Raw genomic sequence first — 230,686 nt, forward strand, 5'->3', positions numbered from 1 at the left:
CAATGCCGGCGAGATTCAACCGCGAATGCAGCCGTATGCCTGCGATTACATGGCGAGAATAACGTGTTGCTTATTACCGACTATGAAGGGATGTCACTATGGCGGCAGGGCGAGGTTATCGATGGCAATATTGTATTTTCCGCACATGGCTGGAGCGATTTCTGCCCGCTAAGAGAGGCTGCTCTGTGCCTGCTACCCTGAACCGGCAACGCGGTTTTAGCCTGCCAGAAGTGATGCTGGCAATGGTACTTATGGTCATGATTGTGACCGCATTGTCGGGGTATCAAAGGGTATTAATGAACAGTTTCCTCATCAGAAGTCAGTACCAGCAGCTGTGGCGTCATGCGTGGATGCAAACCCAAATGACGGCATTTCCGTCGCCGTTAAACTGGCAGGTAAACCGAATGCAGACAACGCGGGCGGGATGTGTCAGCATCAACGTCAAACTTTCTTCACCCTTGGGCAGGCAAGGTCAAATGACGCGTCTGCACTGCCCAAACAGTCAGTAGTCAGGAGCCGCTATGTTAAGGGTCTACCACTCCAATCGTCTGGATGTGCTGGAAGCGTTAATGGAATATATCGTTGAGCGCGACCGGCTCATCGATCCCTTTGAACCTGAAATGATCCTGGTTCAAAGTACCGGCATGGCGCAATGGCTACAAATGACTCTGGCACAGAAGTTCGGCATTGCCGCCAATATTGACTTCCCGCTACCTGCGAGTTTTATCTGGGATATGTTTGTGCGGGTACTGCCGGATATCCCAAAAGAAAGTGCGTTCAGCAAGCAGAGTATGAGCTGGAAGCTGATGACGCTGCTGCCGCAGTTGTTGGATGACGAGGCGTTCACGTTGCTGCGCCAGTATCTGACAGACGATACCGACAAGCGTAAGCTGTTTCAGCTCTCCTCACGTGCCGCTGACCTGTTTGACCAGTACTTAGTCTACCGCCCTGACTGGTTGACGCAGTGGGAGTCGGGGAAACAGGTTGAAGGATTGGGGGAGTCTCAGGCCTGGCAGGCACCATTGTGGAAAGCGTTGGTGGAATACACCGCAGAGCTGGGGCAAGAGCGCTGGCACCGCGCCAATTTATATCAGCGATTTATTCAGACCCTGGAAAATGCCTCAAGCTGTCCGCAGGGGCTGCCCGCTCGCGTCTTTATTTGCGGCATTTCCGCACTGCCGCCCGTGTATCTTCAGGCCCTGCAGGCGCTGGGGAAGCATATTGAAATTCATCTGCTGTTTACTAATCCATGTCGTTACTACTGGGGTGATATTAAAGACCCCGCGTATCTGGCAAAGCTGCTGGCACGTCAGCGTCGGCATAGCTTTGAAGAACGTCATCTGCCGCTGTTTCGTGATAGCCAGAATGCTGAAGAGTTGTTTAACAGCGACGGCGAACAGGATGTCAGTAACCCGCTTCTGGCCTCGTGGGGCAAACTGGGGCGGGACTATATTTACCTGCTTTCCGAACTGGAAAACAGCCAGGAGCTGGATGCGTTTGTGGATATCACGCCTGACAATCTTTTGCATAACATTCAGTCGGATATCCTTGAACTGGAAAGCCGGGCCGTGGCGGGCGTTAATCTGGAGGAGTATTCGCGCAGCGATAATAAGCGCTTACTTGAGCCGAATGACACCAGCGTAACGTTTCATGTTTGCCACAGCCCACAGCGCGAGGTGGAAATTCTTCATGACCGCCTGCTGGCGATGCTGGCGGCGGACCCAACGCTGACGCCGCGCGATATCATCGTCATGGTGGCGGATATTGACAGCTACAGCCCCTTTATTCAGGCTGTTTTTGGCAGCGCGCCGGCCGATCGCTATTTACCGTATGCCATTTCTGACCGTCGTGCGCGCCAGTCCCATCCGGTTTTACAGGCGTTTATTAGCCTGCTGTCGCTGCCGGACAGCCGCTTTGTCTCCGAGGATGTGCTGGCGTTACTCGATGTTCCCGTGCTGGCGGCGCGCTTCAACATCAACGAAGAAGGGCTGCGCTATCTCCGCTTATGGGTGAATGAGTCAGGCATTCGCTGGGGCATTGACGATGACAACGTGCGCGAACTGGAACTGCCGCCGACAGGCCAACACACCTGGCAATTTGGTTTGACGCGAATGCTGTTGGGCTATGCGATGGAAAGTGCGCAGGGGGAGTGGCAATCCGTACTGCCGTATGATGAGTCCAGCGGTTTGATCGCCGAACTGGTGGGGCATCTGGCTTCGCTGTTGATGAAACTGAATCTCTGGCGTCGGGGTCTGGCGCAGGAACGTCCGCTGGAAGAGTGGTTACCTGTTTGCAACGACATGCTTAATGATTTCTTCCTGCCGGATGTGGATACCGAAGCGGCAATGACGCTGATTAAAGATCAGTGGCAGGCCATTATCGCTGAAGGTCTGGGGGCTAAATACGGCGAGGCCGTGCCGCTTTCGCTGTTACGCGATGAGCTGGCACAACGGCTCGATCAGGAACGCATTAGCCAGCGTTTCCTCGCAGGTCCGGTCAATATCTGTACCCTGATGCCGATGCGATCGATTCCTTTCAAGGTAGTGTGTCTGCTGGGCATGAACGACGGCGTTTATCCGCGCCAGCTTGCGCCTCTGGGTTTTGATCTGATGAGCCAAAAGCCGATGCGTGGTGACCGAAGCCGCCGCGATGATGACCGCTATCTGTTTCTGGAAGCCCTGATTTCGGCGCAGCAAACGCTCTACATCAGCTACATAGGTCGTTCAATCCAGGACAACAGCGAACGCTTTCCGTCGGTGCTGGTACAAGAGTTGCTGGACTACATTGGGCAAAGCCACTATTTGCCGGGTGATGAAGCGCTCACCTGTGATGAAAGCGAGGCCCGGGTAAAAGCGCACATAACCCGTTTGCATACCCGCATGCCTTTTGACGCACAAAACTATCTGCCGGGAGAGCAGCAAAGTTATGCCCGGGAGTGGCTGCCCGCGGCGAGCCTGACAGGCAAAGCACACACTGATTTTGTGCAACCACTGCCATATGTCATGCCTGAAATCCTGACACTAGAGACGCTGCAGAGATTTTGGGCACACCCGGTGCGGGCTTTTTTCCAGATGCGGCTACAGGTGAACTTCCGCTCTGAAGAGAGTGATATACCGGAGACGGAACCCTTTATCCTTGAAGGATTAACCCGCTATCAGCTTAATCAGCAGCTGCTTAACACGCTGGTTGAAGAGCATGATGCGGAGCGTTTGTTCCGTCACTTCCGTGCGGCAGGCTCGCTGCCTTACGGGGCATTTGGCGAAATCCTGTGGGATGCCCAGCGCCAGGAAATGCAGTCGCTGGCCGAGCGTATTATCGCTTGTCGCCAGCCGGGTCAGAGTATGGAGATCGATCTCAACTGCAACGGCGTGCAAATCACCGGGTGGCTACCGCAGGTTCAGCAGGATGGTTTGTTGCGCTGGCGCCCATCTTTGTTAAGCGTTTCTCAGGGCGTGCAACTTTGGCTGGAACATCTTGTCTATTGTGCCAGTGGTGGAACGGGTGAGAGCCGGCTGTTCCTGCGTAAAGATGCAGAGTGGCGTTTTCCTCCACTGGATGCCGAGCAGGCAATGCGCTACCTGGCGCAGCTTGTTGACGGGTATCGCGAGGGCATGTCATCGCCGTTGCTGGTGCTACCGGAAAGCGGTGGGGCATGGATAAAAACCTGTTATGACGCCGCAAATGATGCCATGTTAGAGGACGACGACACGCGGCAAAAAGCGCGTAGTAAGTTTTTGCAGGCCTATGAAGGCAACATGATGGTACGCGGTGAGGGTGACGATATCTGGTATCAACGCCTGTGGCGTCAGCTGGAGCCGGATACGCTAGAGGCCATTGTGGCGCAGTCTCAGCGCTTTTTGTTACCGTTATTTCGCTTTAATCAGTCATGATGATTGTATAAAAATTGCGCAATTTGATGGCTTCCTCTATGATGCGCTTTCTGTCACGGACTGATTCTTACACATAAGATGCTGACTCGTTCAGCACAAAGTCTTGCCCTGTTCAGACCCCGCCTTTCTGCGTGGTTTGCTGTGAACAGGTGAATACGTTAATGATGAGGTTTGTGAATGCCCCGCAGCACCTGGTTTTGCGCAATACTGTTGTTCGTCGCCTTTTGGGCGCCCGTAAGTCAGGCAGATACCGGTTGGCAGCCCTTAGCTGAAACCATCCGTAAAAGCGATAAAGATACCCGCCAGTATCAGGCCGTGCGCCTGGACAACGGCATGGTCGTGTTGCTGGTATCCGATCCCCAGGCCGTGAAATCCCTTTCCGCACTGGTGGTGCCCGTTGGGTCTCTGGAAGATCCCGACGATCATCAGGGGCTGGCGCATTACCTCGAACACATGTGCCTGATGGGCTCGAAAAAATACCCGCAGCCGGATAGCTTAGCGGAATTCCTTAAAATGCACGGCGGCAGCCACAATGCCAGCACGGCGCCTTATCGCACGGCTTTCTATCTTGAAGTTGAAAACGACGCGCTGCTCGGGGCGGTGGATCGTCTGGCGGATGCCATTGCCGAACCGTTGCTGGATAAAAAATATGCCGATCGCGAGCGTAATGCCGTTAACTCTGAGCTGACGCTGGCGCGTACCCGTGACGGTATGCGTATGGCGCAGGTGAGTGCCGAGACCATCAACCCGGCGCACCCGGGCTCGCGCTTCTCCGGCGGTAACTTGCAAACGCTGAGCGACAAGCCGGGTAATCCGGTGCTGCAGGCTTTACAGACGTTTCATGAAAAGTACTACTCGGCAAACGTGATGAAGGCGGTAATTTACAGCAATAAACCGCTGCCAGAACTGGCGCGGATAGCCGCTGATACCTTCGGACGGGTGCCGAACAATAATATCGAAAAGCCGGAAATCACCGTCCCGGTAGTTACCGACGCGCAAAAGGGCATCATAATCCACTATGTCCCGGCGATGCCGCGTAAAGTGCTGCGCATTGAGTTTCGTATTGATAACAATAGCGCACAGTTTCGCAGTAAAACCGATGAGCTGGTGACGTACCTGATTGGCAACCGCAGCCCTGGTACCTTGTCTGACTGGCTGCAAAAGCAGGGATTAGTGGAAGGCATCCGTGCGGACTCTGACCCGGTGGTCAACGGTAACAGCGGTGTATTAGCCATTTCCGCGACCTTAACCGACAAAGGCCTGGCGAATCGCGATGAAGTGGTCGCGGCCATCTTTAGCTATCTTAACCTGTTACGCGATAAAGGCGTCGATAAACGTTATTTCGACGAACTGGCGCACGTGCTGGATCTCGACTTCCGCTATCCGTCCATCACCCGTGATATGGACTATGTGGAATGGCTGGCAGATACCATGATCCGCGTTCCGGTAGAACATACGCTGGATGCGGTAAATATTGCCGACCAGTACGATGCGAAAGCCGTGCAGCAGCGTCTGGCGATGATGACGCCGCAGAACGCGCGTATTTGGTACATCAGCCCGAAAGAGCCGCACAACAAAACCGCATACTTTGTTGATGCGCCTTATCAGGTCGATAAAATAAGCGATAAAACCTTCGCTGACTGGCAGCAAAAAGCGCAGGGCATTGCGCTGTCTTTGCCGGAGTTAAACCCCTATATTCCTGACGATTTCACGCTGATTAAAGCGGATAAAAAATATGCGCGTCCGGATCTGATTGTCGATGAGCCGGATTTACGCGTGGTCTATGCGCCGAGCCAGTATTTTGCCACTGAGCCGAAGGCCGACGTCAGCGTGATCCTGCGTAACCCGAAGGCGATGGACAGTGCCAAAAACCAGGTGTTATTCGCGCTTAACGATTACCTGGCAGGCATTGCGCTTGACCAGTTGAGTAATCAGGCTGCGGTGGGCGGTATTGGCTTCTCGACCAACGCCAACAACGGTTTGATGCTCAACGCTAACGGTTATACGCAACGTTTACCGCAGCTTTTTCAGGCGCTGCTGAGCGGTTATTTCAGCTATACCTCTACGGAGGAACAACTGGAACAGGCGAAATCCTGGTACGCGCAGATGATGGACTCTGCGGAAAAAGGCAAGGCCTACGACCAGGCGATTATGCCGGTACAGATGCTTTCTCAGGTGCCGTACTTCTCGCGTGATGAGCGCCGTAAGCTGCTGCCTTCTATTACCTTAAATGAGGTGATGACCTACCGCGACACGTTAAAAGCCGGGGCGCGACCAGAATTCCTCGTGATTGGTAATATGAGCGAGGCGCAGGCGAAAACCATGGCGCGGGACATCCAGAAACAGCTGGGTGCTAACGGCTCGGAGTGGTGTCGTAACAAAGATGTGGTGGTGGACAAAAAGCAGTCCGTTATCTTTGAAAAAGCGGGCAGCAGTACAGACTCCGCGCTGGCGGCGGTATTTGTCCCCACCGGCTACGATGAATACACCAGCTCTGCCTACAGCGCCATGTTAGGACAGATTGTGCAGCCGTGGTTCTACAATCAGCTGCGTACCGAAGAGCAGTTGGGATATGCCGTATTTGCCTTCCCGATGAGCGTAGGCCGTCAGTGGGGGATGGGCTTCCTGCTGCAAAGCAGTGACAAGCAGCCGTCTTATCTGTGGGACCGCTACAAAGCATTTTTCCCCACGGCGGAAGCGAAGCTGCGGGCGATGAAAGCCGATGAGTTCGCGCAAATTCAGCAGGCTATCATTGCGCAAATGCTGCAGGCGCCGCAAACGTTAGGGGCAGAAGCTTCGCAGTTAAGCAAAGATTTCGATCGGGGTAATATGCGCTTCGATTCACGTGATAAAATCGTGGCTCAGATTAAACTGCTGACGCCGCAAAAGCTTGCCGATTTCTTCCATCAGGCGGTGGTTGAGCCGCAAGGCATGGCGATACTGTCACAGGTTTCCGGCAGTCAGAACGGGAAAGCAGACTATGTGCACCCGGAAGGCTGGAAAGTGTGGCAGACCGTCAGCGCGTTGCAGCAAACCTTACCCCTGATGAGTGAAAAGAATGAATGATGCCGCTGAGTCCCTTGATCCTCTCCGCTTGCCCCTGACGGGCGAGCGTCTGATTGAAGCCTCCGCAGGCACCGGTAAAACCTTTACCATCGCCGCCCTGTATTTACGTTTACTGCTTGGACTGGGCGGCTCTGCCGCCTTTCCCCGTCCGCTGACCGTCGAAGAGCTATTAGTGGTCACCTTTACGGAGGCGGCCACTGAAGAACTGCGTGGACGTATTCGTAGCAACATCCATGAACTGCGCATTGCTTGCCTGCGTGAAACCACCGAAAACCCGCTGTACGCCCGTCTGTTAGATGAAATTGCCGATAAAAAGCAGGCCGCGCAGTGGCTGCTGCTGGCTGAACGACAGATGGATGAAGCGGCGGTGTTTACCATCCACGGTTTTTGTCAGCGCATGCTCAGTCTCAATGCCTTTGAGTCCGGCATGTTGTTTGAACAACAGCTGATTGAAGATGAATCACTGCTGCGTTATCAGGCCTGCGCGGACTTTTGGCGTCGGCATTGCTACCCGCTGTCTCGCGACATTGCGCAGGTGGTTTTTGAAACGTGGAAAGGGCCGCAGGCGCTGTTGAGGGATATCGATCGCTACTTGCAAGGGGAAGCGCCGGTCATTAAAGCACCGCCGTCAGCAGATGAAACGCTGGCATCCCGACACGAAAAAATCCTCGCACGCATCAACCAAATCAAGCAGCAATGGTGCGATTCGGTTGATGAGCTGGACGGATTGCTGGAAGCCTCGGGGATCGACAGACGTAAATTTAACCGGGGTAATCAGGGCAAGTGGATTGAGAAGATAAGCGCCTGGGCGCAGGAAGAAACGCAAAGTTATCAGTTGCCGGATGCCCTGGAAAAATTCTCCCAGCGTTTTCTGGAAGAACGTACCAAAGCGGGCGGCATCACGCCACAGCATCCGCTCTTTGTTGCCATTGATGAACTGCTCGCTGAGCCGCTGACCATTCGCGATTTGGTGATCACACGGGCACTGGCGGAGATCCGCGAAACGGTGGCTGCAGAAAAACGCCGACGCGGTGAGCTGGGTTTTGACGATATGCTCAGTCGTCTCGATGCGGCGCTGCGCAGTGAAAGCGGCGACGCACTGGCGACAGCCATCCGTAGCCGTTTTCCGGTGGCAATGATTGATGAATTCCAGGACACCGATCCGCAGCAATATCGCATTTTCCGCCGTATCTGGCAGCATCAGCCGGATACGGCCCTGCTGCTGATTGGCGACCCGAAACAGGCGATTTACGCGTTTCGCGGCGCGGATATTTTTACCTATATGAAGGCGCGCAGCGAAGTGAGCGCGCACTACACGCTCGACACCAACTGGCGCTCGGCGCCTGGCATGGTTAATGGTGTGAATACGCTGTTTAGCCAGATGACCGATGCCTTTATGTTCCGCGAAATCCCCTTTAGTCCGGTGAAATCCGCCGAAAAAAATCAGTCGTTGCGGTTTGTCCTGAACGGTGAAACACAGCCAGCGATCAACATGTGGTTGATGGACGGGGAAAGTTGCGGTGTCGGTGACTATCAGAATTACATGGCCCGGGTTTGTGCGACGCAAATTCGTGACTGGCTGAAAGCCGGACACGCGGGCAAGGCGCTTCTGACGAGCGCTAAAACATCACGACCGGTACGCGCGTCGGATATCAGCGTGCTGGTGCGCAGTCGCCAGGAGGCGGCGCTCATCCGCGATGCGCTGACGCAACTGGCGATCCCGTCGGTCTATCTTTCCAACCGTGATAGCGTCTTTGAAACCCTCGAAGCGCAGGAACTGCTGTGGGTACTGCAGGCGGTGATGACGCCGGAGCGTGAAAATACGCTGCGTAGCGCACTGGCAACGTCGATGATGGGGCTGAATGCGCAGGATATCGAAACGCTCAATAATGATGAGCATGCCTGGGATGCGGTAGTCGAGGAGTTTGACGGCTACCGTCAGCTCTGGCACAAGCGCGGCGTGATGCCGATGCTTCGCGCGCTGATGTCGGCGCGTCAGATTGCGGAAAACCTGCTAGCAACGGCGGGAGGCGAGCGTCGCCTGACTGATATTTTACACATCAGCGAGCTGCTACAGGAAGCCGGTTCGCAGTTGGAAAGCGAGCATGCGCTGGTGCGCTGGTTATCCCAGCATATTCTTGAGCCGGACAGCAATGCATCCAGCCAGCAGCTCAGGCTGGAAAGCGATAAGCACCTGGTCAAAATCGTCACTATTCACAAATCGAAAGGGCTGGAATACCCGCTGGTCTGGCTGCCTTTCATCACTCATTTTCGCGTGCAGGATCAGGCGTTCTATCACGATCGCCGTTCGTTTGAAGCGGTGCTGGATCTCAGCCAGGCTGATGAGAGCATCGAGCTGGCTGAGGTTGAACGTCTGGCGGAAGACCTGCGTCTGCTCTACGTCGCGCTGACCCGTTCGGTATGGCACTGCAGCCTTGGCGTTGCGCCGTTGGTACGCCGCCGGGGAGATAAAAAAGGTGACACCGATGTGCATCAAAGCGCGCTGGGCCGTCTGTTGCAAAAAGGCGAGCCGATGGACGCTGCCGGACTGCGCGCCGCCATTGATGCGCTTTGTAGTGACGATATTGCCTGTCGGGTCCCTGATGAACCGGACACCGAACGCTGGCTTTCTGCTGAAGAAAGCCGCGAGCCGTTGAGCGCGCGGACGCTGCCGCGCCTGCCAGGCGATAACTGGCGCGTTACCAGTTATTCCGGCCTGCAACAGCGCGGGCACGGTATCGCGCAGGATCTGATCCCCCGGCTGGACGTTGATGCGGCGGGCGTCGGTGAAGCGATTGTGGAATCCGGACTCACGCCGCACCAGTTCCCGCGTGGGGCGTCACCGGGCACATTTTTGCATAGCCTGTTTGAAGCGCTTGATTTTACCCAGCCGGTGGACCCGCTTTGGGTGCAGGAACAACTCGCGCTTGGCGGGTATGATGCACATTGGGCGCCGGTTCTGACCCCGTGGCTGGAGGCCATTTTGCATGCGCCGCTCAACGAAACTGGCGTGAGCCTGAGCGCACTTTCAGCGCATGAAAAACAGGTGGAGATGGAGTTTTATCTGCCGATTTCGCAGCCGCTGATTGCCAGCCAACTGGATGCGTTGATCCGCCAGTATGACCCGCTCTCGGCGGGCTGTCCTCCGCTGGACTTTATGCAGGTACGCGGCATGCTGAAAGGGTTTATCGACCTGGTGTTCCGTCATCAGGGGCGTTATTACCTGCTCGACTACAAGTCTAACTGGCTGGGTGAAGACAGTACGGCGTACACCCAGCAGGCGATGGTCGCTGCTATGCAGGCACATCGCTATGATCTGCAATATCAGCTTTATACCCTGGCACTGCACCGCTATTTACGTCATCGCATTGCAGACTACGACTATGAACGTCATTTTGGCGGTGTCATCTACCTCTTCCTGCGCGGCGTTGACAGCGAACAACCGCAGCAGGGGATTTACGCGACCCGACCTGACGCAGAATTGGTTGCCTTGATGGACGAGATGTTTGCCGGTGCGACACTGGAGGAGACGTTATGACAATCCAAACGCGATTACTGGAGGCGGTAGAGCAAAAGCAGCTCCGGGCGCTGGATGCCCAGTTTGCGCTGGCGGTTGCCGGTAACGATAACCCTGCGGTCACGCTGGCAGCGGCGCTACTCAGTCGTGAAGCGGGTGAGGGACACGTCTGTTTACCGCTTTCCCGTTTATCCTTAAGCGAAGACGCCCATCCTCTGCTGAGCGCCTGGCTTAGCGAAGCGGGTGAGCCAGCAGACTGGACTGAATGCCTGCTGGCCTCCGTGGCGGTGAGTCGTGGCGAGCGTCCTACTCCGCTGGTGCTGTACGGCGATCGCCTGTACCTGAACCGGATGTGGAATAACGAACGTACGGTCGCCCGTTTTTTCAGTGAAGTTAACCAGGCCATCGACGTCGATGAGTTGCGGCTGGCCCAGACGCTGGAGACGCTTTTTCCGCGAACAGAAGAGGGCGTTAACTGGCAAAAAGTGGCGGCGGCCGTGGCGCTGACTCGCCGTATATCGGTGATCTCCGGCGGACCGGGCACCGGTAAAACCACCACGGTTGCGAGGCTGCTGGCGGCATTGATTCAGATGACCGACGGCGAGCGCTGTCGTATTCGCCTGGCGGCACCGACGGGAAAAGCGGCGGCGCGTCTGACCGCATCGCTGGGCGCGGCACTGCGTGAGCTGCCGCTGACCGATGAGCAAAAGAAACGCATTCCGGATGATGCCAGTACGTTGCATCGGCTGTTGGGCGCACAGCCCGGCAGCCAGCGCCTGCGCCATCATGCGGGCAACCCCCTGCATCTTGATGTGCTGGTGGTGGATGAAGCCTCGATGATTGATTTGCCCATGATGTCACGCCTGATTGATGCGCTACCGCCGCACGGGCGGGTGATTTTTCTTGGCGATCGCGACCAGCTGGCGTCCGTTGAGGCGGGCGCGGTGCTGGGGGATATCTGTGCCTTTGTGAATGCCGGGTTTACCCCCGAACGCGCAAAACAGCTGAGTCGGCTGACCGGCAGCACCATTCCGGCGGGCGTGGGCACCCAGGCCGCCTCTTTGCGGGACAGCCTCTGTCTGCTGCAAAAAAGCTACCGTTTCGGCAGTGATTCCGGTATCGGCCAGCTGGCGTCGGCGATTAATCGCGGTGATAAAGCCGCGCTGAAAACGGTATTCCAGCAGGGATTTAGCGATATTGAAAAACGTACCCTGCGCAGCGGGGAAGACTATGTCGCTATGCTTGAAGAGGCGTTAGCCGGATATGGCCGCTACCTGACGTTGTTGCGCGAAGGCGCAGAGCCGGGGGCTGTCATTCAGGCATTTAATGAATATCAGCTGCTGTGCGCCCTGCGAGAAGGGCCATTCGGCGTAAGCGGACTGAATGAACGCCTTGAACAGGTGATGGTACAAAAACGTAAAATCCAGCGTTCCGCGCATACCCGCTGGTACGAGGGGCGACCGGTAATGATTGCGCGTAATGACAGTTCGCTGGGGCTGTTTAACGGAGATATCGGTATTGCGCTCGATCGTGGGCAGGGGCTGCGGGTATGGTTCGCTTTGCCGGATGGGTCCATCAAGTCGGTGCAGCCCAGCCGTTTGCCGGAACATGAAACCACCTGGGCGATGACGGTGCACAAATCGCAAGGGTCTGAATTTGATCATGCGGCGTTGATTTTGCCCAGCCAGCACTCACCCGTTGTCACCCGCGAACTGGTATATACCGCCATTACCCGCGCGCGCCGCCGCCTGTCGTTGTACGCCGATGAGCGGATATTAACTGCGGCTGTTGCTATTCGCACGGAACGTCGCAGCGGGCTGTCTGCGCTGTTTAATGACGGCATTACAGAGTAGGTTTTGTTGGCCGGATAAGGCATTTATGCCACATCCGGCAACGACCTCTATCCCAAATCTGCCATCAGCACTTTTGACCGCCGCTGATAGTTGTACATCTCTTTCTTACTTTCCGGTAGCAGGTCGATATCCACCGGGGTAAAGCCGCGCTCCTGAAACCAGTGAATGCTGCGCGTGGTCAACACGAACAGCTTGCTGAGCCCCATTTGCCGGGCTTGCACGGCGATCCGCTCCAGCAAAACCTCGCCACGCGATGAACTACGATAGTCCGGATGCACCGCTACGCAGGCCATTTCGCCAATTCGTTCTTCCGGGAAAGGGTACAGCGCAGCACAGGCGATGGTCAGGTTATCGCGCTGAATAATGGTGAACTTGTCGATCTCCATTTCCAGTTGTTCGCGCGAGCGGCGAACCAGAATACCTTGCTGCTCCAGCGGGCGGATCAGCTCCAGGATCCCGCCGATATCATTGATGGTTGCGCGACGGATCTGCTCGGCACTCTCCATCACGATTTGCGTCCCAATCCCGTCACGTGAGAACAGTTCTTGCAACAGCGTGCCGTCTTCCTGATAGCTAATCAGGTGGCAGCGGCGTACCCCGCTACGACAGGCTTTGACCGCACCCCGCAGGAAGCGCACGGTACCGGAGCTGTAGTCACCGATCGCTTCCTGGGCTTCAACGCGCGCCTGGGCCTCGTTGGGGAACAGTTCGGACACAATATCGCCATCATCGTTAATGACCCCTTGCGAGGAGCAAAAGCCGATCATCTTTTCTGCCTTCAGTTTGATGGCTAACTGAGTGGCGACCTCTTCAGACGTCAAGTTAAAGCTCTCGCCGGTCACGGAAACGGCGACAGGTCCCATCAGAACAATGGCGCCGCTGTCCAGTTGGCGGTGAATCGCCTCTTCATCAATACGACGAATGCGCCCGCTGTGGCAGTAATCGACGCCGTCATCCACGCCCAACGGCTGGGAGATAATAAAATTCCCGCTGACCACGTTGATGTGCGCACCCTGCAAGGGCGTATTGTTCAGGCTCATCGACAGGCGTGCAGTAATATCAAGCTGGAGCAGACCAGCTGCCTGTTTGACCAGCTCCAGCGTTTTGGCGTCGGTCACGCGCGTATTCTTGTGATACACCGGCTCATGATGATGCGCAGCAAGATTGGCATCAATCTGTGGCCGTGCGCCATACACCACAACCAGGCGAATGCCGAGGCTATGAAGGAGTCCAATATCATTGACGATACTGGAAAAATTTTCATGCTCGATGGCTTCGCCGCCCAGCATAATGACAAACGTTTTTCCCCGATGGGTATTGATATAGGGAACAGAATGGCGGAATCCCTGTACCAGCTCGGTTCTACGCTCCTTCACCACGGCACACCTCTATTGCATGATTATTCGTAATTTGTGTATTTTTATTCTGTTTTCGCGTTGTGCGCAAGCGTAATTTTTATTCCTGCTAAAGATTTTTCCCAGTAATGCCGTGAATATAAAAAGAATGTTTACCCTTTTGTAGATGACAGATTATGCGTCATTCGTTAAAGTTTCCGGTCAATTCGGACGTTTTACGTATTACCTCTACTAAAGATTTCTTTTGCTCGGGAGAAGCATGTCGGGATCCAATTCAGCAATCAGTCGCCGCCGTTTACTGAAAGGTGCGGGTGCTATGTGGCTTTTGAGCGTCAGTCAGGTCGGTTTGGCTGCCGTGAGTCAGGTCGTTGCGGTGCGCGTATGGCCAGCGTCCAGCTATACCCGCGTCACGGTAGAATCCAATCGTCTGCTGAAATACAAACAGTTTGCCCTGAGTAATCCTGAGCGTGTGGTGGTAGATATTGAAGGCGTCAATTTGAACTCGGTGCTTAAGGGTATTGGGACGCAGATCCGCCCGGACGATCCGTACATCAAGTCGGCAAGAGTCGGGCAGTTTGACCCGCAGACCGTGCGTATGGTGTTTGAGCTGAAGCAAAATGTGAAGCCACAGCTTTTTGCGCTGGCACCGGTAGCGGGCTTTAAAGAACGACTGGTGATGGATCTCTATCCGGCCAATGCCCAGGATGTACAGGATCCTCTGCTGGCGTTGCTTGAAGATTACAACAAGGGCGATCTGGATAAGCAGGTGCCGCCTGCGCAAAGTGGTCCACAGCCGGGTAAAGCGGGGCGCGATCGTCCGATTGTCATTATGCTCGATCCCGGTCACGGCGGAGAAGACTCCGGTGCCGTGGGGAAATACAAGACGCGCGAAAAAGACGTGGTGCTACAAATTGCCCGCCGTCTGCGCGCGCTGATCGAGAAAGAAGGCAACATGAAGGTCTTTATGACGCGAAATGAAGATATCTTCATTCCGCTGAAGGTGCGCGTGGCTAAAGCTCAGAAACAGCGTGCCGATCTGTTTGTCTCTATTCACGCCGATGCGTTTACCAGCCGACAGCCCAGCGGTTCGTCGGTGTTCGCACTCTCCACCAAAGGCGCGACCAGTACGGCCGCAAAATTTTTGGCGCAAACCCAGAACGCCTCGGATCTTATTGGTGGCGTCAGCAAGAGTGGTGACCGCTACGTCGACCACACTATGTTTGATATGGTGCAGTCACTGACTATCGCCGACAGCCTGAAGTTTGGTAAAGCGGTACTGAATAAACTCGGTAAGGTGAATAATCTGCATAAGAACCAGGTTGAACAGGCCGGGTTTGCGGTACTGAAGGCCCCTGATATTCCGTCTATCCTCGTGGAAACGGCATTTATCAGTAACGTTGAAGAAGAGCGTAAGCTCAAAACAGCGACATTCCAGCAGGAAGTGGCGGAGTCGATTCTGGCAGGGATCAAAGCGTATTTTGCCGATGGGGCGACGCTGGCAAGAAGGGGATAACAAAAAAGCGCTGAAAAGCGCTTTTTTTACGGGCCGTAGAAACAAAAAAACACCCGTCAGGGTGCTTAATGTATTGGTTGCGGGGGCCGGATTTGAACCGACGACCTTCGGGTTATGAGCCCGACGAGCTACCAGGCTGCTCCACCCCGCGTCACCGTACTGCTTTCTATTTTATCAAATTTGATTGGTTGCGGGGGCCGGATTTGAACCGACGACCTTCGGGTTATGAGCCCGACGAGCTACCAGGCTGCTCCACCCCGCGTCCGTCTTTTTGCTTTGTATTTGTGATTCGAACTACTTCGCAAAAATCTTACATCAAATTTTAATTGGTTGCGGGGGCCAGATTTGAACTGACGACCTTCGGGTTATGAGCCCGACGAGCTACCAGGCTGCTCCACCCCGCGTCCGTGGATGCGCACTATACTCTGCTAACGATTTCATGCAACCTTTTTTTACGTGGATCACTGTTTTAGGATGAAAATGAACAAAAACAACGCATTTCGGTCTATTTTTTGTTCAAAATTTGCCTTGAGGTATGTATTCGCATTTCATTAGGTTCAGGGGTTTGTTATCTTCATCTCGCATTCAGGCAACTTAAGACGAGAACAATGAAAGGACGTTGGGCAAAATATCTTCTGGCGGGGGCGGTAGTCGTGATGCTCGCCGCGTGTTCCTCTAAACCCACCGATCGTGGGCAGCAGTATAAAGACGGGAAATTGACCCAGCCTTTCTCACTGGTGAATCAGCCCGATGCGGTTGGCGCACCGATCAATGCCGGTGATTTTGCCGAGCAGGTAAATCAGATCCGCAGTTCCTCACCGCGTTTATATGGCAATCAGAGCAACGTCTACAACGCTATCCAGGAATGGTTACGCGCGGGCGGTGATACGCGCAGTATGCGCCAGTTTGGTATTGATGCCTGGCAAATGGAAGGGGCGGATAACTATGGTAACGTCCAGTTCACCGGCTACTACACGCCGGTCATCCAGGCGCGCCATACGCGTCAGGGGGAATTTCAGTACCCTATCTACCGCATGCCGCCAAAACGCGGACGCTTACCAACGCGTGCTGAAATCTACGCCGGGGCGCTGAGTGACAACTATATTCTGGCCTACAGCAACTCCCTGATGGATAACTTCATTATGGATGTGCAGGGCAGCGGCTATATCGACTTTGGCGATGGCAGCCCGCTTAACTTCTTTAGCTATGCCGGGAAAAACGGTCATGCCTACCGCAGTATTGGTAAAGTACTGATCGACCGTGGCGAAGTGAAGAAAGAAGATATGTCGATGCAGGCGATCCGCCACTGGGGCGAAACACACAGCGAAGCCGAAGTACGTGAGCTGCTGGAGCAAAACCCGTCGTTCGTCTTCTTTAAACCACAATCTTATGCTCCGGTTAAAGGTGCCAGCGCAGTGCCGCTGATTGGCCGCGCATCGGTTGCTTCCGATCGCAGCATTATTCCAGCCGGTACGACGTTACTGGCAGAAGTCCCGCTGCTGGATAATAACGGCAAATTTACCGGTCAGTATGAACTGCGCTTGATGGTGGCACTGGATGTCGGTGGCGCTATCAAAGGCCAGCACTTTGATATCTACCAGGGTATCGGTGCCGATGCCGGACATCGCGCAGGTTGGTATAATCACTATGGTCGCGTCTGGGTGCTGAAGTCATCCGGCAGCGCGGGTAACGTATTTAGCGGCTAGTTGCCTGGCGGCTAGCCTTATCAGGCCTACAAATTAGCGCGTAGGCCGGATAAGCGAAGCGCCATCCGGCTATGAAACGACACTCAGGGCGGCATTGTCCGCTCTTTTTGTTTTCTATATCTGAGGTTCTATGTCAGTGGTAATAAGCGACGCCTGGCGTCAGCGTTTTGGTGGCACCGCGCGTCTGTATGGTGAAAATGCCCTGCAATTGTTTGCCGGGGCGCATGTTTGCGTGGTCGGGATTGGTGGCGTGGGCTCGTGGGCGGCGGAAGCACTGGCGCGTACTGGTATTGGCTCGATTACGCTCATCGATATGGATGATGTGTGCGTCACCAATACTAACCGTCAGATCCATGCCCTGCGAGATACCGTCGGGCAGGCGAAAGCCGAGGTGATGGCCGAGCGGATACGCCAGATTAACCCAGAGTGTCGGGTTAATGTTGTTGACGATTTTGTCACTCCAGATAATGTTGCTGAGTATATGAACGCGGGCTTTTCGTATGTCATTGACGCTATCGACAGCGTGCGCCCGAAAGCGGCGCTGATTGCTTACTGTCGACGCAATAAAATTCCGCTGGTCACCACCGGTGGCGCGGGGGGGCAGATCGACCCCACGCAGATTCAGGTCGTTGATCTGGCAAAAACCATTCAGGATCCGCTGGCGGCGAAGTTACGTGAGCGGCTAAAAAGCGATTTTGGCGTGGTGAAGAACAGTAAAGGCAAGCTGGGTGTGGACTGCGTGTTCTCGACCGAAGCGCTGGTGTACCCGCAGGCTGACGGCTCCGTGTGTGCTATGAAGGCGACGGCGGAAGGGCCGAAACGTATGGATTGTGCATCTGGATTTGGCGCGGCCACCATGGTGACCGCAACCTTTGGCTTTGTTGCCGTGTCTCACGCACTGAAGAAGATGATGGCGAAAGCCGCGCGTCAACCCTGATTGTGTCGGATGGCGCTACGCTTATCCGACCTACGGTTTGTGTGGCGTTGTCGGCCGGATAAGACGCATCAGCGTTGCCATCCGGCATCCTGAACTGCCCCAATGAGCGCATTCAACCCCTGGCTGCGCGAGGCGCTAAGCTGTGCGCGTAAACCCAATTCATCAAAGAACGCCATTGGCGAATGCGTCTGTAACTCGGCGGCGGTTTTGCCCTCGACGGCGGTGAGTAAAACCGCCAGCAGACCGCGCACGATACGTCCTTCGCTGTCGCCAAAAAAATGCAGGGTGCCATTATCCTGCAGGGTATAGCCCAGCCAGACGCGGTTTTCGCATCCGGCAATTTCTTTGGCCTGTGCCTTCAGCGCATCCGGCAGAGCCGGAAGCTGCTTACCGAGCAGGATCAACTGACGGTATTTATCTTCCCATTGGTTGAGTGGGAGAAAGGTATTGCGTAATGTCTCTTCGGTTACGGTTGTGCCAAACGGGTGTCCGGCGAGCAGAGGAGTTGTCATTAATCCACCAATATTTCCAGCGCGCGGTCAACGGCTGTGACCAACGCATCCACATCACTTTGGCTATTATAAGGTGCAAATGAGGCGCGCAGGGTGCCTGAAACGCCAAGTTCTGCTAACAGCGGCTGTGCGCAGTGCTGTCCTGCACGCAACGCAATGCCATATTCGGCCAGCAGCGTGACCATATCGCTGTGGTGCACCCCGGCGAAGTCAAAGGCTAACAAGCTGGAATCCTGACAGCGGAAGGAGCGGAATCCAGGCCGTTTTGCCAACGCATCTTCCGCCAGCGTCGCCAGGCCACGGCTCCAGCTCTCGGCCTGAACAATGTCGATATCCGCCAGCCATTCCAGCGCCGCGCTCAGGCCGATGACTCCGGCAACGTTAGGCGTACCCGCTTCCAGCTTCCACGGTGCTGCCTGAGTGGTGAACCCCTCAAAGCTGACCTCGCTAATCATCTTGCCACCGCCGAGCCAGGGTGACATGGCGTCCAGTAGCTCAGGCTTACCGTACAGTGCGCCAATGCCGGTTGGGCCGTACAGCTTGTGGCCCGAGAAGGCATAGAAATCAATATCTAACTGCTGAACGTCGGCGGGAAAATGCACCACACCCTGGGCGCCGTCTACCATCACCACCATTCCTGCCGCGTGGGCAAGTGTAATCGCGCGCGCTAAATCCGGGCAGCCGCCGGTGACGTTAGACATCTGTCCCAGCGCCAGTATGCGACTGCGCGGGGTGATGAGCTCGGGCAAACGCTCAACGTCAGGAAGTAACTGCGCGTTGAGCGGCAGTCTGACGACCCTGGCCCCGGTTTGCTGGGCGACCATCAGCCAGGGGACGAGGTTGGCGTGATGTTCTGCCACGCTAACGATGATCTCATCACCCGGCTGCAAGCGTGGGCGCGCGTAGCTTTGCGCCACCATGTTGATGGCCTCTGTCGTGCCGCGGGTCCAGACGATGGTTTTGTCATCCGGCGCGTTGATCAGTCGGGCGACTTTTTCCCGTGCTGCCTCATAGCGAGCAGTCAGGCGCTGGGCTTCGGCAAACTGGCTGCGATGGACGTTCCCGGCGCTCAGGCTATAAAACTGATGCGTAGCTTCAATAACCGTCTGCGGCTTGAGCGCCGTGGCGGCACTGTCGAGATAGACGCCAGCATCATTGAGTGCGGGAAACTGTGCGCGAAACTGCGCGGGGTTAAAAGCGTTCATGGGATTCCTCAGTTCAATACCCCGATCGTGGCGCAAAAAGGGCGCTGGCACAAGGGTAACCCTAAGCATCGGAATCCTCTGGATATCCTGGTGAAATCAGACCAGTGTCTTATGCTAGATAATGTTGGGCGAATATTTTTGCCTGTTATGAAATTCGTTTTATCTAGCATAAATCGCTTTAAGGAGAAGAATATGAAAAAGACTGCCGCCATTATCTCTGCCTGTATGCTGACTTTTGCCCTGAGCGCCTGTTCTGGTTCGAACTATGTTATGCACACCAACGATGGTCGGACAATCGTGTCTGATGGTAAGCCAAAGACCGATGATGAAACGGGAATGATTTCGTACAAGGACGCTAACGGCAACAAACAGCAGATTAACCGTACTGACGTGAAAGAGATGGTAGAACTGGAGAACTAGCCGCTCGGCCATCGATAAAACGCAGACAAAAAAAAGCACCGCAAATTGGCGGTGCTACATTAATCACTATGGACAGACAGGGTAAATGTACAGGAAGTGAAAAAGGGTAGCTTTGCTACCATGGTCTGAATCGCAGACCAATTGCAAACACAACAACACAACATCACAACCGTAAGCCAAAAGCCCACCAGAACACGCATTCCGATAAAACTTTTCGTTCCGGCTTCAGGAAGTGCCGCCACTATAGGGATTTGCTGGTAGAACCTCAACGGACAATTTATAATGGCTCAGATTAAAAAAACTAATAGGTTACAGCCTGTTAGATAACTGTTAAATTCATTTAACATCAAAGCCTAAAAGTCATGTCAAAACGATTACCACCCTTAAATGCGTTACGTGTTTTTGATGCCGCGGCGCGTCATTTGAGCTTTACTCGCGCAGCAGAAGAGCTTTTTGTGACGCAGGCCGCAGTAAGTCACCAAATCAAGTCACTCGAGGATTTCCTAGGGCTGAAGCTGTTCCGTCGACGCAATCGATCTCTTCTGTTGACGGAAGAAGGCCAAAGCTACTTTCTCGACATCAAAGAGATTTTTTCGCAATTAACCGATGCGACGCGTAAACTTCAGGCACGCAGTGCAAAAGGTGCGCTTACCGTCAGTTTATTGCCCAGTTTTGCCATTCAATGGCTGGTGCCCAGACTCTCTAGCTTTAACTCAGCTTATCCGGGAATCGACGTCAGGATCCAGGCGGTTGACCGTCAGGAAGATAAACTGGCTGACGATGTTGACGTGGCGATTTTTTATGGTCGCGGCAACTGGCCTGGCCTGCGCGTAGAAAAATTGTACGCAGAATATCTGTTGCCGGTCTGCTCTCCTTTATTGCTCACTGGCGATAAACCGCTGAAGACGCCAGAGGATCTGGCAAAGCACACGTTATTGCATGATGCTTCTCGCCGCGACTGGCAGGCCTATACGCGCCAGCTTGGGTTGAATCATATTAACGTTCAGCAGGGACCTATCTTCAGCCATAGCGCCATGGTGCTACAGGCTGCCATCCATGGACAAGGTGTTGCGCTGGCCAATAACGTGATGTCGCAATCAGAAATTGAAGCGGGCCGTCTGGTTTGCCCGTTTAATGATGTGTTGGTCAGCAAAAACGCGTTTTATCTGGTTTGTCATGACAGTCAGGCAGAACTGGGTAAAATAGCCGCCTTCCGTCAGTGGATTCTGGCGAAAGCGGCCACTGAACAAGAAAAATTCCGCTTTCGTTACGAACAATAATTTACGTAGGGTATTAACATGACCAGCCGTTTTATGCTGATTTTTGCCGCCATAAGTGGCTTTATCTTTGTTGCTCTGGGCGCGTTTGGGGCTCACGTGCTAAGCAAAACGCTTGGCGTTGTTGAAATGGGTTGGATCCAGACCGGTCTTGAGTATCAGGCGTTTCATACGCTGGCTATTTTTGGTCTGGCCGTCGCTATGCAGCGACGTATCAGCATTTGGTTTTACTGGAGTAGCGTGTTCATGGCATTAGGCACCGTGCTGTTTAGCGGTAGCCTGTATTGCCTCGCGCTCTCTCATTTACGCCTGTGGGCGTTTGTTACCCCGGTCGGTGGTTTCAGCTTCCTGGTAGGTTGGGCGCTGATGTTAGTGGGTGCTATTCGATTGAAACGTAAGGGCGTTAGCCATGAATAAGGTTGTATTGTTGTGTCGCCCAGGTTTTGAGAAAGAGTGCGCCGCAGAAATTACGGATAAAGCAACACGCCGGGAAGTGTTCGGCTTTGCCCGCGTGAAAGACAATGCGGGGTACGTGACTTTTGAGTGCTATCAGCAGGGGGATGCAGAAAAGCTCGTAAAAGAGTTGCCGTTTAGCTCGCTGATTTTTGCTCGCCAGATGTTTGTTGTCGGCGAGTTGCTGCAATATTTACCGCCGGAAGACCGCATTACGCCGATTGTTGGCATGTTGCAGGGCGTGGTGGAGAAGGGCGGCGATCTGCGTGTCGAAGTGGCCGACACTAACGAAAGCAAAGAACTGGTGAAGTTTTGCCGTAAATTTACCGTACCGCTACGTGCGGCGCTGCGCGAAGCGGGCGTGCTGGCAAAGTATGAGACACCAAAGCGCCCGGTTGTACACGTGTTCTTTATTGCGCCGGGCTGTTGTTACACCGGTTATTCCTGGCCTGACAACAACTCGCCGTTTTACATGGGGATCCCACGTCTGAAGTTCCCGGCCGATGCGCCGAGTCGCTCAACGCTGAAGCTGGAAGAAGCGCTGCATGTCTTTATTCCGGCCGATGAGTGGGATGAGCGTCTGGCAAACGGCATGTATGCGGTGGATTTAGGCGCATGTCCTGGCGGCTGGACCTATCAGCTGGTCAAACGCAACATGTGGGTTTACTCCGTGGACAATGGTCCGATGGCGCAAAGCCTGATGGATACCGGACAGGTTACCTGGCTGCGTGAAGACGGATTTAAGTACCGTCCGAATCGTAGCAACATTTCGTGGATGGTTTGCGATATGGTGGAAAAACCGGCGAAAGTTGCCGCGCTGATGGCGCAGTGGCTAGTCAATGGCTGGTGTCGTGAGACGATTTTCAATCTCAAACTGCCGATGAAAAAACGCTACGAAGAAGTGTCGCAAAACCTGGCGTATATTCAGGAGCAGTTGGATGAACACAACATCAATGCACAAATTCAGGCGCGTCAGCTGTACCATGACCGCGAGGAAGTGACCGTGCACGTGCGCCGTCTGTGGGCGGCCGTTGGTGGTCGTCGCGACGAGCGATAAGACGCCCGGGCCGGATGACGCATACGTTTATCCGGCCTGGATTACCGCACCGTCTGTCTGCTGTTCACCCGAAATAATATGCGTGACCTCCTCCAGATGCCCGATCCGGGCCTCGCCAGAACGATCTAACTTACTTTTATCGAAAAGCAGCAATGACTGTGATGCACGCTTGAGCAGAATAGATTTGAACTCCGCGTTGCGGCTGTTGGAATCCCAAAGCGTGCCGCTGCTATCGATCCCGGAACAGGAAAAAATAAACAGGTCGATGTCGAGGGATTTCAACTGAGAAATGAGCGACGGATTCACGTAGCAACCGTCCTTACGCTCCAGCCTACCGCCTGAGCAGATGAGCTGAATATGTTTACGTTTGGCCAGTTCCTGGCAAATGGGCTGACTGTTGGTAAATACCTGGATGTTGATATCCGGCAACTGTCGGGCCAGATACCAGCAGGTCGAGCTGGCGTCCAGGGCTATCACCATGCCTTCTTCTATCCATGTCAGCGCTTCCCGTGCGGCATCGGCTTTATGCGTATGATGGCTGTTACGTCGAATGTGAAACGGGTCGCCGCTGTTTTGATTTTCCCGCTGAATGATCCTGGCGCATCCGTGGCTGCGCAGGATTTTGCCCTGGGTTTGTAGTTCGCTGAGATCGCGGCGGATAGTCTCTTTACTGACGTTCAGCTGCAAAGCCAAAACTTCAGTGGTCAGGTTTTGATGGTGAATGAGCAAGTCTACTATCGCCTGCTGGCGCGCCGCTTTCATGGTCCGATCCTCATCGTTGGATGAATGCCCGCCTCTGACGGGCACTCCGATCAGAGATTACGGTGTTACGCCTTTTTTCAAAAGAATATTTCCGTACTTTGCCCGCTCGCCGGTGATAACGACAGCAAACGCGTTTTGCGCCCGCTCGTAGAATGCATAGCGATCAATGCGCGTGATACCCGGACCGCCCGCTGGCAAGGAGAGCGCATCGCGATACCGTGCTTCGACACTTGGGTCGAGTGAATCCCCTTCAACGGGCGCCATCATCACCAGCGGCGGAGCGTAACTGTCCAGTTCAAACAACGGAATAATCGCCTGTAGCAGGGCGTCGACCTGCAGGCCGTCGGCGCGGATCACCTGTGGCCCCATGCTGTGCGCGGGAAAATGAGCATCGGAAAAGATAATTTCATCGCCGTGACCCATTTCAGCCAACACTTTCAGCAGGTCGGGGGAAATTAAAGGGGAAATCGTTTTTAGCATGTCACTCGACTCCTGTGAGTTCGGGTTCAGTTTGCGGATAGAAATAACGGTACTGGTAATGCACCTGGGCGCGAGCCTGCTCCGGTGAGGTAAATTCCCCAATGCCTGACCAGGCAAACATCGCCGCCCCGGCGACGGTGGTTTCGGCGTCATCCAGCACTTTGATCGGGATACCCAGAACGTTGGCTTTAATCTGATTCCACAGCGCGTTACGACTTCCCCCACCAACCAGCAGCAGCTCTGTCGCCTGGAAGTGACCGATGGTCTCCAGTGTCTGTAGATTTTGCTGCAGCCGGTGGGTGAGTCCCTCCAGTGCCGCACGGTATAAATGTCCCCGCGTGCTGTTGAGCGTGACGCCCTGCCAACCCGCGTTCGCGCCGGTGAGCAGATCGCACTGCATTTTTACCCCATCAGCCCCAGCCGGAATGGCGTTGGCTTCATCGATAAGCGTTTGCCACGGCGTATCGGCAGTCCACAGCAGCTTGCGTACCCATTCGAGAACGCCGGAAGCCAACCATTGCATACCGGGATTGTACAGCCCAGCGTGGCTGTCCAGTTCGCAGGTGGAGCCGGAATACTGGCTCAGCAGTGGGGTATTCACCTGCGCGCTGCGCACCATCAAAATTTCCCATGTGCCGGAGGAGAGCACCGGTTCGTCCGGCTGTGCGCCCGCGCCAAAGAGAGCGAACTGTGTATCATGCCCGGCGGAAATGACCGGAATGCCCGTCGGTAGCCCGAGCAATGTTGCCGTGGTGCTTTGCAACGTCCCAATATGCTCGCCTGCTTCAACTAGGCGGGGAAACAGTCGGCGTGGAATGCCGGCTGCCTGCAAAATGTCGGGGCTGAACTCTCGCTGATGGATATCCAGCAGCTGGCTGGTGCCTGCCATGGTGATATCCGTCGTGAATTCACCGGTTAAGCGATGGTTAAGAAGCGAGGAGATAAATAGCCAGGCGTGCGCCCGTTCCAGTAATTGCGGGTGGTTTTCTTTGAGCCACACCAGTTTATACAGGGTGTTAAAGCTGAAGGCGCCGACGCCGGAGATGTCCTGCAACTGCTGTGGTGTCATCAGGCGGCTGATATTGGCCATCACGGCAGCGGTGCGTGGGCATTTCCAGCTGATTACCGGATAAAGCAGTTCGCCATTTTCATCAACCAGCGCGCCGTCTACGCCAAACGTGGTGACGGTAATCCCGCGGATTTGGCGGGTAGACAGTTCAGATGACAGGCGGTGGCAGCAGTCGGCAAAGCGTTGCAGAATGGCATCCAGGGACCACTGATGCCAGGTGCTGTTTTCTGAGGCGATATCACTGGCGTTCGGTGTGGAGGCGCGGGCAACGATTTTTCCCTGACGGTCAACGGCAATGGCCCGCACGTTGGTTGCGCCACAGTCGAGGACCAGTATAACGTCTTGTTTCATAGCCACTCCAAATGTTGCCGGATGACGCTGCGCTTATCCGGCCTACAAATTTTACAGTTGTAGGCCCGGTAAGCTTGCGCCACCGGGCAGAGTCGCATTAACGTTTATACAGCGGGCCATAGTTCTGGCAGGCGCGATAATCCTGGCCTTCACTGTCCATACCGTGTGCAGCCCAGGCTGAAGGGCGATAGATTTTCTCTTCTTCCACGTTGTGCATACACACTGGAATACGCAGCATGGCGGCAAGGGTAATAAAGTCTGCACCAACGTGACCAATAGTCAGCACACCGTGGTTCGCACCCCAGTTCGCCATCACCGAGTAAACGTCGCTGAATGGACCTTTACCGGTTAAGCGCGGAGCAAACCAGGTCGTTGGCCAGGTGGAGTTGGTGCGGGCATCGAGCTGGTCATGCATGTCTTTCGGTAATTCCACGCTCCAGCCTTCGGCTATCTGCAGCACCGGTCCCAGACCTTTGATGATATTGATACGGGTCATGGTGAACGGCACACCGCCTTCAGTCAGGAAGCGAGAGGAGTAGCCGCCGCCGCGGAAGTATTCATGAATAGCCGGGCACCATTCGGTTGCCGCCAGGCAATCATCCACCTCTTGCTGGGAGATTTCCCAGTGCGGTTTCATGGTCGGTTTGCCATCGCTGTCACGCTGTTTGCAGGAGCCGTCCAACGCCGCAGATCCGGAGTTGATCAGGTGGATAATACCGTGCTCAGCAAGGCCAGTCAGCGGCTGGCCGGTGACGCGTTGCACGGCTTCCGGTGACCAGTAGGTGCGTACATCGGCAAAGACTTGCGCGGTACCGGTAAGCTGGCGGCCAAACAGCATTGCTACACCGTTCAGACTGTCGTTTTCGGTGGCAACCACATACGGTTCGCGTACGCCGTTCCAGTCAAATGAGCTGTTCAGCAGGGCTTCGGCGGTGTCGCCGTTCGGGTATTGATCGGTCCAGTGACGCTGACCCTGGAAGCCCGCGGCAATGGCGTTGAAGCCCAGCGACTCTTCGACCAGGCCTTTTTCAGCCAGTATCTTGTTACCTTGCATCATGTCACGGATGCACATTGCCATCAGCAGACTTTCTTTCAGGACCGCGCGGCTTTGCTCTTCGTTGCGTTTGTACTGTTGGGCATTCTGATCTTCGCCATAGCGGAAGTTTTTGTCCGCCCACGCCAGCGCAATCTCCAGCTCGGTTTCGTCATAGATTTTTTGGTCAATACGACGACGCAGCTCGGTCATATCTACCGGCTGAACCTTCATGCCCAGCCAGGATTCAAAGAAGTTATGATCGACAATGGATCCTGCGATCCCCATTGAAACGCCGCCCACGGACAGATAGCTTTTGCCTTTCATACTGGCAACGGCCAGGCCTGCACGACTAAAGCGCAGCAGTTTTTCTTCAACATCGGCGGGGATGGTGGTGTCACCCGCATCCTGCACGTCATGACCGTAAATCGAGAAAGCAGGCAGACCTTTTTGGTTATGCGCTGCCAGCGCTGCAGCCAGATAAACAGCGCCAGGACGTTCCGTGCCGTTGAAGCCCCAGATGGCTTTTGGACGCATTGGGTCCATGTCGATGGTTTCGCTGCCGTAGCACCAGCATGGTGTCACGGTGATCGTCACGCCGACATTTTGGCTACTGAATTTTTCTTCGCAGGCGGCGGATTCAGCCATCCCGGCAATGCAGGTGTCTGCAATCACGCACTCAATCTGCGCGCCGCAGGCGTGACGAAGTTTCTCGGTGATAAGCGCGGCAGTGGCTTTCGCCATATTCATGGTCTGTTCTTCGAGCGACTCACGTACACCCATACGACGCCCATCAATCACCGGACGAATACCGATTTTCGGTAAACTCATTTTTTTCATTCGAGGTTCCTCATCTCACTTTATGCCGTGCTGCAAAAGCGGATGGAGGACACCACTGTCGCAGTTGGCTGAATTTTTCATTTTTGCTAACTCGAGTTAGCTTAGGTATCAGCGAGTTTTTTACACAACTTTTTTGTTGTGGAACTGTGAGAGGCCTCACGAGAAGTGGTTAAAATTCGATCTGCGTCAAATAAATTAATGTGCGGATTTTAGTTAATCTTGTTTTTAATTAATGATATACGAGAAAATTCCTGTCCAGTGTCACAGTTTTAAACCAAATGATTTGGTTATTTTTTGCAGCTAAAATAGCTTTAAAAGGCAATCGCTAACTCGAGTTAGCAATAATCAAAAAACGTATCTACGCTTTTAAGAAGTATTCGCATTAACGGTGACGATGGCTCCATGGCAACGCTGTTTTCGCCTGATTTACCGACTGTAGTTTCTGTATATTGAGGAAAGCAGCAATGTCCGAAACATTTTTACAGATGAGTCATATTACGAAACGTTTTCCCGGCGTATTAGCGTTGAGTAATGTGGATTTTGCGTTACGCAAAGGGGAAGTTCATGCGCTGCTTGGCGAAAATGGCGCGGGGAAATCCACCTTGATGAAAATTTTATCCGGCGTTTATCAACCGGATGAAGGTAATATTATTTTTGAAGATCAAGCTGTTTCATTCGCGAATCCGTTAAGTGCACAAAAAGCCGGGATCACGATTATTCACCAGGAATTTAATTTATTCCCAGAGTTAACGGTTGAAGACAATATCTTTATTGGCAGGGAATTTTGCAAAAATAACCGCTGGCGTCTTGACGAGAAACAACAGCGCCAGGCAGCTATCGATATTTTGCAAAAATTGAACCTGAATATTGCGCCAGATACGCTGGTTGCCGATCTTACCGTCGCTCAACAACAAATGGTTGAGATTGCCAAAGCTATATCGGTGAATGCCAAAATTCTGATTATGGATGAACCGACGGCGGCGCTGACGGAAACGGAGATCGACAGTTTATTTCAGGTTACCCGTTTGCTGAAAGAGCAGGGTACCGGCATTGTCTATATCTCGCACCGTCTGGAAGAGCTGGCGTTAATTGCCGACCGCGCGACCGTGATGCGAGACGGTCAGTTTATTGCCACCGTCGATTATGATGCTGTAAAAATCAGCGACTTAATTGCCATGATGGTTGGGCGTGACCTCGGGAATATCTATCCGCGTCGTGAACCCTTGTCTCAGCACAAACCGGTGCTGGAAGTGAGCGGCCTGACGCGCAAAGGGGTACTGAACAACATCGATTTTACCCTGCATCAGGGGGAGATTTTAGGTTTTGCCGGTCTGATGGGCGCAGGGCGTACCGAACTGGCGCGTGCCATTTTCGGTGCAGATCCCATCGATAGCGGTACCATTACGCTAAACGGTAAGGTCACCGTGGTTAAAGATATCCCTGACGCAATCAAACAGGGGATCAGCTATTTAACAGAGGATAGAAAAAAAGAAGGACTGGCATTAGGGCTGTCGGTTGAGCGCAATATTATGCTGGGGAATTACCCGGAGTATTCCGATCGCTACGGCAATGTTGATAGCAAGCGCTGTCAGCAAACCAGCCAGGAGCAGGTGAAAGCCCTGCGAATTAAAACGCCACACCTTGAGCAGGCCGCATTAAATTTAAGTGGTGGTAATCAGCAGAAAATCATTATTGCCAGATGGGTGTGTAAAGACACCGATATTCTCATCTTTGATGAGCCTACGCGTGGCATTGACGTGGGGGCCAAACTTGAAATTTATGAATTGATGAATCGACTGGTGGCAAAAGGGAAATCAATCATCATGATTTCTTCTGAATTACCGGAAGTGCTGGGTATGTGCGATCGCATTTTAGTGATGCGTAGTGGTCGTATTACCGGTGAGTTAGCTTCTGATGACGCCACACAAGAAAAAATCATGCAATACGCGACGTTAGAGGATTAATTTATGACTATCTCTGTAACCTCTTCAGACAGCAATAATAAAAAAATTAAAATTAACAAAGAACTTTTAATGCGCCTCGCGCCGCTTTTCAGTTTGATTATTCTGGTGATATTTTTCAGTTTTGGATCGCCATTTTTCTTTAATACTGAAAATATTATGACCATTGCTCTGCAAACCTCGGTCATTGGCATCATGGCGATTGGCGTTACCTTCGTCATTATCACCTCCGGGATCGACCTTTCTCTCGGTTCCGTGGTGGCGTTTTCAGGCGTTGCGGTCGGTATCTGCGCCACGCTGGGTTTGCCTCTGCCGATTTGCATCCTGGCAGGCGTGTTAGCCGGTGGGCTGTGCGGTTATATCAACGGGCTGTTGGTCACCAAAATGACCATCCCGCCCTTTATTGCCACGCTGGGCCTGATGATGTCCGTCAGGGGCATCAACATGGTGATGACCGACGGCCGCGCGATTTACTTTGCTGATTACCCAGGCTTCAAAATGCTGGCACAGGGCCGCCTGTTCGACGTGCTGCCTTATCCGGTCTTTTACCTGGTGGTGGTGGCGCTGATCGCTGCGTACATCCTGAAGAAAACGGTGATTGGTCGCTATGTTTATGCCGTGGGCAGCAATGAAGTTGCAGCACACCTGTCCGGAATTAAAGTCCAGCGCGTCAAAATCTTCGTCTACGCCTTCTGCGGTCTGCTGACCGGGATTGCCGGGGTCATTCTTGCTTCGCGTCTGAACTCAGGTCAGCCAACGGTTGGTGTGGGTTATGAGCTGGAAGCGATTGCCGCGGTGGTGATTGGTGGTACGAGCCTGATGGGCGGGATTGGCACCATCGGCGGCACGATTATCGGCGCATTCATTATGAGCGTGTTGAAAAATGGCCTCAACCTGATGGGCGTCTCCCAGTTCTGGCAGATGGTGGCAATGGGTGTGGTGGTTATCGCGGCGGTTTATCTCGACACATTACGCAAAAAAATTCGTTGATTTACGCTCCCGGAAGTTGCGGGGCATCATAACCCTGACGTTTAGGGTGACTCACTCAGAACGGAGTACAACAATGAAAACCAGGCATTTTGTCTATGCGTTATCCCTGCTGGCCTGCATGACTTCCAGCGCGTTGGCTAAAGATATGAACCTCCCTGTGGTCAGTAAAGGTTTTCAGCATGAATTCTGGCAAACCGTAAAAATGGGGACCGAAGCGGCAGCGAAAGAGTTGGGTGATAAAACCAGCTATGTAGGGCCGGCGGATGAAACACAAATTGCTGAGCAGATTCAGTTGGTTGAAAACGCAATGGCGCAAAAGCCTAACGGACTGCTGCTGGCGGCGTTAGATGCCAATGCCCTCGCACCGCTGGTGGAAACGGCCAATTCACGGGGGATTAAGGTTGTGACCTTTGACTCTGGCGTGAATTCTGACATTCCGGTCAGCTTTGTGGCAACCAATAACCGTAAAGCCGGCGCAGAAGCCGCCGATGCGCTCGCCGCTGAAGTGGGCAGCAAAGGGAAGGTCGGTATTATTGCGCACGTGGCCGGTACCTCTTCTGCAATCGAGCGTTCGGAAGGGTTTATTGCCCGCATGAAGGAAAAATATCCGGATATCAAGGTACTGCCTGTTCAGTACAGCGATGGGGATCCGCAAAAAGCGATGGATAAAACTATCGATATGATTCAGGCCAACCCGGATATTGCCGGGATCTATGGCACTAACGAAGGTTCAACGCTGGGTGTAGCGAACGCCATTGATAGTCAAAACCTGAAGGGCAAAGTGAAGGTGATTGGCTTTGACAGCACCGAAGCGATTATTGCCTTCCTGAAATCCGGCGTTATCCAGGGCTTTGTGGTGCAGGATGCTTACCAGATTGGCTATCAGGGGATCAAAACGCTGAATGCCGCCGTGTCGGGTCAGGCTGTTCCAAAAGAGATTGATATCCCGGTTAAATTCGTGAATGCGAAGAACATTGATACACCGGAAATCGACAAATTATTACATCCATTCGGTAAAAAATAAGACCGTTGGGGCGACACGTTCGCCCCATTTTTAGCCAGTGTCAGGGAGTTACTATGAGCAGTGGATATTTCCTCGGGGTGGATGTCGGTTCCGCCAGCGTCAGGGCCGGTGTCTTTGATGCCAATGGTACGCGACTGGCCTTTGCGACATTACCTATCTCGCAGTTTCGACCCGGTCCGCAGCGGGTAGAACAATCATCCGCTGAAATCTGGCAGCAGGTGTGTCATGCGGTGAAAGATGCGGTGTCGTCAGCGGGGGTTCCCGTCGAGGAAATTCGTTCACTGGGATTCGATGCCACCTGCTCTCTGGTTGCTCTCGATGAACAAGGACAAGGGTTGGCGGTTTCACCCGGTGAATCGCCTGACCATAACATCATCATGTGGATGGATCATCGCGCGGCAGACGAGACCAAACGCATTAACGCCACGCAGGATCCCGCCCTGCGCTATGTTGGCGGCGAAGTCAGCGTCGAAATGGAATTGCCTAAAGTGCTGTGGCTGAAGAATCATTTTCCTGCGACGTGGGAGCGCGCGCATCGATTCTACGATCTGGCGGACTTCCTGGTCTGGAAAGCGACCGACAGCGATGTAGCGGGTCTGTGCTCCCTGACCTGTAAATGGAACTATCTGGCGCACGAACAACGTTTTAGTCATTCGTTGCTCGATGCCGTTGAATTAACAGATTTACTCAGCAAAATCCCGTCGCGTATTTTACCGCCGGGGGCCGCCGTTGGTACGCTCAGCCCTGAAGCGGCGCAGGCGTTGGGACTGACCACGCATGTTGTGGTTGCCAGCGGGATGATTGATGCGCATGCAGGCGGTGTAGCGCTGGCCGGTGCTCAGCCTGTGGGAACGCTGGCGTTGATCAGCGGCACGTCAAACTGCCATATGCTGTGCAGCGAAGAGGAAATTCATACACCGGGCGTATGGGGACCATACTGGTCCGCGATGCTACCCGGCTACTGGCTGACCGAAGGCGGGCAAAGTGCCGCCGGGGCGTTAGTCGACTGGACGCTTCAGGAGTCAGGTGCCAGTGCGGACCTGTATCGTAAGGCCGAAGCGCGGGGTTGCCATCCGATAGTATTGGTCAATGAATGGGTGGCTGCACTGGAGGAAAATGAAGCGGAACCAGGGCGCAACTTACATGTGTTGGCCGATCATCATGGCAACCGCTCACCGCGTGCGCGACCAGATGCTCGTGGCAGCGTATGTGGCTTGACCCTTGAACGTGGCGAGCGGCAGGTTGCTCGCTTGTATCTGGCAACATTACAGGCGATTGCCTGCGGTACGCGGCACATTATGGAAGTGATGCGCGAAAATGGACACACTATTTCACGACTGACGCTGTGCGGAGGAGCAACGCACAATCCGCTGTGGCTACGTGAGTATGCGGATGCGACCGGATGCGATATCCATTTGATGCAGGAAGAAGATGCGGTGACGCTGGGTGCGGCGATTACCGGTGCGGTTGCCAGTGGGGCGTGGGCAAATTTCCCGGCGGCTTGTCAGGCGATGGTGACGCCCGGTGAGGTTATCAAGACAAACCCTAAGCGTCAGGACTTTTATGCCCGCAAATATCAGGTGCATCTGACTATGTGGGGGCAGCAGCAGGTGCTTAACCAACTGATGCTGTAAGACAAATGTTTAAAATACTTTTATGATTGTGAATTGACGTTTTGGATGTGAACTGGGGCATATAATGGCTAAAACAGTAGAACAGATAGCCAGCGATCTGAATTTATCGGTGACAACCGTGCGACTGGTGTTGAATGGGAAAGCTGAGCAATATCGTATCAGCGTTAAAACCCAAACGCGCATTAATGAATATGTTGAGCGTTATGGTTATGTCATCAACCATTCAGCGCGCAGCCTTAAACTGAATAAAACGGATACGCTGGGGCTGATTGTGCCCAATATTTCCAACGTCTTTTTTGCTACGCTCGCTGAAAAACTTGAGCAACGCTGTCGTCGTTCTGGATATCAGTTAACGATTAGCTGTACTTATGATGATGTTGATTACGAGAATAAATTAACCAAAGCGTTAATTGCACGTAATGTTGACGGACTTTTTATTGTCCCGTCAACGCTCGAAAACCAGCAGCATCATTTACGCCAGGTTAGAAAACCGATGGTGTTACTTGACCGTGATTTTAAGTACACCGATAACGCGCTGGTAGAAAGTCATAATAGTTTAGGTGGCGAAAAGCTGACGCAAAGTTTGTTCGATGCGGGAAAATCTCCAATCTGGTTTTTGGTGGGCGATACCGGGCTGCCCAGTATTGGCGACCGTTTGCAGGGGTATCTTAACGCATTGAGTAACAATGGTATTTCCCATCATGATTGGGTGCGTGAAGGTCCGGATAACACGCCAGATGGTGGCTACCGGTTAATGGAAAAACTGATCGCTGAGCAGGGATGTCCTCAGGCATTTATCGCCTCGTCATTACCTGTGCTGGAAGGCGCCATCGTCGCTATTCGCAATCGTTTTGGCGTTATTCCACCTGATATTAATATCGGCACATTCGATGAACATCCGATGCTGGGATTCCTCGCCAATAATGTCTGGTCAATGCAGCAGGATGAAAACGTCTGGGCGGAAAAAGCCTTCGACATGATGATGAGTGCGATTGAAGACCAGCCGATTAAAGAAACGGTAAAAGTACCGATGAAGCTCATTAAGCGTGTAAGACAAAAATAATACTTTTTTAATAATAAATCAGCTAACTGAACCTGAATAAAAATTCAGTGGCTGCTCATATCTGAAACCTGACCCGTCTTACTCTGCGGCTGTATTTTTCGCAATCAAGACGAGGGGAAACTGTACCCGGAGAATTATGATGGAAAGAATGCGTTTGTCGCGAGAAATCATTGAAACCTGCCTTGAAATGACCAGCCTGGGGCTGAATCAGGGAACGGCGGGTAATGTGAGTGCACGTTATGAAAATGGAATGCTGATCACGCCCAGCGGAATTCCTTACGAAAGACTCACGGAAAATATGATCGTGTATGTAGACAACGACGGTAATTATGATAAAGGACAATTACCGTCCAGTGAATGGCGTTTTCACCTTGCTGCCTATCAGACGCGGCCAGAGGCTAATGCGGTTGTCCATAATCATGCGATCCATTGCACCGCGGTATCGATTCTCAACCGTCCTATCCCGGCTATCCATTACATGATTGCTGCTGCCGGTGGAAATTCCATTCCGTGTGCGCCGTATGCGACGTTTGGTACACGTGAACTGTCAGAGCACGTGATCGTGGCGCTGAAAGACCGCAAAGCAACGCTGTTGCAGCATCATGGGCTGATTGCCTGCGAGGCGAACCTGGAAAAAGCACTGTGGCTGGCGCATGAAGTGGAAGTTCTGGCCCGCCTTTATCTGAGCACATTAGCGATCGTCGATCCTGTTCCGGTGCTGGATGATGAAGAGATTGCCATCGTGCTGGAGAAATTCAAATCCTACGGATTACGAATTGAAGAGTAATTTCGCAAAGCGAAAAGGAGAAATACGATGGCGAACAGAATGATTCTGAATGAAACGGCATGGTTTGGCCGGGGAGCTGTTGGGGCGTTAACCGATGAAGTTATTCGTCGGGGGTATCGTAAGGCGCTGATTGTGACCGATGCCAACCTGGTACAGTGCGGTGTGGTCGAGAAGGTGACATCGCGGATGGATGCGGCGGGGCTGGCGTGGGAGATTTACTCCGGCGTTATCCCCAATCCCACCATTGCAGTGGTACAGGAAGGGCTGGGTGTCTTTGAGCAAAGTGGCGCAGACTATCTGATTGCCATTGGCGGTGGCTCCCCGCAGGATACCTGTAAAGCGATTGGTATTATCTACAATAACCCTGAGTTTGCCGATGTGCGCAGCCTTGAAGGCTTATCGCCCACGCGTAAGCCAAGCGTACCGGTGATGGCTATCCCGACGACGGCAGGGACGGCGGCAGAAGTGACCATTAACTACGTGATCACCGATGAGGAAAACCGGCGCAAGTTTGTCTGCGTCGATCCGCATGATATTCCGCAGGTGGCATTTATCGATGCCGATATGATGGACGGTATGCCCGCGGCGTTAAAGGCGGCTACCGGCGTTGATGCGCTGACCCATGCCATTGAAGGTTACATCACCCGTGCGGCCTGGGCGTTGACGGATGCGCTGCACATCAAAGCCATTGAGATCATTGCCGGGGCGCTGCGTGGATCCGTTGCCGGTGACAGCAAGGCCGGTGAAGCCATGGCGCTGGGCCAGTATGTTGCTGGAATGGGCTTTTCCAACGTTGGCCTGGGGCTGGTTCATGGTATGGCACACCCGCTGGGTGCGTTTTATAACACGCCGCACGGCGTCGCCAACGCCATTCTGCTCCCGCATGTGATGCAGTACAACGCCGACTATAGCGGGGACAAATTCCGCGATATCGCCCGGGCAATGGGCGTGAAGGTGGAAGCATTGACGTTGGACGAGGCGCGTAAAGCCGCCGTGGATGCGGTGTTTGAGCTTAACCGTGATGTGGGCATTCCGCTGCACTTACGTGATGTTGGCGTGCGTAAAGAGGATATCCCGGCGCTGGCGCAGGCAGCATTCGATGACGTATGCACCGGTGGTAATCCGCGTGAAGCGAGCCTCGGCGATATCGTTGAGCTGTACCACACCGCCTGGTAATTGTGCTGGATGACGGTGTGAACGCCTTATCTGGCCTACAGGATTGCACGAAATGTAGGCCGGATAAGCGCAGCGCCATCCGGCAACAAAACTACCGCGCCAGACGTAACTGCTGTAGGTTCCCGTCGATATGTAAGTCCGTTTGCAACCGGGCAATATCGCGGCATAGAAATGCCATTTCTTTGTGCGCCTCGAGCTTCTTGCGCCACTTTTCCGGCACGTCATCAAGCCGGGCGTAAATCCCTTCCAGATGCTGAAACTGCACGAGCAGTTGGGTCGCACTTTTTGGGCCAATACCGGCGACACCAGGTACTTTTGAACTGCTTATTCCTGCTAGCCCCCAGTAATCCGGCAGTTGCTGAGGCTGTACGCCAAACTCTTTTTCGATGAACGGCGCATCCAGCCAGCGCTTCTGGAAATAGTCGCGAATACGCAGGGCAGGAGAGAGCAACTGGCAGTAACCTTTGTCGGTTGAGACGATGGTGGCCTGATGCCCGGCCTGGGTGACTTTCACCGCCAGCGTTGCGGCTAGATCGTCGGCCTCATTACCGCTGGAAACCCAGCAGCAGACGCCGCGCTGTTCAAAGGCCGCGCGTAAGGCGGGCATTTCTTGATGGAGTTCGTCGGGCATCGGTGGGCGACCAGCTTTGTAGTCGGGCAGCCGTTGGTGACGCCAGCCGCTGTTACGCGCTTCGTCATCAAACACCGCCACGGCGTGCGTAGGCTGGCTGTGCACGAGCAATAAATCGAGCGCGTGCTGGCAGGTCTCCACGCAGGGCGATCCCTGAACAGCGTGAATACGGCGGATGAGGTTCAGTGCATCGACAATGAGCAGATGGACGGCCACGGTGTTCTCCCTTACGAATCAGCCTGTAGGGTAACATTCACGGCGAGTGGAGGCGAAGATCTGAAACAACATTTTGCCGGATGGCGGCTGACGCCTTATCCGGCCTACAAATGACTACGGCACTGTAGGCCGGATAAGCTTGCGCCATCCGGCAATGGGTTGGGACTTAATCGCAGGTGACAACTTTCATCGCCAGGCCGCCACGAGAGGTTTCGCGGTACTTGGCATTCATGTCTTTACCGGTCTCGTACATGGTCTCGATCACTTTATCGAGGCACACGCGCGGCTCGCTGGTACGGCGCAGCGCCATACGTGCGGCGTTAACCGCTTTGACTGAGGCAATAGCGTTACGCTCGATACATGGGACCTGAACCTGGCCCGCAACCGGATCGCATGTCAGCCCCAGGTTGTGTTCCATACCGATTTCTGCCGCGATGCACACCTGCGTAGGGCTACCGCCCAGCAGTTCCGCCAGACCCGCTGCCGCCATTGAGCAGGCCACACCAACTTCACCCTGGCAACCCACTTCGGCACCCGAGATAGAGGCGTTCATCTTGTACAGGGAACCAATCGCACTCGCGACCAGCATGTAGCGTGCCAGCGAGTTAGCGTTCACTTCGCGGATAAACTTGTCGTAGTAAGCCAGTACCGCAGGAACGATCCCACACGCACCGTTGGTCGGGGCGGTAACCACACGTCCACCGGCCGCATTCTCTTCGTTCACCGCCAGCGCGAACATGTTAATCCAGTCCACGACCGCCATTGGGTCGGTGGTGGTTTTGTCACTGCTGACCAGCATGCGACGCAGCGCTGCGGCACGACGTGGCACGCGCAGTTTACCCGGCAAGACGCCTTCGGTGGTGATACCGCGTTCAATCCCGCTACGCATCACTTCCCAGACGTTAGCAAAGTGCTGTTCCAGCTCTTCTTTGCTGTGCAGGGCCAGTTCGTTTTGCATCATCAGACCAGAAAGCGACAGGCCGGTTTCCTGGCAATGTCGTTGCAGATCGGCGGCGGATTTGTACGGATAGGGCACGTTTACCGGCGAGCTGTTCGGCAGGCCGAAATGTTCTTCATCAACGATGAAACCACCGCCAATGGAATAGTAAGTCTGGCTGTAGAGGACTTTTTCGCCGTCCAGGGCGGTAATGCGCATGCCGTTTTCGTGCAGGGACAGATTGTCCGCATGGAAATTCATGCACTTATCGACCGGGAACTCCACTTCATGCTGACCGTCTGCCAGCAGCAAACGTCCGTGAGTATTCACATCCTGGATAAAGGACGGAATGGCATCGATGTCTACGGTGTCAGGCAGATTACCCGCCAGGCCCATAATAATCGCGATGTCAGTGTGATGGCCTTTCCCCGTCAGAGACAGAGAGCCGTAAACATCAACCACGACGCGGGTTACGTCAGTGAGTATTCCGCGAGCAATCAGGTCATCCGTGAATTGTTTGCCTGCTTTCATTGGACCCACAGTGTGTGAGCTGGAAGGGCCAATGCCGATTTTGAAGATATCGAATACGCTAATCATGAGGCGTCCATTGTATAACGAGATGCGCCGCCCGTAGGCGGCGCAGGGGATTAACTAAACAGCGAGTAGAAAATAGCGGAGATGGCAATCAGACCCATAATCACAACGAAGACGTTGCTGATATGGCCGCTGTACTTACGCATGGCCGGGACTTTCTGAATCGCATACATCGGCATCAGGAACAGAATCATCGCGATGATTGGGCCACCCAGGGTTTCAATCATACCGAGGATGCTCGGGTTCAGCGTTGCCACGATCCAGGTGGTAACCAGCATGAACAGTGCAGTGAGTTTGTTCAGCTTGTTGACTTCGATGGATTTGCCTTTACCACGCAGGTGCTTAATCACCATACCGTTGAAGCCTTCACGTGCGCCCAGGTAGTGGCCGAGGAAGGATTTGGTGATAGCGATCATCGCGATAATCGGTGCCATCCAGGCAATGATCGGTGCGTTAAAGTGGTTCGCCAGGTAAGACAGGATGGAGATGTTCTGCTCTTTTGCCGCAGCCAGATCCGCCGGGGTCAGGCTAAACACGCAGCTGAAGACGAAGAACATAACGGTCAGCACCATCATGATGTGAGCAAATGCCAGAATCTTGGAGCATTTCTTCTCTGCTTCATCACCGTACTCTTCACGCTTCGCAACGGCGAAGGAGGAGATGATCGGTGAGTGGTTGAAGGAGAATACCATTACCGGAATTGCCAGCCACAGGGTCAACAACAGGCCATTGCCAGTGGTTGCTGCGGAGTCAAAGGACAGGGTTTCCAGAACCGCACCGCTCCACTGAGGGATCAGGTACAGCGCCAGCAGCATCAGCGCTGCAACGAACGGGAATACCAGGATGCTCATCGCCTTCACGATCATCTGCTCACCGAAGCGCACGATGGTCATCATACCGATAATCAGGATCAGCGACAGGATGGCACGCGGCGGAGGCGTAATTGCCAACTGGTGGGTCAGGAAGCTCTCGACGGTATTGGTAATCGCTACGCTGTAAACCAACAGAATTGGGTAGATAGCGAAGAAATAGAGCAGCGTAATCAGTTTACCTGCGCCAACACCAAAGTGTTCTTCTACCACTTCGGTGATGTCTTCACCCGGATTTTTACCGGATAACACGAAACGGGTCAGACCACGGTGTGCAAAGTAGGTCATTGGGAAGGCAAGAATAGCCATGATGATCAGCGGGATCAGACCGCCAACACCGGCGTTAATTGGCAGGAACAAGACACCCGCGCCAATTGCCGTACCGTAAAGGCCCAGCATCCACATGGTGTCAGTCTTGCGCCATGCGCTGCGGGTCTGGCCCGTAACGATAGTGCTGGTTTGCGTGTTTTCCATCTATTTCTCCTGGAGGAAGCTTAAAAAGTCAGGTTTGGGTTCAATCCACTGAAAAAAGACCCGACTGTAAAACGAATTCCGATTAGCGATTTTTTATATAATTTTTCGCCGTAATAATTTTCGGGCGGAAAGATACATTTAAGTTATGAATGTATCAGTGATCGGGATCCCAAATGCAATAATCCACTTTTTATGTGGATAAATTTGGACCATTAATCTATTAAAAAATAACCAAAGCGGATTTACGGGCGCGAAGGCTAGCATTAACGACATATGACGTGAAAGAGAACGCGAGAAGATACGAGTGTTGCGCTGTAAAAACTGTCATTTTCAGTGGATTCTTGCAACTAATGATAATTTATGACGATAAGGCACGGTCGAATTTGAAAGGTAAACGTTTGCGTATTGAGGGTTTTCTGACGAAACATTATTGATGTTTATGTTAGGAGTTGAGCTATGTGACTGGTATCACTAAAAAAGCCGGCTGGCTGCGAGGCCAAAACCGGCTTGGATATGGACAAATCTGTCATCGTGGTAGCCGCAGCTACCGGGCGTTAAACATCAGGCGCAGATTTCGTAGCAAGGAATGTAGGCCGAACCCGGCAACTTCATGCGGTGCTGTGCGACAAAGCCCTGCAGCAGGTCATCCATACGGCGCATCATCTCTCGGTCACCGTGGATCTTGTACGGTCCAAACTCTTCAATAGCGTGAATACCGACTTCCTTGACGTTACCCGCGACGATGCCGGAGAACGCGCGACGCAGGTCTGCAGCCAGTACTTCAACTGGTTGATCGGGGTACAGCTTCAGGTTCGCCATATTTTCATGGGACGGTTCAAATGGCATCTGCAAATCAGGTGAAATGCGAATCGACCAGTTAAAGCTGTAGGCATCACCGGTGTCGCGGCGATTCTCTTTCACCAGCGGCATCGCTTTTTTCATCAGGCGAGCGACTTCTGAAGCATCGTCAATGATAATGCGGTAGTGGCGACGTGCGTCTTCACCCAGCGTGTGTACGATAAATTCATCCAGCACGCGGAAGTAGTCCGCACTCTCTTTTGGCCCCGTCAAGATCAGTGGCAGAACCTGATCTTTGTTCGCCGGGTTCATCAATATACCTAACAGGTACAGCAGCTCTTCCGCCGTTCCTACGCCGCCAGGGAAAATGATAATGCCGTGGGCAATACGGACAAATGCTTCCAGACGTTTTTCAATGTCCGGCATGATGATCAGTTCGTTGACCAGCGGGTTAGGCGGTTCGGCGGCAATGATTGACGGTTCAGTCATGCCGATAAAACGGCTGTCTTTGTAACGCTGCTGGGCGTGGCCCACCGCCGCGCCTTTCATGGGGGCTTCCATCGCACCAGGACCGCAGCCGGTACAGATGTTCAGCTCACGCAGGCCCAACTGGGTACCGACGCGACGAGCATACAGGTACTCATTTTCGTTGATGGAGTGACCGCCCCAGCAGACGACCATGTTCGGTGCTTCATCGACGTGCAGTGCCCGGGCGTTACGCAAGATGGAGAAGACGAGGTTGGTAATGTGAACCGAGCTTTCGAGATCCAGACGTTGAAAACGACCAGCGTTATGGATCTGGCCGTTAACGAAAAGAATGTCGCGCAGGACGGCAAACAGGTTGGCCTGCAGCGCACGAATAATGCGTCCATCAACAAACGCGTCTTCAGGCGGGTTAATCAGTTCCAGCTTAACGCCACGTTCACGGCGCAGCACGTTAATGTCGAAACTTTCAAAACGAGACAGCAGCTCTTTGCTGTTGTCGGTCAAACTGCCGGAGTTCAGGACGGCAAGCGAACAGTTACGAAACAGTTGATACAGGTCGCTGCTGGCCGTGCGTTTAAGCATATCGACTTCCAGCTGCGACAACATGTCCATTGAGCCAAGCGGGCTAATATGTGTAATCAAGTAAACTCCTTATGGGACGCAACACGTCATTCCCTGTTGATTACAATAGCTCTGGCTTATGACCTTTCACAACCTTGCGCGCGGAATCCGGCACGCAAAATTGAGAAATAAAGTTACTGACGCACTAGTCTGCCAATAGCAGGGACAAAATCGGTGTTGGTTCGCCATGGATTAATGTCCAGACCGCCGCGTCGCGTGTAGCGGGCGTAGACGCTCAGCTTTTCCGGCTGGCAGAAGCGCAGAAGGTCATTGAAAATGCGCTCCACGCACTGTTCATGGAATTCATTATGATGGCGGAAGGACACCAGATAACGCAGCAGCTGCTCCCTGTCGATTTTTCGTCCACGATACTGAATTTGTATAGAACCCCAGTCGGGCTGGTGGGTGATCAAACAGTTAGATTTCAGCAGATGGCTGACTAGCGTTTCTTCCACTGCTTTCTCGCCGCTTGTGGCGTTCTCCAGATAATCTGTGGTGAACTGGTAGTTATCGATGACAATATCCTGGTCATCGATGCAGGTGCCATTGAAATGAGCAATCGGCTGCCCTTCCAGCTCGTCGATGCGGTACAGCGCCACATGAACATCGCCTTCGGCGCAGGCGCGCAAATCGTGTTCCAGCGTTTGGCGAACGGCATCCCATGAATCAAAGCGGGTCTGGTTAAAACTGTTCAGATACAGCTTAAAGCTTTTTGATTCAATCAGATTCACGCTGGTGTAGTCTAATTCGACATGCCCGACGGCAACCTGCGGTAAACCATTGGCATTTAGCCATGACAGTTCATACAGCGTCCAGATATCGGCGCCATGAAAAGGAAGATTATCGGCCTTTAAATCCAGCGGGTCGCGGTTCAGGCTACGCGGAACGCCCTGCAACAAACTGGCATCGTAATTGTCCCGGTAATCTGTTGATTTACCGAGGGTCAGGCCGTCAAGCGCCTGATGGTTTTCATAAGAAGACATGTTTCACCGTCATAAACCAGATACACTATGCGTCAAGTGTATCCTGGCTTTTGTGAAGAGAGAAATCAGTGGACGAATTGACTGCGCAGGCGTTAACGGCCTTTACGACACGGTATTGCGATGCATGGCATGAGAAAAATAACAGCTGGCCTCTCAGCGAAGAATTATATGGCGTACCTTCCCCATGCATTATTTCCACGACCAGCGATGCCGTGTACTGGCAACCTCAGCCGTTTGTGGGCGAAACGAATGTAAACGCGGTTGAACGCGCCTTTGATATTGTGGTACAACCCGCCGTTCACGCTTTTTATACCACCCAATTTGCCGGGGACATGCACGCGCAGTTTGCCGATGAAAAGCTCACGCTGCTGCAAACCTGGAGCGAAGATGACTTCAGGCGCGTTCAGGAAAACCTGATTGGCCATTTGGTCACGCAAAAGCGGCTCAAGCTCTCGCCGACGCTGTTTATTGCGACACAGGAAAATGAACTGGATGTCATTTCGGTGTGTAACCTGTCCGGGGAAGTGTGCAAAGAAACGCTGGGGACTCGTAAACGTACGGTGCTGGCGGCCTCTCTTGCGGATTTCCTGACTCAACTTAAGCCAGTTCTGTAATCCATTTTGCCCGCATGCGTGTGAGAGATCTCTTACAAACCCTGTAGGAGATCGCCAGGTAATAAGTGAAAGCTTAATGCAGGGCCTTCATAGTAAATGTATGTAATTCAGTTAGTTGATGTTTTATTCTCTGCTTTCATATGAAAAAAACCTTAAAGGAATGTCTGTAAGTATCTTGTAAGACAAAGCGAAACAGGCGATTCTATCTACGTCGACAAGGAGTCGCACAACGAAGTGAACATCAGGATGATGACACTTCTGCAGGACACACCTGGATGGTGTTACAAGGATAGGCTTCAGGACGAAGTAAAGAGGAAAACGCTGGATGCGTTAAGGGACACCTCCAGGAAGGAGAATGAGAGCCGGGCAGGATGGTCGGCGGGTCAGGATGGCCATGGACACTTCAGGATGAAGTTTTCACATCGGGGTGATGTGAGCAGGATGCAAACGTTCAGGATGAACAGGTCGTAAGACCACAGGAAAAGTTGTCATGGATGAGCAGGGAGCACTAAAAGTAGCTGGAATGCTGCGAAACGAACCGGGAGCACTGTTTTTACAGTGCTCCCTTTTTTTATTTCCTGCCCACAAATGCTATTCTTCGCGCCAGATTTTTCATCAATGAGGTTAATTTCATGACGACTCATGACCGTGTGCGCCAGCAACTCCACGCGCTTGAAGCGCTGTTGCGTGAGCATAATCACTGGCGAATGGATGAGCCTGAGGCGCATCTTTTTACCAGCACGCAGCCTTTTTGTATGGATACCATGGAGCCGGTTGAATGGCTGCAATGGGTATTGATTCCCCGCATGCATGCTCTGCTTGATAACGCGCAGCCGCTTCCAGAGGCGTTTGCCATCGCACCGTATTACGAAATGGCGCTGACCGCCGACCATCCACAGCGTGAAGTGCTTCTCGTTGCATTACAGGAGCTGGATGCACTGTTTACCAGCGATAAATCCTGATGCTTGAGATCCTCTATCAGGACGAATGGCTGGTTGCCGTTAACAAACCTTCTGGCTGGCTGGTTCACCGCAGCTGGCTCGACCGCGATGAGAAAGTGGTGGTGATGCAAACGGTGCGTGACCAGATTGGTCAGCATGTTTTTACCGTGCATCGCCTCGACCGACCGACATCCGGCGTGCTGCTGATGGGATTGTCCAGCGAAGCCGGGCGTTTGCTATCGCAGCAGTTTGAACAGCATCAAATTCAAAAGCGTTATCATGCGATTGTGCGTGGCTGGTTAATGGATGACGCGGTGCTGGATTACCCGCTGGTGGAAGAGTTGGATAAAATTGCCGACAAATTTTCCCGTGAAGATAAAGATCCGCAACCGGCGGTCACCCACTATCGCGGACTGGCAACGGTAGAAATGCCGGTGGCCACCGGGCGTTATCCAACGACTCGCTACGGACTGGTAGAGCTTGAGCCTAAAACCGGTCGTAAACACCAGCTCCGGCGGCATCTGTCCCATTTACGCCATCCTATTATTGGCGACAGTAAGCACGGTGATTTGCGGCAAAACCGCAGTGCGGCGGAGCATTTCGGTTGCCAGCGCTTAATGTTGCATGCCAGCCAGCTTACGCTTACCCATCCGTTCACTGGCGAGCCGTTGGTGATTCGCGCGGGTCTGGATGACGTCTGGATGCAGGCGCTATCGCAGTTTGGCTGGCGTGGACTTCTCCCTGAGAATGAAAGGGTTGAGTTCAGCGAGCGGTCAGGTCAGGATGAGCAAATAGATTCTTAAGTCCCTGGAGAAAAAGGTTATGGCGGAAATTGGTATTTTTGTCGGCACGATGTACGGAAACTCGCTGTTGGTAGCCGAAGAGGCTGAAGCTATCCTTACCGGACAGGGCCATAAGGCTACGGTGTTTGAAGATCCAGAGCTGGCTGACTGGCAGGCGTATCAAGACAAATACGTCCTGGTGGTGACCTCAACGACCGGGCAGGGCGATCTTCCGGACAGCATTGTGCCACTGTTTCAGGGGATCAAAGATAATCTTGGTTTTCAGCCAAATCTGCATTATGGCGTGATCGCACTCGGCGACAGCAGCTACGTTAACTTCTGCAACGGCGGAAAACAGTTCGACGCGTTGTTGCAGGAACAAAGCGCGCAGCGCGTGGGTGAGATGTTGTTGATTGATGCCAGCGAGCACCCTGAGCCGGAAAGTGAATCCAATCCCTGGGTAGAACATTGGGGAACTCTCCTGTCTTGAGGCTTCCCCTCCCCCCTACCGGGAGGGTGTCCTGCTTGTGCCAGCAAGCAAAAAGAACGACCTGGCCATATCCTAATAAAACTGAATCGTGTTAGCTTCGGGCAAATGCCTGTAAAAACCTTCATTTGAAAGTGGTTTTACAGGCGTTTTCATAGGAGCAAGCGACCCGTTTCACACTCCTTTCTTTTCCGTCCTGATATTTCCTTATTCAACCCTCTGGTTTTCATTTCCGTGAAGTCGCTTCCAGTCACCAGGGCTTTTGCCACAAACAGGCTTGGTGTGTGGACGAAATACTGTGTTGTTGCACGGTGAGTGTTTCCTGCCTGCTTTTTATACTCCTCATGCCAGTTATAAGAAAATGCAGCATGCAAGGCGAACAACCTCCAAAAAAGCTGCCTATACACCAAACGTTACCTCTGACCCCTACCGGTTTTGCAATTCAGAGTGAGCGAATAAAAACGCGAAAATTCAGGAGTGCAACAATGAGTTCATTAAGTCAGGCGGCGAGCGGCGCGGAAAAGCGCACTAATGCTCGCTACTGGATAGTGGTGATGCTGTTTATCGTCACATCCTTCAACTATGGCGACCGCGCCACCTTATCCATTGCCGGTTCGGAGATGGCCAAAGATATTGGCCTCGATGCTGTCGGTATGGGTTACGTTTTCTCTGCATTCTCATGGGCCTATGTTATCGGCCAGATCCCCGGCGGCTGGTTGCTCGACCGCTTTGGTTCTAAACGTGTCTACTTCTGGTCCATCTTTATTTGGTCCCTGTTTACCCTGCTGCAAGGCTTCGTCGATATCTTCAGCGGCTTTGGCATTATCATCGCGCTGTTTACGTTGCGATTCCTTGTCGGTTTAGCCGAAGCGCCTTCCTTCCCCGGCAATAGTCGCATTGTGGCGGCGTGGTTCCCGGCGCAGGAGAGGGGCACGGCGGTGTCGATTTTTAACTCCGCACAGTACTTTGCCACCGTTATCTTCGCGCCGATCATGGGTTGGCTGACTCACGAAGTGGGCTGGTCGCACGTGTTCTTCTTTATGGGCGGCCTCGGGATCGTTATCAGCTTCGTCTGGCTGAAAGTAATTCACGAACCTAACCAGCACCCGGGCGTGAACCAAAAAGAGCTGGATTACATCGCCGCTGGTGGCGCGCTGATCAACATGGATCAGGCGGCAGCGAAAACGAAAGTCCCGTTCAGCGTGAAGTGGGGACAAATTAAGCAGTTGATTGGTTCTCGCATGATGGTGGGGATCTACATCGGCCAGTATTGCATTAACGCGCTGACCTACTTCTTTATCACCTGGTTTCCAGTTTACCTGGTGCAGGCGCGCGGCATGTCGATTCTGAAGGCCGGTTTTGTGGCGTCGGTTCCGGCTATCTGCGGCTTTGTGGGCGGCGTGCTCGGCGGGATTATTTCCGACTGGCTGATGCGTCGTACCGGATCGCTGAATATTGCGCGTAAAACGCCGATCGTGATGGGTATGCTGTTGTCGATGGTGATGGTGTTCTGTAACTACGTCGACGTTGAATGGATGATTATTGGCTTTATGGCGCTGGCCTTCTTCGGGAAAGGCATCGGTGCGCTCGGCTGGGCAGTGATGGCAGATACTGCGCCGAAAGAGATCAGCGGCCTGAGCGGCGGTCTGTTCAACATGTTCGGCAATATTTCCGGTATCGTCACGCCGATTGCGATTGGCTACATCGTGGGCACCACCGGTTCGTTTAACGGTGCGTTGATTTACGTTGGGGTGCATGCGCTGATTGCGGTGCTGAGCTATCTGGTGCTGGTGGGCGATATTAAGCGTATCGAACTGAAACCTGTGGCAGGGCAATGACGATGACAACACAATCGAGTCCCGTTATCACCGACATGAAGGTTATTCCGGTAGCCGGTCATGACAGCATGCTGCTCAACATCGGCGGTGCGCATAACGCGTATTTTACCCGCAATATCGTGGTACTGACCGACAACGCCGGGAATACCGGCGTCGGTGAAGCGCCGGGCGGTGAAGTGATTTATCAGACGCTCCTTGACGCCATCCCGATGGTATTAGGCCAGGAAGTCGCCCGTCTGAACAAAGTGGTGCAGCAGGTGCATAAAGGCAACCAGGCCGCTGACTTTGACACCTTCGGTAAAGGCGCCTGGACCTTTGAGCTGCGGGTTAATGCGGTAGCTGCGCTGGAAGCAGCGCTGCTCGACCTGCTGGGCAAAGCGCTCAACGTGCCGGTCTGTGAACTGTTAGGGCCGGGCAAGCAGCGCGATGCGGTAACCGTGCTGGGCTATCTGTTCTACGTAGGCGATCGCACGAAGACAGATTTGCCGTATCTGGAGACGACGCTGGGCAACCATGACTGGTATCACCTGCGTCATCAGCAAGCGATGAACAGCGAGGCGGTTGTGCGCCTGGCGGAGGCCTCTCAGGACCGCTACGGTTTTAAAGATTTCAAACTCAAGGGCGGCGTGCTACCCGGTGAGCAGGAAATTGAGACCGCCCGTGCGCTGAAAAAACGTTTCCCGGATGCACGTATTACGGTCGACCCTAACGGCGCCTGGCTGCTGGATGAAGCTATCTCATTGTGCAAGGGGCTGAACGATGTGCTGACCTACGCTGAAGATCCGTGCGGTGCCGAACAAGGGTTCTCGGGTCGCGAAGTGATGGCAGAATTCCGCCGCGCGACTGGTCTACCTGTAGCGACCAACATGATCGCCACTAACTGGCGCGAAATGGGCCACGCGGTGATGCTGAACTCCGTCGATATTCCGCTGGCCGATCCGCACTTCTGGACGCTTTCTGGTGCGGTGCGCGTGGCACAGTTGTGCGATGACTGGGGGCTGACCTGGGGCTGTCACTCGAACAACCACTTCGATATTTCGCTGGCGATGTTTACCCACGTGGGCGCTGCTGCGCCCGGCAAGCCGACGGCGATTGATACCCACTGGATCTGGCAGGAGGGCGATTGCCGCCTGACCAAAAATCCGCTGGAGATTAAGCACGGAAAAATTGCGGTTCCGGACGCCCCAGGGCTGGGCGTGGAGCTGGACTGGGAACAGGTTAACAAGGCCCATGAAGCCTACAAGAGACTGCCCGGCGGCGCGCGTAATGATGCGGGTCCGATGCAGTACCTGATCCCTGGATGGACCTTCGACCGTAAACGCCCCGTTTTCGGCCGCCACTAGATTTTGAATAAGGACTTTATTATGAGCACACAATTTACGACCCCCGTTGTTACCGCCATGCAGGTGATCCCGGTTGCGGGCCACGACAGTATGCTGATGAACCTGAGCGGCGCACATGCCCCGTTCTTCACACGTAATATTGTGATTATCAAAGATAACTCTGGTCATACTGGTGTCGGCGAAATCCCTGGCGGCGAGAAAATCCGCCAGACCCTGGAAGATGCGATTCCGCTGGTAGTGGGTAAAACGCTCGGCGAATATAAAAACGTGCTGAACGCGGTACGTAACCAGTTTGCCGATCGCGATGCCGGCGGGCGCGGTTTGCAGACCTTCGATCTGCGTACCACTATTCATGTGGTTACCGGTATTGAAGCGGCAATGCTTGATCTGCTGGGCCAGCATCTGGGCGTCAACGTCGCGTCTCTGCTGGGTGATGGACAGCAACGTAGCGAAGTCGAAATGCTCGGCTATTTGTTCTTCGTCGGCAACCGTAAAGCGACGCCGCTGCCGTATCAGAGCCAGCCAGATGAAAAATGTGACTGGTATCGCCTGCGTCATGAAGAAGCAATGACCCCGGATGCGGTGGTGCGTCTTGCGGAGGCAGCGTATGAGAAATATGGTTTCAACGACTTTAAACTGAAAGGCGGCGTGCTGGCAGGGGAAGAAGAGGCGGAATCGATTGTGGCGCTGGCGAAACGCTTCCCACAGGCACGAGTGACGCTGGATCCTAACGGTGCGTGGTCGCTCAATGAAGCCATTAGCATCGGTAAATATCTGAAAGGCTCTCTGGCCTATGCAGAAGATCCGTGCGGTGCCGAACAGGGCTTCTCCGGGCGTGAAGTGATGGCGGAATTCCGTCGCGCGACCGGGCTGCCGACGGCCACCAACATGATTGCTACTGACTGGCGTCAGATGGGACATACGCTGTCGCTGCAATCCGTTGATATCCCGCTGGCGGACCCGCATTTCTGGACCATGCAGGGTTCGGTGCGTGTGGCGCAGATGTGCCATGAGTTCGGTCTGACCTGGGGCTCACACTCCAACAACCACTTTGATATCTCGCTGGCGATGTTCACTCATGTGGCGGCAGCGGCACCGGGCAAGGTCACCGCCATCGATACCCACTGGATCTGGCAGGAAGGCAATCAGCGCCTGACCAAGGAGCCGTTTGAAATCAAAGGCGGCATGGTACAGGTTCCGGCAAAACCGGGTCTGGGTGTAGAGATCGATATGGATCAGGTAATGAAAGCCCACGAACTGTATCAGCAACACGGCTTGGGTGCGCGTGATGATGCCATGGGAATGCAATACCTGATCCCGAACTGGACGTTTGATAACAAGCGCCCGTGCATGGTTCGCTAAGCGTTATGCCGGTTCTGACAGGAACCGGCACTTCTTCAGGTGTATGATTAACAGAATCAACATGCATAAGGACGGCTTATGAAAATAGTCATTGCTCCGGACTCTTACAAAGAGAGTCTGAGTGCGCTTGAGGTAGCAACTGCGATTGAGCAGGGTTTTCGTGAGATCTGGCCTGATGCGGATTACGTCAAGATCCCGGTTGCCGATGGCGGCGAGGGAACAGTTGAAGCGATGGTTGCCGCAACCGCAGGACGCCTTGTTCATGTTGATGTTACAGGCCCTCTGGGGAGCAGTGTTCAGGCATTTTATGGTTTATCGGGAGATGCGCGCTCGGCATTTATTGAGATGGCTGCAGCCAGCGGGCTGGCGCTGGTACCCGTGGGTTCACGTGACCCGCTAAAAACCACCTCCAGGGGAACCGGAGAGCTGATACGTCACGCGCTGGACGCGGGCGTGGAGCATATCGTCATTGGCATTGGTGGTAGCGCAACCAACGATGGCGGCGCGGGGATGGTGCAGGCGCTAGGTGCAAGATTACTGGATGCGCAGGATAACGATATTGCCCATGGTGGTGCGGGACTGGAAGCGCTTGCCAGGATTGATATCTCGCAGTTAGATGCGCGCCTTGCCGCGTGTCGAATCGAAGTAGCCTGCGACGTGACGAACCGGCTTACCGGTAAAGAGGGCGCGTCGGCGGTATTCGGCCCGCAAAAAGGGGCCACGCCAGAAGTGGTTGCCCGTTTGGATCGAGCGTTAACCCATTATGCTCAGCTGATCTCCCGCGATCTGGACGTTAACGTTCTGGAACTGGCTGGCGGCGGTGCCGCCGGGGGCATGGGCGCGGCACTGTATGCATTTTGCGGCGCACAGTTGCGTAGCGGTATTGAGATCGTGACCGATGCGTTGCATCTTGATGCCTGGGTCGCAGATGCCGATTTAGTGGTGACCGGTGAAGGGCGTATCGACAGCCAGACCATACATGGCAAAGTCCCCGTTGGTGTAGCGAACGTTGCGAAGCGTTATAACAAACCGGTTATCGGTATTGCCGGCAGCCTGACCCCGGATGTGGGCATTGTGCATGACCATGGTATTGATGCTGTTTTTAGCGTGATTTATACCATCTGTACGCTGGAAGATGCGCTGAAGAATGCGAAAGAAAATGTCCGCATGACGGCTCGCAACGTGGCTGCAACCCTCAATGCAGGGCTGCAGTTACGCTGAGTTGTAGGCCGGATGAGGCGTTTACGCCGCATCCGGCGAACATCACCCCAATATCCGTTTCGCTTCGCGTGCCACGTTGTCCATCTCATCAAGCAGCTCTAAAAACTCAGGCTCTAGATCTTCTTCCTGGGTTCCACTGCGCAGTTGTTGTTCGATGAGCTGGCACAGGTTCTTCATGCGTGGAACGCCGCTGTAGCCGCAGCTGCCGTGCAGTTTGTGGATCAAATCGACCAGCCCTTCCGGGTTTTCACCGACCAGCTGTTCCTCGATTTTATTACGCACCTCCGGCAGAAAATCGATCAGCATTTGCAGCATATCGCGCGCCAGATTATTTTTTCCGGCGGCTTGCCGCAACGCCAACTGCCAGTCGAGCGTCGTGTTCGGGTTGACCACCGGCTCAAGAGGCTCTGTGGCAATAGCCCGGATGGCTGTACCAGTACCAGGTTTGTAGCGCAGCAGCAGATTGTGCAGCTTCTCTTCTTCAATCGGTTTTGCCAGATAGTCAGTCATCCCGGCGCTGAGGAGTTTCTCTTTTTGCCCGGCCATGGCGTGCGCGGTAACCGCAATCACCGGCGTCTGCTGTTGATGAGGGAGTTGATGGATTAGTTCACAGGCGCGAATACCGTCCATATCCGGCATCTGAATATCCATCAAAATCAGATCAAACTGCATCTGTTTGGCGCGATCCACCGCCTGATGCCCGCTGTCGCAAAGTTCGACGTGGCGTACCTTATCCTCCAGTAATGCGCCGATCAGTTTGAGATTCGCCGGGTTGTCATCTACCGCCATGACGGTCATCGCAATTTTGCTCTCGTCGACCAGCAACGGCTCGTTGCTTTGGTTCCGATGACAATACTCCGTCAGGGCAGGCAGCAGGCGGGTTGACGTGAGCGGTTTTAACAGACACGCCGCAGCGCCACCTTGTTTTAATTTCTCAGCGTTAATCTGCGCATGGCAAGGCAGCGCCAGTAACAAGAAGTCGGTCATTGCCCGGGCGCTTGCCAGCCGTTCATGTTGCATGGTGAGCGGTTCGCGCAGCGTCACCGGTACGCCAAGCAGCAGAATATCGTAGTGTTCTGCCGGCAACGCGGAGAATGACGGGCTATAAATCACCTCCAGCGGCGTTTCGCTCAGGATATCCAGCGTACATTGTGCCGCATTGGCGTTGGGTTCTACGTAGGCTAGTCGTTTCCCGGCCAGACAGCGGGTAGGTGAGCGTTCACTGAGTACGTTAGGATTGAGGTCAAGGCTGATGTGGAACCAGAAGGTTGATCCACGATTGGGCTGACTGTGGAAGGAGATATCCCCGCCCATTTCGTTGACCAGTTTTTGCGTAATCACCAGGCCCAGCCCGGTGCCGCCGTGGCGTCGCGAAATACTGGCATCCGCCTGGCGGAAGGCCTGGAACAGGCGCGACTGATCGCGTTCCGGAATGCCGATACCGGTATCGCGGATTTGCACTTCAATCTGCACTTTGGTGTTACTGAGGGCGCGTTTCTCCACCAGAATATCGATATTGCCGCTCTCGGTAAATTTGATGGCATTGCCGACCAGATTGGTGATGACCTGCTGCAAACGCAGTGGATCGCCAATCACATTGTCTGGCACGTCGTTCTTAATATTGAGCGTTAGCTCCAGCCCTTTATCATGGGAGGAGTGCGCCAACAGCGTCACCACATCGTCCAGCGTGCTGCGTAGTGGGAACGGGATACTTTCCAGAATCAACTTGCCTGCTTCCAGTTTGGAGAAGTCGAGCACGTCGTTGATGATGGCCAGCAAATTGTTGGCGGAGCGTTCAATGGTATTCAGGTGATCGCGCTGGGTGGTGTTCAACTCGGTTTTTAGCGTCAGGCGGGTAAAGCCAATCACGCCATTGAGCGGCGTACGCAGCTCATGCGACATGTTTGCCAGAAACTCGGATTTGATACGCGCCGCTTCCTGGGCGCGTTTCTTCGCCAGATCCAGCTCAACGTTCTGGATCTCCATCTGCTCCAGCGTTTCGCGTAGGTCAGACGTGGCCTGATCGATATTGTGCTGCATCTCTTCATGGTAGGCCGCCAGCGACATCGCCATCGAGTTGATGCCGTTTTTCAGCATATCCAACTCGCCCAGCATGAAGCCTTCTACTCGACTGTCGAGCTGCCCTCGTCGTATTCGGTCAACGGTATTCACCATGTTGCGGATAGGGCCGGTCACGTCGCGCATCAGACGCCAGCCAAAAATTAACGCAATACCGATGCAAAACAGCATCATCACGGTTGAAATAAAGATTTCTTTGTACTGCTGTAGCCGCACCGATTTAAGATCTAACTCAAGCGCCACGTACCCCAGCATATTTTTTGTGTTTTTCGCGTCGCTGACCGCAGACTCATCCGGAGAATAACTTTCCGATATAATTGGGGTGCGCAGGATCATAATATCCCCCTGGCGGATGACGCTCAGTTTTCGGGGAAACGGCGCACCGGCAGGCAGCTGCATTTCTGATGGATCGAGATGGAAATTTGACGTGACGAACAGCCGATTATTTTCATCATAGACCGAAATCGCCCGCACAATTTCGGAATGGCGACGGTGCAGCACGCTAATAAGCTGGCCGATAGACTCCCGATTTTGTAGGTTCATGCCATATTCGCTGGAGACTGCGAGTGGCTCAATGATGCTGGCACCAGCATCTTCCAGTTGACGCTGCAAGTCGTTATAGCGATGCACAACAAAAAAGATACTGAGCAGCAAACCTATCAGGACGGTCGGTGCCAGGATCAGAATCATCATGCGAGCGCGCAGGCTGTAGTTGGTCATGGAGTTCCGTTATGGGACAATTAGGGTCACACTGTTAAATAGAGAAAACTCTCGTCGATGGCGCAATTCTACTCTGCAAAACGACGCGTGACGACGCGTCAGATCATAACCGTTACCGTCAATGACCTCGATCCTTTTGGTCAGGGCGTCGCTCGCCATAACGGGAAGACCCTGTTTATACCGGAATTACTGCCCCAGGAAAGCGCTGAGGTGGCAATCACCGAAGATAAAAAACAGTTCGCCCGCGCGCAAGTCAAACGTCGTTTAAATGACAGCCCAGACCGTGAAGTGCCACGTTGCCCACACTTTGGCGTATGTGGTGGCTGCCAGCAGCAGCATGCCAGCATTTCTTTACAGCAACGTAGCAAAAGCGCGGCGCTGTCACGCTTAATGAAATGTGAAGTGTCAGAGGTTATTGCCGACACGCCATGGGGCTATCGCCGTCGTGCGCGTTTAAGCCTGAACTATCGGGCGAAAGAAAAGCAGTTGCAGATGGGGTTTCGTAAATCTGGCTCCAGTGACATTATCGACGTGAAGCAGTGCCCCGTTTTGGTGCCCCAACTTGAGGCGCTGCTGCCCGATATCAGGGCATGCCTGGAAAGTCTGCAAGGGTTACGCCATCTTGGCCATGTTGAATTAGTGCAGGCTGGCAACGGCACGGTGATGATTTTGCGCCATACGTCGCCGCTAATTACTGCTGATAAAGAAAAACTGGAATGCTTTTCGCATTCTCAGGGACTGTCTTTGTTTCTGGCCCCGCAAAGCGAGATACTGGAACGCGTTTCAGGAGAATCACCCTGGTATGACTCAAATGGGCTACGTTTAACCTTCAGCCCGCGCGATTTTATCCAGGTGAATGCTGGGGTAAATCAACAGATGGTTGCCCGAGCGCTGGAATGGCTGGATGTACAACCTGAAGATCGGGTGCTCGATCTGTTTTGCGGCATGGGTAACTTCACGCTGCCGCTAGCAACCCGTGCGGCAAGCGTGGTGGGCGTTGAAGGCGTGCCTGCGCTGGTGGATAAAGCCCGCGAGAACGCCCTGAATAACGGATTACACAATGTGACATTCTTTCATGAGAATCTTGAGGAGGATGTCACCCGGCAGCCGTGGGCAAAGAACGGATTTGACAAAGTTTTACTCGATCCCGCGCGTGCAGGTGCTGCAGGCGTGATGCAACATATTATAAAATTAAAACCGGGTCGCGTTGTTTATGTATCCTGTAATCCTGCTACGCTGGCTCGTGACAGCGAAGCGTTACTCAACGCGGGATACGCCATTCAGCGACTGGCGATGCTCGATATGTTCCCGCACACCGGACACCTGGAGTCAATGGTCCTGTTTGAGCATAGGTAATGAATCTTATACCCACTGGATTTCGGCGCGCTGTAGCCTGAAACCCAATGGGTACGGCTTGTCGACTTCGACAGGCCAGGCCCCTTAAGGAGAGGACGATGGTTGCGGTAAGAAGTGCACATATTAATAAAGCTGGTGAGTTTGATCCCAAAAAATGGATCGCCAGTCTGGGGATCACCAGCCAGCAGTCGTGTGAACGCTTAGCCGAAACCTGGGCGTATTGCCTGCAGCAGACACAGGGGCATCCGGATGCGGAGTTGCTGTTGTGGCGCGGCGTGGAGATGGTAGAAATTCTCTCTATGCTGAGTATGGATATGGACACGCTGCGGGCCGCTATGCTTTTCCCTCTGGCGGATGCCAACGTGGTCAGCGAAGACATCCTGAGCGAGAACGCGGGGAAGTCAATCGTCAATCTTATCCATGGCGTGCGTGATATGGCGGCGATACGTCAGCTGAAAGCCACGCATACCGATTCGGTCTCTTCCGAACAGGTTGATAACGTCCGTCGCATGCTGCTGGCCATGGTCGACGACTTCCGCTGTGTGGTCATTAAATTGGCGGAGCGTATCGCGCACCTGCGCGAAGTCAAGGACGCACCAGAAGACGAACGTGTACTGGCGGCAAAAGAGTGCACCAATATCTATGCGCCGCTGGCCAATCGATTAGGTATCGGGCAGTTAAAATGGGAGCTGGAAGATTACTGCTTCCGCTACCTGCATCCGGACGAATACAAGCGAATCGCCAAGCTGTTGCACGAACGCCGTATCGACAGAGAACACTACATTGATGAGTTCGTCGGTCACCTGCGTTCAGAGATGAAAATAGAAGGCGTGAAGGCCGAGGTGTACGGTCGTCCGAAACACATCTACAGCATCTGGCGCAAAATGCAGAAAAAGCAGCTGGCTTTTGATGAGCTGTTCGATGTGCGCGCCGTGCGCATCGTCGCCGAGCGGTTACAGGATTGCTATGCCGCACTGGGGATAGTACATACTCACTATCGGCATCTGCCGGACGAGTTCGATGATTACGTCGCGAATCCCAAACCCAACGGTTATCAATCAATCCATACGGTTGTGTTGGGGCCGGGTGGTAAAACCATCGAAATCCAGATCCGCACTAAACAGATGCACGAGGATGCCGAACTGGGTGTCGCGGCGCACTGGAAGTACAAAGAAGGTACCGCTTCAGGTGCAGCGCGTTCGGGTCATGAAGACCGAATTGCTTGGCTGCGTAAGCTGATCGCCTGGCAGGAAGAGATGGCTGACTCCGGTGAGATGCTCGATGAAGTCCGTAGCCAGGTCTTTGATGACAGAGTTTACGTCTTTACGCCAAAAGGCGATGTGGTGGACTTACCGGCGGGCTCGACGCCGCTTGATTTTGCTTACCATATCCATAGTGATGTCGGTCATCGCTGTATTGGTGCCAAAATTGGTGGGCGCATTGTGCCGTTTACCTACCAGTTGCAGATGGGCGATCAAATTGAAATCATCACCCAGAAGCAGCCAAACCCAAGTCGCGACTGGCTGAACCCTAACCTCGGGTACGTGACCACCAGCCGTGGGCGCTCCAAGATCCATGCCTGGTTCCGCAAGCAGGATCGCGACAAGAATATCCTCGCGGGCAGACAAATCCTTGATGATGAACTGGCGCACTTAGGCATTAGTCTGAAAGAAGCCGAAAAGCATCTGCTGCCGCGCTACAACTTTAACGAGCTGGAAGAGCTGCTGGCGGCGATTGGCGGTGGGGATATCCGTCTTAACCAGATGGTGAACTTCCTGCAATCGCAGTTTAACAAGCCGAGCGCCGCCGAGCAGGATGCCGCCGCGCTGAAGCAGTTGCAGCAGAAAACGCATGCGCCACAAAACCGCCGTAAAGATGATGGTCGCGTGGTGGTTGAAGGGGTAGGTAACCTGATGCACCACATCGCACGCTGCTGCCAGCCGATTCCTGGCGATGAGATTGTGGGGTTCATCACCCAGGGGCGCGGTATATCTGTGCACCGGGCGGATTGCGAACAGTTGGTAGAACTGCGTTCTCATGCGCCGGAGCGTATCGTCGATGCGGTTTGGGGCGAAAGCTACTCGGCGGGGTATTCGCTGGTGGTCCGCGTCCAGGCGAACGATCGTAGCGGTTTATTGCGCGATATCACCACCATCCTCGCCAATGAGAAGGTGAACGTGCTGGGGGTTGCCAGTCGTAGCGATACCAAACAGCAGCTTGCCACCATCGACATGACCATCGAAATCTATAACCTGCAGGTGCTCGGGCGCGTACTTGGCAAGCTCAATCAGGTGCCGGATGTGATCGACGCACGTCGTCTGCACGGTAATTAATCATTTGTAGGCCGGATAAGGCGTGCCGCCATCCGGCAATATCACCATGCCCGATGGCGCTTTGCTTATCGGGCCTACGTTTTCAGGATCTTGTAATGAATCAAATCGACCGACTGCTCGGTATTATGCAGCGCCTGCGCGACCCGGAAAACGGCTGTCCGTGGGATAAAGAGCAGACTTTCGCCACCATCGCCCCCTATACCCTCGAAGAAACCTATGAAGTGCTCGATGCCATTGCGCGTGAAGACTTCGACGATCTGCGCGGAGAGTTGGGGGATTTACTGTTCCAGGTGGTGTTTTACGCGCAGATGGCACAGGAAGAAGGGCGCTTTAATTTTGATGATATTTGTGCGGCCATCAGCGATAAACTTGAACGCCGTCATCCGCATGTTTTTGCCGATGTTTCCGCCAGCAACAGCACTGAGGTGTTAACCCGTTGGGAGCAAATTAAAAGCGAAGAACGTGCGCAGAAAGCCCAACATTCCGCATTGGACGATATTCCCCGTAGTTTACCGGCGCTGATGCGCGCTCAAAAAATCCAGAAACGCTGCTCAAATGTTGGTTTTGACTGGAAGACGTTAGGACCGGTGGTCGACAAGGTTTATGAAGAGATCGACGAAGTCATGTTCGAAGCGAAGCAGGCCGTCGTCGACCAGGCTAAACTGGAGGAGGAAATGGGCGACCTGCTGTTTGCCACGGTCAATATGGCCCGCCATTTAGGCACAAAAGCCGAGACCGCATTACAGAAAGCGAACGAAAAATTTGAGCGACGTTTTCGTGAAGTTGAACGGATTGTTGCTGAACGCGGTCTGGAAATGACTGGTGTTGATCTGGAAACTATGGAAGAAGTCTGGCAACAGGTAAAACGCCAGGAAATTGATCTCTAAGGGGTTTCGTCGGTCAAGGGCGATTTGTGTGATTTTTTAAATAACAAGCGATTGATTTACGTCAAAAACATTTACCCCAAAGGGGCTATTTTCTCACTCCCGATGTTAATGTGAGCCTGGTGAAGAGGAGGAATAATGAAAGTTTGTGGCGCTCGCCATGTTCGGGTATACTACTTTCCCGTCTTGGTAATTCCATCGTTTCACCCTAACTTCTCAGGTCCAGCATGACAACGAACTATATTTTTGTGACCGGCGGGGTCGTATCCTCTCTGGGAAAAGGCATTGCCGCAGCCTCCCTGGCAGCCATTCTTGAAGCCCGTGGCCTCAATGTAACCATGATGAAACTGGATCCGTACATCAACGTCGATCCAGGTACTATGAGCCCAATCCAACACGGGGAAGTGTTCGTTACCGAAGACGGCGCTGAAACCGATCTGGACCTGGGTCACTACGAGCGTTTCATCCGCACCAAAATGAGCCGCCGCAACAACTTCACCACCGGTCGTATTTACTCTGACGTTCTGCGTAAAGAACGTCGTGGCGACTATCTGGGCGCAACCGTTCAGGTTATCCCGCACATCACGAATGCAATCAAAGAACGCGTTCTGGAAGGCGGTGAAGGTCATGATGTTGTTCTGGTCGAAATCGGCGGAACCGTTGGGGATATCGAATCTCTGCCGTTCCTGGAAGCGATTCGCCAGATGGCCGTGGAAATTGGCCGCGAACATACGCTGTTTATGCATCTGACGCTGGTTCCCTACATGGCGGCGGCAGGTGAAGTCAAAACTAAACCGACTCAGCACTCTGTAAAAGAGCTGCTTTCTATCGGTATTCAGCCTGATATTCTGATTTGCCGCTCCGATCGTGCTGTTCCGGCTAATGAACGTGCAAAAATTGCATTGTTCTGTAACGTCCCGGAAAAAGCGGTGATTTCTCTGAAAGATGTCGATTCTATCTATAAAATTCCAGGCTTGTTGAAATCTCAGGGGCTGGACGATTATATTTGTAAACGATTCAGCTTGAACTGTCCGGAAGCAAATCTGTCAGAATGGGAACAGGTTATCTACGAAGAAGCCAATCCGGCAGGCGAAGTGACTATCGGTATGGTCGGCAAGTACATTGAGCTGCCGGATGCCTATAAGTCAGTTATCGAAGCGCTGAAGCACGGTGGTCTGAAGAATCGTGTCACCGTCAACATCAAGCTGATCGATTCGCAGGATGTTGAAACGCGCGGTGTTGAGATCCTGAAAGGTCTCGACGCTATCCTGATCCCTGGCGGCTTCGGCTACCGTGGTGTTGAAGGTAAAATCGCGACGGCACGCTTTGCGCGTGAGAACAATATTCCTTATCTGGGCATTTGCCTGGGTATGCAGGTAGCGTTGATTGAGTTTGCTCGTAACGTCGTGGGTATGGACAACGCCAACTCCACGGAATTTGTGCCAGACTGTAAGTACCCGGTGGTGGCCCTGATTACCGAATGGCGTGATGAAGACGGCAACGTCGAAGTCCGTACCGAGAAGAGCGATCTGGGCGGCACGATGCGCCTTGGTGCGCAGCAGTGTCAGCTGGACGACGAGAGTCTGGTGCGTAAGCTGTACGGCACGCCGACAATTGTTGAACGCCATCGCCACCGCTACGAAGTCAACAATATGCTGTTGAAACAAATTGAAGCTGCGGGTCTGCGTGTTGCAGGCCGCTCCGGTGATGATCAGTTGGTCGAGATCATTGAGGTACCGAATCATCCGTGGTTCGTGGCCTGTCAGTTCCACCCGGAATTTACTTCCACGCCACGTGATGGGCACCCGCTGTTTGCCGGCTTTGTGAAAGCCGCCAGTGAACATCAGAAGCGTCAGGCGAAGTAAGAAGTAAAAAGTTAGAACGGCAATGCACCCATCCGGGTGCATTGTTTGTCTGGAGTTTTAGTTTAACTTGTACTGAGGAAAACCTAATGTCCAAAATCGTTAAAATCATCGGTCGTGAAATCATCGACTCCCGTGGTAACCCGACTGTTGAAGCCGAAGTACACCTGGAAGGTGGTTTCGTTGGTATGGCAGCAGCGCCGTCAGGTGCTTCTACTGGTTCCCGCGAAGCACTGGAACTGCGCGATGGCGACAAATCCCGTTTCATGGGTAAAGGCGTACTGAAAGCGGTTGGCGCGGTAAACGGCCCAATTGCTCAGGCTCTGCTGGGTAAAGATGCTAAAGATCAGGCTGGCATCGACAAGATCATGATCGATCTGGACGGTACTGAAAACAAATCCAACTTCGGTGCAAACGCCATTCTGGCTGTGTCCCTGGCGAACGCTAAAGCAGCAGCTGCTGCTAAAGGCCTGCCGCTGTACGCACACATCGCAGAACTGAACGGTACTCCGGGCAAATTCTCTATGCCGGTTCCGATGATGAACATCATCAACGGTGGTGAGCACGCTGACAACAACGTCGACATCCAGGAATTTATGATTCAGCCGGTTGGCGCTAAATCCCTGAAAGAAGCCGTACGTATGGGTTCTGAAGTGTTCCACAACCTGGCTAAAGTTCTGAAAGCCAAAGGCATGAACACTGCAGTTGGTGACGAAGGTGGCTACGCGCCGAACCTGGGTTCCAACGCAGAAGCTCTGGCTGTTATTGCTGAAGCGGTTAAAGCAGCAGGCTACGAGCTGGGCAAAGACATCACTCTGGCGATGGACTGTGCAGCATCTGAATTCTACAAAGACGGTAAATACGTTCTGGCTGGCGAAGGCAACAAAGCATTCACCTCCGAAGAATTCACTCACTTCCTGGAAGAACTGACCAAACAGTACCCGATCGTGTCCATCGAAGATGGTCTGGACGAGTCTGACTGGGACGGTTTCGCATACCAGACTAAAGTACTGGGCGACAAAATCCAGCTGGTTGGTGACGATCTGTTCGTAACCAACACCAAGATCCTGAAAGAAGGCATCGACAAAGGCATCGTTAACTCCATCCTGATCAAATTCAACCAGATCGGTTCTCTGACCGAAACTCTGGCTGCGATCAAAATGGCGAAAGACGCTGGCTACACGGCTGTCATCTCTCACCGTTCTGGCGAAACTGAAGACGCAACCATCGCTGACCTGGCTGTTGGTACCGCTGCAGGCCAGATCAAAACCGGTTCTATGAGCCGTTCTGACCGCGTTGCTAAGTACAACCAGCTGATTCGTATCGAAGAAGCGCTGGGTGAACAAGCGCCGTACAACGGTCGTAAAGAGATCAAAGGTCAGGCGTAATCCTGTTCTTTAGCTCTTAACGTAAAAACCCGCTTCGGCGGGTTTTTTTATGTCTTTAAAGTAGCAGCGGCAGCGTCGCACTGGCGGTTTGCTGACTCACATCGCTGTACTTTTCATCCAGCGCGATAAGCGATGTGGTGAGCAATTCAACTAATAACATTACGCCCACTTTGGCATTGAGCGCCCCAGCGCTCAGCGGTCCTTCGGGTTTGGCTGCAACCAGTTGGATATCACTCAGTGAAGCCAGCGGACTGCGCGGCGTGTTGCTCAGCGCCAGTACGGGGACGCCATGCTTACGCGCAAGTTTAACGACATGAAGCAGATCGCGAGTGGAGCCTGAACTGGAAATTGCCACCACCAGCGAGTCTTTGGAAAGCGTAGTGGCATTCATGGCGGCACGATGCATGTCGCTGAACAGTTGTGCGGGCTTGCCCAGACGCAACAGTTTGTAATGCAGATATTCCCCCAGAATCGCACTGGCCGCCACGCCATAAATCTGTACCGACTGGGCCTGGTGCAGCGCGAGGGCGGCGGCTTCGAGTAATGTCCTGTCGAGTAATTTTGCGGTGTCCTGCAAGGCCTGTACGGATTCATTGACCACATTGTCAATCTCATCGCCGCCGTGTTCGATCGGCTGTCCGTGCTGGAGATCAAGCGCCAGCGCCATCTTAAATTCGTTATAGCCCTTACATCCTAGCGTGCGGCACAGACGCGTGACGCTGGCCTCGCTGGTGTCGCTTTCGCGCGCCAGTTCGGTAATCGTTAGATAGACAACTTTTGCCGGATCGCTCAGCACAAACTCACCCAGCTTCTGCTGTGTACGGCTGTATCCGTCTACGCCCTGGCGCAGTCTCAGCAGCAGGTTTTCATTTTCAGGCATGCAAAATCCTTAATACGTTTCTCTGGCGATAGTGTGGCGGAAAGCGGGGGAGAGATGCCAGTCATTTCAAAAAAGTATGATCGACTTCCAGAATTTTGATGATAATTTTCATTTATAAAATTATTTATGGTAAAAATTTTCATCAATTGTCAGGGGAATGAAAAAATGATGAATATGTTTAGCGGCGCGTCGTCAGGGGCGTGGTTTGAAAAGGCACAGCGGTTTGGCAAATCGTTTATGCTGCCAATTGCGATATTACCTGCTGCGGGGCTGTTACTGGGTATTGGTGGTGCATTATCAAACCCCAACACGTTGACGGCTTACCCGTTTTTAGATGTTGACTGGTTGCAGGCTATCTTCACTATCATGACCAGCGCGGGATCCATTGTGTTCGCCAACTTGTCGGTGCTTTTTGCGGTTGGTGTAGCAGTGGGCCTGGCGAAGACGGATAAAGGCACTGCGGGGCTTGCCGCGCTGCTGGCGTTTCTGGTGATGAATGCCACTATCAACGCTTTGCTGATCCTGAACGGGACGCTGGCGCATGAGAACCCAGGTGCTGTTGGTCAGGGAATGACGCTGGGTATCCAGACGCTGGAAACGGGTGTGTTTGGTGGTGTGGTGATAGGCCTTGTTACCTGCGCGCTGCACAGTCGCTTTAATAAAGTCTCGCTACCGCAGTTTCTGGGTTTCTTTAGCGGCTCGCGCTTTGTTCCGATCATTAGCTCGCTTGCGGCGATTGCAGTCGGTGCCGCAATGATGGTGGTCTGGCCCCATTTCCAGAAACTCATATTTGGACTGGGTGGCCTTGTTGATGCAACGGGTTATCTGGGAACGCTGTTGTACGGTTTTATCCTGCGTATGCTTGGTCCACTGGGTCTGCATCATATCTTTTATCTGCCATTCTGGACGACGGCACTCGGTGGCAGTGAAATCGTTAACGGCCAATTAGTGGAAGGCACACAACGTATTTTCTTCGCTCAGCTTGCCGATCCGAACACTCAGCAGTTCTATGTGGGTACATCGCGCTTTATGTCCGGGCGCTTCATTACCATGATGTTCGGTCTGCTTGGGGCATGTCTGGCGATGTACCACACGGCGAAGTCAGAGAACAAAAAAGTTGTCGCGGGTCTGCTGCTGTCTGCTGCGCTGACTTCCTTCCTGACCGGAATCACTGAGCCTATTGAGTTCTCCTTCTTGTTCGTGGCACCCGTGTTATATGTCATTCACGCCTTCTTCGATGGCCTGGCATTTATGATTGCCCATATTTTACATATCACCATCGGGCAAACCTTCTCGGGAGGACTGATCGATTTCATCCTCTTTGGCGTATTGCAGGGCGAAGCGAAAACCAACTGGATGTACGTGCCTATGGTGGGCGTGCCGTGGTTCTTCCTGTACTACTTCACCTTCCGCTATTTGATCAACCGCTTTGGCTGGATGACGCCGGGTCGTGAGAACGCAACGTTAGTAGAAAATGCGTTGCCTCAAAGCGAACGTGCCGCAGCAGTGGTTGCCGGACTGGGGGGCAAAGAGAATCTGGAAGAGGTGGATTGTTGCGCCACGCGACTACGCGTGACGGTGAAAGATGGCAGCAAGGTTGATGAAGCCGCACTGAAAGCAACCGGGGCGCGTGGCGTGATTATTCGTGGCAATGGTGTTCAGGTGATTTATGGCCCGCACGTCACCATTATCAAAAATGAAGTTGAAGAGATTTTATCGTAATGAAAACTGTACTGGATACGCTGAAAGGTAAGTTAATTGTCTCCTGTCAGGCGCTGGAAAATGAGCCTCTGCACAGCCCGTTTATCATGTCACGGATGGCATTGGCGGCAGCACAGGGAGGGGCTGTCGGTATCCGTGCGAACAGCGTCGTGGACATTCGCGCCATTAAAGAAAGCGTCGCACTGCCGATCATTGGGATCATCAAACGTGATTATCCGGGTAGCGACGTGTTTATCACCGCCACTATGAAGGAAGTGGATGAGTTGATGACCGTTGAGCCGGAAATTATTGCCCTTGATGCGACTGCGCGCCCACGTCCCGGTGGGCAAACGCTGGACGCGTTGGTTATGCAGATTCGCGCACGCTACCCGTCAGTGCTGTTGATGGCGGACATCGCCAGCGTAGACGAAGCCGTCACCGCAGAACGACTGGGTTTTGACTGCGTGGGTACGACGCTTTATGGCTACACGGCAGAGACGCGTGGGCATGTGCTCGCGGATAACGACTGTGGTTTTTTACGTGAGGTACTGGCTGCAGTCAGCCTGCCGGTAGTGGCAGAGGGGAATGTCGACACCCCTGAACGGGCCGCACACTGTCTGGCATTAGGCGCGCACACCGTAGTGGTTGGGGGGGCGATCACCCGTCCGCAACAAATAACGGCACGCTTTGTCACGGCGATCGCCTCGTAAAGCAACGATCGGGCATGATACTTTGGCGGGGATCTGCGATAATTATCGTTTATCCCCACATTGAGAAGACTATGCAGTACCCGATTAATGAGATGTTCCAGACCCTGCAAGGTGAGGGTTATTTTACCGGCGTCCCCGCCATTTTTATTCGTTTACAGGGATGCCCGGTTGGCTGTGCCTGGTGCGATACCAAACACACCTGGGATAAGCTTGAGGATCGGGAAGTCTCGCTTTACAGCATCCTGGCCAAGACTAAAGAGAGCGATAAATGGGGCGCGGCGAGCAGCGAAGATCTGCTGGCTGTGATTCAGCGTCAGGGCTATACCGCCCGCCATGTGGTGATCACCGGTGGTGAACCCTGCATTCACGACCTGATGCCGCTGACCGACTTGCTGGAAAAGAATGGCTTTAGCTGCCAGATTGAAACCAGCGGCACGCATGAAGTCCGCTGTACGCCGAACACTTGGGTGACTGTCTCTCCCAAGGTGAATATGCGCGGCGGCTATGACGTGTTATCTCAGGCGCTGGAACGCGCCAATGAAATCAAGCACCCGGTGGGGCGTGTTCGCGACATTGAAGCACTGGATGAACTGCTGGCGACGTTGACCGATGATAAGCCGCGCATCATTGCTTTACAGCCGATCAGTCAGAAGGATGATGCCACGCGCCTGTGTATTGATACCTGCATTGCGCGTAACTGGCGTCTGTCGATGCAAACGCATAAATACCTGAATATTGCCTGATAAATTTTGCCGGGTGCGCTTCGCTTGCCCGGCCTACGCTTGTAGATACGTGTAGGCCGTATAAGACGCTCCGCCATCCGGCAATGACTCTGAATCACTCGCCGCGATAGACGCAGCCCGCTGTGCAGGTCTCTTTTACCATCACCGCGCTCAGCAGCGGAACCAGCGGTTTCATCTCATCCCAGATCCACTTCGCCAGTACTTCACTGGTCGGATTCTCAAGACCCGGAATATCATTCAAATAGTAGTGATCAAGGCGATTGTACGTCGGCTTAAATGCCGCTTTTAACTCGGAAAAGTCCATAATCCAACCGGTATGGGGATCGACTTCACCCGTAATTTCAAGACGCACCATAAATGAGTGACCATGCAGACGGCCACATTTGTGCCCTTCTGGTACGTGCGGCAGGTGGTGAGCGGCTTCGAAGGTGAAATCTTTAAACAGGGTGGTGGACATTATCTACTCTCAAGAATGCAAAAAACCGCCGTAGGGTACCTTATAATACGAATTTTATCATTAGTTAAACGGGCGCTGAGTATCCTGACAGTGCATTCACGCAATCAATATCAAATAACTATCTATATATCATATGGTTATTAAATCTGTTTTGCCGTTAATAACTATAGCTAAAACAGGTTAGTCCATTTGGTTATTTGTTATTTCTATCCCTTCTTTAATTGTTACTATTCTCGCCGTTAACCTTATCTTCAGTTTGGGTTTTATTGCTTAAATCCGCTTTGCTTACTGGAACATGACAACGCATGACGACACAGGCCCCACTTTCCGCTTTGCTTCCGCTAAACCCGGAACAGCTGGCACGCCTTCAGGCGGCCACGACCGATCTCTCGCCCGCGCAGCTTGCGTGGGTTTCTGGCTATTTCTGGGGCGTGCTGAATCAGCAGCCGGGCGCTAATGCGGTTATTCCTGCACCTGCTGCCGAAATGCCGGGGATCACACTCATCTCCGCCTCGCAGACCGGTAATGCGCGCCGCGTGGCGGAAGCCCTGCGTGACGATCTTATTGCCGCGAAGCTCAATGTCACCCTGATCAATGCCGGCGACTATAAATTTAAAAATATTGCCAACGAGAAATTGCTGGTCGTGGTGGCCTCGACGCAGGGAGAGGGTGAGCCGGCGGAAGAAGCGGTGGCGTTGCATAAATTCCTGTTCTCTAAAAAAGCGCCGAAACTTGAAAATACCGCCTTCGCCGTGTTTGGCCTTGGCGATACCTCTTATGAGTTTTTCTGCCAGTCTGGCAAAAACTTCGACAGCAAACTGGCGGAGCTTGGCGGTGAACGCTTGCTGGATCGTGTAGATGCAGATGTTGAATATCAACCGGCAGCTGCGCAGTGGCGCGCCCGTCTGGTTGATGTGTTGAAGGCACGAGCGCCTGCTGTACCTTCTGTACAGACCGCTGCGAGCGGTGCGATTAACGAGGTGCATACCAGTCCGTACACTAAAGAAGCGCCGCTTAGCGCGTCGCTTTCCGTGAATCAGAAAATCACCGGTCGTGACTCCGAAAAAGACGTGCGTCATATCGAAATCGATCTGGGCGATTCCGGCCTGCGCTATCAGCCCGGCGACGCGCTCGGCGTGTGGTATCAAAACGATCCGGCGCTGGTCAAAGAGATTGTTGAACTGCTGTGGCTGAAAGGCGACGAGCCGGTCACGGTTGATGGCAAATTGCTACCGCTTACCGACGCGCTGCAGTGGCACTTCGAACTGACGGTTAACACAGCCAATATTGTAGAAAATTACGCCACCTTAACGCGCAGTGAAACGTTGCTGCCGCTGGTGGGCGATAAAGCGCAGTTGCAACACTATGCCGCCACCACGCCTATCGTCGACATGCTGCGCTTTTCTCCGGCGCAGCTGGACGCGGAAGCGTTAATCGGTCTGCTGCGTCCGTTGACCCCGCGCCTGTACTCAATAGCCTCCTCACAGGCGGAAGTCGAAAGCGAAGTACACGTGACCGTCGGTGCCGTGCGGTTTGACGTCGAAGGCCGTGCCCGTGCCGGCGGAGCCTCGAGCTTCCTCGCCGACCGCGTTGGCGAAGAAGGTGAAGTACGTGTGTTCATTGAACATAACGACAACTTCCGTCTGCCAGCCAATCCTGAAACACCGGTCATTATGATTGGGCCGGGGACGGGAATTGCACCGTTCCGCGCCTTTATGCAGCAGCGTGCTGCCGATGAAGCGACGGGTAAAAACTGGCTGTTCTTTGGCAATCCGCACTTTACCGAAGATTTTCTCTACCAGGTGGAGTGGCAGCGCTACGTCAAAGAGGGCGTACTTACCCGGATCGATCTCGCCTGGTCACGCGACCAAAAAGAAAAAGTCTACGTACAAGATAAACTGCGCCAACAAGGTGCGGAACTGTGGCGCTGGATTAATGACGGGGCGCACATTTATGTCTGCGGCGACGCCAATCGCATGGCGAAAGACGTTGAGCAGGCTTTGCTGGAAGTGATTGCCGAATTCGGTGCGATGGATACCGAAGCGGCGGATGAATTTTTAAGTGAGCTGCGCGTTGAGCGCCGTTATCAGCGAGATGTCTACTAATGAGTGAAAAACATCCAGGGCCACTGGTGGTCGAAGGTAAGCTGTCCGACGCTGAACGTATGAAGCTGGAAAGCAACTATCTGCGCGGCACCATTGCGGAAGATTTAAATGACGGCCTCACCGGCGGTTTTAAAGGTGATAACTTTCTGCTGATCCGTTTTCACGGTATGTACCAGCAGGATGACCGCGATATTCGCGCCGAGCGCGCCGAGCAGAAGCTGGAGCCGCGTCATGCGATGCTGCTGCGCTGCCGTCTGCCGGGCGGGGTCATCACCACTAAACAATGGCAGGCGATCGATAAGTTTGCTTATGACAACACGATTTACGGCAGCATCCGTCTGACCAACCGTCAGACCTTTCAGTTTCACGGCATTCTGAAGAAGAACGTCAAGCCGGTGCATCAGATGCTCAACTCGGTCGGACTGGACGCGCTGGCGACCGCCAACGACATGAACCGTAACGTGTTGTGTACCTCCAACCCGTACGAGTCCGAGTTACACGCGGAAGCCTACGAGTGGGCGAAGAAAATCTCTGAACACCTGTTGCCGCGCACCCGGGCGTATGCAGAGATTTGGCTGGATCAGAAAAAAGTCGCCACCACCGATGAAGAGCCGATCCTCGGTCAAACTTATCTGCCGCGTAAGTTCAAAACGACGGTGGTTATTCCGCCGCAGAACGATATCGATCTGCATGCCAACGACATGAACTTCGTCGCGGTAGCAGAAAATGGCAAACTGGTGGGGTTCAACCTGCTGGTTGGCGGTGGGCTGTCTATTGAGCACGGTAACAAGAAAACCTACGCGCGTACCGCCAGTGAATTTGGCTATTTGCCGCTGGAGCACACGCTGGCCATTGCGGAAGCAGTGGTGACCACCCAGCGCGACTGGGGTAATCGTACCGACCGTAAAAACGCCAAAACCAAATACACGCTGGAGCGCGTCGGCGTTGAGACCTTTAAGGCAGAAGTGGAACGCCGGGCGGGCATCAAATTTGAATCGATTCGCCCGTATGAGTTTACCGGTCGCGGCGATCGTATCGGCTGGGTAAAGGGCATCGACAAAAAATGGCACCTGACGCTGTTTATTGAGAATGGCCGTATTCTGGATTATCCGGGACGTCCGCTGAAAACCGGGTTGCTGGAGATAGCAAAGATCCACAAAGGCGAGTTCCGTATTACCGCCAACCAGAACCTGATCATTGCCGGTGTGCCGGAAAGTGAAAAGGCGAAGATCGAGAAGATTGCGCAGCAGAGCGGCTTAATGAATGCCGTGACTCCGCAGCGTGAAAACTCGATGGCCTGCGTCTCGTTCCCGACCTGTCCGCTGGCGATGGCGGAAGCAGAGCGCTTCCTGCCGACGTTTATCGACAGCATTGACGCCCTGATGGCGAAATATGCGTTGAGCGACGAGAACATTGTGCTGCGCGTGACGGGCTGCCCGAACGGTTGTGGTCGTGCCATGCTGGCAGAAGTCGGCCTGGTCGGGAAAGCGCCGGGACGTTACAACCTGCACCTGGGTGGTAACCGTATCGGGACGCGTATTCCACGGATGTTCAAAGAGAACATCACCGAGACAGAAATTCTGGCCTTGCTGGATGAACTGATTGGGCGCTGGGCAAAAGAGCGTGAAGTGGGTGAAGGCTTCGGCGATTTTACGGTGCGTGCGGGCATTATTCGCCCGGTGCTCGATCCCGCCCGGGATTTCTGGGAATAACCTGAATTGCCGGATGGCGGCATAAATGCCTTATCCGGCCTACCGACTGCGTAGGCCGGATAAGCGCAGCACCATCAGGCATAGGATGAGGTAATCATGTCCGTACTCGATCTACACGCATTAAACGACCTACCAAAAGTTGAGCGCGTCATGGCGCTGGCGGAAACCAACAGCCAGCTGGAAAAACTGAGCGCGCAGGATCGTGTGGCGTGGGCGCTGGAGAATCTGCCTGGCGACTACGTGCTCTCTTCAAGCTTTGGTATTCAGGCGGCGGTTAGCCTGCACCTGGTGAATCAGATTCGCCCGGATATCCCGGTGATCCTTACCGATACCGGCTATTTGTTCCCGGAAACCTACCAGTTTATTGACGAGTTAACGGACACGCTCAAACTTAATCTGCAGGTTTACCGGGCAAAAGAGAGTGCCGCCTGGCAGGAAGCGCGCTATGGCAAACTGTGGGAACAGGGCGTTGAAGGCATTGAGAAATACAATGACATCAACAAAGTCGAGCCGATGAACCGGGCGCTGCAAGAACTCAATGCGCAAACCTGGTTTGCCGGCCTGCGTCGTGAGCAATCCGGCAGTCGTGCCCATTTGCCGGTACTGGCTATCCAGCGTGGCGTGTTCAAACTGCTGCCGATCATCGACTGGGACAACCGCACGGTATACCAGTACCTGCAACAACACGGGCTGAAGTATCATCCGCTGTGGGAGCAAGGCTATCTGTCGGTAGGCGATACCCACACCACCCGTAAATGGGAACCGGGCATGGCGGAAGAAGAGACGCGCTTCTTCGGACTGAAGCGGGAGTGCGGATTGCACGAAGGGTAATCGGTAACAGGCCCGGTAAGCATCTGCATGCTACCGGGCAGGATACGGGTGAATTAGCCCGCCTTTGCCAGCTCTTTGACCAGTGGCAGCATAATGCGTACAACGTCGCGACTGCGGTGCTCAATACGGCCGGGTAACGCTTTATCAATATGCTGCTGGTTATCAAGTCGAACGTCGTGCCAGCTGTTGCCTGCAGGGAATGAGGCGGTTTTGGCTCGCTGCTGATAGCCGTCTTTGTTACCCAGATTCCAGTTGGTGGCTTCGACGGAGAGCACGGCAATCCCCGCTTTGTCGAACACCTCCGCATCGTTACAACATCCAGTGCCTTTCGGGTAGTTCTTGTTCAGACCGGGATTAGTGCTGGCGGAGATACCGCGACTGCGTGCAATAGCCAGCGCCCGGTCGCGCGTGAGCTTACGAACCGCTTCAGGTGTTTTTTGCCCGCTGTTGAAATAGAGCTTATCGCCGACGATCAGGTTATCGAGATTAATCACCAGCAGCGTATTTTTCTTCTCGGCGGCGCTCATGCGTTTGAGTACGTTCTCTGCGCCGAGCTTGCCTTCTTCTTCTCCGCTGGTGGCGATAAAGCGGATGCCGTACTCGGTCGGGACATTCTTGAGTTTTTCTGCCAGTTCCAGCATCACGCCGAGACCCGCCGCGTTATCGTCAATCCCTTGCAGCGTTAATCCACCGAGATTGGCATCGGAGTCGGCATCGCTTTGCGGCGCGTAGGTATCAAGGTGCGCCATAATAATAATCTGCTGCGGTGCCTTACCTTCATGTGCTGCAATTACCGTGCTACCCGTTACGTTATGCCAGTTTTTATGGTTATTTTTGGCGGTATACACATAGCGGCTATTAAACGTCCGAATATCACTGCTGTATCCCATCTGCTGAAACTGCTGACGTAAATAATCGGCAGACAACATTTCTGCAGGCGAGCCCGTCACGCGGCCAGGAAAAAACGTTGCAATATGGCGGGCCTGGAAGTTGGCGATATCTCCGGGCTTCGAAGAGGTTGCCTGTGCGGGAAGGATAAAGCACACGCCGAGCGCCAGGGCAGCAGGAAAGTGGCGCAATGCGGAAAACATAGTGAGTCCTTAAATACCAAGCATAAATTTTTACCCGCTAGTATGAAACCGTGATCGGGGTAAAACAATTTCATTTGCTCCTAAATGCCCGAAATCCGGCGGCTTAAGCACTTTTTGATATTTGCTTTTCCAGATCGTTATTCCTTTGAGGAACTACTCATTCCAATTCGTAATTTCATTCGTTCTCTTGCCCTCCCTATAGTCGAGTTATCTGAGCATCGTTAGAACAATAACGGCATTACATAGGAACGGTTATGGATCAAAAACGACTTACCCACCTGCGGCAACTGGAAGCGGAAAGCATCCATATTATTCGTGAGGTGGCCGCCGAGTTTTCTAATCCGGTGATGATGTATTCCATCGGCAAAGACTCCAGCGTAATGCTGCATCTGGCGCGCAAAGCGTTTTATCCCGGCACGCTGCCGTTCCCGTTGCTACATGTGGACACCGGCTGGAAATTCAGCGAGATGTATGAATTCCGTGACCGTACAGCCAAGGCCTACGGCTGTGAGTTGTTGGTGCATAAAAACCCGGAAGGGGTGGCGATGGGGATTAACCCGTTTGTCCACGGCAGCGCCAAGCATACCGACATCATGAAAACCGAAGGGCTGAAGCAGGCGCTGAACAAATACGGCTTTGACGCCGCGTTCGGTGGTGCCCGCCGCGATGAAGAGAAATCGCGTGCCAAAGAGCGAATTTATTCCTTCCGCGATCGTTTTCATCGCTGGGACCCGAAAAACCAGCGTCCGGAACTGTGGCACAACTACAACGGGCAGATTAACAAAGGCGAAAGCATTCGCGTGTTCCCGCTTTCGAACTGGACTGAACAGGATATCTGGCAGTACATCTGGTTGGAAAATATCGACATTGTACCGCTGTACCTGGCCGCGGAGCGCCCGGTGCTGGAACGTGATGGCATGCTGATGATGATCGATGACGACAGGATCGATCTGCAACCCGGTGAGGTTATCAAAAAACGCATGGTGCGTTTCCGCACGCTTGGCTGCTGGCCGCTTACCGGCGCCGTGGAGTCAAACGCGCAGACGCTGCCGGAAATTATCGAAGAAATGCTGGTCTCAACCACCAGTGAACGTCAGGGCCGCGTGATTGACCGCGACCAGGCGGGCTCCATGGAGCTGAAGAAACGTCAGGGGTATTTCTAAGGAGCCGCCATGAACACGACACTTGCACAACAAATTGCTAATGAAGGCGGCGTTGAAGCCTGGATGGTTGCCCAGCAACACAAAAGCCTGCTGCGCTTTTTAACCTGCGGCAGCGTGGATGACGGGAAAAGCACGCTGATTGGCCGCCTGCTGCACGACACGCGCCAGATTTACGAAGATCAGCTCTCAACGCTGCATAACGACAGCAAACGTCATGGTACCCAGGGTGAGAAACTGGATCTGGCGCTGCTGGTTGACGGGTTACAGGCCGAGCGTGAGCAGGGGATCACCATCGACGTGGCCTACCGCTATTTCTCCACGGAGAAACGCAAATTTATTATTGCCGATACGCCAGGGCATGAGCAGTACACCCGGAACATGGCCACCGGTGCGTCCACATGCGATCTGGCGATCCTGCTGATTGATGCACGTAAAGGTGTGCTGGACCAGACTCGCCGCCACAGTTTTATCTCCACGCTGTTGGGGATCAAACATCTGGTGGTGGCGATCAATAAAATGGATCTGGTGAGCTTCAGCGAAGAAACATTTACCCGCATTCGCGAAGATTATCTGACCTTTGCCGAACAGTTGCCGGGCAATCTGGATATTCGCTTTGTGCCGCTTTCTGCGCTGGAAGGCGACAACGTGGCCTCCCAGAGTAAAAACATGCCATGGTATAGCGGCCCGACGCTGCTGGAGGTACTGGAAACGGTAGAGATCCAGCGGGCTGTTGATGCCCAACCGATGCGCTTCCCGGTACAGTATGTGAATCGCCCGAACCTGGATTTTCGTGGTTATGCCGGAACTCTTGCCTCCGGTCGCGTAACGGTAGGCCAGCGAATCAAAGTGCTGCCGTCTGGCGTTGAATCAAGCGTCGCGCGGATCGTCACCTTTGACGGCGACCTCCAGGAAGCGCATGCGGGCGAAGCGATTACTCTGGTACTGAAAGATGAAATCGACATCAGCCGTGGCGACCTGTTGCTGGATGCTCGCGAAGTGTTGCCTGCGGTACAGCATGCTGCCGTTGACGTGGTATGGATGGCGGAACAACCGCTGTCGGAAGGTCAGAGCTATGACATCAAAGTCGCGGGCAAAAAGACGCGTGCCCGCGTAGATAACGTGCAGTATCAGGTTGATATCAATAACCTGACTCAGCGTGAGGTCGACGCGTTGCCGCTGAATGGTATTGGCCTGGTTAATTTGACGTTTGATGAACCGCTGGTACTGGATACCTATCAGCATAACCCAGTGACGGGCGGCCTGATTATTATTGACCGCCTGACCAACGTCACCGTGGGGGCGGGCCTGATCCGCGAACCCATCGAGCAGCAACAGGCCACGACATCCCCGTTCAGCGCGTTTGAACTGGAACTGAATGCACTGGTGCGTCGTCACTTCCCGCACTGGAATGCCCGCGATTTGCTGGGAGGAAAGTAATGGCGCAGCATGACGAAAACGTCGTCTGGCATGCCCATCCCGTTACGCCGCAACAGCGAGAGCAACGCCACGGTCACCGTGGTGTTGTGCTGTGGTTTACCGGGCTCTCCGGCTCGGGTAAATCGACGGTGGCAGGGGCGCTGGAAGAAGCACTATACAATCTGGGCGTCAGTACCTATCTGCTGGATGGCGACAACGTGCGCCATGGCCTGTGCAGCGATCTGGGTTTTAGCGACGCCGATCGCAAAGAGAATATCCGGCGGGTGGGGGAAGTCGCTAGCCTGATGGTGGATGCCGGGCTGGTGGTGCTGACGGCATTTATCTCCCCGCATCGCGCTGAGCGGCAAATGGTCCGCGAGCGCGTCGGCGAGGGGCGTTTTATCGAGGTGTTTGTCGATACGCCGCTGGCGACATGCGAAGCCCGCGATCCGAAAGGGCTGTATAAAAAAGCGCGAGCGGGTGAACTGCGCAATTTCACCGGAATTGACGCGGTGTACGAAGCGCCTGAATCGCCAGAGATTCACCTTGATGGTGAACAATTGGTAACAAATTTGGTTCCTCAATTATTAGACCTGCTGAGGCAGCAAGATATTATCAGATCCTGAGACATCCCCGAGCTTATCGGCTCGGTCAGTCAAGGTCACAGGATTAGCTATGCGTAACAGCCATAACATTACTATTGCAGAGTCAGACACCTTCAATGCCGACGACGAAACCATCTGGTCACTACCGGGGGCCGTGGTCGGTTTTGTGGCGTGGTTGCTGGCGCTGGGCATTCCATGTCTTATGTATGGCCCTAACACGCTGTTTTTCTTCCTCTATACCTGGCCGTTTTTCCTTGCATTGCTGCCTGTCGCGATTGTGGCGGGAATCGCCCTGCACTCGTTATTGAAGGGACGACTGTTCCTGAGCATGACGTGTACCCTGCTGACGGTGGGGCTGATGTTCGGGGCATTGTTTATGTGGCTGCTGGGCTAGGCTATCTCCCTTCTCTTTATATGGCTACTGAGGCTGAAACGCGGACTGGTCATAATTCAAACCGTAACCAACAATGAGATTATGTTCTCCTTACACGGGGTATACGTAACAACGAGCAAATGTGGTACATTTGCCCGCGTTGTCGCGGTATTCCCGCCTGTAGACGGAGAGTCGTCTGCGGATGTTTTGGGATGATGATGCCGTTTTTCAGGGGGCAGGATGGGTAAACTAACGCTGCTGTTGCTGGCTTTATTGGTCTGGCTTCAGTATTCGCTGTGGTTCGGTAAGAACGGCATACATGACTATAGCCGCGTCAACGATGATGTGGCTGCGCAGCAAGCGACAAATGCGAAACTTAAAGCGCGTAACGATCAGCTGTTTGCCGAAATTGACGATCTCAATGGCGGTCAGGAAGCGATTGAAGAGCGTGCGCGCAACGAACTCAGCATGACCAAGCCGGGCGAAACCTTTTACCGTCTGGTGCCTGACGCGTCTAAACGCGCTCAGACTGCAGGGCAAAACAATCGATAAACCAGCCAAGGATTTAACATGGCAGCCACTTTATTGGACGTTTGCGCCGTGGTACCGGCTGCCGGATTTGGCCGCCGAATGCAATCGGAGTGTCCTAAGCAGTATCTCTCCATCGGCAATAAAACCATTCTTGAACACTCGGTTGCTGCGCTACTGGCGCATCCCCGGGTGACGCATGTCGTCATTGCTATCAGCCCTGGCGACAGCCGCTTTGCAGAACTTCCTCTGGCAGCGCACCCGCAAATCACCGTGGTGGATGGCGGGAATGAGCGCGCCGATTCAGTGCTGGCCGGTTTGCAGGCCACCGGAAATGCCCGTTGGGTGCTGGTGCATGATGCAGCCAGACCGTGCCTGCATCAGGACGATTTATCTCGTTTACTGGCGATAAGCGAAACCAATCGTACAGGTGGGATCCTTGCCGCACCGGTGCGCGATACCATGAAACGCGCGGAACCGGGCAAAACTGACATTGCCCATACGGTCGAACGCACTGACTTATGGCACGCGTTGACGCCGCAGTTTTTCCCCCGCGAGTTATTACACCACTGCCTGGCCCGAGCACTCAACGAAGGCGCGACCATTACTGATGAGGCCTCGGCGCTGGAATATTGCGGCTTTCATCCACAGCTTGTCGAAGGACGCGCTGATAATATTAAAGTTACTCGTCCGGAAGATCTGGCGCTTGCGGAATTTTATCTGACCCGAAGAATCTAGACACAAAATCATTCAAGCTGCATCGAGGCGGCTACTGAGTGAATCCCCAGGAGCTTACATAAGTAAGTGACTGGGGTGAACAAAGGCAGCCAACAAAGAGGCCGCTTGAAGGATGATGTGTATATCAGGAGAATGCATAATGCGAATTGGACACGGTTTTGATGTACACGCCTTTGGCGGCGTAGGCCCAATTATCATTGGTGGCGTGCGCATCCCGTACGAAAAGGGGCTGCTGGCGCATTCTGATGGCGACGTCGCGTTACATGCGCTGACTGATGCGCTACTGGGCGCGGCAGCGCTGGGCGATATCGGTAAACTGTTCCCGGACACCGATCCGGCCTTTAAAGGGGCAGATAGCCGCGAATTATTACGTGAAGCCTGGCGTCGTATTCAGGCCAAAGGCTACACGCTCGGCAATGTGGATGTGACCATTATTGCGCAGGCACCGAAGATGCTGCCGCACATTCCACAAATGCGCGTGTTTATTGCCGAAGATCTTGGCTGTCATATGGATGATGTTAACGTGAAAGCGACCACCACGGAGAAACTCGGTTTTACCGGGCGTGGGGAAGGGATTGCCTGTGAAGCGGTGGCGTTACTCATAAAGGCTACAAAATGACAGAGTTTGAAAATCTGACGTATCTCCACGGTAAACCGCAGGGCCGTGGCGTATTGAAGGCGAATCCAGAAGACTTTGTGGTGGTCGAAGATTTAGGCTTTGAACCGGACGGAGAAGGCGAACACGTTCTGGTACGCATCCTGAAGAACGGCTGTAACACTCGTTTTGTCGCCGATGCACTGGCAAAGTTTTTGAAAATTCATGCCCGTGAAGTCAGCTTCGCCGGGCAGAAAGATAAGCATGCGGTCACTGAGCAGTGGCTGTGCGCGCGCGTGCCGGGCAATGTCATGCCTGATTTAAGCAAATTTGAGCTTGAAGGCTGTAAAGTGCTGGAGTACGCCCGTCACAAGCGTAAGCTGCGTTTAGGTGCCTTGAAAGGTAACGGCTTTACGGTGGTGCTGCGTGAAGTCAGCGATCGCGCTGACGTTGAAGCACGTTTGCAGGCTATTCTCGAGCGCGGCGTACCGAACTATTTTGGTGCCCAACGTTTTGGCATCGCCGGCAGTAACCTGCAAGGGGCGCTGCGCTGGGCGCAAAGCGATGCACCGGTGCGCGATCGCAATAAACGCAGTTTTTGGTTGTCGGCAGCCCGTAGCGCGTTGTTTAATCAAATAGTCAATGAACGATTGAAAAAAACAGACTTTAATCAAGTTGTTGACGGCGATGCGCTACAATTGTCTGGACGCGGAAGTTGGTTTGTTGCCACTCCTGAAGAACAGGCTGAATTACAGCGTCGCGTTAATGAAAGAGAATTAATGATTACAGCTGCATTACCCGGCTGCGGTGAGTGGGGAACTCAGCGCGATGCGCTGGCGTTTGAACAGGCCGCCATTGCCGATGAAAGCGTGCTGCAGTCTTTATTATTGCGTGAGAAAGTCGACGCATCGCGTCGCGCTATGCTGCTGTACCCACAACAATTAAGCTGGAACTGGTGGGATGACGTAACCGTTGAGTTACGCTTCTGGCTACCGGCAGGTAGCTTTGCCACCAGTGTAGTAAGGGAACTTATTAACACAACGGGTGATTATGCGTATATTGCTGAGTAACGATGATGGGGTCCACGCGCCCGGTATACAAACGCTGGCGAAAGCGCTGCGTGAGTTTGCTGACGTACAGGTAGTTGCCCCGGATCGTAACCGCAGTGGCGCGTCTAACTCGCTGACGCTGGAATCTTCGCTTCGCACCTTCACCTTTGAAAACGGTGATATCGCCGTGCAAATGGGCACGCCTACCGACTGCGTCTATCTGGGCGTAAACGCATTAATGCGTCCGCGCCCGGACATCGTAGTTTCCGGGATTAACGCCGGTCCTAATCTGGGTGACGATGTTATCTATTCTGGAACCGTTGCGGCAGCGATGGAAGGCCGGCACCTGGGCTTTCCCGCGCTGGCGGTCTCACTGGATGGTCATAAACACTACGATACCGCAGCCGCGATTACCTGCCGCATTTTACGTGCGCTGAGCCGCGAACCGCTGCGTACCGGGCGTATTCTGAATATCAACGTCCCGGACTTGCCGCTGGATCAGATTAAAGGTATTCGCGTTACCCGCTGCGGCAGTCGCCATCCGGCGGATCAGGTTATTCCACAGCAGGACCCGCGCGGTAACACGTTGTACTGGATTGGGCCGCCGGGCGAAAAATGCGATGCCGGGCCGGATACGGACTTTGCTGCCGTCGATGAAGGCTATGTTTCTGTCACGCCGCTGCATGTTGATTTAACCGCATACGGCGCGCATCAGGTTGTTTCTGATTGGTTAGACAGCGTGGGAGTCGACACGCAATGGTAAGCAGACGCGTACACACTCTTCTTGAACAATTACGTGCGCAGGGCATCAGAGATGAGCTTGTCCTTGATGCGCTCGCCGCCGTGCCGCGTGAAAAATTCATTGATGAGGCGTTTGAACATAAGGCCTGGGAAAACATCGCCCTGCCCATTGGTCAGGGGCAGACGATTTCGCAGCCTTATATGGTCGCACGTATGACCGAGTTGCTTGAGCTGACGCCACAATCGCGGGTGCTGGAAATCGGCACCGGTTCCGGTTACCAGACAGCGATTCTGGCGCATCTGGTGCAGCATGTGTGTTCTGTCGAGCGCATTAAAGGTTTGCAGTGGCAGGCGCGTCGTCGCCTGAAGCAGCTTGATTTACATAATGTTTCGACCCGTCATGGTGATGGATGGCAAGGCTGGCAGGCACGAGCGCCGTTTGACGCCATCATTGTGACAGCAGCACCGCCGGAAATCCCTACCGCGTTAATGACGCAGTTGGATGAAGGCGGCATTCTCGTCTTACCCGTGGGCGACGAGCACCAGTATTTGAAACGGGTGCGTCGTCGGGGAGGCGAATTTATTATCGATACCGTGGAGGCTGTACGCTTCGTACCCTTAGTTAAAGGGGAGTTAGCGTAGATATAGGTTCTGAATACCTGGAGTTTTCCTGGATATTCTGGAATTAGTAAGCGTATCGTGGTCACGTTTTCCAGTGTCCAGCCCGATGCCTTGCACGGTGATTACGTCACTGGTTGTTAACCAAATTTTCCTGGGGGATAAATGAGCGCGGGAAGCCACAAATTTACCGTTCGCCGCATGGCGGCATTGTCACTGGTTTCGTTATGGCTGGCAGGCTGTTCTAACACCTCGAATCCGCCTGCGCCGGTCAACTCTGTTGATGGCGGTGCGCCAACGAACACCAATTCTGGCATGCTAATCACGCCTCCACCTAAAATGGGCACGACGGCGACTGCACAGCAAACGCCGCAGATCCAACCGGTGCAGCGTCCAACCACGCAGTCAACACAAATTCAGCCCGTTGCTGAACAGCCAGTGCAGACGGAAAACGGACGCATTGTGTACAACCGTAAGTATGGGAACATTCCGAAAGGGAGCTATACCGGCGGCAGCACCTATACAGTTAAGAAAGGTGACACACTTTTCTATATTGCCTGGATAACCGGGAACGATTTCCGTGACCTCGCACAACGCAATAACGTTCCGGCCCCGTATGGCCTGAATGTGGGACAAACTCTGCAAGTGGGCAACGCATCGGGTGCGCCGATTACCGGCGGCAATGCCATCACCCAGGCGGATGCAGCACAGCAAGGAGTTGTGACCAACCCTGCACAAAATTCCACCGTCGCTGTTGCTTCGAAACCAACAATTACGTATTCTGAGGATTCAGGTGAACAAAGTGCTAACAAAATGTTGCCGAACAACAAGCCTGCTGGGACAGTTGTCACAGCGCCAGTAACGGCACCAGCAGTTAGCGCAACCGAATCGACTGCAAGCTCAACGTCTACCAGTGCGCCAATCTCCACCTGGCGTTGGCCGACTGACGGTAAAGTGATTGAAAACTTTGCGGCTACCGAAGGTGGCAATAAAGGGATCGACATTGCAGGCAGTAAGGGACAGGCTATTGTCGCGACCGCAGATGGACGCGTCGTATATGCCGGTAACGCACTGCGCGGTTACGGTAATCTTATTATCATCAAACACAACGATGATTACCTGAGTGCCTACGCCCATAACGATACAATGCTGGTTCGGGAGCAACAAGAAATCAAGGCGGGGCAGAAAATAGCTACCATGGGTAGCACCGGAACCAGCTCTACACGCTTGCATTTTGAAATTCGTTACAAGGGGAAATCCGTAAACCCGCTGCGCTATTTACCGCAGCGATAATTCGGCGGAACCAGGCTTTCACTTGCTTGTTCCGTTTAGGGATCACGGGTAGGAGCCACCTTTATGAGTCAGAATACGCTGAAAGTTCATGATTTAAATGAAGACGCGGAATTTGATGAGAACGGAGTAGAGGCTTTTGATGAAAAAGCCTTGAGTGAAGAGGAACCCAGTGATAACGACTTGGCTGAAGAGGAGCTGTTATCGCAAGGGGCCACACAGCGTGTGTTGGACGCGACTCAGCTTTACCTTGGTGAGATTGGTTATTCGCCACTGTTAACAGCCGAAGAAGAAGTGTATTTCGCGCGTCGCGCATTGCGTGGAGATGTAGCCTCTCGCCGTCGCATGATTGAAAGTAACCTGCGTCTGGTGGTTAAAATTGCCCGTCGTTATGGCAATCGTGGTCTGGCATTGCTGGATCTGATTGAAGAGGGCAATCTGGGGCTTATCCGTGCCGTCGAGAAGTTTGACCCGGAGCGCGGGTTCCGCTTCTCAACATACGCAACCTGGTGGATCCGCCAGACGATCGAACGGGCGATTATGAACCAAACCCGTACGATCCGACTGCCGATCCATATAGTAAAAGAGCTGAACGTCTATCTGCGTACCGCGCGTGAGTTGTCGCATAAACTGGACCACGAACCGAGCGCAGAAGAGATTGCTGAACAACTGGATAAACCGGTTGATGACGTCAGCCGTATGCTCCGACTCAACGAGCGCATTACCTCGGTAGACACCCCGCTGGGTGGCGATTCCGAAAAAGCGTTGCTGGATATTCTGGCCGACGAAAAGGAAAACGGTCCGGAAGACACCACGCAAGACGATGATATGAAACAGAGCATCGTCAAATGGCTGTTCGAACTGAACGCCAAACAGCGTGAAGTGCTGGCACGTCGTTTCGGTCTGCTAGGGTATGAAGCTGCGACACTGGAAGATGTGGGCCGTGAAATTGGTCTCACTCGTGAACGTGTTCGTCAGATTCAGGTTGAAGGTCTGCGTCGTCTGCGTGAAATCCTGCAGACACAGGGACTGAATATCGAAGCGCTGTTCCGCGAGTAAGCACAGTTCTATCAAGAAAGGCCAGTCTCAGTGAGGCTGGCCTTTTTCTTGGTTTATTGCCATCCGGCAGAATTACCCCATCATCTTGCGTACCAGTTGCGTGAACTGTTCACGCTCTTCCTCGCTCAACCTGCCCAGAAACTCATCATCAACGCTATCGCCCAGCGGCGCTGCGCTTGCCAGTAGTGCCTCACCTTGCTCAGTCAAATAGACAAACCGACGACGCTTATCCGCCGGGAAGTGTTCACGCCTGACCAGCTCACGCTTTTCCATACGGCTCAGCAGCTCGGCAAGCGTGGCCTTGGTGCAGACCGCGGCTTCGGTGAGAGCAACCTGTTCAATGCCGGGATGCTCGGCAATAGCGCGCATCACTGCGTACTGCGGCTTGGTGAGCTCCGGTAATTCGTGTTGCCAGCGTGACGTATGCTGCTGAAAAAGCTGACGTAACAGGTGAAAGGCTTTATTTCGTAACGGCATAGGGACTCCGGGATCGCGGTCGGCTTCTATCATAGCGGGTAATGCGCCATTTTTTAACGATCGTTTCTTTAGCTATCTGTGCGAGTCACCCTTGCCTGAAATGTATCGAGAGCGTATTTTAGCTAAAATGTTCGTACACGAACAAATATTGAGGGGCTGAATGAGACTGATCGTAGGGATGACCGGTGCAACGGGAGCACCGCTTGGTGTGTCGCTGCTACAGGCGCTGCGGGAAATGCCGGAGGTGGAAACACATCTGGTGCTGTCGAAGTGGGCGAAAACCACGATTGAACTGGAAACGCCTTATAGCGTCCGCGAGGTGTCTGCGCTGGCGGATTATTGCCACAACCCGGCGGACCAGGCGGCGACGATCTCTTCCGGCTCATTTCACACCAACGGCATGATTATTATCCCCTGCAGCATGAAAACGCTGGCCGGAATTCGCGCAGGCTATGCCGAAGGGCTGGTGGGCCGTGCTGCCGACGTGGTGCTGAAGGAAGGTCGCAAACTGGTGCTGGTGCCGCGTGAAATGCCGCTGAGTACCCTCCATCTGGAGAATATGCTCGCACTTTCCCGCATGGGCGTCGCGATGGTGCCGCCGATGCCCGCGTTTTATAACCATCCCCAAACGATCGACGACATCACGCAGCACATTGTGGCGCGCGTCCTCGATCAGTTTGGTCTGGAACATCCGAACGCCCGTCGCTGGCAGGGTTTACGACCGGCGCAGAATTTTTCACAGGAGAATGAATAATGGCATTTGATGATTTGCGCGGTTTCTTGCAGGCGCTGGACGACCAGGGGCAATTGCTGAAAATCAGCGAAGAGGTGAACGCTGAGCCGGATCTGGCCGCGGCCGCTAATGCGACCGGGCGTATCGGCGACGGCGCACCGGCGCTGTGGTTTGACAATATTCGTGGCTTTACCGACGCCCGTGTGGCGATGAACACCATCGGCTCATGGCAAAACCATGCCATTTCGATGGGGCTGCCGATCAATACGCCGGTCAGAAAACAGATTGATGAGTTTATCCGACGCTGGGATAAATTTCCGATTGCCCCGGAGCGCCGTGCGAACCCGGCATGGGCTGAGAATACTGTCGACGGCGAAGACATTAATCTGTTCGACATTCTGCCGTTGTTTCGTTTGAACGACGGCGACGGGGGCTTCTATCTCGACAAAGCCTGCGTGGTGTCGCGCGATCCGCTGGATCCGGATAACTTCGGCAAGCAAAACGTCGGCATCTACCGCATGGAAGTGAAGGGCAAACGTAAGCTTGGCCTACAGCCGGTTCCGATGCATGACATCGCGCTGCATCTGCATAAAGCCGAAGAACGCGGTGAAGATCTGCCGATTGCCATCACCCTGGGTAATGATCCGATCATTACCCTAATGGGCGCTACGCCGCTGAAGTACGATCAGTCTGAATATGAGATGGCGGGTGCGCTGCGTGAAAGCCCATACCCGATCGCCACCGCGCCGCTCACCGGTTTTGACGTGCCGTGGGGTTCTGAGGTGATCCTCGAAGGTGTTATCGAAAGCCGCAAACGTGAAATCGAAGGCCCGTTTGGTGAGTTTACCGGTCACTATTCCGGGGGGCGCAATATGACGGTGGTGCGTATTGATAAAGTCTCTTATCGCACCAAACCGATTTTTGAATCGCTGTATTTGGGTATGCCGTGGACCGAAATCGACTACCTGATGGGGCCTGCGACCTGTGTGCCGTTGTATCAGCAACTGAAAGCGGAATTCCCGGAGGTACAGGCGGTGAATGCCATGTACACCCACGGTCTGCTGGCGATTATCTCGACTAAAAAACGCTATGGCGGCTTTGCCCGGGCGGTCGGCCTGCGGGCGATGACCACCCCGCACGGTCTGGGCTACGTGAAGATGGTGATTATGGTGGATGAGGACGTTGACCCGTTCAACCTGCCGCAGGTGATGTGGGCGCTGTCGTCGAAGGTCAACCCGGCAGGCGATCTGGTGCAGTTACCGAACATGTCGGTGCTGGAGTTGGATCCGGGTTCCAGCCCGGCAGGGATTACCGATAAGCTGATCATTGATGCCACTACCCCGGTTGCACCGGATAACCGTGGTCACTACAGCCAACCGGTATGCGATTTACCGGAAACCAAAGCCTGGGCTGAAAAGCTGACCGCCATGCTGGCCAACCGTAAATAAGGAGTAGCAGATGATTTGTCCACGTTGTGCTGATGAACATATTGAAGTGATGGCAACCTCGCCGGTGAAAGGCGTCTGGACGGTATACCAGTGCCAGCACTGCCTTTACACCTGGCGTGATACCGAGCCGCTACGCCGTACCAGTCGCGAACATTACCCGCAGGCGTTTCGCATGACGCAAAAAGATATCGATGACGCGCCAATGGTGCCGAGCATCCCGCCGCTGCTGGCGGAAGGTAAGCGCTAATCAAAATCCCGGGCGTGGCTTTGCCATGCCCGGCTTGCATATAGCGGTATTTTGTAGGCCCGATGAGCGCAGCGACATCGGGCACAACGAGTGTTACACCAGGCTTTTCAACCGATAAATCCATTCCAGCGCCTGACGCGGCGTCAGGGAATCCGGGTCGAGATTTTCCAGCGCTTCTACAGCGGGAGACGTTTCTTCCGGTACTGAAAGTAGCGACATTTGCGTCCCGTCTACCTGGGTTGCGGCGGCATTTGGCGTAATGCTTTCCAGTTCGCGCAGTTTTTGCCGCGCACGTTTGATGACGTCTTTCGGCACACCGGCCAGCGCAGCGACGGCCAGACCATAGCTTTTGCTTGCCGCACCATCCTGCACACTATGCATAAAGGCAATCGTATCGCCGTGCTCTAATGCGTCCAAATGCACATTGGCAACGCCTTCCATCTTCTCTGCTAACTGAGTCAGTTCAAAGTAGTGGGTTGCGAACAGCGTCAATGCCTTGATTTTATTGGCAAGATTTTCTGCGCACGCCCATGCCAGCGACAGACCGTCATAGGTGGAGGTGCCGCGCCCAATCTCATCCATCAACACCAGGCTGTTCTCGGTGGCGTTATGCAAAATATTGGCGGTTTCGGTCATCTCAACCATAAAGGTCGAACGACCGGACGCCAGGTCATCCGCTGCGCCCACGCGGGTAAAGATGCGATCGATCGGACCTATCTCAACCTTTTGCGCCGGAACATAGCTGCCGATGTAGGCCAGCAGGGCGATCAGTGCGGTCTGGCGCATATAGGTACTTTTACCGCCCATATTCGGCCCGGTGATGATCAACATCCGGCGCTGAGGTGAAAGATTCAGCGGGTTGGCAATAAACGGTTCGGTCAGCACCTGTTCAACCACCGGATGACGGCCTTCGGTAATACGAATGCCGGGTTTGTCGGTGAAGGTCGGGCAGGTGTAATTCAGGGTATAAGCCCGTTCTGCCAGATTGACCAGCACGTCGAGCTCGGCCAGCGCACTGGCGCTCTGCTGTAAATCCGCCAGGTGTGGTAACAGCATGTCGAAGAGTTCGTCGTACAGCTGTTTTTCCAGCGCCAACGCTTTACCCTTCGAGGTCAGGACTTTGTCTTCGTACTCTTTGAGTTCAGGAATGATGTAGCGTTCGGCATTTTTTAGCGTCTGGCGGCGCACGTAGTTAATGGGCGCCAGATGGCTTTGACCGCGGCTGATCTGAATGTAGTAACCGTGTACACCGTTAAATCCAACCTTAAGCGTGTCCAGCCCGGTGCGTTCACGCTCGCGGATCTCCAGTCGGTCAAGATAGTCGGTCGCGCCATCGGCCAGCGCCCGCCACTCGTCCAGTTCATCGTTATAGCCTGGCGCAATGACGCCACCGTCGCGTACCAGTACCGGCGGGGCTTCAACGACGGCGCGTTCCAGCAGTTCACGCAGTTCGCTGAACTCGCCCATTTTCTCGCGCAGCATCTGTACCGGCGCGCTGTCGACACCTTCCAGCTGTGCATGCAGTTCAGGTAATTGCTGAAAGGCGTGGCGCATACGGGCCAGATCGCGTGGACGCGCGGTACGCAGTGCCAGGCGAGCCAGAATACGCTCCAGATCGCCGACCTGACGCAGAACCGGCTGTAATTCGCTGGTGACATCCTGCAGGGCGCCGATCGTCTGCTGACGTTCGGTGAGGATTTTGGTGTCGCGAACCGGCATATGCAGCCAGCGCTTAAGCATACGGCTGCCCATCGGGGTGACGGTGCAGTCGAGCACCGAGGCCAGCGTATTTTCGATACCGCCGGCCAGATTCTGGGTAATCTCCAGATTCCGGCGTGTGGCGGCATCCATAATGATGCTGTCCTGCTGGCGCTCCATGGTGATGGAACGAATATGCGGCAGCGAGGTGCGCTGGGTATCTTTCGCATATTGCAGCAGACAGCCTGCGGCACATAATCCGCGCGGTGCGTTTTCGACACCAAAGCCAATCAGGTCCCGCGTGCCAAACTGTAAGTTAAGCTGCTGGCGGGCGGTATCAATTTCAAATTCCCACAGCGGACGGCGACGCAGTCCGCGACGGCCTTCGATCAGCGAGGTCTCGGCGAAATCTTCGGCATACAGCAGTTCTGCCGGGTTAGTGCGCTGTAATTCTGCCGCCATGGTCTCACGGTCGGCGGGTTCACTGACGCGAAAGCGCCCGGAACTGATGTCTAGCGTGGCATAGCCGTAGCCTTTGCTGTCCTGCCAGATGGCGGCCAGCAGGTTGTCCTGACGCTCCTGCAACAACGCTTCATCGCTGATGGTACCGGGCGTGACGATGCGGACAACTTTGCGCTCAACCGGACCTTTGCTGGTGGCAGGGTCGCCAATTTGTTCGCAAATGGCAACCGACTCCCCCTGATTCACCAGTTTTGCGAGGTAGTTTTCTACCGCGTGGTGGGGAATGCCCGCCATCGGGATCGGTTCGCCCGCGGATGCGCCGCGCTTGGTCAGCGAGATATCCAACAGCTGCGACGCACGTTTGGCATCGTCATAAAACAGTTCGTAAAAGTCGCCCATGCGGTAAAACAGCAGGATCTCCGGGTGCTGAGCCTTCAGCTTAAGATACTGCTGCATCATGGGGGTGTGGTTGGTGAAGTCCGTATCAAGTGACTCTTTCATATTGATTATGCTCGTTTTTTAATATTTTTAGGTACTCGGGCAGTCTCATGTGAACCCCCTGTAGACTCACATAAACCCATAAATTTCACTATCGAAAGCAGCCTGAAGGGCTGCAACGGCAAGCCTCAGTTCAGCCACAATAGAGTATCTTATCACCGACTACCCCAGACATTCACCCGTCACTTTGGCGCAAAAATACGGTGTCACTATTCACTCTCGGGCAAGTCATAATTCTGACAGTACAGGTAGGGGATGCCTTCTTTAGTGATCAGGTAGGTTTCTTTATTCAGCGAGAAAAGATCGACATTAGAGACGCTGGTATTGGTCAGGAAGAAATCGGGCAGGAGTTGCTGGATGATACTGACAGGGGCGGTTTCACGATTTGATATATGGATGTTCTGCGATACCCATACCGGGCTTGAGCCATAGCTGGAGTGGGTAAACAACACCATGCGTTGCACGGTTTGCTCGCTGTTGTTTGCATCTTTGATGATGCCATCAATATTCACAATACCTTTACTGTCCCCACTTTTGATATCGATGATCCCGCGAAACGAGGCAGTATCGCGTACGATCTCGATCGTAGCACGACAGGCTAGATTATGTAGATGGCTATGATTTTTACCCTGCTGCCAAAAACTCACAATACTGATAACCACAAGACAAAGCAGCAGGATAATACCTGTTTGTGTTCTGATTTTGGGCGCGCGGGAAGGTAAGTTCATTAGCTATCGTACCGTGGGTAATAGACCGACTGACAGGTATTCTTCTTCTGCTCTCCGTTTATAGGGGAGCGACACTGGATCACTGACAGTTTTTTGGACTCAGGATACGTCGTTATATAGATAAATTTATTGTCCTGGCACAACCCTGGGTTCTTATCGATAAAAGCAGTGTGTCGGGAGAAATCGCTGGCATCGTTATTAAAATAATACTTACAGTTTGAGTGGGTATTTTGGGTGGCAATATAACCGGAAAAATAATTATCACGGGTGTTCCACGGATACAGTATCAGACCGCAGATGATAATAGTCAGTAAGACCAGTACAGATTCTGTCCTGGTTATCCGTGTTTTATGTGCGGTATTATCTGAAAACTCAGTGAGGTCGGTATTGGGCGGCCAATCTTCTTCTATTGCCGCAGGGCAATTCTCCGGCGTGTCAATTTCCTCAATGCTAAATGTGTCCTGGATGATCAGCCCTTTACGGGTAATGGTTGTGATAAAGGATGCTTCCAGTTCTAACTGAAGTAAACTTTTACGCAGCGAGAGAATACTCTGATAAAAAGCATTGAAGCTTGCCTGACGATGGTTTTCACCCCAGCCAAATTCCAGTAGTTCGTTTTGCGAAACCACTTTTCCGTGATTTTGGATGAGTAATAAAAGACATAATGATGCTGAGTGCTTGAGCTTTATCTGTAGCTCGGGTTGATCCACTCTCGCCAGGCATTGAGTCGCTGGTGTAAAGATGATTTTTCTTTCAATCAGATAACTGATGTTACCAGTCTCAGACATGATGTCTCTACTCTTGATGATGCTTTCATTGGTGGGGTGGCATTAAAAACATCCCGGCCATCAGGACCACCAATGTCTGTCAGATTCTGCAGCCAGAACCGCGAAATGTTGCAATTTAGTATCATAGCACAACAACAGTAATGGTTTGTTAATGAAAATAAAACATATAGGAATCAAATAATTGTATCTTTCTGGCTATTGCGAAAAGAAGAGAAAGAAGAAATAATGATGACAAAGGCGATAAGCATTAATTCTCTTTGGACTGCGCAATATACTGTTCGGCATCACCACGCGAGAACACGGTTCACACCGAAAACGCGCCAAAGCACCTGGGAATGCGGGTGGTGAAACCATGATGGTTGCGATGTTTGTCGTACCTGTAGTGCGTAGCATCCGGATTAACATAAAAATATAAACGGAAATAAATGTCAGCATGTTATTAAGCTGGCATTTATTTTTGTTTCTGTTTTTTTGTCAGGCATAAATTTGTAGCAGAGATATCCATGTTCCAGAATGAAATAGAGAAGTCGGTAGTACTTATTGGTGATGAAATTAAGAAATCAGATAACGCCTGGCTCTCCTTACGGAAAAAACGCCAGCGTATTGACCTGAAGGTCGATGGACATATCTTATTTCTGGAGAAAGGGACGGTCTCTGTTTATCGTGTAGAAAATGACCTGGTCACGGTCAGTATTTCAGCACCCGCTATTCTCGGGCTACCGCAAATGCGCACCGAAGTGGCAGGACATTATTTACGCTGTGACACCGATTGTGAAATGTGGGCAATGAGCGTGCAGAATGCCGATCTCCTGTTCACCGCTAAAAATTTATGGAAGCAGGCGTTTGATATCTTAACGCACCATCTGCAACGCTATTTTCAGCGCGAGACCCTGCAATCGCACCGTACTATTCGCGAGCTGATTATTGAACATGTGAAGTATATTTGGGCGATGGCACCTGAGGTGCGCGAAAAAACGTCGGTGTATACCTTTATTCTGGCGCGTAACCATATCTCGCGCAGTGCCATCCACAAGGTATTACAGGAACTGGTTAGCGATGGAAAAATTAGCCTGAATCGCGGAAAGCTCACTTCTTATATCCCATCATAACCGCGTACGCCCCCAGGGCTATGACTGGGGGCGCAGAGCCATTAACGTTCTCTCAGTGCTTCCGCACGTGCGCGGATAATCGGTTTGAGTAGATAGCTAAGAATCGTCTTCTTACCGGTGAGAATATCGACGCTGGCCACCATACCGGGAATAATCAACATCGGGTGCTCTTTCGTCCCCAGATAGTTTTTATCCGTTTGCAAACGGACAATATAGAAACTCCGCCCCTGTTTATCCGTAACCGTATCCGGGCTTATCTGTACCACTTCACCTTGAAGGCCACCATAGATGGTGTAGTCGTAGGCGGTAAATTTCACCATCGCGTGCTGGCCCGGATGAAGGAAGGCAATATCGCGCGGTTGTATTTTGGCTTCAACCAACAGCTTGTCATCAAGTGGGACGATCTCCACCAGATCGCTACCGGGTTGAATCACCCCACCGATGGTATTCACCATGACCTGCTGGACGATACCGCGGACCGGCGAGGTGACCATAGTACGATTCACGCGGTCTTCCAGTGCTTTGACGCTGGCCTGCGCCTTACTCAGATTGGTACGGGCTTCGTTTAACTGGGCCAGCGCATCGCTTTGAAAGCGACCGCGACTTTCGCCAATTTTGTTCTCAATCTCTTTTATTTCTGAAGCGACTTTAGGCAACGTCAGGCTGATAGAATTTAACTGCCCGGCGGTTTCTACTTCAGTACGGCGCAGACGCAGCAGCTCGACTTTCGAGATCGCCCCGGAGGCAAGCAGTGGCTCGGACATTTTGATTTCCTGGCGAATTAACCCGAGACTGCGCTTAAACTGATCTTCTTTTGATTCAACATCGCGCAGTTCCTGTTTCTTCTGTACCAACTGCTCTTCAAGTCCGGAGATTTCGTTGTGAAATTGCGCGCGACGGCTGTTGTACAGTTCTGTTTCTCCGCGGGCGACGTCCGGTGCTTTGCTGGCTATCTCTTCTGAGATAACAAAGTCCCGGTTTTCAACCTCTGCCGTCAGGCGTTCCACCTTCGCCCGCAGGCCGAGTTTATCGGCTTCTGTTTCACCGACGTTAGAGGCAAAACGGGTATCGTCGAGATGCAACAGTGGCGTACCGGCGTTAACGATTTGTCCTTCATGCACGTACAGCTCGGTAACAATCCCGCCTTCCAGGTTCTGTATCTTTTGCAGTTTTGACGAGGGGATCGCTTTACCTTCGCCGCGCGTCACTTCGTCAATGCTGGCAAAGCCCGCCCACACGAAGGCCAGCAGCACCAACGCCAGAATCACCCACAGCGTCAGGCGAATCACCCTCGGGGCGTCATCAATAATGGCGTGGCTGACGTCATTGATACTGTCAGTTTGATTTTCATCGCGGGCACGAAAGTAGGGCTGTACAGAGCGGCGGGCGCGAGCCAGGAAATCAGCGAGACGCATTTATCTGCCCCTTTTTTAACGCATCCATCACGACCGCTTTCGGGCCGTCGGCAATGATGCGTCCTTTATCAACAATAATCAGGCGGTCAACCAGCGACAACATTGAGGCGCGATGAGTAACCAGTAATAGCGTTTTACCTGCAATGCAGGGGGCCAGCGCGTGTTTGATCTGCTCTTCGCTGGTGTTGTCCATCGAACTGGTGGGTTCATCCAGCAGCAGCAAAGGGGGATCGAGTAATAACGCACGTGCGAGCGCGACGGCCTGGCGTTGCCCGCCAGAAAGCCGCGAGCCACGCTCGCCGACCTGCAGGTTATAGCCGTCAGGGTGCAGGCGGGCGAAGTCGTTCACTCCCGCAAGTTCTGCCGCGCGCAGCATAGTTTCGTCATCGACATAGCGCGCGCCGCAAAGCAAGTTGTCGCGCAGCGTTCCGCTGAATAACTGGATGTCCTGCGGGACGTAGCCGATGCTGTGGCGCAGATCGTTGACGTCCAGCTGGCGCGCATCGACACCGTCGATCAGGATGTTACCGGCGCTGGGCGGGTACAAATTAACGATCAATTTACTCAGTGAGCTTTTACCGGAGCCGCTACGACCGATAATGCCTACACGCTCACCGGGCGAAATGGTCAGGTTGATCTTGTTGAGCGACAGGCTTTTTTGTTCCGGGTAGCTGAAGTCCACATCGCGAAATTCTATGCTGCCCTGCAGTTGTTCACGTTTGAGCGGCGTTTCATCCGCCCGGCGTTCCTGCGCCAGCGACATCATTTTCTCAGTACTTTTGATGGTCAGCTTCGCCTGTTGATAGCGGGCAATCAGGCCAGTTAACTGGCCCAGCGGCATTAAGGCGCGACCGTTGAGCATGTAGCAGGCGATCAGGCCGCCCATACTCAGCTTGCCGCCGATTATCATGTATACGCCGACGATGATCATTACCACGCCAGAGATCTGCTGGAACCAGCCGGTCAGGTTGCTGGCCAGGCTGGACAAGGTTTTCACACGCAGTTCCAGACGACTCAGGCTACCCAGCGTTTGCTCCCACAGATACTGGCGCTCGCTCTGAGCATTATTCACTTTGATGGCATCCAGGCTGCTTAATGTTTCAATCAGCAGCGCCTGGCGTTCGCTGGCCAGGCTCATGGTTTTTTCCACCGCGGCGTTAACCGGTTTTTGCAATGCCCAGCTGCACAGCAGCGCAACCGGCAGCGTGAGGACCGGGATCCACGCCAGCGCCCCGCCGATAATGCCGATGACAACCAGCAGCAGCAGGGTAAAGGGCAGGTCAATAATGGTGGTCAGGGTGAGCGAGGAGAGAAAATCGCGCAGCGACTGAAACTCGTGGATGTTTTGCGCGAAGCTGCCCACGCGCGCAGGGCGCTCCTTCATCTCCATACCGATAATGCGTTCAAACAGGGTCGAGGAGATAATGAGATCGCTTTTTTTGCCAGCAATATCCAGGCAGATGCTGCGCAGCATTTTTAAGATCAGATCAAAGACAAAAGCCAGGCAGATACCGACCGCCAGCACCCACAGAGTTACCGTCGCCTGATTCGGCACCACGCGGTCGTAGACGTTCATGGTAAACAGCGGCGTGCCGAGCGCAATCAGGTTGATCAGCAGACTGGCCAGCACGGCATCCATATACAGAAAGCGCGATAGCTTGAGCGTATCTTTAAACCAGGATTTAGTACGCGGTAAAAATGCTTCTGCCTGCAAATCGAATTCGTGGCGCGGGTGAGCAAAAATTACCTTGCCGGCATAGTTCTGCGCAAGCGTGGTGGCATCGACGGTGATTTCGCCTCCTTCGCTTTCGCTGGGCATAAAGCGGGCGCTACCGTCATCATTCCAGCCCAGTAACACCCCGGTTCCCCCGGAGCGCAGTAACAGAACGGCGGGCAGGGACATGGCGGGGATTTTATCGAGCGCGCGCGTCACCACCCGGGCTTTTAAACCGGCGCGTGCAGCGGCACGGGGAAATATATTCAGTGTGAGCCGATCGTTTTCTAATGGCAGGCCGCTGCTTAATGTTGCTCGACTGGCGGGTTTACCGTGCAAAGAACACAGAATGAGTAAGCTATCTAATAAAGGGTCGTCATTATAGCTACGGGGATCATGATATTGAGAATTTGTGCTATCAGAATTCTCCGGGACTTCATTTAATAATTCAGCTTGTGCACTCATTTTAGCAACCATTTCTGACTGCACGACTTAAAAATAGCATGCTAATAATAAGTGTGCAGCTCAGATGTTTATTTGTATAAATAATGATTAATGAAGTTCCGGCAGGTTATTTCCTGCTGCGGTATCTACAGGTTGCCCCGATGGCGGCGGTGCGATTTTTAGAATACTCATTAATTCACCGGTGCGTTCGCTAATTCGATACCCGCTGGTCATGGCCAGGTAACGTAATTCAACCAGACGACGTTTAGAGGAGAACACTTCATTTTCACTGTCGAGTAAATCCAGCAGCGTACGTTCACCCAGACTAAATTGGTCCTGATAGGCGGTGCGAACTTTCACGCTTCGGTCGGCATATTCTTCCGCCGACGGCAGCTGAGCGCGCGCATTTTGTAATGCAGTCCACGCCAGGCGCAGCTCCTGATTCAACTGGCGCAGGGTGTTATTGCGCACATCCTGAGCCTGTTTATGCAGGTAGGCGCGAGATTCCATGTTGGCTTTGTCGCTGCCGCCCTGGTACAGGTTGTAATGCAGCTTTACCATCGCTTCCCACTCTTCAGTGTGCGCGCGGGTGGTATCGGTGTTATTGCTGATACCCCGAGACAGCTCAACGTCGACACGTGGGTAGAAGGTCGATTTTGACGCTTCATACTGCTGATGTGCGGCTTCGATGTCGGCGTTGGCAGACTTCAGTAACGGGTTGTTGTTTTCCATCCGGCTTTTGGCGTCGGCAAGTGAGGTCGGGAGCTGCGCGTCAATGCTTTCCGGCAGGCTTAATCCTTCAGGATCTTGACCGCTTACACTGACAAACGTGGTCTTCGCGTCTTCCAGGTTGGTTTGCTCGGTGAGCAAATTGTTCCGTGCCTGCGCCAGACGAGCTTCCGCTTGCATAAAGTCGCCGGAGCGGCCCACGCCCTGATCGGTACGCAGTTTTATCTGGTCGTAAATGCGCTCGTGGTTAGCGAGATCATCTTCTGCCAGGCGAACAAACTCCTCGCGCTGCAGCACATCAAAATAGGCCTGAATTACCGTGTAAGCGGTGCTTTCGCTGGTGTTCATCACGCCAAATGCCCGTGAATCAACGGTCGCTTTTTGTCGTGCAACGTCGCTATGGGTGGCAAAACCATTAAACACATTTTGCTCCAGGCTGAGCGTCGCGCCATTGGGGGATTGAGTCAGCCCGTTTGTGCTGCCTGCGGCACGGGTGGTCGCATCATCAATATTTTTACGCCCGGTTTCGGCATTTAAATTCAATGCGGGTAAATATCCACCTTGTGCCGCACGGAGTTCTTTTTCTGCTGAATAGCGACTATTTATAGCCGCATTAACTTCAGGGTGATTAGCTAATGCGTCTTTAACGGTATTGTGTAAGTCTTCTGCATACACGGAATTTATTGAAAACCATGAAAGCAGAAAAACGAAAAACTTCTTCATGACAGGAATGCCTTATATCACACGGTTATGACATCCAGTTGTCGTCGCCATCATCCATTTTCACAAACACGTTATATTAATTAACAAATATGAATTATCTTAATTGACGCTTGCAATCAGCTATTCAGAGATATGTTTTGTCACATCGTGTTTTATTTTTGGTTATTTTTTATTATATTCATTTGCCAGTCAAGTCTCATGTATATGCATTCTAAAAAATGTGTTTTTTTCCACATTGAATATTAATGTTTACATTAAAAGAATGTGTTTTTTGTTCGTTAATATATTAACGAGTTTATAAAAATAATGATGGTATTTAAGTGAGGTTACGGTGAGCAAATTACTCGGTGTGATCAAAGCAATTATTGGACAGGTCTATGTTGTTGAAGCCAATGGCACACAACGACTTGTTCATGAAGGCGACAGGATCTCTCTCGGTGAAGAAATTGTGACCGGTGCCAGCGGCGCGGTCAGTATCTCTCTACCTAACGGGCAGACGGTAGATATTGGGCGTAATAGCCACTGGGGAGAGCACGGGATACAGGTAAGCCATAATCCGAATCATGATGCCCAGGATATTGCCGCCGTACAAAAAGCCATCGCCGATGGTGCGGATCCGACGCAGATACTTGACGCGACCGCAGCGGGCAACGACGAACCGGTGCCGATGGAAGGTGGCGGTGGCGGTCACACGCGGGTTCAGCTTGAACTGACCGGGCAGGTGGTTGATCCTACTGCGGGTTTTGGCACCAAGGGACTGGGTAGCCCAAACGGCGATATCAACCTGCCGGTGGCGGGGATCCTGTCCGGGTCTGCCAGTCTTTTCCCACCAGAAGTGACTATTGCGGAGTTTGCAGGCAACGACGGCTACATTAACAAGAATGAATTCCACCGGACGCATTTAAGCGGCACCAGTAACCAGAACCACGTCACGCTGACCTTCACCGATAGCCAAAAAAACACATTCACCGTCGATGTCCCTGTGAGGAACGGTCACTGGTTTATCGATACCGATCTGGGTGGTTTACAGCCAGGGAACGTCACCGTGGTGGCAACGGCCACCGATGTGTCGGGTCGAACGGCACAAACTTTCGACAATGCGCTGATTGATATCACCGGCCCGCGCATCGATATTACGGTAGATAACGTCACGCCAGACAACCTGATTAACTACGAAGAATCTCTCCATACGCAAACCATCATCCATGGGCATGTAGGCGGCGACGCCAAACCTGGCGATATCGTGACCTTACTGGTCGATGGCAAAGAATATACCGGCATTGTGACCGATCCTGGCAATGGCCCGCTGACGTATAACATCCCGGTATTAACTCACGGGTTGCTGAATGACCCAACTTTCCACGCCACGCTAACGTCAACCGATGATGCCGGGAATACCACGACAGTTTCTACGGAGCATCATGTCGAGAGCGATCTGCTGGCACAGAATGCTGTGACCATCGAGACAGTGGCGAATGATGATGTTGTTAACGCCAGTGAAAACCGCATGCCAACGCTGATTACCGGCGTCGCCAGTGGCGATGCCAAAGCGGGCGATCCGGTGACGTTGACTGTTCAGGGAAAAGAATTCCACGGCACGGTTTTCGACGATCATGGTCAACTCCGGTACGAAATTGAGGTGCCAAGGGGAACGCTTAAAGAAGGCGTCAATGATGTGCAGGTGAAGGTGGTTAGCCATGATGATGTGGGTAACGAAGCGACTGCCGTCACACACAAAAACGTGGTGCTGGACACCGTGGCGGCGAACGCCATCAGCATCGACACCGTGGCAGATGACAACACTGTCAACCGCAGTGAGTCCCGTATGCCGACGCTGATTTCTGGCGCAGTGACCGGGGACGCGCAGCCGGGTGATCCGGTGGCGGTGCAGGTGAACGGCCAGACCTTCAACGGCGTGGTGGTCACCGACGAACACGGGGCGCTGCGCTATCACGTGGCGGTGCCGACCTCCGCCCTCCACGAAGGCCGCAACGACGTGCAGGTCACCGTCACCGGTGTGGATACGGCAGGCAACACCGCGGTGGCGGTGCAGAACACCACGGTGACGCTGGATACCGTGGCGGCGGATGCCATCAGCATCGACACCGTGGCAGATGACAATACCGTCAACCGCAGCGAGTCCCGTATGCCGACGCTGATTTCTGGTGCAGTGACCGGGGACGCGCAGCCGGGTGACCCGGTGGCGGTGCAGGTGAACGGCCAGACCTTCAATGGCGTGGTGATCACCGACGAACACGGGGCGCTGCGCTATAACGTGGCGGTGCCGACCTCCGCCCTCCACGAAGGCCGCAACGACGTGCAGGTCACCGTCACCGGCGTGGATACGGCAGGCAACACCGCGGTGGCGGTGCAGAACACCACGGTGACGCTGGATACCCAGGCACATAACGCCCTGACCATTGATGATGTGACGGTCGATAATACGCTGAATTTTAATGAGCTATCGGCGAAAACACGGACCATTACCGGTACCGTCAGCGGGGAAGATGCCCGGGCGGGCGACCGGGTGGATCTGGTCATCAACGGGCACGATTACCACGGGCGGGTGATCGACCTGGGCAACGGCAGCCTGGGCTACAGCATCGCGGTGGACTCCGCCGCCTTTGCGGACAACAGCGGCAAGGTGCTGAAAGATGTTGATGTGCACGCCAGCGTAGTCTCACAGGATGCGGCGGGTAACGTGGCGGTGGCGGTCAGCACCCACACCGTGCATATCGACAACTACGCTGAAAACGGAGTGGATATCCGCCCGGTGGCCACGGATGACGTGGTCAACAGCACAGAAAATCGTATGCCGACAATGATCAGTGGCAAGGTGGACGGACCGGATGCCAGGGCGGGCGATGTGGTGACCGTCAGCGTGCAGGGACAGACGTTTACCGGCACAGTGGTGAATGACAACGGCCATCTGCGCTACGAGGTGGCGGTCCCGACGGGCACGCTGAAGGAAGGCCGTAACGGGGTGGTGGTGACGGTGGTCAGCCACGACAAGGCGGGGAATGAAGTGACCGCACTGGATCACCGTACCGTGGTACTGGACACTGAGGCGCACAACGCCATCAGTATTGATGATGTGACGGTCGATAATACGCTGAATTTTAATGAGCTATCGGCGAAAACGCGGACCATTACCGGTACCGTCAGCGGGGAAGATGCCCGGGCGGGCGACCGGGTGGATCTGGTCATCAACGGGCACGACTACCACGGGCGGGTGATCGATCTGGGCAACGGCAGCCTGGGCTACCGCATTGCGGTGGACTCCGCCGCCTTTGCGGACAACAGCGGCAAGGTGCTGAAAGATGTTGATGTGCACGCCAGCGTAGTCTCACAGGATGCGGCGGGTAACGTGGCGGTGGCGGTCAGCACCCACACCGTGCATATCGACAACTACGCTGAAAACGGAGTGGATATCCGCCCGGTGGCCACGGATGACGTGGTCAACAGCACAGAAAATCGTATGCCAACAATGATCAGTGGCAAGGTGGACGGACCGGACGCCAGGGCGGGCGATGTGGTGACCGTCAGCGTGCAGGGAAAGACGTTTACCGGCACAGTGGTGAATGACAACGGCCATCTGCGCTACGAGGTGGCGGTCCCGACGGGCACGCTGAAGGAAGGCCGTAACGGGGTGGTGGTGACGGTGGTCAGCCACGACAAGGCTGGGAATGAGGTCACCGCGCTGGATCACCGCACCGTGGTGCTGGACACCGAGGCACACAACGCCATCAGCATTGATGATGTGACGGTCGATAATACGCTGAATTTTAATGAGCTATCGGCGAAAACACGGACCATTACCGGTACCGTCAGCGGGGAAGATGCCCGGGCGGGCGACCGGGTGGATCTGGTTATCAACGGGCACGACTACCACGGGCGGGTGATCGATCTGGGCAACGGAAGCCTGGGCTACAGCATCGCGGTGGACTCCGCTGCCTTTGCGGACAACAGCGGCAAGGTGCTGAAAGATGTTGATGTGCACGCCAGCGTAGTCTCACAGGATGCGGCGGGTAACGTGGCGGTGGCGGTCAGCACCCACACTGTGCATATCGACAACTACGCTGAAAACGGAGTGGATATCCGCCCGGTGGCCACGGATGACGTGGTCAACAGCACAGAAAATCGTATGCCAACAATGATCAGTGGCAAGGTGGACGGACCGGACGCCAGGGCGGGCGATGTGGTGACCGTCAGCGTGCAGGGACAGACGTTTACCGGCACAGTGGTGAATGACAACGGCCATCTGCGCTACGAGGTGGCGGTCCCGACGGGCACGCTGAAGGAAGGCCGTAACGGGGTGGTGGTGACGGTGGTCAGCCACGACAAGGCGGGGAATGAAGTGACCGCACTGGATCACCGTACCGTGGTGCTGGACACCGAGGCGCACAACGCCATCAGCATTGATGATGTGACGGTCGATAATACGCTGAATTTTAATGAGCTATCGGCGAAAACACGGACCATTACCGGTACCGTCAGCGGGGAAGATGCCCGGGCGGGCGACCGGGTGGATCTGGTCATCAACGGGCACGACTACCACGGGCGGGTGATCGACCTGGGCAACGGCAGCCTGGGCTACAGCATCGCGGTGGACTCCGCCGCCTTTGCGGACAACAGCGGCATGGTGCTGAAAGATGTTGATGTGCACGCCAGCGTAGTCTCACAGGATGCGGCGGGTAACGTGGCGGTGGCGGTCAGCACCCACACCGTGCATATCGACAATTACGCTGAAAACCAGGTGCATATTGATCAAGTAGCCGTCGATGACATTATCAATATTAAAGAGTTTTCAGAAAACGGCGGCGTTACGCATATCACCGGAACAGTGACCGGTATTGACGCGAAAGCAGGCGATGTGGTGACGCTGGAGCTGAAAGGCGGATATACCCTTACAACGACGGTGATTGCGCTGGCGGGTGGTGGGTTAGGTTATAGCTTCCCGGTAAACACCCATATGCTGATAACGCATCCGGAGATTAACGTTACTGTGACCTCAAGCGATGCGGCGGGTAACCACGTCACTCATAGCGCGTCAAAAGCTATCGACTCGGATATGTACACACAGTCGCATATCACCATTGATGGCGTGACCGCTGATAACGTCATCAACATCAAGGAGTCGACGGACAATAACGGTCAGACGAAGATCAGCGGCACGGTGAGCGGAGATGCAAAACTGCATGACACCGTTGAGCTGAGGATTGATGGCCATCGTTACCATGGTTTTGTCGAAGCATTGCCAAACGGGAATCTGGGGTATCACATCCCGGTGGATACTCGGATGCTGCTTAACGATCCGGTGATTCATGCCCGTATCAACACCACCGATGATCACGGTAACGAAAGCACCGCCACGACAGAACGTACTGTCGGAATCGATCTCAATGCCAGCGCCAGTATCGGCATTGATACCGTGGCAGGTGACGACATTATCAGTCATGCCGAATCTCTGCTGAACATGACGACTATTACAGGACCGGTTGGTGGCGATGCGAAACCTGGCGATGTTGTGACCTTAACGTTCAACAACCAGACCTGGCAGGGTAGCGTGGTGGTGCTGGCGGACGGCACGTTAGGCTACAGCATTCCGGTGAGCACCAAAAACCTGCCTGATGGTATCGATCAGAATGTGCATGTTTCAATCTCCACCGTCGATGACCACGGGAACCCGTCAACGGCGACCCACGATCATACGGTGCATATCGACCTGCATGCGGAGGCGACAATCACCATCGTTGAGGTGACCGACGACAACGCGCTGAACCACTTAGAACTGGACACGCCGATGCAGTTGGTCAGTGGCATCGTCGGTGGTGATGCGAAAGTCGGCGATGTAGTCACCATTGACATTAATGGTCAGGTATTTACCGACACGGTTATCGATCTGGGCGGCGGTAATCTGGGTTATCAGATCCCGGTTTTTTCATCTGCGTTTAGCGATAACATAAATAACCAGGATAAAAACGTAGCCTTTAAAGTTACGGTGATCTCCCACGATGCGGTGGGTAATGAAGTCAGTGTTTCCACGCCGCATACAGTACATATTGATAACTATGCTACGGCAGGTATAACCATCGATACCATTGCGGGCGACAATACGTTGAATGGTGCGGAGGAAGCGAAACATACCACTGAGGTGATGGGGACCGTTTCGGGGGATGTCAAAGAAGGAGACAAGGTTCGTGTGGTGGTCAACGGTAACACCTATGAAACTACCGTTCAGCACCTGCCAGAACATAACAATGCACTGGGTTATAAACTGGATGTCCTGAGCCGCGACATTATGAAAGATCCGCATATTATTGCCAAAGTGGCAGGCGAGGATGGCATGCACAATATTCAGCACGTGCATGCGACTCAGGATCTGAAAGTAGATTTACACGCCAAAGCAATGCTGACTATCGATCCGGTCACCGGCGATAACCGGGTGAACGGTGACGAATCTCACCAGCCGTTTACCTGGGTAACCGGAAAAGTCGCTGGTTATGTGCACGTCAATGATGTGGTGTATCTGACGGTGAAAGGCCACGTCCTGACAGGGAAAGTTGTCGATCTGGGCGGCGGAGTTCTCGGGTATAGCATCAAGGTCAGCACCGCTGATTTGCTGGCCGACCCGCACTTAACCGCCACCGTCAGCACCACCGATGCGGCGGGCAACGTGGCGAAAGCGGATGCCGAAACGACGGTGATTATTGATACGCGTGTCGACGCAGCAATCAAGATCGATGCAGTAACGCCGGATAACACGCTTAACCGCGATGAGCAGATGCAGGGCCATACGCTGGTCAGCGGCACGGTAACGGGCGAAGTGCATCCGGGCGATCCGCTGGTGATGACAATCAACGGGCAGACTTATACCGGAGTGGTGGAAGATCTCGGCGGGAATAAGATGGGCTTCCATATTTCGGTGGCGACGTCCGATATTATCGCCAGCCCACATATCGATGTGTCGATGGATGTCACCGATGCGGCGCAAAACCATGCGCATATTACGGCACACCATAACGTGGGGCTGGATGATAAAGCCTACGCCGCAATCACTATCGATCCGGTCACCGGTGATAATACTCTGAACGGCAGTGAACTGCTGAAAACGACAACCCAGGTGAGTGGTACGGTTGGCGGTGATGCGAAGGTGGGCGATATTGTTCATCTGAATATTGGTGGTGATCCTCACCATGGTGGGCATCTGATTGATACTTATGTCATTGCTTTGCCGAATCTTGGGGGGGCATTGGGCTATAGCGTCGATGTGGCCACCCAGTGGTTGCAGCACGATCCGAATATTACCGCCACCATTACCGCAACCGACCCGCATGGTAACAGCGCCACGGCGCAGGCGCAGGATGCCCTGAAGGTTGACGATCATGCTGATGCTATTGTTAATATTGATCCGATCGTCACGGCGGATCACGATTCTGTCATCAACTATAACGAGGCGCATAACCCGCTGACAACCGTCACCGGGACGGTGGGCGGTGATGTACTGGTGGGTGATTGGGTTGAGCTGACCGTCAACAATCAGGTCTATTACGCCCAAGTACAGGACAGCAACGGACAGCATACCTTTAGCGCGGATGTCTCCACGCTGGACTTGCTGTTGGATCCGCACATCTATGCGGAAGTGTCGGCCACAGACGCGGCAGGTAACGTGGCATATGGGCATGATGACCGTCCGGTAGTGATTGATACCCATGCCGATGCCAGGATTACGATTGATTCAATGACCACCGGTTTATTGCCCAACATGACGACCCCGCAGGATCTTGCTCCGGGCAGAAAACCTGACTATGTGATTGTCACCGGACATGTTGACCCAGATGCTAAGTTGAATGATGAGGTGATTCTTATTGTTGGGAATGGGATCCGATATACAACCCATGTCATTGAATTACCAAATCACATTCTGGGTTTTCAGGCCTCAGTGAGCACGGGTGATCTCGGTGATAACGGTAATATCACCGTTTCGATTACCACGCATGATGATCATGGTAATACCGCGACGGCAACGGACCACAAACTGATTGATCTGCCATGGACTCACAATCAGGCTGTCAGTGGGAATACGCCGTATATCATGCATAACCCGCCAGCGATCACCACGCCGCCAACCGGTACCGGGACGACGGTCCCGCATCAGCCGCAGGTTCATCTGACGGTTGATAAGGTGACGGGCGATGATGTGCTGAACCACGATGAAGCACAAAAAGCCTCCACGCCGGTGCGTGGGCGGGTCTCCGGAGATGCTCATGTGGGTGATACCGTTACCGTGACGGTCAATTCTGTTGATTACCAGGGCAAGGTGTTCGAAATTCCAGGATTACCGGGAGAATTGGGTTACCAGGTTGATGTTCCTTCAAAAGAACTTGAAGCGCACCCGACGTTTGCTGTTTCCATCACGGTTACCGATGGCAACCTGACTGGAGCTGATTCGCTGCCTAAAACCATCGGTATCGACACAAAGAACATTGTTGATATCACAATGGATCCCATTGCCAGCGATGACGTCATCAATGGTAAAGAAGCGCTGAGTGGTAAAACTACGATCGGCGGTACGGTCACTGGCGAGGGGATCCACGATGGTAGCGTGGTGTCATTGCAGGTTAATAGCAATACGCTAACCGCTGTGGTACACGACAATAACGGAACGCTGGAGTGGTCAACAGAGGTTAGCATCAACGACCTGCGTAATAACCCGGATGTTGTCGCGACCATATCAGGAACCGATGCGGCCGGGAATAGTGGGTCTGATTCTGCATATCAACACGTTGTGGTCGATCTGCAGGCTGACGCAGGCGTAACAATCGACAAGATCACCGATGATAATACACTGAATGCGCAGGAGTCTGATGTCGCTCTTCATCCTATTACGACGGTGACGGGATCGGTTTCGGGGGATGTGAAGTCTGGTGACCAGGTCACGCTGGAGCTCAATACTAAAACCTACACCGCGATCGTGGATGATACGTTGCATTACTCAGTGGATATCGACACCAAAGACCTGAATGCTGACCAGGCGATCGTGGCGAAAGTTACAGGTCATGATGATCACGGTAACGTTCAGGATGCCAGCTATACGCAGAATTTCTTGTTGGATACGACGGCAACGGCCAGCGTGACCATCAATATTGTGGGTGGTGACGACGTTATTAATGCCGATGAGGTGGATGCAGGCACGGTTGAAGTCAGCGGCACCGTGGGCGGCGATGTGCACAAAGGGGATAAGGTGCATATCACCGTGGATAAGGTGACAGTGGATGCGGATGTCATCGAACTGCCCTATATGAATGGGCAGTTGGGCTACTCAGCGCAGGTCAGTACACTTGGCCTGCAGGCCGACCCCAATATTCACGTCAGCGTAACGGGCCAGGATGCGGCGAAAAACACCCACACCGAGACGGGCGATAAGCTGGTGAAGATTGACACGCATGTTGACGCAGAAATTCATCTGGATAGCGTTTCAGATGATGATGTGTTGAACGATGCGCAAACGAAACTTGCGACAACGACCATCAGTGGTTATGTCACTGGCGATGTGGATGTTGGCGATCAGGTGACGGTAAGGGTCAGTGATAAAGAGTTGGTTGCCTATGTGACCAACAGCGGGGGGAAAAAGGTATTCAGCGTCGAGGCCAGTACGGTCGACCTGATCCATAACCAGAATATTACGGCGCATGTTATTGCGCATGATGATGCGGGTAACCGTCAAGAGATCCATACCGGTAAGACCCTCACTATTGACCGCGTAGCATCGGGTACGGTGGATATCGATAATCTCACCGCTGACAACGTTCTGAACGCGCAAGATCTTTTAGCGCCGAAAACCACTATTACCGGCTCTGTAGGCGGCGATGTACAGAAAGGTGATCCCGTGACTTTAACGGTGGGCAGTTCCACCTACAGCGGCGTGGTGGTGGTAATGCCAAACGGCAAACTGGGGTATCAGATTGATGTAGATACAGCCATTCTGAAAACCCATACCAGCATTGATGCCAAAATCACAGGTCATGATGATCCGGGTAACCCGTTTACCGTACATACGCCGCACACCTATAGCGTGGATGATCACGCAGATGCCACTATCGTGGTGGATAAAATCACCGGCGATAACCACATTTCGCAGGCGGAGTCACAGAACGCAATTACCCACCTTACCGGTAGTGTGACCGGTGACGTGCAGGATGGCGATCGCGTCAATGTAATGGTAAACGGCCATCATTTCGATGCATTCGTTCATATGGCAAATAACGTACTGCGTTATGACATTGCGGCAGACTCTGCCGCATTCCACGCCGGACATAACAAAGTGATGGTGAGCGTTGAAGCACATGACGATCATGGCAACACAACGTCCTACAGCCAGCCAGTCCATGTCACCATGGAGGATCATGCGCCAGTGAAAGCGCATGCGGCAGACAAGGGACAGCACGCCGCAGCACAGCATGCGCTGCACAATCTGTTTGATGACAGCGCATTGTCTTTGTCATACGCGCCAGCGGCATCCGCGCACGGACAGGCGGCAGCCGTACTGGGTCCTGACGATAAAGCGAAGGCCGTGCTCGATAAAGTCGACCTGAGCGATTTGGCCCGTGAGCTGCATGAAGGCGTTGATATTGCGAAGTACATTCAAAGCGGCGGCGATCATCATCTGATTGCCAGCCCGGCGAAGGTTGCGCATGGCATTGACACGGCAGTCTCCACACCGTTGAGTAGCGATGTGCATGCGTCAACGTACTCGCTGGATCACCTGATCGCCAAACCGGAACAAAATCACTCTCACTAACGGAAGCTGACTGCCCTGTGTACACGGGGCAGTCGCGTCACGACATATTAATCTAAGGCAACAAGATGAATGCTGTTCCACCTGATGAACACGGCACTGAAATAGACAACCAACAGTTCCTGGCCATGCTGCAAAAGAGCGACCTGGAGATGGTGCGCGTATTGGATGACTTGATTTACCTGTTGATCCGTAAAGGCGTTATAGCGATTACCGATCTACCGCCGATGGCGCAGGTTAAATTAATGAATCGCGCGAACGCGCGTCAGGAACTCGGGGGGTTAGAACAACTGCTCGGTAACGATGACCGAATTTTTTAACGGCAACAGACAGCCTGCAGACAACGTAGAAAATGCCCGGTGGCGCAGGCTTGCCGGGCCTACAAAAATCATAACCATTTGATTTTGTAGGCCGGATAAGCGAAGCGCCATCCGGCAAAAGCAAGCAAAACAACGGCATCCAGACGGCCTGTTTTCATCACAGCGGTGCGGGCTCGCCTAACAGCTGTCCCATTGCGCCATCCACGCCCAGTTCCTGCAACACCTTAAGCTCACCTGCGGTTTCAACGCGCTCGGCAATCAGCGGTAAATCAATACTGCGGGTGGCGTTACAGAGCACTTCAATAAACAAGCGCTTATCTTTTTCTTTGTCGATATGGCGGATATAGCTGCTGTCGATTTTCAGATACGCCAGGCCCCACTGTGACAGATGACCAATCATATCGAAGCGACTGCCGAAGTGTTGCAGGCCCAGCGAGCAGCGATATTGACTTACGGCTTTAACAAACATCGCCATTTGGTTCGGCCCAGGTAGCTGGTTTTCATCCAGCTCGAGAATTAACCGACCGGCCAGCTTTGGTGCGTATTTCAGCGGATTTAACAGGTCGGAAATGGCGCGAGCACTGGTTACTGAACTGCCTGAAATACTCAGCGCTAACTTACCGGGGGCGATTTTCAGCTGATTTAAGGTCAGTTTTAACATGACCTTGTCCAGACGATGGCTCCAGCCAAAGCGGTGGATCCACGGCAGGAAACGACCGGCGTTAATGGTATTGCCCTGCTCATCAACAATGCGCGACAGCACTTTGTAATGCAGGATTTTATCCGGCTGATGACAATCGACCACGGGCTGATACACCAGCTGAAATTGCTGATTCTCCAGCGCGTGCTCCAGACGCACAAACCATAAATGCTGATCTTCGCTCGCTGTGGCGACCTCTGTCGTCGGCACGACCTGGTGGTCGGTATGCGTTTCCGCTTCGACCAGCAGACGATCGGCCTGAATCAACAACGACTGCGGACTGTCTCCGGCGCTGAAGGGCACCATGCTGCAGTAGGCGACCGGCTGTTGATCTGACATTCCGGTGGCATAAAATGCCGTCAGTTTTTGCGCCAGCGAAGTACGCAGTTCCAGCATCTCACCGTGCGTGACGCCGGGGCAGAGCAGGGCGAACTCGCCGCCCCGAATGCGGGCGAGCGTGCTGTCGAGCGGCGCGTATTTGGCTTTGTGTGCATTCAACAGGTTGGCGATATTCTGCAACAGCTTATCGGTATGTGGGCCGCCAAAACGCTGGTTCAGCCCCCCCAAATCCTGAACGCGAACCAACATCAAATAGCCCGGTGCGGTATCCGCATCGCTCAGTCGGGCCTGCAACTGCATATCAAATGCGCGGCGGTTGGCAATACCGGTCTGACTGTCGAGATAGGCCTCATTGTGCAGGCGCTCACTGTAGATAGCCTGCTCTTCAAAGAGTGATTTCAGCTTGGTCGCCATCAGGTTCATGGCTGCGACGACCCGGCGCAGTTCCGGCGTTTTTGGCAGTTCAGGCAGCGTCAGGAATTCGCGACGGGTAATCGCTTCTGATTGTTTCGCCAGATAGTTAAGCGGGCGCAGCAGTTTACGCAACAGCATAACCCCCGCCAGCAGGCAGGCCAGACTACAGGACAGCATCCACACCAAATTGCCTACAGTGCTGCTCCACAAACGTTGCACCGCAAAGATGGGGTCACTGGTGACCTCCACGCGGGCGGCCTGTTGCCAACCGCGCATAATGGTGGCATTGCCCGTTTGCGGGACCACATCTACCAGATCCACAAACCAGCTGGGTACATCCGGGATCGACGCCGCCGCGTGACGTTCCAGCATCGTTGTACCGTTGGTCAGATTGACGATGCGGATTTTTTGATAGTAACCACTATCAAAAATAGAGCTCACCATCAGCTCGATCATCGCCGGATCGTTGACGTTCGGTGTGAGTGAAACCCCCAGAGCCGTTGCCGCATCCTGGGCATGCGCCAGCAGCTGGTTGTTGTATTGATGGCGGGAGCTTTCCAGCGTCACAATAAAACTGCCGCTGAAGACAATCATCATGAAAAGAGAAATAGAAAAAAGTAACTGTTTAAAAAGTGACACTGACGTTCCCTATTTATCTATCGGGAAGCCTTCTTCCCGCATTTTGGTGAATACTTGCTGCCAGCGAGAAAGTCTCTTGCTGTCCCCAATACGTTTTGTGTTCTGGTTGCCCGGCAGCCACAGGCCGCTATCGTTAAATGAGTACACCGGTAATAAATCCTGACGCTGGCTGGCCGGTGAAAGGGTGTTTGTCAGACTATCGAGAACCAGAGGGATGGCGTCAGGCGTGGCATACCAGGTCAGTACCATATGTGCGCGGTTTAAACGTAGGGCTTTAACGTAAGTGATACGCAGCTTCTCTTCGGAAACACCCAACTGCCGCAGCGTGAAATATTTCGCGATGGCGTAGTCTTCGCAGTCCGCTTTACCCTGGCGCAGGGATTCCACCGGCGTCGCCCAGTAATCGACGTTGTGCCAGACGTCGCTATCCTCGGCGTAACGGAGCTGGGTATTAAAAAACAGATTTACCGCGCGCAGCTGTGTTTGCTCATCGGCATGGCGCAGTTGAATTAAGAGCTTTTGCCAGGCGTTGATGCGCTGTTGTGCCGCAGCGCTGGCGGGGCCATAGAGGACATCGGACTTCTGCATGATGGTGGCAAAATCCCACGCCGCGCGCAGCGAATTGACCATCAATAGCAACAACAGCGCCCCTGGGATCTGCCAGAGGCGAAGTAAGCGAGTGAGTGAACAGACGCTTATTTTTTTCAAGGGTGATGCTGACACGGTGTAGGAGGTTGATTTCCCGTATGTTTACAGACATAAGGCGCCAGCCATTTTTTGCGCAGCTGTACATTAATAGGGGAAGCGAAAATGGTTTTCAGTGAACTGTCGATGAACGCCACAAACTGCGGATCGTTTTTGCGCATCATAATGGCATAGTGCATATCCGCGCCGATGGTTTCGGCTGACACGCTGAATGTGTCAGGCAGTTCACTCTGATTAATCAGCGGCCAGGCCAGGATATCATCGATAAACAGCGCTGCAGATTCATTCTGCGCCATTTTATTAAACGCCCCGTTTATCGTGGTAGTGGTTATTGTTGAAATATTAAGATGCTGTTCCCGGTTCGCCTTGTTGAATTCCAGCAAATCTTTTGAACTGCCTGTCAGGCTAACCGTTCGTCCTTTTAAGTCAGCCAGGGAATGAATATTGTTTTTACGTAAAGAGATGATGCGCATTTTCGCGATGTAGTAGTTAACGGAAAATGAAACGCTGGAGGTCCGCTCTGGCGCGTTAGTATTTACGCCACAGTCCATGTCTATTTTACGTGTTTTTAATGCAGAAAAGCGTTCCGCAAAATTCACCGGAATATAATGAATGGTTAAGTTATTGAGCTTGAGATACTGCCGCAGTTTGTCCGCAATCAGGTTACACACCGCAATGGTATACCCCGTTACCTTGCCGTTTTGGTCGGTAAAGGAAAACGGCGGCAGCTGTCGATAACCCACGTTCAGTACGCTGCTGATTTGTATGTGTTCCAGCGTGGCGGCATTCTGCTGCGCCATCAACACAGGGGACACGGTGAGGCCAGCCAGTAAAATCAGCCCCTGCGCCACACGTTTTATCCGGGCCATCTCATGCTTAATTATATTTTTCATAATCAAAACCGATCTTCTTTTTTGCTGACGTTAATGCTTTCAGATTATCTGACATGGGAATATTTAAATTGATGGCTTTCGGCGGTATTGGAGACTGAAACCATTTATTGTACAAGGTCGTAAACTCACCGCTGGTCATCAGAGAAGATAACGTGTCATCCACAAAAGCTTTAAATTCTTTATCGTGTAAAGGGAGCAGCAGTCCCGCCGGAAGTGGCGCACTGAGCGCAATACGGGATAGCATATATTCATCCGGGTTGGCGGCCTGCGCAATCATCCCTTTTAATAATACAGTGCTGGAAATCAGCGCCGGATAGGCGCCGCTCTGAACGCCATTGAAGGCGACGTTGTTGTTAGTATCCAGCTCAATATTAATGTTAAGCGCGTTGGCGGTATTAATTTTCTGTAGTTGCTCAACGTAAACTGTGCCGCTTTTTACCAGCACGCTGTGCCCGGAAAGTGCTTGTAGATTGCCATTATAATCATTCCTACGCATCACATAGCGAGTGCTGGAAAAGTAAAATGGCAATGAGAATTCGCTAATGCTGTGGCGACCCTTCGAATAAAAAGCCGGAATGCACATGATATCGGCCATGTGTTTTTTAATGAGCACAAACTGAGATGCCGAGTTTGCGCGCACCCATTGCGTTTTCAATGTTTTAAGCTGTAGTTTGGTTTTCAGCGCAGCGACGATATTTTTACAGATATCAATGGAATAGCCAGCAGGTGACGTGCCTTCCTGGTACGAGAAAGGAAAGGCATCATCCTGGTAACCGAGGGTGATAGTTTTCATACTGGCAATCTTCTCCAGCGTGCGCTGCTCGGGCGAAACATCCGTCGCGCAGCGTGCAGAGAAGGGGATTAACAGCGCAGCGGCAAGCACAATACGCGTTGCCAAACGCAGGCGATTAGTCATGCATAACCTCTTCTGCAAGGGCTTCATCGGCAAAAGCAGACAACACGTCACGCTCGCGCAGCGGATAGCTGAAGAAATATCCCTGCACATGTTGGCACTTAATTTTGCGCAAAATGTTGCGCTGGAGCGGTGTTTCCACCCCTTCCGCGGTGACGGAGATATTGTACTTTTGCGCGAACTGGATAAGCATCACAATCAAGTACTGGCTGGCATTATCCTGCTCTAATTTATCGATAAGCGTGCGGGCAATCTTGATGCGCGTGAAGGGGTAGACCAGCAAATAGTCCAGCGCGGCGTAGCCTGTTCCCAGATCGTCCATTGCGATGTCGATCCCCATCGCGCGGATCTCTTTCAGTACCGGGAGGGCAATAGACTGATCCAGTTTCTCGGATTCGGTGATTTCAATTTCGAGTCGATTGGCTGACAGTTGGCTGGTGCGTAACGCTTCTTTGATGACGTCGACCAGCCCTGGGCTGTGTAGCTGGTTGGCTGACACATTGACGGCAATGCGGATGTGTTCCGGCCATTTTGCGGCGACGGCGCAAGACTGGCGAATGACCCATTCACCTAAACGCACAATCAGGCCCGAGCTTTCAGCAATATTGATAAAGTAATCCGGGTAAATCAGCCCTTTCGTCGGGTGATTCCAGCGGATCAGAGATTCGTAGCCGTGAACCGTTTCATCCTGCAGATTAACGATGGGCTGGTAGTAAAGTTCGAACTGCTCGTTATCAATACCATCAATAATTTCCTGATTAATGAACAGGCTGTGGCTCTGTTTCATCACCATGCCGTCTTCGAAGAAATGGAAGCAACCGCGGCCATGGTGCTTGGAGGCATACATGGCCAGATCGGCATTGATCATCAATGTTGAGGTATTATTGCCCTGATAAGGTGCGCTGGTAATGCCAATGCTGCAACTGATAGAGAACGTGTGGGTGCTCCAGCTAAACGGTGTGCTCAGCGCGCGGAGAATACGTTTCGCCAGCCGGTTCGCCTCTTTAACGGCGTTGTCGCTGACCTGTTGCAGAATCGCAAACTCATCCCCGCCCAGACGTGCCGCCATATCGTTTGGCCCCAGCAATAATTGCAGGCGCTGCGCCACGTTGATTAACACTTCATCGCCGGCTTTATGGCCGAAGGTGTCGTTTACCGGCTTGAAGTTGTCGAGGTCAATCAACAGCAGGTTGAACGGTTTCTCTACCTGCTGGACTTCACTGACGCGTTTATCCAGCGCCAGTCCGAAAGAGACGCGATTGGGTAAGCCTGTCAGCGAATCATGATGGGCCATATGCTCCATCTTTTGTGACATCTCATGCATACGCTGTAGATAGCCGCGTTCTTTCATCGCGACGCGCAATTTTTCAATGGCGCTGGCGAGATGTCCAATCTCATCATCCTGGTCAAGAAAGGGGGTGACAGAGTCGGTTTCTTCGCGGGCAATGCGGGTAATGGAGTTAATCAGCAACGGAACCGGGCGGAACAGACGGCGCATGAACAGCGTCACCAGCGTCAGCGTTGCCAGTAAAATGAGGACGAAAATGATACTGCTCTTTTTCAACATCGCATCATAGGCAGCGTACAGATCACTCTTCTTACCAATGCTGCTTATCAGGCTGCCGAGGATTTCACCTGAGGGCGTCAGAACAGGGACGGCGCTGATGAAGCACGCTTCGCCGTTGATCTGGGCAAATCCGATATAGTCGTTGACCAGCACATCGCGTGGCAAACGCCCGGCGAAGGAGATTACCCCGTCGCCCTCTTCAGACTTATTGTTGATGCCCACGAAACCTTTATCGGGCGTATACAGGAACATCCAGGTGGGATTGTGCGTTTGCGCTGAGGCCAGAGCCAAAACGTCTACCGGGTTATAGCCGGTCTGAATAATGGAGTCGGTATCGCCAAGCTGTCTGTCCGAGACAATACGGGATATTTGCCCCGTGTCGCGGGTTTCAACCGAAACGGTGGTATACACGCTGCGGATGATGTAGGTCATGATCTGGGCGTTGGCTTCTGCTCTCTGTACCCACTGCTGATAAGAAAAGTTGTCGATCAGGCTCCAACTGGTAAAGGCACCAGCACCAAACGCAATAATGATCCCCGCCAGCAAAAACTGTGTTATTTTGCCGGTGATCGAATGTTGCCATCCTTTTATTGCCTTTAGGGAAAACAGAGACGTGGCCACGGATTCTTTTTAATTCCTGAAAATACACATATATGCTGAATTAAATTTCTTTTATGACTTAATGAAATAACAGTATGGGTATTTTTGTTACAAGTAAGTAGATGAAAGGTGTGAAACTCTCAGGTACAACATTTAATTAACACTGGAGCTGAATAGCTAACGATAAAATAACGGTGTATAAATATAAGGATCGCTGTACATTTCGTCAACAGGTAAAAATGTACATTAAAACACAATTTCATTCAGTGGTGATGTGTCGTATTAATGTTGACATTAATGCCTGTAAGGAATGTTTTTTGTACACACGTTAAAGATGTGCGATGGATACGCTGGCGGTGCTGTGTTTTTACACTATTAATCAATTGATTAGGTTGCTTATTAACTGGTGAGGTAAAAATAAAAATATCATGATATGTCCATTTTTATCTATAAATGATGGTTTATTTTCTGATGCGATATGAATAAGATGCACGCTTCAATGTAGAACCTTTTTTATTTTCTCAGTGTGCGGTTAATGTCATCAATTTTACAATGGTTAATGACTGGCCCAAATGGATTTGTTTGCGACATTAGAATCTGGATTAAAGTCCTATTGGTATAGTGTATAGCGGATAAATTGATTTGGACGCAATAATAAATACAAACACTGCAAAAAACACTCGTGAATGGTGTCTGCCGCTTGCTATTCCTGGCCTTTTTTATCCACTGGCACACTATCTTAACGGTTACTGCATTCTTAATAATACTCTATTAACCGTTTACGATCTCAAATTAGCCGTATTTTCCGCCGCATTGGTTCTCTTTGGTTATCGGGTTCTGCCGGGGATAATGCTGTTTCTGGCGGTGATGTTTTGGGTTGGTCCTGTAGGCGAACACGTGGACGCGTTGTGCCTGACAGCTGCATCGACGCTGAGCTATGCCATTTATCGTAAAGTGACGGGCAGACGCAGTAGCGCCAGCTTTAGCCGGATCACCATCAGCCTGAATCGTATGATTTGGCTCTGCGGCTACAACATTTTGCTGTATCTGCTTTTCAGCAAAATTTTCGCCTTTGTGGTTCCCCACAGTCAGCGATCGGATGTGGCGAACCTGCATATTATGAGTCTGGAAATGCTGGTGCGTGTCCAGGGACTTGCTAACGGTTGCCTGACGGGGATCCCCTTTTTCTACAAAGCATTTCGCATCCTGCGCCGACCATCCTGGTTGTTTACCTTTATTAAGTCGATCGGCGAACAATGCAAAGGCAATGTCACGGTATACGGCGTCATGGCGTGGTGCACCGTGCTTATTGGTCTGATGCTATGTTTAACGTCGCCCTATAACTCGAATATTTTCTTCTCATTCTACAGCCTGATCCTGCTTTTCCCGTTGATGCTGTGGGGAGCTATTAAGATTGGCCACTCATTTACGATGCTAGTGTGGACGGTGGTATTAATTATTCTGGGCAAGCATAACGATAATTATATCGCCAGCGATGAGAGTTTCATGCTGCACCAGGCTATGGTTTCAACGCTTATTTTTATCTTTTCACTCACCATTGTGATTATGGGCGCGCTGGCAAAATTTACCCGTCAACGATTTAGCCAGGCGCTGGTATTAGGTCTGACCGACCCGATGACGGGCATGGCAAACTTGCGTGCGCTGAAGACGGAGCTGTTTACGACCGAACATGCGACGGTGTGCCTGATTCAACTCCCCGAACTGGAGCTTTTTTCCCGCCGCTACGGTTTTCATTTTCGTACCCGTTATCAGAAAATTTTGGCTGAGCATTTGCAGAAGCATTTGGTCGAAAGTGAGAAGGTCTATTATCACGCCGGTTATGATCTGCTGATCAGGCTGGAAAATTGTACCTGGGAGCGGTTGTGTGATTTATACCAGGCTGCTAACGGTTTTCGCCTTTTTCATAATAATCAGCGGCTGGGGTTTCGCAGTGGTTTGGGCTATTGCCTGATTCACGATGTGAGCGATGACATCTATCAGTTGGTGGGGAAACTGGGCATGGTCGCGGGGTTGTCTCTGACCAACGGCAGACCCGAAAACCTGGAAACGCAACATAGCCGCATGCTTGGCAACCATATTGTGGATAAAACCGATATTCGCACGGCGTTGCAAAATGCGTTGGATAACAATGCGTTTGTGCTGATGGCCCAGCCTATTGTCAGCACCCAGGGCGAAGAACACTATCATGAAATATTGATCCGCATGTTAAACGATAAGGGTGAATTTATTTCGCCAAACAGTTTTCTGCCGGTGGCGCATGATGCGGGGCTGGCACCGGAAATCGATTTATGGGTCATCGAAAATACGCTCAAAGCCATGTGTCACCATCCACAGCGTTGCTTTTCTATTAACCTGGCACCAGTGACGGTGTGTCGTTCAAATATTGTCTCGAAGATCACCCAGCTCTTACAGGAATATGCCGTCGCGCCGCAGCGAATTATTTTTGAGATTACCGAAGCGGATACGCTGTCCGATAAACAACAAACCGTAGAAACGCTGCGTTTAATTCGCCAATTGGGCTGCCGGGTGGCGATTGATGATTTTGGTACCGGGTTCGCCAGCCATGCGCGTTTGATGAATATCGAGGCGGACATTTTGAAAATTGATGGCTCGTTTATTCGGCGGATCACGGAAAGTGAAATCAGCTACTACATCGTTGAATCATTCTGCCGCGTTGCCGAAATGAAAAACATGCAAGTCGTCGCTGAATTTGTGGAAAACGCCAGTATTCAGGCATGCCTGGAGCAAATGAACGTGGGGTGGTTGCAGGGATATCACATTGGTAAGCCGACACCGCTGCTCACGCTGAAATAGCGTGGCGCCAGCACAATTCTGACTCAAAAAAAGAACAGCGCCTTCTCAGACAGAGAATAAAAAATATGAGTGACATGATTAAAGTAAAAGAACGCCCGGCGGCCATATCTTCAGACGGACCCACTGCACGAGTGCTCGCCTGGCTGCACAGTATTCACCTGGGTGTCGCGATGAAACTCGGCATGATTCTGGTGGTGTGCATTGCCACGCTGCTGATTGGCGCCTCTTTTATGTTATCGAATTATCTGTCCAGCGAGCTGCAGGTTAATGCGCTGGAAATGATCAAAACCAACACCCGTATTTTCCACAACAATATCTCTAATGAGTTTCAACGGGTTACCCGGGATGCGGAACATTACAGCAATGTTTACATTAATAACTATCAGAATGTAGCCAATAAGCCACTGCGCTCAATGGATGCGTCTGAACTAAAAGCCGTTTTGAGTAACCCCAATACAAACGACCATTTCACCGAATTAACCAGCGTCTTTGCCAGTACCTTTATTCTGCAGGGCGAGCAGTTTGTTCGCGTCAGCAGCACGTTGCTGGCCAGTTCCGGTAACACGGCGACGGCAACGGTATTGGGGCGCGATAATCCGGCATTGCCATTACTACTGAAAAATAAACCGTTTTCAGGTGTGGTCACGCTGTTTGGTAAGCAGTTTATTAGCCACTATGAGCCGATTGCCGATAAATATGGTCAGGTGATTGGTGCCGTGGCGGTCGGGTTTGATGTCAAACAGACCCTGCAACCGATCATCAGGCAGTTATTGGATGTGCATATTGGTAAAAATGGCTACGCCTACGTGCTGGATGCCGGGTTCGACCCCGGGCGTATGTTGGCGCACCCTTCGCTGGCTAACCAGCAGGCGGTGAATATTACTGACGCCAACGGTTATAAGCTGTTTGCCGATATCCTCGAACATAAAAATGGCATCACCTACTACAACTGGGTGAGTGGTTATGGTGTCGCACCTAAGACCAAAGTTGCCGTCTATGAGTACATTGAAGGGATCAACTGGATCATCGCCACCACCAGCTATGTGGATGATGTCGCCAAGAGCAGCAATCTTGTGCGCAATGGCCTGTTGCTGTTCACCGCGTTGCTGTTGCCCATCATTTTATTGCTGATTGCGATTGCCAGCCGCTTCCTGATTTCACGCCGTCTAAACCGTGTGCTGAAAATTGCGCAGACTATCGCGGAAGGTGACTTAACGGTGGATGTGCAGGTCGATCATCCTGATGAAATTGGCGAACTGCTCGGCGCGGTAGAAATGATGCGCCAGCGCCTGCACTCGCTGGTGGGGGATATGGTGTCTCATGCGAATTCAGTGCACCAGGCATCATTGCACATCACCGAGGCGGTAGACGGCCAGGCCTCAACCAGCGTGGAAACCTCATCTTCAGTGGCTGAAATTACCTCCACCATGGAAGAGCTGTCGGCCTCTTCCACCCAGATAGCCGAGCATTCGCGGGCGGTGGTCGATATTGCCAACCAGACGCTTGAGGATTGCAATAAAGGCTCGGATTCGATGTCGCAGCTGCTGATGCGCATGACGGATATCGACAACGATAACCAACAAAACATGCGTGAAATCATGATGCTCGGCAACAAGTCGACGGAAATCAGCCGCGTGATGGTGATCATTAACAGTGTGGCGGATCAAACCAAACTGATCGCCTTTAACGCCGCGCTGGAAGCGGCCAGCGCCGGAGAAGCCGGGAAACGTTTCTCCGTGGTGGCGGCTGAAATCCGTCGTCTGGCGGATTCAGTCACCGAATCGACGGTTGAAATCGAGAATAAAATTAGTGAAATCCAGAACGCGATTAATCGCCTGGTGCTGAACGCGGAAAAAGGTGGCGAGAGCATAAAATCGGGGACGAGGGCGTGTCAGCTGAGCGCTGAGCACCTGAATGATATCGTCGTTACCGCAGAGCAAACCTCTACGGCGGCGCTGCAGATCTCGCTGTCTACCCAGCAGCAGAAAACCGCCAGCAATCAGGTGGTCATGGCGCTGCGTGAAATTGTTGTCGCCAGTAACTACACGTCGCAGTCGATCAAAGACATTCTGATTGTGAGTCAGGATATGACACAGCTGTCGAAGGCGCTGAAAGAGGCCTCTGCATCATTCACCTTGATGGATATGGATGCATGAGTAGCCGCGGTATTCGGGTACTGATCCTGGATTTGGGCAGCGTGTCGCGCAACCAACTGGTCAAGCAACTGGAAGATCATCCACATATTTCGGTGGTTGGGCAGGCGGCCCATCGCCGCCAGGCAATGCGGTTGTTGCAACAGTTAGGGCCTGATCTGCTGATCCTTACGCTGGAAACGTCGACCGCCGATAACGTCGAGATCGTCGAAACCATCATGGCGACCAGCGCAATCCCTATTCTGGTCATGCATTTTGGTGGTGAAAATGCAGGCGATGAGGACTACATCTCTCGCGGGGCGCTGGCGGTGTTGCACTATAACTACGACTCCCCACTCGCCACCCGGACGCTGCATCGACAGGTGGAACTGCTGGTGGGCGTGAAGGTCATCCGTCATATCAAGGGGTTACGCTACCCTGCAGAACCGAGTGTGTCGGGCACGCGTTTGGCAATGGAAACGGTTGAGACCACGGCCGACTGGCCCTATGTGCTGGCGATTGCCTGTTCGACCGGTGGGCCGCAGGCACTGAGCAAACTGTTGCAGGATTTACCCGGTACGTTCCCGTGTCCGGTACTGATTGCCCAGCACATTGCCGATGGTTTCGCCAAGAACATGGTGCACTGGCTGGACAGCGTAACCGATCTGAAGGTACGGCTGGCGCAGGATAATGACCCGGTGGAGGCCGGAAATGTCTATATCCTGCCACCGGAACAGCATCTGATCGTCAAAAGTAACCAACGGCTGGCGACGGTTCCACGACAAGAAAGCGACGTGTATCACCCCAGCTGCAATCTGTTACTGGAGTCGGTCGCTGAGGTGTTCCGCGAAAAAGCGGTTGGGCTGATCATGACCGGAATGGGCAGCGATGGATGTCGCGGCATCGAGCTTATCGTCCAGCGAGGTGGACGAACGCTGGCGCAAGATGAAGAAAGTTCGGTGGTCTTTGGTATGAACAAGAACGCGATTGATAAGCAGCTCATACACCGCACGATCCCGCTGAATGGCCTCGCGAAGGTGCTGCTTTCGATGGCAGGTCACGGGCATTTCGAGAGTACATTGCCATGATACCCAACCTTCCAGAATATGCCCGCTTGATCAAAGAACGGGTGGGTTTGCACTTTGATAATGCGATGGAAGCGCTGCTGAAATCGGCGCTGAGTCAGCGCATGGCTGAGCGTAATATCACTGATTATTATGAATACTATGAAAAACTGCGGCTGTCGCAGGACGAGTTTGATCGCTTTATTACCCTGATTACGATTAACGAAACGTATTTTTTCCGTGAAAGCGACACGCTGGATTTAATCTGCGAAAAATGGGTGCCGCGGATCATGCAACAGCGTAGCGGTCCGGTGCGTATTCTTAGCGCAGGGTGTTCATCAGGGGAAGAAGCCTACTCGCTGGCCATCAAACTGCATGAAAAGTACCAGGATGGGATGGCGGAACGGGTTGAACTCTACGGCTGTGATATTGACCCGGCAATTCTCGCGAAAGCCAGAAATGCCAGCTATTCCAGCTACTCGTTTCGTGGCGTCGATCCGTTAATTCAGCAGCGCTATTTTACCCGTACGGGAAACCAGTTTCGGCTACATGACGCCATCCGTGAAAAAGTGTCATTCCACCGCACCAACATCATCAAAGAGCAACTGCTGCCGGAAGTGGACATTATTTTGCTGCGCAATGTGTCTATTTATTTCGACACGCCGACCCGCCGCGAGCTGCACGCAAATTTGCAAAAGATGCTGCAGCCGCACGGCGCTCTGTTCTTCGGCAACGCAGAAACGCTGGCGAACAATTTCGATATCCTGAAGCTTGAGCAGGAAGAGAGCATTTTCTATTTTTGCCACCACGCTGAATCTCCTCGGGTAGTGCCAACACCACGGGCTACGCCGCGCGTGACCGTTACCGCCCCCGTTGTTGCCGTCGAGCCTGCCGCACCCGCGACGCTTAAGTCTGACGACTGGCTGAAAAAGGCGCGTGCCTGCCTCGATGAAAAACGTTTTTCCGATGCTGAAAAGTGTATCGCCTGCGTATTACGCAGCGATCCAGGCCATCAGGATGCGCTGCTGATTCAGGGCGTGATTGCGCTGGAGCAGCGAGAGTTCTCGCAGACCACCGGCAATGCGCAAAAGATCCTCGCCCAGGATGAATGGTCGGCAGAGGCAAAAATGTTGCTCGGTCTGGCGATGATGTGGCAGTACCAGACGCAGCAGGCGATTGCCTGGTTCAAACAGGTGGTTTATCAGGAACCGGGTTACTGGCCCGCGCATTATTATCTGGCCGAAATGTATCGCCAAAGTGAACTTCACCAGCCCGCGCAGCGGACTTATCGCGTGGTGATGCAATTACTTAACGATGAAATCAACAATCCTTCAACGGTGTGTCGTCTACGTTTGCCGATGGTCTTTCCCGGCACGACGTTTCGCTTTCTGTGTGAACATCAACTGGCGCAATTCGCCCATCAAAGCGGGTAATAAGAACGATTATGGCTATCGATCTGAAAAAATTCGTTCTGCGTTTTATTGATGAAGGGAGAGGTCATTTGCAGACGCTCAGCGAGGGGGCCTTTCTGCTCTCCGCTGGGGAACATACTGATGCCGGGATAGGTGAGATGTTTCGCGCCGCGCATACCCTGAAAGGGGGCGCACGGATGCTGAAACTGCAAAGTATCGCCGATGTCACGCATCACCTGGAGGACGTCCTGAGCGAACTGCGGGAAAAAAAACTGACGCCGGACCGGGCGCTGGGCAACCTGATTCATGAAGCGGTGGAGTATCTCTCAAACCAATTGACCCAGCTTTTTGTCAGCGCAGGGGATAACCAGCTGCCGCCTGCGGATGCGGGGCTGTGTGAACGTCTTGCCTGTGCGAGCCGTGGGGAAGCCGCTACGTTGGCGGTGGAGGCGGTTATTCACGCGGACAAACCCGCGCTGTCGGCGGCGTCGATTACCGTGGACGGTGGCATTAAGCAGGCTGACTTCGTGCGCGTTAAGCTCAACAAGCTGGATGATCTGATCGACATTCTGGGGGAAGTGGTCGCCGGTCATGACCGCCTGGAACAGCAGATACAGAACCTGAGTCACATTGTGCCGCGGTTGTTAGGGCTAAGCGCAGAGCAACTTCGTCAGCAGATCCGCGATTTCAGCGCCCAGTTAAAAGAGAGCGTACAGGTTCAGCATTTGCAGATGTTTGAACTGTATGACGTGGCGGCGCGGATCCGCATGCTCCCGCTTTCCACGCTCTTTGAGCCGATTTCATTGCAGGTGAGTGAGCTGGCCTCCACGCTGAATAAGCAGGTGGTCTGCCGCTTTGTGGGCGGGGAAGTGGAGATTGACCGCCAGCTTATTGACCGGCTATCGGAGTCGCTGACGCATCTACTGCGCAACGCGGTCGATCACGGCATTGGTGACATTGATGAGCGGTTGGCGCTCGGTAAATCCACGCGCGGTACGATCACCATCACTACCCAGCAGGATGGCAGCGGAATATTACTGCGGGTGGAAGATGATGGCCGTGGGCTGAACTATCCGGCCATCAGCGCGAAGGCGGTCAGTAGAGGGCTGGTTCCCGCGTCGATGGCCGGGCAGCTCTCCGAGCAGGAGTGCAATGAGCTTATTTTTCATCCCGGTTTTTCAACCAGCAAAATCGTTTCTGAATTGTCCGGTCGCGGCGTCGGTCTTGATGTGGTGCGCAAAACGGTGGTAACCGATTTGCAGGGGGATTTGCAGGTGTACAGTCGGCAAGGTGTCGGAACGAGTTTCACGCTGCGTCTGCCGGTATCACTGACAATGATGCGTATCCTGCAATTTGAAGAGCAGGGACACCTGTTTGGGTTGCCCGCTCAGTATGTGGTTGAGGTGGTGGAGTACACCCCGGAAGGGATCAGCGATATTGCCGGGCGCCCGGCCATTATTTTGCATAACGAGTTTATTCCGGTGGTTTGCGCAGGCCTGCTACTCGGTATACACGCACGTCAGGGAAGCCGTTCTCCGGCGGGGCAGCGCTTAATCATTGTGCAGAATCAGTACAGCAAGATGGCGCTGCGGGTCGATAAGTTGCTCGATGAGCGCAAGATGATGATCAAACCGCTACCGAAGCATATGCAACAGCAATCGCTGGTATCCGGAATGGTCCAGACGCCGGAGAACCAGCTGGTCAGTATTTTGCAAGTTCCGGCGTTAATGGCGATGGCGCAGCAATCGCGACAAACCAGTACGCCCGTAAAACCGGTGAGCGTGGCGCAAAACGCCTGGCATGTGCTGGTGGTTGATGACTCGCTGAATACCCGCGAGATAGAAAAGAATGTACTGGAAGCGCACGGCTATCAGGTGACGCTGGCGGAAGATGGGCTGTCAGGCTTGCAGAAAGCGAAACTGACCCAGTTTGATGCGGTCCTGACGGATGTCGAAATGCCGTTTATGGACGGTTTTACCTTCACAAAATCGCTGCGTGGCGAGAAAAACTACCAGCACACGCCGATTATTATCGTGACCTCCCGCGCCAAGGAAGAAGACCGGCGGCGCGGTATTCAGGTGGGCGCGGATGCCTATATTGCCAAGGGCGATTTCGAACAGGACAGCCTGATAAAAACCTTAAAAATGCTGTTGTGCTGAGGGCACAACACCGAGAGAGACGATGCGAATTTTATTAGTTGATGATGATCTTTTTGCCGCTGAACTGGCATCCGTCTTCCTGGAAATGGACGGCTACGAGGTGGTGATTGTGGAAAGTGCCATCTCTGCCTTAGCGTGCCTGGATTCGGATAAAACACTCGATCTGGTGATTAGCGACCTGCATATGCCAGAGATCAGCGGACTGGATCTGCTGGCGCTGCTGCGTGCCCAGGGCTGGTCTAAACCGTTTATTTTGCTGAGCGCCAATGAAGTGACGGCCAGCGATGTGCCGTATGATCGCTGGGTGAAAAAAGATGAAAATCTGGCGGAAAAACTCGGCGCCGCGGTCAATGCGCTGCTGCAGCCTGCTACTGAATAAGTCAAAAACCTCACGATGAAACAAGAAAATAAGCACCTTGCTATGGCTGCCGCTCAGGAAAAAATCTCACGGCTGAGACAGGGGTTTTTACGCCGCATTCCCGATATGCTGGCACAAGCGGACAGGCTATTGGTGCAACTGGTCGCCGAACCCAGCGAGGTTTGTCGTAAACAGCTGCATATTTTGCTGCACAGTATTCACGGGTCTGCCGGGTCTTTTGGCTTTGCTCCGCTCGCTACTGCCTCCGCGGAAGGTGAGCGATTACTCACCGAGCCGGATCAATGCACATTACATTGCGATGAGCTGCGGAGGATCCTCCGTTGGCTGTATACCCTGACGCAAGAACAGCTCAGTCTTGAGCATCGTATCAGCGACACAGGCTTCAAATTACCGAACCCTGAGGAGCGTCCAGAGGAGGCGTTTGTCCGCCGTACCAGTAAACCGATCTACCTGTGCGATGATGACCTCGATCAGGTTGAACTGCTCGCCACCCAACTGCGCTGCTTTGGTTTTACCTGCCATGTCTTTGCGAATACCGAGGACTTTACCCAGGCCGTACTGGCGCAACCGCCTTCCGTGGTGATCATGGATGTCAGCTTTCCGGACAACGCCTACGGCGGCCCGCTGACCATGTCGGATCTGAAAAAGAAAGTTGGCACCGCTTTCCCGGTGCTGTTTCTCTCCTGTCACAGCGACTTTACGGCGCGCATTAACGCCATAAAATCGGGCTGCGACGGCTACTTTGTTAAACCGGCGTCTATCACCGATTTAGTGCAGGAGCTTCACCGCTTAACCCAGCCGTCGCTAAAGAAACCCTATCAGATCCTGTTGATTGACGATGAGCCAGCGGTCGCGGAATACAACGCGGAAATGCTGCGGATGGCGGGAATGGACGTGCATGTGCTGGAGAAACCTCAGTATTTGCTGCATGTGCTGAACGCCCAGCCGATTGATCTGGTACTGATGGACTACCACATGCCTGAGTTTAGCGGCGTGGATCTGACCAAACTGATCCGCCAGATCCCGCAGCACATTGGCCTGCCGATTGCCTATCTTTCCAGTGAAACTAATAAGACGGCGCAGTTTGGCGCCATGAGTATTGGGGCGGAGGACTTTATCCTCAAACAGGCCGATCCTCAGGGATTGATCCATGCCGTGTCGATCCGAGCGGAAAGAATGCGCACCCTGCGCGCCCGGATGTCGCAGGACAGTTTGAGTGGGTTATACAACCACTCGACGACCACCCACTTTCTTAAAAGCGCGATCGCCGAATCTAACTACAGCGGTAAATCGTTCTGCATGGTGATGGTGGACCTGGATCATTTTAAAAATATTAACGATACCTACGGCCACGTCGTCGGAGACCAGGTGATTGTCGGCATCTCGCAGCTGTTTTCCCATCGTTTACGCAGCACCGACATCGTGGGCCGCTACGGCGGGGAAGAATTCGCCATCATCATGCCGAATACCACCAGCGAAACGGCAGCCCTGGTAGTGGAACGTTTACGCAAGGATTACGAGCAGGTCGCGTTCTCCGTTAATGATACCTATTTTCACAGTACCTTCAGCGCTGGTATCGCGCAGTGGCAGTTTGGCGATCGTATTGAAACGCTGCGTGAGCGTTCCGATCAGGCGCTGTATGCCGCCAAGCAAAAAGGCCGCAACACCTTCTGTATCGCTGAAGAAAAGGAGAGGGCATGAGCCCACAACTGGAGCAGATCCTGGCGCTGAATCATGGTGAGAAACCCGAGTGTGAAAGCGTCGATGAGCCGCAGTGCACGCTGGTGTTATTTCAGCTGGCGGATAAAAACTTTGCTTTCTACGGCGCGCAGATAAGAGAGATCCTCGCAGAACGTCCTATCTCGTGGGTACCCTGTTGTCCGCCGATGCTTGAAGGCGTGATCAACTATCGCGGGCGCGTGGAGTCAGTCATGAGGCTGGACGGCCTGATTGACAACCCCGTGGCTAACGCCCTGGGAAAACGGACTATCCTGATTGGCTGCGGTGAGAGGATGCAAAGTGGCATCCTGATTGACAGATTGATTGATGTTCTTGAGGTGGTGGAAAGCCAGATTCATTTACCCGGTGATTCGCTGCCTCCGGCGCTACAGCCGATTGCGGTCGGGGTGGTCAAGGTGGGCGACACCTGGTTCACCCTGCTGGATCTGAATCTGGTATTTGACCGTTATCAGGAGACCTGTGGTGATGACGCAACCCGTTAACCTGGCGGCCGTGCGCATCCGCATGGGAACGCAGGAGTTTTACATTCCCGCAAGCCAGGTCCGTAACTGCTCGCGGGTGACGCACGTTTCACCGGCTATCCCGCGCTTTAGCCAGTGGCTGGGCATTGCCGATGAACCGCCAGAGGGCGGACATTTGCATTTTTTTGTTCCGCCAAGTGGTGTTGATACTGGCTGGTACTTATGGGGGCAACTGGAGAATGTCATGCTCTCCAGCGACATCATTTTTGCGCTGCCTCCGCTGCTGGCTCACAGCTGTCGCCTGCCCGCGCTACGGGCACTGGTGGGGCGCGAAGCGCTCAGCCCGCTGTTGAGCTGGGGCTGATAAATTAGCGCTTTATATGCTGCGGGGCAGGTTCTGACCTCGCAGCGTGGGGGCGTTGAGATTACTATATCCAGTTACTGGATATAAACATCTACAGACCGACTGACCAGATTAGTCATGAAATTATCAAGACTATCAACGGTCTTTTGGTCCTGGATACCATAAGTTTTTGCCACGTCATCAAGGTTTTCATAACTAACCCAAACCCGACCAATCTTATCCTGCCAGACGGAAACACGTAACGGCAGATCAAGCGATATGCCCTGTTTATCCTGCATCAGTTTTGTACCGACTTTAGGATTACCAAATACCAGGACTTTCGTTGGTCTGAGGTTCATGCCAGCGCCCTCGGCATTTTTCTCATGATCAATCTCGGTGAATAACGGAACACCTTCACTATTCAGAACGGCCTTCAGTCGGGAAATAGTCTCATCGACAGAGTATTTACTCTCTTGATTTTTGATTTTCTCTGAATTTAAACCAGAATTCAGTCCGGTTTTGTAGGCTTCGGCAATATCACGTGCCACCTGGGTCATGTCGACACCTTCTTTGTTGGTCAGTATCGTCACGCAAACCAGTTCATCACCGGCGGTAAAGCGGCTCAGATAGGCGCTGAAACCAGCGGTCGTTCCTTTGATTTCAAGGAAACCAGGATGACGGGTAAATTCCCAGCCAGCCATAGCGGGCACGACTTTGCCGTTTTTCAGTTTTGCGGGGCTGTAGATAATATCGCGCAGCTGTTTATCTTTAACTAGCGTGCTGCCTGCAAGACCGATGTCCCATTTACTGATGTCTTCAGCTGATGACCACAAGCCGCCGTACGCGTACAGGTTATCGGTGGCGATAGCGCTGACCGGCTCCAGTTTTTCACCCGCGGCGACATAACCGGTTGCGGGTTCAACCGGGTTGATGTAGGCGATTTCTGCTTTAAATTTAGCGTGCTGGTTGTGTTGCTTGTCGGGTGTTGGGCGATCCAGATAGGCTTTCGTTGGCATATCCTTCGCGAACTGTGTGCTTTGCAGGCCTAATGGTTCAATTTGGTATTTGATAACGAAGTCTTCATAACGCATCCCGCTGACGTTTTCGATAGCCATCCCTAACAAAATAAAGTCGGTCGCACTGGCGTTGATATCAGTACCGTTTTTAAATTCGAGTGGTTTATTTTTGACAAGATCAACCAGCTGCGCAGGTGTATATTTCTGCGCTTGTTTATAGCCGAAGGATCTGAAGTCGGGGATCCCGGAAGAGTGTTGCATTAACTCCAGTATCGTAATGTTATGCCAGCTTTCCGGTAAGCCGGGTATATACTTGCTTACTGGGTTATTAAGATTTAATTTTCCTTGCTCTACCAGCTGCATGACCGCTACGGCGGTAAAAGCCTGAGTGATTGGCCCGATACCCCACATAGTTTTGGTCGAAGCCAATTCATCATTGGTGAGTGTTGCCAGTCCATATCCAGCTGAGCGCGGGATATACGGAGCCTGAACGATCGCCATGGATAAACCGGGCAGATTATTTTTCGCCATCACCTCGGCAATCATCTGATCGATATATTTACCGTTTACTTTTAACTGTGGGTTACCACGATTAACTAAGTAGGTTGTCTCGTTAGAATTAGGGGCGGCAATCACCACGGAGGTTGAAACGGACATGGAAAGTAAAATACATGCCGCAATCACCTTTAACTTAAGCTTCATGGAGGGGTTCCGTTTTATTGATTTTTCTGTGCAGTTGTTGGCGATAACTACACAGCAATTAGATAATGATATGAAAGGTGCCGATAGTCGTTACTTAGCTGCGGCTATTACTGTTTCAATCGTCTTTTCAGTGTCCCATAAATCATTAGCAATAATACGGTAGTTGGTGAGTGCGGCGAGATAACCGTCACCTTCCGGAATTCGTGGCCCTGCCGTGGCGTCTTTAACTACGACAACCTCAAAGCCTTGCTCAATCAATTCACGCAAATGGGATTCAATGCACAGATTGGCGGCCATACCTGCCAGAATGACCTGGGAGATGCCACGTTTTCTGAGTTGCAGCACCAGATCGTTGGTTTCTGGTCCAAAAATTTTATGCGGTGATGTAATGACCGTTTCGCCGTCATAAATATAGGGTTTAAACTGCGGCATAAAGTCAGCACCTGAATTTTCGAAATTATCCACGTTCAGCGGTCCCTGACGATCAAACATTCCCGTGCTGTGCATAAATGTTTCGCCTGGTGCGGTCGATACCCATTTATGATCATGTGGGAAATAATAATGTGGAGAGACAAATACAGGAAGATGCTGTTCTTTTGCCAACTTAAACAGCGCTTCCAGGTTTTCTACGGTATTGTTTTCGGTGATGCTGTCTTTAAATACTTCCCAGCCAATTCCCTGCGGACTTAGAAAATCAACTTGTGGATCAACTACCACCAATGCAGCAGTCTTGCTATTAAGTGTAATACCTTTACGTGGTAATCCGTAGGCTTCTGGTTCAGAATATATTTCGGACATGCTCATCTTGCTCATAAAAATTTACCTGTTTGTATTTATTTATATCTGATGTGATAGTTACTATCGTCGCGATAAATAACGTCGGTAAATATGGCATGGTTTCAGAGGGAGTGAGTTGCTCAATACGCTGATAAAATTGTCATTGCGTATTCTAATAACGAAAGTGGGCATCTGAGTGCCCACACGTTAGAGGTCGTATTGCTGGCGTCGCCGTTCTAAACGGCGATCGCGCAGGGTGGAATAAATAAAGGCGATAACAAATAGCAGGGAGAATAAGACGACGATGGTCGGGGCCGGTGCGCTGTCGATGAAAAATGACAGGTACACGCCCATAAATGAGGTGACCATCGACATGACGACGGCGAGTATCAGGGCGTGGGAAAACTGGCGCGTGAGTAAAATTGCAATCGCGCCCGGCGCAATTAACAACGAGATCGACAGAATAATACCCACCGACTTCAGCGTGGCGACGATGGTGAGCGCGATCATACACAGCAGACCATAATGCAGCAGGGTGGTGTTCAGCCCGCAGGCTTTTGCCTGGTGCGGATCGAAGGCGTGCAGCAACAGATCTTTCCACTTTAACCCGATGACAAGGGCAATCCCCAGCGCAATAACCGCCGTTTGTGCGATATCCCCCAGCGAGACACCGAGCATGTCGCCGAACAGAATATGGTCCAGATGAATCTCAGATTGGATTGAGACGTACAGCACCAGTCCTGCGCCAAACATGCCGGAGAAGACGATACCCATCAGCGTGTCGCGTTTGATGCGGCTGTTATCATCGAGATAGCCGGTCGCCACCGCGCAGAACAGCCCAGCGATAAACGCGCCAATGGCCAGCGGAATGCCCGCGATGTAAGCCAGTACGATCCCCGGAAATACCGCATGGCTCATGGCATCGCCCATCAAAGCCCAGCCTTTGAGCACCAAAAACACCGATAATAGCGCGCAAGGTATGGCGACGATAACGGAGATGGTCAGCGCGTTCACCATAAAGCTGAACTGAAAGGGTTCCAACAGGGCGGTTAAGAACATGAGGACTCCTTATTCACCTGGCGGGCGCGGCGACGGTTGGCCAACAGACCGTGTTTTGGCGCGAAGACAAACGCCAGCAGAAACAGCAGTGTTTGCAGAACGACAATGATTCCGCCGGTCGCGCCGTCCAGCCAGTAGCTCAGCCAGGCACCGAAAAAGCTGGTCAGGCTACCGATAGCGACGGCGATAGTGAGCAGCCGGGGAAAGCGATCGGTCAACAGCCAGGCCGTGGCACCGGGCGTCACTACCAGGCAAATCACCAGAAATGCGCCGACAGTTTGTAGCGCCGCAACGGTGGAAACTGAGAGCAGCGTAAAAAATAACAGCTTCAGGCGGCCTGGGTTCAGACCGATAGAACGCGCGTGGTTCTCATCGAAAAAAACCACCATCAAATCTTTCCACTTCAACAGCAGAATGGTGAGTGAGATGACGCCGATAATTGCCAGTTGCAGAATATCTTCCGGTGCAATCGCCAGCACATTACCGAGAATAATGGTCTGAATGTTCACCGACATCGGATTGAGCGACACCATAAACAGCCCGATGCCGAAGAAAGAGGAAAAAATCAGCCCAATGATCGCATCTTCCTTCAGGCGCGAACGCTGGTTAAGAAACAGCATACTGCCCGCTGCCAGCCCGCCGGAAAGAAACGCGCCAAGCGCAAAGGGGAGCCCTAACATATAGGCCCCGGCAACGCCCGGCACAATCGAGTGTGACAGTGCATCGCCAATTAACGACCAGCCCTTGAGCATTAAATAGCAGGAGAGAAACGCGCACAGGCCACCGACCATCGCCGAGACCCACATGGCGTTGAGCATATACTGGTAGCCAAACGGTTCTGTCAGCCAGTTCATGGTGATTCCCCCTCGTTGGGCGTACGTCGAGAAATAAACGGCCGTTCATCATCGGTGATTACGTGCTGCTCACCGCCGCTTAGCTTCACATGGCGCAGGACGCCGCTGAACGCCAGCTCGAGATTCTCAGGGGTAAAGGTGGAGTCGGTCGGGCCGCTCGCCAGCACCGTCCCTTTGATCATGACTGTGTAATCACAAAACTCGGTCACCGAACCCAGATTGTGAGTAGAGACCAGCATCGTGCGCCCCTCATCGCGCAGTTCGCGCAGCAGGTCGATGATGCGGGCCTCGGTTTTCACGTCTACGCCGGTGAACGGTTCATCCAGCAAAATGACCTGTCCGTCCTGAGCGATGGCGCGCGCCAGAAAAACACGTTTTTTCTGCCCACCGGAGAGTTCGCCGATCTGCCGATGGCGGTATTCCAGCATATCGACCCGCGCCAGCGCCGCATCCACGCATTGATGGTCGCGCGCGGTTGGTCGTCGCAGCCAGCCCATATGGCCAAAGCGTCCCATCATCACCACGTCTTCCACCAGCACCGGAAATGACCAGTCCACCTCTTCCGACTGGGGAACGTAGGAAATCAGATTCTGTTTTAGCGCCTTGCTGACCGGCTGCTGCAGAATGGAAATTTCGCCCTGCGCCAGGCGGACAAACCCCATCAGCGCTTTAAACAGCGTTGATTTCCCGGAGCCGTTGACCCCGACCAGCGCGGCAATCGAGCCACCCGGTACCTGAAAGGTGGCATCGCGCAGCGCGGTGTGCCCGTTGCGATACGTCACCGTCACCTGATTGACGGAAATCGCTGAATGACTCATGGCTGGCTCCCCAAACCTGCGTTAATCCCGCTGACAATGGTTTCCGTTGTCACGCGCAGTAAATCCAGATAGGTCGGTACAGGGCCATCAGCAGCGCTCAGCGAATCGACATACAGCACGCCGCCGTAATGTGCGCCGGACTCACGTGCCACCTGACGGGCAGGCTTGTCGGACACCGTGCTTTCGCTAAATACCGTCGGGATCTGATGAGTTCTGATCGCATCGATCACTTTGCGCACCTGTTTGGGTGTGCCTTGCTGATCGGCGTTGATCGGCCACAAATACAGCTCTTTCAAATCGTTATCGCGCGCCAGATAGGAGAATGCGCCTTCACTGGTGACCAGCCAGCGTTTATCGGCCGGGATTTTTGCCAGCGCCGCATGCAGGGGATCGAGCGTCTGACGAATTTTCGTTTTATAGCGCTCTGCATTGTTCTGGTAGATGGTGGCATTGTCCGGATCGTACTTCATCAGCGCATCGCGGATGTTATCGACGTAAATCAGCGCGTTCTCAGCTGACATCCAGGCATGGGGATTCGGCTTGCCGTTATAGGGACCTTCGCTGATGCCCATCGGCTTCACGCCGTCAGAGACCATCACCTCCGGCACGCCGGATAAATGCTGGTAGAAGCGGGCAAACCACAGTTCCAGATTGAGACCGTTGGAGAGAATCAGCTGTGCGCCCTGCGCGCGTTTAATGTCGCCCGGCGTGGGCTGATATTCGTGAATTTCAGCCCCCGGCTTGGTAATGGAGCTGACCTCGGCTGCGTCACCCGCTACGTTGCTCGCCATATCGGCAATCACCGTAAAGGTGGTGACCACCTTAAATTTTTCTTGCGCCGATGCGGGCGACAGCGTCAGCGCCGTCAGGACGCAGGCAAGGAGAAACGATTTCAGATGGGGCAGGCGCGGCATAGTATCCCTCACAAGAAAGTGGTTAATTTATCATCGAATATAGCCTTTGCTATGTTATATAGCACAAGGCATGATAAATGAAAATAATTCTTATTTGCGTAGGGTGCTAAGGATGTATCACCTTCAGGTAATAGTGCCGCGGATTACTAAGGTGTATTATGCATGCAACTTAAATGTGGAGGCATCATGTCCGGCAAACGTATTGCTCGTGAAAAAATGACGATCCAGAAAATGATCTCGCTGTATGAGAGCCTGTGCCCGCAGGCTTCAGACGAGCCGGGGCATTACGATACGTTGTTTGCCTATGCGCAAAAACGACTGGATAAGTGCGTATTTGGTGAGGAGAAACCAGCTTGCAAACAGTGTCCGGTGCACTGTTATCAACCTGCAAAACGCGAAGAGATGAAGCAGATTATGCGCTGGGCCGGGCCGAGGATGCTCTGGCGTCATCCGATCCTGACCGTGCGTCATCTGATGGATGACAAACGCCCGGTGCCGGAATTGCCAGAGAAATTTAAGCCTAAGAAATAATGTTGCGGTGTGCCGGATGGCGGCTGCGCCTTATCCGGCCTACAAAGGCATACGCATCTGCGCCATCAGCCACAATCGTTAAACCAGCGCATCCTTATCAATACCCAGTCGCTTCATGCGTGAGAGCAACGTTGTGCGTTTCAGTCCCAGCCGCTGTGCTGCGCCTTTTGGACCGGCGACCACACCGTTGGTCTCTTTCAGCACGCGCATAATCAACTGGAATTCATCTTCGCCTTCCTGCGCAACTTCGGTCGCCACCGGCGGTGTGCACGGCGCCGGCGTGATGATATCCGGCAGGGACAGTTGCAGCACGTTGCCTCTGGTCAGCAGGACCGCGCGTTCCACCACGTTTTCCAGTTCACGCACGTTTCCCGGCCACTCCATGCCGCTTAGCGTGCGCAGCGCTTCAGCCGGAATGCTGTCGATATTGCGCCCCATCCGGCGAGCAATTTTAAAGGTGAAGGCCTTCACCAGCAGCGGGATATCTTCCGGGCGCTCGCGCAGCGGTGGCAGATGGATCGGGAAGACGTTCAGGCGATAGTACAGATCGTTGCGGAATTCGCGATCGGCCACCATTTTTTTCAGATCGCGGTTGGTGGCGGCGATCAACCGCACGTCGGTCTGGATCAGTTTGTTGCTGCCCAGACGTTCAAATTCCTGCTCCTGCAGAACGCGCAGCAGCTTAGGCTGTAGCTCCAGCGGCATGTCGCCAACTTCGTCGAGAAACAGCGAGCTTTTATCGGCCAGTTCGAAACGCCCGATGCGCTGCGTACTGGCACCGGTAAACGCGCCACGCTCATGACCAAACAGGTCGCTTTCCAGCAGTCCGGCAGGCATCGCCGCACAGTTCATCTTCACCATCCGACGGGCATTACGTCCGCTCAGATTGTGAATAGCCCTGGCAATCAGCTCTTTACCCGTTCCGGTCTCGCCCAGAATCAGCACGGTGCTGTCACTTTGCGCCACCATCTCGACCTGTTTGAGCACGCTGTACATGGCTTCGCTGCGGCCAATGATTTCACCAAACTCACTGTCCACGTTATTGAGCTGCTCGGTCAATGCCAGGTTCTCATCGACCAGCCGTTCTTTCAGGCGGTGGATCTCCTGGTAGGCGAGGGCGTTATCGACAGCAATGGCCACGCGCTCGGCAATCTGGCGCAGCAGCTTGAGATTGGCGGTAGTGAAGACTTTTTCTTCGCACTGGGCCAGCTTGAGGACGCCAAGCATCGTGTTGCCGGACATCAGCGGCAGCAGACACAGGGTTTGTAACTGGTTGCCCCAGGTGTCAAACAGCATGCGTTCGTAAGGCGCCAGCGCATCACGTTCGCTCAGGTTAATCAGCAGCATCTCTTTGCTTTTGAATACCCGCTCAGAGAGCGTGCCCGCTTCGTCAACTTCGCTCTGCTCGTGCGCCGGATGATGCTCATCCAGATAGTGGGTGGAATAGATGCTCAGCTTATTTTTGCGATCGCTGCGCAGCACGATGCTGATGGCGTCGATATCGAAGTAGTGGTGGATCTCTTTGGCGACTTCGCTGACCAGCTCATCAATGTCCAGTCGGGAGAGCACCGCATTGGTGATGGCGACCAGGATACGAAAGTTGTCACGCTCACGACACAGCAGATCGTAGTCGACGTTGTTGCTGACCCGGTTCTGGATCTGTTCGGCCACGACGCCGACGATCTGGGTAAAGGTTTGCAGGCGGTTGTACTCTTTTTCACTCCACGGGCTGTCTTCGCGGCGGATAAATTCACAGCCGCCGAAGATGCGCCCATCGGCCGCCAGCGGCAGCAGACAGTAGTGACCAAATTGGGAGTACAACCCGCCGGATGCCAGCTGCGGCCAGGTTTCACTAAACTCATGGTAGCTGCAGTGCAGGGCATCGGGACGAGACAGAATGCGGCGCACCGGACCGTGTGCCAGCACCGTTTCGTCTTCATAATCGATGGGTTTACCATTTTCACGCGTCGCGAAGTAACGCGCACGCTGCGTCTGCGCCTGCCATAACACAATAGCCGCACTGTCGGCCAGCGCCGAACGCTTGACCAACTGAGAAAGCGCCTCACTGAGAGACTGAAGATCGGGCTGCTGTAATAATGTACGAGTGATATCGAACAAGCCTTGCTGTCCGAGGTCGCTCATCGGTGTATACGACATATTGCTTTTCCAGGAAGCACCAACGGTGCAAAAACGGTAAATGAATTATAGGTATAAGTTGAAAATTATTGTCGGATGGCCAGGGTACGCCATCCGTAGGCCCGGTAAGCGAAGCGCCACCGGGCAATATATCAGCATATGCGTGGGAGTGGTTCGGCGTGTGGTAAATCAAGAGTTCGCTTCACGCCGTACAGTCCGGCCAGACGAACGCCTTTACGTTCCACCACTTCACCAATCAGCGCCGCATCGCGGCCCAACGGATGCGCGCGTAGCGCGGCAAGCACGCTTTCTGCGGCCTGGCGTTCCACGGCGATAACCAGTTTGCCTTCGTTGGCAAAGTTGAGTGCATCCAGACCGAGCAGTTCGCAGACGCCACGTACCGCTGGCTTCACCGGCAGGGATGATTCGGACAATTCAATGCCGAAGCCGCAGGCCGCCGCAAACTCGTGGGTGACTGCATTCACGCCGCCGCGAGTGGCGTCGCGCAGCGCTTTCACGCCGGGGATGTCACGCAGCGTCTGAATCAGCGGCGTTAACACCGCGCAGTCGCTGACCAGTTCACCGTCCAGCCCCAACTGCTCGCGCAGGTTAAGGATGGTTGCGCCGTGGTCGCCGAGCGTTCCGCTGACCAGCAGTACATCGCCTGGGCTCAGGGTTTGTGCACCCCAGTGGATATTAGCGGGGATCGCGCCCATTCCGGCGGTGTTGATAAACAGTTTGTCCGCCGCGCCGCGCTGCACCACCTTGGTGTCGCCGGTGACGATGGCAATGCCCGCTTCGCGCGCGGTGGCCGCCATGCTGTTGACCACGGTTTTCAGCGTGTCCATCGGCAGACCTTCTTCGAGGATAAACCCGCAGGAGAGGTAGCGAGGGATCGCACCACTGACGGCGACGTCGTTAGCCGTACCGCAGACAGCCAGCTTGCCGATATTGCCGCCAGGGAAGAACAGCGGATCAATCACGTAGCTGTCGGTCGAAAATGCCAGACGGTCGCCTTCAGCCATCAGTTGCGCCAGATCCAGACGCGCCTGATCTTCTTGTTCCGCCAGCCACGGATTCGCAAATGCTTCCATAAACAGGCTATTGATCAATTGTTGCATAGCCTGACCGCCGCTACCGTGGGCGAGTTGTACGCTGTTCATGCTTCACACTCCTGCTGACGATACTGATACCAGGCGGCACACGCGCCTTCGGAGGAGACCATCAGGGCGCCAAATGCGGTCTCCGGATTACAGGTTTTACCAAATAACGGGCACTGATGCGGTTTACATCTGCCGGTCAGCACCTCGCCGCAGCGCGCGCGCGGGTCGTCATACACCTGCTGTGGCGCCGGTTTGAAATGTGCTTCGGCATCAAAACGTTGGTAGTCAGGCGTCAGATGAACGCCGGAAGATTCGATAACGCCCAGACCGCGCCATTCGCTGTCGCCATCGACGCAGAACACCTCGGCGATAGCCTGCTGCGCCAGGGCGTTACCGGCATCCGGCACCACGCGACGGTACTGGTTCTCAACCTGGCTGTGGTCGGCAATTTTCTGCTCAATTAGCATCACCACGCCCTGCAGCAGATCGAGCGGTTCGAAACCGGCGACCACCAGCGGGCGATGGAAATCGGAGGCGATGAAATTATAGGCATCGGTGCCAATGACCATGCTGACGTGACCCGGTGCTAAAAAGGCGTCAATACCGTTATCTGGCTGTTCCAGCAGGCTACGCAGTGTTGGGATCAGCGTAATGTGCTGACAGAAAAAGTAGAAGTTTTGCACGTCACGCTGTCTTGCCTGCTGGAGCGTGATGGCGGTCGTCGGCATGGTGGTTTCAAAACCCAGACCAAAGAACACGACTTTGCGGGTCGGGTTTTCCTGCGCCATCTTCAGGGCATCCATCGGCGAATAGACGATACGGATATCTGCGCCACGTGCTTTGGCCTGCAGCAGCGACCCCTGTTTTCCCGGGACGCGCATCGCGTCGCCAAAGGTGCAGAAAATCACTTCCGGGTGGCTGGCAATTTCTACGCAGCTGTCAATTCTGCCCATCGGCAGCACGCAAACCGGGCAGCCGGGGCCGTGAATAAACTCCACGTTTTCAGGCAGCAGTTGGTCAAGACCGAATTTGAAAATAGCGTGGGTATGACCACCGCACACTTCCATAATGCGCAGCGGACGTTCAGCGGTGTAGGGGAGGTGAGCGGCACGTTCACACAGGTGGTCAATCAACTGCATCACCTGTTCTGGTGCGCGATATTCGTCAACGAAACGCATTTATTTTTCCTCGCCGTACAGCAACGCGCCGACATCCGGCTCAACGTCAAACATGTTTTGCAGCGCCTCGAGCGTGTCGCGCGCTTCAGCCTCATTAATGATGCTCATAGCAAAACCAACGTGCACCAGGACCCATTGCCCCAGACGTGGTTGACCGTGCTCATCACAACTACCGACCAGCGTCAGGTCGACGTCGCGCTGAATACCGCAAACATCAACCTTGGCCTGGTTTCCCTCAATGGTGCGGATTTGACCCGGAACACCTATGCACATCTCTGCGTCTCCAGCCAGGAGAGCCATTGATCCATGCCTTCACCGCTGGTGGCGGAAATCAGGATGATCTCAATTTCCGGGTTCACTTCCCGGGCGCTGGCGATGCATTGTTCAACATCAAAATTGAGGTACGGCAGCAGGTCGACTTTGTTGAGTAGCATCAGCGAGGCGGCGGCAAACATATGCGGGTATTTCAGCGGTTTGTCTTCGCCTTCGGTAACGGAAAGCACCGCCACTTTATGACGTTCGCCGAGGTCGAAGCTCGCCGGGCATACCAGGTTACCGACGTTTTCAATGAACAGAATACCGTTGTCTGCCAGCGGCAGTCGCGGCGCGGCATCGGCAATCATTTGTGCATCAAGATGGCAGCCTTTACCGGTGTTCACCTGGATGGCGGGCGTACCGGTGGCGCGAATACGCGCGGCATCGTTAACCGTCTGCTGGTCGCCTTCGATCACCGCACACGGCACGCTGTCTTTCAGCTTCATCAATGTTTCGGTTAACAGCGTTGTTTTACCGGAGCCGGGGCTGGAGACCAGATTCAGAACCAGATGCTGACGGGCGGCGAAGCGGGCGCGGTTACGCGCGGCCAGACGGTTGTTCTTGTCCAGCACGTCAATTTCCACTTCCAGCATACGGCGCTGGCTCATGCCTGGCGCGTGGGTGCCGGCTTCACCATGACCGTAGTGTAAATCGCCTTCTTCAGTTTGGCTCGGGGTGAAACTGGAGGTCTTCACACCGGTAATATTCAGCGCCGGACGAGCGGCCGGGGCAAATGGCGCGCTGCGAAACGCCGAGTGGGGGTTATGTTCATCACCCTCTATATAAAGGTTGCCTTCAGCGCAACCACATGTCGTACACATCGCTCACTCCTGATCTATTGCTTGTTACTCGCTTTTTGCCGGATGGCGACGCTAACGTCTTATCCGGCCTACTTTGTCACCAGCTTTAATCTTCAGCATCGCCTATTTCAATTCGTCGAATCTGCAGGCCGTCATCGGCCACGATTCTTAGCATGTCGCTGTGACATTGCGGACAACGGCGCACGCGCTGGGTCAGTAAGGTGACGTACTGCTGGCATGTTTCACACCAACATTCGGCTTCTTGTTCTTCGAGGTGGAGTTTACAACCTTCTGCAAGGGTGCCACGGCATACCAGATCAAAACAAAAGGCGAGAGCGCTGGTTTCTACGCAAGAAAATGCGCCAATTTTGAGCCAGACCGCAGTAACCCGTTTTGCACCGTGTTGCGTAGCCTGTTGTTCAATCAATTCCAGTGCCCGTTGGCAGAGGGTTATTTCGTGCATATCGCCTCCCATGTTGTTATCGGGATAAAAGCAAAAAACATGCCAAACTGAATTTTTTCACCCGTGACAATGACGACGATGACGAAATGACATGTCGTCACGACCAGTAATTTATCTATCTATATGAAATATAAGCAATTAAATATTGGCATGAAACGTGCTTAACGCAAAATGTCTCTGCTAAACGGGTAACCTGACATGACTATTTGGGAAATAAGCGAAAAAGCCGATTACATCGCTGAACGGCATCGTCGCCTACAGGACCAGTGGCGTATTTATTGCAACTCGCTGGTACAGGGGATCACCCTGTCGAAAGCGCGTTTACATCATGCGATGAGCTGCGCGCCGGACAAGGACCTGTGCTTTGTCTTGTTTGAGCACTTCGTTATCTACGTCACGCTGGCGGACGGCTTTAACAGCCATACCATCGAGTACTACGTTGAAACGAAAGATGGCGAAGATAAGCAGTTGATTGCACAGGCACAACTGTCTCTCGACGGCAAGGTCGATGACCGTATCAGCAACCGCGATCGGGAACAGGTGCTGGAGCACTATCTCGAAAAAATCGCCAGCGTCTACGACAGCCTGTACACCGCGGTTGAAAACAATATGCCAGTGAATTTAAGCCAACTGGTAGAGGGTCATAGCCCGGTTTAAGCCTCGGGTGTGTCCACGTAAGTCATGATGCGGTGCGTATGCTGCGTCACGACAGTTTAGGGAATGGGCATGTCGATAAGTGTCGAAAATGACATTTGATAGACATGTTTTCGTCAAAAATGACTATCACCTGAGGAATGCCTGGTGAATCGTTTTGTAATTGCTGACTCCACTCTTTGTATCGGCTGCCACACCTGTGAAGCCGCCTGCTCAGAGACACATCGCCAGCATGGCCTGCAGTCAATGCCGCGCCTGAAAGTGATGCTAAATGAAAAAGAATCTGCGCCGCAGCTTTGCCACCAGTGTGAAGATGCGCCTTGTGCCACCGTTTGTCCGGTCAATGCGATTAACCGTGTCGACGGCGCCGTACAGCTGAATGAAAGCCTGTGCGTGAGCTGCAAACTGTGCGGGATCGCCTGTCCGTTTGGGGCCATTGAGTTTTCAGGCAGCCGTCCGCTGCATATCCCGGCGAACGCCAACACGTCAAAAGCGCCTCCTGCTCCGCCAGCGCCAGCTCGCGTCAGCACGCTGCTGGACTGGGTGCCGGGTATTCGCGCCATTGCGGTGAAATGCGACTTGTGTAGCTTTGATGAACAAGGTCCGGCCTGCGTGCGCATGTGCCCAACGCAAGCCCTGCATCTGGTGAGCAATATGGACATCGCCCGCGCCAGCAAACGTAAGCGTGAGCTGACGTTCAATACCGACTTCGGCGATCTCACCTTGTTTCAGCAGGCTCAGAGTGGGGATGCAAAATGAGCGCAATTTCACTGATTAACAGCGGCGTGGCCTGGTTTACGGCGGCGGCGGTTCTGGCATTTCTGTTTTCGTTTCATAAGCCGTTAAGCGGCTGGATCGCCGGTGTCGGCGGTGCGGTGGGTAGCCTCTGTACGGCGGCTGCGGGGTTCCTCGTACTGACCCGCGCCGTTGCGGTTAGCGGCGTGATGCCGTTTATCGGTCATAGCCTGCAAATGTCGCCGCTGAACGCTATCTGGCTGATTACGCTGGGTCTGTGCGGCCTGTTCGTCAGCCTGTACAACATCGACTGGCACCGTCACCCGCAGGTAAAAGCCAACGGACTGCTGGTTAATCTGCTGATGGCGGCGGCGGTGTGCGCCGTGGTTGCCAGCAACCTCGGCACGCTGGTGGTGATGGCGGAAATCATGGCGCTGTGTGCGGTGTTCCTGACCGGGTGCAGCAAAGAAGGCAAGCTGTGGTTTGCGCTGGGTCGTGTCGGTACGCTGCTGTTGGCGATCGCTTGCTATCTGGTGTGGCAGCGCTACGGTACGCTGGAACTGCGCTTGCTCGACCTGCGCACTCAGCAACTGCCGCTCGGTGCTGACATCTGGCTGTTGGGTGTGGCGGGCTTTGGTCTGCTGGCCGGGATTATCCCACTGCACGGTTGGGTGCCACAGGCACACGCCAACGCCAGTGCACCGGCGGCGGCGCTGTTCTCTACCGTGGTAATGAAGGTGGGTCTGCTGGGTATTCTGTCCCTGTCGCTGCTGGGCGGTAATGCACCGCTGTGGTGGGGCGTTACGCTACTGGTGCTGGGGATGATCACCGCGTTTATCGGCGGCCTGTATGCCCTGATGGAGCACAACATCCAGCGTCTGCTGGCGTACCACACGCTGGAAAACATCGGCATTATCCTGCTGGGTCTGGGTGCTGGCGTGACCGGTATTTCCCTTAACCAACCGGCACTGATCGCACTTGGCCTGACCGGCGGTTTGTATCACCTGGTCAACCATAGCCTGTTCAAAAGCGTCCTGTTTTTGGGCGCAGGCAGCATCTGGTTCCGCACCGGTCACCGTGATATCGAGAAACTGGGCGGTATCGGTAAACGTATGCCGGTGATTTCTCTGGCGATGCTGGTTGGCCTGATGGCGATGGCCGCGCTGCCGCCGCTGAACGGCTTTGCCGGTGAGTGGGTTATCTATCAATCCTTCTTCAAGCTGGGTAACAGCGGCGCGTTCATCGGTCGTCTGTTAGGACCGTTGCTGGCTGTCGGTTTGGCCATTACCGGTGCGCTGGCGGTGATGTGTATGGCGAAAGTCTACGGTGTGACGTTCCTCGGCGCACCGCGCACGAAGGAAGCGGAAAACGCCTGCTGCGCACCAATCCTGATGAGCGTGAGCGTGGTTGCGTTGGCTATCTGCTGCGTGATTGGCGGCGTTGCTGCCCCGTGGTTGCTGCCGCTGATTTCTGCCGCTGTTCCGCTACCGCTGGAAACGGCGAATACTACCGTATCTCAGCCGATGATCACGCTGCTGCTGATCGCGTGTCCGCTGCTGCCGTTCATCATCATGGCTATTTTCAAAGGCAACCGCCTGCCGTCACGTTCACGCGGTTCCGCGTGGGTGTGTGGTTACGATCACGAGCAGTCAATGGTGATCACTGCGCACGGCTTTGCCATGCCGGTTAAAGAAGCCTTTGCTCCGGTACTCAAACTGCGTAAATGGCTGAACCCGGTATCCTGGGTTCCGGGCTGGCAGAACGCGGCGGCACCGGTGTTGTTCCGTCGCCTGGCGCTGATTGAGCTGGCGGTGCTGGTGGTGATTGTGGTTTCACGAGGAGCCTGAGAATGAGTGTTTTGTATCCGTTAATTCAGGCGCTGGTGCTGTTTGCCGCGGCGCCGCTGTTGTCCGGTATTACCCGCGTGGCGCGTGCGCGTTTGCATAACCGCCGCGGTCCGGGCGTGTTGCAGGAATATCGCGACATTATCAAGCTGCTGGGCCGTCAGAGCATTGCGCCAGCGGATTCCAGCTGGGTCTTCCGCCTGACGCCGTTTGTGATGGTGGGCGTTATGCTGACTATCGCTACCGCGCTGCCGGTGGTGACCGTGGGCTCGCCGCTACCGCAACTGGGTGATTTGATCACGCTGATTTACCTGTTTGCCATTGCCCGCTTCTTCTTTTCTATCGCCGGTCTGGATACCGGTAGCCCGTTCACCGCTATCGGCGCCAGCCGTGAAGCGATGCTCGGCGTACTGGTGGAGCCGATTCTGCTGCTGGGCTTGTGGGTGGCGGCGCAGGTTGCTGGTTCGACCCACATCAGCAACATTGCCGATACCATTTATCACTGGCCTGCCGCGCGTAGCATCCCGTTGATTCTGGCGCTGTGTGCCTGTGCCTTCGCCACCTTTATCGAAATGGGCAAGCTGCCGTTCGACCTCGCGGAAGCCGAGCAGGAGCTGCAGGAAGGTCCGCTGACCGAATACAGCGGCAGCGGCTTTGCGGTGCTCAAGTGGGGTATCAGCCTCAAGCAACTGGTCGTTTTGCAAATGTTTGTCGGCGTGTTCCTGCCGTGGGGGCAGATGGAAACCTTCACTGCGGGCGGGCTGCTGCTGGCGCTGGTGATTGCTGTCGTTAAGCTGGTCCTCGGCGTGCTGGTCATCGCCCTGTTTGAAAACAGCATGGCGCGTCTGCGTTTTTGCGCCACTTCACGCGTGACCTGGGCCGGTTTTGGGTTTGCGTTTTTAGCCTTCGTCTCCTTGCTGGTGGCGTGATTTAAGAGAGTTTGAACATGTCTGAAGAAAAAGTAGGTCAACACTATCTCGCCGCTCTGCACCAGGCCTTCCCGGGCGTGGTGCTGGATGAAGGCTGGCAGACCAAAGATCAGCTGACCATCACCGTGAAGGTCAACTATCTGCCGGAAGTAGTTGAATTTCTCTACTACAAACAGGGCGGCTGGTTGTCGGTGCTGTTTGGTAACGACGAACGTCAGCTGTGCGGCCATTACGCCGTCTACTATGTCATGTCGATGGAGCAGGGCACCAAGTGCTGGATAACCGTTCGCGTAGAAGTCGACGCCAATAAACTGGAGTTCCCGTCCGTGACGCCGCGCGTACCGGCCGCCGTTTGGGGCGAGCGTGAAGTGCGCGACATGTACGGCTTGATCCCGGTAGGGTTACCGGACGAACGCCGTCTGGTACTGCCGGATGACTGGCCGGACGAACTCTATCCGCTGCGTAAAGACAGCATGGATTACCGTCAGCGCCCGGCGCCGACTACCGATGCCGAAACCTACGAGTTCATCAACGAACTGGGTGACAAGAAAAATAACGTGGTGCCGATTGGCCCGCTGCACGTCACCTCCGATGAACCAGGTCACTTCCGCCTGTTTGTTGATGGCGAAAACATCATCGACGCCGACTACCGTCTGTTCTATGTCCACCGCGGCATGGAGAAACTGGCGGAAACCCGTATGGGTTATAACGAAGTGACGTTCCTGTCGGATCGCGTATGCGGTATTTGCGGTTTTGCCCACAGCACCGCGTACACCACCTCCGTGGAAAATGCGATGGGGATTGTGGTGCCGGAACGCGCGCAGATGATCCGCGCCATTCTGCTGGAAGTGGAACGTCTGCACTCGCACCTGCTGAACCTTGGCCTGGCGTGCCACTTCACCGGCTTTGACTCCGGCTTTATGCAGTTCTTCCGCGTGCGTGAAACGTCGATGAAAATGGCGGAGATCCTCACCGGGGCGCGTAAAACCTACGGTATGAACCTGATCGGCGGCATCCGTCGTGACCTGCTGAAAGAGGACATGATCCAGACCCGTCAGCTGGCGCAGCAGATGCGTCGTGATGTACAGGATCTGGTCGACATGCTGCTCAGTACGCCGAACATGGAACAGCGCACCGTCGGCATTGGTCGTCTGGACCCGGAAATTGCTCGTGACTTCAGTAACGTCGGCCCAATGGTGCGTGCCAGCGGCCACGCGCGTGATACCCGCGCGGACCACCCGTTCGTCGGTTACGGTTTACTGCCGATGGAAGTGCACAGCGAGCAGGGCTGCGACGTTATTTCCCGTCTGAAAGTGCGTATCAACGAAGTCTATACCGCGCTGAACATGATCGACTTTGGTCTCGATAACCTGCCGGGCGGCCCGCTGGCGGTGGAAGGCTTTACCTATATTCCGCACCGCTTCGCGCTGGGCTTTGCCGAAGCACCGCGTGGCGATGACATCCACTGGAGCATGACCGGCGACAACCAGAAGCTGTATCGCTGGCGCTGCCGTGCGGCCACCTACGCCAACTGGCCGACGCTGCGTTACATGCTGCGTGGTAACACCGTCTCCGATGCCCCGCTGATTATCGGTAGCCTCGATCCTTGCTACTCCTGTACTGACCGTATGACCGTGGTCGATGTACGTAAGAAGAAAAGCAAAGTCGTGCCGTACAAAGAACTTGAGCGCTACAGCATCGAGCGTAAAAACTCGCCGCTGAAATAAGGAATCGCCATGTTTACTTTTATCAAAAAAGTCATCAAAACCGGGGCACCAACGTCGTCTTACCCGCTGGAGCCGATTGCGGTTGATAAAAACTTCCGCGGTAAGCCGGAACATAATCCGCAGCAGTGTATTGGCTGTGCGGCCTGTATCAATGCGTGCCCATCTAACGCGCTGACAGTAGAAACAGATCTGGTCACCAATGAGCTGGCGTGGCAGTTCAACCTCGGTCGCTGTATTTTCTGTGGCCGCTGTGAAGAAGTCTGCCCGACGGCGGCGATCAAGCTGTCGCAGGAGTATGAGCTGGCGGTATGGAAGAAAGAAGATTTCCTGCAGCAGTCTCGTTTTGCGCTGTGTAATTGCCGCGTCTGTAACCGTCCTTTTGCGGTGCAAAAAGAGATTGATTACGCCATTGCGTTACTGAAGCACAACGGTGATTCCCGTGCGGAAAATCACCGTGAAGGCTTTGAGACCTGCCCGGATTGTAAGCGCCAGAAATGCCTGGTGCCGTCTGACCGTATTGAACTGACTCGCCATATGAAAGAGGCCAGCTGATGAGCAATTTATTAGGCCCACGTGATGCCAACGGAATTCCGGTCCCGATGACCGTGGATGAATCCATTGCCAGCATGAAAGCGTCATTGCTGAAAAGCATCAAGCGTTCAGCGTACGTTTACCGCGTCGACTGTGGTGGCTGCAACGGTTGCGAAATCGAAATCTTCGCCACCTTGTCCCCGCTGTTTGACGCCGAACGTTTTGGCATCAAAGTGGTTCCGTCGCCGCGCCATGCGGATATTCTTCTGTTCACCGGTGCGGTAACCCGCGCGATGCGTTCTCCGGCACTGCGTGCCTGGCAGTCTGCCCCGGACCCGAAAATTTGTATCTCCTATGGGGCCTGCGGCAACAGCGGCGGTATCTTCCACGACTTATACTGCGTATGGGGCGGCACCGACAAAATTGTTCCAGTGGATGTGTATATTCCTGGTTGCCCACCGACGCCTGCCGCCACGCTGTACGGTTTCGCGATGGCGCTTGGCCTGCTGGAGCAGAAAATTCACGCACGTGCACCAGGCGAACTGGACGCACAGCCTGCGGAAATTTTGCACCCGGATATGGTTCAGCCGCTGCGTGTGAAGGTCGATCGCGAAGCACGTCGTCTGGCGGGTTATCGCTATGGTCGTCAGATTGCCGATGACTATATGAATCAGTTGGGGCAGGGTGAGCAACAGGTGGCGCGCTGGCTGGAAGCGGAAAACGATCCGCGTCTGACCGAGATCGTCACGCATCTTAATCATGTTGTAGAAGAGGCGCGTATCCGATGAGTGAAACGGTGGTGTTCAGTCAACTGAGCCGTAAGTTTATTGATGAGAACGATGCAACGCCCGCCGAGGCGCAGCAGGTTGTCTATTACAGCCTGGCGATTGGTCACCACTTAGGCATAATCGACTGCCTGGAAGCGGCGTTAACCTGCCCGTGGGATGACTATCTGGCGTGGATTGCCACGCTTGCCGAAGGAAGCGAAGCTCGCCGTAAGATGGAAGGCGTACCGAAGTACGGTGAAATCGTCATCGATTTTAACCATGTGCAGATGCTGGCGCGCGCGTTTGATGACGCGCTCGCCGTGCAGACACCGCAACAGCAGGAATGGAGCAAGCTGGTGCTCAGCATGCTGCATGACATTCACCAGGAAAGCGCCATCTATCTGATGGTGAGGAGACACCGTGACTGACGTTTTATTGTGTGTCGGCAACAGCATGATGGGTGACGACGGTGCGGGTCCGCTGCTGGCAGAAATGTGCGCGGCTGAGCCTAAAGGCAACTGGGTGGTCATCGACGGCGGAAGTGCGCCAGAAAATGACATCGTCGCGATCCGCGAACTGCGCCCGGAACGTCTGCTGATTGTTGATGCCACTGACATGGGCCTCAATCCCGGCGAGATCCGCATTATCGATCCCAATGATATTGCCGAGATGTTCATGATGACCACCCATAATATGCCGTTGAACTATTTGGTTGATCAGCTCAAAGAGGATGTTGGCGAGGTGATTTTCCTCGGCATTCAACCGGATATTGTCGGCTTTTATTACCCGATGACACAGCCAATCAAAGAGGCGGTCGAGACCGTGTATCAGCGATTAGCCGGTTGGGAAGGCCATGGCGGATTTGCTGAGTTAGAAGCGCCAGAAGAGTAAGCATTCCCAGCGCCGGATGTCAGCCACGCTCGGCATCCGGCCTGTTCCGCCTTTACATATCCAGCCGTTATTCAGTTGCCTGCTCAATAATTAATTTCCCCTGCATCACCGAAACATTCACCTCTGTGCCGGTCGGAAAACCCGCCTGTTCCAGCCAGTCGCCATTCAGCGTTAATGAGGCGTGTCGACTGATACGCAGGGTGAATCCGGTACGGCGATCTTCGTAGCGTCTTCTGACGTAACCCACTTTTAAACGACGAACGGGTTTGGCGATAATCATTGGTGTTTGAACATTATCAGTAGACATGAACGTTTCCTTGTTACGAACGGTGAAAAGTAAAAACTACTGAATAAAATGCCAGTAATAATGCGCGGCAGCAAACCGCAGAATGGAATGACGATCCAGAAAAATGAATGTAAAAAATGAAACGGAAAGGAAGGGGGATGTTTGTGGCGGGTGATCATGCGGGCCGGATAGCAAGCGCCATCCGGCCCGACGATCAGTCCAGCTCAGCCCCGTTGCTGGCGATCACTTTTTTGTACCACCAGAATGATTTCTTGCGAGTCCGCGTCAGCGTGCCATTGCCTGCGTCATCGCGGTCGACATAGACAAAACCGTAGCGTTTGCTCATCTCGCCGGTGGAGGCGGAAACCAGATCGATACAGCCCCAGGTGGTGTAACCCATCAGCGGCACGCCGTCTTCAATGGCGTCTGCCATGGCGCGAATATGGTCGCGTAAATAGCGGATGCGATAGTCGTCGTTGATCTCACCGTTGGCATCGATTTCATCTTTTGCCCCCAGTCCGTTCTCCACCAGAAACAGCGGTTTCTGGTAGCGGTCATACATCATGTTTATGGTGATGCGCAGACCCAGTGGGTCAATGCCCCAGCCCCATTCGCTGGCTGCAATGTACGGATTGCGCAGCGACTTCACCACGTTGGCGGCGCTGGTGTTGCCGGTGTTCATTTCTGCCGAGGCGCAGCGTGAGGCGTAATAGCTGAAGGAGACAAAATCGACGGTATTTTTCAGGATGTCATTATCTTCCGGGGCTTTCTCAATCACTACGCCCTTGTCACGAAACACGCGGGCTGAGTAGGCGGGATAAGCACCACGCGCCTGTACATCAATAAAGAACAGGTTTTCACGGTCCTTTTCCAGCGCGGTCCACACATCTTCAGGTTTGCACGAGTAGGGGTAAAAGTTTCCGCCTGCCAGCATGCACCCGACCTGGTTGTGCGGATTGATTTCATGGGCGATTTTGGTTGCCAGTGCGCTGGCAACCAGTTCGTGGTGCGCGGCCTGGTATTTCACCTGATCCTGATTTTCACCCGCTTCAAACACCAGTCCCGCGCCGGAAAAAGGGCTGTGCAGCAGGATGTTGATTTCATTGAACGTCAGCCAGTATTTCACCAGACCATCAAAGGCCTCGAAGCAGGTACGGGCGTAGCGGGTGAAAAACTCCACCATTTTGCGGTTACGCCAGGAGCCATACTCGGTGACCAGGTGCATCGGTACATCAAAGTGGCACAACGTCACCAACGGCTCAATATTGTACTTTTTGCACTCGGCAAACACCGAGCGATAAAAATCAATGCCTTCCTGATTTGGCGTTAGTTCATCCCCGTTAGGATAGAGCCGACTCCAGGCAATTGAGGTACGAAACACCGTGAACCCCATTTCTGCCATCAGGGCGATATCGTCTTTATAGCGATGATAAAAATCAATTGCTTCATGGCTGGGATAAAACTCGTCATCCCGCAGTTGAACGCGCTTTTCCTGACCCAGTTTAACCGGCATTCGATGTGCGCCGTGGGGGATCATATCCACGGTAGTCAGCCCTTTGCCGCCTTCCCGATACGCCCCTTCAGACTGGTTGGCGGCCAGTGCGCCGCCCCATAAAAATCCTTGCGGAAAAACAGACATAATAAACCTCAGTTAGTATCCGTCAGATGCTGGCGCCATTGATATTTCCCGGCTGCGCAGCCTGATTTTTTCTGGCCTGCGCGGCCGCATCTTCGACGGGAATATCCTCAAAGCCGAGCAGCAGCGTTAAGACAAACGACAGCACTACCGCCAGCGCCATGACGCCAAATACCCAGACAATGGTCATCGGATTGGCCGGGTCAAAAAACTGTACGCTGGTGAACAGACCTGGTGCAGCCATCGAGTGGCTTGCCAGTCCGGCCATCCCGGCTACGGCACCGCAGATAAAGCCGCTGATAAGACTGGCAATCAGCGGACGTTTCAGGCGTACCGCCACGCCGTACAGCGCCGGCTCGGAAATCCCTGCCATAATGGCGGAGGCCGCCGCGGCTAACGCTGTCTGACGCAGTTCCGGGTTTTTGGTTTTCCAGGCGACCGCTAAAGAAGATCCACCCAGCGACAGGTTGGCGCCAATTTCAGACGGCATAACCATGCCTTCTTTACCGGTTTCGGCAATGGTTTGAATAATGGTGGGGGTAAAGACGCGGTGCATGCCGGTCATCACCAGAAGCGGCCACAGTGCGCCCATAATGGCCACCGACAGCCAGCCCAGATAGCCGTGAATGGTGTACACCAACGCGGAGATCGCGCTGCCGATCCAGATGCCAATCGGGCCAATTAAGACGATGGCGAGCGGGGCGGCGATCAGCACGATCAGCATTGGTTTCAGGAAGTTTTTGGTTACGGCTGGCGTGATGCGATCCACCCACCGTTCGATGTACGACAGGCACCAGGTCATGACCAGCGCCGGGATCACCGTGTAGGTGTATTTCACCGCTGTGACCGGGATCAGCGCGAACTCAACGTGCTCGCCCTGTGCGGCCTTAGCCATCAGATCAATAAAGCTCGGATGCACCAGCACGCCCGCAATAGCAATAGCCAGCGACATGTTGGTTTTGAATTTAATGGCGGCAGAGGCGGCGACCATCAGCGGCAGGAAGAAGAATGCGCCGTCGCCAATCACTGTCAGGATCGTCAGCGTCGAGGAGCCTTTTTGCAGCACGCCGGTCATTTCGAGGATCATTGCCAGCAGTTTCAGCATCGATCCACCGATAATCGCCGGGATCAGCGGTGACATAGTGCCGATCAGCGCATCAAGGATCCCTGCCCCAATACGCTTGAGCGTCAGTTTGGGTTTGCCTGCGGGTTCGCTGGGCTGCATATCGCCCGGCAGCAGGCTGACGACCTCGCGATACGCCTGGGACACGGTATTACCAATGATCACCTGGCACTGATTGTCGCTACGCACTACGCCGAGTACGCCATTAAGCGTTTTTAACGTGGCGCTGTCGACCTGCGAATCATCTTTGATAACGAAACGTAAACGGGTCATGCAGTGGGTTACTGCGGTGATGTTCTCGACGCCGCCCAGAGCTGTCACAACCGAGCGCGCCAGCGCTGCATAATTTTTAGACATCGGATTTAATCCTGTTTTATCAGTAGGGTAGGTAATGTCTTACCGTTTATTTTCGTCTCATGTTGGTGATGGTGAAACATTGATAGGAAACCGGTTCCACAAAATCATGTTTAATTTATACTATTTATACAAGATTATATTTTGATCATTTTTTGTATTTGTGACTACGATCACCAGATAACGCGTTCTGCGATTGAGCAGCAAGGACAGCGGTGAAACGGTGCAGTACACTGCGTCACATTGCGTGAAAAGGGATGAGTAAGATGACCACGATGCTGGAAGTGGCGAAGCGTGCTGGCGTGTCGAAAGCTACGGTTTCCCGGGTGCTTTCGGGGAACGGCTACGTCAGCCAGGAGACCAAAGACCGCGTGTTCCAGGCTATTGAAGAGAGTGGCTATCGTCCCAATTTGCTGGCGCGCAGCCTGGCGGCGAAGAGCACGCAGACGCTGGGTCTGGTAGTGACCAACACCCTGTATCACGGCGTTTATTTTAGCGAGTTGCTATTTCACACTGCGCGTATGGCGGAGGATAAAGGACGCCAGCTTCTGCTTGCCGACGGTAAACATAGTGCCGAGGAAGAGCGTCAGGCGATTCAATATCTGCTCGACCTGCGCTGTGATGCTGTCATGATCTATCCGCGTTTTCTCAGTGTGGATGACATCGATGAGATTATCGATGCACACGCCCAGCCCATTATGGTGCTTAACCGACGCCTGCGTAAAAACACCAGCCACTGCGTCTGGTGCGATCAAAAACAGACCAGCTTTAATGCCGTCACGCAGTTGATTCGCGCCGGGCATACCGAGATTGCTTTTATCAGTGGCTCAATGGATTCGCCCACCGGCGTGGAGCGACTTTCCGGTTACAAAGACGCGCTGGCGCAGCACGGCATTCCGTTGAATAATGATTTGATTGTGAAGGGTAAATGGACGCCAGCCTGTGGCGCTGAAGGCGTTAAAACCTTACTTTTACGCAAGGTGAATTTCACCGCGCTGGTGGCCAGCAATGATGATATGGCGATTGGCGCGATGAAGCAGTTGGACGAACAGGGCATTAATGTTCCCGCGCAGGTGTCGGTGATTGGTTTCGATGATATAGCCCTTGCGCCGTACACCATTCCGGCACTTGCCAGCGTCAAAATCCCGGTCACGGAGATGGTCCAGGAAACCATAGGACGCCTGATCTTTATGCTGGACGGCGGAGCCTTTACGCCAGCGAAAAACTTTACCGGCGAGCTTATCCCTCGCGCCTCTCTTGCCCCGACACTTTCACGCTGATGCTGTCATTTGTCATCGTCACTAGTGACGATGACAGGCATTTTTGCAGCGAAGTAAAATAAAAATCCTTTAATAACAGTGCATTAAATTCTGGCACGATTTATGAATGCTTCGGCAGATAATCTGTCATTGCTGGAGAATTTGATGAACCGTTTCATCATTGCAGACGCCAATAAATGCATTGGTTGCCGTACCTGTGAAGTGGCCTGCGTGGTATCCCATCAGGATAACCAGGACTGCGCATCGCTGACCCCTGAAACCTTTTTACCGCGCATTCACGTTATCAAAGGCGTTAACGTCTCTACCGCGACGCTGTGCCGTCAGTGTGAAGATGCGCCGTGTGCCAACGTCTGCCCAAACGGTGCAATTAGCCGCGATAAAGGCTTTGTCCACGTGATGCAGGAACGCTGCATTGGCTGTAAAACCTGCGTGGTCGCTTGTCCTTATGGCGCAATGGAAGTGGTTGTCCGTCCGGTTATTCGTAACAGCGGCGCGGGTCTGAACGTGCGTGCTGAAAAAGCCGAAGCCAACAAATGCGACCTATGCCACCATCGCGAAGCCGGTCCTGCCTGTATGGAAGTCTGCCCGACGCATGCGCTGATTTATGTCGATCGCAATAAACTGGAGCAGCTGAGCGCGGAAAAACGCCGTCGTGCGGCACTGGACTCCACCGCATCTTTGCTGTTCTGATTGTCCAAAATCCGCGTAAAATACCTGCGCTAATAGCGCTACGCTTATCAGGCCTACAGGGCAATAACACGTAGGCCGGATAAGGCGAAGCCGCCATCCGGCAAAGGGATATTTCAGGGATACACGATCGCGGGAATTCAACATGACACTAAGCAACCACTCCGGTGTAGAGCTGCGCATTCGCGGTAAGGTACAGGGCGTTGGGTTCCGACCCTTTGTCTGGCAACTGGCGCAGCGGCTACAGCTGCATGGCGACGTCTGTAACGACGGCGACGGGGTGGTGGTGCGTTTGCTCGAAGACGCAGCGCAATTTATTGCCGAACTGCATCAGCACTGCCCGCCGCTGGCGCGGATTGATAGCGTCGAGAGTGCGCCGTTTGTCTGGCAACAAAGACCCGCAGATTTCTCCATCCGCCAAAGTGCTGGCGGAACGATGAATACGCAGATCGTACCGGACGCCGCAACTTGCCCTGAATGTCTTGCTGAAATGAACACCCCCGGTGAACGCCGTTATCGTTACCCTTTCATCAACTGTACCCACTGCGGCCCGCGCTTCACCATTATTCGCGCAATGCCGTATGACCGTCCGTTTACCGTCATGGCTTCATTCCCGTTGTGCCCACAATGCGATGCTGAATATCGCGATCCGTATGATCGTCGTTTTCATGCCCAACCTGTCGCTTGCCCAGCGTGTGGCCCGCATCTGGCGTGGATAAGCGCAGACGAGCGAGCGGAAAAAGAACCGGCGCTACAGGCGGCGGTTACGCGGTTGAAAGCTGGTGGCATTGTGGCGGTTAAAGGCATTGGTGGATTTCATCTGGTCTGTGATGCGCGCAACGACGCTGCTGTGGCGCTACTCCGTCGGCGTAAACATCGCCCGGCTAAACCGCTGGCGGTAATGCTGCCGGGGGATGACGGACTGCCAGAAGCGGCACGGCGTTTGCTGACTACGCCCGCTGCCCCCATCGTGTTGGTCAATAAACAGTATGTGGTTTCACTGTGCGAAGGGATTGCGCCAGGACTTACCGAGGTCGGCGTCATGCTGCCTGCCAACCCGTTACAGCATTTGCTGTTGCAGGAGATGAAGGGGCCGCTGGTGATGACCTCCGGCAACCTTAGCGGCAGGCCGCCAGCCATTACTAATGCGCAGGCGCTGGACGATTTGCACGACATTGCCGACGGCTTTTTGCTGCATAACCGCGAGATTGTGCAGCGCATGGATGACTCCGTGGTGCGCGAAAGCGGGGAGATGCTGCGTCGATCCCGAGGCTACGTGCCAGATGCCGTGGCGCTGCCGCCAGGTTTTCGCGACGTGCCGCCGATGCTGTGCTTAGGCGCTGATCTGAAAAATACTTTCTGTCTGATCCGGGGGGAACAGGCGGTGATTAGTCAGCATCTGGGCGATCTGAGCGATGACGGCATTCAGCATCAGTGGCGCGATGCGCTGCATCTGATCCAGAACATTTATGATTTTACCCCGCAGCGTATCGTCTGCGACGCGCATCCTGGCTACGTTTCCAGCCAGTGGGCCCGTGAGATGACGTTGCCAATTGAAACGGTGCTGCACCATCATGCGCATGCTGCGGCCTGCCTGGCTGAGCACGGCTGGCCGTTGAACGGTGGCGATGTCATTGCCCTGACGCTGGACGGTATCGGCATGGGCGAAAACGGAGCGCTGTGGGGCGGCGAGTGCCTGCGGGTGAATTATCGCGAATGCGAATACCTGGGTGGCTTGCCCGCGGTGGCGCTGGTGGGGGGCGATCTGGCGGCAAAACAGCCGTGGCGCAATCTGCTGGCGCAGTGTCTGCGCTTTGTGCCTGACTGGCAGCGTTATCCGGAAACAGCGTTTGTGCAGCAGCAAAACTGGAGCGTACTGGCTCGTGCCATCGAGCGTGGGATCAACGCGCCGTTGGCATCATCGTGTGGACGCTTGTTTGATGCCGTTGCCGCCGCACTGCAGTGCGCACCGCAATCCCTGAGCTATGAAGGCGAGGCCGCCTGTGCGCTGGAGGCGTTAGCGTCACAATGTGCAGGCGTTGAACACCCGGTCACCATAACGCTTAACAACAACCAGTTGGATTTGGCGGTTTTCTGGCAGCAGTGGCTGAACTGGCAGGCGACTCCCCCTGAACGCGCCTGGGCTTTCCACGATGCGCTGGCGCGTGGGTTTGCCACGCTGATGCGCCAACAGGCACAGTTACGCGGTATTACGACGCTGGTATTTAGCGGGGGCGTGATGCATAACCGTTTGCTGTCAGCCCGTCTGGCGTTTTATCTGCATGACTTTACGTTACTGTTCCCGCAGCGTTTACCGGCTGGGGATGGAGGATTGTCGCTGGGGCAGGGCGTGATTGCCGCGGCGCGGGCATTGCCGTAGAAATAAAAAAAGCCCCGGGACTGGCGGGGCAAGAAAAGCAAGTCGGGGCATACCGACAAGTGGCAACGCACATCCGTGTGCGTGAGGTTAATAAAACAAGCAATGGCACAACATTGTTTACACGGGCAGTGTTTTCAGCAGCGCGAAGGCCTCCTTCATACGATCTTCGCTCACCACGAAGGCACACAGTTGGCCTTCGCTGTTCATTCCTCTGGCGACCATACCTTCTGCTTCAGCCGCAATATGCCAGTTCAGATCGCGACGCTGGGTTTCTCCTGCCAGGTGTAATGGCAGCTCCGGCGTTTTGATTTTTACCAGCATGGCTGGCAGCTTCAGCGGGGCATTGCCGCCGAGCAGGTTTTTCGCCAGATACATCGCGCTGAGCTGAATCGGCTGCAGGAACGGCAGGACCTGACCATTAATTTCTGCGCAGTCACCGAGGGCGTAAATATCCGGGTGGCTGGTTTGCAGATAGCTGTCAACGCAAACGCCGCGATTGATGGTTAACCCGGCGCGACGCGCCAGCGCGGTTTCCGCACGCAGACCGGTTGCGGCAATCACCGCATCAACGTCTACACTGCGGTTACGATCGAGCGTGGCGCGAATACCGGTGCTGGTTTTCTCCAGACTCTGCAACTGTGATTTCAGCAGCAGGTGTACGCCCATATCGGTCAGACGATGCTGTAAACGGCTGCTGACTTCTGGCGGCATTAACGAGGCCAGAATGCTGGCGGCGTTATCGATAAGCGTCACCGCTTTACCGGCACGGCAGAAATCCATCGCCAGCTCGCTGCCAATCAAACCACCGCCAACAATCAGGACTCGCTGAGCGTCGCGCAGTTGCGTTTCACAGGCGCGATACTCCTGCTGGCTGTTCAGTGTGAGCATTAACTCACGTCCGGTCACCGGCGGTACAAAGGCTGATGCCCCCGTAGCCAGCACCAGCTTGTCATACTGCCACTGCTTGTCCTGGCTTTTCACTACGTGAGCATCGGCATCGATGTCGGTCACCCAGGTGTGCGGGAACAGGCGCAAATTAAACTGTTCGGCAAACTCCCCCGCCGACTGGCGGGTGAGGTCGTCGGCACGCTGTGCCTGGCTGATAACATGGCTGAGATCGGGCTTGTTGTACTCATCGATGCTGTCAGCGGCAATCAGGGTCAGCGGGACAGTCGCATCCTGCTTACGGATATTTTTGACTAACTGGCGGGCGGCGAAGCCCGAACCAATAATGACAATTCCGCGGCTCATTTTGCCTCCGTAGCCAGTACGTCGAAGACGTCTTTGCCTAATGAACATTCCGGGCACAGGAAGTTTTCCGGCACGTCGCTCCACGGTGTACCCGGTGCGACATCCTGCAGCGGCTCGCCTTTCTCTGGATCGTAGATCCACTGGCAAACGCTGCACTGCATGCAAGGTCCAAGGTCAGCGGCCGCGGCGGCGGCACAGGCGCACTCTTCCTCTTTGGTTGCGGCTTTGACGCTGGTTTCCGGCAGTGGAGCGAGCGCCCACTGACGTGCAATTTCACGACCGTGCTGACGGCACAGTTCCAGCGCATCCAGATCCGGGCGCCATTTGGCTTTCAGGCTCAGGGACATTTCAAAACCGGCATCCTGCAGACGCGTGGACAGACGGTCTACCGCACCGCCGCTCCAGCCGTGTGAGCCGAAGGCGCTGGCGCGTTTATTGCGAAAACGCAGGCCGGTCATCTCTTCGACCAGACCGGCGATCTTCGGCATCATCACGTTGTTCATCGTGGAGGTGCCGACCAGCACGCCTTTAGAGCGGAAGACGTTCGTCAGGACTTCGTTTTTATCGCTGCGGGCGACGTTAAAGATTTTCACTGCCACATTCGGGTCAACTTCGTTGATGCCCTGGGCAATGGCGTCGGCCATCATACGGGTGTTGTTGGACATGGTGTCGTAGAAAATGGTGATGCGGTCTTCCTGATAATCCGCCGCCCATTTCAGGTACATCTCAACGATCTGCGTTGGGTTGTCGCGCCATACCACACCGTGAGAGGTGGCAATCATGTCAACCGGCAGATTGAAGCCGAGGATTTCAGTGATTTTTGGCGTAACCAGGCGGCTGAACGGTGTCAGGATGTTGGCGTAGTAGCGCTGGCACTGTTCGAACAGTTCAGTCTGATCTACTTCGTCGTTGAACAGACGTTCGTCACAGTAGTGCTGACCAAAAGCATCGTTACTGAACAGCACGGCGTCACCGGTCATGTAAGTCATCATGCTGTCCGGCCAGTGCAGCATCGGGGTTTCAACGAAGATCAGCTGTTTGCCATTACCGATATCCAGTGAGTCACCGGTTTTTACCACGTTGAAGTTCCATTCCGGGTGATGGTGGTGGCCGGTGATGGAGTCAATAGCGTTAGCGGTGCAGTAAATCGGCGTGTCCGGGATGCAGGACATCAGCTCGGTCAGCGCACCGGCGTGGTCTTCTTCTGCATGGTTAATGATGATGTAGTCAATATCTGCCAGGTCAATTTCATTGCGCAGATTCTGCACGAATTCACGGCTAAACTTGTGGTCTACTGTATCGATCAGGACATTTTTTTCTTCACGGATAAGATAGCTGTTGTAGCTGCTACCGCGCAGCGTTTTGTATTCGGTCCCGTGGAAATCACGAACTTCCCAGTCACGTTGGCCAACCCAATGAATGTTATTTTTAACCAGAATAGACATAGCAACCTCAGTAATTAATTTAGCGTGTTTCTAAAAAAGATGTTTTGCTTATTGCAGGTTGCGTGCCAACTTTTTATTTAATTGATTTATAACAGTTTAATGTTTTACCTCTCTAAATGAGCTGTCAAAATGACTATGCTTTTTGTTGTCAATATGACAATATGCATTGTCAAAATGACAATGAGGTAGCCATGAGTTTTTCCGTTGATGTGCTGGCGGGTATCGCCATTGAATTACAAAGCGGTATTGGGCATCAGGATCGTTTTCAACGCCTGATCACGACGCTGCGTCAGGTGCTGGAGTGTGATGCGTCGGCGCTGCTGCGCTATGAATCACGACAGTTTATTCCGCTGGCGATCGACGGGCTGGCGCAGGATGTTCTCGGCAGACGTTTTACGCTGGAGGGGCATCCGCGTCTGGAAGCGATTGCCCGCGCCGGGGACGTGGTGCGTTTTCCAGCCGACAGCGATTTGCCCGATCCGTACGATGGGCTGATCCCCGGCCAGGAAAGCCTGAAGGTCCATGCCTGCATTGGGCTGCCGCTGTTTGCCGGACAAAATTTGATTGGCGCGCTGACGCTGGATGGTATGGAGCCAGATCAGTTCGATGTCTTCAGCGATGAAGAGCTTAGGTTGATTGCCGCACTGGCGGCGGGGGCGCTGAGCAATGCGCTGCTGATTGAACAGCTGGAAAGCCAGAATATGCTGCCGGGTTCGTCCACCGCTTTCGAACAGGTGACGGAAACGCAGATGATAGGCCTGTCGCCTAATATGATGCAGCTGAAAAAAGAGATTGAAATTGTGGCAGGCTCCGATCTTAACGTCTTAATCAGCGGCGAAACGGGAACCGGGAAAGAGCTGGTGGCGAAAGCAATTCATGAAGGCTCTCCGCGTGCGGTGAATCCGCTGGTGTATCTTAACTGTGCCGCGTTGCCAGAAAGCGTCGCGGAAAGCGAACTGTTTGGCCATGTGAAAGGTGCCTTTACCGGGGCCATCAGCAACCGTAGCGGCAAGTTCGAAATGGCGGACAACGGCACGCTGTTCCTGGACGAGATTGGCGAACTGTCACTGGCGTTGCAGGCCAAGCTGCTGCGCGTGTTGCAGTACGGTGATATTCAGCGAGTGGGTGACGATCGCAGCCTGCGGGTGGATGTTCGCGTGCTGGCAGCCACCAACCGTGATTTACGCGAAGAGGTGCTGGCCGGGAATTTCCGTGCCGACCTGTTCCACCGTCTGAGCGTCTTTCCCCTTTCGGTACCGCCGCTGCGTGAGCGCGGTGAAGATGTGGTTTTGCTGGCGGGTTATTTTTGCGAACAGTGCCGGCTGCGGCTGGGACTTTCCCGTGTGGTGCTAAGCCCTGGTGCGCGTCGCCATCTGCTGAGCTACGGTTGGCCGGGTAACGTGCGTGAGCTGGAACATGCTATTCATCGTGCGGTGGTGCTGGCCAGGGCAACAAGGGCAGGGGATGAAGTGGTGCTGGAGCCGCAGCACTTTGCCTTACAGGAAGAGGCGCATACGCCGCAGGCTGAAGCCGACGTCATGGCGGAGATCCCGCAGAATCACAATCTGCGCGAAGCCACGGAGTCTTTTCAGCGGGAGATGATCCGCCGGGCGCTGGCGCAGAATAACCATAGCTGGGCGGCAAGCGCGCGGGCGCTGGAAACCGACGTCGCCAACCTGCATCGGCTGGCGAAGCGTCTGGGACTGAAGGATTAGAGAATGCCCGCCTGATAAAAATCCTGCAGGTTAATTGCGCCGGTGAGTTTGCCGTTTTCATCCACCACCGGTGCGGCAGTGATTTTGCGCTTCATCAGAACCTCTTTGGCGTCAATCGCGCGGCTTTGTGCCTGCAGCGTGACGCCATTCGGGGTCATCGCTTCGCGTACTTCCGTGCTGAGTGCGCCGCCACCAACCAGCCAGCGACGCAGGTCACCGTCGGTAAAGACACCTTTCACCAAAGACTGTTCGTCGCAGACCGCCACCAGACCCAGACCGGTGCGGCTCAGTTCCAGCATGGCGTCCATAACGCTGGTAGTAAGCGTCACCTGCGGTACGGCGTCGTCGCGGCGCATCAGGTGGTGCACCTTGTTTAACAGACGAGCGCCCAGTGCTCCGGCTGGATGAGAACGCGCAAAATCCTCTTCGTTAAAACCGCGCGCTTGCATGACGGCAATTGCCAGCGCATCGCCCATCATCAGTGTGTTGACGGTGCTGGAGGTGGGTGCCAGACGCATCGGACAGGCTTCACGTTCAACCGAAATATCCAGTACGGCTTTGGCGGCCAGACCTAATGGCGAGGTGGGTTTTCCGGTCATCGCCAGCAGCGCGACGGATTTGTCTTCCAGACGCGGAATGATGAGATCCAACTCTTTCGCGCCGCCAGAGTAGGAGATGAAGAGCATCACATCGCGGCTTTCAATCATGCCTAAGTCGCCGTGCAGTGCTTCCGCTGGATGCACGAAGAATGCCGGGGTGCCGGTGCTGGCGAGGGTCGCGGCGATTTTTTTGCCAATATGGCCAGATTTACCAATTCCGGAGACAATCACTTTGCCTTCGCAGTGGATGATAGTATTGGCGGCACGAACAAAGTCATCGCCGAGGCGTTCTGGCAGTCGGCTGGCTTCCTGGAGTTCCAGCATTAACGTCTGACGGCCCGCGTTCAGTAGTGCATCACTCATTGGTTTCTCCGGTTATGATCACTTCTATCCCTTTTGCTTCCAGCGCCTGACGAAATACAGGGTCGATGCCCGCATCAGTAATCAGCTTGTCGACGCTTTCCAGACTGCATACCACATTGGGGCTTTTGCGCCCGAATTTCGACGAGTCCGCCATCAGAATTACTTCGCGAGCGGCATTGCACATCGCCTTGCTGACGGTATAGACCTCATTAAAAGTGGTCACACCCGCATTCAGATCGATGCCGTCGGTCCCCATGAAGAGTTTATCAAAGCTGAACTGCTCGAAGGCATTTTCTGCCAGCTGTCCGTGAAATGACGCCGATTTTTTGCGAAATGTCCCGCCGGGCATCAGGATAGTTTGCTCGTTGTCCAGTTCCGAAAGGGCGTTAACAATGTGCAGGCTGTTGGTCATCACGGTGATGTTACTAAAGCGGGTGAGCATCGGCACCATCTGCAAAACGGTGCTGCCTGCGTCGAGAATGATTGAGTCGCCGTCGTGAATAAAACGCACGGCGGCTTCGGCAATTTGCGCTTTTTTATGCGTGTTGATTAGCGTTTTGTGATCGATGGGCGGGTCAGATTCGTCTTTGTTTAATACTACGCCGCCATAGGTGCGAATGACGGTGCCGGCATTTTCCAGAGTGACCAGGTCTTTGCGAATGGTCGTGCCGGTTGTGTCAAAGTAGTGGGCCAGTTCTTCAACCGAGCATTTTCCCTGCTTTTGCAGGTGCTCCAGTATGGCAGCCTGACGCTGACGAGGTTTCATAGGCGTGATTACCCTGACTTATGTATATACCCGTCATACTTCAAGCTGCATGTGCGTAGGCTTTATTCGGCCTTACGGCCTCACCCCTTCGGGGCCAGCGCAAGCGCTGTTCAAAACAGCCGAGGCGTTTTGTCCTGCAACTCGAATTATTTAGGGTGTAGGTTGCAAAATGATAATTTCGCAAGCTAATAGCATTCATAACGAAATTATCCATGTTTCAGTTTAAGCGCCAATGATAGTGCATTTTGGGAGAGAGGATCATGGGGAAAGATCACATCAGGCTGTAATTCATCAAGATGTTTGCCCATTATCGGGGCAATTTTGCCTGGTCTGGCGAATACGGTAAGACCTTTCATAAATAACGTATCAGTTACCCGCTGTTGCTCATCCAGAGCGATAGCAACCACAACGCGCGGTTTAAAACGTCCGCCGGAACGCCCGACGCCGACCCGACCCTGCTGACAAAGCTTGTCGAACGCGCGATTAAAGCGGGATATTTGCCAGCCGCCCAGCGCTAGCTGTAGGCACCAGGCGATGGCGGCGACGGTAATCAGTGCGGAAACCATGTTATTGCTCCTTGATTATATGCCGGATAAGCGTAGCGCCACCCGGCAATCATACCTCTTAGAACATCACCTGACCGCCGGTGACGTTAATCGATTGTCCGGTGCAGTAAGACGCTTTCGGGCTGGCGTAAAACAGCAACATGTTCAGCACGTCCTGATAATCGCAGCCGCGCTTGAGTGGGACCTTATCCACATAGTACTGCTCCACTTCATCCGGTTTTAGGCCAAGCTTGGTGGCATACTGTGGTAACAACGACTGGAACATCGGTGATTTCAACAGATTACCGAGCATCAAGGAATGCACGGTAATCCCGTATTCCGCGAGATCCAGCGCCAGTGACTGGGTTAAGCCCACGCCGCCGAATTTTGCTGCGCTGTAACCTGAGTTGTGTTTGCTGCCCACTTTGCCGGATTTTGAGTTGATCTGGATAATGCGCCCCTGCACGCCGTCGCGGATCATCAGGCGTGAGAATTCACGTGCACAGAGGAAATAACCGACCAGATTCACCTGCAGCGAGCGGTCGAAATCTCCAAGCTCAAAGTCGCTGATAAACGCCGCTTTGGCGATACCGGCACTGTAAACCAGCAGGTCGGCGCGACCGAATATCTCATCTACCCCGCGTGATAGCGCCAGCACGCTTTGTTCGCTGGTGGCGTCGGCACCAAAGCCGTAAGCGGTACCCTCACCAAACTCGGCATTAATTTCCTGCGCCACGTTTGCGGCTTTATCGCTTTGAATATCGACCACCGCAACGCGGTATCCCTCTGTCGCAAGCCCACGGCAAAGGAATGCCCCCAGGGTCTGGCCTCCACCAATGACAACGGCAACTTGATTCATTTTTCTCTCCTTTACGCTTAAGCAACAAACTTCAAAATACAGCCCGGCGCGATGGCGTCCGGTACCGGCCCCGCAACGTGTACGGTGCCAGGAAATTCCGCTTCACTCTGTCCGTCGAAGCGCAGGGTGATATGCCCCAGTTCACGCAAGTTCATTTCTGCCACACTACCCACGGCGGTGACTGGGTAGCGATGCTGGCCCAGCTCAAACTGAATACCCGCCTGCAGAACGCCATTTAGCTCGCCGTGGCAGTGGATGAAACAAAACTCTTCGATATCCGCAGGCGCGCCTTCACGAAAGGTAATCAGCATCTGGTCACAGAGTGCATCCGGTGCGCTCTGGCCAATGCGGGTGATGGTGGTTTGATAGATCACGGTCATCTTTGAGCGCCTCTTATTGATAAATAAAGCCGGAAACAAACCAGGCGATGAGAACGGTAGGCGCGCCAGTCAGGAAGCGGCTTACCAGTACGGACGGCACGCCGACGCGCACGGTGTCCTGACGGGCTTCTGCCAGTGATAATCCCACAGGGATGAAGTCACAGGCGGCCTGGGCGTTGATCGCGAATAGCGCAGGCAGCGCCAGATGTGGAGGGATGTTGCCCAGACCAATCTGCACACCAATCAATACGCCGATAACCTGAGCGATCACCGCGCCTGGGCCGAGGAACGGCGACAGCAGCGGGAAGGAACAGATTAATGCCAGCGTCACGAGCCCCAGCGGATGGCTGGCCAGCGGCGCCAGGCCGTGGGCGATCCAGTCACCCAGACCGGAGGCCATGATGATGCCGATCAACGCCGAGACGAATGCCATAAACGGCAGAATGGTTTTCAGTACGGTATCAATCGTGTCTCGCCCGGACTGGAACAATACCGCCACGGCGGAACCCATGCCCATGCCGACTTTCGCCAGCAGGCCATCGCTCTGTTCAGTGATCTTTTTACTGGTGTCGTAGTCGCGACCCGCCGTGGTGCCTGCCGGTGGTGGCGTGGTGGCGGCTTCACCGACTGCGGTAATGTTGTCTTCTTTGACGCCGGAGACATAAATATCTTCGGTAATGTACTGCGCCAGTGGGCCGGACTTCCCGGTGGAATGAATGTTAATTGTCGGAATCCGGCGTTTCGGGTAAATACCGCAGCGTAGCGTGCCGCCGCAGTCGATGATGGCTGCGCCGATTTCGTCTTCTGCAGGCTCGCCCTCTTTAAAGCCATCAATAGCCTGCCAGCCGGTTAATTGCGCCAGCTTGTCGACAATCGCCGGGCGTGTTCCTGCGGTGATATAGACAATTTTCTTACCGGGGGTTGCGTCCAGTTCAAGCGGGCCACCCCAGCCACCGGTACCTCTTTCAATACGAATACGCCTCATGATGTCGCTCCCGCCAGATGGACTTTCTGCTCAAGTTGAATGCCCATTTTCTTTTCGAAGATGGAGGTGGTGAGGTCGGTCACCCAGCCGCGGAAGAAGTTTGTCACCAGGCCAACCAGCAGATAGCTCACCGCGAGTGGACCGAGCGGCAGGCCAAGCGTGGTCAGGCCGCTGGCGATCCCCAGATAGACAAACAGTTCGCCGGGATTGATGTGTGGAAACAGCCCGTTCATTGAGTGGCAGCTATAAGAGGCTGCCGCGTAGTAACTGGGTTTGTACTTCTCGGGCATAAACCGGCCCAGACTCAACGTCATCGGATTACAAAAAACAAAGGTGCCGATGCACGGCAGCAGTAGATAGCGAGACAGCGGGTTTCCGGCACAGCGTTGAGCAAAACGTTCAATTCGCTGCTGGCCAATAAAGTTAATGAGCGCGTTCATGATGACCAGCAGGCTAATTAACAGTGGAAGAATCCCGGTGACCATGCTGGTGAACACTTCTCCGCCTTTCTGAAACAGCCCGATGAACCACTCTGCGCCCAGGGTGATGGTGTCGATCATTATTCTCTCCTGTAGGGGGTTGGGAATTTGCTAGAACGTGGTTTATTTTAATCACAATGAAAGATTTTAAAGTGTTATTTTGATCGCAAAATGAAAGATAAATATTTTATTGTGAAAGTTATTGCGTGAGGGATCGCAAATGGGGTGGTAAACGGTGAAAGGGGCGGTAAATTCTGCGAAGGAGCGCGACTACCGCTTCCTTGTGTGGCGGTGGATGCTTTACCATACTTCTCTCTGGCTGAATCTGTTTAATGGATGTCTCATGTTCAAGCGTCGTTATGTAGCATTACTTCCCCTTTGTGTGTTGCTTGCTGCCTGTAGTAGCAAACCAAAACCTTCAGAGACTCAAACGACAACGGGTACGCCTTCTGGCGGCTTCCTGCTTGAGCCGCAACACAACGTCATGCTGTCGGGCGGCGACTTCGCCAATAATCCGAATGCGCAACAGTTCATCGATAAAATGGTGAGCAAGCACGGCTTTGACCGTCAGCAGTTGCAGGAGATCCTGTCGCAGGCCAAACGTCTGGACTACGTTCTGCGCTTGATGGACCGTCAGGCACCGACAACGCAGCCGCCAGCCGGGCCTAACGGCGCATGGCTGCGCTATCGCAAGCAGTTCATCACGCCAGATAACGTGCAAAATGGCGTGGCGTTCTGGAACCAGCATGAAGATGCGTTGAAGCGCGCATGGCAGGTCTACGGCGTACCACCGGAAATTATTGTTGGCATTATCGGTGTCGAAACCCGCTGGGGTCGCGTGATGGGTAAAACGCGTATTCTGGATGCGCTGGCGACGCTGTCGTTTAACTATCCGCGTCGGGCGGAATACTTCTCCGGTGAGCTGGAAACCTTCCTGCTGATGGCTCGAGATGAAAGCGATGACCCGCTGGACCTGAAAGGCTCCTTTGCCGGTGCAATGGGCTACGGGCAGTTCATGCCGTCCTCTTACAAAGAATATGCGGTTGATTTCAATGGCGATGGGCACATCAACCTGTGGGATCCGGAGGATGCCATCGGCAGTGTAGCAAACTACTTTAAAGGTCACGGTTGGGTGAAAGGCGATACGGTGGCGGTGCCGGCAAATGGCCAGGCGCCAGGGCTGGCAAACGGGTTTAAAACCCAGTACAGCATTTCTCAGCTTGCGGCTGCAGGTCTGACGCCACAGCAGTCGTTGGGTAACCATCAGCAGGCCAGCCTGCTGCGTCTGGATATTGGCACTGGTTACCAATACTGGTACGGGCTGCCGAACTTCTACACCATTACCCGCTACAACCACAGCACGCATTACGCGATGGCCGTCTGGCAATTAGGTCAGGCTGTAGCGCTGGCGCGCGTACAGTAATTACCCGCAACCGGTCTACAGGAGGAAACCTCTTGTAGGCCGGATAGGATGCCTGGCACCGCCATCCGGCAGATCTTCTTGACGCGACGGATCTATTTCCGGAATCCCCCTCGTAAATTACTCTCCTCATCCCCACATTTGTTTTGAAAGTGCTATCTTGTCCGGCATATTTTTTAACTGACAGAGGCTGAAATGACCGACAGTGAACTGATGCAGTTAAGTGAACAGGTAGGGCTGGCATTGAAAGCGCGCGGCGCGACGATGACCACCGCAGAGTCCTGTACCGGCGGTTGGGTAGCGAAAGTCATTACGGATATCGCCGGCAGTTCCGCCTGGTTTGAGCGCGGATTCGTGACCTACAGTAACGAAGCCAAGTCGCAGATGATTGGTGTGCGAGAAGCGACGCTGGCACAGCATGGCGCGGTGAGTGAACCGGTGGTTGTTGAAATGGCCATTGGCGCGTTAAAAGCGGCCCGCGCTGATTTCGCCGTTTCTATAAGCGGAGTTGCCGGGCCGGATGGTGGCAGCGAAGACAAGCCGGTTGGGACCGTCTGGTTTGCCTTTGCCAGCGTAAGCGGCGAGGGGATCACGCGCCGGGAATGCTTCAGCGGCGACCGCGATGCGGTGCGTAGACAGGCGACCGCCTATGCGTTACAGACCCTGTGGCAACAATTTCTACAAAATACTTGATACTGTATGAGCATACAGTATAATTGCGTCAACAGAACATCATCTTTCACGATTCTTGGTTCAACCCGAGAGTGGCATGACAGGAGTAATTAATGGCTATCGACGAAAACAAACAGAAAGCGTTGGCGGCAGCGCTGGGCCAGATCGAAAAGCAATTCGGTAAAGGCTCCATCATGCGCCTGGGTGAAGACCGTTCCATGGACGTGGAAACCATCTCCACCGGTTCGCTTTCTCTGGATATCGCATTGGGTGCAGGCGGTTTGCCGATGGGGCGTATCGTCGAAATCTACGGGCCAGAATCCTCCGGTAAAACGACCCTGACGCTGCAGGTGATTGCTGCCGCACAGCGCGAAGGTAAAACCTGTGCGTTCATCGATGCAGAACACGCGCTTGACCCTGTTTATGCTCGTAAGCTTGGTGTTGATATCGACAACCTGCTGTGCTCTCAGCCAGATACCGGTGAACAAGCGCTGGAAATCTGTGACGCACTGGCGCGTTCCGGTGCCGTAGACGTTATCGTTGTTGACTCCGTTGCCGCGCTGACGCCGAAGGCGGAAATCGAAGGCGAGATCGGTGACTCTCACATGGGCCTCGCGGCACGTATGATGAGCCAGGCAATGCGTAAACTGGCGGGTAACCTGAAACAGTCCAATACGCTGCTGATTTTCATCAACCAGATCCGTATGAAGATTGGCGTCATGTTCGGTAACCCGGAAACCACGACCGGTGGTAACGCACTGAAATTCTACGCCTCTGTTCGTCTGGACATCCGTCGTATTGGCGCGGTGAAAGAGGGCGATAACGTAGTCGGTAGTGAAACCCGCGTTAAGGTCGTGAAAAACAAAATTGCTGCGCCGTTTAAACAGGCCGAATTCCAGATCCTTTACGGTGAAGGCATCAACTTCTACGGTGAACTGGTTGACCTGGGCGTGAAAGAGAAGCTGATTGAAAAAGCCGGCGCATGGTACAGCTACAACGGTGAAAAAATTGGTCAGGGTAAAGCGAACGCAACCAACTGGCTGAAAGAAAACCCGACTACCGCAAAAGAAATTGAGAAAAAAGTTCGCGAGTTACTGCTCAATAACCAGGATTCAAAACCGGACTTCTCCGTTGATGACAGCAGTGAAGGCGTAAAAGAAACGAACGAAGATTTCTGATAATCTGATTTTATCGTATAAAAAGGGCTGCATATGATGCGGCCCTTTTCCATTTCTGAAGGTGCACTATGACAGATTCAACGTCTCGCCGATCCGCGTATTCTCGACTGCTTGACCGCGCTGTGCGCATACTTGCCATGCGCGATCACAGTGAGCAGGAACTGCGACGGAAACTGGCAGCCCCGGTTATGGGAAAAAATGGACCGGAAGACATTGATGCTACGCCAGAGGATTACGATAAGGTTATTGCCTGGTGTATAGAAAGCCGCTACCTGGATGACGACCGTTTCGTTCAGCAATTTATCGCCAGTCGTAGCCGTAAAGGCTATGGCCCCGCACGTGTGCGCCAGGAGTTGGGACAGAAAGGTATTTCCCGCGAAGCCATCGAACGCGCGATGCGTGAATGTGAGATTGAGTGGGCGCAGTTGGCGCGAGATCAAGCCATCAGAAAATACGGTGAGCCCTTGCCGGTGGATTTTGCAAAAAAGGTGAAGGTCCAGCGTTTTTTGCTCTATCGCGGCTATCTGATAGAAGATATTCAGACAATATGGCGAAATTTTGACGATTGAGCGCATACGGGATTTTACTTCCCCGTGAAGAAAACTTATCTTATTCCCACTTTTCGATTGCCAGCGGCGCTGTTTACGTGCCTGTGCTGGTGATGACATTTCGTTAGCTTGATTTCTTCAGGATAATTATGAGCAAGAGCACTGCTGAGATCCGTCAGGCGTTTCTCGATTTTTTCCACAGTAAAGGACATCAGGTAGTTGCCAGCAGCTCCCTGGTTCCAAACAATGACCCTACTTTGTTGTTTACCAACGCCGGGATGAACCAGTTCAAGGATGTTTTCCTTGGTCTCGACAAGCGTAATTATTCCCGCGCAACCACTTCGCAGCGTTGCGTACGTGCGGGCGGTAAACACAATGATCTGGAAAACGTCGGCTACACTGCACGTCACCATACTTTCTTCGAAATGCTGGGTAACTTCAGCTTCGGCGATTACTTCAAACACGACGCCATCCAGTATGCATGGGAACTGCTGACCGGTGAAAACTGGTTTGCCCTGCCGAAAGAGCGTCTGTGGGTAACCGTTTACGAAACTGACGATGAAGCCTTTGAAATCTGGGAGAAAGAAGTCGGTATTCCGCGCGAACGTATCATCCGTATTGGTGATAACAAAGGTGCGGCCTATGCCTCCGACAACTTCTGGCAGATGGGTGACACCGGTCCTTGCGGTCCGTGCACCGAAATTTTCTACGATCACGGCGACCACATTTGGGGTGGCCCTCCGGGAAGCGCAGAAGAAGATGGCGATCGCTACATTGAGATCTGGAACATCGTCTTCATGCAGTTTAACCGTCAGGCTGACGGTACTATGGAACCGCTGCCGAAGCCGTCCGTAGATACCGGTATGGGTCTGGAGCGTATTGCAGCCGTGCTGCAACATGTTAACTCCAACTACGATATTGACCTGTTCCGCGCGCTGATTGAATCCGTGGCGAAAGTCACCGGTGCTACCGATCTGAGCAACAAATCGCTGCGCGTGATTGCCGACCATATCCGTTCCTGCGCGTTCCTGATTGCCGATGGTGTTGTGCCGTCGAATGAAAACCGCGGCTATGTGCTGCGTCGTATCATTCGTCGTGCGGTGCGTCATGGCAACATGCTGGGCGCGAAAGACACCTTCTTCTACAAGCTGGTGGGGCCGCTGGTCGAGGTGATGGGTTCTGCGGGTGAAGAACTGAAGCGTCAGCAGGCACTGGTTGAGCAGGTTCTGAAAACTGAAGAAGAGCAGTTTGCCCGCACGCTGGAGCGTGGTCTGGCTCTGCTGGATGAAGAACTGGCAAAACTGTCCGGCGATACGCTGGATGGCGAAACCGCCTTCCGCCTGTACGATACCTACGGCTTCCCGGTTGACCTGACGGCAGACGTTTGCCGTGAGCGCAACATCAAGGTTGACGAAGCGGGCTTTGAAGCCGCAATGGAAGAACAGCGTCGTCGCGCGCGTGAAGCCAGCGGTTTTGGTGCCGACTACAATGCGATGATTCGCGTTGAGGGTACCTCTGAATTTAAAGGCTACGAGCATCTGGAACTGAACGGTAAAGTTACCGCGCTGTTTGTAGATGGTAAAACGGTAGACGCAATTAACGCAGGCCAGGAAGCTGTTGTCGTCCTTGACCAGACGCCGTTCTATGCGGAATCAGGTGGTCAGGTTGGCGATAAAGGCGAACTGAAAGGTGCGGGCTTTGCGTTTGCGGTTAGCGATACGCAAAAATATGGCCAGGCAATTGGTCACATCGGCAAACTGTCTGCGGGTTCTCTGAAAGTGGGCGATGCCGTGCAGGCTGACGTCGATGAAGCGCGTCGTGCGCGTATTCGTTTGAACCACTCCGCAACGCACCTGATGCATGCGGCGCTGCGCCAGGTTCTGGGCACGCACGTGGCACAGAAAGGCTCACTGGTTAACGATAAAATTCTGCGTTTCGACTTCTCTCATACCGAAGCGATGAAACCAGCTGAAATTCGTGCTGTTGAAGATCTGGTGAATGCGCAAATTCGTCGCAACCTGCCGATTGAAACTAACATCATGGATCTCGACGCGGCGAAAGCCAAAGGCGCAATGGCGCTGTTTGGTGAGAAATATGATGACCACGTGCGCGTACTGAGCATGGGGGATTTCTCTACCGAACTGTGTGGTGGTACTCACGCTAGCCGTACCGGTGATATCGGCCTGTTCCGCATCGTGTCTGAGTCCGGTACTGCAGCGGGTGTGCGTCGTATCGAAGCTGTAACCGGCGAAGGTGCTATCAATACCGTGCGTGCTGAGAGCGACCGCTTAAGCGAGATAGCGCATCTGCTGAAAGGTGATAGCCAGAATATCGGTGACAAAGTGCGTTCCGTACTGGAGCGTACGCGTCAGCTCGAGAAAGAATTGCAGCAATTGAAGGAACAGGCCGCCGCGCAGGAGAGTGCAAATCTTTCCAGTAAAGCGGTTGATATCAACGGCGTGAAGCTGCTGGTCAGCGAACTGACCGACGTTGAACCTAAAATGCTGCGTACCATGGTTGATGATCTGAAAAATCAGCTGGGGTCTACCGTTATCGTACTGGCAACGGTAGTTGAAGGTAAGGTTTCTCTGATTGCGGGCGTGTCTAAGGATGTGACTGACCGTGTGAAAGCAGGGGAACTGATTGGTATGGTCGCTCAGCAGGTAGGCGGTAAGGGTGGTGGTCGTCCGGACATGGCGCAAGCCGGTGGTACGGATGCCGCAGCTCTGCCTACAGCGTTAGCCAGTGTGAAAGGCTGGGTCAGCGCAAAACTGTAATAATTATAAGCGTAATCCAACGCTGCGGAGGTCAATCTGCAGCGTTTGCATCAACGCTATCGACAACGATAAAGTCAGGTTGAAGTTGTGTATATCGGCTAAACTTAGGTTTAACAGAATGTGATGCCGTGACTGCTTACACTTAGGTGTTTGTCATCGCTTACTTTTTGGCGTTATATGATGGATAATGCCGGGATACAGAGAGACCCGACTCTTTTAATCTTTCAAGGAGCAAAGAATGCTGATTCTGACTCGTCGAGTTGGTGAAACCCTCATGATTGGCGATGAGGTCACCGTGACAGTTTTAGGGGTGAAGGGCAACCAGGTACGCATCGGCGTAAACGCCCCGAAAGAAGTTTCTGTCCATCGGGAAGAGATCTACCAGCGTATCCAGGCTGAAAAATCCCAGCAGTCCAGTTACTAAGGTTTTCGCGTCTCACCTTTCTGGTGAGGCGCAACCTGATTTAGCGCCTCTCTTTTCCTGTTTCTGTTACTTTTCCTTTTCGCTTTACCTCCTGACACCCATCTTGTTCTTCTGATTTCACGCTGTTTTCACTGCTGCACTGCACTTTTTGCCTTTTCCTCAATTTTTCTGTTTGCCCGCCCCCTCGAGAAAACGCCAATTTATCTGTTGATAAAACACTCTTTTTGCCGTTTTTGCAGACTAATTGCGCGTGAAATGTGCAAACGATAAAAGCACTGGAAAAATTGTTTGACTTATAAGTACCAGAAAGTAATATGTGCGCCACGCAGCGACGATGAGCAGAAACAAGTTCTTCGAAGCACTCGCAAGAGGCGTTGTTGGTGAGGTGGCCGAGAGGCTGAAGGCGCTCCCCTGCTAAGGGAGTATGCGGTCAAAAGCTGCATCCGGGGTTCGAATCCCCGCCTCACCGCCATTTGCATCCGTAGCTCAGCTGGATAGAGTACTCGGCTACGAACCGAGCGGTCGGAGGTTCGAATCCTCCCGGATGCACCATATTATCCGATATTGCTTTAGCAGCGGTATCAACTCTGCAGTAAAGTAAGTTTCCCTGATGCATCCGTAGCTCAGCTGGATAGAGTACTCGGCTACGAACCGAGCGGTCGGAGGTTCGAATCCTCCCGGATGCACCATCTCTTACTTGATATTGCTTTGATAGCGATATCAATATCGCAGTAAAATAAGTTCCCTGATGCATCCGTAGCTCAGCTGGATAGAGTACTCGGCTACGAACCGAGCGGTCGGAGGTTCGAATCCTCCCGGATGCACCATCTCTTACTTGATGTTGCTTTTATAGTGATATCAATATCGGCAGTAAAATAAGTTCCCTGATGCATCCGTAGCTCAGCTGGATAGAGTACTCGGCTACGAACCGAGCGGTCGGAGGTTCGAATCCTCCCGGATGCACCATCTTCTCCGAGATAACAGCAAGTTCCTTTTATTCCCCATTACTCATCTTTCTCCAATCTGAACAATCCTCAATTCGCTGTCAGCGACAAAATCAATCAATTACGATAAAGTAACGTCTGGTCATTCGGCTTGTGAGAAGACGATGTACGAACGTTATGCGGGTTTGATTTTTGATATGGATGGCACCATTCTCGATACCGAGCCAACGCACCGTAAAGCGTGGCATGAGGTGTTAGGGCGTCATGGGCTCCGTTTTGACGAGCAGGCCATGGTCGCACTCAACGGTTCCCCAACGTGGCGTATTGCACAGTCAGTCATTGAACTGAATCATGCCGATCTCGATCCCCATGCGCTGGCGCGTGAAAAAACCGACAGCGTTAAAAGCATGCTGTTGGATAGCGTTCAGCCATTGCCGCTTATTGATGTTGTTAAAGCCTGGCATGGTCGTCGGCCTATGTCGGTCGGTACCGGGAGCGAAAGTGCCATTGCAGAGGCGCTGCTCGCGCATTTAGGGCTACGTCACTATTTTGATGCCGTCGTCGCAGCTGACCACGTACAACGCCATAAACCCGCACCTGACACGTTTTTACTGTGTGCCGAGCGTATGGGCGTTGTCCCGACTCAATGCGTGGTATTTGAAGACGCTGACTTCGGCCTGCAGGCTGCACGTGCGGCCGGTATGGATGCCGTGGATGTCCGGTTATTGTGAGTGATGGACTGTCACTCCTGTCACTGTTTGCCAGCAGTTTCCTCAGCGCCACGCTGTTACCTGGAAATTCTGAAGTTGTTTTAGTGGCTCTGCTGGTTTCCGGGGTGAGTCATCCCTGGGTCTTAGTCTTAACAGCAACAATGGGTAATAGCCTTGGAGGGTTAACTAACGTTATCCTTGGGCGTTTCTTCCCGTTACGTAAAACGTCACGATGGCAAGAGAAAGCGATGGGGTGGCTGCAGCGCTATGGCGCTGTCACACTATTATTAAGCTGGATGCCGGTTGTGGGGGATTTGCTGTGCCTGCTAGCGGGATGGATGCGCATCTCGTGGGGGCCAGTACTCTTTTTTTTATGCCTTGGCAAAGCGTTGCGTTATGTTGTGGTCGCAGCGGTTACGACGCAGGGCATTATGTGGTGGCACTAATTGTGTTGTGGAAATGCCTGTAGGGTAACCAATACTATGATGCTAATTAAAACGATTTTGACAGGCGGGAGGTCAATTTGATCCCGGACGTATCACAGGCACTGGCCTGGCTGGAAAAAAATCCTCAGGCGTTACAGGGGATTCAACGTGGTCTGGAGCGCGAAACGCTGCGTGTTAATGCTGATGGCTCATTGGCGACGACAGGCCACCCGGATGTGTTAGGCTCAGCGCTGACGCATAAATGGATAACAACGGATTTTGCCGAAGCGCTGCTGGAGTTTATTACTCCTCCGGGCGACGACATCCAGAAAATGCTCACGTTTATGCGTGATCTGCATCGCTATACCGCCAGAAATCTGGGCGACGAGCGTATGTGGCCACTGAGCATGCCTTGCTATATCGCTGAAGGTCAGGATATTGAACTGGCGCAGTACGGTACCTCGAATATTGGTCGTCTGAAAACGCTCTACCGTGAAGGTCTCAAAAACCGTTACGGCGCGCTGATGCAAACGATTTCCGGCGTTCACTATAATTTCTCGCTGCCGATGGCATTCTGGCAGGCGAAATGTGGCGTAACGGATGATGAAGATGCCAAAGAGAAAGTGTCTGCTGGCTACTTCCGCCTGATCCGCAACTATTATCGTTTTGGTTGGGTGATCCCGTACTTGTTTGGCGCATCTCCGGCGATTTGTTCTTCTTTCCTGCAAGGAAAGCCGACAACTCTACCGTTTGAAAAAACGGACTGTGGTATGTATTACCTGCCGTACGCGACATCGCTGCGCCTGAGCGATTTGGGTTATACCAATAAGTCGCAAAGCAATCTCGGTATTACGTTTAACGATTTGCATGAGTATGTGGCAGGATTAAAACGCGCGATTAAAACCCCTTCCGAGGAGTACGCGGCGATCGGTCTGGAGAAAGACGGTAAACGTCTGCAAATTAACAGCAACGTACTGCAGATTGAAAATGAACTGTATGCGCCTATTCGCCCGAAACGGGTAACCCGTAGCGGTGAATCGCCGTCAGATGCGCTGCTTCGCGGCGGCATTGAATACATTGAAGTGCGTTCGCTGGATATTAACCCCTTCTCACCCATCGGCGTAGATGAGCAGCAGGTACGTTTCCTCGATCTGTTTATGGTGTGGTGTGTCCTGGCGGACGCTCCGGAAATGAGCAGCGATGAACTGCTCTGCACGCGTACCAACTGGAATCGTGTGATTCTGGAAGGACGTAAGCCGGGCCTGACGCTAGGCATTGGCTGTGAAACCGCCCAGTTCCCGCTGCCGAAAGTGGGTAAAGATCTGTTCCGTGACCTGAAGCGCGTGGCGCAAACGCTGGACAGCATCCATGGAGGAGAGGAGTATCAAAAAGTCTGTGACGAACTGGTTGCCTGCTTTGATAATCCTGAACTGACATTCTCCGCGCGGATCCTGCGGTCAATGATTGATACGGGCATTGGCGGCACGGGCAAAGCGTTGGGCGAGGCTTATCGCAATCTGCTGCGTGAAGAGCCGTTAGAGATCGTGCAGGAAGAGGCGTTTATTGCTGAAACAGCGGCTTCAAAGCGTCGTCAGCAGGAGATTGAAGCGGCGGATACTGAGCCGTTTGCCGCGTGGCTGGAAACGCACGCTTGATACAAAAGAAAAAGGCCACTCGGGAGTGGCCAAAATTTCATCTCTGAAACCAGGGATGATGATAACAAATGCGCGTCTTTCATATACTCAGACTCGCCCCGGAACAAAGAGTTCAGATTATTTTTAAAAATTTTATCGGAGGTGGCTAAATGCCGTTGTTAGATAGTTTTACTGTCGATCACACCCGGATGGAAGCTCCCGCAGTCCGGGTTGCAAAAACGATGAACACCCCGCATGGCGACGCCATCACCGTGTTTGATCTGCGTTTCTGCATTCCGAACAAAGAAGTGATGCCTGAGAAGGGGATCCATACGCTGGAACACCTGTTTGCCGGGTTTATGCGTAACCACCTTAACGGTAATGGCGTCGAGATTATCGATATCTCTCCAATGGGCTGCCGTACGGGATTCTATATGAGCCTAATCGGTACGCCGGACGAGCAGCGTGTGGCTGACGCATGGAAAGCGGCGATGGCCGACGTGCTGAAAGTGCAGGATCAAAATCAGATCCCGGAACTGAACGTCTACCAGTGTGGAACGTATCAAATGCATTCGCTGAGCGAAGCGCAGGATATTGCCCGTCATATTCTGGAACATGACGTACGCGTTAACAGTAATGAAGAGCTGGCGCTGCCGAAAGAAAAATTGCAGGAACTGCATATTTAGTCTGATTTATTACGTTTTCCTGTTATTCGAAAACCCCGGCCTGCAACCGGGGTTTTTTATTATCATTTTTCCTTAGCCATAAAATATTTATATTACATTTGTTTGGTGAATATTATTTTGTGTTAATAACTAACAAGTTCGCAACGAATAAAACGTGAGCGAAGAAACAAAAATAAGGGCCAATAAGTAAACCTACCTCGCTGCGATCACATAAAGAAAAAAACATAAACAGTTAACAGAAAAACATAATGGATTAGGCCAGATAAGATGTTTTAAAAATACCCTACGACAGAAACCGGTTACATTTTTGTATTGGCAAAGGAGTTTGTATGTCTACAGGGGACAAGATATCGATCAGGGAAAAGGTGGGGTACAGTCTGGGTGACGCGGCCAGCCACATCGTTTTTGACTCTTCGGTGGCAATTCTTGCGTATTTTTATACTGATATTTATGGTTTACCGCCTGCGGTAATGGGAACGATGTTTTTACTGGTCCGCTTGCTGGATGCGATTACCGATCCCATTATGGGGGCGATTGCCGATGCAACCTCCACGCGCTGGGGACGTTTTCGCCCATGGCTACTGGCGATTTGTGTACCCTTTGCCGTCAGCTGTGTGCTGGTTTATTCCATTCCTGATTTTTCCGACAGTGGAAAAGTGGTCTATGCGGTGGCGGCATATATCTTTATGACGCTGATGTATACAGCCATTAATATTCCTTACTGCTCACTGGGTGCTGCGCTGACGTCCGACCCGCGTGAAAACCTGTCCTTGCAGTCATGGCGTTTTGCGATTACGCCAATCGGCGGTGCGCTGGGAACGGCGTTAATTTTACCGCTGGCAGATTATCTCTATCCTGGTGATAGAGCGACGGGGATTCAGGTTTCAATGGCTATCTTCGGCGTCATTGGTTGTCTGATGTTTATCATCTGTTTTTTAACCACCAAAGAACGTGTGCAGCCGATCAAAGAGGAAAACCTCAATATTACCCGTGATGTAAAAATTTTATTCAAGAATGAACAGTGGCGTATTTTATCTGTTTATAACTTTATGATGCTGGTTGCGGTGGTGCTGCGCGGTGGGGCAGTCGTTTACTACGTTAACACGGTGCTGAACAAAGGTGCTGATATTATTACCGTCTTTATGCTGGGTAGCATGTTTGCCTCAATGCTGGGGTCGATACTTGCTAAACCCTTTGGTACCCGGTTCTGTAAAATCAAACTCTCTTTTTGGGTTAACTTACTCACAGCCGTATTTGGTGTGCTGTGCTTCTTTGTGCCGGTTCAGTATTGGATAGTTGTGCTTGCGGTTCATATTATTATTTCCATTATTCAGGGCGGTAATGGTGCTCTGCAATGGTCGATGATTACCGATGCGAATAATTACGGTGAATGGAAAACGCACCGTCGAATTACCGGAATGAACGTCGCAGCAAATATTTTTGTCATCAAATTGGGTGTTGCCGTTGGTGGTGCTATTTTGGGCTGGGTACTCGCAGCATTTGATTATGCCTCAGGTAGTGCTGTGCAGTCCGCGTCTGCCGTACAGGGCGTTACGTTATTATTCACCATTATTCCTGCAATATTTTATATTCTGACGGCATTCTCTATTAAATTCTATGGATTAACAGAAGCAAGAATGAATGGCATTGTCACCGACCTTAAAAGCGGTAAGTTTGCGCATTCCTGATAATAACCAAAATATTGTAATAGCAGGAGGATGAGATGTTTACGACATCTCATCTGGTATACATCAAACTTTAGGGATGAATAATGAAAGCGAAATATTTGGCGCTGATGATCGGTGCTTGCTTATCTCAAAACCTGTGGGCTGCAAATAATAGTACCATTGAGCAACGTCTTGCTGAACTGGAGCAGCGTGTTATTCGCGCAGAACAGCGGGCAACTGACGCCGAGTCGCAGGTTCAGTCGCTACAGCAACAACAGGTAGCGGCAGCACCTACGGTGAAAGTTGAATCAGCCGAACCCGTCGCAGCAGGCGCTAACCCACCAAAACTGACGTTATCCGGATTCAGCGATATTAAATTCTACGGTGATGTGGAGTTTAATATGGATGCTGCCAGTCGTTCCGGTAGCCTGACATCAATGCGCACCTCCGCTAACAAAGACTGGGCGCCGGGAACCAATGAGCGCTGGGATATCAACGGACGTCTGCTGCTGGGATTTGATGGCTACCAGCGGCTGAACAACGGTAACTTTGCCGGTTTCTCGGTCCAACCGCTGGCTGATCTGACCGGCAAAATGAATCTCGATGATGCGGTCTTCTTCTTTGGGCGTGAGAACGACTGGAAAATTAAGGTCGGGCGCTTTGAAGCCTATGATATGTTCCCGCTGAATCAGGATACCTTTGTTGAGTATTCGGGGAATACGGCGAATGACCTCTACAGTGACGGCTACGGCTACATCTATATGATGAAAGAGGGGCGTGGACGTAGCGACAGTGGCGGTAACTTCCTGCTGAGTAAAACCATCGATAACTGGTATTTTGAAGTGAATACGCTGCTGGAAAATGGCAGTACGTTGTTCTCCGAGAAGCAGTATCACGGCATGGATTTAACCAGCGATAAAAATGTGGCCTATGTTCGACCGGTTATCGCCTGGCAAAATGGCCGCTTCTCCACGGCGCTGGCGATGGAAAGTAATGTCGTGAATAACGCCTATGGTTATTACGATAACGGCAAGTGGATCGATCAGTCAGATCGTACGGGCTATGGTTTTACCATGACCTGGAACGGACAAAAAACCGATCCTGAAGAGGGGGCTGTCATTAACCTCAACACGGCGTATATGGATGCGACCGATGAAACCGACTTTACTGCCGGGGTGAATGCGTTATGGCATCGCTTTGAACTGGGTTACATCTATGCGCATAACAAAATTGAAGCGTTCAACGCGACCAATATTGATGCCGTGTGTGAAGATGACTGCTGGATCACCGATCCAGGCAATTATGATATCCACACCATCCATGCTTCATATTTATTCCCCAACGTGATGGATATGAAAAACTTTAATATCTATCTCGGTGCCTATGCCTCATGGGTCGAGGCCGATCCACATAACGGCGACAGCAGCGAAGATGCGCGTTACGGCGGACGTCTGAGATTCAAATATTACTTCTGATAATCACAAGGCCCATCAACGATGGGCCTTGTTTTATTTCAGTACAGAATAAGGCAATGGACACAGGGCTTCTCAATTATGCATTTGAATTTTATGGGTAAACCGCTTGACGGGTTTAGCGAGTTTGCCACGATTGTTGCGGCACAAGGGGCGGTACTACTTAAAAATGATCATGCGGTGCTTCCCCTGCGCCCTGAGGATACTATTGCGCTGTTTGGGCGCACGCAGATTGATTATTACCGCAGTGGGACAGGGTCGGGCGGGGCCGTTAACGTTGTCGCGCAATGTCACTTACTACAGGCTTTGCGCGAACGCTGTTCTGCACGGTTAAACCCCGTGCTGGCGCAGAAGTATGAGCAATGGGTCGGTGAAAATCCGTTTGATAACGGCGGCGGCGGTTGGGCACAGGAACCCTGGTTTCAACAAGAGATGCCGCTGCAGGAAGGCGAAGTGGCGCAGGCGAAGACGATATCGCAAAAGGCCGTTGTGGTTATTGGTCGAACCGCTGGAGAAGATAAAGACAATGCCGATGTTGCTGGCGGATATCGACTGACCCCTGACGAATTTTCTCTGCTGGCCTGCGTCTGTCGTCACTTTAACGATGTGATAGTCGTACTCAATATTTCTTCTATTATCGACATGTCGTGGGTTGAGACCCCGGAATTACGCGGGCGAATTGGGGCGATACTATGCGCCTGGCACGGTGGTGCGTTTGGCGCACAGGCCGTCGCCGCGTTATTGTGCGGCGAGATCACGCCCTGCGGAAAACTGACCGACAGTATTGCGTACTCACTGGAGGATTACCCCTCTGCCTCCTGCTGGGGAAGCGACAGACAGAATATTTATCAGGAAGATATTTATGTCGGTTATCGTTATTTCGAAACGTTTTGCCCTCAGCGCGTGCAGTATCCCTTTGGCTTTGGGCTTTCCTATACGTCATTTACCCTTGAGGTTATCTCTGCGGAGGTGATTACCGATCCCCTCAGCTTTCAATTAAGCGTTGCGGTGCAGAATACGGGCGAAACCTGGGCGGGGAGTGAGGTTGTTCAAGTCTATCTGCAAGCACCGCAAGGCGCGCTGGGTAAGCCCTCGCGCGTGCTGGTTGCCTTTGGTAAAACCCATCTCCTGCAACCGGGAGAGCGTGAAATTATTGATCTGGCGATCCCTGGCGAGCGTCTGACATCGTGGGATGACAGCGGGGATAGCGGTCATCCGCACTGTTGGTTACTGGAAGCGGGCGGGTATTGTTTGTTCGTCGGTAACAGCGTGCGTGACCTCCAGCCGGTTAGCTTCGCGGGGCGTGAAGAGCTCATCGTGCCATCCGTCCAGGTTTTCTCCCGCCATGAACAGGCGCTGGCGCCCAGCGTGGCGTTCTCCCGCCTACGGCCTGGTCGTCATCAACAGGGGAGCTGGTTAGAGGCATGGGAGGACACGCCGCGCCGCTCTTTCTCCTTACGCGATCGTATCTTATCGCGTTTACCTCCCGCGCAGCCGTTGACCGGCAACAAAGGCATCCATTTCAGCGATGTTGTGCAAGGCCATCGTTGTCTGGAGACATTTCTGGCCCAGCTTTCCGTGGAGGAATTGGCCTGTCTGGTGCGCGGAGAGGGGATGTGTAGTCTCAAAGTGACGCCCGGCGTGGCATCTGCATTTGGCGGAGTGACCGACAGTCTGCGAGAAAAAGGGATACCCGTGGCGTCTACGGCGGATGGTCCATCGGGTATCCGCATGGATAATGGCGCAAAAGCCACGTTGCTTCCCAGTGGGACGTTGCTGGCCTGCACATGGGATCCGGTGCTGGTTGAGCGCCTGTATATGATGGAAGGAAAGGAGCTACAGCAAAATCACATTGATGTTCTGCTGGGGCCGGGGCTGAATATTCACCGCCATCCACTGAACGGGCGCAACTTTGAATATTATTCGGAGGACCCTTTAGTGACAGGCATGATGGCTGCTGCGATGGCGCGAGGTATTCGCGCTGGCGGGGGCATTGCGACGCTGAAACATTTTGCCTGTAACAGTCAGGAGTTTTCCCGCGCCCAGGTTGATGCGGTGGTCTCGGCCAGGGCGTTACGTGAAATCTATCTGAAGGGATTTGAATATGCCGTCAAACACGGTGGCGCGAGTGCGGTGATGACCGCCTATAACCCCGTCAATGCGCACTGGTCTGCTGCGAATTATTGCCTGAACACGACAATATTACGCGACGATTGGGGATTTCAGGGCATTGTGATGACGGACTGGTGGGCAAAAATGAACGATCCTGTCACTGCGGGGGAGGCGAGTGTTAACAACACGGCGGCGATGATCCGCGCGCAAAATGACCTCTATATGGTGGTCAATAACAACGGTGCGGAGATTAATGCCGGTGATGACAATACGCTCTCAGCGCTGGAGGACGGAACGCTGACGCTGGGGGAACTGCAACGTTGTGCCCGCAATATTCTGAGTTTTCTCCTGTCTACGCAGGTAGCTAAACGGGGAGACGTGCCGCGGGTAACCAGGGCTAAATTCCATGCGGATGCTATGCTGGCGGATAGGGGAGCTATCAAGGTAGCGTCGGTATCACGGCTGCGCTACAGCGGAGAGAGGGTGATTAGCCTTGAGAAGGATGCGACCTACGATCTGCTGCTCAGCGCGTCATCGGCGGGGCTGGCGTTAGCCCAGACTGGATGCAACTTACTGCTCAATGGCTGCGTGGTCGCCACGATCCAGACCCACGGGGCGCTGGGGAAGCAGATTACGCAGAAGCTATGCCGCATCGATATGACAGCGGGTAACTATCTGTTGCAGTTTGAGGCGACCAAACCGGGCATGGTGATCGACTGGCTTGAGTTCAGACAGGTAACGGATTAGCAATCTGGTATGTAATAAAAAGGGATCCGCAGATCCCTTTAAACATCGAGTTAGTGCGCTCCACCGCCGCCGCCGCCCGCGCCGAATGGCGGTTTGGCGAACCACACCAGGCTGAGCAGTAGGATGAATATCCCCGCCGACATCCAGAAGATTTCGTTGGCGGAAATTATCAGCCCCTGGTTGGTAATTTGCTGCGCTAGCCAGCCGGAGGCCTGCTGCTGGGTCATCCCAAGATCCTGCAACTGGCTATACATCGCCTGTGCATTAGGATTGTAGGGGTTTACTGACTCCGTCAACTGCGCGTGATGTAGCGACTCACGGCTAGTCCACATCGTTGTGGTAATCGATGTGCCGATTGAGCCTGCCAGCGTTCGCGTAAAGTTAGACAAGCTTGACGCCGCTGCCAGACGCTCAGGCGGTAAGCCAGACAGCGTGATGGTGGTCAGTGGCATAAAGAAGCAGGCTACGGCGAACCCCTGAATAAATTGCGGCCAGGCCGATGCGCCAAAATCCATACCGGGTTCGAACGTCCACGCGCGCCAGTAGAAACAGACGGCATACATAATAAAACTAAACGTGACCAGCCGACGCATATCCAGCTTGTGGGCGAAACGACCAATAATCGGCGACAGGATCACCGGAATTATCCCCACCGGTGCGGAGGCCAGGCCTGCCCAGGTCGCTGTATATCCGTAGACCTCCTGCAACAACTGCGGCAGCAGGACGATAGCGCCGAAGTAGAGCATATAGGCCAGGCTGATACACAGGCAGCCGATGGTAAAGTTTCGCGACTTAAACAGCGAGAGATCGACAATCGGGTTATCGTCGGTAAGCTCCCAGACAATCAGGAAGCTAATGGCTACCACGGCGACGACCGTCAGGATAATTATCTCCTGCGAGGCGAACCAGTCCAGCTCTTTACCGCGATCGAGCATAATCTGCAAACTGCCGATACCAACAACCAGCAGCGCCAGACCAATAGCGTCAATGCGTCGCTGTTCGGTACGGGTTTCCCGGCCGCGCAGGGTTTGTAGCGTCATCAACACCACCACCGCCCCGATCGGCACGTTAATGAAGAATATCCAGCCCCAGTGATAGTTGTCGCTGATATAGCCTCCGAGAATCGGGCCACAAATAGGGGCGACAATCACCGTCATCGACCACAGCGCGAGGGCGATAGACCGTTTGGCGGGCGGATAGTTATTCAGTAACAGGCTTTGTGAAAGCGGAATTAATGGACCGGCGACAATCCCCTGAATCACGCGGAAGAAAATCAGCATGGTCAGGCTGTTGGACATCCCACACGCCCAGGACGCAATGACAAAGCCGATGGTGGACCACATGAACAGCTTTACTTCGCCAAAGCGTTTGGCCAGCCAGCCGGTGATCGGAATGGAGATAGCATTCGCCACCCCGAAAGAGGTGATCACCCAGGTCCCCTGGCTCAATGAAGAGCCAAGGTTCCCGGCAATAGTGGGGATCGCCACGTTAGCAATGGTGGAGTCCAGCACCTGCATGAATGTCGCCAGTGACAACGCGATCGTCATAATGACGAGCTGCGCACCTTCCAGCGGTTTTTGCTGTTGCATCACACGCACCTTTGAATTAGCCCGCGTTGGCCCGCACGATCTCTTCGATCATTTTATTGACCGGAGCAAGGTTGATTTCTCGAGCATTACTTTCTGCAACCGGCGTCGTACGCACCTGGCTTGCCAGAATCTGTCCGTCACGATTTTGGGTATCGACCGTTACCAGCGTAGACAGGCCAATACGCAGTGGATGTTGCGCTAACTGCTGGGCATCCAGTTCAATACGCACGGGCAGACGCTGGACGACTTTGATCCAGTTACCGGTTGCGTTCTGTGCTGGCAGCAGCGAGAAGGCGCTACCGGTCCCCATATCGAGGCCGACAACCTTACCGGTGTATTTCACGTCATCGCCGTAAATATCACTGATCACCGTTGCCGGTTGGCCGATGCGCATATGCGCAAGCTGGGTTTCTTTGAAGTTGGCGTCCACCCACAGGTTGGTGGCAGGGACAACGGCCATCAGCGGTGTGGTTGGGCTAATCTGCGCGCCAGGCTGCACGGCACGACGGGACACGTAGCCGGTCATCGGGCTAACAATTTTGGTACGTTCCAGCGCCAGCCAGGCATTACGCACTTCGGTGGCCGCTTGTTGCACGGCAGGCTGGTCTTCAAGCTTACTGCCGAGGATCATCGCCTGGTTGGCATTGTATTGCTGTATTGCGACATCAAGCTGAGCCTGCGCGCTGGCAACGGCATCACGCGCATGTTGCAATTCTTCGCGACCGATCAGGTTAGCATTTCCCAACGGGACGCGGCGATTAAAGTCGCTTTGTGCCTGCGCCAGGGCGGTTTTCTGCACCTCAATGCTGGCCTGAAGCTGCTTGCTGTTGATCATCAACTGGTGCGTCTGGCGCACGCTGGAGGCCAGCGCCGTTTTGGCTTTTTCAAGCGCCTGCTTAGCGTCCGTCTGGTCGAGGGTCACCAGCACGTCGCCTTGTTTGACATAGTCAGTGTTATCAGCCCAGACTTTCGTCACGCTGCCTGATACCTGCGCCATGATTTGAACCTGGTTCCCTGCCACGTACGCATCGTCTGTCTCTTCGACATGACGCAGTACTAAAAACCAATAAATCCCATATGCCACGGCAATGATAATAAAGAGCAAGGTCAGAAGCAGCAGCATACTTTTACGTTTGCCATTCTTCTTGACCGGTTGCTGCGGGGTTTGAGTCTCCGCATTTGCGCTCATGTTGTTCTCCACGATCTTATTTTTTTTCACATCGGCTGAGCCGACCTGTTTATCAGAAAGGCCAGCAGGGTGACCTGCTGGCCTGTCGGTTTTTCATTTATCAATCTGGATTTTTGAGCGTGTCGGCGCGTTAACGCAGCGCGTCGAGTACCGTGCCATCCTGTTCCATCTGATCAAGACGGGTCAGAAGCTTGCGGGTGATGTGCTCAAGCTGATCTTTTTCTGTGGTGCTAAGAGATGACCAGAGTTGATGCAGACAGTTATGCTGAGGCGGTAATACCTCTTGCAAGAATGCATGGCCTTTCTCGGTCAACTGTAGATGCAGGCAGCGGCGATCGTTATCGCTTTCGCGACGCTCGATCCAGCCACGTTTTTCTAACTCATCCGCGATACGCGTGGCGTTAGTCCGCGACGAACCCAGTGCGCAACTCAGTTCAGAAGGCTGAATACTGTGGTTTTCCTGAGACTCCAGCGTAATCAACGCCATAAACAACGTCTCGTTAATCCCTTGAGCTTTCAGCATTTTATTGCGGTTTTCCAGCAGCTTGCCCTGCATGTGCATGCAAAGACGAGTCAGAAGAACTTCCTGGTAAGGGAATTCTTCGTAGCGGCTGGCGCGAAATTTTAGCATTTGTTCAATGGGCGTAAACGAACTATCCATTTGGGTATAACCTCATTAATTTCAGCCGATATAGTAACGACAGTGACAAATAAAGTAAATGTATTATTTATTTAAAATGATTATTTTTACCTATAAAACAACCCACATTTTCCAGGCTAATCCGTAGCCCAGAGCACTCAGCAATGTCGGAATGATGATGCTGCGGGTCTTAAAATAGCTTGCGCCCAGTACAACAAACCCCACCAACGTTGGCACAAACCGACGAGCGTCGTGCATAACTTCAGGTGCGGTAGACACCACCAGTAGGGCGCAAATTGATGCTATGCCAATGGTGTCGAGTAAAATGCCGGTTGCGCCGCGTTTTGTCGGGCGAACATTTCCCACCCCCAGACGCAGCGGTAAATAACGAAAGCAGTAGTTGACGCCGCCAACCAGCAGGCCAAGCAGCAGAACCTCATAACTCATCAGGCGCCCCCTGCCAGAATGACTGGATAAGCGCCGTCAGACATCCGCAAACAATGCCAGCGAGTATGGCGGCAGGAATAGAAAAAAACGTCACGCCCGCCAGTGCTCCGCCGAGTGCCGCGGTCACACACAGCGACTGTTTACGCTGAAATGACGCGAGCAGAAAACTCATAAACAGCGCCGGGAGCATAAAACCTAGCGCCGCTTCGACCGCCGGAAAATCCTTCAGTAAGCCACTGCCGGAGAATGCGCCAATAATCGTACCGAATACCCAGGAAATCCAGGCACATAGTGCGATCCCCATCATCCAGTTCTCACTCCAGCGGCGATTGTCCCGCACCAACTTCGCCGTTGCGGCGGCAAACACTTCATCAGTGAGGCCAAAGGCCCACACTGCGCTTTTAGGTTTACTGAGTCGTTGGGCGATGCGGCTGCGCAGGGAAGGGCCATACAACACATGGCGTACGTCCATGGCCATCACGGTGAGTGCGGCGACCCATAGCGAACTGCCCGCGGCAAGCATGGTAGTGATGACGAACTGGCTGGCACCGGCATAGATAATGCAGGAGAAAAAGACGCTTTCGACGGGCGTAAAGCCCAGACGAGTGGCATTGAGACCAAATGCAAAGGCGACCGGAATATAGCTGATGACGATCGGCAGACTGTCTTTGAATCCTTCCGTTAAGGTTGCCGGGCTGGGGTCTGACTGGGGAACAGGGCTTTCCATAGGATTATAGGCTTCATTACCGAAATTTAAATAACCTGGCTCAATGAGTTATAACCTTAGCAGACTGATGAGCTCCTTAACACCCTGAGGAGCTCAATCAGCGGCAAACACGCGCGATACGCTTAATTTACGGCTTCCTGGCGGTGAAAACCTCGCCACCAGACCAGCAGGTTGAGTACGGCAACGGTCGATCCTGCCAGACAAACGCCAGCCCAGCCGGCATGCTGCCAGGCAGAGGCTGAAATCAGTGAACCTGCCGCCCCGCCAATAAAATAGCTGGTCATATAGCCGGCGGTCAGTCGGTTACGCGCATCCGGGTGAATGCGGTAAATAACCGTCTGGTTGGTGATATGCACGCCCTGAACGGTGAGATCCAGTACCAGAATGCCAATTATCAGCATCGGTACTGACGTATGACCCAACCAGATTGCCAGCCAGGAGAGCAGCAGTAACAACAGACCTAATGTCGTGGTGAGATGGGATTTGCCCTTATCAGCAAATCCACCTGCAGGACGAGCGCCGAGCGCACCGGCGGCACCGGCCAGACCAAACAGGCCAATCATGCCTTCTGAATAGTTAAACGGCGGTGCCGCCAGCAAAAATGCCATTGATGTCCAGAGAATACTAAAGTTGGCAAACGTCAGGCAGCCCAGCATCGCCCGGGTACGCAGCAGTTTATCGTGGATAAACAGGCTGAAGACCGAGCCTAACAACTGTGGATAGTTGAGATGGGTTTCTGATTTCATCTTCGGCAGTCCGCGCCATAGCGCGATAGCCATTAGCGCCATCAGCACCGAGGCGACCCAAAATACCGTGCGCCAGCCGCCGAGATTCGCCAGCAGCCCGGCCACCGTACGAGCCAGTAAAATCCCCAACAGCAGACCGCTCATAATGGTGCCGACAACTTTGCCGCGTGTCTCCGGCGTGGCGAGTGTGGCCGCCAGCGGAACCAATATTTGTGCTACGACGGAAAACAACCCGGTCAGTGCCGTGCCGAGGATCAGCATGCCCAACGACTGGCTGCTGGCGGTAATCAACATGCCACCAGCGGCGAGTAACGTCATGGACACGATAAGCCCCCGCCGCTCAAACATATCGCCAAGCGGTACCAGAAACAGCAGGCCCGCAGCGTAGCCAAGCTGTGCCGCGGTGACGATAAAGCCTGCGGTACTGGCTGATAATGAGAAGTTGCGCGCGATGGTATCGAGCAGCGGCTGGGCGTAATAGTTACTGGCGACGGCGAGACCCGTGGCGATGGACATGAGCAGGATCAGCGATCGGCTAAGTCCCTGAGAGGAATTTGTCATTGTTTTCAGCTGAATAATGGATTTCTGAAACAATCATAACGGAAGTGGATAAATGTTGCTGATTTGTTAGGTGATGGATTGTGCGGTTTCGGGCGGGTGAAGAGCTGCGTGCCGGATAAGGCGCATTGCGCCACCATCCGGCATTGGTGTGGTTACTTACTGTGCCTGATGGCGCTACGCTTATCAGGCCTACGAGTGGGTTACTTCTGCGCAGCTAATGCTTCTTTTACCCAGCCGTCGAACTGCTGCTGGTGGGCTTTGATCCAACCATCAACGTGACCCTGCACATCGGCTTCGGAAGCTTTGCCCTCATGCATCATCGCGTTCTGTGCGTTGATGTCCGCCAGTGGCAGCTTGATGATGGCAAACAGCTTCGCCGCGGCCGGGTTTTTCTCTGCCCATGCCTTGTTGGCAACGATATGCATGGTGTTGACCGGGAAGCCGTAGTTCGCGCCGTTTGGCAGCTTGGTGTCAATGTCTTTCTGCTCACCCGGCAGGGAAGAGAACGGCACCTGCAGCCAGACCACGTCTTTGCCCGGCTTCATCACGTCGCTCACCCAGTATGGTGTCCAGGTGTAGTAGAGAATCGGTTTGCCTTCTTTAAAGCGCGTGATGGTGTCAGCCATCATCGCCGCGTAGTTGCCGTGGCTGACGTCGACCGTTTTTTCCAGATCGAAGGCTTTATTCTGGTGGTTGATGACCGCTTCGCAGCCCCAGCCTGGTGAACAGCCCATCATGTCAGCTTTACCGTCGCCGTTGGTATCAAAGATTTTGGCAATCTTTGGATCTTTCAACTGGGCGATATTGGTGATTTTGTACTGCTCAGCGGTTTTTTTGTCGATCAGATACCCCTGTGCAGCCCCCGTCACGAATACCCCTTCGCGATAAAACTTTTTGTCTCCGCCCGCGGCGGCGTACATGTCGTCATGCAGTGGCTGCCAGTTCACGGCGGTAAAGGTGGCATCGCCAGAAGCAATAGAGGTGTAGCCGACGTTGTAATCAACTTCGCTGGCTTTGTTGACGGTATAACCCAGTTTTTCCAGCGCACGAGCGACCAGCTGTGTCTGGAACGATTCTTCAGAGATCGTGCTCTGGATAGGTTGCACGGTAATGCCTTTGCCCGGCAGGTCGGCAGCGAAAGCGCTGGTGGAGACAAGGGTGGCAAACGCTGTGGCAATAATTACTTTCTGTCGCATCGTTATTCCTTATTACACTTCATCTTTCAAGCTGCCTCTTTGTTGGCTGCACTCATGCACCCCAGTCACGTACTGCTTGTACGCTCCTGGGGATACATTCGTTTGCCGCCGCGATGCAACTTGAATGATTTTGTGTAAGTTAATGAATTGTAGGCCCGGTAAGCAATGCGCCACCGGGCAACAGGTGAATTACTTCGTGAATGGGCGGGTGATAAGCCCAACAGGACCGGTGGTGTACCAGCGACGGTTGCCCCGGCTGCGCGAGTCGCGACCGACGGCCTGCGTCAGGCGGTCCAGAATGATGGCGAGGATCACAATCCCAACCCCGCCAACGGTAGCCAGCCCCATATCGAGACGCCCGATACCGCGCAGTACCATCTGACCCAATCCACCGACGGCGATCATCGAGGCGATGACGACCATGGAAAGCGCCAGCATCAGCGTCTGGTTAACCCCCGCCATAATGGTGGGCATCGCCAGCGGCAGCTGGACTTTAAACAGCATCTGACGCGGGCTGGCACCAAAGGAGCGAGAAGCTTCAATCAGATCGGCTGGCACCTGGTTAATACCCAGAATGGTCAGACGCACAATCGGTGGCAGGGCGAAGATAATCGTCACCACGACGCCCGGCACGTTACCAATGCCGAATAACATCACAATCGGCACCAGATAGACGAACGCAGGCGTGGTTTGCATGGCATCGAGCAGGGGACGAACGATCTTTGCCGCACGCGGACTGCGCGCCAGCCAGATCCCCATCGGTAAACCGATTAGCACACAGAACAGCAGCGCGGTCAGCACCAGCGCCAGGGTGATCATCGCCTGTGACCAGGCGCCAATCGCGCCAATCGCGACCAGTGAAATCAGCGTGGCAACGCCCATCCCGATGCCAGAAATCTGCCAGGCGATTAAAGCGAAAAGAATAATCGCCACCGGCGCAGGCATCCCCAGCAGCAGTTGCTGGAAGCCGTTGAGAATGTAATCTACCGGGACACGAATGCCCTGGAAGACGGGACGAAAGTGGGTCACCACCCAGTCGATCCCTTCGGTGACCCAGCTATCGAGCGGGATCAGCGTTTTATGGAACGGATCCATAATATTGAAATGCTCAGGTGCTGGCGCGGGCGCGCTGGTCAGCCAGTCTGCGCTGCCGCCGTCGGTAGGCGCGCTTGACGCCGTACCCCAGGCATCAGCGGATTGTGCAGCGCTATCGGCTGCTGGTGTCGTGTCCCACGGATTTGTTTGATCAGTCATTGTTTGCCCCCTCGCGATCTAAAGCCTGTAGCAGCATGCGTTTGGAAATAATGCCCACATACTGATGTTCCTCATCGACAACCGGTACCGCGCACGGTGCTTGCCCGACATGAGAAAGCAGCTCGCTCAGCGGCGTTTTCGCCTCTACGGCTAACGGTTCGTCGATCAGTGCGGCTTCAATACCCTGCGCCTGACGTAAGGCGGTTTTTAATGAATCGATGGAGACCACGCCAACAAACTTGTTTCCGCGTTCAATCACGTAACCAAATTCACGATCTTTATCCTGCAATAATTGCAGTGCCGAACGTGGGCCAATCCCTGGTGTTTTACGAATTAAGCCTTCAGGACTACGACGGGAAATATCTTTCGCGCTGAATACCTGGCTAATATCAACACCACGGAAGAAGGTTCGCACATAATCATTGGCCGGGTTATTCAGGATTTCATCCGGGGTACCGACCTGCACCACTTCACCATTTTGCATAATAGCGATGCGGTCACCAATGCGCATGGCTTCGTCGAGATCGTGGGAAATAAAGACCACGGTTCTCTGATGCTTTGCCTGCAGTTTTACCAACTCATCCTGCATCTCGGTACGAATTAAAGGATCGAGCGCAGAGAAGGCTTCATCCATTAATAAGATGTCAGGGTTAATGGCTAATGCGCGGGCGAGACCGACACGCTGGCGCATACCACCGGAGAGTTCATCCGGGTATCCGTGAGCGTAATTCTCAAGCCCAACCTGGCGGAGCGCATCCAGCGCTTTTTCACGACGTTCATCCGCAGCAATACCGGCTAACTCCATACCGAAGGCCGTATTGTCGAGTACCGTCATGTGTGGCATTAGGGCAAAGGACTGGAATACCATCGCAATCTTTTTTCTGCGCACCTCGCGAAGCTCGGCATCGGATATCCTGGCGATATCCACGCCGTCAATCAGTACCTGCCCGCGGGTGGGTTCAATCAGGCGATTGAGAAGGCGTACCATTGTGGATTTACCCGAACCGGATAATCCCATGATGACAAATATCTCGCCTTCTTCAATGGCCAGACTGGCGTCTTTAACGCCAAGCGATAGCCCTGTTTTTTCCAGAATCTGCTCTTTTGAAAATCCTTTTTCAATATATTTGAACGCTCTCTGGGGATGCTCGCCAAATATCTTATAGAGATTTTTAACTTCTAATTTAATTGCCATGCAATAGAATTATTCCTGTTATTTGTTTATATCGATATAGTACCTGGTGAAAATAGTTATCTTTTTCTACCCTAACATACTGAGAATCTGAGACAACCCTGAATTTGGTTGTGGCATGAATATTGCCAAAGGCCAGATGGCGAGATTTCCCGTGATATAAGGGCTGAGCGTGGATGAAACTTCTTTGATATTTTTTGTAAATGGCAGTAAAAAGTCGCCTGAATTGTTGAAACTCAGGCGAATAATGCGGCTAATATTGAGTGTAGATCACACAATGATATTTGTGTGATAAAAATGTGATCCCGTTAAAATATTAACGCGAAAAGTGTAGGGTATTTTCCGCGAAAATGAGATCTAGAAATTCCAGTCGTCGTCTTCAGTTTCGACGGCTTTCCCCATCACGTATGACGAGCCTGAACCGGAGAAAAAATCATGGTTTTCATCGGCGTTGGGCGACAGCGCGGCGAGGATTGCCGGGTTGACATCCGCCATTTCCGCCGGGAACAGGGCCTCATAACCCAGGTTCATCAAGGCTTTATTGGCGTTGTAACACAGGAACGCTTTCACCTCGTCGGCCCAGGCGGTTTCGGCATACAACACTTCCGTGTAGTGAACTTCGTTATCGTACAAATCCATCAGCAGATCGAGGGCAAAATTCTTCAGTTCCTCACGAGCTGACAGTGAAATATGCTCCAGCCCCTTTTGATATTTATAACCAATGTAATAACCGTGAACGGCTTCATCACGAATAATCAGACGGATGAGATCGGCGGTATTGGTCAGCTTACCGCGGCTGGAGAAATACATCGGCAGCCAGAAGCCGGAATAGAACAGGAACGATTCCAGAAATACGCTGGCAATTTTCTTCTTCAGTGGATTATCGCTGGCGTAATGCTGCAAAATAATCTGCGCTTTGCGTTGCAGCGCGGCATTTTCTTCACTCCAGGCGTAGGCTGCATCCACATCTTTGGTCTGGCAAAGGGTGGAGAAAATAGAGCTGTAGGAACGAGCGTGCACCGCTTCCATAAAGCTGATATTTGACAATACCGCTTCTTCATGTGGGGTTAATGCATCCGCCATCAGCGCGGGCGCGCCGGCAATATTCTGAATGGTGTCGAGCAGCGTCAGCCCGGTAAAGACGCGAATGGTGAGCTGCTGCTCGGCGACGCTTAGCGTTTGCCAGGCGGGAATATCATTCGACAGCGGGACTTTTTCTGGCAACCAGAAATTACTGGTCAGCCGGTTCCACACCTCCAGATCTTTATCATCCTCAATTTTGTTCCAGTTGATGGCGCTCACGCGGTTTAGCTTCATCCTGCTCTCCTTACAGCGCGCATGACACGCAGCCTTCAATTTCAGTACCTTCCAGCGCCAGCTGGCGCAGTCGGATGTAGTACAGCGTTTTGATGCCTTTTTTCCACGCGTAGATTTGCGCTTTGTTGATATCGCGGGTGGTGGCGGTGTCCGGGAAAAACAGCGTCAGCGACAGCCCCTGATCGACGTGTTTGGTTGCCTCGGCGTAGGTATCGATGATTTTTTGCGGGCCAATCTCGTAGGCATCCTGATACAGCGCCAGATTTTCGTTGGTCATAAACGGGGCAGGGTAATACACACGCCCCGTTTTACCCTCTTTGCGAATCTCCACCTTAGACACAATCGGATGAATACTTGAGGTGGCATGGTTGATGTAAGAGATGGAGCCGGTTGGTGGCACCGCCTGTAAATTCTGGTTATAAATACCGTAGCGCATCACATTCTCACGCAGCTGTGACCACATTTCACGCGTCGGCAGCGTCACACCGCGGGTGGCAAACAGCGCGCGGACTTTCTCGGTTTTTGGCTGCCAGTCGCCGCTTAAATAGCGATCAAAATACTCGCCACTGGCGTAGCGCGACTGGTTGAATCCGGCAAAGGTCTGGCCACGCTCTTTGGCCAGCAACATGGAGGTATGCAGGGCATGCCAGGTGACGGTGTAGAAATAGAGATTGGTGAAATCCAGCCCCTCCGCTGAACCATAGGCAATACCTTCGCGCGCCAGATAGCCATGCAGGTTCATCTGCCCCAGCCCAATCGCGTGCGAAGCGCTGTTTCCGGCTTCAATCGACGGAACGCTGCGGATGTGGCTCATGTCGGAGACGGCGGTTAAGCCGCGAACCGCTGTTTCAACGGTGCGGCCAAAGTCCGGCGAATCCATGGTGTGGGCAATGTTCAGCGAGCCGAGATTGCAGGAGATGTCGCGTCCAATCTGCGCATAGTTGAGGTTTTCATCGTAGGTTGAGGCGCTGTTGACCTGCAAAATTTCCGCGCACAGGTTGCTCATGTTGATGCGACCGGCAATCGGGTTGGCGCGGTTCACCGTGTCTTCAAACAGGATGTAGGGGTAGCCGGACTCAAACTGGATTTCCGCCAACCGCTGGAAGAAGTCACGGGCGTTAATGTACCGCTTGCGCACGCGTGCGTCGGCGAGTAACTCGTCATAGCGTTCGCTGACGGCGATGTCGCTAAACGGTTTCCCGTAAATACGCTCCACGTCATAGGGGGAGAACAGCGCCATCTGCGCATTCTCTTTTGCCAGACGGAAGGTAACATCCGGGATCACCACGCCAAGTGACAGCGTTTTAATGCGAATTTTTTCATCGGCGTTTTCGCGCTTGGTATCGAGAAAGCGCAGAATATCCGGGTGGTGCGCGTGCAAATACACCGCACCCGCGCCCTGTCGCGCGCCCAGTTGGTTGGCATACGAAAACGCATCTTCCAGCATCTTCATCACCGGGATCACCCCGGAAGACTGGTTTTCAATACGCTTAATCGGTGCCCCGGCTTCGCGCAGGCTGGAGAGCAGAAACGCCACGCCGCCACCGCGTTTGGAAAGCTGCAGCGCCGAATTTACCGCCCGACCAATGGACTCCATATTGTCTTCAATACGTAACAGGAAGCAGGAGACCAGCTCGCCGCGCTGGGCTTTGCCGCAATTAAGGAAGGTTGGCGTGGCGGGCTGAAAACGCCCGGCGAGCATATCGTCGGTGAGTCGCAGGGCAAGCGTCTCATCACCCTGTGCCAGCGTCAGCGCCACCATCGTCACGCGATCGGCAAAGTCCTCGAGGTAGCGTTTACCGTCAAAGGTTTTCAGCGTATAGCTGGTGTAATACTTCCATGCGCCGAGAAAGGTCTGGAAGCGAAACCCGCTGGCGTGAGCGTGGGCAAACAGCTTCACCACGAAAGCGCGATCGTAACGGGTTAAAACGCTTTCGTCGTAATAACCTTCGCTTACCAGCGTATCCAGACGCGCGTCCTGGCTGGCAAACACCACCGAGTTGGGCTGCACGTGATTTGTCATAAACGCGTCCACCGCCTGATGGTCTTTCTCAAACTGAATACGCCCGGCGTTATCGTACAGATTCAGCATGGCGTTAAGTGCGTGATAATCCAGCGTGGGCTGAACTACGCGTTCTGCGGTTGTTGTTGCCAAAATTCGCTCACTCCTTTTCGCACGTTGTCGATGTCGCCTGGCGTCCCCATCAGCTCAAAGCGATAGAGCCACGGCACGGCGCATTTTTGTGAAATTACGTCACCCGCGCGGCCGTAGGCGTCGCCGAAATTGCGATTGCCGGCGGCGATGACGCCGCGAATTAACGCCCGATTGTGGGGATCGTTTAAAAAGCGGATCACCTGTCGCGGGACCGCGCCTGCCGTACCGCCGCCGCCGTAAGACGGCACGACTAAAATGTAAGGTTCGTCTACCTGGATCCGCTCGCGTTCGTTAAGCGGAATTCGCACGGCGGGCAGCCCCAGACGCTGCATAAAGCGATGGGTATTTTCAGAGCTGCTGGAGAAGTAGACGAGGGTGCTCATGTGTTGGCTACGTGGGGCTGCGGACGCAGACGATTGATCATGTCCGGGCGAAATCCTGACCAGCGGGTTTCCCCTGCTACCACCACCGGTAATTGGCGAAACCCCTGCTCGCGCAGGGTTTCTGCCAGCTCGGGGGCCAGATCGACATTGATCATCTCGACGTCAAGCCCACGGCCTTCCATCGCCCGTTTCGTGGCGTGGCACTGAATACAGTTATTGCGAGTGTAAATAATAATACGCATGATTCGTATTTCCATTTATGGGTGTAAAAGCGGCGCGATAATGGCGTCGGGTTGTGTGTGTCGTGATGTAATCAATACTAGATGTAGTTTGTAAAAGATTCAACCATACAAGATATGGGATTTTAGAGTGATAAGGGGCCGGGAGATGAGTGTGGCGGAGGGCGGGGTATGTAGCATTACGGGTTGCCGGATAAGGTGTTTCCGCCGCCATCCGGCACCACAGAATTACATGCGCATGCCTACTGCCAGACGGTTAAAGCAGTTCATCAGGCTAATGGCGAACGTCAGATCGCTTATTTCTTTGGCGCTAAAATGGTTCAGCAGCGGCATATAAACGTCGTCTTCGGCGTGCGTCGAGGCGATGTGGGTAACGGATTCGGCCCATGCCAGCGCTGCGCGTTCCTGCTCACTGAAATGGTGGCTGACGCGCCATCCTGCCAGCGCATCCAGTTTGGCCTGCTCTACGCCAGACTTACGCAGGGCTTTACTGTGCATTTCCAGACAAAACGCGCAGCCGTTGATTTGCGAGACCCGCAGGTAAATCAACTCCGTCAGTGTAGGCTCCAACGCGCAGTTTTCCAGCGCTTTGCTGGCCTGAACCAGAGCGTTATAGATTTCAGGGCTAAGTTCATAATAGGGCTGGCGTAACATCGTCATGGTATTTCTCCTCGTTTGGATGACCCGCAATGTAGCACTATAATGGTCTGCTAAAGAGAGCCATATTGTTATCAAAAAAGCAGACCATAAATGCCACGCTATCAGCAAATCGCCCGTCAGTTAAAAACCGCTATTGAGAAAGGGGAACTTAAGCCTGGCACACGCTTGCCGTCCAGCCGCACCTGGTCCCAGGAACTGGGCGTTTCACGCTCGACGGTGGAAAACGCCTACGCAGATCTGGTGGCGCAAGGCTGGCTGGAACGACGCGGGCAGGCCGGAACGTTTGTCAGTCAGCAACTGCGACTGGACACTTCGCCCGTTGCACCAACGGTCTTTGCCGGAGAAAACCCTACACCGCAACTTTTTCAGATGGGATTACCGGCGCTCGATCTCTTTCCCCGCGAAGTCTGGGCGCGGGTGATGGGGCGGCGTTTACGCACGCAGACACGTTTCGATCTCGCCTTGGGTGATGTCAGCGGCGAACTGTTGCTACGCCAGGCGATCGTTGATTATCTGCGCGTATCCCGCAGTATTGAGTGCCTGCCAGAGCAGATTTTTATTACTTCGGGCTATGCGGCCTCCATGACCTTAATCCTGCGGGCGCTGGCAAATCCCGGCGCAGGGATGTGGGTAGAAGATCCCGGTTTTCCGCTGATCCGCCCCGTTATAACGCAGGAACAGGTTGAACTGCTGCCCGTCCCGGTCGATGGCGAGGGTCTGGATGTGAGCGCCGGGATCCGCAACTACCCGCAGGCGCGTTTTGCCCTCCTCACGCCAGCCCATCAAAGCCCGTTGGGCGTTGCTCTCTCGCTTGACCGTCGACACCAATTGCTGGAGTGGGCCGCCCATGCGCGGGCATGGATCATTGAAGATGACTACGACAGCGAGTTTCGCTACCACGGAAAACCGCTGCCGCCGCTAAAAAGCCTGGATGCGCCGCAGCGGGTGATTTATGCCGGTACCTTCAGCAAATCATTATTTCCGGCTTTACGTACAGCCTGGTTGGTGGTGCCGGTGACGGAGGTCGCGCGCTTTCGCCGCCAGGCGGCGCTGACGGCTTGTAACGTGCCGCTGTTATGGCAGCAAACGCTGGCGGATTTTATTCGTGATGGCCATTTCTGGCGGCACCTGAAAAAAATGCGCCAACACTATGCCCAGCGGCGTCAGTGGATGGAAAGTGCGCTGACGGAATACGGCTTTACCGTTGTACCTCAGCAAGGCGGAATTCAACTGGTGATATCGGTGAGCGGCGAAGATACGGCGTTGGTGCGCAAAGCGAATCAGGCTGGCCTGGCGGTTCAGGCGTTAAGCCAATGGCGAATAACTTCAACGGGAGAGGGCGGTATATTACTGTCATTTACCAATATCCCGTCGGTGGAAATGGCCCGGCAGGCCGCCCGTCAACTTCGGCTGGCAATAACCTGATCCAGCGCCATGCTTAAGATAGCCGCCTCACTCTCTTCATGCGTTTATGGACTTTTCTGAAAGCGTTGCTAATGCTGAATCAGGTAAGGTAAGCCCGCGGTAAAAGATAACGAGGAAAAATATATGTATTTAAGACCCGATGAGGTGGCGCGCGTACTTGAGAAAGTAGGCTTTACCGTGGATGTAGTGACGCAGAAAGCGTACGGTTATCGACGTGGCGAAAACTATGTGTATGTTAATCGTGAAGCGCGTATGGGACGCACAGCATTAGTGATCCACCCCACGTTAAAAGAACGAAGTTCTTCGTTAGCGGATCCGTCAACGGATATTAAAACCTGCGATCACTATCAGCAATTCCCGCTTTATTTAGCCGGAGAAACCCATGAACATTATGGTATTCCACACGGCTTCAGCTCGCGTATTGCGCTGGAACGTTATTTAAATGGGTTGTTTGGTGACGTGAGTACAAACTAAAGACGCGACTGGCGGGGCCAGTCGCGAAGAGACGTTTAGGCTTTCGCCTGATGATAGCTGCTGACTTTAAACAGGCGGCGGCAATAATCAAGGAAGTAGCCGTACACTGCACCCATCAACATTGAAACCACGATGTTGGAACTGACGGCCGCCGTGATCTGGTGCCAGTCTGCGCCAACCGTGAGCAGAATGACCACATACACCGGTGACTGGAAGGTCACGTATGCCAGCACATCCGCCAGATTTTTTGCCCATCCCGCCGGTGTGGCTTTACGCGCCGCACGCATAAACAGATCGCGGTACATACCGTAAGGCCAGGCGATCAGAATGTTGACAGGAATCGCCACCAGTCGGGAAGAGAGCGACTGCTCAAAGGTCATTCCGGAAAGGAATACTTCAATCAACATGTTCACGACAGAACAGTAAACAACCATCGCGAACGTGTCTGCTACAGCATGACGCAAGCGTGACTGCGGAGAGAACATGTTAATGCTCCTTGTAAAAAGAGGTAAAAAGGTATCGTATACCTTGTTGCTAGTGATTTGTTTTGCTGCTTTCGCGTTTCAATAGGATATCTGCCTGCATAATAACTATCAACTAGCTTAAAATTTTTATTTATTGTCTTTTTGTCGATAAAATGCTCTGCAATGGTCTGTTTTTTGTTCGTTTTGGCATTTTCGTTGTCATGTTGATTAAATGTCTTTCAAATCATTAGGTTATATTGATTTGTTTTTCTGTTTTTTTTTACGAACTTTTCTAGATGTTTTTGAATATTACGCCGACATATTTATTTTTATTATCGGGTCATTACAAAATTGCATTGCAGGATGCCCCTGCGATGGGGTGATAAATATTAAGGTAACGTTTTGATTAATAGCTCGAGATCGACAGGGGCTGGAAATAGAATAATCAATCGAATATAATTTTTGCTGTAATACCATTTTTGCTTTATGCGTTAAAGAGGTTTTATTAATATGAGTTCAATGTTAAAAAACTTAAATAATATCCGCTCGCTGCGTGCAATGGCTCGTGAATTTCCGGTCGATGTACTGGAAGATATGCTGGAAAAATTCAGGGTGGTCACCAAAGAACGACGTGACGAGGAAGAACAGTTACAGCGCCAGCGTGCAGAACAGCAGGAAAAAATTAATACGCTGCTGGCGCTGATGAAAGCAGATGGGATTGAGCCAGAAGAGTTGCTAAGCATGACGACGGTGACGTCGCGAGCAGTTAAAAAACGTCAGCCGCGCCCGGCAAAATATCGTTTTACCGATCTCAATGGTGAAGTGAAAACCTGGACTGGACAAGGCCGCACGCCAAAACCTATTGCGCAGGCGCTGGCTGCCGGTAAATCACTCGATGATTTTTTGATCTAATTAGCAAGGCGGTGAGAGTGTCTCACCGCTTATTTTCAGCAAACGCCAAAATCGCCGTCTTCGCTATATCGGGTGACATCTGCTGCTTTCAGGGTGAATTTTTCACCGCTTTCATTACTGGCCTGCACGGCCACAATCTGCTCGTCATTTACTTCAACAACTTTCAATTTTGGTCCGCCCATACGCGGTTGAACCAGATCGCCGGGTTTAAACATGCTGTCCTCCGTTCTTGATGGCAAAACCCACCATAGATCAGGGCCATCGGCGGGTACAGCGCTGTTTCACTGATTACCGCTTAATGAGTACGCCGATTCCAGGGCATTTTATCCAGCAGCCGCGCCATGCCGCAGAAGCCGGTAACGCCTGCCAGGATAAGCCCCGCGCCGACAAAGCCGCTGAGCAGAAAGAAGGCGCTGCCAACGGCGTAACCGAGAACCACGCCGAGTAAGATAAGACTGCCTGCGGCAATCTGCACCTGGCGCATCAGCGGTAACGGCTGTGATTTATCTTCTACGACCGGCAAACCTGCTGCCTTCCAGCCGTCGATTCCCCCCTCAAGTAGCCAGCACTGGGCTGGTGCAGCAATTGCACTCAGTTTTGTGGCCGCATTTTGTGTGCGCTTACCCGACTGGCAGTGAAAAATAATGCGATCAGCGCGTAAGTTATCCGGCAATAACCCCTGGTCGAGCGCGGACAACGGTGCCAGATGCGCCTGCGGAATATGTTCGCGCAGATACTCATCGGCATCACGAATATCAATCAGTTTGGCTCCTTGCGCTAACAGCGTCTGCGCCTCGCGCGGGGAAATCGTCCCAATGGTCATGTTGGCTCCTTACGGGCAATACAATGTTTTTAATGTGGCGATGAGGGAATTCACCGCCGCATTTTTGATGAAGTAGAGAATGCGCTGAGCATCACGTTGGCGGTCTATTAATCCTTCTTCGCGCATCCGCGCCAGATGCTGGGAGGTGGCAGAGGGGCTGAGTCCGGTGATCCGTGCGAGCTCACCCGCGCTGGTCCCCGGCGACCCGCAAAGCATGCACAAAATGAGCAACCGCTTCGGGTTGCTCATTGCTTTTAGCAAGCTGGCGGCCTGTTCAGCGCTGGCCTGGAGTTGTTCGAGTTCAGTCATATTTATTTAAGTAATTGCTAAATTAAGAATAGTCTAAAATAAAGAGACAGCTTACGCCAGCGTCAAGAGCGTAAAGGAGGGTAAAACAGCAGGGCGAGACGGGTGGAGTTAGCTACACTGATTATTCTTAGAGATAAAATCTCTTTCTAAACAATGATTAATTTTTTGCTTGTAGGGAGTATGTATGGGTTTCTGGAGAATAGTTTTAACGATCATTTTACCTCCGCTTGGCGTGCTGCTGGGCAAAGGTTTTGGCTGGGCGTTTATCCTCAATATTGTGCTGACGCTGCTGGGCTATATCCCAGGTCTGATCCACGCTTTCTGGGTACAGACCCGTGATTAAACTTTTTCTGCCAGCTGTTTGCCGGACATCGCCTGCTGAATAATCGGAATCGGCGTCAGCAGGTGCTGGCGCATTAATTCACTGGCGCGTACGGCATCGCGCGCCAGAATTGCGTCGGTCAGCGTCTGATGCTGATCGTGTTTATCTTCCAGCATTTCCACCGACAGCACCGTTTTACGCAGCCAGATAAACCGGTAGCGCGCCGCCAGAGAGAACAGCCGTTCACGCATTTGCAGCAGATACTGCGACCCACAGCCGGCAACAATCGCCGTATGAAACGCCTGATGGCGCTGATCCCATTCATCCAGCATCTCTTCGCTGGCATCAACGGCTTCCAGTTTGCTGAGCATATGCGCGCGCGCCAGAATTTCCGCTTCCCAGGCGTCGTCGCCGCGTTCGATAGCCAGACTGACCAGCATGGCTTCCATATTGGCGCGGGCGTCAAAAATATCCAGCAGCTCCTGCTCAGACATTGACGCCACACGATACCCTTTCTGATTGACCACCGTGACCAGTCGCTCCGCCACCAGTTGCGAAAGCGCCTCGCGCAACGGTCCTACGCCGAGTTCATAGCGTGACGTCAGCAGACTCATTCGCAATTTTTCATCTGGCTGAAACACCCCGCGGATAATGTCGTTCTTGAGCCAGCGGTATCCATCAATGGCCGTCGGTTGGGAAATGGCGGTCATGGTCTTACTCCTGAAAAGGTGTCCCGGCCTGCGCCGGGAACAGGTTTAGCGCGTACTGTGCAACGGTGCTTTTTGCCACGATAGCAGTTTTTTCCAGCGCGCCATAATCGGCACGGTGCAAATGATCGCGATGGCGAGCAGCCCGGTTGAGATGACTTCCAACTGTTGTGCCGGACGAAACAGCATCGCCACCAGTACAAAACCAATAAAACCGATCACCAGCCACGTCAGCCACGGATAGAGCCACATTTTCATCTTGATATCTGCACCTTCCGCCAGCAGGATTTTGCGCATCCGCAGTTGGGAAACAGCAATGACCAGATAGACCAGCAGCGCGATGGCACCAGAGCTGTCGATGAGAAATTTAAACACTTTTGCCGGTGCGTAATAATTCACGATCACGGTGAGAAACGCCGCCCCGGTGGAGAGTAGCACGGCGACATAAGGCGTTTTGCTGCGGTTGAGTTTACCCATAAAGGCCGGGGCATCGCCGCGACGGCTCAGGGAATACAGCATACGGGAAGAAGTATACAGCGCTGAGTTCAGACAGCTGGTGACTGACAGCAAAATGACACAGTCCATGATCAGCTTAGCGTGCGGGATATGCAGTAACTCCAGCACCGAGCGGTAAGAGCCCACCTCTTTCAGCCCCGGCATGTTCCAGGGGATTAGCGCGACCACCACAAAAATGGAACACAGATAGAAAATGGAGATACGCCAGATGACCGAGTTCGTGGCGCGCACGATGTGTTTATCCGGCGTGTCGGACTCGGCCGCAGCAATGGTGACAATTTCTGCGCCCATAAAAGAGAACATGGTGATCAGCATCGCGCTCAGCACTGCGCCAAAACCGTTGGGCATAAAACCGCCCTGATCCCATAGCCTTGATACTCCGCTGACCTCGGCGTAGGGATAAAACCCACTAATCGCCGCCGCCCCGAGGGCAATAAATGCCAGGATGGCAATCACTTTGCACAGTGCCAGCCAGAACTCAAACTCGCCGTAATTTTTGACGCTCAGCAAATTACTGCCGGTTAACGCCAGCGTGATAACCAGGGAAAATAACCAGATGGGCACGCCCGGGATCCAGGAATGCAGAATGATGGCGGCAATGTTGGCTTCCAGTGGAATAACCAGCACCCAGAACCACCAGTACAGCCAGCCAATGGTATACCCAGCCCACGGGCCGATGGCCTTATCGGCATAGGTAGAAAACGATCCGGTATCCGGCGTGGCGACGGCCATTTCGGCTAGCATGCGCATAATCATCACCACCAGTAACCCGGCGAACAGATAGGCCAGTAGCACCGCGGGACCGGCTTCTGCAATCGCTACGCTTGAACCGACAAACAGGCTGGCGCCGATAACCCCGGCAATAGACAACATGGTGACGTGGCGTGATTTCAGCCCGCCCCCTAAATCATGTGATTGTGACACTTGCCCCATCTTTTAACCTCGTTATTGTTATTGACGTCGCTTCCTGCACCTTACCCGTAGGCCCGGTAAGCGGAGCGCTACCGGGCATCACAATATTGCCGGAGGCGGCGCATGCGCTTTATCCGGCCTACAATCCCCGCTCAGATACGGGGTTTAGCCTTGCTTCGCCTCGGCAAAACACTCGGCGATGATGTCCAGCCCCTGGCGGATTTGCCCGTCTTCAATGGTCAGTGGAACGAGGATGCGCAGCACGTTGTAGTACGGTCCGCAGGAGAGCAGGATCAGCCCTTTATCACGGGCGCGGGCGACAATTTCGGCGGTCAATTTCGCATTAGGCTTATGGCGATCGCCGTCTTCGAACAGTTCAATCGCAATCATCGCCCCCAGGCCACGTACGTCACCAATCTCACGGTGGGTTTCGGCAATCGCCAGCAGGCCGTTGCGCAGGGTGTTGCCGAGGTCATTGGCTTTTTGCAGCAGATTTTCCTGCTCGAAGATGTTCAGTACCGCCAGCGCGGCGGCACAGGCAATCGGGTTCCCGGCATAGGTGCCGCCCAGACCGCCCGGTGGGATCGCGTCCATCACCTCGGCGCGTCCGGTTACGCCCGCCAGCGGGAAGCCGCCGGCAATTGATTTGGCGAACGTGGTGATATCCGGTGCGACGCCCATTTGTTCCATCGCGAACAGTGTGCCGGTACGGCCCGCGCCGCTCTGGACTTCATCGGCAATCAGCATGATCCCATGCTCGTCACAAATGGCGCGCAGGCGCTGCATAAAGGCAGGGGAGGCGGCATAGAAACCGCCTTCGCCCTGGATAGGTTCAATGACGATGGCGGCAATGTCTTCCGGTGCGGCATCGTTTTTGAAGATGCGGTGGATACTGGCGATGGCGTCGTCTTCGCTGATGTCATGCAGCGCACAAGGATACAGGGCGCGATAAACATGGCCCGGCATCAGCCCCATACCGGCAGAGTAAGGGTTTACTTTTCCGGTTAGCGACAGGGTGTAGTGAGTTCGGCCATGGTAAGCGCCGCTAAAGGCAATGGTACCGCTGCGTTTGGTGGCGGCGCGGGCAATTTTTACCGCGTTCTCCACCGCTTCGGAGCCGGTGGTCACCAGCAGGGTTTTCTTGGCGAAATCGCCCGGCACCTTTTGGTTCATGATTTCACACAGTTCGAGGTACGGCTCGTAGGCCAGTACCTGGAAGCAGGTATGCGACAGCTTTTTCAACTGCGCTTCTACCGCAGAGACAATCTGTGGGTGCAGGTGGCCGGTGTTCAGCACCGCGATGCCGCCAGCAAAATCAAGGAATTCACGCCCTTCAACGTCCCAGACCCGGCAGTTTTCTGCGCGTTCGGCAAAAATCGGGTGGATCTGTCCTACGCCACGTGGAACTGCGTTGCTACGACGTTGCATGAGTTCTTTATTGGTGCTCATCAGGTGTTCTCCAGTATTGTTTTATTAAAGTCCGATACACATGTATTTGATTTCTAAATAGTCTTCGATGCCGTATTTCGATCCTTCACGGCCAAGACCGGAGGCTTTGATGCCACCAAAGGGAGCGACTTCGTTGGAGATAATGCCGGTGTTAATGCCGACAATGCCGTACTCCAGCGCTTCACCGACGCGGAAGACGCGGCTCAAATCACGGGCGTAGAAATAGGCGGCAAGGCCGAACTCGGTATCGTTGGCCTGCGCGATGACGTCAGCTTCGTCTTTAAAGCGGAACAGCGGTGCCAGCGGGCCGAACGTCTCTTCTTTGGCAACTTTGGCATGGTTGGGCACGTCGACCAAGATGGTTGGCTGGAAGAAATTACCGCCCAGCGCGTGAGCCTTACCGCCGCTGATAATCCGGGCGCCTTTATCCAGTGCGTCGGCAATGTGTTCCTCTACTTTGGCGACGGCCTTTTCATCGATCAGCGGTCCGGTGGTGACGTCAGGTTGCAGGCCGTCGCCAAGGTGCAGCTTGCTTACGGCTTGCTGAAGTTTTTCGGCAAAGCGCTCATACACGCCATCCTGGACGTACAGACGGTTGGCGCAAACGCAGGTCTGCCCGGCATTGCGGAACTTCGAGGCCAGCGCACCTTCGACCGCTTTGTCGAGATCGGCATCGTCAAAAACGATAAACGGCGCGTTGCCGCCCAGCTCCAGCGACACTTTTTTGATGTCTTTGGCACACTGCTGCATGAGCTGACGACCAATTTCAGTGGAGCCGGTAAACGACAGCTTGCGCACCAGCGGGTTGCTGGTGAGCTCGTTGCCGACCGCGCCCGCCGAACCGGTGACCACGCTGAAGACACCTGCCGGGATCCCGGCGCGGTTAGCCAGTTCTGCCAGCGCCAGCGCGGAGAACGGCGTCTGGCTGGCGGGTTTAAGCACCATGGTGCAGCCTGCGGCCAGCGCCGGACCGGCTTTGCGGGTGATCATTGCCGACGGGAAGTTCCACGGCGTAATTGCGGCGGTGACGCCAATGGGCTGCTTAATGACGATCAGGCGTTTATCGGCCTGATGGCCGGGAATGGTGTCGCCATAAATGCGTTTACCTTCCTCGGCAAACCATTCAATAAAGGAGGCGGCATAGGTGATTTCGCCTTTGGCTTCCGCCAGCGGCTTACCTTGTTCGAGGGTCATCAGGCGGGCGAGATCGTCCTGGTGCTCAATCATCAGGTTGAACCAGCGGCGCAGAATCGTCGCCCGCTCTTTGGCGGTTAGCGCACGCCAGGCAGGCAGTGCACGGTTAGCTGCCTCAATGGCTTCACGGGTTTCATCCGCGCCCATTTTCGGTACGCTACCCAATTGCTGACCGTTGGCGGGATTGGTCACCGCGATAGTTTCGCCGCCGTTGGCGTCGCGCCAGTGGCCGTCAATCAGCGCCTGCTGGCGAAATAAGGTGGGATCGTTAAGTTGCATAATAGCGTCCTGTCGTAAAAGGGTTAACGGGTAAAGGCGGCGTGTAATGTCTCCACGCTACGTGCCGCACGCAGCGTGCGTCCGGGATTGCTCTGGTTTTCCAGTAGCGCATGAACTTTGCTGACGATATGCGCCCCGATGGGGAGAGCCGACGTCGCCGCCGGCGAAGGCGCGTTGCAGGTGTGGATCGAGCGCGGCGTGGTGACAAACAGGAAGTCGTCAATCAGTTTGCCATCCGGCGATACCGCCTGTGCCCGCACGCCCGCAGGCCAGGGCTGCAGGTCTTTTAGCGACAGGCTCGGGCAGTATTTTTGTACCCGGCGCAGGTAGCCGCTTTTGCACAGCGAGTTTTTCATCTCGCTTAAGCCGGAACGTAAATTGTTTTGCAGCACCCGACGGATGCCGGAAGAGCCGAGGATTTCCAGCGTGTCACTCAACGAAATATCACGTTTACGATAGCCTTCACGCTTAAACGCCAGCACCGCGTTGGGGCCGACCGTGACGCTGCCGTCAATCATGCGGGTGAGATGTACGCCGAGAAACGGCATTGCCGGATCGGGGATCGGGTAGATCAGGTGGTTGACGATGTGGTTATGTTCCGGCGCCAGACGGAAGTATTCCCCGCGAAACGGACAGATGATAAAGCCCGGCTCAACGCCGAGCATTTTCACCAGTCGGTCAGCCATCAACCCGGAGCAGCTAATCAGCGTAGCACCCTCATACTCCTGGCCCTGGCGGGTGTGTACGATAACGCCCGCAGCGTGTTCTTTCAGGCCGCAGACTTCGGCGTTGTAAACAATCTCGCCGCCTTTGGCCTGGAAAATTCTCGCCATCGCGGCGGTGACGTCGCGGTAGCTGACAATCCCGCTTGATGGCACAAAAATCCCGCCCAGCCCGGTGATGTTAGGCTCGCGCTCGTGCAGTTCTTCGGCATTGAGCCATTCGCGCTCAAGACCGTTGGCGGCGGTGCGATCCCACAGGGCGCGCATACGCTCCATTTCAAGCGTTGAGGTGGCGACCAGCATCTTTCCACAGACGTCATAGCGGATGCCGTTTTGATCGCAAAAGGCTTTGGTGGCGAGATTGCCGGCCAGACAAAACTTCGCCTTCAGGCTGCCGGGGGTGTAATAGACCCCGGCATGGATCACTCCGCTGTTGTGGCCCGTCTGATGACAGGCCGGACCGGACTCTTTTTCCAGCAGAGCAATTCTGGCGTCCGGGTAGACATCAATCAGCTGCATGGCGGTCGACATGCCGATAATGCCGCCGCCAATAATCACAAAATCATACATCCGCTTAATTCCTTCGCGCTTACTGATGCGTCTGGTAGTGGTTTGTAGCGTAGGCAAAGTAACCACGCTGGCGCATCAGTTCGCGGCGCAGGTCCGGATGCGACGTAAAGCGATCGCGACCGTGCAGCCAGAACAGGTTGTTGATCAGCAGGAATTTACCGACCGAAACCGGAACGGACAGGATGCTTTTGCTGGTCTCCAGCGCATCGGAGAGCGCGCTTAGCCAGACACCCTCTTCATAATCTTTTGGCTGGACGAACTGGTCGATGTAGCGCATTACCGGGCGACCCTGCTGGTCGACGTCAAACACCGGATGAAACACGTCCTGGCTGACGTTTTTGCTTGGCGGCGCGGCAAAACGCATTGGGCGGCGGGCCAGCGGATGGGTGAAGTAGTTTTCCAGATGTTCCCAGTCGTCGAGGTGCAGCAGCAGCGAATTGCCGCCGGTCATGTTCTGCTCATCGATTTTCATCATCAGCACGTAGTCGGTGATCTCTTCGAGGTAGGTGCCGTCGTTATGCAGCTCCATCACGCGGTGTGGCTGGCGCAGGTAGCTGTCGGAGTTATCGACGTTTTTCACCACGAAACGCGCGTAGTACTGACCGCTCATCGCATCAAAGTTGGAGCGGCCGATCAGATGCGCCACTGCCGTTGCCAGTTTGACCATCTCCTCTGCCTGCGCCACGTCATCGACACCTTCCGCGTTGATCAGCAATGCACCTTCGGCGCGATCCAGCAACGTTTTTAGCAGCAACGGTTGCAGCTGATTGCCGCACAAGTCGTCGAGGATGTTTGCCACTTTGAAGCGCAGGAAGGATTTGTATTCCAGCGCCTGCACCGGCCATTGCGCCACGGCCTGCAGAAATTGCTCAGCGGTTTGGGCAGAAAACGTCAGCTCCAGCAGGCGTGGTGACTGGGCTGACGGTTTCAGCGTGAAGCCACGGTAGTGCTGGGCTGGATCTTCAGCGTTCGGTTGTACGGCAGTCAGTGCGTTCATCAGAATCGATCCTCTCAGTAGATTGTCAGGGAGACATGGCGCTGCTCGTTTCGTAGCCATAAACTAAAAATATCTACATTTTTGGAAAACGCGCACAGAATGAACTTGTTTGTTTATTATTTGTGATCAAAAACAACAAATATTTAACATTATAAAAGGTGAGGGTAATTACGCGGAGCGGGAGGGAATACGGAGAAGGATCTTTTAAAACAGAGGGTTAATCAGGCTGCCGCTGGCGGAGCGCCGCGACAGCCACAATATCAGTAGCCGACTTTGTAAATACGACCGGTTTGAATGCCTTCGACGCTGCGGCGATAGGCGTTAGCGACCGTGGCGGCGGGGACGCTTTCAAAGCCAGGGAAGAAACCGTCATACGCCGCAGCGGATTCACTCAGCACGGTAGGGCTTATCAGGTTAATGCGTATGCCGCGCCCTAATTCGCAGGCTGCGGCGCGTACAAACCCTTCCAGTCCGGCGTTGACCGTGGCAGCACTTGCCCCTTGCGCAATCGGCTCATGGGCGATAATGCCGCTAATCAGCGTAATCGAGCCGCCCTCGTTGAGGTAATGCTGCCCGGTCAATGCCAGCCGCACCTGGCCTAGCAACTTATCCTGCAACCCCTGATTAAACTCGCCGTCGGTCATGGTCGAAAGGGGGCCAAAGAACAGGCTACCGGTGGCGGAAACGATGGCATCTACCCGACCGATTTTTTCAAACAGCGCCTGCACGCTGTGCTGTGAGGTGATATCGACCTGGTAATCACCCTGCGTGCGGCCCACGCGAACAATCTCATGTTTGCGACCCAGTTCTTCTGCGACTGCGCGGCCGACGGTACCGCTGGCACCAATAATGACGATTTTCATAACCACCTCCGCAATTGTGTGAGCCGCTATTCTTTAATGAAAATGAAATCGGATAAACTGGCTAAAAGTTAGATGATTACTAACCAGAGGTTTGTAATATGGATAAGCTTCGCGGCATGGAAACGTTTATCGCCGTGGTGGAAAGCGGCAGCTTTACCGGGGCGGCAACGCGGCTGGAAATGTCGGCGGTGATGGTAGGGAAATATATCGCACTGCTGGAAGCGCAGCTCGGTACACGGTTACTGGAGCGCAACACTCGTCGGCAAAGTCTGACCGACGCCGGGCGCGTCTATGTTGAGGAAGCCCGGCGGGTGCTGGAACAGGTGTCGATAGCTGAAAGCTCGGTGGAACGACTGCGGTTGGCACCGGCGGGGACGCTGCGCATCAGCGCGCCCACGTCTTTTGGCGCCTGTGTCGTTTCGCCGCTGGCCGCGGCTTTTTTACAACGCTGGCCCGAGGTGCGTATTGAACTGGATCTGACTAACCGGATGGTGGATTTGGTGAACGAGGGGGTCGATCTGGCGATCCGCATTGGTGATATTCACCAGACGGATGTGGTGGCGAAATATCTGTGCCCGTACCGTATGGCGATCTGCGCGTCAGCGGACTATCTGGCGCGTTACGGTACGCCCCGGACGCCTGCAGATCTGGTAGACCATCTGTGCTTGTCCCACACGGTGTGGACGGCGCGTAACGAATGGACGTTGCCGGGTATGGAAGGTGAAGTCAGATGGAAACGCGATGCGATCCTGCGCTGTAACGATGGTCACGGTCTGCGCATGGCGGCGGTGGCGGGCGCGGGGTTGCTGTTGCAGCCGGAAGTGTTGCTGGCGGACGAGCTTGCCAGCGGCAAACTGGTTCGAGTGCTGGAGGGCTTTACGCCACAGCCGCGACCGATTCATCTGCTGTGGCGTCAGGATTTACGCCCCTTGCCGAAACTGACGCAGTTTGTCGAGCATATGCTGGAAGGCACGCAGGGGTTACGCTGAAAATAAAAATGCCGGATGGCGCTGCGCTAATCCGGCCTACGGGAGATAGCTATTGTAGGCCGGACTAGACGCGTCAGCGCCCCATCCGGCCTATTATTAGCCGATATCCACCTGCGGTTTGCGGTTGCGCTTGCGGATCAGGCGCAGCACCGGTGGGATCACGATAACCATCACCGCCATCGCCAGCAGGACTTTTGCCACGCCGCTGGCCCACAGAATATCCATACTGCCGTTGCTGATCGACAGCGCGCGGCGCAGGTTCTGCTCCAGCATTTCGCCCAGTACAAAGCCCAAAATCAACGGCGACATCGGGAAGTGCATTTTACGCAAAATGTAGCCGAAGACGCCGAGCCCGACCATCAGCACCAGATCGAACGTCGTACTGTGTACCGCGTACACACCGACAGCGGAGACCGCCGCGATGGCCGGCACCAAAAACCACAGCGGGATGGTCAACATGCGGGTAAACAGACCGATCAGCGGGATGTTCATCACCAGCAGCATCACGTTGGCAATCAGCAGTGCCGCAATCAATCCCCAGACGATGTCCGGTTGCTCGGTAAACATTGCCGGGCCCGGGGTGATGTTGTACAGCGTCAGCGCGCCCATCATCACCGCCGTGGTGCCGGAGCCAGGCACGCCGAGCGTCAGCATCGGAATAAACGAGCCGCAGGCCGAGGCGTTATTTGCAGCCTCCGGTGCGGCAACGCCGCGAATATCCCCTTTACCGAAGCTGTCGCTGTTACCGCTGAGCTTTTTCTCGGTCATGTAGGTGATGGCGCTGGCGATGGTCGCCCCGGCGCCAGGCAACACGCCGACAAAAAAGCCTATCACCGACGAGCGCAGCGTCGCGCCCACGCATTGCGCGCCTTCTTTGGCGTTGAACATCATGCGGCCGGTTTTACGTACCAGCGCCTGACCGCTGCTGGTATGTTCCAGCATTAACAGGATTTCTGAGACAGAGAACAGCCCAATCACCACCACGATAAACTGCACGCCGTCGGAGAGATGAACACTGTCAAAGGTGAAGCGATATACCCCGGTGTTGGCGTCTACGCCGACGGTCGCAAGGCCAAGACCGATCAGCGCTGCCAGAAAGGATTTCAGCGGGTTTTGCGCCATCATGCTGCCGAGGCAAGCAATGGCGAAGACCATTAAGGCAAAGTATTCTGCCGGACCGAAGGCCAGCGACCATTGAGCCAGTGCCGGAGCAAACAGAATGATGCCGCCGATGGCGATCAGCGAGCCAAAGAAAGAGCTGACCGCCGAGATAGAGAGAGCCACGCCGCCGCGTCCTTGCTGCGCCATCGGGTAGCCGTCGAGGGCGGTCATAATAGCGGCGGCATCGCCGGGAACGTTCAGCAAAATCGACGAGATTCGCCCGCCGTATTCGCAGCCGATGTAAACGGTCGCCAGCAGGATCAGCGCGGACTCTGCGGGCAGGTGCAACGCAAAAGCCAGCGGCAGCAGGATCGCCACGCCGTTAATGGGGCCTAGCCCCGGCAACAGCCCGACAATGGTGCCAACAAAACAGCCGATCAGCGCAATGACCAGGTTTTCAGGCGTCATCGCCACCGCAAAACCCTGAGAAAGATATATCCAGGTATCCATCGTTTCTCCGTTAACTCAGCCAGGCGCCGAGAGGTAAGGTGACGTCAAGCAGCCGATCGAAGGCATACCACAGCAGAATGCCAAGAACCGACCCGGAAATACCCGCCGCCGGGATGGTGGCCCCGAACAGCAGGCCAATCACCACGGTGAGAATGGCGGTGGCAATGGGAAAGCCCAGCCACTCGAATCCCCAGGCGTACATAAACAGAATAATCACCATCGTCAGTAGCTTTTGCAGTACGTGGCGACGAGGCCAGCTGATGGTGTCCGGGTGGCGCAGGAGTAACGCCACGGCGCATAGCAACATCAGGCCGATAATGCCCAGCGGAAAGGGACGCGGGCCGACCGGCTCATAGCTGTATTCGCTGGTTATTTGCCAGGCCACGAACAGCCCGGCTATACAGAGCAACAGCCAGATACCCGCAAAAATACGATCGCTCATCATTGTTGCCCCTGCGCTTATTTAGCCAGACCGAAGGCTTTTGCCTGCTCACGATAATCGGTGACCTGCTTCTTCACGTAGGCGTCGAGTTGTTGCCCACTCATGTTGAATTCAAACAGACCGCGAAGATCGCGTTGCTTTTTAAATTCATCGGTTTGTTGGAGTTTGGCAAAGGCGTCCACCCACCATTGATACTCGGCGTCGCTGACTTTGGGTCCGACGTAGAAGCCGCGGATAATCGGCCACACGAGGTCATATCCCTGCTCTTTGGCGGTGGGCACATTGGCTAACTGACCCGGTAAACGCTGGTCGGAGAACACCGCCAGGACGCGGATTTTGTCGCCGTTGAGGTAGGGCACCATCTCGCTGAGATCGCCGGAGACCACCTGCACGTGATTGCCCATCAGCGCCGTGACCGGTTCACCGCCGCCCTCAAACGCCACGTAACGCATCTTATGTGGATCGACGTTGGCTTTTTGCGCCAGCAGCGCCGACTTCATCCAGTCCTGACTGCCAATAGAGGCACCGGCGCCAATCACTACGCTGTTGGGATCTTTCTCCATGGCCGTCAGCAGGTCTTTCAGCGTTTTCCATGGGGCATCGTTGCGCACGGCAATCATGCCGTAGTCGGTACCGACGCTTGCCAGCCAGCGCACATCGTCGACGCCGTAACGGCCAAATTTACCCTGCGACAGGTTCAGCAGCGACCCGCCGGAGAAGGCCACCACGGTGCCTGCTTCGGCAGGGCGTTGGGCGACGATGGCGTTATAGGCGACCGCCCCGACGCCGCCAGGCATATAGGTCACGCGCATCGGTTTTTCGATGGCGCCGGTTTCCATCATGCTCACCTGAATCAGCTTACAGGTGAGGTCAAAACCGCCGCCGGGTTTTGCCGGGGCGATACATTCGGTGCGTGAAGGCGCTTGTTCCGCCAGAACAGAGGTACTCATCAGTAACATGCTTGCAGTAAGGGTACGAAGTAATTGTTTTTTCATTATTTATCCTCACGCCGGATGACCGGATTTCGGGTACGGAAGATTATTTTTGTGATTATGTGAGCCGATGTGTAGCAGTTCGGTTGCGTGATTGTTAAAACATTAACCTTTCAATTCCCTTTCAATGCGGCAGAAACTTTACAGGATGTGATATGCGTCTCTTATTAGCGGAAGATAACCGTGAGCTCGCTCACTGGCTGGAGAAAGCGCTGGTGCAAAACGGTTTTGCCGTTGACTGCGTGTTTGATGGTCTGGCGGCCGATCACCTGTTACACAGTGAAACCTATGCGCTGGCGGTGCTGGACATCAATATGCCTGGGCTGGACGGTCTTGAGGTGGTTCAGCGGCTGCGTAAGCGCGGGCAAACGCTTCCCGTTTTGCTGCTGACAGCACGTAGTGCGGTGGCGGATCGGGTAAAGGGGCTTAACGCCGGTGCGGATGATTACCTGGCAAAACCGTTTGAGCTTGAAGAGCTGGATGCCCGGCTGCGGGCGCTGCTGCGGCGTAGCGCGGGGCAAGTGCAGGGTATACAGCAACTCGGTGAGCTGGCGTTTCATGATGAGGGTTATTTTCTGCTGCAGGGACAACCGCTGGCGCTGACGCCGCGCGAACAGGCGCTGCTGACGGTGCTGATGTACCGACGGTTGCGTCCGGTCTCGCGCCAGCAGTTGTTTGAACAGGTCTTCAGCCTGAGCGATGAGGTCAGCCCCGAAAGTATTGAGCTTTACATCCACCGTTTGCGTAAAAAACTGAACGGCAGCGACGTGCGTATCGCGACCCTGCGAGGCCTGGGCTATGTGCTGGAGCGCAGTGATGAAGTGGGTTAAGCCGCAGTCGCTGTATTTGCAACTGCTGATGTTCCTTGGCTTACCGCTGCTACTGCTGTGGGGGCTGTCGGCGTTTAACAGCTATGTCAGTGCCCTGCAGGCGGCGACCCAGGCGTATGACCGGACGCTGCTCTCATCGGCGAGAACGGTATCCGAGCGGCTGGTGGTGCGCAATAAACGCCTGGAAGTCAACGTACCGTGGGTGGTACTGGACAGCTTTGAGCTGAACATGAACGATCGGCTGTACTACAAAGTGGTGGATCCGACGGGGAAGGTCATTTCCGGCTATGACGATTTGCCGGCGATGCCGCCTTCCACCTCGCGCACCCGGCTATACCCGGCGCTGGCGTGGTTTTATCATACTGAATATCGTGGGGAGGCTATTCGCGTGGCACGCCTGCTCCAGCCGGTGAATGAAGGCGGGATTGTCGGTATGGCGGAGATTTATGTCGCCGAAACGCTGCAATCACGACGCTATCTGGCGCGACAGCTGCTGTTCTCATCCTGGGTATCCCAGGGGTTGCTGGTACTGCTGACGCTGGTGCTGGTCGGCTGGCTGCTGCGACGGGTATTACGCCCGATGCGCCAGCTGTCATCATTGATGGTACGCCGCGAGCCGGGGCTGCTGACGCCACTGCCGGAGCTGCTGCCGTGGTCGGAAACTCGTTTGCTGATCGTGGCCTTCAATCGCTACATTGACCGGCTACGCGCACTGATATCGCGCCAGGAGCGGTTCAGCGCAGATGCTTCTCATCAGTTAAAAACCCCGCTGGCGGTGCTAAAAACGCAGGCTGCGGTAGCCCTTGCTAGCCCGCAGCCGCAGCAGTGGTATGAGAGTTTACAGGCCATGAGCACTACGCTCGACAGCACCATTCAATTGACGGAGCGATTGTTACAGCTTTCTGCCGTGAAGCGCAAAGAGCAGGGAGAAAGACACTTTTCACCGGTCAATCTGTTTGAGGTGGTGCAAACCAGCTGTTTTACCCGCCTGGCGCAGGCGCGCAGCAAAGCCATCGATCTCGGCTATGAAGGGGAACAAGAGGCGGTGTGGATTGAAGGGGATGATGTTTTGCTCGGCGAACTGTGCGGAAATCTGCTGGATAATGCGCTGAAATACACGCCTGCACAGGGGATGGTCACCGCCCGGCTGCTGCGTGAGGGAGAAAGCGTGGTGCTGGTGGTTGAAGACAGTGGCCCCGGTATTGATGACGATCGGGTGCATCAGGCGCTGTTACCGTTTCATCGCCTGGATAATGTGGACAATGTTCCCGGGGCGGGGATTGGGCTGGCGCTGGTCAATGATATTGCTCGCCTGCACCGTACGCACCCACAACTGTCGCGCAGTGAAACTCTGGGAGGGTTAGGCGTGCGGGTGCGGTTTTTATGCGTCGCGGGTTAAAGCAGCTAAAAATAATCAGGCATAACCTATTTTGCTAGTCGACGAATGGTTATCTGTCAATAATATATCCGTTGTAGATAATCATATATTTCTAATAATAAAAATCAAATGGTCATGAAAATAATATTCAATTAAATCAAGTGGGTATGAATTTTTCATGAGACTGTAGTCACAATTTGTAATACTAGTAATTACATTTGCTGACACTCCGACATTGCGATTTTTGAGCTTGTGATATAATTAGCCATATCAAGCGATAAAAAAATAATTAAAATCAATCGATAATAGGCTGAGATATGCTTAAAAATTCGCTAAAGATTAGCAGTCAAGGATATCCAGTTTATATAAAACTGGTCGATTTCCTTGTCATCAATTTTACTCTAATTTTTAGCGCAAAACTGCTAGGCATGCTGCCGTTTTCGACGATTGTAATCCTCAGTGTGATCTTCTCACTTCTGTTTTTGTTGTTTGCTGAATACACCAAAATGTACCAGCAGAAGATCAAAACCATTAGCTTGCGCAACCAAAAGAGACTGCTGGCGTGTACGCTACTGGCCATTTTCTGTAATGAGTGGGTTCGTACGACCATTGCGGATCCTCAGTCGCTGGGGGATCTGAATGCACTGGATCCGCCTTTTTGTTCAGCTATTGTCATTTGGTATTTTATTCCACTACCTGTCCTTTATTTTATTCGTTTTTTTCTTTTTAAATACTCAGCCAAGAAACATATTCGCGTTGCCGTTATTGGCCTGACCGAGAATGGTCTGGCGGCGGAAAATGCGTTGACTACGGAATACGCCAACATCAAGTTAGACCTGGCATTTTATGATGAGCGCAGTCCAGATCGTTGTGGCGATGTGGTTGATAAAATAAAAAGCCCCTTTCGCGGCTCGGTCATTAATTTAGTTGAAGAAGCCAAAAATGGGAATATAGATGAGATCTATATTGCGCTACCGATGGTGGCGTTACAGCGCATTCGTCATTTTTTGGCGATGATGTCTGATACCACGGTCGATACCTATATTGTGCCTGACTTTTATACCTACAGTAACAATATGTCCAAGCTGCGCTCGATCCACAACCTGCAAACCATCGGCATTTTTAGCTCGCCGTTTGAAGGTGCAGGATCGTTTATTAAGCGGACTGAAGATCTGGTACTCGGGAGTCTCATTATGGTGATGATCTCCTCACTGATGCTAGTCATCGCCATTGGGATAAAACTCACCTCGCGCGGCCCGGTATTTTTCAAACAAGACCGCTATGGTCTGAGTGGGCAAAAAATAAAGGTCTGGAAGTTTCGCTCAATGCGGGTGATGGAGAATTCTGACACCGTTATTCAGGCTACGAAGAACGATCCACGCGTGACGAAATTCGGCAGTTTTTTACGTCGCACCTCGCTCGATGAACTGCCGCAATTTATTAATGTGTTGCAGGGAAGTATGTCGATTGTCGGTCCCAGACCGCATGCAGTTACGCATAACGAGCAGTACCGTAAGCAGGTCGAAAATTACATGATCCGCCATAAAGTGAAGCCAGGGATCACCGGTCTCGCGCAGATTAACGGGTTTCGTGGGGAAATCGATGCGCTCTATAAGATGGAAAAACGTGTCCAGTATGACATTGAATATATTCAAAACTGGTCATTATGGTTGGATATAAAAATTATTATTAAAACTATTTTCAAAGGATTTGTCGGTAAGAATGCATACTAAAATACTCGTTATTACCGGGATCGTGATATCGCAGTCCGCATGGGCTGATCTGACACCGAAATCACACATTGGCTTTGCGGGGATCGACTTCCAGGGCAAGGTTGCTGTGGATTATGGTTATGATGATAACGTGACATATCAGCCACATAACCGCGATGCGAAAGGTTCCGCCTTTCAGAGTGCTGCGCCCGTGCTGAGTATGATCGGCGAGCGCGGTCAGGATACGTATTTGCTGATGTATTCGGGGGATTATCGCCACTACTCCAGCGATTCTGCGGATAACTACAACGATCATTTTTTCCGTTTTAACGGTGCCTGGCGTTACGGACAAATGCACGGCCTAACCCTGAATCTGGAAGATTCGCTTGGGCATGAAGATCGTGGTCGCGATATTACTGAGGGCTTTTTGCCGAGTCAGTTTCGCCAGTATGGGATTAAATCTCCACTGACGACCAATTTTATCAACAGTGAACTGCGTTACAGCTACGGCGCGCCGGATGGGCGCGGTAAAGCGGAACTGGCGTTGTTATACAAAAAGCTGACGTTCGGTAATACGTCGGATGTTCAGGATACCAGTGAAGATTTTTACACTTACATTCAGCAGCAGGAATGGCATGAAAATAGCCTGGTTGCGGAGATATTTGACCAGTACACGTCGAGAACACGTTTTCGCTATAGCTTTATTACTAACCAGCGTCATTACGATAACAACTCAGAAAAAGACAGTAATGAATACTATTTGCTTTACGGCCTGAAATCGCAGTTGACGGGTAAAACGAATGTCGACATGAATATTTCATGGTTGTACAAAACATTTGAAAACGATCCAAATTCGCATGATTTTAATGGTCTAAACTGGGATATAAAAGGGGAGTGGAAACCGTTACAGCAGTCTGTTTTCACCGCGCGTTCGTCGCAAAGTATTAAAGACCCGTCGGAAGTTGGTGGCTATATTTTAGTTACTGAATATGGGATTTCTTACCAGCATTTTTGGTTGGGTAATCGCTTTTCTACCCTCCTCGACTATGCATACACCATGGAGGACTATAAAAAACAGAACAAGGATCGCCATGATAAAAGGGGTGTATTTAGCGTAACTATGAGCTATGACTACACGCCGTCAGTGAATTTTGCAATTAAATATCAGTTAGATACATTGAATTCTAATAAGGATACTGACTCGTTTTATATCGGTCCCAACGACAATCAGGAAGTCATCAGAACGCTAGGTTATGATAATTCTATGATTATGCTTACAGCTAAGGTTCAGATCTAAAATGAAAATAATAGAACTGTGCGCGTTTTTTCTATTCAGTATCCTGTTGGTCGGATGCGCAACGTCCAGGCCACCATTAACGGACGACCCTGCGGCAAGCGCAGAGGATTACCGTCTTGGTGCGGGGGATACGGTCAATATTGTGGTTTACGGCGAACCCGAGATGACCATGAAATTTATCGTCGATAAAAGCGGAACCATCAATTTCCCTTATATTGGCACGCTCGCATTAAAAGAGAAAACGCCGGACCAGGTGACTGCGGAATTAACGCAACGCTTGCGTAATGGATATATGGTTAATCCCATGGTGACGGTTAGCGTCGCTGAATTTCGTAAATACTACGTATCAGGCGAAGTGAAAAGCCCTAATGCTTTCGCGTATGAGCCGGGGCTTACCGTGGAGAAAGCGATCGCTCAGGCGGGCGGATTTACCGATCGCGCTGACCGTAAAGATATCAATATTCGCCAGGCGGGCAGTCATCAGCTGCTGGAGAATGTGGATTTAACGCACTCGGTGCGTCCAGGTGACGTTGTGATCATTGGCATGGGGTTCTTCTAATGATGAAACTCTCTATAGTGGAAAACGGCAAAAAGCGAGAAAACGCAGTCGAACTCTCCCGCTTTGCCAAAGAACTTAAAAAGAACGCCTGGAAAATTGCGCTAACCGGAATTATCGCCGGAGTGGTGGCGTATCCCTTGATCAGCATGATGTCAGCAAAGTATGTCTCGACGGCGACGGTGCTGATTAAGGCACAAGCCGATAACGTTTCGCCGTTTCCACAGGTGGATGGTTTTGATTCAACGCGCAGCGGATATTACGAAACGCAATATGCGCTGATGCAGTCACGCATTATCCTCGAGCAGGCGGTACGCGACCTGAAGTTGGATGAAAATCCCGATTTTACTGGCAATAAATTGGCCGCAGCGGGGGCTAATAGCGGGGATAATCAACAACAGAGAGTCGATCAGGCGCTGAAGACATTATCTCAACATCTGAAGGTCATCGGCATTCGCACGACCAATCTGGCCTCTATTTCCTATGAGTCACCCTCAGCACAGCAATCGGCTGAGATAGCCAACGGCGTCGCGCAGGCTTTCATCAACTATACGGTTGAGCAAAAACGGCAGAAAGTGGAGAACGCGAAGGCGCTGAATGCGGAAAAGATGGCAGAGCTACAGGCTGCGATCGTGAAGCAAAAAGAGACGATGGATGGCTACCTGAAAAATGCCGGGCTGCTGACCTTTCGCGGTATTGACGGTTTTGAAACCGAGCAGCTTAGTATTGTGACTAATCGTCTGGCCGATGCGACCCAGCGTCGGGTTGCGGCGGAGTCGGTCTATAACGAAGTGAATGGCCGGGGGAGAACCCTTGAGAGCATCATTTCTTTGCCCTCGGTTTCTGACCACGCCCAGATTCAGGACTTACGTATCGCGTTGATTCAGGCGCAGCGCGCGCTGTCGGAACAGCGAAAACTGTATGGGCCGAAACACGCGACGATTTTAAAAGCGGAAGCCGACGTTCAGTCGATCCAAAGTCAAACCGGGCGGGTGCTGGGCGAACTGAAAGTTGGCTTACGTCAGCAATATCTGGCCGCGCTGGCGGATGAAAAGAATTATCAGCAGCAGGTGGCGCAGCAGAAAGAGATCTTCCAGCAAATGGCGTCCAAACGAGATGGCTATAACAGCCAGAAACTGTCGTTAGACAAAATGGAGGACCTGTATAAATCGCTGTATCAGCGCACTCAGGAACTGTCGTTGTCCGGTGTCAATGCAGATGCCGTGCTGTACGATCCTGCAGTGCCGCCGTTAAAACCGGTAAAACCGAATAAGTCATTGCTGTTGGTGATGGTGGTCCTGATGGCGGTGGTGTTTAGCATTATGTACTTCATCGTCAAAGCAGCAATGGACAATTCCATTCGCACCCTGAGCCGTATGAGTCAACGCCTTAACGTCACCCCACTGGGTGAAATCCGCCGGTTTAGCGGGACAACCGGGCGCGCGCAGGTACGGGATATGATTTTGAAGAACCCGCTGAATGCCGACATTATTCACGGTATTCGTACCCGGATAATGCTGGATAGCCGGCCATTACAGACGGTTGCGGTGGCGTCTGCCGGGCGCGGTGAAGGGCGTTCCCTGCTGGCAAATTTGCTGGCAAGCTCCTTTAGTTTCGATCAGAAAACGCTACTCATTGATGCAGACTTCTTTAATAACAATGGCCTGACGAATGAACTCGCCACACCGGCATCTGCGGGCATGGCGGAGCTGCTACGGGGCGAAATCGTGCTGGAGAACGCGCGGATGACGATACATGAGAATCTTGATTTTATCCCGCGTGGTAAGTCCACCATCTCCTCTTTACTGATGCTGTCGTCGGAAAATGTAGAGCCTTTGATGCGCGAGCTGAAGTCGCGCTATCAGCGCATTATTATTGATGTGGCGGCGGTGAATCAGAGCCAGGATATTCAGCTGATTAAGCGCGCTGCCGATGGGGTTATTTTCATCGTGAAAGCCGGTGTGGGGACGGCACAGACGATCGCCAGCGCGCTGGATAAGATTGAGGATAATCAGGGCGTGGTAATTGGCGCGGTGTTGAACGGGGTGGAAGAAAAAAACCTCGAAACGCAAGAAGGGCTGCGTTCACTGAACTTCAGCACTGACCAACTGTTGACGACACCAGGCCGCGTATGAGTCTACTGAAGAGCGCATCCACGATAGCTGGCTCATCAATCATCTCGCAGTTGATTGGTGCGCTGTCTATCTGGTTGATCTCACATAAGTATGACATGGCCGAAGTTGGGCTTTATGCGCTTAACTACAGTATTGCCGTGGTGGGGGCGCAGGTTTGCACCTTTGCCTCACAGCTGTTAATTCCTAAGCAGCAGGACGACAGTCTCGCGCAAAATGTGGTGTTTTGCCTGCTGCAAAGCACGCTGATTGCGTTGCCCTACGCTGTACTGACTGCGTGGTTTTTTCACCAGAATATCCTGTTTCTCTATTTATTGACGCTCTCTACGGCGTGGGCGTTAATCTCAGAAAACTTATCGCTGCGCACGGCCAATTTTTATTTTCTGATTTTTCAGCGTATTTCGGTTTCGGTAGTGGTGGTGCTCTCGGTACTGCTCACGCATCAGGTACAGACCTTTTACTGGTCGTGGGCGTGCGCGATGATCCTACTGACATCGAGCTGTATTTTGCATTCGTTTGATATCCGCTCGGTGACGTCTGGGCATCTGCATCCATTGAATAACTGGCGATTTTTTAAGCAAAACATTCATCACATCAGCAAGGTCGGCAGCGCTGAGGTGCTGGCGATGGCCAGCAGCAACTTACCGATTATGCTGATTAACTTCTGGTTCTCGGCGCTGACGGCGGGCTATTTTTCCGTCGTCAGTCGGTTCTGTCTGGCACCGGTGGTGATCATCGGCAATGCAGTGCGCAATACCATTTTCTCCAAGTGGTCTATTGATTTCAGAAATAACACCTTTAATTATCAGGAATATACAAAGGTGCGTTTGCTGCTGTTAGTGCTTGGGGTGGTCTGTACGCTCGGGGTGTTTATTTTCTATCCCATCGTGATGCGGCTGGGGTTTAGCGAGGACTGGATTAACTCCATTGAGACATCCCGCTATATGTTGCCCTATTTGTTCCCGGCGCTGGCAATCAGCCCACTCACGGTAATTGAACTTATTTTTGGCTCCCATCGTTATTTTTTGCGTATTCAGCTGGAACAGTTGGCGATTGTGTTAGTCGCTTTTGTGGTGGTGCCCTATTTTTATAAAGACTATGCCACGTCAGTCATCTTGTTCTCTGCGCTGACATTTATTCGCTATGGGTTTATTTATTTCAAAATGAACCAGCGCGCCAATCTGCTGAAAGACAAGCCGGTGATATTATGACTCTGAATACCGGATATTATTTACAGGCCTATACCTTTATTACGCTGATCCTGTGTGGACTGGTGCAATATTTTACCGGTATGCAGTCGGTGCTGTGGATCCCGTTTTTCCTGACGCTGCTCATGGTCGGATTAATGGTGATGCAAACGCGTGAGAGCCCGCTGCATCTGGATGCCCAGGAGACCATTATTCTTGCGCTGTATTTCTCTTTTCTGCTGTTGGCTGGGGCTTCAACCCTGCTGCAGGGCGGGGTAACCGTCGCGATTGTGGCCTTTAAAAACGAGATAGCACTGTCGCTGGTGATGATCTGTTTACTGCTGGGATTCTGCCGGGAATCACAGATTTATCGGGCAACACGCTATCTGTATTGGGTGTTTTACGCCCAGGTCCCGGTGATGATTTATCAGGTATTACTGGTGGTTCCCCAGCGCGTGGCGCAGCGCGGCGAAGAGGAAAAATGGGACTCGGTGGTCGGGACCTTCGGTGGCGACCCAATGGGCGGCGGTAATACGGCGGCAATGGGGTTATTTTGCCTGCTGATTATGTTGCTTAAGCTCTCGGAATATAAACACGGGCTGACGACGTTTAAATCGATGGCGCTGCATATTATTCTTGGATTTGGGCTGTGTATTATTGGTGAAGTGAAGTTTGTCATCCTGCTTTCACCGCTGTTCCTGGCCTGGGTGTGGATTTCTCCGAGCTATGTTAAAGACGTCAGTAAAATTAATCTCAAAACGTTATTGCTGATTGTTATTGGCATGCTGGTACTCATCGGTCTGTCGGTGATGATTCTGGCCTGGTACTATTCGTCTGCTTTTGGCGGCGATCCGACCAAAAGCGCCTTTAGCGTTTTTATCGATTCACTCAGCTATATCTTTGATCCCAACTACATCATGTCGACCGGTGAACTGGGCCGCTTCACGACGTTTCTGTTCTGGCTTAAAAATAACGATCTGTGGGGACTGTCCGGTACGCTATTTGGCTACGGCCTGAATGCGACGAACAGCGGAAGTTCGGTATCACCTGGGTTTTTGAATATTGTTTATAACCTGATCCTGGACTCCACGTCGCTGAGTATGCTGCTGTGGGAAATTGGCGTGATTGGCACGCTGCTGTTTATCGGTCTGTTTATTTATATTCTAAAAGTGTGTCAGCCGAAACCGGTACTGGCGCTTGAACAACTGGACCCGCAGGATCTGCAACTGTTGAGCTTTGCGCCAGCGTATAACGCTTTTGCGATCGCGTGTTTAGTGAGCTTACCTTATAGCCAAATCCTGATGATAACGCCGATGTTACAGTTCCTGTTTTATTTATCGCTCGGTTCAAGCTTAGTGATTCGTCGCACCGTTCTTCGCAGCGCAGGAGGAGGGTATGGATAATATCCCGTTTATCTCGGTGAGTATTAAAACGCTCAACGAAGCGAAAGGTATTGAGAAAACCATCGACAGCATCCGCCGACAGCTGGTGGGATATCCGCATAAAATTATTGTGGCTGATAGCCTGTCGACAGATAGCACCCAGCAACTGGCGGTGAATAAAGGGGTGACGGTGGTGTCATTAACGGAGCCGGGCGATCGCTGCTGCGGTGTCGGACACCAGTTGGGCTACCTTTATAGCGAAGGCGAATATCTGCTGCTGATGGATGGCGATATGGCGCTGGAAGAGGGATTTGTCGATCGGGCCGTCGCCTTTTTACAGGCGCATGAAGAGTATGCCGGCGTGGCGGGAACCGTCGAAATGGATGATGCCGTGAACTATGAGTTCAAATCCCGCAAACAGCGCATTAACCAGATCTATCCCGTGGGCGATTGTGACCATTTAGGCGGCGGCGGGCTGTATCGTCGCGCGGCGATTGAAAAGATTGGCTATCTGACCAACCGGAATTTGCACGCCTATGAAGAGGCCGAGCTGGGGCTGCGATTAACCGATGCCGGCTACAAACTGCGTCGTCTGGATATCCCTTATTTTAGCCATACGTCACACACCCTGCCGACCTTCAAGATGCTGAAGCATCGGTGGTTGAGCGGCTATTACCAGGCGCCGGGAGAGCTGTTGCGCTGTAGTTTTGGAACACCGTATTTCACCCGCGCCCTCAAGATGGTCAAAAATGAGGCGGTATTTGCGCTGTATCTGTTGATCTTGCTTGCCTCACTGGTCACCGTCAACGGCAGCATTATTACCCTGGTGTTGCTGCCATTACTGGCGTTCACACTGTGGAAAATTGTGCAAAATCGTTCTCTCAGCGATGGGGTTCAAAGCGTCATTAATATGATTGTCCGTTCCGTGGGATTGCTGAAAGGGTGTCTTCATCCTGTGCGCGATCCGCTGACGCCGCCCAACAGTAAAATCATTCAACAATAAAAAGAGCGGATGAAATGAAAATTTTATTGGTTAACAAGTTTTTCTTTATAAAGGGCGGGGCGGAAACGGTTTATTTTCAGGAACGCGAGATGCTGAAAAAGGCCGGCGTGCAGGTGATTGATTTTTCGATGCAGCATGAGAAAAATTTCCCCTCGGAGTATGCGGATTTTTTTGTCAAAAATGTTGATTACCATACAGACAGTAACCTGTTAGGCGGTATTAAAACGGCGGTTAACTTTATTCATAACGCCGAAGCCTGTCGAAAAATGCAGGTCTTGCTGCAAAAAGAACGCCCGGATATCGTTCACTTTCATAATATCTATCATCAGCTAACGCCAGCGCTAATTAAAGTCGCACGCAATTTTGGCTGTAAAACGGTACTGACCGCCCATGACTATAAAATTGTCTGTCCTTCATACTCAATGCTACGCGACGGGAAAGTGTGCGATGCCTGTATTACCGGGACCGTCTTCAATGCCTTCAGATACCGCTGTCAGGAAGGGTCTGCCGCCAGGAGTTTACTGCTCTCTTTAGAGGCTACCTGGCAATACATTGCACAAAATTATCAGGCGCTGGATGTGATCGTGTCCCCCAGCGCATTTTTACGCGGCATTTTGCTACGTGTGCTGCCGCATTCGCGTATCGATGTCATCGTCAATGGCGTAGATGACAGCCGGCCCGTGGAGACGACTGGTGATGAAGGTTATATGCTGTACTTAGGCCGCCTGAGCCGGGAAAAAGGGGTGGCTACGTTGCTGGCCGCTCACCAGAAAATGCGTAACCCGGCGCCGCTGAAAATTGTCGGTCATGGCCCGTTACATGACGAGTTGATTGCCCAATATCCGGACGTGGATTTTTTAGGCTATGTACAACAAGGGGAAGCCCTGGACCAACTGATTAAACATGCCCGGGCGGTGATCCTGCCTTCGGAATGTTATGAAAACTGTTCGATGGCGGTGTTAGAGGCAATGTCATTAGGCAAGCCGGTCATTGGCTCACGTATTGGCGGGATCCCTGAACAAATTCGCGATGGTATTGAAGGGATATTATTTACGCCGGGTAATGCGCAGGCGTTGGCAGAGGCGATGGATACGCTGGTCGAAGACCCGGAGAAAGCACGGGTAATGGGCATCAATGGACGTCAACGGCTGAGTGATAAATATGCGCTCAGTGGTCATATGGAAACGTTGCAGGCACTGTATAAAGAACTGCTGGGCAGGCCATAATATGCGTAAAAAAATAACGGTATTTGGTACGCGCGGTATTCCCGATGTATTGGGTGGGGTGGAAACACACTGCCAACATCTTTATCCGGAAATTAAACGGCTATGCGATGTTGATATTTGTGTTATCGCCCGCTCACCGTACGTGAATTACACCCGTTCATCGTATAAGAATGTCGAAACCCATGCGCTGTGGGCACCTAAAAAACGCTCGCTGGAAGCGATTGTTCATTCCGTTTTAGCCGCGTTCAGCACCTGTTTTGACCACTCGACTATCGTGCACGTCCACGCTATTGGTCCGGGGTTAGTGGTTCCGTTATTGCGGTTACTGGGCAAGAAGGTCGTTTTCACCCATCATGGACCTGACTATGACCGCCAGAAATGGGGGTATGTGGCAAAGAAAATATTATTGCTCGGTGAACGCTGGGCGGTGAGATATGCCAGTGAAGTGATTGTAATATCTGAAGTTATTAATCAGCTTATCCAGAATAAGCATCGCCGCTATGATGCGCATTTAATTCACAATGGCGTGAACGCACCGCGAACATTATCAGAACATACCCTTCACCAGACGCTGTCGCGTTATGGTCTCCAGCCGAAAAACTATCTTGTGGTGGTGGGGCGATTCGTGGAAGAAAAAGGCATGCATGATGCCATTTCAGCCTACCAACAAAGTGGTTTGACGATGCCATTAGTGTTAATTGGCGATGCGGATCACCCGACCGAATACAGTATTCGTCTCAAACAGCAGGCCGCTGATACGCCAGGTGTGGTGATGACCGGATTTTTACGCGGCGATGAACTTCAGGCGGTGTTTTCGCAGGCAAAACTGTTTGTCATGCCGTCGTATCATGAGGGGTTGCCGATAGCGCTGCTGGAGGCAATGTCATTTTCTCTGCCTGCGGTGGTGAGCGATATTCCGGCGAATCTGGAGGTCAAGTTACCCGCAGAGGCGTATTTTCAGGTGGGTAATCTGGCGAGTCTGGCCGGGAAAATGGCGAGATGGGCGACAGCAAATAGCGTTGACTATAGTGTATATTTGCAAAACTATAACTGGCATGAAATCGCCAGACAAACAGTCACCGTCTATCACGCTATTGATAAAGATATAGGTTAATTTTGCCCAACTCTCAGAACCGACCGCCCGTCATTGAACGATTTTATGCTCAACTGGATGAGAAGATCTCGCAGGGGTTGACCGCCGAACAAAAAGACGGAGTAGAAAAAGCGGTCCTTGCTATTACCCTGGGATCGAGACACCAGGTTGATATTCGTAGAAGCTTTCCCTTTTTCGGTAGACGTTTTTACCTGGTCTTTTTGTTTGGCAGGGATTTACGTCACTGGCATCGTCGGGAATCGACGCTATCCAATATCCTGATCGCATTGTTACTGCTGTTTGTTGTGTTGTTCGTTACCTGCTGCGTATTGCTGACGCTGTATATGATCAAATCCGCGTTGGGTATTGATGTGTTCCAGAATTTTCATGTGGGTATTTGGGACTGGTGGCTAAGCCTGAAAAACCACTAGCGTTAACCAACGGGTGGAGGCGTTACGGTGATGAAGAGTCAATGGGGTTTGGCGCTATTGAGTGTGTTCTTTCCGCTGACGGCCATGGCTGCATTAACCACCGTCACTCCCAAAGCCGTAACCGGTCCGCTGACCAACCCCGGGATAGGGGTGGCCAGTTTTCATCAGGGTTATGGTGAAACGTTGGGCCTGGCGGATTACCCTAATACCGGGTTTGAATATGAACGCTTCTACTGGCGGGAACTGGAGCCAGTGGAAGGCCAGTACAATTTTGCGCTGGTTGATGATGCCTTTAAATATGCGGCGGCGCATCGGCCCGCGATGAACGTGGGGCTGCGGTTTATGGCCCTTGCGGAGCCTGAAAGCGGCTCGCAGATCCCCGACTGGCTGATTAAAAAAGGGGTGAAAGGAAAATGGACGCCCGATCATAAAACCTTTATCCCGGATCTCGACGATCCCCTGTTTATAGCCTACAGCCAACGTCTGCTGAACGCTTTTGGCAAGCGCTACGATGGTAATCAGAACCTGGCGTTTGTCGATATTGGCATGGTGGGATCGTGGGGAGAATGGCATAACAGCAACTTCCCGAAAGATGTGCTGCAACCCTTGCTGGAACGATATACCACCGAGCAGCTAGATCGCTACGTCGCCATGCACTTTGCTGCATTTCCCGTAACGCCAAAAATTATGTTGATGAGTGGTGGGCAAAGCCTGGCCAATGCGGTGGCGCGAGGGGCTGGATGGCGCGCGGACTGCTGGGGCGACCTGCGTGTGTTTTCTAATGACTGGAATCATATGGCAGATGATTACCCGCAACGATTGCTGGCTGCGCAGAAAAGTTATTCCGGGTTAAACGATGCCTGGAAACGATCGCCGGTGAGTCTGGAAATTTGTTCGTATATGCTGGACTGGAAGAATCTTTTTCATTATACGCGCGCAGAGGTGCAGGGGATTTTTGACTGGGCGGTGAAGCATCATGCCAGTACCCTCAACCTGAAATCGCGAACGGTGCCCAGTGAGTATCGGCCGATTGTCGATGATGCACTGACCAGGCTGGGCTATCGCTTTCGTCTGGCCTCTCTGAGCCATGAGTCAGTATGGGAAAATGGTCGCAGCCTGGCGCTGATCAGTACCTGGTATAATGACGGCGTTGCGCCGATTTACCTTCCTTACACCCTGTCATTTCGTATTATTAATGATGCTAACAATGTTGTTGCTCAGGGAAATTCACCGGAAGACATTCGTCGCTGGCTGCCGGGTCAACATCAGCTGAATTATCAACTCCCTATGCCCGGTGCGTTACCGAGAGGAAAATACGCCATTGAAGTGGCGATCGTGGATAAGTCGGGCGCCGCGAGAATTAACTTTGCCAATGAAGGGAAGCAGAGCAGCGGATGGTATCGTGTGTCGACGATCACGGCGCGTTAGCCATTAGCAACAATGAGCCTGCCCGCAGGCTCATTGTTGATGGGTGTTAAGCGTGATAACCATCAGGATTATTTTTCTGCCAGTTCCAGGTGTCGCGCATCATGTCATCAAGCGTGTAGGTAGCCTGCCAGCCCAGTACTTCGCGCGCCAGCGACGGGTCAGACCAACATTCGGCGATGTCCCCGGGTCTTCGTGCAACAATCTGATAATTAATTTTTCGTTGAGCCGCTTTTTCAAAAGCGGCAATAAGATCCATCACCGAATAGCCGATGCCGGTACCGAGGTTTATCACTTTATAGGCTGGACCTTTATTCTGGCAATCCAAAGCCGCTAAATGGCCGGTTGCCAGATCCATCACGTGAATATAATCACGTACCCCAGTGCCATCCGGGGTTGGGTAGTCATTGCCAAACACCGACACGGTTTCAAGCTTGCCAATCGCAACCTGAGAAATATAGGGAACCAGGTTGTTGGGGATACCATTTGGATCCTCACCAATTCGGCCTGAGGAATGGGCTCCGACGGGGTTAAAATAGCGCAGGCAGGTGAGGCGAAATTCAGGGTGTGCGCGGGAAAAATCCGCCAGAATCTGTTCGACCATTAATTTAGAGGTGCCATACGGATTCGTTGTTCCCCCGGTGCGCGATTGTTCGCTGAGCGGCACGCTTTCCGGATCTCCGTAGACCGTTGCGGAAGAGCTAAAGATTAGGCTGTGAACACCCGCAGTCAGCATCTCACTCAGTAAAACCAGCGTTCCGGTGACATTGTTATTATAATACGCGAGGGGTTCTTTTATGGATGCTGAAACTGATTTTAACCCAGCAAAATGAATGACATCACTAATGTCATGGTGTGAAAAAATCGTTTTTAATGCCTCTCTGTCCAGAACGTCGGCAATGTAAACTGTGGGTTCCTTGCCGGTGAGTTCCGCGACCCGATGTAATGATGTTTGTGAGGCATTTGAGAGGTTATCGATGATCACAACTTCATCACCTCTTTCGAGAAGCGTCAACACGGTATGTGAACCAATATAACCTGCGCCACCAGTGACAAGAATTGCCATACAGTCTCCAGAAAAATGCTATACGCCCGAGCAATTTTCCACCTATATCACTTTAAAATCCAGTGAATCAATGATGCTGCCGGGAATGGTATATGTTTCTGTATGCGATCATACACTTGTATGATATTTTTTTAAATATTGCGAACAAGCTAAAGGTGTTTATTTTACTATCGTAGACAAGATAGTTATTCGTGAAGTTTAAGGTATGTACACCGTCGCTTTGGTTGATGGCGGCATTGACCTGTGCAATAAGCTTTTCATCAAAAGAAAATGCGTTTAGCGTGACTAATGCTTTGATGTAAATTGATTTTCCATAGGTTTCAGGCGTGCATTCCTGAGTGAGAAAGTACAGTGTATTGCCGATGTTATGGGGCGCCCCGGCGCCTCGCTGATGCAGGTTGCTCAACTGCAAAGTGGGCGTGATTTTCTGCCACGGACCGCTCACGCTCTCGGCAGTATGGATCATCAGCTCATTATTCATTGTCGTCGATAACAGATAACAGGCACCGTGTAGTGAGAAAAATACGTTATCGGTTAATGCTTCGTCCGAGATTAAAACGTTTATCGCCTTCCAGCGTTGCGGGAAATCTACGCACTGAAATAAAATAACCTCTTTTCTTTCTGAAGACTCAGGGATCATAAAGAGCTGGCCATTGTTCTCAAATACAAAAGGAAAGGATAAATGGCATTTTAGATAATCGAAACCGTCGAGCTTCACATCATCGAGTTCCGCTAAGTCGGCATCGAGTATACGGCAGCGTAGGATCCCCTTCGAATTACGGAAGCGTAAAGCCTCATAAAAAATATAAACTTTATTATCTCTTTCAATGATGAAAGGATCGGCCTGAAAGGTGTGTTTCTTTTTAAGTTGCTGCGCAGGGGTACGCTTCAGTATATCCAACGTGTTAGTAGGAAAGGTATGCGAACCATTATCCTTGATAATCATGATGTCCCACGACTCATGATAAAAAAGCATATTTATTATTTTTTTATATTTGGCCTGCATTCGCACGAGTTCCTTTTGTCGCTTTAACTCACCGGGTACCCTTACGGCAACATTTACGGTTAATTTAAAAGCTAGTCGCAAGCGCGTTTTTTGTCCACTTACGGAACGAGTGGCGGGGGGAAGGGGCGGCGTGACGTTGCCAGAGCATCCTTGCTCCAGATAAAGATTTTACTCGAAATGCACCTGCGGATTGTCTGCCAGTGAAACGTACGTTTTGCTGTTTTTATCCAGTGTACGGATCTCACCGCTTTCAATGTCGTACACCCAGCCGTGCAGACGCAGCGCATTATTACGCAGTCCGACCGCGACAGACGGATGCGTTTTAATATTATTCAGTTGAGCGATAACGTTCTCTTCCACCATGGCATTCACTTTGTCGATTGCGTTATCCCAGGTTTTCTTCTCGACTACCGCTTTCGCCGCATCGGCGTAGTGCAACCAGTGGGCGACCGCAGGCATCGGATCCAGACTCTGGCTTTCAGCAATCGCTTTCATCGCACCACAGTTGGAGTGCCCACAGATAACGATATCCGTCACGCCTAACGCCAAGACCGCGTATTCGATGGTGGCAGATACACCGCCCGGTTCCGGGCCAAAAGAAGGGACGATATTGCCCGCGTT

At 53.3% G+C, this 230,686-nt stretch carries 194 protein-coding genes and 8 tRNA genes (2 of these 202 cut by a window edge); 116 read left to right on the forward strand and 86 right to left on the reverse strand.

Features of this window, described 5'->3' with window-relative positions; translation table 11 throughout:
- The 6 genes from AC3ITF_RS04180 to recD form a co-directional block, all read left to right on the forward strand.
- Positions 1 to 201: the end of a DUF2509 family protein gene (locus tag AC3ITF_RS04180; RefSeq protein WP_135911464.1), read on the forward strand. Its footprint begins 207 nt before the window's first position; the window shows 201 of its 408 coding nt (coding positions 208–408); the start codon falls outside the window, past its left edge; it ends in the stop codon at positions 199 to 201.
- Between the two features lie 32 nt (positions 202 to 233).
- The gene (locus AC3ITF_RS04185) at positions 234 to 509 is read left to right on the forward strand and encodes a prepilin-type N-terminal cleavage/methylation domain-containing protein (protein ID WP_244958443.1); all 276 of its coding nucleotides are present in this window, start codon (positions 234 to 236) and stop codon (positions 507 to 509) included.
- Between the two features lie 12 nt (positions 510 to 521).
- On the forward strand, positions 522 to 3,890 hold the full coding sequence (gene recC / locus AC3ITF_RS04190; protein WP_135911465.1) for an exodeoxyribonuclease V subunit gamma: 3,369 nt from the start codon (positions 522 to 524) through the stop codon (positions 3,888 to 3,890).
- A 177-nt stretch (positions 3,891 to 4,067) separates the two neighbouring features.
- Complete coding sequence (ptrA, locus tag AC3ITF_RS04195) at positions 4,068 to 6,956, forward strand: pitrilysin (RefSeq protein ID WP_489176160.1); 2,889 nt, start codon at positions 4,068 to 4,070, stop codon at positions 6,954 to 6,956.
- Positions 6,949 to 10,494, forward strand: a complete 3,546-nt coding sequence (recB, locus tag AC3ITF_RS04200; protein ID WP_411509479.1) for an exodeoxyribonuclease V subunit beta — start codon at positions 6,949 to 6,951, stop codon at positions 10,492 to 10,494. The genes ptrA and recB overlap by 8 nt, the downstream gene beginning before the upstream one ends.
- Positions 10,491 to 12,326, forward strand: coding sequence for an exodeoxyribonuclease V subunit alpha (recD, locus tag AC3ITF_RS04205; RefSeq protein WP_411509478.1), 1,836 nt, complete (start codon positions 10,491 to 10,493; stop codon positions 12,324 to 12,326). The genes recB and recD overlap by 4 nt, the downstream gene beginning before the upstream one ends.
- Positions 12,327 to 12,373: 47 nt before the next feature.
- Here recD and argA read toward each other — a convergent pair whose 3' ends face one another.
- Positions 12,374 to 13,705 (reverse strand): amino-acid N-acetyltransferase, encoded by a 1,332-nt coding sequence (argA, locus tag AC3ITF_RS04210; protein WP_096755859.1) that lies wholly within the window; start codon positions 13,703 to 13,705, stop codon positions 12,374 to 12,376.
- Between the two features lie 235 nt (positions 13,706 to 13,940).
- Between argA and amiC the strand changes: the two genes are divergently transcribed.
- Positions 13,941 to 15,194: an N-acetylmuramoyl-L-alanine amidase AmiC gene (gene amiC, locus AC3ITF_RS04215; protein ID WP_096755860.1), complete on the forward strand. Its 1,254-nt coding sequence runs from the start codon at positions 13,941 to 13,943 to the stop codon at positions 15,192 to 15,194.
- Positions 15,195 to 15,268: 74 nt separating this feature from the next.
- Here amiC and AC3ITF_RS04220 read toward each other — a convergent pair.
- From AC3ITF_RS04220 to AC3ITF_RS04230, 3 genes are all read right to left on the reverse strand, one after another.
- Positions 15,269 to 15,345, reverse strand: a tRNA-Met gene (locus AC3ITF_RS04220).
- A 34-nt stretch (positions 15,346 to 15,379) separates the two neighbouring features.
- A tRNA-Met gene (locus tag AC3ITF_RS04225) sits at positions 15,380 to 15,456 on the reverse strand.
- 65 nt (positions 15,457 to 15,521) lie between these two features.
- A tRNA-Met gene (locus AC3ITF_RS04230) sits at positions 15,522 to 15,598 on the reverse strand.
- A 204-nt stretch (positions 15,599 to 15,802) separates the two neighbouring features.
- Between AC3ITF_RS04230 and mltA the strand changes: the two genes are divergently transcribed.
- Positions 15,803 to 16,900, forward strand: a complete 1,098-nt coding sequence (mltA, locus tag AC3ITF_RS04235) for a murein transglycosylase A (RefSeq protein WP_096755869.1) — start codon at positions 15,803 to 15,805, stop codon at positions 16,898 to 16,900.
- A gap of 130 nt (positions 16,901 to 17,030) precedes the next feature.
- Positions 17,031 to 17,837: a tRNA cyclic N6-threonylcarbamoyladenosine(37) synthase TcdA gene (gene tcdA / locus AC3ITF_RS04240; RefSeq protein ID WP_135911469.1), complete on the forward strand. Its 807-nt coding sequence runs from the start codon at positions 17,031 to 17,033 to the stop codon at positions 17,835 to 17,837.
- Between the two features lie 68 nt (positions 17,838 to 17,905).
- Here the strand turns inward: tcdA and csdE are convergent, their stop codons facing one another.
- Together csdE and csdA are read right to left on the reverse strand one after the other, a co-directional pair.
- Positions 17,906 to 18,349, reverse strand: a complete 444-nt coding sequence (gene csdE, locus AC3ITF_RS04245; RefSeq protein WP_096755871.1) for a cysteine desulfurase sulfur acceptor subunit CsdE — start codon at positions 18,347 to 18,349, stop codon at positions 17,906 to 17,908.
- Complete coding sequence (gene csdA / locus AC3ITF_RS04250; protein WP_117343125.1) at positions 18,349 to 19,554, reverse strand: cysteine desulfurase CsdA; 1,206 nt, start codon at positions 19,552 to 19,554, stop codon at positions 18,349 to 18,351. The genes csdE and csdA overlap by 1 nt, the downstream gene beginning before the upstream one ends.
- Before the next feature lie 192 nt (positions 19,555 to 19,746).
- On the opposite strand from csdA, the gene AC3ITF_RS04255 reads away from it, so the two are divergent.
- The 4 genes from AC3ITF_RS04255 (at position 19,747) to rlmM (ending at position 22,761) form a co-directional block, all read left to right on the forward strand.
- Positions 19,747 to 19,974, forward strand: a complete 228-nt coding sequence (locus AC3ITF_RS04255) for a YgdI/YgdR family lipoprotein (protein ID WP_096755873.1) — start codon at positions 19,747 to 19,749, stop codon at positions 19,972 to 19,974.
- A gap of 362 nt (positions 19,975 to 20,336) precedes the next feature.
- Entirely contained in the window at positions 20,337 to 21,254 is a 918-nt protein-coding gene (gene gcvA / locus AC3ITF_RS04260) for a glycine cleavage system transcriptional regulator GcvA (RefSeq protein WP_096755874.1), read from the forward strand.
- Positions 21,255 to 21,272: 18 nt separating this feature from the next.
- A complete protein-coding gene (locus tag AC3ITF_RS04265; RefSeq protein WP_096755875.1) occupies positions 21,273 to 21,668 on the forward strand; it encodes a DUF423 domain-containing protein in 396 nt (131 codons plus the stop codon).
- Positions 21,661 to 22,761 (forward strand): 23S rRNA (cytidine(2498)-2'-O)-methyltransferase RlmM, encoded by a 1,101-nt coding sequence (gene rlmM / locus AC3ITF_RS04270; RefSeq protein ID WP_096755876.1) that lies wholly within the window; start codon positions 21,661 to 21,663, stop codon positions 22,759 to 22,761. The genes AC3ITF_RS04265 and rlmM overlap by 8 nt, the downstream gene beginning before the upstream one ends.
- 27 nt (positions 22,762 to 22,788) lie before the next feature.
- Here the strand turns inward: rlmM and fucR are convergent, their stop codons facing one another.
- The 4 genes from fucR to fucI all read right to left on the reverse strand — a co-directional run bounded on the left by fucR (position 22,789) and on the right by fucI (position 27,296).
- Entirely contained in the window at positions 22,789 to 23,523 is a 735-nt protein-coding gene (gene fucR / locus AC3ITF_RS04275; RefSeq protein WP_135911471.1) for an L-fucose operon activator, read from the reverse strand.
- Positions 23,524 to 23,580: 57 nt separating this feature from the next.
- Positions 23,581 to 24,003: an L-fucose mutarotase gene (gene fucU, locus AC3ITF_RS04280; RefSeq protein WP_096755878.1), complete on the reverse strand. Its 423-nt coding sequence runs from the start codon at positions 24,001 to 24,003 to the stop codon at positions 23,581 to 23,583.
- A 1-nt stretch (position 24,004) separates the two neighbouring features.
- Positions 24,005 to 25,423 (reverse strand): L-fuculokinase, encoded by a 1,419-nt coding sequence (gene fucK / locus AC3ITF_RS04285; RefSeq protein WP_489176161.1) that lies wholly within the window; start codon positions 25,421 to 25,423, stop codon positions 24,005 to 24,007.
- A gap of 97 nt (positions 25,424 to 25,520) precedes the next feature.
- Positions 25,521 to 27,296 carry an L-fucose isomerase gene (gene fucI, locus AC3ITF_RS04290; protein WP_117343128.1) on the reverse strand — a complete coding sequence of 592 codons (1,776 nt, stop codon included), beginning with the start codon at positions 27,294 to 27,296 and terminating at the stop codon, positions 25,521 to 25,523.
- 464 nt (positions 27,297 to 27,760) lie between these two features.
- On the opposite strand from fucI, the gene AC3ITF_RS04295 reads away from it, so the two are divergent.
- The 7 genes from AC3ITF_RS04295 (at position 27,761) to fucO (ending at position 35,931) form a co-directional block, all read left to right on the forward strand.
- Positions 27,761 to 29,260, forward strand: coding sequence for a sugar ABC transporter ATP-binding protein (locus AC3ITF_RS04295; protein ID WP_115257586.1), 1,500 nt, complete (start codon positions 27,761 to 27,763; stop codon positions 29,258 to 29,260).
- Positions 29,261 to 29,263: 3 nt separating this feature from the next.
- Positions 29,264 to 30,247 carry an ABC transporter permease gene (locus tag AC3ITF_RS04300; RefSeq protein WP_096755882.1) on the forward strand — a complete coding sequence of 328 codons (984 nt, stop codon included), beginning with the start codon at positions 29,264 to 29,266 and terminating at the stop codon, positions 30,245 to 30,247.
- Between the two features lie 73 nt (positions 30,248 to 30,320).
- Positions 30,321 to 31,271 carry an ABC transporter substrate-binding protein gene (locus AC3ITF_RS04305; RefSeq protein WP_115257587.1) on the forward strand — a complete coding sequence of 317 codons (951 nt, stop codon included), beginning with the start codon at positions 30,321 to 30,323 and terminating at the stop codon, positions 31,269 to 31,271.
- A 53-nt stretch (positions 31,272 to 31,324) separates the two neighbouring features.
- The gene (locus AC3ITF_RS04310) at positions 31,325 to 32,905 is read left to right on the forward strand and encodes an FGGY-family carbohydrate kinase (RefSeq protein ID WP_489176162.1); all 1,581 of its coding nucleotides are present in this window, start codon (positions 31,325 to 31,327) and stop codon (positions 32,903 to 32,905) included.
- A gap of 64 nt (positions 32,906 to 32,969) precedes the next feature.
- Positions 32,970 to 33,968: a LacI family DNA-binding transcriptional regulator gene (locus tag AC3ITF_RS04315; protein WP_096755885.1), complete on the forward strand. Its 999-nt coding sequence runs from the start codon at positions 32,970 to 32,972 to the stop codon at positions 33,966 to 33,968.
- Between the two features lie 139 nt (positions 33,969 to 34,107).
- A complete protein-coding gene (gene fucA / locus AC3ITF_RS04320; protein WP_096755886.1) occupies positions 34,108 to 34,755 on the forward strand; it encodes an L-fuculose-phosphate aldolase in 648 nt (215 codons plus the stop codon).
- Positions 34,756 to 34,782: 27 nt separating this feature from the next.
- A complete protein-coding gene (gene fucO, locus AC3ITF_RS04325) occupies positions 34,783 to 35,931 on the forward strand; it encodes a lactaldehyde reductase (RefSeq protein ID WP_137363171.1) in 1,149 nt (382 codons plus the stop codon).
- Positions 35,932 to 36,022: 91 nt separating this feature from the next.
- Here the strand turns inward: fucO and xni are convergent, their stop codons facing one another.
- The 5 genes from xni to queF form a co-directional block, all read right to left on the reverse strand.
- Positions 36,023 to 36,778 (reverse strand): flap endonuclease Xni, encoded by a 756-nt coding sequence (gene xni / locus AC3ITF_RS04330; protein WP_117343131.1) that lies wholly within the window; start codon positions 36,776 to 36,778, stop codon positions 36,023 to 36,025.
- 166 nt (positions 36,779 to 36,944) lie between these two features.
- Positions 36,945 to 38,312, reverse strand: a complete 1,368-nt coding sequence (locus AC3ITF_RS04335) for an L-serine ammonia-lyase (RefSeq protein WP_489176163.1) — start codon at positions 38,310 to 38,312, stop codon at positions 36,945 to 36,947.
- A 50-nt stretch (positions 38,313 to 38,362) separates the two neighbouring features.
- Positions 38,363 to 39,652, reverse strand: coding sequence for an HAAAP family serine/threonine permease (locus AC3ITF_RS04340; RefSeq protein ID WP_096755890.1), 1,290 nt, complete (start codon positions 39,650 to 39,652; stop codon positions 38,363 to 38,365).
- A gap of 561 nt (positions 39,653 to 40,213) precedes the next feature.
- Positions 40,214 to 41,578 carry a nucleotide 5'-monophosphate nucleosidase PpnN gene (ppnN, locus tag AC3ITF_RS04345; protein WP_096755891.1) on the reverse strand — a complete coding sequence of 455 codons (1,365 nt, stop codon included), beginning with the start codon at positions 41,576 to 41,578 and terminating at the stop codon, positions 40,214 to 40,216.
- A 113-nt stretch (positions 41,579 to 41,691) separates the two neighbouring features.
- Complete coding sequence (queF, locus tag AC3ITF_RS04350) at positions 41,692 to 42,540, reverse strand: NADPH-dependent 7-cyano-7-deazaguanine reductase QueF (protein WP_181630323.1); 849 nt, start codon at positions 42,538 to 42,540, stop codon at positions 41,692 to 41,694.
- A gap of 68 nt (positions 42,541 to 42,608) precedes the next feature.
- On the opposite strand from queF, the gene syd reads away from it, so the two are divergent.
- From syd to AC3ITF_RS04390, 8 genes are all read left to right on the forward strand, one after another.
- Positions 42,609 to 43,154, forward strand: a complete 546-nt coding sequence (gene syd / locus AC3ITF_RS04355) for a SecY-interacting protein (protein WP_115257591.1) — start codon at positions 42,609 to 42,611, stop codon at positions 43,152 to 43,154.
- 632 nt (positions 43,155 to 43,786) lie between these two features.
- Positions 43,787 to 44,116: a YqcC family protein gene (locus tag AC3ITF_RS04360; protein ID WP_096759337.1), complete on the forward strand. Its 330-nt coding sequence runs from the start codon at positions 43,787 to 43,789 to the stop codon at positions 44,114 to 44,116.
- The gene (gene truC, locus AC3ITF_RS04365; protein ID WP_096755894.1) at positions 44,116 to 44,898 is read left to right on the forward strand and encodes a tRNA pseudouridine(65) synthase TruC; all 783 of its coding nucleotides are present in this window, start codon (positions 44,116 to 44,118) and stop codon (positions 44,896 to 44,898) included. The genes AC3ITF_RS04360 and truC overlap by 1 nt, the downstream gene beginning before the upstream one ends.
- 19 nt (positions 44,899 to 44,917) lie before the next feature.
- On the forward strand, positions 44,918 to 45,367 hold the full coding sequence (locus AC3ITF_RS04370; protein ID WP_096755895.1) for a flavodoxin: 450 nt from the start codon (positions 44,918 to 44,920) through the stop codon (positions 45,365 to 45,367).
- Positions 45,368 to 45,849: 482 nt separating this feature from the next.
- Positions 45,850 to 47,202, forward strand: coding sequence for a galactarate/glucarate/glycerate transporter GudP (gene gudP / locus AC3ITF_RS04375; protein WP_096755896.1), 1,353 nt, complete (start codon positions 45,850 to 45,852; stop codon positions 47,200 to 47,202).
- Between the two features lie 2 nt (positions 47,203 to 47,204).
- On the forward strand, positions 47,205 to 48,545 hold the full coding sequence (locus AC3ITF_RS04380; RefSeq protein ID WP_135911479.1) for an enolase C-terminal domain-like protein: 1,341 nt from the start codon (positions 47,205 to 47,207) through the stop codon (positions 48,543 to 48,545).
- A gap of 21 nt (positions 48,546 to 48,566) precedes the next feature.
- Positions 48,567 to 49,907 carry a glucarate dehydratase gene (gene gudD, locus AC3ITF_RS04385; RefSeq protein ID WP_135911480.1) on the forward strand — a complete coding sequence of 447 codons (1,341 nt, stop codon included), beginning with the start codon at positions 48,567 to 48,569 and terminating at the stop codon, positions 49,905 to 49,907.
- Positions 49,908 to 49,985: 78 nt separating this feature from the next.
- On the forward strand, positions 49,986 to 51,128 hold the full coding sequence (locus AC3ITF_RS04390) for a glycerate kinase (RefSeq protein ID WP_135911481.1): 1,143 nt from the start codon (positions 49,986 to 49,988) through the stop codon (positions 51,126 to 51,128).
- A 42-nt stretch (positions 51,129 to 51,170) separates the two neighbouring features.
- Here AC3ITF_RS04390 and barA read toward each other — a convergent pair whose 3' ends face one another.
- Positions 51,171 to 53,927, reverse strand: coding sequence for a two-component sensor histidine kinase BarA (barA, locus tag AC3ITF_RS04395; RefSeq protein WP_135911482.1), 2,757 nt, complete (start codon positions 53,925 to 53,927; stop codon positions 51,171 to 51,173).
- A gap of 57 nt (positions 53,928 to 53,984) precedes the next feature.
- On the opposite strand from barA, the gene rlmD reads away from it, so the two are divergent.
- The 5 genes from rlmD to eno all read left to right on the forward strand — a co-directional run bounded on the left by rlmD (position 53,985) and on the right by eno (position 61,750).
- The gene (gene rlmD, locus AC3ITF_RS04400; RefSeq protein ID WP_489176164.1) at positions 53,985 to 55,283 is read left to right on the forward strand and encodes a 23S rRNA (uracil(1939)-C(5))-methyltransferase RlmD; all 1,299 of its coding nucleotides are present in this window, start codon (positions 53,985 to 53,987) and stop codon (positions 55,281 to 55,283) included.
- 98 nt (positions 55,284 to 55,381) lie between these two features.
- A complete protein-coding gene (gene relA, locus AC3ITF_RS04405; RefSeq protein WP_115257597.1) occupies positions 55,382 to 57,616 on the forward strand; it encodes a GTP diphosphokinase in 2,235 nt (744 codons plus the stop codon).
- A gap of 95 nt (positions 57,617 to 57,711) precedes the next feature.
- Complete coding sequence (gene mazG, locus AC3ITF_RS04410; protein ID WP_117343141.1) at positions 57,712 to 58,503, forward strand: nucleoside triphosphate pyrophosphohydrolase; 792 nt, start codon at positions 57,712 to 57,714, stop codon at positions 58,501 to 58,503.
- Positions 58,504 to 58,727: 224 nt separating this feature from the next.
- On the forward strand, positions 58,728 to 60,365 hold the full coding sequence (gene pyrG / locus AC3ITF_RS04415; RefSeq protein WP_096755904.1) for a glutamine hydrolyzing CTP synthase: 1,638 nt from the start codon (positions 58,728 to 58,730) through the stop codon (positions 60,363 to 60,365).
- An 86-nt stretch (positions 60,366 to 60,451) separates the two neighbouring features.
- On the forward strand, positions 60,452 to 61,750 hold the full coding sequence (gene eno / locus AC3ITF_RS04420) for a phosphopyruvate hydratase (RefSeq protein WP_115257599.1): 1,299 nt from the start codon (positions 60,452 to 60,454) through the stop codon (positions 61,748 to 61,750).
- A gap of 55 nt (positions 61,751 to 61,805) precedes the next feature.
- Here eno and AC3ITF_RS04425 read toward each other — a convergent pair whose 3' ends face one another.
- A complete protein-coding gene (locus AC3ITF_RS04425; protein ID WP_115257600.1) occupies positions 61,806 to 62,630 on the reverse strand; it encodes a MurR/RpiR family transcriptional regulator in 825 nt (274 codons plus the stop codon).
- A 165-nt stretch (positions 62,631 to 62,795) separates the two neighbouring features.
- Here AC3ITF_RS04425 and AC3ITF_RS04430 point away from each other — a divergent pair, with 165 nt between their 5' ends.
- The 3 genes from AC3ITF_RS04430 (at position 62,796) to queE (ending at position 65,784) form a co-directional block, all read left to right on the forward strand.
- Positions 62,796 to 64,352: a PTS transporter subunit EIIC gene (locus AC3ITF_RS04430; protein ID WP_489176165.1), complete on the forward strand. Its 1,557-nt coding sequence runs from the start codon at positions 62,796 to 62,798 to the stop codon at positions 64,350 to 64,352.
- Positions 64,352 to 65,041, forward strand: a complete 690-nt coding sequence (locus AC3ITF_RS04435) for an N-acetylmannosamine-6-phosphate 2-epimerase (RefSeq protein ID WP_135911489.1) — start codon at positions 64,352 to 64,354, stop codon at positions 65,039 to 65,041. The genes AC3ITF_RS04430 and AC3ITF_RS04435 overlap by 1 nt, the downstream gene beginning before the upstream one ends.
- 71 nt (positions 65,042 to 65,112) lie before the next feature.
- Positions 65,113 to 65,784, forward strand: a complete 672-nt coding sequence (gene queE, locus AC3ITF_RS04440) for a 7-carboxy-7-deazaguanine synthase QueE (protein WP_137400259.1) — start codon at positions 65,113 to 65,115, stop codon at positions 65,782 to 65,784.
- A gap of 94 nt (positions 65,785 to 65,878) precedes the next feature.
- Here queE and queD read toward each other — a convergent pair whose 3' ends face one another.
- Complete coding sequence (gene queD, locus AC3ITF_RS04445; protein WP_096755909.1) at positions 65,879 to 66,241, reverse strand: 6-carboxytetrahydropterin synthase QueD; 363 nt, start codon at positions 66,239 to 66,241, stop codon at positions 65,879 to 65,881.
- Positions 66,242 to 66,546: 305 nt separating this feature from the next.
- Here queD and cysJ point away from each other — a divergent pair, with 305 nt between their 5' ends.
- The 3 genes from cysJ to cysH all read left to right on the forward strand — a co-directional run bounded on the left by cysJ (position 66,547) and on the right by cysH (position 70,889).
- The gene (gene cysJ / locus AC3ITF_RS04450) at positions 66,547 to 68,346 is read left to right on the forward strand and encodes an NADPH-dependent assimilatory sulfite reductase flavoprotein subunit (protein WP_489176166.1); all 1,800 of its coding nucleotides are present in this window, start codon (positions 66,547 to 66,549) and stop codon (positions 68,344 to 68,346) included.
- Positions 68,346 to 70,058: an assimilatory sulfite reductase (NADPH) hemoprotein subunit gene (gene cysI, locus AC3ITF_RS04455; RefSeq protein ID WP_174361408.1), complete on the forward strand. Its 1,713-nt coding sequence runs from the start codon at positions 68,346 to 68,348 to the stop codon at positions 70,056 to 70,058. The genes cysJ and cysI overlap by 1 nt, the downstream gene beginning before the upstream one ends.
- Before the next feature lie 96 nt (positions 70,059 to 70,154).
- On the forward strand, positions 70,155 to 70,889 hold the full coding sequence (gene cysH, locus AC3ITF_RS04460; RefSeq protein ID WP_115257608.1) for a phosphoadenosine phosphosulfate reductase: 735 nt from the start codon (positions 70,155 to 70,157) through the stop codon (positions 70,887 to 70,889).
- A gap of 53 nt (positions 70,890 to 70,942) precedes the next feature.
- On the opposite strand, the gene AC3ITF_RS04465 is transcribed toward cysH, so the two are convergent.
- Positions 70,943 to 71,980, reverse strand: a complete 1,038-nt coding sequence (locus AC3ITF_RS04465) for an aminopeptidase (protein ID WP_096755914.1) — start codon at positions 71,978 to 71,980, stop codon at positions 70,943 to 70,945.
- A gap of 254 nt (positions 71,981 to 72,234) precedes the next feature.
- On the opposite strand from AC3ITF_RS04465, the gene cysD reads away from it, so the two are divergent.
- The 12 genes from cysD to rpoS all read left to right on the forward strand — a co-directional run bounded on the left by cysD (position 72,235) and on the right by rpoS (position 82,155).
- Positions 72,235 to 73,143 (forward strand): sulfate adenylyltransferase subunit CysD, encoded by a 909-nt coding sequence (gene cysD / locus AC3ITF_RS04470; RefSeq protein WP_003034152.1) that lies wholly within the window; start codon positions 72,235 to 72,237, stop codon positions 73,141 to 73,143.
- A 9-nt stretch (positions 73,144 to 73,152) separates the two neighbouring features.
- Positions 73,153 to 74,580, forward strand: coding sequence for a sulfate adenylyltransferase subunit CysN (gene cysN, locus AC3ITF_RS04475; RefSeq protein WP_146716651.1), 1,428 nt, complete (start codon positions 73,153 to 73,155; stop codon positions 74,578 to 74,580).
- Complete coding sequence (gene cysC, locus AC3ITF_RS04480) at positions 74,580 to 75,185, forward strand: adenylyl-sulfate kinase (protein ID WP_115257610.1); 606 nt, start codon at positions 74,580 to 74,582, stop codon at positions 75,183 to 75,185. Before cysN ends, cysC begins: the two co-directional genes overlap by 1 nt.
- Positions 75,186 to 75,234: 49 nt before the next feature.
- Positions 75,235 to 75,558 (forward strand): DUF3561 family protein, encoded by a 324-nt coding sequence (locus tag AC3ITF_RS04485; protein WP_117343149.1) that lies wholly within the window; start codon positions 75,235 to 75,237, stop codon positions 75,556 to 75,558.
- 219 nt (positions 75,559 to 75,777) lie between these two features.
- Positions 75,778 to 76,089: a cell division protein FtsB gene (gene ftsB, locus AC3ITF_RS04490; protein ID WP_003034163.1), complete on the forward strand. Its 312-nt coding sequence runs from the start codon at positions 75,778 to 75,780 to the stop codon at positions 76,087 to 76,089.
- Positions 76,090 to 76,107: 18 nt separating this feature from the next.
- Entirely contained in the window at positions 76,108 to 76,803 is a 696-nt protein-coding gene (gene ispD, locus AC3ITF_RS04495; RefSeq protein ID WP_489176167.1) for a 2-C-methyl-D-erythritol 4-phosphate cytidylyltransferase, read from the forward strand.
- A 139-nt stretch (positions 76,804 to 76,942) separates the two neighbouring features.
- Positions 76,943 to 77,422, forward strand: a complete 480-nt coding sequence (gene ispF, locus AC3ITF_RS04500; RefSeq protein WP_003034167.1) for a 2-C-methyl-D-erythritol 2,4-cyclodiphosphate synthase — start codon at positions 76,943 to 76,945, stop codon at positions 77,420 to 77,422.
- A complete protein-coding gene (gene truD, locus AC3ITF_RS04505; protein ID WP_115257612.1) occupies positions 77,419 to 78,468 on the forward strand; it encodes a tRNA pseudouridine(13) synthase TruD in 1,050 nt (349 codons plus the stop codon). The genes ispF and truD overlap by 4 nt, the downstream gene beginning before the upstream one ends.
- A complete protein-coding gene (gene surE, locus AC3ITF_RS04510) occupies positions 78,449 to 79,210 on the forward strand; it encodes a 5'/3'-nucleotidase SurE (RefSeq protein ID WP_096755922.1) in 762 nt (253 codons plus the stop codon). Before truD ends, surE begins: the two co-directional genes overlap by 20 nt.
- A complete protein-coding gene (gene pcm / locus AC3ITF_RS04515; RefSeq protein WP_096755923.1) occupies positions 79,204 to 79,830 on the forward strand; it encodes a protein-L-isoaspartate O-methyltransferase in 627 nt (208 codons plus the stop codon). The genes surE and pcm overlap by 7 nt, the downstream gene beginning before the upstream one ends.
- Positions 79,831 to 80,016: 186 nt before the next feature.
- Positions 80,017 to 81,099 carry a murein hydrolase activator NlpD gene (nlpD, locus tag AC3ITF_RS04520; protein WP_310471111.1) on the forward strand — a complete coding sequence of 361 codons (1,083 nt, stop codon included), beginning with the start codon at positions 80,017 to 80,019 and terminating at the stop codon, positions 81,097 to 81,099.
- 63 nt (positions 81,100 to 81,162) lie between these two features.
- Positions 81,163 to 82,155 (forward strand): RNA polymerase sigma factor RpoS, encoded by a 993-nt coding sequence (rpoS, locus tag AC3ITF_RS04525; protein WP_000081498.1) that lies wholly within the window; start codon positions 81,163 to 81,165, stop codon positions 82,153 to 82,155.
- Between the two features lie 72 nt (positions 82,156 to 82,227).
- On the opposite strand, the gene AC3ITF_RS04530 is transcribed toward rpoS, so the two are convergent.
- Entirely contained in the window at positions 82,228 to 82,632 is a 405-nt protein-coding gene (locus AC3ITF_RS04530) for a MarR family winged helix-turn-helix transcriptional regulator (protein ID WP_117343152.1), read from the reverse strand.
- A gap of 160 nt (positions 82,633 to 82,792) precedes the next feature.
- Here AC3ITF_RS04530 and AC3ITF_RS04535 point away from each other — a divergent pair, with 160 nt between their 5' ends.
- From AC3ITF_RS04535 to AC3ITF_RS04545, 3 genes are read left to right on the forward strand one after another with little or no spacing between them, the layout of a single operon-like run.
- Entirely contained in the window at positions 82,793 to 83,386 is a 594-nt protein-coding gene (locus AC3ITF_RS04535) for a non-oxidative hydroxyarylic acid decarboxylases subunit B (protein WP_117343153.1), read from the forward strand.
- Positions 83,386 to 84,813, forward strand: a complete 1,428-nt coding sequence (locus AC3ITF_RS04540; protein ID WP_117343154.1) for a non-oxidative hydroxyarylic acid decarboxylases subunit C — start codon at positions 83,386 to 83,388, stop codon at positions 84,811 to 84,813. The genes AC3ITF_RS04535 and AC3ITF_RS04540 overlap by 1 nt, the downstream gene beginning before the upstream one ends.
- Positions 84,814 to 84,823: 10 nt before the next feature.
- Entirely contained in the window at positions 84,824 to 85,060 is a 237-nt protein-coding gene (locus tag AC3ITF_RS04545) for a non-oxidative hydroxyarylic acid decarboxylases subunit D (RefSeq protein ID WP_096755928.1), read from the forward strand.
- Positions 85,061 to 85,153: 93 nt separating this feature from the next.
- Here AC3ITF_RS04545 and mutS read toward each other — a convergent pair whose 3' ends face one another.
- The 3 genes from mutS to AC3ITF_RS04560 all read right to left on the reverse strand — a co-directional run bounded on the left by mutS (position 85,154) and on the right by AC3ITF_RS04560 (position 89,234).
- Entirely contained in the window at positions 85,154 to 87,721 is a 2,568-nt protein-coding gene (mutS, locus tag AC3ITF_RS04550; protein ID WP_489176168.1) for a DNA mismatch repair protein MutS, read from the reverse strand.
- 206 nt (positions 87,722 to 87,927) lie between these two features.
- Positions 87,928 to 88,446, reverse strand: coding sequence for a hypothetical protein (locus tag AC3ITF_RS04555; RefSeq protein ID WP_117343157.1), 519 nt, complete (start codon positions 88,444 to 88,446; stop codon positions 87,928 to 87,930).
- Positions 88,446 to 89,234 (reverse strand): winged helix-turn-helix domain-containing protein, encoded by a 789-nt coding sequence (locus AC3ITF_RS04560; protein ID WP_174361387.1) that lies wholly within the window; start codon positions 89,232 to 89,234, stop codon positions 88,446 to 88,448. Before AC3ITF_RS04560 ends, AC3ITF_RS04555 begins: the two co-directional genes overlap by 1 nt.
- 503 nt (positions 89,235 to 89,737) lie before the next feature.
- Here AC3ITF_RS04560 and AC3ITF_RS04565 point away from each other — a divergent pair.
- Positions 89,738 to 90,343: a helix-turn-helix domain-containing protein gene (locus AC3ITF_RS04565; protein WP_096755932.1), complete on the forward strand. Its 606-nt coding sequence runs from the start codon at positions 89,738 to 89,740 to the stop codon at positions 90,341 to 90,343.
- Positions 90,344 to 90,384: 41 nt separating this feature from the next.
- Here the strand turns inward: AC3ITF_RS04565 and AC3ITF_RS04570 are convergent, their stop codons facing one another.
- The 3 genes from AC3ITF_RS04570 to AC3ITF_RS04580 form a co-directional block, all read right to left on the reverse strand.
- A complete protein-coding gene (locus AC3ITF_RS04570; protein WP_096755933.1) occupies positions 90,385 to 91,758 on the reverse strand; it encodes an HlyD family type I secretion periplasmic adaptor subunit in 1,374 nt (457 codons plus the stop codon).
- Positions 91,745 to 93,949 (reverse strand): type I secretion system permease/ATPase, encoded by a 2,205-nt coding sequence (locus AC3ITF_RS04575; protein WP_174361386.1) that lies wholly within the window; start codon positions 93,947 to 93,949, stop codon positions 91,745 to 91,747. Before AC3ITF_RS04575 ends, AC3ITF_RS04570 begins: the two co-directional genes overlap by 14 nt.
- A gap of 75 nt (positions 93,950 to 94,024) precedes the next feature.
- Positions 94,025 to 95,368: a TolC family outer membrane protein gene (locus tag AC3ITF_RS04580; RefSeq protein ID WP_181695327.1), complete on the reverse strand. Its 1,344-nt coding sequence runs from the start codon at positions 95,366 to 95,368 to the stop codon at positions 94,025 to 94,027.
- A gap of 331 nt (positions 95,369 to 95,699) precedes the next feature.
- On the opposite strand from AC3ITF_RS04580, the gene AC3ITF_RS04585 reads away from it, so the two are divergent.
- Together AC3ITF_RS04585 and AC3ITF_RS04590 are read left to right on the forward strand one after the other, a co-directional pair.
- Positions 95,700 to 106,169, forward strand: coding sequence for a retention module-containing protein (locus AC3ITF_RS04585; protein WP_489176169.1), 10,470 nt, complete (start codon positions 95,700 to 95,702; stop codon positions 106,167 to 106,169).
- 65 nt (positions 106,170 to 106,234) lie between these two features.
- Positions 106,235 to 106,486, forward strand: a complete 252-nt coding sequence (locus tag AC3ITF_RS04590) for a hypothetical protein (RefSeq protein ID WP_370316670.1) — start codon at positions 106,235 to 106,237, stop codon at positions 106,484 to 106,486.
- Positions 106,487 to 106,643: 157 nt separating this feature from the next.
- Here AC3ITF_RS04590 and lapD read toward each other — a convergent pair whose 3' ends face one another.
- The 5 genes from lapD to AC3ITF_RS04615 form a co-directional block, all read right to left on the reverse strand.
- On the reverse strand, positions 106,644 to 108,578 hold the full coding sequence (gene lapD / locus AC3ITF_RS04595; RefSeq protein WP_489176170.1) for a cyclic di-GMP receptor LapD: 1,935 nt from the start codon (positions 108,576 to 108,578) through the stop codon (positions 106,644 to 106,646).
- A gap of 9 nt (positions 108,579 to 108,587) precedes the next feature.
- Entirely contained in the window at positions 108,588 to 109,208 is a 621-nt protein-coding gene (gene lapG / locus AC3ITF_RS04600; RefSeq protein ID WP_137399674.1) for a cysteine protease LapG, read from the reverse strand.
- Between the two features lie 74 nt (positions 109,209 to 109,282).
- On the reverse strand, positions 109,283 to 110,176 hold the full coding sequence (locus tag AC3ITF_RS04605; protein WP_489176171.1) for a transporter substrate-binding domain-containing protein: 894 nt from the start codon (positions 110,174 to 110,176) through the stop codon (positions 109,283 to 109,285).
- The gene (locus AC3ITF_RS04610) at positions 110,160 to 111,092 is read right to left on the reverse strand and encodes a transporter substrate-binding domain-containing protein (RefSeq protein WP_135911506.1); all 933 of its coding nucleotides are present in this window, start codon (positions 111,090 to 111,092) and stop codon (positions 110,160 to 110,162) included. The genes AC3ITF_RS04605 and AC3ITF_RS04610 overlap by 17 nt, the downstream gene beginning before the upstream one ends.
- Positions 111,085 to 113,277: a putative bifunctional diguanylate cyclase/phosphodiesterase gene (locus tag AC3ITF_RS04615; RefSeq protein WP_489176172.1), complete on the reverse strand. Its 2,193-nt coding sequence runs from the start codon at positions 113,275 to 113,277 to the stop codon at positions 111,085 to 111,087. Before AC3ITF_RS04615 ends, AC3ITF_RS04610 begins: the two co-directional genes overlap by 8 nt.
- 621 nt (positions 113,278 to 113,898) lie before the next feature.
- Here AC3ITF_RS04615 and AC3ITF_RS04620 point away from each other — a divergent pair.
- The 9 genes from AC3ITF_RS04620 (at position 113,899) to AC3ITF_RS04660 (ending at position 125,802) form a co-directional block, all read left to right on the forward strand.
- Complete coding sequence (locus AC3ITF_RS04620) at positions 113,899 to 116,091, forward strand: sensor domain-containing phosphodiesterase (RefSeq protein ID WP_489176173.1); 2,193 nt, start codon at positions 113,899 to 113,901, stop codon at positions 116,089 to 116,091.
- 65 nt (positions 116,092 to 116,156) lie between these two features.
- Complete coding sequence (locus AC3ITF_RS04625; protein ID WP_181695330.1) at positions 116,157 to 118,247, forward strand: methyl-accepting chemotaxis protein; 2,091 nt, start codon at positions 116,157 to 116,159, stop codon at positions 118,245 to 118,247.
- A complete protein-coding gene (locus AC3ITF_RS04630) occupies positions 118,244 to 119,311 on the forward strand; it encodes a chemotaxis protein CheB (RefSeq protein ID WP_137362602.1) in 1,068 nt (355 codons plus the stop codon). Before AC3ITF_RS04625 ends, AC3ITF_RS04630 begins: the two co-directional genes overlap by 4 nt.
- Positions 119,308 to 120,720 carry a CheR family methyltransferase gene (locus tag AC3ITF_RS04635; RefSeq protein WP_489176174.1) on the forward strand — a complete coding sequence of 471 codons (1,413 nt, stop codon included), beginning with the start codon at positions 119,308 to 119,310 and terminating at the stop codon, positions 120,718 to 120,720. The genes AC3ITF_RS04630 and AC3ITF_RS04635 overlap by 4 nt, the downstream gene beginning before the upstream one ends.
- A gap of 11 nt (positions 120,721 to 120,731) precedes the next feature.
- Positions 120,732 to 122,858 carry a hybrid sensor histidine kinase/response regulator gene (locus tag AC3ITF_RS04640; protein ID WP_489176175.1) on the forward strand — a complete coding sequence of 709 codons (2,127 nt, stop codon included), beginning with the start codon at positions 120,732 to 120,734 and terminating at the stop codon, positions 122,856 to 122,858.
- 22 nt (positions 122,859 to 122,880) lie between these two features.
- Positions 122,881 to 123,237, forward strand: a complete 357-nt coding sequence (locus AC3ITF_RS04645) for a response regulator (RefSeq protein ID WP_117343173.1) — start codon at positions 122,881 to 122,883, stop codon at positions 123,235 to 123,237.
- Positions 123,238 to 123,252: 15 nt separating this feature from the next.
- Positions 123,253 to 124,938 (forward strand): diguanylate cyclase, encoded by a 1,686-nt coding sequence (locus AC3ITF_RS04650; RefSeq protein WP_489176176.1) that lies wholly within the window; start codon positions 123,253 to 123,255, stop codon positions 124,936 to 124,938.
- Positions 124,935 to 125,459, forward strand: coding sequence for a chemotaxis protein CheW (locus AC3ITF_RS04655; protein ID WP_096755949.1), 525 nt, complete (start codon positions 124,935 to 124,937; stop codon positions 125,457 to 125,459). Before AC3ITF_RS04650 ends, AC3ITF_RS04655 begins: the two co-directional genes overlap by 4 nt.
- Entirely contained in the window at positions 125,443 to 125,802 is a 360-nt protein-coding gene (locus AC3ITF_RS04660) for a hypothetical protein (RefSeq protein WP_096755950.1), read from the forward strand. The genes AC3ITF_RS04655 and AC3ITF_RS04660 overlap by 17 nt, the downstream gene beginning before the upstream one ends.
- Before the next feature lie 74 nt (positions 125,803 to 125,876).
- Here the strand turns inward: AC3ITF_RS04660 and AC3ITF_RS04665 are convergent, their stop codons facing one another.
- The 6 genes from AC3ITF_RS04665 to sitA all read right to left on the reverse strand — a co-directional run bounded on the left by AC3ITF_RS04665 (position 125,877) and on the right by sitA (position 131,921).
- Positions 125,877 to 127,499 carry a serine hydrolase gene (locus AC3ITF_RS04665; RefSeq protein WP_489176177.1) on the reverse strand — a complete coding sequence of 541 codons (1,623 nt, stop codon included), beginning with the start codon at positions 127,497 to 127,499 and terminating at the stop codon, positions 125,877 to 125,879.
- A 90-nt stretch (positions 127,500 to 127,589) separates the two neighbouring features.
- Positions 127,590 to 128,312, reverse strand: coding sequence for a cysteine hydrolase family protein (locus tag AC3ITF_RS04670; RefSeq protein WP_135911515.1), 723 nt, complete (start codon positions 128,310 to 128,312; stop codon positions 127,590 to 127,592).
- A 171-nt stretch (positions 128,313 to 128,483) separates the two neighbouring features.
- Complete coding sequence (sitD, locus tag AC3ITF_RS04675; RefSeq protein ID WP_153880083.1) at positions 128,484 to 129,335, reverse strand: iron/manganese ABC transporter permease subunit SitD; 852 nt, start codon at positions 129,333 to 129,335, stop codon at positions 128,484 to 128,486.
- Positions 129,326 to 130,189 carry an iron/manganese ABC transporter permease subunit SitC gene (gene sitC / locus AC3ITF_RS04680; RefSeq protein WP_048213040.1) on the reverse strand — a complete coding sequence of 288 codons (864 nt, stop codon included), beginning with the start codon at positions 130,187 to 130,189 and terminating at the stop codon, positions 129,326 to 129,328. Before sitC ends, sitD begins: the two co-directional genes overlap by 10 nt.
- The gene (gene sitB / locus AC3ITF_RS04685) at positions 130,186 to 131,007 is read right to left on the reverse strand and encodes an iron/manganese ABC transporter ATP-binding protein SitB (protein ID WP_115257617.1); all 822 of its coding nucleotides are present in this window, start codon (positions 131,005 to 131,007) and stop codon (positions 130,186 to 130,188) included. The genes sitC and sitB overlap by 4 nt, the downstream gene beginning before the upstream one ends.
- Positions 131,004 to 131,921, reverse strand: a complete 918-nt coding sequence (sitA, locus tag AC3ITF_RS04690; protein WP_115257618.1) for an iron/manganese ABC transporter substrate-binding protein SitA — start codon at positions 131,919 to 131,921, stop codon at positions 131,004 to 131,006. The genes sitB and sitA overlap by 4 nt, the downstream gene beginning before the upstream one ends.
- A 186-nt stretch (positions 131,922 to 132,107) precedes the next feature.
- Between sitA and AC3ITF_RS04695 the strand changes: the two genes are divergently transcribed.
- The gene (locus tag AC3ITF_RS04695; protein ID WP_489176178.1) at positions 132,108 to 132,452 is read left to right on the forward strand and encodes a nitrous oxide-stimulated promoter family protein; all 345 of its coding nucleotides are present in this window, start codon (positions 132,108 to 132,110) and stop codon (positions 132,450 to 132,452) included.
- A 78-nt stretch (positions 132,453 to 132,530) separates the two neighbouring features.
- Here AC3ITF_RS04695 and flhA read toward each other — a convergent pair whose 3' ends face one another.
- The 6 genes from flhA to hypA form a co-directional block, all read right to left on the reverse strand.
- Entirely contained in the window at positions 132,531 to 134,609 is a 2,079-nt protein-coding gene (gene flhA / locus AC3ITF_RS04700) for a formate hydrogenlyase transcriptional activator FlhA (protein WP_182260621.1), read from the reverse strand.
- 131 nt (positions 134,610 to 134,740) lie between these two features.
- Positions 134,741 to 135,751, reverse strand: a complete 1,011-nt coding sequence (gene hypE / locus AC3ITF_RS04705; protein WP_096755956.1) for a hydrogenase expression/formation protein HypE — start codon at positions 135,749 to 135,751, stop codon at positions 134,741 to 134,743.
- Positions 135,748 to 136,869, reverse strand: a complete 1,122-nt coding sequence (hypD, locus tag AC3ITF_RS04710) for a hydrogenase formation protein HypD (protein ID WP_096755957.1) — start codon at positions 136,867 to 136,869, stop codon at positions 135,748 to 135,750. Before hypD ends, hypE begins: the two co-directional genes overlap by 4 nt.
- Positions 136,870 to 137,142, reverse strand: a complete 273-nt coding sequence (gene hypC / locus AC3ITF_RS04715; RefSeq protein WP_096755958.1) for a hydrogenase 3 maturation protein HypC — start codon at positions 137,140 to 137,142, stop codon at positions 136,870 to 136,872.
- Positions 137,133 to 138,005, reverse strand: coding sequence for a hydrogenase nickel incorporation protein HypB (gene hypB / locus AC3ITF_RS04720; RefSeq protein ID WP_489176179.1), 873 nt, complete (start codon positions 138,003 to 138,005; stop codon positions 137,133 to 137,135). The genes hypC and hypB overlap by 10 nt, the downstream gene beginning before the upstream one ends.
- 85 nt (positions 138,006 to 138,090) lie before the next feature.
- Positions 138,091 to 138,447 carry a hydrogenase maturation nickel metallochaperone HypA gene (gene hypA, locus AC3ITF_RS04725; protein ID WP_096755960.1) on the reverse strand — a complete coding sequence of 119 codons (357 nt, stop codon included), beginning with the start codon at positions 138,445 to 138,447 and terminating at the stop codon, positions 138,091 to 138,093.
- A gap of 198 nt (positions 138,448 to 138,645) precedes the next feature.
- Between hypA and hycA the strand changes: the two genes are divergently transcribed.
- The 9 genes from hycA to hycI all read left to right on the forward strand — a co-directional run bounded on the left by hycA (position 138,646) and on the right by hycI (position 146,525).
- On the forward strand, positions 138,646 to 139,104 hold the full coding sequence (gene hycA, locus AC3ITF_RS04730) for a formate hydrogenlyase regulator HycA (protein WP_096755961.1): 459 nt from the start codon (positions 138,646 to 138,648) through the stop codon (positions 139,102 to 139,104).
- 144 nt (positions 139,105 to 139,248) lie between these two features.
- Entirely contained in the window at positions 139,249 to 139,860 is a 612-nt protein-coding gene (hycB, locus tag AC3ITF_RS04735; protein WP_096755962.1) for a formate hydrogenlyase subunit HycB, read from the forward strand.
- Positions 139,857 to 141,683: a formate hydrogenlyase subunit 3 gene (hycC, locus tag AC3ITF_RS04740; RefSeq protein WP_117343180.1), complete on the forward strand. Its 1,827-nt coding sequence runs from the start codon at positions 139,857 to 139,859 to the stop codon at positions 141,681 to 141,683. The genes hycB and hycC overlap by 4 nt, the downstream gene beginning before the upstream one ends.
- Before the next feature lie 2 nt (positions 141,684 to 141,685).
- A complete protein-coding gene (locus AC3ITF_RS04745) occupies positions 141,686 to 142,609 on the forward strand; it encodes a respiratory chain complex I subunit 1 family protein (protein WP_096755964.1) in 924 nt (307 codons plus the stop codon).
- 17 nt (positions 142,610 to 142,626) lie between these two features.
- A complete protein-coding gene (gene hycE / locus AC3ITF_RS04750; RefSeq protein WP_096755965.1) occupies positions 142,627 to 144,336 on the forward strand; it encodes a formate hydrogenlyase subunit HycE in 1,710 nt (569 codons plus the stop codon).
- 9 nt (positions 144,337 to 144,345) lie between these two features.
- Positions 144,346 to 144,888, forward strand: a complete 543-nt coding sequence (hycF, locus tag AC3ITF_RS04755) for a formate hydrogenlyase subunit HycF (protein WP_115257624.1) — start codon at positions 144,346 to 144,348, stop codon at positions 144,886 to 144,888.
- Entirely contained in the window at positions 144,888 to 145,655 is a 768-nt protein-coding gene (hycG, locus tag AC3ITF_RS04760) for a formate hydrogenlyase subunit HycG (protein WP_115257625.1), read from the forward strand. Before hycF ends, hycG begins: the two co-directional genes overlap by 1 nt.
- Positions 145,652 to 146,062, forward strand: coding sequence for a formate hydrogenlyase maturation HycH family protein (locus AC3ITF_RS04765; protein WP_135911522.1), 411 nt, complete (start codon positions 145,652 to 145,654; stop codon positions 146,060 to 146,062). Before hycG ends, AC3ITF_RS04765 begins: the two co-directional genes overlap by 4 nt.
- A complete protein-coding gene (hycI, locus tag AC3ITF_RS04770) occupies positions 146,055 to 146,525 on the forward strand; it encodes a hydrogenase maturation peptidase HycI (RefSeq protein ID WP_115257627.1) in 471 nt (156 codons plus the stop codon). Before AC3ITF_RS04765 ends, hycI begins: the two co-directional genes overlap by 8 nt.
- A 67-nt stretch (positions 146,526 to 146,592) precedes the next feature.
- Here the strand turns inward: hycI and AC3ITF_RS04775 are convergent, their stop codons facing one another.
- From AC3ITF_RS04775 to ascF, 3 genes are all read right to left on the reverse strand, one after another.
- Positions 146,593 to 146,832: a SymE family type I addiction module toxin gene (locus tag AC3ITF_RS04775; RefSeq protein WP_115257628.1), complete on the reverse strand. Its 240-nt coding sequence runs from the start codon at positions 146,830 to 146,832 to the stop codon at positions 146,593 to 146,595.
- A gap of 193 nt (positions 146,833 to 147,025) precedes the next feature.
- Positions 147,026 to 148,450 (reverse strand): 6-phospho-beta-glucosidase, encoded by a 1,425-nt coding sequence (locus AC3ITF_RS04780; RefSeq protein ID WP_181624640.1) that lies wholly within the window; start codon positions 148,448 to 148,450, stop codon positions 147,026 to 147,028.
- Positions 148,451 to 148,472: 22 nt separating this feature from the next.
- Positions 148,473 to 149,927 (reverse strand): PTS cellobiose/arbutin/salicin transporter subunit IIBC, encoded by a 1,455-nt coding sequence (ascF, locus tag AC3ITF_RS04785; protein ID WP_137399670.1) that lies wholly within the window; start codon positions 149,925 to 149,927, stop codon positions 148,473 to 148,475.
- Positions 149,928 to 150,190: 263 nt separating this feature from the next.
- Here ascF and AC3ITF_RS04790 point away from each other — a divergent pair, with 263 nt between their 5' ends.
- The 3 genes from AC3ITF_RS04790 (at position 150,191) to hypF (ending at position 154,271) form a co-directional block, all read left to right on the forward strand.
- Positions 150,191 to 151,204: a LacI family DNA-binding transcriptional regulator gene (locus AC3ITF_RS04790; protein ID WP_115257631.1), complete on the forward strand. Its 1,014-nt coding sequence runs from the start codon at positions 150,191 to 150,193 to the stop codon at positions 151,202 to 151,204.
- Positions 151,205 to 151,348: 144 nt separating this feature from the next.
- Positions 151,349 to 151,894 (forward strand): electron transport protein HydN, encoded by a 546-nt coding sequence (gene hydN, locus AC3ITF_RS04795; RefSeq protein ID WP_096759340.1) that lies wholly within the window; start codon positions 151,349 to 151,351, stop codon positions 151,892 to 151,894.
- A 142-nt stretch (positions 151,895 to 152,036) separates the two neighbouring features.
- Positions 152,037 to 154,271 carry a carbamoyltransferase HypF gene (gene hypF / locus AC3ITF_RS04800; RefSeq protein WP_489176180.1) on the forward strand — a complete coding sequence of 745 codons (2,235 nt, stop codon included), beginning with the start codon at positions 152,037 to 152,039 and terminating at the stop codon, positions 154,269 to 154,271.
- 117 nt (positions 154,272 to 154,388) lie between these two features.
- Here hypF and norW read toward each other — a convergent pair whose 3' ends face one another.
- Together norW and norV are read right to left on the reverse strand one after the other, a co-directional pair.
- Positions 154,389 to 155,522 (reverse strand): NADH:flavorubredoxin reductase NorW, encoded by a 1,134-nt coding sequence (gene norW, locus AC3ITF_RS04805; protein WP_096755975.1) that lies wholly within the window; start codon positions 155,520 to 155,522, stop codon positions 154,389 to 154,391.
- On the reverse strand, positions 155,519 to 156,967 hold the full coding sequence (gene norV / locus AC3ITF_RS04810; RefSeq protein WP_096755976.1) for an anaerobic nitric oxide reductase flavorubredoxin: 1,449 nt from the start codon (positions 156,965 to 156,967) through the stop codon (positions 155,519 to 155,521). The genes norW and norV overlap by 4 nt, the downstream gene beginning before the upstream one ends.
- Positions 156,968 to 157,158: 191 nt before the next feature.
- Between norV and norR the strand changes: the two genes are divergently transcribed.
- Positions 157,159 to 158,682 carry a nitric oxide reductase transcriptional regulator NorR gene (norR, locus tag AC3ITF_RS04815; RefSeq protein WP_096755977.1) on the forward strand — a complete coding sequence of 508 codons (1,524 nt, stop codon included), beginning with the start codon at positions 157,159 to 157,161 and terminating at the stop codon, positions 158,680 to 158,682.
- On the opposite strand, the gene gutQ is transcribed toward norR, so the two are convergent.
- The 7 genes from gutQ to srlA all read right to left on the reverse strand — a co-directional run bounded on the left by gutQ (position 158,679) and on the right by srlA (position 163,739).
- Positions 158,679 to 159,644, reverse strand: coding sequence for an arabinose-5-phosphate isomerase GutQ (gene gutQ, locus AC3ITF_RS04820; RefSeq protein WP_096755978.1), 966 nt, complete (start codon positions 159,642 to 159,644; stop codon positions 158,679 to 158,681). The genes norR and gutQ overlap by 4 nt on opposite strands.
- Complete coding sequence (gene srlR, locus AC3ITF_RS04825; RefSeq protein ID WP_117343186.1) at positions 159,637 to 160,410, reverse strand: glucitol operon DNA-binding transcriptional repressor SrlR; 774 nt, start codon at positions 160,408 to 160,410, stop codon at positions 159,637 to 159,639. The genes gutQ and srlR overlap by 8 nt, the downstream gene beginning before the upstream one ends.
- A gap of 206 nt (positions 160,411 to 160,616) precedes the next feature.
- A complete protein-coding gene (gutM, locus tag AC3ITF_RS04830) occupies positions 160,617 to 160,976 on the reverse strand; it encodes a transcriptional regulator GutM (protein ID WP_115257635.1) in 360 nt (119 codons plus the stop codon).
- Positions 160,977 to 161,034: 58 nt separating this feature from the next.
- On the reverse strand, positions 161,035 to 161,814 hold the full coding sequence (gene srlD / locus AC3ITF_RS04835) for a sorbitol-6-phosphate dehydrogenase (protein WP_115257636.1): 780 nt from the start codon (positions 161,812 to 161,814) through the stop codon (positions 161,035 to 161,037).
- 17 nt (positions 161,815 to 161,831) lie between these two features.
- Positions 161,832 to 162,194 (reverse strand): PTS glucitol/sorbitol transporter subunit IIA, encoded by a 363-nt coding sequence (gene srlB / locus AC3ITF_RS04840; RefSeq protein WP_096755982.1) that lies wholly within the window; start codon positions 162,192 to 162,194, stop codon positions 161,832 to 161,834.
- Between the two features lie 13 nt (positions 162,195 to 162,207).
- On the reverse strand, positions 162,208 to 163,179 hold the full coding sequence (gene srlE / locus AC3ITF_RS04845; RefSeq protein ID WP_489176181.1) for a PTS glucitol/sorbitol transporter subunit IIB: 972 nt from the start codon (positions 163,177 to 163,179) through the stop codon (positions 162,208 to 162,210).
- Positions 163,176 to 163,739, reverse strand: coding sequence for a PTS glucitol/sorbitol transporter subunit IIC (gene srlA, locus AC3ITF_RS04850; protein ID WP_096755984.1), 564 nt, complete (start codon positions 163,737 to 163,739; stop codon positions 163,176 to 163,178). Before srlA ends, srlE begins: the two co-directional genes overlap by 4 nt.
- A 262-nt stretch (positions 163,740 to 164,001) precedes the next feature.
- Here srlA and mltB point away from each other — a divergent pair, with 262 nt between their 5' ends.
- The 18 genes from mltB to AC3ITF_RS04940 all read left to right on the forward strand — a co-directional run bounded on the left by mltB (position 164,002) and on the right by AC3ITF_RS04940 (position 181,074).
- Complete coding sequence (gene mltB / locus AC3ITF_RS04855; protein WP_096755985.1) at positions 164,002 to 165,081, forward strand: lytic murein transglycosylase B; 1,080 nt, start codon at positions 164,002 to 164,004, stop codon at positions 165,079 to 165,081.
- Between the two features lie 192 nt (positions 165,082 to 165,273).
- Positions 165,274 to 165,771: a nicotinamide-nucleotide amidase gene (gene pncC, locus AC3ITF_RS04860; protein WP_096755986.1), complete on the forward strand. Its 498-nt coding sequence runs from the start codon at positions 165,274 to 165,276 to the stop codon at positions 165,769 to 165,771.
- A gap of 92 nt (positions 165,772 to 165,863) precedes the next feature.
- Positions 165,864 to 166,928, forward strand: coding sequence for a recombinase RecA (recA, locus tag AC3ITF_RS04865; RefSeq protein ID WP_115257638.1), 1,065 nt, complete (start codon positions 165,864 to 165,866; stop codon positions 166,926 to 166,928).
- Positions 166,929 to 166,996: 68 nt separating this feature from the next.
- Entirely contained in the window at positions 166,997 to 167,497 is a 501-nt protein-coding gene (gene recX, locus AC3ITF_RS04870) for a recombination regulator RecX (protein WP_489176182.1), read from the forward strand.
- A 128-nt stretch (positions 167,498 to 167,625) separates the two neighbouring features.
- Positions 167,626 to 170,253: an alanine--tRNA ligase gene (gene alaS, locus AC3ITF_RS04875; protein ID WP_153880092.1), complete on the forward strand. Its 2,628-nt coding sequence runs from the start codon at positions 167,626 to 167,628 to the stop codon at positions 170,251 to 170,253.
- A 238-nt stretch (positions 170,254 to 170,491) separates the two neighbouring features.
- Positions 170,492 to 170,677: a carbon storage regulator CsrA gene (gene csrA, locus AC3ITF_RS04880; protein WP_000906486.1), complete on the forward strand. Its 186-nt coding sequence runs from the start codon at positions 170,492 to 170,494 to the stop codon at positions 170,675 to 170,677.
- Between the two features lie 379 nt (positions 170,678 to 171,056).
- A tRNA-Ser gene (locus AC3ITF_RS04885) sits at positions 171,057 to 171,149 on the forward strand.
- A gap of 3 nt (positions 171,150 to 171,152) precedes the next feature.
- Positions 171,153 to 171,229 (forward strand) — tRNA-Arg (locus AC3ITF_RS04890).
- A gap of 60 nt (positions 171,230 to 171,289) precedes the next feature.
- Positions 171,290 to 171,366: transfer RNA gene (locus AC3ITF_RS04895), tRNA-Arg, on the forward strand.
- A gap of 61 nt (positions 171,367 to 171,427) precedes the next feature.
- A tRNA-Arg gene (locus tag AC3ITF_RS04900) sits at positions 171,428 to 171,504 on the forward strand.
- A 62-nt stretch (positions 171,505 to 171,566) separates the two neighbouring features.
- Positions 171,567 to 171,643: transfer RNA gene (locus AC3ITF_RS04905), tRNA-Arg, on the forward strand.
- Positions 171,644 to 171,785: 142 nt separating this feature from the next.
- Entirely contained in the window at positions 171,786 to 172,352 is a 567-nt protein-coding gene (yqaB, locus tag AC3ITF_RS04910; RefSeq protein WP_096755991.1) for a fructose-1-phosphate/6-phosphogluconate phosphatase, read from the forward strand.
- A complete protein-coding gene (locus AC3ITF_RS04915; protein WP_115257642.1) occupies positions 172,349 to 172,777 on the forward strand; it encodes a YqaA family protein in 429 nt (142 codons plus the stop codon). The genes yqaB and AC3ITF_RS04915 overlap by 4 nt, the downstream gene beginning before the upstream one ends.
- Positions 172,778 to 172,854: 77 nt before the next feature.
- Complete coding sequence (gene gshA, locus AC3ITF_RS04920; protein WP_115257643.1) at positions 172,855 to 174,411, forward strand: glutamate--cysteine ligase; 1,557 nt, start codon at positions 172,855 to 172,857, stop codon at positions 174,409 to 174,411.
- A gap of 149 nt (positions 174,412 to 174,560) precedes the next feature.
- Positions 174,561 to 175,076: an S-ribosylhomocysteine lyase gene (luxS, locus tag AC3ITF_RS04925; RefSeq protein WP_016154160.1), complete on the forward strand. Its 516-nt coding sequence runs from the start codon at positions 174,561 to 174,563 to the stop codon at positions 175,074 to 175,076.
- A gap of 329 nt (positions 175,077 to 175,405) precedes the next feature.
- Positions 175,406 to 176,764: a glycoside-pentoside-hexuronide (GPH):cation symporter gene (locus AC3ITF_RS04930; protein WP_137362614.1), complete on the forward strand. Its 1,359-nt coding sequence runs from the start codon at positions 175,406 to 175,408 to the stop codon at positions 176,762 to 176,764.
- Between the two features lie 83 nt (positions 176,765 to 176,847).
- The gene (locus tag AC3ITF_RS04935; protein WP_115257646.1) at positions 176,848 to 178,218 is read left to right on the forward strand and encodes a carbohydrate porin; all 1,371 of its coding nucleotides are present in this window, start codon (positions 176,848 to 176,850) and stop codon (positions 178,216 to 178,218) included.
- 78 nt (positions 178,219 to 178,296) lie between these two features.
- Positions 178,297 to 181,074: a glycoside hydrolase family 3 protein gene (locus tag AC3ITF_RS04940; protein WP_137399108.1), complete on the forward strand. Its 2,778-nt coding sequence runs from the start codon at positions 178,297 to 178,299 to the stop codon at positions 181,072 to 181,074.
- Between the two features lie 50 nt (positions 181,075 to 181,124).
- Here AC3ITF_RS04940 and emrB read toward each other — a convergent pair whose 3' ends face one another.
- From emrB to AC3ITF_RS05010, 14 genes are all read right to left on the reverse strand, one after another.
- Positions 181,125 to 182,663 (reverse strand): multidrug efflux MFS transporter permease subunit EmrB, encoded by a 1,539-nt coding sequence (emrB, locus tag AC3ITF_RS04945; protein ID WP_115257648.1) that lies wholly within the window; start codon positions 182,661 to 182,663, stop codon positions 181,125 to 181,127.
- Between the two features lie 16 nt (positions 182,664 to 182,679).
- Entirely contained in the window at positions 182,680 to 183,852 is a 1,173-nt protein-coding gene (emrA, locus tag AC3ITF_RS04950; protein WP_096755997.1) for a multidrug efflux MFS transporter periplasmic adaptor subunit EmrA, read from the reverse strand.
- A 130-nt stretch (positions 183,853 to 183,982) separates the two neighbouring features.
- Complete coding sequence (gene mprA / locus AC3ITF_RS04955) at positions 183,983 to 184,513, reverse strand: transcriptional repressor MprA (RefSeq protein WP_096755998.1); 531 nt, start codon at positions 184,511 to 184,513, stop codon at positions 183,983 to 183,985.
- A gap of 90 nt (positions 184,514 to 184,603) precedes the next feature.
- On the reverse strand, positions 184,604 to 184,939 hold the full coding sequence (gene ygaH / locus AC3ITF_RS04960; RefSeq protein ID WP_096755999.1) for an L-valine transporter subunit YgaH: 336 nt from the start codon (positions 184,937 to 184,939) through the stop codon (positions 184,604 to 184,606).
- Positions 184,929 to 185,666, reverse strand: a complete 738-nt coding sequence (locus tag AC3ITF_RS04965) for an AzlC family ABC transporter permease (protein WP_115257649.1) — start codon at positions 185,664 to 185,666, stop codon at positions 184,929 to 184,931. Before AC3ITF_RS04965 ends, ygaH begins: the two co-directional genes overlap by 11 nt.
- Positions 185,667 to 185,788: 122 nt before the next feature.
- A complete protein-coding gene (locus AC3ITF_RS04970; RefSeq protein ID WP_115259904.1) occupies positions 185,789 to 186,973 on the reverse strand; it encodes an MFS transporter in 1,185 nt (394 codons plus the stop codon).
- A gap of 200 nt (positions 186,974 to 187,173) precedes the next feature.
- A complete protein-coding gene (gene proX, locus AC3ITF_RS04975; protein WP_182295477.1) occupies positions 187,174 to 188,169 on the reverse strand; it encodes a glycine betaine/L-proline ABC transporter substrate-binding protein ProX in 996 nt (331 codons plus the stop codon).
- Between the two features lie 189 nt (positions 188,170 to 188,358).
- Entirely contained in the window at positions 188,359 to 189,423 is a 1,065-nt protein-coding gene (gene proW, locus AC3ITF_RS04980; RefSeq protein ID WP_135911534.1) for a glycine betaine/L-proline ABC transporter permease ProW, read from the reverse strand.
- Complete coding sequence (proV, locus tag AC3ITF_RS04985) at positions 189,416 to 190,618, reverse strand: glycine betaine/L-proline ABC transporter ATP-binding protein ProV (protein WP_096756003.1); 1,203 nt, start codon at positions 190,616 to 190,618, stop codon at positions 189,416 to 189,418. Before proV ends, proW begins: the two co-directional genes overlap by 8 nt.
- Positions 190,619 to 190,972: 354 nt before the next feature.
- A complete protein-coding gene (gene nrdF, locus AC3ITF_RS04990) occupies positions 190,973 to 191,932 on the reverse strand; it encodes a class 1b ribonucleoside-diphosphate reductase subunit beta (protein WP_117343194.1) in 960 nt (319 codons plus the stop codon).
- A gap of 10 nt (positions 191,933 to 191,942) precedes the next feature.
- A complete protein-coding gene (gene nrdE, locus AC3ITF_RS04995) occupies positions 191,943 to 194,087 on the reverse strand; it encodes a class 1b ribonucleoside-diphosphate reductase subunit alpha (protein WP_489176183.1) in 2,145 nt (714 codons plus the stop codon).
- Positions 194,060 to 194,470, reverse strand: a complete 411-nt coding sequence (gene nrdI / locus AC3ITF_RS05000; protein ID WP_115257653.1) for a class Ib ribonucleoside-diphosphate reductase assembly flavoprotein NrdI — start codon at positions 194,468 to 194,470, stop codon at positions 194,060 to 194,062. Before nrdI ends, nrdE begins: the two co-directional genes overlap by 28 nt.
- Complete coding sequence (gene nrdH, locus AC3ITF_RS05005) at positions 194,467 to 194,712, reverse strand: glutaredoxin-like protein NrdH (protein WP_115257654.1); 246 nt, start codon at positions 194,710 to 194,712, stop codon at positions 194,467 to 194,469. The genes nrdI and nrdH overlap by 4 nt, the downstream gene beginning before the upstream one ends.
- A gap of 225 nt (positions 194,713 to 194,937) precedes the next feature.
- Positions 194,938 to 195,369 carry a carboxymuconolactone decarboxylase family protein gene (locus tag AC3ITF_RS05010; protein WP_489176184.1) on the reverse strand — a complete coding sequence of 144 codons (432 nt, stop codon included), beginning with the start codon at positions 195,367 to 195,369 and terminating at the stop codon, positions 194,938 to 194,940.
- A gap of 90 nt (positions 195,370 to 195,459) precedes the next feature.
- Between AC3ITF_RS05010 and pdxR the strand changes: the two genes are divergently transcribed.
- Both pdxR and AC3ITF_RS05020 read left to right on the forward strand, forming a co-directional pair.
- On the forward strand, positions 195,460 to 196,794 hold the full coding sequence (pdxR, locus tag AC3ITF_RS05015; RefSeq protein ID WP_182260611.1) for a MocR-like pyridoxine biosynthesis transcription factor PdxR: 1,335 nt from the start codon (positions 195,460 to 195,462) through the stop codon (positions 196,792 to 196,794).
- Between the two features lie 123 nt (positions 196,795 to 196,917).
- The gene (locus AC3ITF_RS05020; RefSeq protein ID WP_096756010.1) at positions 196,918 to 197,268 is read left to right on the forward strand and encodes a DUF2002 family protein; all 351 of its coding nucleotides are present in this window, start codon (positions 196,918 to 196,920) and stop codon (positions 197,266 to 197,268) included.
- 35 nt (positions 197,269 to 197,303) lie between these two features.
- Here the strand turns inward: AC3ITF_RS05020 and alaE are convergent, their stop codons facing one another.
- Positions 197,304 to 197,753 carry an L-alanine exporter AlaE gene (alaE, locus tag AC3ITF_RS05025; protein WP_096756011.1) on the reverse strand — a complete coding sequence of 150 codons (450 nt, stop codon included), beginning with the start codon at positions 197,751 to 197,753 and terminating at the stop codon, positions 197,304 to 197,306.
- 489 nt (positions 197,754 to 198,242) lie between these two features.
- Between alaE and stpA the strand changes: the two genes are divergently transcribed.
- Positions 198,243 to 198,644 (forward strand): DNA-binding protein StpA, encoded by a 402-nt coding sequence (gene stpA, locus AC3ITF_RS05030; protein WP_115257656.1) that lies wholly within the window; start codon positions 198,243 to 198,245, stop codon positions 198,642 to 198,644.
- A gap of 35 nt (positions 198,645 to 198,679) precedes the next feature.
- Here stpA and AC3ITF_RS05035 read toward each other — a convergent pair whose 3' ends face one another.
- The 3 genes from AC3ITF_RS05035 to AC3ITF_RS05045 all read right to left on the reverse strand — a co-directional run bounded on the left by AC3ITF_RS05035 (position 198,680) and on the right by AC3ITF_RS05045 (position 199,776).
- Complete coding sequence (locus AC3ITF_RS05035) at positions 198,680 to 198,859, reverse strand: hypothetical protein (RefSeq protein WP_115257657.1); 180 nt, start codon at positions 198,857 to 198,859, stop codon at positions 198,680 to 198,682.
- Positions 198,860 to 198,939: 80 nt separating this feature from the next.
- Positions 198,940 to 199,467, reverse strand: coding sequence for a rhodanese family protein (locus tag AC3ITF_RS05040; protein WP_135911540.1), 528 nt, complete (start codon positions 199,465 to 199,467; stop codon positions 198,940 to 198,942).
- 9 nt (positions 199,468 to 199,476) lie between these two features.
- Positions 199,477 to 199,776: an ArsR/SmtB family transcription factor gene (locus AC3ITF_RS05045; protein ID WP_096756015.1), complete on the reverse strand. Its 300-nt coding sequence runs from the start codon at positions 199,774 to 199,776 to the stop codon at positions 199,477 to 199,479.
- A 184-nt stretch (positions 199,777 to 199,960) separates the two neighbouring features.
- Between AC3ITF_RS05045 and AC3ITF_RS05050 the strand changes: the two genes are divergently transcribed.
- Positions 199,961 to 200,119 (forward strand): YqaE/Pmp3 family membrane protein, encoded by a 159-nt coding sequence (locus AC3ITF_RS05050; RefSeq protein ID WP_015585265.1) that lies wholly within the window; start codon positions 199,961 to 199,963, stop codon positions 200,117 to 200,119.
- On the opposite strand, the gene csiR is transcribed toward AC3ITF_RS05050, so the two are convergent.
- From csiR to AC3ITF_RS05085, 7 genes are all read right to left on the reverse strand, one after another.
- Positions 200,116 to 200,808, reverse strand: a complete 693-nt coding sequence (csiR, locus tag AC3ITF_RS05055; protein ID WP_135911541.1) for a DNA-binding transcriptional regulator CsiR — start codon at positions 200,806 to 200,808, stop codon at positions 200,116 to 200,118. The genes AC3ITF_RS05050 and csiR overlap by 4 nt on opposite strands.
- Positions 200,809 to 200,853: 45 nt before the next feature.
- A complete protein-coding gene (gabP, locus tag AC3ITF_RS05060) occupies positions 200,854 to 202,254 on the reverse strand; it encodes a GABA permease (RefSeq protein ID WP_096756017.1) in 1,401 nt (466 codons plus the stop codon).
- A 144-nt stretch (positions 202,255 to 202,398) separates the two neighbouring features.
- Entirely contained in the window at positions 202,399 to 203,682 is a 1,284-nt protein-coding gene (gabT, locus tag AC3ITF_RS05065) for a 4-aminobutyrate--2-oxoglutarate transaminase (RefSeq protein ID WP_117343199.1), read from the reverse strand.
- Positions 203,683 to 203,706: 24 nt separating this feature from the next.
- Positions 203,707 to 205,155 carry an NADP-dependent succinate-semialdehyde dehydrogenase gene (gene gabD / locus AC3ITF_RS05070; protein ID WP_096756019.1) on the reverse strand — a complete coding sequence of 483 codons (1,449 nt, stop codon included), beginning with the start codon at positions 205,153 to 205,155 and terminating at the stop codon, positions 203,707 to 203,709.
- Positions 205,156 to 205,178: 23 nt separating this feature from the next.
- Positions 205,179 to 206,447, reverse strand: a complete 1,269-nt coding sequence (lhgO, locus tag AC3ITF_RS05075; protein ID WP_489176185.1) for an L-2-hydroxyglutarate oxidase — start codon at positions 206,445 to 206,447, stop codon at positions 205,179 to 205,181.
- 19 nt (positions 206,448 to 206,466) lie between these two features.
- Positions 206,467 to 207,444, reverse strand: coding sequence for a glutarate dioxygenase GlaH (gene glaH, locus AC3ITF_RS05080; RefSeq protein WP_096756021.1), 978 nt, complete (start codon positions 207,442 to 207,444; stop codon positions 206,467 to 206,469).
- Between the two features lie 260 nt (positions 207,445 to 207,704).
- Positions 207,705 to 208,307 (reverse strand): short chain dehydrogenase, encoded by a 603-nt coding sequence (locus tag AC3ITF_RS05085; protein WP_115257664.1) that lies wholly within the window; start codon positions 208,305 to 208,307, stop codon positions 207,705 to 207,707.
- A 98-nt stretch (positions 208,308 to 208,405) separates the two neighbouring features.
- On the opposite strand from AC3ITF_RS05085, the gene AC3ITF_RS05090 reads away from it, so the two are divergent.
- Positions 208,406 to 209,296, forward strand: coding sequence for a LysR family transcriptional regulator (locus AC3ITF_RS05090; RefSeq protein WP_146717370.1), 891 nt, complete (start codon positions 208,406 to 208,408; stop codon positions 209,294 to 209,296).
- A 96-nt stretch (positions 209,297 to 209,392) separates the two neighbouring features.
- Here AC3ITF_RS05090 and AC3ITF_RS05095 read toward each other — a convergent pair whose 3' ends face one another.
- Genes AC3ITF_RS05095 through AC3ITF_RS05105 form a run of 3 tightly spaced genes read right to left on the reverse strand, consistent with a single transcriptional unit; the run spans position 209,393 to position 212,344 of the window.
- Positions 209,393 to 210,907 (reverse strand): tripartite tricarboxylate transporter permease, encoded by a 1,515-nt coding sequence (locus AC3ITF_RS05095; RefSeq protein WP_096756024.1) that lies wholly within the window; start codon positions 210,905 to 210,907, stop codon positions 209,393 to 209,395.
- Between the two features lie 10 nt (positions 210,908 to 210,917).
- Positions 210,918 to 211,352 carry a tripartite tricarboxylate transporter TctB family protein gene (locus AC3ITF_RS05100; RefSeq protein WP_096756025.1) on the reverse strand — a complete coding sequence of 145 codons (435 nt, stop codon included), beginning with the start codon at positions 211,350 to 211,352 and terminating at the stop codon, positions 210,918 to 210,920.
- A 14-nt stretch (positions 211,353 to 211,366) separates the two neighbouring features.
- Positions 211,367 to 212,344 (reverse strand): Bug family tripartite tricarboxylate transporter substrate binding protein, encoded by a 978-nt coding sequence (locus AC3ITF_RS05105; RefSeq protein WP_096756026.1) that lies wholly within the window; start codon positions 212,342 to 212,344, stop codon positions 211,367 to 211,369.
- A 152-nt stretch (positions 212,345 to 212,496) separates the two neighbouring features.
- Here AC3ITF_RS05105 and tctD point away from each other — a divergent pair, with 152 nt between their 5' ends.
- The 13 genes from tctD (at position 212,497) to AC3ITF_RS05170 (ending at position 227,996) form a co-directional block, all read left to right on the forward strand.
- Complete coding sequence (tctD, locus tag AC3ITF_RS05110) at positions 212,497 to 213,171, forward strand: transcriptional regulator TctD (RefSeq protein WP_115257666.1); 675 nt, start codon at positions 212,497 to 212,499, stop codon at positions 213,169 to 213,171.
- Positions 213,158 to 214,570 carry a sensor histidine kinase gene (locus tag AC3ITF_RS05115; protein ID WP_174361363.1) on the forward strand — a complete coding sequence of 471 codons (1,413 nt, stop codon included), beginning with the start codon at positions 213,158 to 213,160 and terminating at the stop codon, positions 214,568 to 214,570. The genes tctD and AC3ITF_RS05115 overlap by 14 nt, the downstream gene beginning before the upstream one ends.
- 296 nt (positions 214,571 to 214,866) lie before the next feature.
- Positions 214,867 to 216,282, forward strand: coding sequence for an undecaprenyl-phosphate glucose phosphotransferase (locus AC3ITF_RS05120; protein ID WP_137362629.1), 1,416 nt, complete (start codon positions 214,867 to 214,869; stop codon positions 216,280 to 216,282).
- Entirely contained in the window at positions 216,272 to 217,558 is a 1,287-nt protein-coding gene (locus tag AC3ITF_RS05125; RefSeq protein ID WP_146717367.1) for an outer membrane beta-barrel protein, read from the forward strand. The genes AC3ITF_RS05120 and AC3ITF_RS05125 overlap by 11 nt, the downstream gene beginning before the upstream one ends.
- Before the next feature lies 1 nt (position 217,559).
- Complete coding sequence (locus tag AC3ITF_RS05130) at positions 217,560 to 218,117, forward strand: polysaccharide biosynthesis/export family protein (protein ID WP_096756031.1); 558 nt, start codon at positions 217,560 to 217,562, stop codon at positions 218,115 to 218,117.
- Positions 218,118 to 218,119: 2 nt separating this feature from the next.
- Positions 218,120 to 220,249 carry a GumC family protein gene (locus tag AC3ITF_RS05135; RefSeq protein WP_489176429.1) on the forward strand — a complete coding sequence of 710 codons (2,130 nt, stop codon included), beginning with the start codon at positions 218,120 to 218,122 and terminating at the stop codon, positions 220,247 to 220,249.
- On the forward strand, positions 220,246 to 221,457 hold the full coding sequence (locus tag AC3ITF_RS05140) for a lipopolysaccharide biosynthesis protein (RefSeq protein WP_489176186.1): 1,212 nt from the start codon (positions 220,246 to 220,248) through the stop codon (positions 221,455 to 221,457). The genes AC3ITF_RS05135 and AC3ITF_RS05140 overlap by 4 nt, the downstream gene beginning before the upstream one ends.
- Entirely contained in the window at positions 221,454 to 222,836 is a 1,383-nt protein-coding gene (locus AC3ITF_RS05145; protein WP_137362631.1) for a capsular biosynthesis protein, read from the forward strand. Before AC3ITF_RS05140 ends, AC3ITF_RS05145 begins: the two co-directional genes overlap by 4 nt.
- Entirely contained in the window at positions 222,829 to 223,818 is a 990-nt protein-coding gene (locus AC3ITF_RS05150; RefSeq protein ID WP_181631944.1) for a glycosyltransferase family 2 protein, read from the forward strand. The genes AC3ITF_RS05145 and AC3ITF_RS05150 overlap by 8 nt, the downstream gene beginning before the upstream one ends.
- A gap of 14 nt (positions 223,819 to 223,832) precedes the next feature.
- Entirely contained in the window at positions 223,833 to 225,044 is a 1,212-nt protein-coding gene (locus AC3ITF_RS05155) for a glycosyltransferase family 4 protein (protein WP_115257672.1), read from the forward strand.
- Between the two features lies 1 nt (position 225,045).
- Positions 225,046 to 226,158, forward strand: coding sequence for a glycosyltransferase family 4 protein (locus tag AC3ITF_RS05160; protein WP_489176187.1), 1,113 nt, complete (start codon positions 225,046 to 225,048; stop codon positions 226,156 to 226,158).
- Positions 226,159 to 226,160: 2 nt separating this feature from the next.
- Complete coding sequence (locus AC3ITF_RS05165; RefSeq protein ID WP_117343210.1) at positions 226,161 to 226,568, forward strand: hypothetical protein; 408 nt, start codon at positions 226,161 to 226,163, stop codon at positions 226,566 to 226,568.
- Between the two features lie 30 nt (positions 226,569 to 226,598).
- Positions 226,599 to 227,996, forward strand: a complete 1,398-nt coding sequence (locus AC3ITF_RS05170; RefSeq protein ID WP_341517045.1) for a DUF4832 domain-containing protein — start codon at positions 226,599 to 226,601, stop codon at positions 227,994 to 227,996.
- 46 nt (positions 227,997 to 228,042) lie between these two features.
- Here AC3ITF_RS05170 and galE read toward each other — a convergent pair whose 3' ends face one another.
- The 3 genes from galE to AC3ITF_RS05185 all read right to left on the reverse strand — a co-directional run.
- Positions 228,043 to 229,059 (reverse strand): UDP-glucose 4-epimerase GalE, encoded by a 1,017-nt coding sequence (gene galE, locus AC3ITF_RS05175; RefSeq protein WP_182295506.1) that lies wholly within the window; start codon positions 229,057 to 229,059, stop codon positions 228,043 to 228,045.
- Positions 229,060 to 229,126: 67 nt separating this feature from the next.
- Positions 229,127 to 230,065: a glucosamine inositolphosphorylceramide transferase family protein gene (locus AC3ITF_RS05180; RefSeq protein ID WP_489176188.1), complete on the reverse strand. Its 939-nt coding sequence runs from the start codon at positions 230,063 to 230,065 to the stop codon at positions 229,127 to 229,129.
- A 168-nt stretch (positions 230,066 to 230,233) separates the two neighbouring features.
- Positions 230,234 to 230,686: the 3' portion of a carbonic anhydrase gene (locus AC3ITF_RS05185; protein WP_146717362.1), read on the reverse strand. 183 nt of this gene lie beyond the right edge of the window; the window shows 453 of its 636 coding nt (coding positions 184–636); its start codon lies beyond the right edge, outside the window; its stop codon occupies positions 230,234 to 230,236.

This window comes from Citrobacter sp. KH_055_1 (genome assembly GCF_057838705.1).

Excerpts from the sequence above, each read along its gene's own strand:
- mltA (WP_096755869.1), top strand. The coding sequence starts at position 15,803 with ATGAAAGGACGTTGGGCAAAATATCTTCTGGCGGGGGCGGTAGTCGTG.
- gabP (WP_096756017.1), bottom strand. The coding sequence starts at position 202,254 with ATGGGGCAAGTGTCACAATCACATGATTTAGGGGGCGGGCTGAAATCA.
- queD (WP_096755909.1), bottom strand. The coding sequence starts at position 66,241 with ATGTCCACCACCCTGTTTAAAGATTTCACCTTCGAAGCCGCTCACCAC.
- AC3ITF_RS04555 (WP_117343157.1), bottom strand. The coding sequence starts at position 88,446 with ATGAACTTACCTTCCCGCGCGCCCAAAATCAGAACACAAACAGGTATT.
- AC3ITF_RS05050 (WP_015585265.1), top strand. The coding sequence starts at position 199,961 with ATGGGTTTCTGGAGAATAGTTTTAACGATCATTTTACCTCCGCTTGGC.
- gudP (WP_096755896.1), top strand. The coding sequence starts at position 45,850 with ATGAGTTCATTAAGTCAGGCGGCGAGCGGCGCGGAAAAGCGCACTAAT.
- AC3ITF_RS04465 (WP_096755914.1), bottom strand. The coding sequence starts at position 71,980 with ATGTTTTCCGCATTGCGCCACTTTCCTGCTGCCCTGGCGCTCGGCGTG.
- mazG (WP_117343141.1), top strand. The coding sequence starts at position 57,712 with ATGAATCAAATCGACCGACTGCTCGGTATTATGCAGCGCCTGCGCGAC.
- ispD (WP_489176167.1), top strand. The coding sequence starts at position 76,108 with ATGGCAGCCACTTTATTGGACGTTTGCGCCGTGGTACCGGCTGCCGGA.
- AC3ITF_RS04640 (WP_489176175.1), top strand. The coding sequence starts at position 120,732 with ATGGCTATCGATCTGAAAAAATTCGTTCTGCGTTTTATTGATGAAGGG.
- AC3ITF_RS04425 (WP_115257600.1), bottom strand. The coding sequence starts at position 62,630 with ATGCCTGAAAATGAAAACCTGCTGCTGAGACTGCGCCAGGGCGTAGAC.
- hypC (WP_096755958.1), bottom strand. The coding sequence starts at position 137,142 with ATGTGCATAGGTGTTCCGGGTCAAATCCGCACCATTGAGGGAAACCAG.
- relA (WP_115257597.1), top strand. The coding sequence starts at position 55,382 with ATGGTTGCGGTAAGAAGTGCACATATTAATAAAGCTGGTGAGTTTGAT.
- barA (WP_135911482.1), bottom strand. The coding sequence starts at position 53,927 with ATGACCAACTACAGCCTGCGCGCTCGCATGATGATTCTGATCCTGGCA.
- fucO (WP_137363171.1), top strand. The coding sequence starts at position 34,783 with ATGGCGAACAGAATGATTCTGAATGAAACGGCATGGTTTGGCCGGGGA.
- pdxR (WP_182260611.1), top strand. The coding sequence starts at position 195,460 with ATGCCACGCTATCAGCAAATCGCCCGTCAGTTAAAAACCGCTATTGAG.
- rlmM (WP_096755876.1), top strand. The coding sequence starts at position 21,661 with ATGAATAAGGTTGTATTGTTGTGTCGCCCAGGTTTTGAGAAAGAGTGC.
- amiC (WP_096755860.1), top strand. The coding sequence starts at position 13,941 with ATGTCGGGATCCAATTCAGCAATCAGTCGCCGCCGTTTACTGAAAGGT.
- fucR (WP_135911471.1), bottom strand. The coding sequence starts at position 23,523 with ATGAAAGCGGCGCGCCAGCAGGCGATAGTAGACTTGCTCATTCACCAT.
- pncC (WP_096755986.1), top strand. The coding sequence starts at position 165,274 with ATGACCGACAGTGAACTGATGCAGTTAAGTGAACAGGTAGGGCTGGCA.
- emrB (WP_115257648.1), bottom strand. The coding sequence starts at position 182,663 with ATGCAACAGCAAAAACCGCTGGAAGGTGCGCAGCTCGTCATTATGACG.
- AC3ITF_RS04485 (WP_117343149.1), top strand. The coding sequence starts at position 75,235 with ATGCGTAACAGCCATAACATTACTATTGCAGAGTCAGACACCTTCAAT.
- AC3ITF_RS04790 (WP_115257631.1), top strand. The coding sequence starts at position 150,191 with ATGACCACGATGCTGGAAGTGGCGAAGCGTGCTGGCGTGTCGAAAGCT.
- AC3ITF_RS05180 (WP_489176188.1), bottom strand. The coding sequence starts at position 230,065 with ATGCAGGCCAAATATAAAAAAATAATAAATATGCTTTTTTATCATGAG.
- AC3ITF_RS04590 (WP_370316670.1), top strand. The coding sequence starts at position 106,235 with ATGAATGCTGTTCCACCTGATGAACACGGCACTGAAATAGACAACCAA.
- AC3ITF_RS05170 (WP_341517045.1), top strand. The coding sequence starts at position 226,599 with ATGAAGAGTCAATGGGGTTTGGCGCTATTGAGTGTGTTCTTTCCGCTG.
- AC3ITF_RS04540 (WP_117343154.1), top strand. The coding sequence starts at position 83,386 with ATGGCATTTGATGATTTGCGCGGTTTCTTGCAGGCGCTGGACGACCAG.
- surE (WP_096755922.1), top strand. The coding sequence starts at position 78,449 with ATGCGTATATTGCTGAGTAACGATGATGGGGTCCACGCGCCCGGTATA.
- AC3ITF_RS04745 (WP_096755964.1), top strand. The coding sequence starts at position 141,686 with ATGAGTGTTTTGTATCCGTTAATTCAGGCGCTGGTGCTGTTTGCCGCG.
- AC3ITF_RS04630 (WP_137362602.1), top strand. The coding sequence starts at position 118,244 with ATGAGTAGCCGCGGTATTCGGGTACTGATCCTGGATTTGGGCAGCGTG.
- proW (WP_135911534.1), bottom strand. The coding sequence starts at position 189,423 with ATGACTGATCAAACAAATCCGTGGGACACGACACCAGCAGCCGATAGC.
- luxS (WP_016154160.1), top strand. The coding sequence starts at position 174,561 with ATGCCGTTGTTAGATAGTTTTACTGTCGATCACACCCGGATGGAAGCT.
- rpoS (WP_000081498.1), top strand. The coding sequence starts at position 81,163 with ATGAGTCAGAATACGCTGAAAGTTCATGATTTAAATGAAGACGCGGAA.
- AC3ITF_RS04430 (WP_489176165.1), top strand. The coding sequence starts at position 62,796 with ATGATGAATATGTTTAGCGGCGCGTCGTCAGGGGCGTGGTTTGAAAAG.
- AC3ITF_RS04930 (WP_137362614.1), top strand. The coding sequence starts at position 175,406 with ATGTCTACAGGGGACAAGATATCGATCAGGGAAAAGGTGGGGTACAGT.
- gabT (WP_117343199.1), bottom strand. The coding sequence starts at position 203,682 with ATGAGCACCAATAAAGAACTCATGCAACGTCGTAGCAACGCAGTTCCA.
- nrdI (WP_115257653.1), bottom strand. The coding sequence starts at position 194,470 with ATGAGCACCCTCGTCTACTTCTCCAGCAGCTCTGAAAATACCCATCGC.
- ygaH (WP_096755999.1), bottom strand. The coding sequence starts at position 184,939 with ATGAGTTATGAGGTTCTGCTGCTTGGCCTGCTGGTTGGCGGCGTCAAC.
- AC3ITF_RS04670 (WP_135911515.1), bottom strand. The coding sequence starts at position 128,312 with ATGAGCAAGATGAGCATGTCCGAAATATATTCTGAACCAGAAGCCTAC.
- AC3ITF_RS04780 (WP_181624640.1), bottom strand. The coding sequence starts at position 148,450 with ATGTCTGTTTTTCCGCAAGGATTTTTATGGGGCGGCGCACTGGCCGCC.
- AC3ITF_RS05040 (WP_135911540.1), bottom strand. The coding sequence starts at position 199,467 with ATGACCATTGGGACGATTTCCCCGCGCGAGGCGCAGACGCTGTTAGCG.
- emrA (WP_096755997.1), bottom strand. The coding sequence starts at position 183,852 with ATGAGCGCAAATGCGGAGACTCAAACCCCGCAGCAACCGGTCAAGAAG.
- mltB (WP_096755985.1), top strand. The coding sequence starts at position 164,002 with ATGTTCAAGCGTCGTTATGTAGCATTACTTCCCCTTTGTGTGTTGCTT.
- AC3ITF_RS04645 (WP_117343173.1), top strand. The coding sequence starts at position 122,881 with ATGCGAATTTTATTAGTTGATGATGATCTTTTTGCCGCTGAACTGGCA.
- nrdH (WP_115257654.1), bottom strand. The coding sequence starts at position 194,712 with ATGCGTATTATTATTTACACTCGCAATAACTGTATTCAGTGCCACGCC.
- fucU (WP_096755878.1), bottom strand. The coding sequence starts at position 24,003 with ATGCTAAAAACGATTTCCCCTTTAATTTCCCCCGACCTGCTGAAAGTG.
- AC3ITF_RS05125 (WP_146717367.1), top strand. The coding sequence starts at position 216,272 with ATGCATACTAAAATACTCGTTATTACCGGGATCGTGATATCGCAGTCC.
- AC3ITF_RS04970 (WP_115259904.1), bottom strand. The coding sequence starts at position 186,973 with ATGACAAATTCCTCTCAGGGACTTAGCCGATCGCTGATCCTGCTCATG.
- AC3ITF_RS05135 (WP_489176429.1), top strand. The coding sequence starts at position 218,120 with ATGAAACTCTCTATAGTGGAAAACGGCAAAAAGCGAGAAAACGCAGTC.
- hycC (WP_117343180.1), top strand. The coding sequence starts at position 139,857 with ATGAGCGCAATTTCACTGATTAACAGCGGCGTGGCCTGGTTTACGGCG.
- fucA (WP_096755886.1), top strand. The coding sequence starts at position 34,108 with ATGGAAAGAATGCGTTTGTCGCGAGAAATCATTGAAACCTGCCTTGAA.
- recA (WP_115257638.1), top strand. The coding sequence starts at position 165,864 with ATGGCTATCGACGAAAACAAACAGAAAGCGTTGGCGGCAGCGCTGGGC.
- AC3ITF_RS04965 (WP_115257649.1), bottom strand. The coding sequence starts at position 185,666 with ATGGAAAGCCCTGTTCCCCAGTCAGACCCCAGCCCGGCAACCTTAACG.
- lhgO (WP_489176185.1), bottom strand. The coding sequence starts at position 206,447 with ATGTATGATTTTGTGATTATTGGCGGCGGCATTATCGGCATGTCGACC.
- AC3ITF_RS05120 (WP_137362629.1), top strand. The coding sequence starts at position 214,867 with ATGCTTAAAAATTCGCTAAAGATTAGCAGTCAAGGATATCCAGTTTAT.
- alaE (WP_096756011.1), bottom strand. The coding sequence starts at position 197,753 with ATGTTCTCTCCGCAGTCACGCTTGCGTCATGCTGTAGCAGACACGTTC.
- AC3ITF_RS04635 (WP_489176174.1), top strand. The coding sequence starts at position 119,308 with ATGATACCCAACCTTCCAGAATATGCCCGCTTGATCAAAGAACGGGTG.
- lapG (WP_137399674.1), bottom strand. The coding sequence starts at position 109,208 with ATGGTCAATTCGCTGCGCGCGGCGTGGGATTTTGCCACCATCATGCAG.
- AC3ITF_RS05155 (WP_115257672.1), top strand. The coding sequence starts at position 223,833 with ATGAAAATTTTATTGGTTAACAAGTTTTTCTTTATAAAGGGCGGGGCG.
- fucI (WP_117343128.1), bottom strand. The coding sequence starts at position 27,296 with ATGAAAAAAATGAGTTTACCGAAAATCGGTATTCGTCCGGTGATTGAT.
- AC3ITF_RS04535 (WP_117343153.1), top strand. The coding sequence starts at position 82,793 with ATGAGACTGATCGTAGGGATGACCGGTGCAACGGGAGCACCGCTTGGT.
- AC3ITF_RS04695 (WP_489176178.1), top strand. The coding sequence starts at position 132,108 with ATGTCCGGCAAACGTATTGCTCGTGAAAAAATGACGATCCAGAAAATG.
- AC3ITF_RS05130 (WP_096756031.1), top strand. The coding sequence starts at position 217,560 with ATGAAAATAATAGAACTGTGCGCGTTTTTTCTATTCAGTATCCTGTTG.
- AC3ITF_RS04655 (WP_096755949.1), top strand. The coding sequence starts at position 124,935 with ATGAGCCCACAACTGGAGCAGATCCTGGCGCTGAATCATGGTGAGAAA.
- hypA (WP_096755960.1), bottom strand. The coding sequence starts at position 138,447 with ATGCACGAAATAACCCTCTGCCAACGGGCACTGGAATTGATTGAACAA.
- alaS (WP_153880092.1), top strand. The coding sequence starts at position 167,626 with ATGAGCAAGAGCACTGCTGAGATCCGTCAGGCGTTTCTCGATTTTTTC.
- AC3ITF_RS04300 (WP_096755882.1), top strand. The coding sequence starts at position 29,264 with ATGACTATCTCTGTAACCTCTTCAGACAGCAATAATAAAAAAATTAAA.
- AC3ITF_RS05145 (WP_137362631.1), top strand. The coding sequence starts at position 221,454 with ATGACTCTGAATACCGGATATTATTTACAGGCCTATACCTTTATTACG.
- recC (WP_135911465.1), top strand. The coding sequence starts at position 522 with ATGTTAAGGGTCTACCACTCCAATCGTCTGGATGTGCTGGAAGCGTTA.
- csiR (WP_135911541.1), bottom strand. The coding sequence starts at position 200,808 with ATGACCGCCATTTCCCAACCGACGGCCATTGATGGATACCGCTGGCTC.
- AC3ITF_RS04370 (WP_096755895.1), top strand. The coding sequence starts at position 44,918 with ATGGCGGAAATTGGTATTTTTGTCGGCACGATGTACGGAAACTCGCTG.
- ftsB (WP_003034163.1), top strand. The coding sequence starts at position 75,778 with ATGGGTAAACTAACGCTGCTGTTGCTGGCTTTATTGGTCTGGCTTCAG.
- AC3ITF_RS04265 (WP_096755875.1), top strand. The coding sequence starts at position 21,273 with ATGACCAGCCGTTTTATGCTGATTTTTGCCGCCATAAGTGGCTTTATC.
- queF (WP_181630323.1), bottom strand. The coding sequence starts at position 42,540 with ATGTCTTCTTATGAAAACCATCAGGCGCTTGACGGCCTGACCCTCGGT.
- hycA (WP_096755961.1), top strand. The coding sequence starts at position 138,646 with ATGACTATTTGGGAAATAAGCGAAAAAGCCGATTACATCGCTGAACGG.
- galE (WP_182295506.1), bottom strand. The coding sequence starts at position 229,059 with ATGGCAATTCTTGTCACTGGTGGCGCAGGTTATATTGGTTCACATACC.
- AC3ITF_RS05085 (WP_115257664.1), bottom strand. The coding sequence starts at position 208,307 with ATGAAAATCGTCATTATTGGTGCCAGCGGTACCGTCGGCCGCGCAGTC.
- recB (WP_411509479.1), top strand. The coding sequence starts at position 6,949 with ATGAATGATGCCGCTGAGTCCCTTGATCCTCTCCGCTTGCCCCTGACG.
- AC3ITF_RS05035 (WP_115257657.1), bottom strand. The coding sequence starts at position 198,859 with ATGTTTAAACCCGGCGATCTGGTTCAACCGCGTATGGGCGGACCAAAA.
- AC3ITF_RS04575 (WP_174361386.1), bottom strand. The coding sequence starts at position 93,949 with ATGGTTGCTAAAATGAGTGCACAAGCTGAATTATTAAATGAAGTCCCG.
- AC3ITF_RS04625 (WP_181695330.1), top strand. The coding sequence starts at position 116,157 with ATGAGTGACATGATTAAAGTAAAAGAACGCCCGGCGGCCATATCTTCA.
- AC3ITF_RS04650 (WP_489176176.1), top strand. The coding sequence starts at position 123,253 with ATGAAACAAGAAAATAAGCACCTTGCTATGGCTGCCGCTCAGGAAAAA.
- sitC (WP_048213040.1), bottom strand. The coding sequence starts at position 130,189 with ATGAACTGGCTGACAGAACCGTTTGGCTACCAGTATATGCTCAACGCC.
- AC3ITF_RS04305 (WP_115257587.1), top strand. The coding sequence starts at position 30,321 with ATGAAAACCAGGCATTTTGTCTATGCGTTATCCCTGCTGGCCTGCATG.
- gabD (WP_096756019.1), bottom strand. The coding sequence starts at position 205,155 with ATGCAACTTAACGATCCCACCTTATTTCGCCAGCAGGCGCTGATTGAC.
- csrA (WP_000906486.1), top strand. The coding sequence starts at position 170,492 with ATGCTGATTCTGACTCGTCGAGTTGGTGAAACCCTCATGATTGGCGAT.
- tcdA (WP_135911469.1), top strand. The coding sequence starts at position 17,031 with ATGTCAGTGGTAATAAGCGACGCCTGGCGTCAGCGTTTTGGTGGCACC.
- AC3ITF_RS04380 (WP_135911479.1), top strand. The coding sequence starts at position 47,205 with ATGACAACACAATCGAGTCCCGTTATCACCGACATGAAGGTTATTCCG.
- recD (WP_411509478.1), top strand. The coding sequence starts at position 10,491 with ATGACAATCCAAACGCGATTACTGGAGGCGGTAGAGCAAAAGCAGCTC.
- pcm (WP_096755923.1), top strand. The coding sequence starts at position 79,204 with ATGGTAAGCAGACGCGTACACACTCTTCTTGAACAATTACGTGCGCAG.
- AC3ITF_RS04530 (WP_117343152.1), bottom strand. The coding sequence starts at position 82,632 with ATGCCGTTACGAAATAAAGCCTTTCACCTGTTACGTCAGCTTTTTCAG.
- hypD (WP_096755957.1), bottom strand. The coding sequence starts at position 136,869 with ATGCGTTTCGTTGACGAATATCGCGCACCAGAACAGGTGATGCAGTTG.
- sitA (WP_115257618.1), bottom strand. The coding sequence starts at position 131,921 with ATGCCGCGCCTGCCCCATCTGAAATCGTTTCTCCTTGCCTGCGTCCTG.
- AC3ITF_RS05100 (WP_096756025.1), bottom strand. The coding sequence starts at position 211,352 with ATGATGAGCGATCGTATTTTTGCGGGTATCTGGCTGTTGCTCTGTATA.
- AC3ITF_RS04560 (WP_174361387.1), bottom strand. The coding sequence starts at position 89,234 with ATGTCTGAGACTGGTAACATCAGTTATCTGATTGAAAGAAAAATCATC.
- AC3ITF_RS05115 (WP_174361363.1), top strand. The coding sequence starts at position 213,158 with ATGAAGTGGGTTAAGCCGCAGTCGCTGTATTTGCAACTGCTGATGTTC.
- AC3ITF_RS04580 (WP_181695327.1), bottom strand. The coding sequence starts at position 95,368 with ATGAAGAAGTTTTTCGTTTTTCTGCTTTCATGGTTTTCAATAAATTCC.
- AC3ITF_RS04605 (WP_489176171.1), bottom strand. The coding sequence starts at position 110,176 with ATGAAAAATATAATTAAGCATGAGATGGCCCGGATAAAACGTGTGGCG.
- cysJ (WP_489176166.1), top strand. The coding sequence starts at position 66,547 with ATGACGACACAGGCCCCACTTTCCGCTTTGCTTCCGCTAAACCCGGAA.
- proV (WP_096756003.1), bottom strand. The coding sequence starts at position 190,618 with ATGGCAATTAAATTAGAAGTTAAAAATCTCTATAAGATATTTGGCGAG.
- AC3ITF_RS04570 (WP_096755933.1), bottom strand. The coding sequence starts at position 91,758 with ATGCGTCTCGCTGATTTCCTGGCTCGCGCCCGCCGCTCTGTACAGCCC.
- cysI (WP_174361408.1), top strand. The coding sequence starts at position 68,346 with ATGAGTGAAAAACATCCAGGGCCACTGGTGGTCGAAGGTAAGCTGTCC.
- eno (WP_115257599.1), top strand. The coding sequence starts at position 60,452 with ATGTCCAAAATCGTTAAAATCATCGGTCGTGAAATCATCGACTCCCGT.
- sitD (WP_153880083.1), bottom strand. The coding sequence starts at position 129,335 with ATGTTCTTAACCGCCCTGTTGGAACCCTTTCAGTTCAGCTTTATGGTG.
- AC3ITF_RS04610 (WP_135911506.1), bottom strand. The coding sequence starts at position 111,092 with ATGACTAATCGCCTGCGTTTGGCAACGCGTATTGTGCTTGCCGCTGCG.
- cysC (WP_115257610.1), top strand. The coding sequence starts at position 74,580 with ATGGCGCAGCATGACGAAAACGTCGTCTGGCATGCCCATCCCGTTACG.
- AC3ITF_RS04295 (WP_115257586.1), top strand. The coding sequence starts at position 27,761 with ATGTCCGAAACATTTTTACAGATGAGTCATATTACGAAACGTTTTCCC.
- cysN (WP_146716651.1), top strand. The coding sequence starts at position 73,153 with ATGAACACGACACTTGCACAACAAATTGCTAATGAAGGCGGCGTTGAA.
- AC3ITF_RS04315 (WP_096755885.1), top strand. The coding sequence starts at position 32,970 with ATGGCTAAAACAGTAGAACAGATAGCCAGCGATCTGAATTTATCGGTG.
- AC3ITF_RS05045 (WP_096756015.1), bottom strand. The coding sequence starts at position 199,776 with ATGACTGAACTCGAACAACTCCAGGCCAGCGCTGAACAGGCCGCCAGC.
- cysH (WP_115257608.1), top strand. The coding sequence starts at position 70,155 with ATGTCCGTACTCGATCTACACGCATTAAACGACCTACCAAAAGTTGAG.
- gutM (WP_115257635.1), bottom strand. The coding sequence starts at position 160,976 with ATGGTTTCCGCACTGATTACCGTCGCCGCCATCGCCTGGTGCCTACAG.
- norV (WP_096755976.1), bottom strand. The coding sequence starts at position 156,967 with ATGTCTATTCTGGTTAAAAATAACATTCATTGGGTTGGCCAACGTGAC.
- AC3ITF_RS04335 (WP_489176163.1), bottom strand. The coding sequence starts at position 38,312 with ATGATTAGCGTATTCGATATCTTCAAAATCGGCATTGGCCCTTCCAGC.
- AC3ITF_RS04255 (WP_096755873.1), top strand. The coding sequence starts at position 19,747 with ATGAAAAAGACTGCCGCCATTATCTCTGCCTGTATGCTGACTTTTGCC.
- gutQ (WP_096755978.1), bottom strand. The coding sequence starts at position 159,644 with ATGAGTGATGCACTACTGAACGCGGGCCGTCAGACGTTAATGCTGGAA.
- rlmD (WP_489176164.1), top strand. The coding sequence starts at position 53,985 with ATGGCGCAATTCTACTCTGCAAAACGACGCGTGACGACGCGTCAGATC.
- tctD (WP_115257666.1), top strand. The coding sequence starts at position 212,497 with ATGCGTCTCTTATTAGCGGAAGATAACCGTGAGCTCGCTCACTGGCTG.
- AC3ITF_RS04765 (WP_135911522.1), top strand. The coding sequence starts at position 145,652 with ATGAGTGAAACGGTGGTGTTCAGTCAACTGAGCCGTAAGTTTATTGAT.
- flhA (WP_182260621.1), bottom strand. The coding sequence starts at position 134,609 with ATGTCGTATACACCGATGAGCGACCTCGGACAGCAAGGCTTGTTCGAT.
- truC (WP_096755894.1), top strand. The coding sequence starts at position 44,116 with ATGCTTGAGATCCTCTATCAGGACGAATGGCTGGTTGCCGTTAACAAA.
- AC3ITF_RS04665 (WP_489176177.1), bottom strand. The coding sequence starts at position 127,499 with ATGAAGCTTAAGTTAAAGGTGATTGCGGCATGTATTTTACTTTCCATG.
- AC3ITF_RS04565 (WP_096755932.1), top strand. The coding sequence starts at position 89,738 with ATGTTCCAGAATGAAATAGAGAAGTCGGTAGTACTTATTGGTGATGAA.
- hycG (WP_115257625.1), top strand. The coding sequence starts at position 144,888 with ATGAGCAATTTATTAGGCCCACGTGATGCCAACGGAATTCCGGTCCCG.
- mprA (WP_096755998.1), bottom strand. The coding sequence starts at position 184,513 with ATGGATAGTTCGTTTACGCCCATTGAACAAATGCTAAAATTTCGCGCC.
- AC3ITF_RS05160 (WP_489176187.1), top strand. The coding sequence starts at position 225,046 with ATGCGTAAAAAAATAACGGTATTTGGTACGCGCGGTATTCCCGATGTA.
- nrdF (WP_117343194.1), bottom strand. The coding sequence starts at position 191,932 with ATGAAGCTAAACCGCGTGAGCGCCATCAACTGGAACAAAATTGAGGAT.
- AC3ITF_RS04185 (WP_244958443.1), top strand. The coding sequence starts at position 234 with ATGCTGGCAATGGTACTTATGGTCATGATTGTGACCGCATTGTCGGGG.
- AC3ITF_RS05090 (WP_146717370.1), top strand. The coding sequence starts at position 208,406 with ATGGATAAGCTTCGCGGCATGGAAACGTTTATCGCCGTGGTGGAAAGC.
- AC3ITF_RS04935 (WP_115257646.1), top strand. The coding sequence starts at position 176,848 with ATGAAAGCGAAATATTTGGCGCTGATGATCGGTGCTTGCTTATCTCAA.
- gcvA (WP_096755874.1), top strand. The coding sequence starts at position 20,337 with ATGTCAAAACGATTACCACCCTTAAATGCGTTACGTGTTTTTGATGCC.
- AC3ITF_RS05020 (WP_096756010.1), top strand. The coding sequence starts at position 196,918 with ATGTATTTAAGACCCGATGAGGTGGCGCGCGTACTTGAGAAAGTAGGC.
- AC3ITF_RS05105 (WP_096756026.1), bottom strand. The coding sequence starts at position 212,344 with ATGAAAAAACAATTACTTCGTACCCTTACTGCAAGCATGTTACTGATG.
- glaH (WP_096756021.1), bottom strand. The coding sequence starts at position 207,444 with ATGAACGCACTGACTGCCGTACAACCGAACGCTGAAGATCCAGCCCAG.
- truD (WP_115257612.1), top strand. The coding sequence starts at position 77,419 with ATGACAGAGTTTGAAAATCTGACGTATCTCCACGGTAAACCGCAGGGC.
- srlE (WP_489176181.1), bottom strand. The coding sequence starts at position 163,179 with ATGAGGCGTATTCGTATTGAAAGAGGTACCGGTGGCTGGGGTGGCCCG.
- ptrA (WP_489176160.1), top strand. The coding sequence starts at position 4,068 with ATGCCCCGCAGCACCTGGTTTTGCGCAATACTGTTGTTCGTCGCCTTT.
- AC3ITF_RS04360 (WP_096759337.1), top strand. The coding sequence starts at position 43,787 with ATGACGACTCATGACCGTGTGCGCCAGCAACTCCACGCGCTTGAAGCG.
- hycE (WP_096755965.1), top strand. The coding sequence starts at position 142,627 with ATGTCTGAAGAAAAAGTAGGTCAACACTATCTCGCCGCTCTGCACCAG.
- AC3ITF_RS04435 (WP_135911489.1), top strand. The coding sequence starts at position 64,352 with ATGAAAACTGTACTGGATACGCTGAAAGGTAAGTTAATTGTCTCCTGT.
- AC3ITF_RS05010 (WP_489176184.1), bottom strand. The coding sequence starts at position 195,369 with ATGACGATGTTACGCCAGCCCTATTATGAACTTAGCCCTGAAATCTAT.
- stpA (WP_115257656.1), top strand. The coding sequence starts at position 198,243 with ATGAGTTCAATGTTAAAAAACTTAAATAATATCCGCTCGCTGCGTGCA.
- srlR (WP_117343186.1), bottom strand. The coding sequence starts at position 160,410 with ATGAAACCTCGTCAGCGTCAGGCTGCCATACTGGAGCACCTGCAAAAG.
- AC3ITF_RS04310 (WP_489176162.1), top strand. The coding sequence starts at position 31,325 with ATGAGCAGTGGATATTTCCTCGGGGTGGATGTCGGTTCCGCCAGCGTC.
- ispF (WP_003034167.1), top strand. The coding sequence starts at position 76,943 with ATGCGAATTGGACACGGTTTTGATGTACACGCCTTTGGCGGCGTAGGC.
- AC3ITF_RS05140 (WP_489176186.1), top strand. The coding sequence starts at position 220,246 with ATGAGTCTACTGAAGAGCGCATCCACGATAGCTGGCTCATCAATCATC.
- AC3ITF_RS04545 (WP_096755928.1), top strand. The coding sequence starts at position 84,824 with ATGATTTGTCCACGTTGTGCTGATGAACATATTGAAGTGATGGCAACC.
- AC3ITF_RS05095 (WP_096756024.1), bottom strand. The coding sequence starts at position 210,907 with ATGGATACCTGGATATATCTTTCTCAGGGTTTTGCGGTGGCGATGACG.
- norR (WP_096755977.1), top strand. The coding sequence starts at position 157,159 with ATGAGTTTTTCCGTTGATGTGCTGGCGGGTATCGCCATTGAATTACAA.
- csdE (WP_096755871.1), bottom strand. The coding sequence starts at position 18,349 with ATGACAACTCCTCTGCTCGCCGGACACCCGTTTGGCACAACCGTAACC.
- mutS (WP_489176168.1), bottom strand. The coding sequence starts at position 87,721 with ATGAAAGAGTCACTTGATACGGACTTCACCAACCACACCCCCATGATG.
- AC3ITF_RS05150 (WP_181631944.1), top strand. The coding sequence starts at position 222,829 with ATGGATAATATCCCGTTTATCTCGGTGAGTATTAAAACGCTCAACGAA.
- srlB (WP_096755982.1), bottom strand. The coding sequence starts at position 162,194 with ATGACCGTGATCTATCAAACCACCATCACCCGCATTGGCCAGAGCGCA.
- AC3ITF_RS04660 (WP_096755950.1), top strand. The coding sequence starts at position 125,443 with ATGACGCAACCCGTTAACCTGGCGGCCGTGCGCATCCGCATGGGAACG.
- queE (WP_137400259.1), top strand. The coding sequence starts at position 65,113 with ATGCAGTACCCGATTAATGAGATGTTCCAGACCCTGCAAGGTGAGGGT.
- yqaB (WP_096755991.1), top strand. The coding sequence starts at position 171,786 with ATGTACGAACGTTATGCGGGTTTGATTTTTGATATGGATGGCACCATT.
- hypF (WP_489176180.1), top strand. The coding sequence starts at position 152,037 with ATGACACTAAGCAACCACTCCGGTGTAGAGCTGCGCATTCGCGGTAAG.
- fucK (WP_489176161.1), bottom strand. The coding sequence starts at position 25,423 with ATGAAACAAGACGTTATACTGGTCCTCGACTGTGGCGCAACCAACGTG.
- cysD (WP_003034152.1), top strand. The coding sequence starts at position 72,235 with ATGGATCAAAAACGACTTACCCACCTGCGGCAACTGGAAGCGGAAAGC.
- AC3ITF_RS04940 (WP_137399108.1), top strand. The coding sequence starts at position 178,297 with ATGCATTTGAATTTTATGGGTAAACCGCTTGACGGGTTTAGCGAGTTT.
- hypB (WP_489176179.1), bottom strand. The coding sequence starts at position 138,005 with ATGTGTACGACATGTGGTTGCGCTGAAGGCAACCTTTATATAGAGGGT.
- AC3ITF_RS04340 (WP_096755890.1), bottom strand. The coding sequence starts at position 39,652 with ATGGAAAACACGCAAACCAGCACTATCGTTACGGGCCAGACCCGCAGC.
- hypE (WP_096755956.1), bottom strand. The coding sequence starts at position 135,751 with ATGAACAGCGTACAACTCGCCCACGGTAGCGGCGGTCAGGCTATGCAA.
- gudD (WP_135911480.1), top strand. The coding sequence starts at position 48,567 with ATGAGCACACAATTTACGACCCCCGTTGTTACCGCCATGCAGGTGATC.
- proX (WP_182295477.1), bottom strand. The coding sequence starts at position 188,169 with ATGCGACAGAAAGTAATTATTGCCACAGCGTTTGCCACCCTTGTCTCC.
- ascF (WP_137399670.1), bottom strand. The coding sequence starts at position 149,927 with ATGTCTAAAAATTATGCAGCGCTGGCGCGCTCGGTTGTGACAGCTCTG.
- srlA (WP_096755984.1), bottom strand. The coding sequence starts at position 163,739 with ATGATCGACACCATCACCCTGGGCGCAGAGTGGTTCATCGGGCTGTTT.
- sitB (WP_115257617.1), bottom strand. The coding sequence starts at position 131,007 with ATGAGTCATTCAGCGATTTCCGTCAATCAGGTGACGGTGACGTATCGC.
- AC3ITF_RS04775 (WP_115257628.1), bottom strand. The coding sequence starts at position 146,832 with ATGTCTACTGATAATGTTCAAACACCAATGATTATCGCCAAACCCGTT.
- norW (WP_096755975.1), bottom strand. The coding sequence starts at position 155,522 with ATGAGCCGCGGAATTGTCATTATTGGTTCGGGCTTCGCCGCCCGCCAG.
- srlD (WP_115257636.1), bottom strand. The coding sequence starts at position 161,814 with ATGAATCAAGTTGCCGTTGTCATTGGTGGAGGCCAGACCCTGGGGGCA.
- hydN (WP_096759340.1), top strand. The coding sequence starts at position 151,349 with ATGAACCGTTTCATCATTGCAGACGCCAATAAATGCATTGGTTGCCGT.
- recX (WP_489176182.1), top strand. The coding sequence starts at position 166,997 with ATGACAGATTCAACGTCTCGCCGATCCGCGTATTCTCGACTGCTTGAC.
- hycF (WP_115257624.1), top strand. The coding sequence starts at position 144,346 with ATGTTTACTTTTATCAAAAAAGTCATCAAAACCGGGGCACCAACGTCG.
- csdA (WP_117343125.1), bottom strand. The coding sequence starts at position 19,554 with ATGAACGCTTTTAACCCCGCGCAGTTTCGCGCACAGTTTCCCGCACTC.
- pyrG (WP_096755904.1), top strand. The coding sequence starts at position 58,728 with ATGACAACGAACTATATTTTTGTGACCGGCGGGGTCGTATCCTCTCTG.
- AC3ITF_RS04390 (WP_135911481.1), top strand. The coding sequence starts at position 49,986 with ATGAAAATAGTCATTGCTCCGGACTCTTACAAAGAGAGTCTGAGTGCG.